Source organism: Acinetobacter sp. AYS6, assembly GCF_025630795.1.
Taxonomy (GTDB): domain Bacteria; phylum Pseudomonadota; class Gammaproteobacteria; order Pseudomonadales; family Moraxellaceae; genus Acinetobacter.
Genome location: NZ_JAOTNV010000005.1, coordinates 1 through 230,686, shown reverse-complemented (window position 1 = coordinate 230,686; position 230,686 = coordinate 1). Strand labels below are relative to the sequence as shown.

Below are 230,686 nucleotides of genomic sequence, written 5' to 3'. Positions count from 1 at the left end.
CAATTATTTTGAGTCAAACTCGTATGCCCAATCCTACAGATTTTCAAAGCAGCGCATTAGCAACCTTGCGTATTGAGCAACAAGCCTTAGACGTGTTAGCCACACAAATTAATGACAGTTTTAATCAGGCTTGTGAAATATTGTTACAGTGTAAAGGCCGTGTTGTGATTACTGGCATGGGTAAGTCAGGGCATATTGGCCGTAAAATGGCTGCGACTTTTGCCTCAACTGGTACACCATCTTTCTTTATGCATCCGGGCGAAGCTGGACATGGCGATTTGGGTATGCTGGTTCGCGGCGACGTTTTAATTGCGATTTCCAACTCTGGAAAAAGTGATGAAATCATGATGTTGATGCCACTCATCAAACATCTGGGTGTACCTCTTATTACCATTAGCCGTACTGATCAAGGCCCAATGCCGCAAAACGCTGACATCGCTTTAACTTTAGGTGAGTCTGACGAAGCGTGCCCATTAGGTTTGGCGCCTACGTCGAGTACGACAGCGACTTTAGTATTGGGCGATGCGTTGGCTGTTGCTTTACTTGAAGCGCGTGGCTTTACTGCAGATGATTTTGCTCGTTCGCATCCTGCTGGAGCGTTGGGTAAGCGTTTACTTTTACATGTAAAACACCTGATGCACACTGGCGATGAATTGCCAAAAGTTTCGCCAGACACGCCAATGAATCAAGTGCTTTACGAAATTTCTAATAAGCGTTTAGGCTTGACGACCATTGTTGATGAACAAGAACATTTGCTTGGTATTTTTACCGACGGCGACTTGCGTCGTTTAATTGATAGACAGCAAGGTTTCGATGTGAATTTACCTGTTTCTGAAGTAATGACAAAAAAACCGTCAACTATTTCTCAAGAAGCACGTGCGGTAGAGGCTCTACAACAGCTTAATCTGAAAAAAATTAGTCAATTTGTTGTGGTTGATGACCAAAATAAAGTGATTGGTGTAATTAGTATGCATGACCTTATTCAGGCAGGGGTAAATTAATCAATGGCATCTTATGCATTGTTAGAACAAGCACGTCATTTACAGGCATTGGTTTTGGATGTCGATGGTATTTTGAGTGATGGTTTTGTAACTTTAACCAATAGTGGCGATGAGATTAAATCATTCGATATCCGTGATGGTTTAGGCATGAAACTTGTGCAGCAAGCAGGCATGAAAGTCATCATTATTACTGGCCGAAAAAGTAATATTGTTGAAAAACGTATGTCTGATTTAGGCGTAGATCTTGTTTTTCAAGGTCGCGAAGATAAAGGTTTAGCGCTACGCGAAGCTTGTGCACAGTTTAATATTTTGCCTTCCGATTGCTTGTATATGGGCGATGACTGGCCTGATTTATCTGCTTTTGCAATCGCAGGAATGAGTGTCACTGTACCAAATGGTCATGAAGAAGTGCGTCGTCGTGCGCATTTGGTTACCCAGTCGATGGGTGGACGTGGTGCTGTACGTGAAGTCTGTGATATGTTGCTGATCGCAAAAGGCATTTACCAAGAACTTCTTGAAAAATATCTTGCAGTACCGCATTAATAATAAGATTACTTAAAAAGGTAGGCTATTCCTGCTCATGGATACCAGAGTTTTATCTATTGTTGCTGTAGTTATTGCTGCTATAAGTGGTGGTTATTACTACTATAGTGGCAAGGCAAAAAAACTAGACATTGGTTCTGCGAAGAATATGACATATTCGGCGCAGGGCGTCCATTTGACTCAAACTGATGATCAAGGCAATTTGTATATTCGTGCTGAAGTTCGTCAGCTTGAACAGGATATGCAACAAAAAACATCAAAGTTGGATCAACTTAATGCTTCTATGTATAAAGATGGCAAAGTTGATGCGACGTTCTTTGCGAAGCAAGCAAATGGCTATGATGATAACCGTAAAGTTGTATTATCGGGTGATGTGGTCGCAACTAAACTTGCTCCACAAGGGAAAATTGAATTCCAGACCGATGAATTAACTGGATATCCAAAAACCAGAGAGATTGAAACGGATCATCAAGTGATTGTTCAATCTCCACAGGCCGATTTTGTCAGCAAAGGATTAAAAGCCAATTTGAATAACGGTCAGTACGAATTTTTTAATATTCGAGGAAAGTATGCACCAAAGTCTTAATTTAAAACGTTCTTCAGCTTTCCTAAAACAAGCTGCGGTCATTACATTCGTTGCTTTATCATCAGCTTCGACTTTTGCGTTGCCGTCTGACCGTAATCAACAAATTTCACTTGTAGCAGATCGCGCGACCTATAACGAGAAAACCGGTTTAACGACTTATACTGGTAATGTCGTGATCGAGCAAGGCACGATGAAGCTTCAAGCAGATTCAATTGTTGCTACGCTAAACTCGAAGCGTGAAATTCAAACCATTACTGCTAAAGGCCGACCGTCTAAATTCCAGCAACAAATCAGTGCTGACAAAGGCGTTGCACGAGGCGAGGGCCAAACCATTGTCTATAATGCAGATACGGGCATTATTACTTTGAATGGTGGTGCATATTTATATCAAGATGGTTCTAGTATTCGTGGTAACTCATTGAAATATAGTATGAATAAAGGTGATGTTGAAGCTCAAGGTTCATCGTCAAATCGTGTTCAAATTATTATTCCACCATCAAGTTCAAAAAGCTTTCCAGGAGCGCGTGACTAATGCAACAAGCTCTTCAACAACCCCAAACTTTGTGTATTAAGCACTTAGCAAAAAACTATAGTAAGCGTTGGGTCGTCAAAGACGTATCTTTTAGTATGCAAAGTGGACAGATTGTTGGTTTGCTTGGCCCTAACGGTGCAGGAAAAACAACAAGCTTCTATATGGTTGTAGGGCTAGTGCGTATGGACAAAGGTGAAATTCACCTTGATGATCTTGATATGTCTGATTTGGCAATGCATGAACGGGCACGTAAAGGAATCGGATATCTTCCGCAAGAAGCTTCTATTTTTAGAAAGCTGACCATTGCTGAAAATATCATGTCTATTTTAGAAACACGCAAAGACTTAAATAAGCAACAGCGCCAGCAACGCCTTACTGAATTATTAAATGATTTTAAAATCAGTCATATTAAAGATTCGCTAGGGATGAGTGTGTCGGGTGGTGAACGCCGTCGTGCTGAAATTGCTCGTGCTTTGGCTGCCGATCCTAAATTTATGTTACTTGATGAACCATTTGCCGGCGTTGACCCAATCTCGGTTGGAGATATTAAAGATATTATCCAGACCTTAAAAGATCGTGGTATCGGCGTGCTCATTACTGACCATAATGTACGTGAAACGCTAGCAATTTGTGAGCGTGCATATATTGTGAGTGAAGGGGCTGTAATTGCAGAAGGTACACCACAAGAAATTCTGGATAACGAACAAGTACGTAAAGTCTACTTAGGTGACGATTTTACAGTTTAAATAAAACGGTTAATCTATTTGTCTAAAAAGAGGTCAATGCCTCTTTTTAGTTTTTTTATATTTATGCTTTAAAAACAACAAATTAATGCATTCACTTAGTAAAAATATAATGTGTGAATTATTCGAGCAATTATGCTTCTTTATGCAAAAAACTATGTAGAATGTAAAAGCTTTTAAACGATAACAAACAAGATCAACAAGACAAGCATGATTGGATATAACCAGAGAAAAGTAAAAAGGACATGTAAAAAGCCGGCTTTCCTGAAAGGGTTGATGCTTTTAACTTCATTGCATGTACCGATGGTGATATATGCTGCTAAACCAAGTGAGCAATATCACACCCTGAAAGACAACTTATCGCAACTTTTTGCCCCTAAAAGTAGTGATGAATTTAAAGTTGCCAAGATGCAAGAGCTGAGTAATTTTAAGTTAGATCGTTCTAGAGTGCAGGAGTTTCCGACTGTTCAACTCAATGATAGAGCAGCTTCATCTTATTCAAATCTGCCATCAAGGAAAATGACTCTGCAGGAAGCGGTGAGAATCGCCATCCAGCGTAACCCCGATATTTCCCAAGCCATTTCAACCTTAGCTGGCCAAAATGCTGGTATTGATGTTGCAAAGGCGGGTTATTATCCTCAAATTTCAGGTGGTATCACCACAGGTGATTTGAGTAGTGGTGAACGTGGTCGACAGTTATTGACTCTAAACGCCACTCAAATGCTTTATGATTTTGGCAAAGTCAAATCAGGTGTGTCGGTCGAGAAGGCCAAACTCCAAGTCGAGCAGGCGAATGTATTGGTCAGCATTGATGACATTGCACTTGATGTTGCACAGTCGATTATCAATATTCAGCGCTACCTTCAATTAAATAAAATTGCCGAACAGCAAATTGCAGGTATTCAGCGAATTCAGGAAATCGCTAATTTACGTGCAAACGCAGGTATTAGTAGTCAGGCTGACCCGATTCAGGCCCAGTCTTATTTACAAGCTGCCCAGTCTGGTTTGATTGCACAGCAATCATTGTTACGTCAGTACCAACAGCATTTAAGAACATTGCTAGGTGCAGATGTCTCACGAACAGGTTGGATTATTTCAGATGATTTGGTGAAGCAGTCTGATTTATATGGCGAGCCTGAGTTCAATACCATTCCAAAAATGATTGCTGCTCAAGCAGGCATTGAAGTTGCCAAGGCACAAAAGGAACAGACTCGTTTAACACGTTATCCAACTTTGGCAGTAAAAGGCTCGTTAAGTCAGGCCATTAATGGAAGAAACCCAAACAATGATAAAGATGACGGCCTATATAGTTCTGTCATGCTTGAAGCAAGTAGTCAATTTTATCAAGGTGGGGCAGTTTCTTCTCAGGTAAAAATGGCAAGTTATGCAGAAGAGGCTGCAAAGTCTAAAGTCAATTCTGTTTATATGGATGTTCTTGATCAAATTCGAACAAGTAGAGAACAAATCGAAAATAAACAACGCCAAATGTTGGTTTTAGCAAATCGCCAAGCCACTACGGTTCGTACTCGTGAACTTTATCAAGAGCAATACAAACTTGGTACACGTTCATTGGTCGATTTATTGAATGCAGAACAGGCGATTCATAGTGCCAATTCAGAACTAGAGTCGGCACGTTATGACATCTATAACAGTATTGTTCAGTACATTTCGGCAACAGGACGTTCCCGCCAAGCTTATGACTTAAATAATATTTCAATTCAGGGGTTCGAAGTACAACCATGATGACAAAAATAAACTACCAGCCCTGGTTACAGGCGGTCTTAACGATTGCTAAACATTACCGAATTGAGCCTTCAGAAGAAAGAATCCGTTTACAACTGGACTGGAACCAAAATCAAAACCTTGATGATGTTTTACAGCTCATTACACGTCAGGTTGGTCTAAATTTACGTAAAGTACCTTTTTCTTTAGAGGTGCTGAACCCGTGGCGCCTACCTGTTATGGTCGAGTTTAATGACGGACAGGTCGGTGTTATCGATAAAGCAGATACACAAGGAAATGTCAGTATCCAGTTAAGTGGAGATCATGGCCTTTCTCAAAATTTAAGCTTAGATGTCTTAAAAACGACAATTAAAAATGTCTATATTTTGCGTCCTGAAAGCTCTATTCCCGATGCACGTATTGATGAATATATCAAACCGTATGAAGCAAGCTGGTTTTGGTCAATTGTTCTAAGAGACTGGAAGCGCTACGTTGATATTATGTTTGCCTCACTCATTGCCAATATTTTGGCATTGGCAACCATTATTTTCTCAATGCAAGTCTATGACCGCGTTGTTCCATCCCAGTCAGTTCCAACGTTATGGGTTCTGGCGGGCGGTGTACTCATCGCTGCACTTTTTGAGTTTACCTTACGTATATCACGGGTGTATTTATCCGATATTATTGGTAAACGTGCGGACTTACGGGTTTCTGACCGTGTATTTGGTCATGCCCTAAGAATCAAAAATAAAGACCGTTCAAAGTCTACAGGTAGTTTTATTTCTCAGATTCGTGAACTCGAAGGGGTTCGTGAACTGGTGACCTCTACCACGATTAGTGCAATTGCAGATTTTCCATTCTTTTTCTTATTCCTGACCATCTTTGCCATTATTGGTGGAAAGTTGTTTTGGGTAATGTTGCTTATTGTACCGCTTATGATTTTGCCGGGTATTTTGGTGCAAAAGAAGCTAGCGCAACTCGCACAAGAGGGCATGAGAGAATCTTCTATTCGTAACGCTATTCTTGTTGAAGCGGTGCAAGGTATTGAAGATATCAAGTTATTACGTGCTGAATCGCGTTTCCAGAACCAATGGAACCACATGAATGAAGTTTCAGCCGATATCGGTATGAGACAGCGTAAAATTGTTGGTACTTTAATGGCATGGACTCAAATGCTTCAGGGTCTGACCTATGCAATTGTGGTTTTAGTGGGATGTTTTGCTGTAATGGATGGTGAAATGACCACAGGTGCGTTAGTGGCTTGTTCAATTTTATCTTCACGAATGTTAGGGCCGATTGCACAAATTACAGGTGTTTTAGGACGTATACAGCAGGCGAAAGTTGCAAAACAAAGTCTTGATGAACTCATGCAGCGTCCGATCGATCAGGCTGACCGTTCGCATCTAGTACACAAGGCTGCTTTAAATGGCGACTATGAACTAAAAAATATCTTGTTCCAATATGGAGAAGAAGACCCGAAACCAAGTTTGGCAATCCGTCATTTAAAAATTCGTGCTGGTGAAAAAATTGCAATTTTAGGGCGAAATGGTGCCGGTAAATCGACATTGCTTCAGCTTCTTTCCGGCATGCAGGTTCCGACTCAAGGTGCCGTGCATTTAGATGGTCTGGATTTGTCTTTAATTGACCCATCTGATGTGCGTCGTGATATGGGTTTACTCAACCAGAATGCGAATATTTTCTACGGTACGATTCGTGAAAACCTGACTTTGGGTGCACCGCTTGCAACTGATGAAGATATTCTTCGAGCTTTAGTCGTGACGGGTGCATTACCTTTTGTACAAGAGAAAAAAGAAGGGCTAGATCACCTGATTTTAGAAGGTGGTGTTGGTTTCTCAGGTGGACAGAAACAAGCATTGTTATTGGCCCGTTTATTGATTCGTCAACCCAACATTCTATTGCTTGATGAACCAACAGCATCCATTGACGATGTAGCCGAGAAACAACTGATTGATCATTTAAAAGGATGGCTGGCACATCGTACCTTGGTTGTCGCGACACACCGCCGGGCTGTTTTAGAGCTGGTGGACCGTATTATTGTCGTTAACGAAGGCAAAATCGTGATGGATGGTCCAAGAGATCAGGTACTTAATCAATCAACAGCCCAACAAAAACAAGTGCAAGGGGGTAATTCATGAGCGAACAACAACAAGAACAAGAACTCACCCGTTCAATGAATGTCTCTTATAGTGAACCACCATTACCACGTGCCAGTTTAGTGATCTGGATTGTAGGTATTGGTTTAGTTATTTTCTTTATCTGGGCTTGGGTATTTAAACTTGAAGAAGTTTCTACGGGTACGGGTAAAGTCATTCCATCCTCTAAAGAGCAGGTCATCCAGTCTTTAGAAGGCGGTATTCTAACTAAGCTGAATGTACAAGAAGGCGATATTGTTCAAAAAGGTCAAATTCTTGCGCAATTAGATCCAACTCGTTTTGCATCTAATGTCGGTGAATCTAGATCTTTACTGATTTCTGCTCAGGCTACAGCAGCGCGTTTGCGTGCGGAAGTAAATGGTACACCATTGGTTTTTCCTGAAATTGTGATGAAAGAACCAAAACTTGTGCATGAAGAAACAGCACTATATCGCTCACGTCGAGCTGATCTTGAACAAACACTTGCGGGTTTAAAACAGGCTTTGCAATTGGTACAACAAGAACTGGCTATGACGGAGCCGTTAGTAGCTAAAGGTGCGGCAAGTGAGGTTGAAGTTTTACGTTTACGTCGTGAAGCAAATGACCTTAGAAACAAAATGAATGATGCGCAGAATCAGTATTTTGTTAAGGCTCGTGAAGAGTTATCTAAAGCCAATACTGATAGTGAAACGCAACAACAAATCGTACTTGGTCGTAGTGACAGCTTAGATCGTGCAGTGTTTAAAGCGCCCGTACGTGGTGTCGTAAAAGAAATTGCGGTCACTACCCATGGTGGTGTTATTCCACAAAACGGTAAATTGATGACCATTGTACCGATTGATGAACAGTTACTCATTGAAGCGCGTATTTTACCGCGTGATATTGCGTTTATTCGTCCAGGACAAGAAGCACTGGTTAAGATTACTGCCTATGACTACTCAATTTATGGTGGTTTAAAAGGTAAGGTTACGGTTATTTCGCCAGATACGATTCGTGATGAAGTTAAACAAGACCAATTCTATTATCGTGTTTATATCAGAACTGATTCCGACAAGCTCTACAATAAAGAAGGTAAAGCATTCGGTATTACGCCAGGTATGGTGGCAACAGTAGATATTCGTACTGGTCAAAAAACAGTGCTCGATTACTTACTTAAACCATTTAATAAAGCCAAAGAAGCGTTACGAGAAAGATAATAAAAAAAGCCCCGAGATTCGGGGCTTTTTTTATGGGTTTGATTCTATTAAATTCACGTTATAATTTGATTTTTATTATGCTTTATTTAATTCATGGCTTTTACGATTGCATCACCCATTACATTTGAAGAAGAAATTAAAAAAAGTAGATTTCAGGCTATTGCAGCACCCGTAGAAAATGAACAGCAAGTTAAAGAATTTTTAGAACAAAACAAAGATATTTCGACAACTCACCAATGTTGGGCATGGAAAATAGGTCATAACGTACGGTTTAACGATGATGGTGAACCTTCAGGAACAGCAGGACGTCCAATCTTGGCAACCATTGAAGGAAATGACCTGACGAATATTATTGTGATGGTCAACCGTTGGTATGGTGGAATAAAACTAGGAACTGGCGGCCTTGTACGAGCTTATGGTGGCTGTGCTGGGCAATGTTTACTATTGGCTGAGCGTATAGAACTCATTGCCAAGAAAACGATTTATTTTTCCTGTCACTTTAATGAGTGGGCCATATTTCAATATGAGCTTACTCAACAGCAGATTGAATATCAGGAAACCTATACTGCAACAGGTGTAGATATTGAAGCAAGGCTACAAATACATCAAATTGAACCGCTTGCTTTAAAACTCAGAGATGTGACCCGTGGTCGTGAAGAATTAAAAATTGAAGAGGAATTAACTGATGACTGATTCCTTACTCAAATATCGTGAGCAACATAAACACCGCTTAAACTATATGCCATGGTTATATTGGACTTTAAAACCTAAACATCGTGCTTGGGCCGAAGAATGGCAAAAAGAATATCAAGCTTATTTGATGGCCATGGAAACTGTTGAGATTGGTGAAAACTGTTTTATTTCACCGTTAGCTCATATTTTTGCCGAGCCGGGCCGCAAAATTATTATTGGTGATAATTGTTTTATTGCAGCAGATTGCAGTTTGCATGGACCACTTGAAATTGGCAATGAGGTCGCGATAAATCATCATTGTATTTTAGATGGAGGAAGAGCTGGCATAAAGTTGCATGACCAAGTCCGTATTGCGGCATATTGCCATTTATATGCATTTGACCACGGCATGCAGTTAGACCGTCCACTTTACCAGCAACCTGTCACTTCCAAAGGAATTGAAATTGAACAAGACGTTTGGTTAGGTGCGCATGTGGGCATTAAGGATGGTATTAAAATCGGCAAACACGCTGTGGTCGGGATGAATAGTATGGTGACAAAAAATGTTGAGCCGTACCATATTGTGGGTGGGAACCCCGCAAAATTTATTCGTTTAAGGGAATAATGCAGTCTTAAGAATGTAATAAAATGTTTGATCTTTAAACAAAAAAGTGGGTTTTTATACATAAACCTTAACATACGAATTTTTATCTATGTTAAGTTAAAGCTAAGTTTTAATAATAATCTCCAAGGCAATAGACCTGAAGAAGAGAGGCTAACATGAACCGTGTTATTGCGTGTATTGACTCATCACCGTGTATTAATGCTATTGCCGATGCAGCAGCATGGGTTGCTAAAGCAACCGGACGGGAACTTGTATTATTACAAATTCTAGATTATTACCCAGCTAGTTATCATCTTGGTGAAATTAGCGGAGTAATTGGCTTTGAAAGCAATGCAATGCTGCTAAAAGAGTTAGCTGAGCTGGAACAAAAACAAAGTGAACTCGCTTTAGACTATAGCAATAATTTACTCCGTCACATTTCTGATCTTATTCAAGAAAAACACGGAATTACGAGTTCGAAAATTCAAGAAAAAGGTGATTTCTTAGAGCAAAGTTTTAATCTCTTGCATGAAAATGACATTGTCATTTTAGGTCGAGTCGGGGAAAGAGCTGCCGAAAAACATAAACCGATTGGTAGTAATGTTGAAAACTTTATTCGTGGAGCCAACTGTACAGTTTTAACCATTGGTGAAAACTTTAAAGTGCCAACACGATTTATCTTTGCTTATGAATATTCTCCAACTTGTCAAAAAATGATGCGCCGTATTGCGCAAAGTGATTTATTGCGAACACTACAATGTCATTTGGTTTATGTTGGTGATCATCCAGAAATATTAAATGAACCTGAGCATTACCTTAAACAAGCGGGTCTCGATGTAGTCACCGTTTACCGTTATGGTGATGTTGCACAAAATATTCTAGAGTACCAACAAGAACATGGTATTCAAATTATTGTGCTAGGGGCATTTAGTCATAGCAAGATCCATCAATTCTTCTTGGGTAGCATTGCAACTACCATATTCCGAAACGCGACTGTACCATTGCTTGTGGCTAAATAATAAGATTTCCATATAGTTATCCGCAAATCTTGTGGATAACTATATGGAAAAGCAACAGTAATAAAAGTAATTTATTGATTATAAATAAAAAAATAAAAAAGACGATTTTTTAACCGTTATTTCACAATTGCAATTGCGAACCCATCATGGCCTTTTGAACCTACCGTTTGTAATGCTGTGCAAGACAATATTTGCGGGTGGTTTTCGAGGGCTTTAAACATTTCACGAATGCCTTCAATACTCGGTTTTTTATTCTCAGGATTTAAAATATCGCCTGCACGAATTACATTATCAAGCACGATAATGGTGCCGGATCTTGAGAATTTCAGGCTCAATTCTAAATATTCAGGATATCCCTGTTTATCAGCATCAATGAAAATAAAATCAAAAGGCTCGATAGATTGAGGTTCGATCGCAGAAAGAATATCTGCGGCGCGGCCAGCTTTAAGTTCAACTTTTACAGGAAGATTAGCATGGTCGATATTTTTTTGTGCCATTTCTGCGTGAGTAGCACGGCCTTCGATTGTCAGTAAATAACCATCTTCAGGTAACGCACGACCTAACCAAATTGTACTGTATGCAGCAAAGGTTCCAATCTCTAAGACTCGTTTGCATTTATTCATTTGAATAAGCATCTGCAAGAACATACCTTGGTTAGGCGCCACTGCAAGATGATTCGAAAAGCCGTGTTCATCGGTATTTTTTAATGCATAGTCGAGTCGCGGGTCTTCGGGAATTAAATGTGAATCGATATATTCGTCAATGTCTGTCCACATCTGCTGCATAATCAAATTTACCTATATGTTGATCGGGCTATTTTAAACGTTTATGCATAGAGTGCAAAAATCTTCGTTTGAAGAAATTTTGGTTGATTGGGAAATGAGCAATAAAAAAACTCCTTTCGATTGAAAGGAGTTTTTTAAATTAGAAATTACACATCGAACTGCTTCGAGTGAGGTCAGGTCCCCAAGTACGATAGCCTTGAGTGTCGATATGAATCTGGCCTGAGCTGTATAGACCAATACCCATATTTAAGCTTTGGCCATGCTGAGCCCAGAACTGACAAAGTTTAAACTTGGTATTTTCGATAAAAGCATAATCTTGAGCTTGTGGGAACTCAGGACCAATCCGGAAATCAATTGCAGAGTTAAATAAATGTTTAGAAGAGCTTGCGCCGCCAGCACATTCATTTAAAGGCAAATCTCGGTAAACCGAGGTGACTTCAAAGTCGGTTAAAACTTTTGCTGCAACTAAATATTTAAATACGCGTAGGGTCGATAAAGAATTTCCCCATAGTTCGCGATTAGGCACGGCATATTCGGAACGTCCACATTTTTGCCAATCACGTGCTGAACGTAATAGCTCAAAACTTGGCACAATGCCTGCGACGTTGTTTCGAGTTAAGAATTTTTCATATTCACGAACACGTTCGTAATTTTCACCAGAACTTAACCAGTTCCGATAAGATGCAGGCTCAACTTTAGGGCGAATCGGGCGCTCGATAATAACGCGCTCTTGTGGAATAAAGATTCGTTTACCACTTGGAGAGGTTTTGCCTGTTGTTGTGTGTTGGGGAGAGCTGACACAACCTACCATAATCGCTGGGATTATGCATAAGGGCATCATACTCTGCAAAAACTTCCGCATAAGAAAAATTAAGCACTTATAAATATTGCGGCTATTTTAATGCAAAACAGTGCACAAATTACGAGGAATTTGCAATGAAATGTTTGAATAGGGTATAAAAAAGATCAGCGGTTGCTGATCTTTTTTGAAATTACTTTTCAAGATACTGTAATTTATCAGGTTTGCCGTTCCATTCTTCACGATCAGCTGGTTGGTCACCAATTTGAGTAATGTTAGGCCATTTTTGAGAAAGGTCAGCATTTAATTCAATAAATACTTCTTGGCCTTCTGGTAACTCATCTTCAGAGAAAATTGCATTCGCTGGGCACTCTGGTTCACATAATGCACAGTCAATACATTCATCCGGATTAATCACTAGGAAATTCGGACCTTCGTAAAAACAGTCTACAGGACAAACTTCTACGCAATCTTGGTATTTACATTTAATACAATTTTCAGTGACAACAAAGGTCATGGCGACAGCTACCTAAAAAATATGGTTTCATTTCGAATAGCTTATTTTAGGCAAAAAAGGGGTAAACAAACAATTGCTTTTATTGATATTCTTTATTCATGCATATGAAGATAAGTTAATACGTTGATAATCAAACAGATCTTCCGCCCTTAAGAGTGGTTAATCTATAAAATTAAAATAATAATATGTATTATAAAACAATAGCTTAAAAAATATTTTCTTTAAATGTTCAGATGTCATTTAAGTCAAGGCATCTATTTTATGAAATGCCTTAACTTCTCATTTTTTCTTTTACAAATTTTGATTTTCTGCTGTTTTTAGTGAATGGCCCCTAAATTTTTAGCATTAAAGCATACACAGTAAGTGGATATCTTCGGGTTCGAGCTGCCAAAGTTGTTGATCTGGGGCAGTTAACGGTCGGGCGCCATGCTTCATATAGAAATCTACAGTGCGACGACTTGGGGTTGCTGAAATATAGAGTTGATTTGCACCGAGTTGCGTGGTTGACTCTTTTGCGGCTTGCATCAGTTTAGCGCCAATGCCTTGACCTTGCTGGTCTGCATCGACATAGAAATAGTGGAGTAATTTAGCGTGAGGATAATCTGCTATATGTTGATTTGAGACCACACTCACGCCAACCATTTTTTCAGAAGCATTAAATGCACCGACAAATATGGAACCTTGGTCATAGAGTTTTTTGAGCTTAGGCGGGTCATTTTCTAGATGATATGAGTCCCAATGCTTAACATCAAAAAAACAATCTATTAATTCTAAGTGTTGTTGGTTTTGAATATACATTTGAGTAATTAATTCACGGCGGCTAATTTGCTGCCAAATAAGATCAATTTCTGAACGTTGTAAAGATCTTAAAATCATATAAATATTATTCTCCGATATGAATAAGCAGACCTAAGCCTGCTTATTCGGAAGTGCTTTATCAAGATTTGAGGGCAGCTTTTAGCTCGTAGAGTTGTTCAAGTGCCTGACGAGGCGATAAGTTATCAACTTCAATTTGCTTAAGTAAATCTAGAGCAGGGGATGAAACTTCGATCTCGACCACTTTCTCTATGATTTGTGAACCCACGTTTGCATCTGGTGGAGCAAACAAATCATTTTGAAAGCTGGTTTGTAGATGTTGCTGCTGCTGTTTCTCTAAAATACGTAAACGCTTTTGGGCTTCTTTAATGACATTGGCAGGAATCCCCGCTAATTTTGCCACCTGTAAACCATGACTCTGACTTGCAGGGCCTTGCTGAACCTTATGCAATAAAATCAAATTGCCATTAAGCTCTTGCGCTGTAACGTGATAGTTATCAATTCCTGCTTCGCTACCAAGTTCAGTTAATTCGAAATAATGAGTAGCAAATAGACATAAACATTTTACGCGCTTTGTTAAATCAACCACGCAAGCCCACGCTAAAGACAACCCGTCATAGGTACTGGTTCCGCGGCCCACCTCATCCATTAAAACAAGCGATTGATTGGTGGCATGGTGCAGAATCTGTGAAGTTTCTGTCATCTCAACCATAAAGGTCGATTTACCTGTAGATAAATCGTCGGCTGAGCCAATACGGGTAAAAATTCGGTCAATTGGACCGAGTTTGGCTGCTTTGGCCGGAACATAGCTACCGCAATAAGCAAGTAAACTGATTAATGCTGTTTGGCGCATGAAGGTTGATTTACCGCCCATGTTCGGTCCGGTAATAATCGCCATGCGGTGTTGGGCATCAAGGAAAGTATCGTTTGGTGTAAATGGAGCTTTATTTAATGCTTCAACCACAGGGTGACGACCTGCCTGAATTTTAATGCCCGTTTCAGGCGTAAATTCAGGACGTGCCCAATTATTTAAACGCGCCTGATGAGCAAAGTTTGCAACCACATCAATTTGAGCAATTGCTGAACTCATCATTTGTAGGTGAGCAATATTTTCACGAAGATTTTCAAGTAAAGCTTCGAATAGCGCTTTTTCTCGAGCTAATGCGCGTGACTCACTCGACAGGACTTTATCTTCAAAACTTTTTAGTTCAGGGGTAATGTAGCGTTCAGCATTCTTTAAAGTCTGGCGACGGATATAGTCGGCTGGCGCTTGTTCTGCTTGAGCACGCGTCAGTTCAATGTAGTAACCACTTACACGGTTATAACCGATTTTAAGGGTATTAATGCCAGTACGTTCACGCTCTTTAATTTCTAAATCAATTAAGAACTGGCCTGCATGGTCCCGAATTTGGCGTAATTCATCGAGGTCAGCATCATAACCTTCTGCAATTACATTGCCATCACGAAGTAATACCGGTGGATTTTCAACAATGGCTGCCATTAAGTGTTGATGAAGCGCTTTAAAATCGCCAAGTTCTTGATCAAGCTGAACTAATAGTTTAGATTTTTTTGCTTGAATGACAGGTGTTAACGCCGTTCTTAAAGCTGGAATTTGTGCACATGCATGACGAAGCTGCACTAAATCACGTGGTCGCGCACTGCCTAGTGCAACGCGGCTAAGCACACGTTCAATATCACCAATTTCTTTAAGCACTAAACGGACTGGACTTTCGTGATATCCCTGAATGAGTTGCTCAATGGCATCTAAACGAGCATCGAGCAATGCCGTATCACGTACAGGTTGCATCAGTGTGCGGCTGAGTAAACGGCCACCCATTGCAGTTTGGCAGTCGTTGACCAGTTGGAATAATGAGGTGCCATGTTCAAATAACGGCTCGATAATTTCTAGATTACGGCGCGTGATTGGGTCAAGTGCAATAAAGTCTGTACTTTGTTCAAGTTGAATTGAACGAATATGCGGTAATGCAGTTTTTTGCGTTTCTTTTGCATAATGAATAAGTGCAGCGGCCGCAGCTTTAGCTAAAGGCAATGGGTCTAAACCAAAGCCTGAAAGTGTTGATACCGTAAACTGATCACATAACGTCTTTTGTGCATTATTTAGATTGAAGTCTACATTTGGACGTTTAGTCACAGGACAATCTAAGTGCTTTTTAATTTGTTCGATAATATGGGTGTCGACTAAGTCTTCGTCAATTAAGATTTCACTCGGCATTAAACGCGCAAGTTCAATAGGCAATTGCTCTGGCTTGTAATCTTGCTGTTGGACTTTAAAAATGCCTGCACTCAAGTCGAGTAAAGCAAAACCAATCTGGTTTTGATGAATGCATAAAGAAACGAGATTAGATGATTGATAACTGCTGAGTAATGCATCATCAGTTAATGTACCAGGTGTTAGAATACGAACAACTTTACGTTCAACCGGACCTTTACCTGTCACTTCTCCGACTTGTTCGCAAATCGCAACAGTGCGCCCAGCTTTAACAAGACGGGCAAGATAACCTTCTGCCGAGTGATAGGGAACACCTGCCATTGGAATAGGTCGGCCACTGGCTTTACCACGATGGGTTAAAGTAATGCCTAAAAGTTTGGCTGCTAAATGAGCATCTTCAAAGAAGAGTTCATAAAAGTCACCCATACGGTAGAACAGCAACGCATGTTGATAGTCCGTTTTAACTTTGAGATATTGCTGCATCATAGGTGTATGAGAAGATAAGTCAGCCATGATTTCAGCGCTATTCATGCGTATTAAACCCTTAAAAAATCAATAATATTTTACGTTTGGTCATCTAACCAATTTCAAGTCTTTTAAAAATGGATGTAATTCAAGAAAACAACACAACTGGATGAACTTTGAAAATTGGCATCCATAGTATAAAGCGAATTGGAGTCACTCCAGATGTGTAATGGTAACAAATTTAAGTTATTGAAAAAAAGAGTAGTGAAGCATCGAAATTGAGCTTGAATGCACCAAGACACCAGAAACAAAACGACTAGTAATTTATATAGAAGTCAAAAAAGAAAAGTTTAAATATTTAACTCAAAGTTTACTTTTACACGATCTAAAACAATTAAGGTTCGATAGGTTTTTACATCTTCATTATCAGCAAAATGTTTTCTAACTAAACTTTCAAAATGAGATAAGTTGTTGCTTAACATGATAATGATAAATGAGACGCCGCCATTCACAAAGTAACACTGTTGAATCTCATCCACCGAAGCAAAGTATTGCTTCGCTCTATCCATAACGACAGAGCGGTCTTCGCTAAGGCGGACTTCAATAATAGATGTAATTTTTTCGCCAAATTTAAGCGGATTTAAGATAGCGCAATTTTTTAAAATGATTTCCTTTTCTTCCATACGGGTGATACGTCTTTGAACGGAAGCAGAAGATAGGCCAATTTTTTCGGAAATTTCTCTGTGGGACGTTTTATTGTTTTTTTGCAGTATTCTTAAGATTGCATAATCAAAATTATCTAAAGAAATATCTGACATGAGTAAATCTCTCATTAAGTGTTGAATATAGAGTCATTTAATCGTTTTATTGAGGGAAATAGAAGAAATATATTGATTACATAGAATTAAAATTTCAATCATTCCCAGAGCGGTAAATATGATGATTGAGACAAACTCCAAGCAAGGCATGGCATTTGCAGCCGCATTTCTATCTTTAATTTCTGTGCAGATCGGTGCAGCGACAGCAAAAGTCCTTTTTCCCATTCTTACTGCTGAAGGAGTGACCTTAACTCGACTTGCTTTAGCGGCATGTTTCTTATGGATTGTTTATAAACCTTGGAGAGACTGGAATAAACAGACCAATTGGAAAAATCTAATTATTTATGGATTAATCCTCACTTTAATGAATACTTTAATTTATAAAGCATTTTCTTATATGTCTGTGGGAATCGCTATTTCCATTGAAGTGTTAGGGCCGCTTACGGTCGCTATTTTAATGTCTAAAAATAAATTAGATTATTTTTGGGGAGCATTATCTATGATTGGTTTGCTTCTTTTACCGATGGGCAATTCAAATCATAACTTTAGTTTTATTGGTATGACGTATGCGCTTGTGGCAGCCGTGGGTTGGGGGCTATATGTGATTTACGGCTCTAAAGTTGCACAAGGTGGTGGTAGCTCGGTTGCAACTGGAATGTTTCTAGCGGCTTTGTTTGCAACACCTTTAGGGGCATCTCACATTATCCATATTTTTGATAGTTATAAGATTCTTTTCATATGTTTACTCATGGCGATGCTAGCAAGTGCTATTCCATTTATATTAGATATGGTCGCTATGAAAAAGTTGCATCCACGCGTTTTTGGAATATTAGTGAGCGCATCACCAGCGGTAAGTGCTTTGGCCGGATGGCTGATTTTAGATGAACGATTAAATCATTTTCAGATCATTGGAATCACAATTATTATGGCATCGTGTGCAGGATGTTCTTATTTCTCCTATAAACGTAATACTGCATAAGACCATTCATTTATGATGACTTAGGTCTAAAAGCTGGATGAATCGATTTGAAGGGGGAGAGAAATAATAAATAAAACCCCCTTAGAAAGGCTACCTTTGTACAAAAAGAATATAAAAACAGCAAGTAACACTTACTCAAGTATCATTTTAATTTGTTTGATATTTATACAATATAATTACAAGATCACAAGGATATGAACTGATGAAATTTCTAAAATTTCTAACTTTTAGCACGATTCTTACCTTATCCGCACATAGTTATGCGACGGTTGGTGGTGGACAAAAAATTGAAGTATTGGGCTATCAGCAAAAAGAGAAGAAACTTTATGTATTAAGACATTATGAAGATGGTCGAGGACGTCTACCACAACTATATTATTATCTATTAAATAGTAAATCGCCTGATAAACTAATTGAAGTTAAATCTCTCTATATCAATCCAAAAACCCATAAGATTGATTATGATCAAGATAGTATGGAGTTTAATAAGGCTCTAAATAAAATTAAAAAGAATTTAACCCCTTTAGTCGTAAGTAAGAGCAAGACTGTAAAAATTCAGACCTTAAAAACTCATCAGAATCAAATATCATCTTGGTTTGATCCTTCAGGGAAGATCACCCAATATAAAACAGAATATGTTGTAAAATCGCCGTCTTTACAAAGTAAGACCCATATTGCGGTTCATTACACCAAAGCAATAAAAATTTCCCAAAATTATAGCGTGCCTAAACAAAATAAGAGGTTGGTTGTCGTTAAATATCTGGGGGTTCCAGAAGAAACTGGTTATGACATTGAAGACCCTGTTTTACTACTACCTAATCAAAATCTTCTTTAGGGATGTAGCCATACAATTTACACAGGATTAATAATGAATAATTTGAATTTTAAAACTCTAAAGAAGTATTGGTTGCCATTCGTAGGTATTGCTTTAATCGCGGGCTCTTTAGTATTGGCATTTGCTTGGGTTGCTGGTCTATTGGGACATCGAACAACAAGCAAAACATTTTTGGGCGACTCATTAAGTAAATTTGATCCCGGATATCGTCGTGCCCACGGTAAGGGTATTTGTTTTGATGGCACCTACCACAGTAATGGTGCGGCGGCGGCACTATCTAAAGCCGCGGTATTTGCTAAATCTGATATACCAGCAATTGGCCGATTTTCTATTGGAAGCGGTAACCCGCATGCGGCAGATAATTCTACAGCAACAGTGAGTATGGCTTTATTACTTTCCGCAGCTGATCATTCACAATGGCGCATGAAATTAAACAACTTTCCCTATTTCCCTACGCGAAATGCTGAGGGTTTTTTGGCGCAGCAAAAAGCATTTAAACCAGTTCCATCTACTGGCAAACCTGATCCAGTCCTTGTTGAGGCTTTCTTAAAAGAATATCCCGAAGCGCGTAAGTCTATTGAACAAAAGGCAAAGATGCCATTAACCGGTAGTTTTAGTGGCGCAGAATTTTATGTGGTAAATGCATTTATATTGAAGGCCGCCAATGGACAAGAACAGCCAGTTCGTTGGTCTATGCGTCCTCATTCAAAATTTATTAGTCTGACCAAAGAACAACGTGATCAAGCTGGCCATGATTTCTTATTTAAAGACATCAAAAAACGTTTGGCTGAAGGGCCGCTGTATTGGGATTTAGTTTTGCAACTTGCCGAGCCAGGAGACCCAGTGAATGACCCATCTCAACCTTGGCCAAAAGAACGTAAAGAAGTTATAGCAGGAACATTGGAAGTCAAAAATGTGACTGAACAGGTAAATGGTGTTTGCCGTGATATTAACTTTGACCCAACTTTGGTGCCACCCGGAATTGAGTTATCAGAGGATCCGGTACTCGCAGCACGAGCAGGTATCTATGCACAGTCTTACAATGCTCGCTTACGTGAAATTGGATTTGGCAAAGCAACCGATGCCGTGGGTAAATAGGAGAGATCAGCCATGCAAAACAAATCTAACGATAATGCTCCACGTCATTTTAACTTGACTGCTCGAATACTACATTGGGTTATGGCAGTAGCGATTTTGGCTATGCTATTTATTGGTGTTGGAATGACGACCTCAATCACTTGGCGTCCGTGGTTAATCGATATTCACCGTCCTTTAGGAATCGCAATCTTATTGTTGGTCATCATAAGATTAATAAATCGACTCTATTTTCCAATTCCATCTTTGCCGCAGACTGTACCCCGTTGGCAGGCGTTTATTGCCCATGCATCACATTGGCTACTTTATATTTTGATGTTTAGTTTGCCATTGCTCGGATGGGCAACGCTATCGGCAGGTAATTGGCCAGTAACATTATTTCCGGGTTGGGACCTTCCACCTATAGCACCAACCAACTCTACGCTCTATGCATGGTTTCGCACTCTACACGGAATTTTGGCTTGGCTGTTATTTGCTGTCGTTATTGGTCATCTGTCTGCTGCATTATTACATGCATGGGTTTATCGAGATGGCGTATTCTCAAGTATGGTTCTGGGTTCTTCTACTGGGTCAAATAGAGATAATGAAAAGAAGAGTGTGGATTGAGAGGGAAGTTATTCGACTTTAGAGTTTGAAGCACTCACTCAGAATATATAGACAGTGTATTAGCCAGATTAGAAGCAGTGTTGGAACATCTTTTTAGCGCTGCGTATTTCGATAAAACCAATTTACACAAGCATTTGCCAAAATTTGTGTGGTATCAAAGCTCACATTTAAAATTGGAGACTGGATTGCATGTAATCCAATCGGAATTTCTGTACAAGCTAAAATAATCGAACCAGCACCTTTATCTATGAGTCTTTGGCTTAACTCTTGAAAAACGATACCCGCTTTAGCCGACTCATTACGTTTTACAGCATAAACAGCGGGCATAAATTCCTGTTCAATTTCTTCATCCGAATTAGTGACAAAAGGAATGTTATGCTTGCTTAACTCACGTTGATATAGCTGAGTAGAAAGGGCACCTTTGGTTGCCAATATTCCGACTTTATCACCAGATTGATAATTTTTTAAAATCTGTTGCACCGTAATTTCAACCATATTTAATATTTCAATAGGGGTGTGTTGCTGTAAATCAGAATGCCAAAAGTGTGCGGTATTACAGGGAATGGCGATTTTAGAAACACCACTACGCTCTAAAATTTTTAGTCCATGTAACATGGCATTTAAAGGGCTTTCACCTAGGTTTTTAAGTGCAAGTTGTCGGTCAGGAATACCGCCGTGATTCCAAACGATCGTGGGAATATGTTCCTGATCTTTGGTTGCAGGGCTTGCATCGAGCAGGCGCTGTTGAAAATCAACAGCAGCACCCGGTCCCATACCACCCAAAATTCCAAGGGTGGGGAGTTCTGAAAATTCTGTCATCTTACAAACGGTATGCATCTTTGTTAGAGAAAGTTTTACGATAACCGAATAAGCCTACGGCACCGCCTGTATGAAGGAAGATCACTTTGTCATCTTTAGTGAAATGACCTTGACGAATAAGGTCTACTAAACCCGCAAAACCTTTACCCGAGTAAACAGGGTCAAGCAAAATACCTTCAGTTCGAGCCAGAAGTTCAACTGCTTCAACCATGCTATCAGTTGGAATACCGTAGCCATCGCCAACATAGTCACTATTGGCAATCACTTTTTCACGGGCAATAAGATCTGCGCTTAAACCTAGATGTTCTAAAGTTGCACGAGTAAGTTTATAGACGTTTTCTTCTTGTTTAGATTTTTCAGCACGAACGCTAATCCCGAGTACTGGTAAGTTTGAGTGAGTTACTGCAATACCTGCTAAAAGGCCAGCTTGAGTACCCGTGCTACCTGTTGCATGTACAAGATGAGTCGGAGCCAGTTGAATCTGGTTAAGTTGGTTAATTAATTCAATTGCTGTTGAGACATAGCCTAAAGCACCAATAGCGTTTGAGCCACCGCCCGGAATAATGTACGGACGTTCACCTTGTAGTTCTAATTCTTTTGCTTTGGCTTCTAAAGCCGCCACCATATCTGTGCCACCCGGAACAACCTCAATCGATGTTGCACCTAAAATCTCGTCGAGTAATAAGTTTCCATTGTTGTAATATTCATCTGCACCATCACTAACACGTTGTTCGAGTAAAACAGATGCCTTTAAACCAAATTTATTAGCTGCTGCAATCGTTTGACGAACATGGTTAGATTGAGTTGCACCTTGAGTGAGTACATGTGTGGCACCTTTTGCAAGCGCATCACCAATTAAAAACTCTAATTTACGGGTTTTATTGCCACCTGTAGCCAGACCCGTAGCATCGTCTCGTTTGATGTAAATCTGGGGACCATTTAACGCTTTAGTTAAGTTAGGTAAAAACTCTAGAGGAGTAGGTGCATGAACCAGTTGAACGCGCGGTAAATGACTTAATAACATAATAATGTCCTAAAAAATTAATGTATGTAATCAATCATGCGACTTACTTCTTTGCGCATAATTTCTAAAATGTGTTTTTTGGTTTCAATAAATTCCTGCTGTGGCGCAATATTTTCAATGCTACGCGCACGAGGTAAATTCACTTGAATATCTTCGGCAATGCGTCCGGGATGGCCTGCCATTAAAATAATGCGATCTGCTAAAAGTAGAGATTCATCAATATCGTGAGTAACAAATAAAACGGTAGTTTTATTGTCTTGCCAAAGCTGTATCAGTGTTTCCTGCATCAAAATACGTGTTTGAGCATCTAAAGCCCCGAAAGGCTCATCCATCAATAAAATCTTTGGTTTCATGACCCACGCTCGGGCAAGGGCAACACGTTGTTTCATACCACCTGAGATTTGCCAAATTCGATGATTTTCAAACTTCTTTAAACCCGTTTTTTCTAAATAATATTCAGTTTGTTTAGCAATATATTGAGGTTCAGCCTTTGATTGCCTAAGTGGAAATTGAATATTTTCTTTTACCGTGAGCCAAGGAAATAACTGAGCTTGTTGAAATACAACAGCTCGGTCAATGCCCGGTGCTGAGATGGTTTGACCATCTACATAAATCTCACCTAAAGTTGGTTTTTCAAAACCAGCAAGTAAGTTCAAAATAGTTGATTTACCACAGCCAGAAGGCCCAAGTAAGCAAACAAACTGACCTTCAGGAATTTTCAGATTAATATCTTCTAGGACCGTATTTTCCGTCTTGTTTTGCTTAAATATTTTCTGAACATTATTTAGCTCAATAAATGGTTGAGTCATTATGCTTTTCCTGTCCAAGGGGCCCATTTTTGCTGCGCTTTCACAATGAGCCAATCTAAAATAAAGCCAATTGTTCCAAGTAAAATAATCCCGACAATCACAACATCTGTACGTAAATAAGAACCTGCATTAATAATCATCCAGCCTAAACCCGAAGTTGCTGCAACCATTTCCGCTGCAATTAATGATGTCCAGCCAATACCAATAGATAAACGAATGGTGGTGAAAATTTCAGGAAGTGAAGAGGGTAAAATGACACGGAATAAGATTGCTGTTTTTCCTAAGCCCATCGTTTGTGCTGCTTGAATCAAACCATATGGAACGTTTTGGCTTGCTGCTGTTGCACCCACAATGACACTAAGTAAAGTCGCAATAAAAATAAGGAAAAATTTAGATTCCTCACCAATCCCTAACCACACAACCACCAATGGAATGAGGGCAATTTTGGGAATTGGACGTAAGAATTGTACAAATGGATCTAAAACGGCATTAAGTACAGGACTACGGCCCATTAATAATCCCAAAGGCACACCAATAATGATTGCAAGGAAGAATGCAAAGAAGGCACGCGCCGTGCTGACTAAAATGTGTTGATAAAAAGGAGCATCTCGGTAACCGTTTTTAAATAAATCTAAAACTGTATCTAAAATCTGTAGAGGAGAGGGCAACAAAATTGGTGAGACAAGTTTAAATGTACACACAAGCTGCCAAATAATCACAAAAGTGATTAGTGATAATGTACTAATCACTTTTACTTTAAACGGGTTCAACTGAATCATCTCACAACCTTATTTTGTCGCTTCAATAAGGTATTTACTGTTGATATTAGGCGCATAGCTTTTTGGAACATCAGATTGTTTCAACTCGCCAATACTGACCAAAAACTTAGCAATATCTTGAGTTGCTTTAGCCAAGCCTGAGTTTTCATCGTTTGATGTCGCACCTAAATATTTTTCAGAGGCTTGATCTTTTAGTGGAATATATTCGATCCCCGCAAGTGTGGTTTCGACTTGGTCATATGGAAGACTTAAGTATTTAGAAATTTTTTCAGAAGCCGCTTTAGGATCACGTTTATATTCATCAACTTGATCTTGGTAAGCCTTCAAGAATTTAATTACAAGGTCAGGGTGTTTTTCTGCAAACTCTTTGCGGACAGCAAAGTTGTTATAAACCAAAATACCTTTTTCATTCAGCGTCGTTGTACGATAAATTTCTTTACCGCCTTCTTTCTCTAGCTGTTGAGTAAATGGTCCCCAAACATAGGCTGCATCAATATCACCACGGGTCCATGCAGAAACAATTTCAGCAGGCTTAAGTGGGATTAATTTGATTTTTGTTTTATCAATTTTATTTAATGCAAGCGCTTGTTCTAAAGCATATTGCGCGGTGGAGTTGGCAGGGAAGGCAACTTTTTTACCAACCAGATCTTGCAGGTTTTTAATATCAGGACGAACAATTAAACGTTCTGCACCAGAAATTAGACCTTCTAAACCAATGATTTCAATTGGTAATCCGCGAGTAATACCTGCAACAGCTGGGCTTGAGCCAAAACGAGCAATATCAATTTCATTTGCGGCGAAGTAATTAATTACATCTGCACCCGAAGCAAATTCGACCCATTTAATTTTTGTACCTAAAGCTTTTTCAAAATCTCCATCAGCTTTACCAAGAACCCAAACTCGTGGACCGCCACCCCAAGCAAAACGTACTTCTTTAGGCAGTTCAGCGGCAGGCACAGTTTGGGAAGCTTCTGCCTTAGTTTCATTATTTTGCTGTGAATTATTTCCACAACCCGTTAAAAGTGCAAAGCTGAGAACCCCTACTGATAAGACAGCATTTTTTAAGTGAAAATGTGTTGCAAACAACATTATATTTCCAGTAATTTTCGAAATTTATTCGATCTTAGTGAAAATTTATGATTAATAAAAATATGAAAAAGTGGAATGGATATATGCAAAGCTGAGTTTATGTTTATGAATAAAAAAGAATTATTTATCACTTAAAATTGGTAGTTACACTTTGAATTAAAATTGGTGCTTAAATAGAGTTATAAATATTTTCAGAAAATTGCATGGCCATTGAGATAAGTTAATTACATCAAAACCATGCAATTTATAAAATAAAAAGTTTTAAAGCTCTCGAAGCTTATTTAATTCGATACCATGTTTGGTTCCGACCAATTGCAGAAATACCAATGTATCCACGAGCGGTAAGTTTTTCGCCATCTGGTGATACGGTTACACTAAATTTATAAGTCTTATCTGACTGCGGGTCGAGAATAGATCCTTTGTCATATTTGTTTTGGCCGACACTTTTTAAGTTTTTGACGATGGTTAAACCAATTAAAGATTTGTTTTTATAAGTACCTTCACACATCGTACATTTGTTGGCTTCACTTGGAACGAGTATTTTTTCGATGTTGGCAGAGAGGTTACCGTTTTTATCTTCGCTGAATTTTACCAGTGCTCTTGGTTGATTGGTGGCGTCATCAATTGTTTTCCAAACACTGCCATGGAGTTTGTCCGAAGCAAATGAGTGAATCGAATAAAAGCTGAGTAAAAGTAAGAGTAAATATTTTTTCATATCAATCATTTCTCAAATTAAAAATGGATGGTCTTAGAGGTCTGAATTATTCATTTTAAATTTAACTTCACAGTTTTCTTAGTATTGAATCTATAAGTTAAACAATATGTAAATTTATATTCTATTTGGCACAATATTATTTTGATCGGTTTTTTTATGCAATTGCGATAATGGTCAGAATTATCAAATACGGCATTAAAATCTAATGATTAGAATTATCAACAACTGTTAAATGTAGAGACCTGTTAAATAAATATACAGGCGGGGGAAGTGATAAAAAATATATGCATAAGCGAAATAAAAATGATTAAATATTTTTTAAATTAGTTGGATTGTGTGTTGCTCATCACAATTTATAAAAATAATATGTAAATCATGTGATTAGTGTTGATTGACAGTGTGCAATATTAAGTTTTATAACTAAAAGATCCTGAAGCTGTTTCTTTAATCAGAACAGAAAAAACACAATATAAAGATGAATAGATATTAGAACGAAAATATAAGGAGAAGAAATGAAAGTCATTAAATATACTTTATTTTCTCTTGTGGGAATGCTGATAATAAATAGCGCAGATGCTGGAAATACATCTACATCATTAAGGGTCAGTTTAACCATTATAGAAAGTTGTGAAGTTTCGACACAAGGAACTTTAGATTTTGGCGCAGTTGTACGTTCTCAACCCGTTGCTCCTGCAACAACGAATGTATCTGTTCAATGCACCCAAAATACACCCTATCAATTGGCTGTCACTTCAGACAATAACTTTGAGCTTAAATCTGCTGCAAGCCCAGCATCTGTTGCATATGTACTATTTCAAGATGCGAGCCATACTCAAATTTGGGGTGGGTCAGGAAGTAAAGTAGATTCAAGAATCGCCACAGGAATGAAAGAAAATATTCCTATTCATGGCGCAATTACATCAAGTACCAATGTTCAGGCCACTAAGTATGAAGATTGGGTGCGGGTGAATGTCGTATATTAATAATAGAAAAAATAATAATGAATATGGCACTTATCTTGTAGCAATGAAGCCAAAAACTGTTCTTTTAGGGATAAGTCGATATAAGTGGTCAACCATCCCCAAAACAATTTTTATGAGGTTTTTTTATTTGTTGATTAGCCATTGAATTGAGGCATCAAATAGTTTTAATCCATCGTCGGATAGATTAGTAAATGTTTCATTGTTTAGAAAAAACATCAGTCGTTTTGCGGGCGCTAAAGACTCATAATCCATGGTTGCACCTTTCTCATAACCCCAGATTGCCACTTTTTCAGGTTGCCCATAAATGGTCGCGATAATGGTAGCCCCTAATCCGGGTTTGCCCCAACTCATAGGCGCTTGCGCTTTATAGACATTGTGAGTTCCCGCAGAAAGATGTGCAGAGAGAGAATGTGGCGCATTGACTAACCACAAATAACGTTCTTTCTCGACTTCGCCAAAATCGCTATTAATTCGTTTACCTGTCATAGCTAGATCATCAAGATAATCGTTTTCCCACGTCATGAGTGGAACAGGCAGTTGTCGCCAACCCGATTGAAGATTTTTAGAAGCGACTGTAGACGAAATAATGACTAAATCTGTATTTTTTAAGTTATTTGGTGAAACAGATTGATCTAATACTTCAACTTGATAGCCTTTGCTCTGCAAGTATTTTTGAATAGCGACATCTGTACTGGCCGACGACCCCTTGAGCTGTGAGATCAATGCAATTCGTGTTTGGGCATAAACAGAAGAGCTAAACAGTATGCCAATCAACATTACCGTAGAAAGAAGCTTTTTCATATTGTTCTCGAAAGAGCAGTGATTTAACACCGCTCTGATCCTGTGTTTTAAAATTTAAAGGTTGCGCGTAATACTGCTTGGCGAGAGTCACCTTGAGACACGGCCAAATTATTGACGCTAGCTGTGTAGTAAGTGGTGTCAAAGATATTATTTAAATTAAATTGGAAAGTGACCGCTTGTTTAGCAATGGTGGTGTCATAACTCACAAAGGCGTTAGCCAGTGTATAGTCTGGCAGGTCAAAGGTATTTTCCGAATCGCCAGCACGTTTTCCTACATAATTACCGCTCAAGCCTAAACGTAAATTACCGTTGTAAAGCTTTCCATAGTTATAGGCCAATGCCAGAGACGCTGTATTACGCGCCACGTTGTTTAGGCGGTTGCCTTCTAGACCACTTTCATCCTCTGTCACTTTAGCATCTGTATAGGCATAGGTTAGAGTCGCATCAAGCTGATCTGTTAGTCGCCCTGTCAGGTCGAGTTCAGCCCCTTTAGAGCGAACAGCACCCGTTGTATGCAGTTCGACTTCATTAGTAGATGAATTGGTGACTTTAGCTAAAACGTTACGCTTTTTAATGTCATAGAGTGCAAAATTGGCTTTGATACGGTCATTTAATTCGTATTTTGCACCAACTTCATAAGACTTGGCTTGTTCAGGTTGAACATCTGCATTAATGACAGCATCGCCGCCTAAAGGGGCAATTGAAGAAGATGGTTTAAGTGACTCGGTATAACTACCATAGAATGAAAGTTGGTCATTCCACTTATAAACTAAACCTGCGTGTGGAAGCCAAGCATCATCGTTGGTGTTGGTATTTTCCTTAAATGGTCTGCCTCGTCCAGCAGTTTGCTCATAGTTAAGGTAACGACCACCGAGTACGGCAATCCATTTCTCATTTAAATGAATGGCGTCTTGAACATAAAACCCATAGGTATGTAGTTTATCGGTTTGGTCGCTATCTGATGCGACAACATTTTGAGATGCTTCAACAGTTCCAAAACTTGGATTTAAATAATCTAAGGTTGAGGTATCACCTCGAACCATATCTGGACGGAAATATTTGCGATATTCGATGTCTGAACCGAATTGAATATCATGTTTTAAACCAAACAGATTGGTTGAACCATTGATATACGCTTGGGCATTACTATCTATACTTTCTGCATTTAAAGTCGCATCAGTACGGCGTGTCACTGTATGTTTGGTTGTATCTAACTTGGTCACACGTAATTGATTGGCATCATAGGTTTCGTAGTTGTATGTATAACCAAAGTGAGCTGACCAATTATCATTAATCTGGTGATCAACCAACAATTGAGCCAGATGATCTTCACCTTTCATTTGGTTAAAAGCTTCATCTAGACGTTGATATTTAGAGATGGGTAGGGCTTTATTTGTTTTAGGGTCAAAAACGGTAGAGCGATCAAAAGGCACATCAAAGTGGCGGTATTGATAGCTCAGGTTCACTTTAGTTTGACCATTATCCCACGCTAAAGATGGAGCAATTAATGACTGTTTGAGGTTGCCAAAATTACGCCAATAGTCTGCATCTGAGTGATCGGCAATAAAGCGATAGGAAAAGTTACTATCATTAATTGCGCCAGTAGTATCTATGCTTGCGCCTAAACCATTTTTACCCGCAGCAAAGCTTGAGCCATACATTGAAAATTCAGTTTTTTGAGTGGTCTCTGGTTTCTTTGTAATCACATTAACCAAACCACCCGGATCCATAATGCCATAGAGGAGAGAAGACGGCCCTTTTAAAACTTCAACTTGTTCAACTGCCGCATTCATGGTTCGGCCTTGCACAATCGGCATACCGTTTACGGTAATCGAGCCGTCACGATTGTCACCAAAACCACGTTTCATTACGGTATCTTGCGTACCACCTAAAGTATTACCCTGCGTAATGCCGCTGACTTGGGTCAGAGCATTGTCCAGATTTGCAGGTAAATAGTCTTTCATATATTGCTTAGATACAACATTTACGGTCTGTGGGCTTTCTAGATTTTTTTGATTGCCTCGTAAGGTCGACGCTGTTTGAGTTTCGATATAGCTTGAGTTCGCTTCAGCCTGAACTTTGATAGTCTCTAGTTGAGCCGGTTGGATCGCAGTTGTTTCTGCCCAAGATATGACAGGCAGCAATGATAAAAGCAAGGGGCTACTATGTTTTAAAATTTCAACAGTAATTAGATTTTTACGTGGGGAGAAAGCAAACATAAGTATACCTGAGTGATATAAAAAATCGTGTGGAGGCTGAAAAAGAACCGTCATTGGAACTGAAGCGAACCGTAGTGCCGACTAGACCCGGGAAAGCGTGTAAAGTATATATAAATGAGACTCATTTGCAACGTTTTACGAAGGAATAAAAGTGTCAGAAAATTAAATAATTGATAACGTTTTTATTATTTCTCAATAAACTATTTTACAGGTACTGCCGTGTTGAAATTAAAAATTGCTGACTATTCCCCATGGTCTTTGGCACAGGCCTGGGGATACTCTTTTTGGTGATAGATGATGAATCTTGAAACTAGTATTGTTGATATAAAAGAATGATTTAAGATTTAACATGAATCAGTAGTTAGGAAAATTAAAAAATACTGTTTAGAATTTTCTCTAAACAGTATTAATCTTTAAGTAACAGGTATAATAATTGTGTTTATAAATTGAACATCATGCTATTTTGATAATTCTTTTAAGTTTCTGTTATAGGTACTATAAAGAATCTTCCAAGTTTGGCCTTTATCATTTGATATTTTAACCAATGCATATTGGCCAGAATAAAGGATGTTAAGAAGTGCTCCTGAATTTAAAGTAACTATAGAACTAGGAGCCATTATTTCATGCATTTGCCAAGTCTTACCTGCATCTTCTGAAATTGCTAATTTGTCCCAATTAAATTGTGCACCTGATATATATAAATCTCCCTGTTTTGAAACTTGGGCAGGGAAAACATTTACTTTAAAGGGACTATTAACTTTTTGCCATGTTGTACCATGATCATTAGAATTAAATAGATTTGAAAATATACCTGCAAAACCACGCTTTGAAGTAATTACGCTAATTGATTTATCTGGGTTAACTACTAGTTGAGAGATATTCTCATTATTTGGAACTTTATTTTCAGACCATTTTTTTGTTATATAATTATAATGGTTAATTTTTCCATACATATCTGCATAGCTAAATCCTTGTTCATCCTCCCACATCCAAAAACCACTTAATCCCCAAAAATTATCAAAAATTTCTTTTTGTACAATTGGTTGCCAATTACCATTTTCTAAGTGATTACTCTTATAAACTGTAGCTTTACGACCTACTATATGAGATAGAAACCATCCGTTTTGATCATCACCAACGATAGAGGAAATTATGCCGATTGGTAAATTACCACTGTCAATTGGAGTAAGAACATCACTTCCTTTTAAATGTTTATAAAGAGTATTCATTTCACCATAAGCTAGAAAATCAAAGTTATAATTTTCTTTTATAGTTACACAATCAAAAGCTAAGCCATCATTACTTTGAAAAATTTTAGTTTTTTTATTAGTGTCTTGTGGAGGGAAGAAAAAAACTGAGCCAATTTTGCTTGAGGCTACAATAGTATTATCTTTTAGCTCTTTAAAACACTGCATACCAAAGGGGAGTATCTTGCTTTCATCGCCTATATTTTTTTCTAAAGTTGTAACTGGTTGCGTCCACCCATTCAAAATTGTATCTTTATAAATTGCTTCTAGATAATTATTCTTTAATTTATTAATTAAATCCTTATTAGAAGAATGTTTTTCAGATCTTGCTATTAAGTAGGCATCATTAGCATGGGTTAAATTAATACGTCCTAAATCAGTCGTGGTATTTTCTAGTACTTTAAAAGTACCCATCGGGTGAGGTTTATCTTTATCATTTAAATTGATAAATTGGATTTTACCTGAAAGAAAAGGATTTGGAGATGGTTGATAGTCGCTCAATTCAACAATCCGATATTCACCAGCTGGTAGTTGTCCACTATAAATAAATGTAGAGCGAGAGACATCAGAATTTATCATTTTAATTTCATAAATTTTATTATTTTTCTGTATGGCTGTTTTTTCTGTAAGGCTTTCTATTTTTAAAGAAGGATAAATTATTCCACTATTAAAACTAATACTAAGTACAATAGGATTTAGTTTTTCATCTGGTTTTATAGATTCCAGAACTCCTTTTGCTTGTTTATTCGTTATTTTCGGTTGTGGTGTCGTTGCACATGCTTGTAGAAGCACGAGCGCTATTAAGGTAACCCCTAATCTTAAATTAAATTTACTCATTTGTTGTGGATTCCAATTTTAGAAAATATTTTAAAATAAAGTACTTACTGTGCGTATTTAATCGGTGTTGATATTACTATAATTGATAGTATTGAAGTAATATTTATAGATAATTTATTACTAATAAATTTTTAAATAAATTGATTTGTTGAGCTTAAAATTAATAAAAATTATTTTTGAGTTCTTGTGTGAATTAAAAATTCAGTTTCAAAGGGTTCAAGCCTGTTTTAAATAATAGTATTGTCTTAAAGTGAGTTAAATCAAAATATTTAAGAAAAGAATAAAACTTAAATTTTATAGAGTCCAAATTCATTTAAAGTATATGGAATAAACATTTAACAAATCAAAAGCAATCTATACTCACCATCTTTTTCAACAGGTGCCCGATGAACACACGGTAAAACCTTTTGAGTGGGATGATCTACTGCCAAACGCCAAATATGTCCTGTTCCTAAATTTACAGGTTGAGCATCGGGTCTCGGCTGATAATGCAAATCAAAAAAATACTCTGCCAAGAAGGCTTCAAATTCAGCTTCTGGGCCATCATGTAACTCTTGGAGCTTTTCTCTAATTTCTGGAATCAAAACCTTTTGTTCAACTTGGTGATTGGGCACGATGTCACTGGCAGCGCCGTAATAAGTACATAGGAACGTATCTGTTTCAATAGGAGAGCGATCAACATGAAATGAATATACATCTGTTGAAATGAAATCTAGCTCTTCATCACGTTCATAATGTTTAAGCAAATTTAGTACAGGCGATGCGCCGAAATCAGTTAATTGCTGGATATCTTCTAAAATAATTTCTCTTGCCAAATTGCCTTGTTCTGAAAGCTGTAGCGCTAAAAGGTCTTCAATAGAAACTTCTGTAATATTCTCTTTTAAATGAAGTTTATTCACAATTTCTTTAAAGTCGCCCACCAAATCTCTATGCCAACATAAGGCATTTGTCTCTCCTTGAAACTTTGTATTGATAAGTTCAGGGAAACTCGACACTTGTCTAATTTGATTGCTGTCAGAAAACGCATTCTTCATATGAGAATTAAATAAAATAATAGAGCATGACTAATATTATAGCCTGAGCTTTGTCGAAAATATTCCATTCCAATTGATTAAGCCGATTTATCTCCACTCGAAAAGAACATACTTTGTCTCTGAATTAAGGTCAGTAAAAGTAGGGCAATAAATAATTGGGCTGCTGTCAGCACACAAACCTTGTGCCAGCCTAGTAGAGACGTGTATTGTTGTAGGGTAATACTTTAAATTATAAGAGCTCTTGGAAAAGTGATATTTTTTAACCACTTTTATTGAACAACCGGACTCTACTACCAGAGAAAAAAACACCTTGTTGAAAATTAATAATACCCATAACAAGGGAATAAAAAATGATGTTTTATTGGTGATATCGAAGTGGAGTATCAATGATCAAGTTAGGGGTCTATGAAGTAATATTTTTACGGTTGGTTTATTTATGATAGCTTCGTCTTACTTAAAAAAACAAAAGAAGAATTACCAGCCTATAAAGGACCAGCAACTTACCATTGCAGCTAAAGCAAATATCTTTATTTGTCTCATGTTTTGCCTGTTTTGGACCATATATTTCGCATTTGCCCAAATGTGGCTGATTGTTTATATGGATGTGTTTTTCACCTTAGTATCCATATTTAGCCTTTTTTTAATTTATATACGCCGAATTTCAGCAGGTATTCTTCTATCACAATTTGTTCTGCTGGTTTTTCCAGTTGTTTTTTGCCTATTTTTTGATATAGCGACAATTGATCGGCCTCGGGTGGCTCATTTGTTTTTACCCGCAGGGGCGATATTGGGATATTTAAATTACCGTAGAGATCCAAGCTTTTTACAAATTGTTTTAATCGTATTGTCGATTGTGTGCTTTATATTTTTTAGTGGCAGCTCTTTCACTCTCGACAGTGCTATACCTTTGTCAGAAGATATTCGTGATCATGGGGGATGGATTGCAACTTGTGTTGCTACACTCATGATTTGTATTTCAATTTACACCATGCAATTAGAGATACAAATAGAAAATAGTATGGTGCAAGACCTACGTTTGGCGCTTTCTAAGCAACAATTTGAGCTTTTTTATCAGCCTCAAGTCAATTCTTCTGAAACGCTGATTGGGGCAGAAGCTTTATTAAGATGGCTTCATCCTGTTTTAGGATATGTTCCCACAAAAGATTTTATTCCAGCAGCAGAAACTTTTGGATTAATGCCAGAGATTGGGGAGTGGGTGTTGGTTCAAGCCTGCAAAGTTCTACAAGATTGGAGTAAAAAAGACGAGACCAAAGATCTTACGCTTTCAATCAATATTAGTGCTGATCATTTCATGCAACCAAATTTTGAGCACACTGTGATTGGTTTGGTTCAGAGATTTGATATCAATCCATCTCGGCTCATTTTAGAAATCACTGAAAATATTGCTTTAAATAATTGTGCGAGCATGATCGAAAAAATGCATTTCTTATCTAAACATGAAATTCAGCTTTCCCTTGATGATTTTGGTACAGGGTATTCATCTTTAAGCTATTTACAAAAAATGCCGATTAGCCAAATCAAAATTGACCGTAGCTTTGTACAGGCAGCTTTGGAGGATAAGCGCAGTAATAAATTGGTTGCGGGTATTATTAAAATTGGTTTGGATTTGAACCTTCGAGTGCTCGTGGAAGGCATTGAAACGACTGAACAATTTAGTAATTTTAAAAGTAATGGATGCACTGAATTTCAGGGCTATTTGTGGGGCTGCCCACAGCCTTTAAATGACTTTATCAAACAATTGCCACAATTCAATCAATAAATAAAACACCTATTTTTAGGCTCTAATAGAGAAATATGGAGTGTAAAAAGAGGATTTATATTATTTAGAATAAATTTAAACTAATTGTAGATATGTAATAACAGCTAAACATTGATGGTGAAAGATACGTATATTTATTAAACGGATCACATCATGTCAAGCTTTAAAATAAATACACTTTTACTTTCTCTTATCTCTTGCTCGGTCTTTTTCACGGGGTGTAATGACAGCAATTCTTCTGATAATAATTCGGTAGACAATCAAGAAATACCCGCAGCACCAAAGGGCGTAGGCTTTGAGGATACGGCGCCAGCACCTTCAAATATTACTACCATTGTAGATTCATGGATGACGAATCAACGCGGTGACGCACGTTATGCAACGGTTGAAACAAATGCTGGCGTGCGTGTGCTGAGCGGCTTTTTGGATGTATGGACGCCATCAAGTTTGTTTGTCGATGCAGGCCAATCTGCCGAAGCGAGAGATGGTTTCCCGGCGGTAGTCGAATCAAACTGGACAGGTCTACCAGGTGACAGTACGGATGGTACAAAAAAGAATGCAGATGTATTGAATTACAATATTAATTATTCAATTCAGACCACTCATAAACGTACAGAAGAAGAAGCGATTCGGGCCTATTTAGACGATAGACGTGGAAAAAGTTATAGCGTTACCACAGGCATGGGAGCATTAACCGATCCGTGGAGAAAACTCACTGGGCAGACCACCACAATCAATTCAGTACCAGCCGATGCCGCACAAGTAAAATACGATGACAAAGGAAATAATAGTGGACTGACCACGGCTGATGGCAATGCCAACTTTGGAAAAGTCGTTGAGTTTGTTCAAGCAATGGGAAATAACTCATCAACAGAGTCTGCAAAACGTTTTTATAAATATGCTCGCCCGTGGCGCTGGAGTTCAGAAGTCATTGTTGTGCCTAGTTTAGAACCTGCAAAAAGTAGTAATCCCGCAACTGACGGTGGTTTTCCAAGTGGACACACAGCCGAAGCTGGCCGAAACGCAATTGCGATGGCTTATTTAGTGCCGCAGCGTTATCAGGAAATTATTGCTCGTGGTTTAGATTTAGGCGATTCACGTATTATCGCGGGAATGCATTCAGCCATGGATGTGATTGGTGGACGACTTCAGTCAATTGCCGCAGATGTTGCAAACTTAAATGCAATGACTGTAGAGCAACGAAAAGAAGCTTATTTACAAGCCCAAACACAGCTCATGAAAGAGACCAATACCACCACGTTTGAATCGTTTTATCGTTTGGCTAAAACACCTTATGACGCGAATGACCGTTTTGCCGATCTTGAAAAATTAAAACAGCAAGTGAACCACTGGATGACTTATGGGTTTAATCAAATTGGCGATAAAACAAAAATAGCAACGGTGCCTAAAGGGGCAGAAGTTTTATTGGAAACCCGACTTCCTTATTTAACAGTCGATCAGCGCCGTGTGGTTTTAAAATCAACTGCGCTTGCTTCGGGTTATCCAGTCATGGATGACGCTGAAGGTTATGGACGCTTAAACTTATTTAAAGCAGGCGCTGGTTATGGCAGTTTCGATGGTGACGTAAATCTCACCATGGATGCCAGTTTAGGTGGTTTTAACCAATATGACCAATGGACGAATGATATTACCGGTGCGGGTAAACTGACCAAATTAGGCACAGGAACTTTAGCCCTGACAGGAAATAATGCATTTACGGGCGGTATTGATTTAAAGCAGGGTGGTTTAGAAATATTGTCTGAGTATGGTGCTGGTCAAGGCGATATTTATATGCGTGAAAATAGCCTATTAAAAACCAACTCAGCTAAAACAGTTACCATTGCGGGTAATTTAACTCAGCTTGCAGGAACGACATTCAACATCACTTTCAAATCGAATGCACTTCCAGCAGTTCAGGTAGCAAATACCCTTACCTTAAATGGAACATTGCAGCTCGTCACAAAAGACAATTTAGCAGCCGGAACTTATACGGTGTTATCAGCTAAAAAGGTTCAAGGCACATATAAAAAAGTGACGCTTAATGGCAAGGATATTACGCCAATTTATCAAAATAACAGTGTTAAGTTTACGGTGTCATAAAAGAGACTGGGATAGTCAATATCCATAGTTAAAGTAAATTGGGCCACTCCAGATCTGTAATTAAACAATTTTGAAGAGTGGCCCGACTAACTGAAATGCTTAAATGATGGAACTAAATCTATCTACATGCAAATTTTATGATAGATAGATTTTACCTTTTCGGGGCTAATTGCAAGCATGTGAATCGCGCCGTGAATCATTCCTTCCAACAAATGAAAGTTTACTTGAATACCTGCATCCCACAGTTTTTGAGTATATCTTTCACCATCATCCCGAACAGGGTCATATTCACATACAAAAATGGTTGCATCCGGCAGTCTATCTAAAGAATGAGCCAGTAACGGACTTACAAGTTCATTGTGTTTTTCATTTTCATCTTGCACATATTGATCCCAGCAATAAATCATTGTAGATGGCTCCAAACCATAACCTTCAGCATATTGGCGATAAGAATTGCTACTCATCGTGGCATCTAAGGCAGGGTAGAAAAGAAGTTGATGGCTCACCTTAATTTCTGGATGTTGTTTTGCCATTAAACATGTGGCGGCAGCTATGTTTGCGCCTGCACTATCTCCACCTACAGCAATCCGGTTTTGATCAATGCCAAATAGTGAAGCATTTTCATGGATATAGCGAAACGCCGTAAAAAAGTCATTTAAAGGTGTTGGGAACTTAAACTCTGGAGCCAAGCGATAGTCCACAGAAAATACAACTTGTTGAATGGTTTCTGCTAACAACCGACACGAGCGATCCCATGCGTCTAAACTTCCGAGGCACCATCCTCCACCATGCGCAAAAACCAAAGCGGGTCGTTGCTCTGCGTTTTCGAGTGAATAGGGAATATAAACACGCACTTCAATTTCGGCACCATCTGACACAGCAACATAAAAACTTTTTTGATAGCTTGCATCGTGCTGAATGCCTTGCTGATCAATAATGTCTTTATTTACTTGCTCCCTAAGTTCTTGTAACGAGTTTACAGCCTGTGTGGTTGGCCTAGACTTAAGCCAGCTTTCAATTTCAGCAATTAATGGCATCGCTTTTTTCCTGCTGCAAAAAATCTAAAATGAGTGAACTAAATATTTCTGACTGTTCTTCCATAATGAAATGACCGCAGTCTTTTACAATCGCACTGGTTAAATGCGGTGAAACCTTTTTCATGGTTTCATAAGGCGCATTAGCGGTAGCATGTTCAGCGCCTATGGCTAAAACTGGCATGTCTAAACTTTTTGTTACTCTAAGCTTATTTTGACGTATGGTCTCTGGAATAGAGCGGTAATAATTAAAACCCGCCGTTAAACGCCCCGGGATTTTATAGGCTTCAATATAAGTTTGAGTCGCCACTTTATCTTTGTGCCACGACCATTTATCAAACATATAATTTAAATAGGTATCTTCGCGGCCCGCAATTAAGGCTTCGGGTAAGTCTAGGATTTGGTTAAACATGAAATGCCAAAGAAAAATGTTTTCACTTGGCTCAACAAAAATAGGAGGTGCGGGGGCCAACCCGGGAATTACCGCTTCTGTTACCGCAAGACGGGTCACGGATTCAGGAAAGTCTGATGCAAGTGCATAGGCAACCCACATGCCAATGTCGTGACCAACAACCGAATAAGTTGGGTATTCAAGTTGAGTCATGAGCATCGATAAGATTTTAGCAATGCGCCCCGTATCGTAACTTCCATCCAGTGGAGCTGAATTTCCGGTTCCGGGTAAATCAACAGCGATGGCTTGATAACCCTGTTTTGCCAGTTCAATCATGACCTTGTGCCACGCGTACCATGTTTGCGGCCAACCTGGAATAAGCAATACAACTGGACCTTCCCCTAAGGTGACGTAGTGTAATTTTTTGCTCTCGATATGAATGTAATGATGTTGGAATTCGTTATGCGTATTTTCATTGGATAGGTGAGTTTTCATGATGAGTTCTCTTGCGGTTCCTTAAATACCCAATAACTGATTAATTTGAGTCTGATTCACAGGGGCAGCCGCAAAGTCATCAAACACTTTATCGGTGACATGAATAATATTTTGCTTAATGAACTCGGCACCTTCGCGTGCGCCATCGTCCTTATTTTTGAGACAGCATTCCCACTCTAATGTGGCCCAGCCTTCGTAGTCATAATGTGCTAACTTTGAAAAAATTGCTTTAAAGTCAACTTGACCATCACCCGTAGAACGGAATCGACCCGCTCGATTTCCCCAGCTTTGATAGCCGCTATACATTCCTTGGCGGCCTGTTGGATTAAATTCGGCATCTTTAACATGAAACATGCGAATGAAATCTTTATAGATATCGATATATTCCACGTAATTCAGTTGCTGCAAAACAAAATGGCTTGGGTCAAAAAGAATATTGCAACGAGGGTGGTTGTGAGTTCGCTCTAAAAACATTTCAAATGTAATGCCGTCATGCAAATCTTCACCGGGGTGAATTTCATAGCAAAGGTTCACGTCTTGTTCATCACAAGCATTCAAAATAGGAAGCCAGCGACGTGCTAATTCATCAAACGCCGTTTCTATAAGGCCTGAAGGTCTTTGAGGAAACGGAAATACATAAGGCCATGCCAACGAGCCAGAAAATGTCCCCATGTCTTTAAGGCCTAAGCGGGCAGATGCTTGAATTGATACGAGCATTTGTTGTTTTGCCCACTCGGTTCTAGCTGCTGAATTGCTATGTAAATGAGATGGGGCAAAGTTGTCGCACATCGAGTCATAAGCAGGATGCACCGCCATTAATTGCCCAAAAATATGAGTCGTTAACTCACTAATTTTTAAGCCATGATTGTTTAAAGTACCTAAGATTTCATCGCAATAACCTTGGCTTTCTGCTGCTAAATTGACATCGAATAAACGCTTATCCCAAGCAGGAAGCTGTACCGCTTCAAAGCCTTGGTTTGCTACCCATGCAGCAATGTCTTCTAGACAGTTAAATGGGAAAATATCATCACTGAATTGAGCGAGGTGAATACTTGGGCCTTTGATGGTTTTCATAATAAAACCTAATTGGTTGTCGATCGACAAACAATAGGCTTAATTTTTGATAAAAACAACTTTTTATTTGAAAATCAAAACAAAACGTAAGTATTTTTAATAAATCTTATTGATTTATTTGTGAAATTTTTTTTTTCGAATAATAATGAAAAGACGTACTAATTTTGATGAAGGGTCATTATGGCTGGCAGACCAAGAGAGTTTGATCGAGAAGAAGCCCTCGTAAAAGCGAGAGATTTTTTCTGGCTTCACGGCTATGAAGGCACATCAATGTCAGATTTAGTGGAAGTTTTGGGGATTGCCTCAGCTCGAATTTATAAAGCGTTTGGCTCAAAAGAGGCTTTGTTTAGAGAGGCCGTAAATCATTATGAAAAAAATGAAGGTAATTTCGCGTTAAATGCTTTAAAACAAAAAAATATTAAGCATGCAATCAACCAGCTATTTCAAGATGCTTTAACGCTTTACACGCAAACTAATCATTCGTATGGATGTATGGTCGTGTCGGCAGCAAGTGTGTTAGGCGAAGAAAACCAAGCTGTTTTGGAATGGATGAAAGCACAGCGTATTGCACGGGCTAAGAGTCTGGTTGATCGATTTGCTCAGGCAAAATCAGAGGGTCAATTGGTTGAAGAGGCTAACCCTGAAACTTTAGGGCAATATTATGCGCTTGTTTTGCATGGATTATCGGTTCAGGCAAGAGATGGATATTCGCAAGAAGAGCTGTCACGGGTGATTGATTTTGCATTAAAAAATCTAGATCAATATGTTGTAAATGCTTAATTAATTGGCTTTAAAAACTAACAGGAATTTCATAGGTTACAAATACATATTTTGGCCCAGTAGCTTTTGAAACTACTTTGCCTCCCAAAGATTCTGCAATTTTTCGACTTGGGGAGTTCTCTTCAGCATCTGACGTCTTCATTCTAAAATGATATTCCTTCTAACATTATAGAGTTTACACCAACCCAATTTCGCTTTTAATGTTTTGAAGTAATTCTAATTCGTTGGTTTTATTCGGATGGAAATTAAATTTGTAATAAGATAGAAAGCTTGGGGTTATGCGTAAACTTGTTGAAGCCATAAATTTTAAATAAGTTGCCCATGATTTTATATTTAATAACTGTTTATCTCTTTTCATTAAAACGAACTGAAATATAATTGAGAGAGATAATATTAGAAATAATCCAAATGTATAAATGCTGACTCTAGGAATATATGCTTTAAAATTTTTGCCATAGAGGTATTCATAAAAATCATATACGACAGCTTTATGTTCTGTTTCCTCAATACTATGCCATAACCATAAATGACGTATGGTGGGATCAGTAAGACGTTTTTGTACATGTGACATCATTTCAACTGCCAATGTAGCCGTATAATGTTCGAGTCCTGCGACGAGTGACAAATTCCATTTTTCAGGAAAGACCTTTTCAATTCGCTTTAATATCTGTCCTGTTATTTTTTCTAAAGACTGAGGGTCCAAGCCTTGCTGCTGAGCGCTTATGTGAAAAGTATGATGCTCTTTAGAATGCATGGCTTCTTGGCCTATAAATGCACCCACGTCGGTATTTAATTTATTATCTTTTATTCTTGTTCTTAAAGAACGCACGACACGCAAAAAATAGTCTTCTCCCTCGGGAAGTAGCGTCGACATGCTGGTAAAAAAATGTGTTAAGGCCGGATCGTTATCACACCAATATTTTTCAATTTCCTCAAACTTATAGTCCATTCTGCGTACAGGAAAAGAAGAGGGTTCTCGCATTCTTGTCGGAGTAGTTGTCATGTTATATACCTCATTAAATCATTTAGTTCTAAAAAGGAACTTGATGAATTAAATTAGTATTGGTGTGCTTTGTTGTCAACGAAACCTAAAAGAAATATATTAAATTGTCCTAAAATGATATAAATGGTGGTTTTAAGGATATATTATAAAAACAGGCATAATTTTGTTTTAATTTTAAGAATTAATTTATTTTAAGATTTTGTTTTTAGTCTTTGTCTTAATGGTTTTTATAGCAAATAAAAGCCTCACTGTTGGAGGCTTTTATTTGCTATATAGAAATTCAAAATTAAAATAGCTGTTATAAATTTAATTTTGATATCTTAAAAAGATTACAAGAATAAATCTTCGATATATTCCCATCCATTAGATTTCATGTTTTCAAACTTTCTTTTTAACTCTTCTTTTCCATAATCATGAGTATCGCGCGCTAAAAGAATATGATAAAAATTAGATTCTGGTTCTATCGTCACTTCAGTAATTTCTACTGGTTGGATTACTCCACTCTCAGTTAAGCCTGAATCTGTAAAACACATACCTTTTACAGGAATAACGGTAGAGTCATATTCCTTTGAAATAAAATAATTATTTTCTGAAGCGGAATAAGTACGTGATGCTCTGATTTTCATTTATATCTCCTGTAAGTGTAGAGATGATATTCTCTAGTCTGGTACATTTTGAAAAATAGGACTGTTTAATTTTTATTGTTTGTTTATTTCATCGGGTTAATTTTTCTTATATATTTCATAACAACAAAAGATGAAGTGGGCAGTGTAAGTGTACTGAGTAGAATTTAAAAAATAAGCCCTGTTTAATAATAAATACTTTGCTTTATATAAATGTTTTATAAACTAAATTTTAATAATAAAACTGAATTTTTTATCCTTACTTTTTAATGATCTATTTTAATACGATTGTCATTTTGTATGCTTGACTGAAAGAGACTTGAATATTATTCTTCGCATGCTGGCCTACATTGCCAGTCGGTTGTCGCAGACCGTTCCGAAAAAGCATTAAAAGTGTATTCTTTTAGTGTCGAACCCTCGTGCCCCCTCTGCGGTGGAACGGGAGGGGGACACCTTCGGGTGTGCTGGGTTTTTTCGGCCAGTCTGCGAACCCCCTTTCGTTCTGCCACCATAATTTTAATGTTTTGGCAGAACTCCAAATAAAAAGGAGTTGGCTTTGCACATTCATTATTTCTTGGCAGACATTGCCAAAGTTTATAACGACACAACATAAATTTTTAAAGCAGTTTGATTGCCCATAGGTTTTCAGACTTTAAATCGTTTTTACTCAAAACTTAGCAACAATAAAACTTGAGATGTGCCAAGCACAGTCTTTATGGGCTTTGCTATGCCTTTTTTCTCCCATAAAAGGTGGCGGTTTTTATATCTCATTTATATACAACAATAATTTTTTATAACGGTAAAACTATGCCACATTCAGATCTGCCATTTCGTGCTTTAGGTGTGCTGCACACTTCCCGCTATCTTTTTAATAAATTCGGCTTTCATAATGTTGGAGTCGACCGAATTATTGAGTCGGCAAAAATCCCAAAAGCCACTTTTTATAATTACTTTCACTCAAAAGAACGTCTCATTGAAATGAGCTTAACTTTTCAAAAAGATGGCCTGAAACAAGAGGTACTTTCAATCATCTATGTCCAAAAAGACTTAACCGTAATTGAAAAGCTCCGCAAGATTTACTTTTTACATGCTGATCTAGATGGGCTTTACCATTTGCCTTTTAAAGCGATTTTTGAAATCTCGAAGGCACATCCAAAGGCGTATCAGGTCGTCATTGATTATCGAAATTGGCTGATCAATGAAATCTATAAACTGCTTTTAACGACTAATGAAAATGCTTCAAAACAAGATGCACACATGTTTTTGTTTGTGATTGATGGGGCAATGGTTCAACTTTTAGACCCGAATAAACCTGATGAAAGAAAGCGATTGCTTGAATATTTTTTGTTGGGGTTTGGGTGAGGGGAAATATTATAAGTTTATTGATCAGAAACTCTGTGTAATGATTAGAAGTTATCTACTAACTTCTATTTAAATTTTTGTATGAGTGAAGAGTTATTTTCAGCAATTGCTACTTTAAAGGGTGCACAAATTCAAGCTAATTACACATTAATTGCTTCATGTATTGGAGCTATTGGAATTGTAGTTGGTATTTTACTTTCTTGGTATACAGCATTACATTTGCAAAAAGTATCTCGATTAGCAGAAACTAGGAAAACAGTATATTTAGAGTTTGCAGAATCATATTCTTTATTATTATCAGGTTTGCAAGTATTGCAAATTGAAAAGCATTCTTTCCAAAGTGAGTTGTTGAATAGAATAATGACTTTTTCTACAAATCTTGATAAAGTCATATTTGTATGTGATACAAGAACTAAGAAGGAAGTTGTTGATTTTGTTAATTTAATATTGCCAAAAATTGAGTTTTTAATGTTTGAGCTTACGGGATACTTCGATTTATCTCAAGAACTAGAAAACTTAGTAAAGAGACATAGTGATAGCTTGGATAACTTAAATATTTTATATCATAAACTGGATGAGTTACGTATTAATAATCTTCAAGATGAGCGAGAAGAAAATATATTTAAGTTGATAGAGTTTAAAATTGAGGATGCAGGAAAACTTATGCAACCGATTATTGATAAAGAAGAAGCATTTGACGAAAAAAATAATAAAATAACTGGAATTATTAAAGAGTTTACTGAAGAGTTAAATAAGGGCATAAGTAATGTTATATATTTATTGCGATCAGAAATCGGTGCTAAGACAGATATTAAGCTAGATAAAAGTATATCAATAGTGAAGAGAGTCTAATGTTAATTAAAACATTGGTTTAGATGTTTTTAAGGGTTAAAATGTGACTTATGAAATGATACTATCTAATAAGGTGTTAAAAGGTGAAATATCAGCAATTATAAAATATAGATATGACTTCTAAAAATTTTCTTTCTACGCTTGCACGGAAAAGTAAAGAAAACAAAGGAAATATAGCTATATGTTTCATTCTTTTTATTATTCCTTTATTTGTATTTCCTGCTTATCCTAAAAATGAATGGCAGTACGAGCTATATCAATACATCACACAAACTATGCATGTGACTGTTGGTACGAAAGGCCCATTACCGTTTTTTACGATTCTTTATAGCCTTTATATAACCATAGTCATGTTCTTTGTTGGTTGTGTTATCTGCTATTTTTTTATTAAAAAATATGGGATTAATAAAGCTTATCAAGAAGAAATTTATAAATTTTTTTTCAAAGCCGAATTTGAATCTTCAAAAAAATACCCTTGGCTAGAAAAGCCTCTAATTAAAAAGACTTTAGTCTCAAGTACATTTGCAATATGTTTGATTATGGGAATTTTTCACTTTATTGATGATGATATTTCTCAGCACAGACCTAGACGTAAAGGTGGACTTATAGCATTTAGTTATAACTATAGAGTAGGGGTTATGTTCTGGGAAATAGCAGTTAGCTTATTTAGTATTTTTCCGATTTTTTATTTTGGCCTTTTATTCTTATATATCATTAATTATTTTTTCCGCGGGTTAGGTACAGGTAAGGTGGTTATTGCTTTAGAAGTGCCAAGCAAAAAACGAAAGAGAACTAGGAAGGTCTGATATTTTCCTTTTGAATTGATAAAACACACTTCACTTAACCTATCAATAAATGTGACAGAATCTAACTTTTTATATCATGTAAATACCGTTATCTTGATTGGGCTTGAACACAACACCTTAAAGTGTTCCTCTTTTAGTTAGATTTTAGGTATTTAAAAAATGAATAAAATGCATGTAACTTTAGCGGTAATCGTTGGCTTAATTGTTGGTGGAGTATTTGGTGCTCTAGCTTACTCTAAAACCGCTGCACGTTATGACGCGATGACCACAGCCTGTGTAATGGTCAATCAAGCGGTTGAACATGAAATCTTGAAACCTGAACAGGTAAAAGAGCTAGGTGAGTTAACAGGCCAAACCCTTAAAAAAGATTATGAGTCTGTTGCAGCTAAATTCAAATTTTCTGAAAAGCAATTAGGCAATGCATCTGAAGGTTCTAATTGTAGTCAGTTTATTGTTGGGGTGAATGCCGCAAAATAACATTTAGGAAGCCCACAGTGTGTGGGCTTTTTTATGGAGCCTATTTATTAGAGGCGATGAAGATAAATGACGATATCAACTGAACATATGATCCACAGGCTGCTATAATAATGATCACCACAAAATCTAAGATATAAGCTTGCACTATCGGCAGGCTTCTTTTGTTTGCAAACAAATCTGCCAGGAAATATGAAACGTTATTTAAAACAAATTGAGTCAACCACTTCTCATTGGACAACAGAACAAGACTGTTTCTTGATAGAAAATAATTCCCTCCTAATTCATGAACTCACAGAACATTTGCCATTTTCTGAGGAAGAAATAAGAGTACGTAGGTCTATTCTTGGTTTAGTTCGACGCGATAAGCAGATGAAAACATTTTAATTTTACCAAATGGTAAAATAAATATGAAAGAAAATGTTTCAAATGATCTCTATTCAACCATTCATTTTGTGGATGAGTTATCAAAACCATAATTTTTTTAGGTGTTTTTTTTGTGCAATTTACACAAAGCACTAACTAATTACACTTGACTCCAATAAGATTACTTTTGCTTACACTTCTTTCAGCATAATCAAAGTCATAAGATATTCATAGATCAGCACTTTATAACAATATACGGAGAGAGGTTAATGCCAAAGTATTTAGCTGTAGCCGAAAAGGTTTATAAAAATATTAAAAAAGATAGCTTATTCACTGATGACATTACTCAGAACCTTAACTGTTTAATTAGTCAAATTCGAAAAGCTATCAAGGGAACTGAGTTTAAGCTCAAGTTCAACTATATAGACTTTGAAGAAAACTTAACTAAACCGTTGAGTGAGTGCAAAGTTCAAATTGATTTGAGTGTCATGCCAAAATTTGCAAATGAAGGAGAATATCTTCTTTGGCTAGCTGGTTTTATTGAACGAATTACGGAAGGTGGAAAACCTAAATTACCACCAATTTCCCAATTTCTTCCACCGGGTTTTAAAATGTCGAAAGATGCATTTCCTGTATCTGTCGCTCCTGCAAAAGAAGAGCATGCCGACATGATTATCAATTATTTTAAATCTGAGGATTTTATGAAAACTAATAAAACTCCTTCATAAAAGAATATAGAAGTGTAGGTCCACCACGCTTCTGTATACTGCTGGTTTTTTATTCAGCGACCGCCTTCTGGGGCGGTTTTTTTTGTTTTAGACTTCATCATAACTAACTTTTTAAATTATCTACATTCAGATTTTAGGCAATATTAAATGTATACAAATGTGCAGATAACTATTGAATAATAATAAATAACAACATGTTAGTTATATCTTTTGGTAAAGATAAATATACATTTTTCACAGAAGTAACGTGTCAAGTAACGCAATTAAACATTTAGCTGTTCATAATCTTTAAAAAAAGGGGAAGATAGATGATATGAACGAAAATGCGGAGCTAATAAAATACATCGACGTTGCTGAAAACGTATATGAGCGTATTTATGAAAATAACCAAGTTTCAAATAACTTGATTGTTAACCTTAATCGAATTATGGCGGAAATCAAAAAGCAAGCCGAAGAAAAAGATCTAAAGTTAAAATATAACTCTATCGACTTTGAGTATTGCTTGAGTTTACCTTTGGCGGATAGAGATATAAAAGTTGATCTAAGCTTGATTCCTCATTTTGAACATCGTGATGAATGCATTTTATGGCTGACTAACTTTATTGGAAAAATTAGTGTGCAAAAAAAGATGACGAAGCAAAAAATAAATTTTCATTAAAATTTAAATAGATTTTAAGTGTATGAATGAACCGTCTTTAGGCGGTTTTTTTGATTGAAATCTATAAACATTTGACTATATTCCTCATCTCTCATAAAGGAAAAGATTAACAACTTTTATGCTTTAACAGCTATGATTTACCTTAGATTGACAGTCCATAATTAGAAAATGACATAGAGCACTTCAAAATGAAAAAGCTTGTAATAACCTTTGCTGTTTTGGTCCAACTATCGACCTATAGTCTAGCCAATGATTCTACGGGTTACGTGGGTACGGGTGGGATTCAATATCTTAAAAATTCGCAGATTGCCATGCAAAGCGAAGAGCTATTTATTAGTAAAAAACTCATTAAAGTCGATTATCTCTATAAAAACCTAAGCAATAAGGATGTCACTGAAACTATTTTATTTCCCTTACCGCGTATCGATAATTTCTTTGAGTCTGATTTTGCCCATACAGAAGAACTTTTAAAAAGCTTTAAGATTGTGGTTGATGGGAAAAATATAAAACCGGACATGCATGTCAGAACGTTCATTCAAAAAGATGAAAAATCACCCCTCATTGATACGACAGAAGAATTTAAGCAGTGTGGCTTTAGTGAAAAAGATATGCTAAATCCTTGGGCACGTAACAACTATGATTATGACTATGACTATTATGTAGATAAGCTAAAACAATGTAAGACACCGAACATACAGAAAATTTTAGCCAAGTTTAAAAAAGATGATGTAATCCCATGGTCATCTCAAGTGATCTACAGTTGGAAGCAAACTTTTAAAGCTAATGGTTTAACTAAAATTCAGCATGAATATAAACCCTTGGTGGGCGGTTCAGTTGCTCTATATCCAGATGAATATAACCAACAATTTTGTATGGACAAACAATTTAAGCAAGGCTTAAAAAAAGCGAGTGCTGAAAACTCTCCGTTTAGTGCTTTGGGCTATATTTTGACAACGGGTGCAAATTGGGCCAAGCCCATTGAAAACTTTAAGCTAACGGTTGAGCGCGATAAAAATGAGCTGGTTTCATTTTGTTGGGATGGCAAAGTCAACAAAATAAGCCCAACGCAATTTCAAATGACTAAAACCAAATTTGTACCAAAACGAGATTTAGACATTATCTTTGTTCATGTCCGATAAGCACATATAAACTTTAAATTGTATAAAATTGCATCACATTTGATTGTGTGTCATAACTTCATGATGGCACATAATAACAAGAGGATGCCGCAATGTTGCTTAAGGGAAAAGTGGCTGTCATCTTTGGAGGCAGTGGAGCAATTGGTACTGCCATTGCGAAGGTTTTTATTCGTGAAGGCGCAGATGTCTATTTATGCGCAAGAGATTTAAATAAACTTCAAAATATTGCGGCACAACTTCAGCAACTTGGAAGCGTAGTTCGTATTGCCAGCGTTGATGTGTTAGACAGTCAGTCAATAAATAATACCGTGGCTCAAATTGCTCAAGAAACAGATGGTCTAGATCTAGTCATCAATGCGACTAGTTTTATACATAATCAAGGCAAAGAAATTTCGGAATTAAATCTTGACGAGTTTGTCGGGGGAATCAATCCATTTCTTACCGCTCAGTTTAATATATCTAAAGCTGTAGTTCCTTATATGGGTGGCGATCGTGGCGGAACAATGATTTCAATTGTGGCACCTTCAGCTCGGATGGCGATCCCGGGACATCTGGGGCATATTGTGGGCTGTGCTGGAATAGAGGCCTTTATTAAAGCACTCGCTAGTGAGCTAGGGCCTAAAAACATACGTGTATTAGGTGTGCGCTCTCATGCAATTAGTGATGCTGTTCAAGCTGGTTCCTACACGCGTGAACTATTTGAGTCAAAAGCACAGGCAATGGGGCTCAGCATAGGACAATGGCTGGAAGGCGCTGCCCAGAGCACTATGCTAAAACGGCTACCCACACTTTCTCAGGTTGCAGAAACGGTTGCTTTTCTTGCATCGGAGCATGCGAACTCAATGACTGCAACGGTTGTAAACATGACCGCTGGTGCAATAATTGATTAAAAGTGTGTCTCGTATTAATGATAAAGATTCAAATAAAAATGAATAAATGGGTAGCCTAATGACTTAAAAAACTCCCATACTATAAAAGTAAAGGAGTTTTTAAGACAGGATGAAACGTGAATTTAAAGAATCTTGAAGCATTTTATTGGGTTGTGACTTTAAATAGCTTCAATAAGGCTGCGACTAAATTGCAAACGACTCAGCCTGCGGTCTCTCAAAAAATCACAGCTCTTGAAAATGAATTAGGTTTTAAAATTTTAGATCGAAGCTTTCGTCAGCTTAAACCGACTCATAAAGGCTTAACTTTATTTAAATATGCTGAAAAATTTATGCGCCTCGAAACAGATTTGGTGGCTGAACTGACCGAAAATCAGCACCTGACTGGCACCATTCGTTTAGGCGTTTCCGAAACCATTGTTTATACGTGGCTAGTTGAATATATCGAAAAGGTTCAACAAGAGTTCCCAAAAATTTCAGTCGAAATTGTGGTGGATCTTACCCCCAATTTACAAGAAGGGGTGCGAACAGGGGATTTGGACATGGCCTTTTTACTGGGGCCAACTTTGGCTTTTGAATGTATTGAACAGGCACTGTGTGATTTTGAGCTGAGTTTTTTGGCTTCACCGTCGTTTAAAGGCGTAGTTGCACAGATGTCATTGAAAACCTTGATGTCTCATACGATTTTAACTTACCCAAAAATTACCTATCCTTATAAAGAATTGAAAGCCAGAATGAAGGAACAAGGGATTGATGAACCACTTTCAATTACCAGTTATTCACTTGCAACTTTATTGCGTTTAGCTGAACAGGGCTTAGGCATTGCTGTCGTGCCGACCTTAACGGCGTTAAAAGAAATTACCGATGGCCGACTAGAAATATTAAATACCCCCATTCAGCTAAAGACCTTTCATTTCACCTCGATCTACATTCAGGGGAATGATGTTGCCTTGAAAGAAAAACTAACCGAAGTCGCCGTGAAAGTATCTGAATGTGCGATGCAACGACTCAATGAGCAAATTAAAAAATAAGCTCGGTTTTTTTATTTCTCATCAATATTTTTTCTTATTTAAAAAAGCTGTTTTGTATGTAAAACCATAAAAGCAGCTTATGTACTTCAATAAGTAAAATTTATCCTGATTTTTTAATATCAATAAAAATATTTAAAATCAAATGCTTGAGTTTTTGATTTTATGTAAAAAGTCTTATTGTTCGTAGGGATTAGCTATGTTTTTATTCTAAATACAAGATTTGATCACCGATTGTGTTGATTGGGGAACAGGGAATCTTTGTCATTTAAAAGGATTAAAGAATATCGTTTGGGAAAGAAATGGTGTTCTTGGTTCAACTTGAAAATAGCGTTGTTAAGCTCAAATGGATGAGGAACGCATTAATATGTCTTTACTGAAATCTTCTTTTTTATCAGATCGCCAATGGGCCATTGTTGCCTCAATCTTTATGATGGCGACCTCTGCAATGGGGCCAGGATTTTTAACCCAAACTGCTGTATTTACAGTCAAGTTAGGTGCTGCATTTGGCTTTGCCATTTTAGTTTCAATTCTCATTGATTATGTAGTTCAACAAAATATTTGGCGTGTGGTCACACTCACTCAAATGCGCGCATCAGACATTGCCAATAAAGCATTACCGGGTAGTGGTTATTTACTGGCATTTCTGGTGATTTTAGGCGGGTTTTTCTTTAGTGTCGGTAATATTGCAGGTGCGGCTTTAGGTTTAAATGCACTTTTTGGCCTAGACACAAAGTGGGGCGGTATTTTAAGTGGTGCGTTAGCCATTTTGATTTTTGCATCAAGAAAAGCAACGCTTGCTATGGATAAAAGCATGATCGTGTTGGGATTGCTTAAAATTCTGCTGATTATTATTGTTGCCGTCATTGTAATGCCTCCAGTTGGGCAAGCAGTGCACCAAACCTTTGCTCCAGACCAAATCGACTTTGCCATTATAACCACCATTGTCGGCGGTACAGTTGGTGGTTATATCTGCTATGCAGGTGCCCATCGTTTACTCGATAAAGGTGCGGTTGGTCCTGAAAATATTGATGAAGTTGCTAAAGCTGCGACCAAGGGCATTATTGTTGTTGGCATTATGCGCTATGTATTGTTCTTGGCTTTTTTAGGTGTGGTAGTGAGCGGTGCAACGATTGATTTAGCTAGCCATAACGCCAATCCGGCAGCTCAAGCATTCCAATATGCAGCGGGTACATTTGGCTTTAAATTATTTGGTTTAATTTTCTGGGCAGCCGGCATTAGTAGCACCATTGGCGCAGCATATACTTCAGTTTCATTCTTTACCGCGTTTAAAAAGAACTTAACGCCAAAACAAACCAACTATACGACCATTACCTTTATCGCATTAGCTTTATTACTCTATGTGTTATTGGGCGCAACTCCGGCAGGTCTACTCATTTTTGTGGGTGGTTTTAACGGTTTGGTGTTGCCAATTGGTCTTACAATTTTTGTGTATGTTGCTGCGTGCCGTAAAGATTTAATGGGTAATTATAACTATCCAAAATGGTTGCTTATTTTGGGTGGATTAACATGTCTGTTGACGTGGTGGATGGGCTATATGTCATTTACGACAGTGTTTAACTATTTGACCAAGCTTTAAGCCAGACTTTGTTAAGTGATAAAGGAATAATGCCATGTTTGTAGATTTAAATAGTGATTTGGGTGAAAGCTTTGGCTCATGGAAAATGGGTAATGATGATCAGATTTTACCTGTCGTGACCAGTGCCAATATTGCTTGTGGCTTCCATGCTGGCGACCCGCTCGGCATTTTAAAAACGGTTCGTAAAGCAGTTGAGCTTGGTGTGACCATTGGTGCTCATGTGTCTTATCCAGACTTGGTTGGTTTTGGCCGCCGTAATATGGATTTGTCACGTGACGAACTGATTGCCGATGTGCTGTACCAAATTTCTGCACTCGATGGTTTGGCAAAAATATCAGGCTCAAAAGTGCAATACGTTAAGCCACATGGCGCGCTCTATAACACCATTGCACATGATCAAGCTCAGGCAGCAGCTGTGATTGATGCGATTAAAATGTATAACCCTGAACTAGTTTTAGTGGCTTTGGCAGGGTCAAACTTAGTTGAGCAAGCACGTGCTGCTGGTTTAAAAGTGGTATCTGAAGCTTTTGCAGACCGTGCCTATAACAGTGATGGCTCACTGGTGTCTCGTCGTCTCGAAGGTGCAGTTTTACATGACTCGGCATTTGTTGCCAGCCGTGTGGTGTCTATGCTTAAAAATGGTGGAGTTGAGTCAATTGATGGTGTATTTACCCCAATTCAAGCTGACACCATTTGTCTACATGGTGACACCGACGGTGCACTAGAAATGTCGGCTGCCATTAAAGCCGAGCTTGTAAAAAACAATATTGAAATTCGCCCGTTTGTAAACAAAGCATAAGGATGAGCACAATGTATAAGGATATTAAAGTCGACCCAGCTCAGCTTGAAGCCGCGTTAGATGCGCGTTTAAAAATCCGTGCAGGTTTTGATAAACCGACAGCAGGGATGGCCGCGGGCATGACGCAGGTCAACATGATTTCGGTGCCAAAAGAGTGGGCATATGACTTTTTACTCTATGCACATCGCAACCCGCAAAGCTGTCCGGTACTTGATGTGCTCGAAGAAGGCATTTATGCAACCAAGCTTGCGGCAGATTCAGACATTCGAACTGACTTCCCGCGCTATCGCATTTGGAAAGATGGCGAAATGGTCGATGAAGTAACAGATGCAAGAGAGATTTATAACGCCCATCCTGATTTGGTCACGTTTTTAATTGGCTGTAGTTTTTCGTTCGAAACGGCTTTGCAAGAAGCGGGTATTGAAGTTCGCCATATTCATGACGACACCAATGTACCGATGTATTTGAGCAATATTCAATGTGAATCAGCAGGACGTATTTCAGGAAATATGGTGGTTTCCATGCGACCAATTCCATCGCATCAAATTAGTGAAGCGGTAAAAATTACAGCACGTATGCCAAGTGTGCATGGTGCACCTGTACATATTGGTCACCCTGAAAGCTTAGGAATTTTGGATGTAAATAAGCCTGACTTTGGTGATGCTTCTCGCATTGAAGCGGGTGAAATTCCAGTGTTTTGGGCATGTGGGGTAACACCGCAAGCCGCCGTCATGAACTCGAAAATTCCTTTTGCCATTAGCCATGCACCGGGCTACATGTTTATTACCGATATTCCTGACCGTGCTTGGATAGGCTAATTGGGCTAAAGAAGAATTAAAAGGATAAGCAAATGCGTTTTTTATCGGTAAACGCCGATTGTTTTCTGATTGAGCTTGCGAGCTTAGAGGAAACTTTGGCGTTGTACAATAAATTGCAAAATACGCAATTGAATGGAATTAAAGACTTAGTCCCTGCGGCAAAAACAATTTTGGTTTTTTTTAACGAAATCGAAACCAATTTTAAAACGTTGGTTGCTTCAATTCAGAGTCTCAAAATTGATTCTGGATTTGAGCGTAGCAGCCAAGAAGTGATTATTCCGATTCGTTACGATGGCGAAGACCTTGCTCAAGTTGCAGACTTGCAAGGGCTGTTGGTGGCTGATGTGATTAGAAAACATCACCAAAGCGTGTGGAATGTGGCTTTTATTGGGTTTGCGCCGGGCTTTGCATATATGAGCAGTCCTGACCGACCGTTTACCGATATTCCACGCTTAACGGTTCCGCGTAAAAAAATACCGTCAGGCTCGTTGGGCTTGGCTGGAAAATATTCTGGTATTTACCCAAAAGACAGTCCGGGTGGCTGGCAGCTGATTGGGACTACATCAGAAAAAATGTGGGATTTAGAACGAAAAAATCCGGCATTACTTTTACCGGGCATGACCGTACATTTTGAGGATGTCACGCATCAGCCTACAACCGTAAATGTACCGCTGCAAATCACTCGTACGGTTGAGCCGAAACAATCTGTGCCACTGTTTAAGATTACCGCGCCAAGTTTACAGATGCTGATTCAAGATGAAGGGCGCTTAAACCAGACCAATATTGGCGTTGGTGTTGCAGGTGCAATGGATGTGTCTGCCATGCATAGTGCTAACCGTATTGTCGGGAACCCAACCGATACACCCGTCATTGAAGTTTTAAATGGCGGATTAAAGGCCAAAATGCAGTATGCAGCAGTAATTGCGGTGGCTGGGGCCATCTCAACCATCCGTGTGAAATTTGCTGACGGGCAAACCGCAGACTTTGCAAGCTATCAACCGATTGATTTAGATGAAGGCGATGAATTTCAAATTCAGCTACCAACAGCAGGGCTTCGAAATTATTTGGCAGTTCGTGGTGGTATAGACGTTGAACCTGTTCTGAATAGTGCCTCCTTTGACAGCTTAGCTGTGTTAGGCCCAGAGCCTTTAAAGCTCGGAGATACTATTTATCAAGGGCAAATAAAGGCAGCCAACATTAGCGTAAATGAAGTGGGCAAAAGTGATTTGCCAAAAATTGGCGATTTGGTTGAGTTAGATATTGTGATGGGGCCGCGTACAGACTGGTTTGAACAAGACAGTATTGAACTACTGTGTCAGCAAGAGTGGCTGGTGACCAATGAAAGCAACCGAGTCGGACTCAGACTTTCAGGTGAACAGCCTTTGACTCGCAAAATAACCCATGAACTAGAAAGTGAAGGTACATGCATTGGTGCTTTGCAAATTCCACCGAGTGGTCAACCAGTTTTGTTTATGAATGATCACCCCTTAACGGGCGGATATCCGGTTATTGGCTCTGTTGCTAAACACCATTGGGACTTGGTGGCACAGATACCAGCAGGTTGCCATATCAAATTTAAAAAAATTGCCGAATTTATAGATTTTGAGAATGAATGATGAATACAGAAAAATTATTGATTGCTAATCGTGGTGAAATTGCCGTTCGTATTATTCATGCTTGCCGTGACATGGGAATTGCTTCGGTCGCGTTATATGCAGATGATGACATTGGCAGCATGCACGTCGAACTTGCTGATGAAGCATGGGGCTTGGCTGGTGCGACAGCCAGTGAAACCTATTTAAATATTCCAGCCATTATCGAAATTGCGAAAAAATCAAAAGCAACTATGGTTCATCCGGGATATGGCTTTTTATCTGAACGCGCCGAGTTTGCTCAAGCCGTGATTGATGCGGGCTTAAAATGGGTAGGGCCATCACCAAGTGCCATTGAAAAACTAGGCGATAAAATCGAAGCACGTAAAATTGCAGCTTCGGTTGGTGCGCCATTGGTTCAAGGTACGCAAGATCCACTTAATAATGCAGATGAAGCTTTAGAATTTGCTAAGCAATTTGGTTTACCGATTGCCATTAAAGCTGCGTTTGGTGGCGGTGGCCGCGGCTTAAAAGTTGCGTGGAAACTCGAAGAAGTTCAAGAGCTTTATGAGTCGGCAGTACGTGAAGCAAAAGCTGCCTTTGGTCGTGGTGAATGTTTTGTCGAGCAATATTTAGATAAACCGCGCCATGTAGAAGCACAAGTGATTGCTGACCAACATGGCAACATTGTGGTGCTCGGCACACGTGATTGTTCATTGCAACGCCGTAACCAAAAGTTAGTTGAAGAAGCACCAGCACCATTTATTAGCGATGAGATTTACCAACAAATTTTAACCTCGGCAAAAAACATTTGTCAGGCAGCAAACTATGTGGGTGCGGGAACAGTTGAATATTTACTGAGTCGTGACGGCAAGCTTTCATTTTTAGAAGTAAACACACGTTTGCAAGTCGAGCATCCAGTGACCGAAGAAACCTCAAAAGTCGATTTGGTGGTTGAGCAAATTCGTGTTGCACAGGGCCATGAGCTTTCTATTAAAGAAACACCAAAAGCTCAAGGTCATGCGATTGAGTTTCGTATTAATGCCGAAGATCCAGCACGTGGTTTTATTCCAGCCTTTGGTGTGTTGAGTTTATTTGAAGCGCCGTTTGGTAACGGGGTACGCGTCGACACAGGAGTTCGCACGGGTTCCTTGGTGTCTAGTCATTTTGACTCACTCATGGCAAAACTGATTGTGACGGGTCCAACCCGTGAAATTGCAATTGCTCGTGCTAAACGTGCACTAAAGCAATTTAAAATTGAAGGCGTGGCTTCGGTTTTAGACTTCCACCGTGCGGTACTTAATGAGCCTGATTTTACAGATGAGTTTAATGTACATACGCGTTGGATCGAAAATGACTTTAAACAAGAGTTAAAACCAACCAAACGTGGCATTCCAAACCATCAACAACCGATGTTGCTCAGCTACATTGAAATTGATGGCAAGTTACACCGTTTAGGTCTACCTGCAGGCATGTTTGCACAAGGCCCAGCAACCGCTGTTCAAGCCCAAACGAATGAGCCAGAAGTGAGTGCCGAGCATTTACTCGCGCCGATTAATGGTGTGATTAGCTCATGGAAAGTTGAAAATGGTGAGCAAGTGACAGAAGGTCAAGTAGTCGCAATTATGGAAGCCATGAAAATGGAAGTGCAGGTACTGGCACACCGTAGTGGCACTATTCAGATTAGCGCAGACAAGGGCGCGACCTGTCATGCTGACACCGTAATGGGTAGCATTAATTGAGTTTTGAACACATGATTTGGCCTGATTGAGTATTCGTTTTGTCAGGCTAGATCAGTTGCTCATTTATCAGCTCTGTCAGCTATTTTCACAATACTCGTTAACCATTTTCAACTTGAAAGCAAGGACAGGTTATGAGATATTTATCACACTTTAGTGATATCAAAATTAATCACTGTATTGAAAGCTCGCTTATGCGGGCTTTAATTTTTAGCCCAGTTTAAGCATTTCTCACTTAATGAGCTGGCCGAATAAAAAAAATTGAGAATTTATCATCCATTTTAAAGGCTAATTGAAGAACGCGAATGAAAATTCTACCTTCATCTGAATATGATCAAATTCTAAAATACAGTGTCTATTGGCTCGTCATCTCGATTGTGATTGGAGTCGTCGCGGGGTTGGCCTCGACTTTAATTTTTGTGGCCTTTGATATTTCTAATAAAGTAAGAAGCCTGCATCACTGGCTCATCTATTTCTTACCTTTTGTGGGTTTTGGTATTGGTTATCTCATTAAAAAATATGGATCACCGATTGAACGGGGAACCCATTTACTGATTGATGAAATTCACCAACCCAAGTCGTTTATTCCAAAACGAATGAGCCCCATCATTTTTATCACCTCAATTTTAACGCAGTTGTTTGGTGGTTCGGCAGGGCGTGAGGCACCAGCGGTTCAGCTTTCGGGCGCCTTAATTGACCACTTGAGTCATATATTAAAAATCTCGGAAGACAACCGAAAAATCTGTTTAATCGCCAGTATTGGTGCTGGCTTTGCAGGGGTGTTTGGCTTGCCTCTGGCAGGTGCAATCTATGGTTTAGAAATTACTGCTTTAGGTAATTTAAGATACTCAGCTATTTTTCCATGTTTTGTGTCAGCCTTAATTGCATCTACCATCCCTGAACTATTCGATATTGTTCATCCGCATATTTTTTATGTGATTAGTGAGTTTCCAGCCATTCATTTTGGCACGCTCATGAGCTTAATTGCGGCAGGGCTAATCTTTGGTCTGGCTGCACGTTTCTTTATTGCTGCCATTCATTTTGCGAGTGACCTCTTTTATAAATATGTGCGTTATTTGCCATTAAGAACCATGGTCGGCGGTATAGTCATTATGCTGCTTACTTTGCTGACTGCGCATCAGCAATACAATGGTTTGGGTACAGATAAAATCATTGCATCTTTTTATGTGCCGATTGAGTTTTACGACTTTTTTAACAAGACCGTTTTTACTGCCATTACTCTAGGTTCAGGCTTTAAAGGTGGTGAAATTACGCCACTGTTTTATGTGGGCGCGACATTAGGTAATGCTTTAGGGGCGGTTTTAAATCTGCCTATTTCATTGCTTGCAGGCTTAGGTTTAGTGAGTCTGTTTTCTGGGGCGAGTAAGGCACCATTGACTTCGATTATTTTAGCCATTGAGCTATTTGGAATGAATGTTGCCACTTATGCCATTATTACGTGTTTATTGGCAGCGTTATTTTCTGGAAATTGTGGGTTGTATCGCCGTAAAAAGTTGATGGATTAGGGGCGTTTATTAGATAGATTACTTGATTCTTGCTTCGTTAGCTCTAGTTAAAATTAATTTGAAGATTACAGCTGAAAATATTCTCAAAAAAAGCTTAAAGTACTTTTTAATATTAAGTAGAAAAAATAAGGTTGAGTATATTTAGTTATATACAAGATAAATTATTTAAATAGCCTTAATAGTAACAAATAACAGCTCAATATATTACACTGAGATAGATTCTTGGGTGGAGCTTATTTGTGCAGGCATTATTACTAATATTTGGATATTTTTTTGTTTGGTGTATTTATATTCTAGCTTTGTTATTGCCTTACTATGTTGCTTATTCAATCATAGAACCTCATAGTTTTATGGGGACAGTAGGTGTTTTTGTTTTAGGCTCAGTTATTGCTCCTTTAATTGTTATGGCAGCTATAACAGTTCTAGGAACAATTGGTCTAAGTTTTGATGCGCTAAAGAATAAATTTTCAAAATCGAATTCCTATGAGAAAAATTTAAAGACTGTTTATACAGAAACTGAAAAAAGAAATGGTAAATCAATTATTTATTTTTTAATTTTAATTATTTTTATATGTGTAGGAATTATAATTTATTTATTGAATTCTCCCCAAAGCTATGTTGAGCAACCAGCCTATAGTGAAGCTGATAGCGTATATCAAGATGAGAATAAATTTAACAACCCTATAAATAATATTGATTATCAAGCTGAGAGTAGTGCTTCTTATACGAAGGATATTGATACTTCATTTGAAGAAGAGCAACCAAAAGTATTAGAGGAGGAGTCACACGAAAGTAATTCGACAAACCTCAGCTCACCTAATTTAACAACTTTAGGACCTTCACACTTAAAATTAGAAATCCGTTTCATTGATGAAAAAGGAACATCTTTTAATATGGATTTTAAAAATGCTAATAGACCAGAATTAAATACTTCTGGAACTTGTACTTATACTAAAAATTCCTTAGAAGGACAAACTAGATACTCTAAACTTATAGATAAGGATTTGTCAGTATATGCTTTATATGAGTGTGATAATGGAAGAACAATAGAGGTTTCTAAATTTAATGAATTAGATCAAGATCACTTAATAATGACTTTAAGTTTAACGAATAATTCCAATAGAGTTTTTTATAGTGGTGAAATGGTTGAACCATAAAAAATTTAATTTTATATATTCAAAAAGCCTAATAAAATATTTTTCTAAAATCAGTAAGATTAGGGTAAGTTAAATTCTAGTGATAATTGACTTACCTATTTTTTATTCCCCAATTGCTCTACTTTAATACGATTGTCATTTCCCACGCTTGACGCCAACAAGAGCGAATACTATCCTTTGCGTGCTGGCCTACATTGCCAGTCGATTTTGACAGATCGATATAACACACAAGACATCAAAAAGTTCTCTTTTTGGTGGCGAACTCGTTCGTCCCCCTTCGTAGCGGTAGGGCGAGGGAGGGACGCCTTGTGCGTGCTGATTCTTGTGTGTCAGTCTGTCAACCTTCTCTCGTTCTACCACCATCATTTGACAGTGATTGGGTAGAACTCCTTTACACACAAGGAGTCCGCACATGCGTACTATTTCTTATTTATTGGCCTTTGCCAAAATCTCTCTATTTGCACCTTTTAGGCACTCTATAAATTGGTTTAACCGACTCTAGGTTTACTACAACCTTAGTTCGTTACGACTAAAAAATCATAGCAACAATAAAACCGAGATAGGCGAGCACACCTTTAGTGCCGCTTTTGCATGCCTGTTTTTAGCACTCAATTTAAGAGTGACGGCATTTCTATCTCTTTTAGATACAACAAAAAATTATTTTAATCGGTATACATGAACAATTTAGAACCTTCATTTAGAGCACTACGAGTGCTGCACACGGCAAAAGATTTATTTACTCAAGATGGGTTTAACACGGTAGGGGTTGACCGAATTATTGCTGAGGCCAAAATTCCTAAAGCGACTTTCTATAACATCTTTCATTCAAAAGCACGACTCATCGAGATGTGTTTAACCTTTCAAACGGATGCGCTCAAAGTAAAAGTCCTTTCAATTATCAATTCATATAGCGAACTTATGGTGTTCGATAAACTCAAGCAAATTTACTTTTTACATGCCAATTTAGAAGGGTTTTACCGTTTGCCATTTAAAGCAATTTTTGAAATTGAAAAGTGCTATGCAACGGCTTATCGGGTGGTTGTTGATTATAGAAACTGGTTTATAAATGAGATTTATAAGTTACTTCTTACTGTCAAAACTACCGCTTCAATAAAAGATGCGCACATGTTTCTATTTGCAATTGATGGGGCAATGGTGCAGCTGTTAAGTAAAAATAGTGTAGATGAGCGAGACAAGCTACTCGAGTATTTTTTAATAATGCTGTCTTAGCGATAAATTCAAACACATTCTAAAAGGAAAAAAGCCCGTAATTGGGCTTTTTATTTATTCAAGTTCAAGTTGATCGTCATCTTTAGTGACTTTAATTTTCAACTTTTTATATTTACGTTTGTTTGGATCTAAAGCAGAGTTTGACACTTCATCAGCAAACTTTGGATTCTGCATGAGTTTTGCATAGGCTTTGTAACCTATGCGAATTCGAGTAGGCGGACAATCTGTTCTTTTGGAATAATATTCAATAAGTGAATTTAATTCCTTTAACAAACTCTGATGTTCCATTGTGTTAATTATTTCGGCTAGTACGTAATTTAAGCATAAGGCACTTTACAAAAAATCAAAAGATGTAATTGATATGCATCATTTTTAATTAATGATAATAAAATATCGTTAATTAAGTAAAGTGATAACAAAGTCTCTTTTTATTTTGTATTTTTGGTGGGTTTTTAATCAATTAGTCATAATTAAGGGTTAAATTAATTTTAGAAAAAGAAAATAGATAGAAGATTGCCACGAACAATAACTATTTAAGCAATTTTCTCAAACTGTAGTATTCAGCTGACTTTAACGAGTCGGCTTTTGTTTTTGTGGCTAAATAAAAAGCCCTTTATCGGGCCTTTTATTTTATATATCTAAATCAAAACTTGAGTTTTTTAAGCCCACGACTTACGCCATTTTGTAGGGCAGCTTTAATGATCGGGCCTATAAAAGGAACGCGGCCTTTAAAGCTAATGGTGTAATCCAGACGAGTACGGTTATTTCCCAAGTCAGTAAATTTCATTACACCACGGTGACCCTTAATTGGGCTAATGCCGCTCGTAATTGCATATTCGATCAGTTCATTTTCTTTATAGATTAAATTTGTTTCTACAAATGAAGGGGTGAGTGGAATAGACATTTTACGAGCAGAGCCAACACCATTACGCGCGTCTTTTCCGTCGCTAATGCGAGTGACTTTAGCAGGAGCGAAAAGTTTACTTAAATTTTCATGCTCACTTAAGGTTGCAAAGACCTTGTCTACGGGTGCATCAAATTCTTGTACGATGTTGATTTTTTGAGTTTTTAACATCTTATTCCCTCTAGAAATTATTTTGACATTGGTAATTGTCAGAAGTTGGATATTAGCACGCTTTGAGTAAGGGGGGAATTCTTCTTCGTCGGAGTTGTTTTAAGTCTGAAAAAAGCACTGCGATAAATCTACAATACTTTTTGGTTTTTTCTTAATTTTTTAAAGAAAGGCTGAATCACAGACCAGTTCGTTGAAACCCAGCAAATAAAGGAACCAGTCGTCACCATTGCGGTGCCTTGCCAAAAGCTTAAGGAAAGTTGAGTTTGTAAAACAAACATGGCCAAAATAGATGAAATAATTGGGGTGAAATACGAGGCCACCACAAGCATGGTAATGTTTCCATGAATGATGCCAATATTCCATGCCGCATAACCAAGCCCCATAGCGGCAGATGCAACTAAAAGAGTGGTTACAGTTGGAATATCCATTGAAGGGATGGCAAATTGTCCCGACACAAGCAGCTTGAACCATAAAGTGAGCGCGACACCAACAAAGAAAATGGAAATTGGATTTTGCCCATTACTCATTTTTTTTGTGATTACACAGTAAAAAGCCCAAATGATGGCACCTGTAAATGCCAAAATATAGCTCAGTGGGTTGCTATGAAAATTATCGACAAGACTATTTAGACTAAAATCACCGCTTCCAGTTTGAATAAAAATAATGCCAAAAATTGAAATAAGTAAGCCGAGAATAATAAGAAAATTAAACTTTAATTCCTTAAAAATAACGAAAGCTAAAACCGTTAAACTCGGCCATAGATAGTTAACAATACTAATTTCAATTGCTTGTCGCGCTGTCTGAGAGTAAGCAATCGCAAATGAAAAACAAAGCTCGTAAGCCACGAACAGAATAGTGCCAAATATTAAGTATTTTTTAGAGATCTGCTTAAAGTCTGGAACTTTAAAAATGGCAAGCAACAGTAGTGCACTTAAAGAATAAATAAAGGTAACACCTAGCTCTGGTCCAATGGCGGCACTGACTTGCTTCATCAGACCGACCAGAGATGCCCACATGAGAATGGCACTTAAACCAATCAATGTTGCTAGATTTTTTGACATAAAATTCAGTAAATAACGGTTAAATAATGGTAAAAGATTAAGTTCTACTAATGAAAGGAATCAATTTTCAAGCTAAGGAATATAGGACAAATTATATAAAATATAAACAATTAAATTTATTGATTGGTTGAATCTGCTATGTTTATTTAGCATTCAATTGAGTAACGAAATTTCGAATAAAACAACATTCTTACGAGGAAAATATGGAAGTCATTAAAACGGTTGGTGTTGTTGGAGCTGGTGTAATAGGGGCGAGTTGGACGGCCTTATTTTTATATAAAGGATTTAAAGTTAAGGTCTATGACCCTTATCCTATAGATGAAGCGGTCTTTAAAAATAGAATATCTGCAAATTTAAACGATTTATTGGCTTTAGACCAAAACGCTGAACACACCCATACTCAACCAGATATGCTGCTTCATCTGGAAATTTTTAATCATTTAAAAGATGCAATTTCAGACGTAGATTTTATTCAAGAAAATGCCCCTGAACGTCTTGATGTCAAACAACAGCTATATCAAGAAATCACAGCATATTGCCCTGAACATACTATTATTGCTTCAAGTTCATCGGGCTTAAAAGTGTCTGATTTTCAAAAAGAGGCGCAACATCCTGAACGTATTTTATTAGGTCATCCTTTTAATCCGCCTCATCTTTTACCTTTGGTCGAGATCGTTGGTGGTACTTTGACAGATCCTCAAATTTTAAAACAAGCTTCTGAGTTCTATAAACAACTGGGCAAGAATCCAATCGTTTTAAATAAAGAAGTAAAAGGGCATGTCGCAAACCGTTTGCAGGCTGCGCTATGGCGAGAAGCTTTTTCATTGGTTGAACAAGGCGTGTGCTCTGCCGAAGATGTCGATGTCGCTATTACCAGTGGCCCAGGTTTAAGATGGGCGCTATTTGGTCCCTACATTAATATGCAGCTTGCAAACCAAAAAGGCTTTAAAGAGGCAATCCATCATTTAGGCCCACCAATGACAGAATGGTGGAACGATATGCAAGCATTTCAACATTCAGACGAGACAACAGAGTTATTGGAAGCACAAACCAATCAGCTATTAACACAATATAAAGATATCGATTTATACCAAACCCGAGATAAAGGTCTGGTCGATATCTTAAAACTTAGACAGCAACTTAAACTAGATTAAGTCAAATCTTTAAGATAGAGCCAATCCTTTTATTGCAGAGATGATTGGCTTTTTTGTTGGGGCAAATAACAAAAACGTTCCTAGATGAAACAATCTTATATTCATTAAATGTTACTGAAATCTCTGTCGCGTTGCATTTGAACTATATGCCTTACGTGAAGAGTAAGAATCGTTGCAAACCGTAAAGAAACCCTCCTCATAATCAAAGGACATCATAGAAAATAGAGGAATAACAATATGCGCGCTCTAACTTACCACGGTGCAGAAGATGTTCGAGTAGAAACAGTAGCAGATCCTATTATTCAAGAACCGGATGACATTATTTTACGCGTAACTGCCACAGCGATATGTGGCTCTGATTTACATTTATATCGAGGCAAAATCCCTAGAACCGAACAGGGCGATATCTTTGGGCACGAATTTATGGGTGTGGTTGAAGAGGTCGGTCCAGCTGTCACCGCAGTCAAAAAGGGGGATCGAGTAATTGTTCCTTTTGTGATTGCCTGTGGTGAATGTTTCTTTTGCCAACTTGACCTAACTGCTGCCTGCGAAACTACCAATACAGGGCGCGGCGCAATTATTAATAAAAAGCAGATTCCACCAGGTGCAGCTTTATTTGGTTATAGTCATCTTTACGGCGGTGTACCGGGTGGGCAGGCGGAATATGTGCGTGTGCCAAAAGCCAATAAAGGCCCTTTTAAAGTGCCAACTTCACTGTCAGATGAAAAAGTACTTTTCTTGACTGATATTTTACCGACTGCTTGGCAGGCAGTGACCAATGCACAAGTGAAACGTGGCTCAACCGTTGCTATTTATGGTGCTGGTCCAGTCGGACTGTTAAGTGCTGCTTGTGCCAAGATGCTCGGCGCTGAAAAGATATTTATGGTCGATCACAATGACTATCGATTGAACTATGCAGCGGCAACATACGGTGCCATTCCAGTGAATTTTGACGAAGTCGATGCTGCCGAATTTATTATTCAACATACCGACAATTACCGTGGTGTCGATGCTGTGATTGATGCGATTGGTTTTGAGGCAAAAGGCAGTGTGATTGAGACAGTTCTAACTAATTTAAAGCTTGAAGGTTCAAGTGGTGCAGCACTGCGTCAATGTATTGCCGCGGTTCGCCGTGGTGGTGTGGTCAGCGTACCGGGTGTATATGCAGGCCCGATTCATGGTTTCTTATTTGGTGATGCTTTTGATAAAGGGCTGACTTTTAAAATGGGCCAAACCCATGTGCATCAATATTTACCGCAACTCTTAGAACTGATTGAGCGTGGTGATTTATCACCTGAAACGATTATTACCCACCGAATGAAATTAGAAGATGCCGCAGAGGGTTATCGCATTTTTAATGAAAGAGAAGAGGACTGCCGTAAGGTAATTCTGCTTCCTTAACCTCCTCAATCTTATAATTCATTCTTAAGCCTCAAAAACTATTTACTTTGGCTCCTGTCGCTTAAATTAAAAAGAGAGCATCAATATCGATGCTCTCTTTAAATCTTATGCTTCGGTCAAATGCTTTAATACTTTATGACCATGTTCAACCGCTTTTAACTTAATTTCAGACTCTGAATGACCTGATAAAGGTGAAACTTCATAAAGCAAGAATGTGCTGCTTAATTGCATTTGCGTATATTTAATTGAATATTGAACCGCTTTTAAAAAGCTATCGATTAAGTTTTCTTGGTCATTCAGCATGTCAGCTTCTTTTTGCCCGACCGTCATACTAATAATGACTTTTTTATCTTTTAATTTGTCGCCCTGAGAGCCATAAGCGAACTGATAAGTAAAGACTTCATCAAACCATAACTTTAAGATTGCAGGCATATTAAACCAGAACATCGGATATTGCAGAATGATGGTGTCATGGCGTAATAACGCTTCTTGTTCAGCGCTGACGTCAATTTGGTAATCTGGATAAAGTTGGAAAATATCTCGCACTTCAAGGTCCGGATAGGTTTTTATAAGTTCATTCACAATTGTTTTATTTGCAATTGATTGAGCGTAGTAAGGATGGGCCAAAATAAGTAAAGCCATAATAATACCTTGTAGCTATAAAAATTATAGTCACTATAATTTTTATAGCTTGGGTGTACAATAACTATCAAAGTTGATAGGTGGCGTTAAAAATGGCAAATACTGAAAATAAATGTGAAATCAGCATGAATGGAAAAACTTATCCATGTCATATCAGTATGGCTATGGACTTGGTGGGTGGAAAATGGAAAGGCGTTATTTTGTATTATCTAAAAGATGGACCAAAACGCTTTAATGAAATCAATCAATTAATGCCAACCATTACAGAAATGACTTTAAGTCTTCAACTTAAGCAATTAGAGCAAAGTGGCTTAATCTCCAGAACTGTTTATGGTGAAAAAGCACCGATTAAAGTGGTCTATGAAATGACTGAGTTGGGTCAATCTTTTAAGCCTGTTTTAGAGTCTTTATCGGCATGGGCACATACGATGATTAATCAGGAATAAAATGTAAATATTAGCCCCATCCCTTTGCATGGGGCTTTTTAAACCCAAAAATTACTCACAAATAAGCAAAATAGGTGCCATCTTTAAGGTGCTTTAGATGAGTTAAGAAGATGAGGGAACTAAAGTTTCATGTAAATAGACCCAATAACATTTTTCGCCGTCTACTTTAATGCAGGCTGTTGAAGTACGTAATGTTTCGGTTTCATCAGTTTGCTGATGTTCCTGATATTGCACCCAACAATAATTTTCAAATTCGTATAAAGCTGTACTCTTAATAACGTCGATTTTTAAAGAAGGTTTGTTCCCGATATTTTGACTAAATAAGCTTTTAACTTCGGCTAAACCAATGGTATGGCCTTGAACAGTGACCATCTTAAAATTTTGATCAAAGCTATCTAAAAGCGGGCTCAGACTTTCCTCTGCATTTTTTCCTGTAAATACATTTTCTATTAAAACATGTAGGTCAATGACACTTTGAATGGCTTGATCCATTTGTTTAGACATGGGTTTTCTCCTTTAAAACGGGAATGAGTGAAAGTAAGCAGATCAAAGCTGCAATTAAAAAAGTATGTTGATAACGAAGCAGATCGCTTGAGCCAGACATCAAGTTATATATGGAAATGAGAACAACAGTACCGACACTAAATGAAACTTGTCGATTAATATTCCAGAGCACACTTCCTTGTAATAAATCTTGGCCTGAAAAATCAATCAGTGAGCTAATTTGGGCAATGTTGGCACTTAGACCGCCACCCATACCCATTAATAAATAAGCAATCACTAAAAAGCTCAAAGGGCTAGTGTTTGAAATACAAAACAAAAGAAATATGCCAAAGCTATGTAGGGTTATTCCAATAATAAGAAGATACTTTTTTCCTAACCGTTGATAGAGCAGGCCGCCACTAATCATGGCTGCGAGTGCCCCAGTTGCATAGAGCAACATGAATAAACCAGTTTGTTTTGCATTAAAGCCAAAGTTAAGCTGTAAATTAAAAATATTGAGTAAATTAACGCCTGTAAAAATACCCGGAACGGCGTAATAGACAATAAATGCATTACGTAAATTTTTATTTTTTAATAACTGAAGATTAAGAACAGGATGGGAAATTTTTTTAGCATGTCGAATGTAAAAAATAAGCATTCCGACCGAAATTAGAAAACTCGTTATAGCGAATAAGGCGTTATGGTAATCGCTATAGAATGAAAAGGAGAGTAATAAAGATAATAGGCTTATATTAAAAATAACCAAGCCTTTTATGTCTGGTTTTTCACTCGATACATTTTGTGTTTTTTTAATCCATAACCATGCCAGAGCTGAGGCAAGTAAAGAAAAGGGAAGGTTAGATAAGAATACCCATCTCCAATTCAATGAGTCAATAATTACGCCGCCAATCGGAGGTGAAAAGGCTGGCGCAATTAGTGCAATTGCCATAATCATGGTAGAAATACGTTGACGTTCTTGGTTGGGAAATAAGGCATATACGAGTGCTTGCCCGACTGGAATTAATAAACCTCCAGCTACGCCTTGAATAAATCGCCAAAAAATTAAGCTATAAATCGATTCACTAAAGCCAATAAAGCAAATGCTTATCGAAAATAATAGCATCGAATAACACAATAATTTTTGGTTCCCAAGTTTGGTGGCTAACCATAAACTCATGGGCATAATTAAAATGAGGCCGAGAATATAAGCATTTGTTACCCAAGCGACCATGGATTGGCTAACTGAAAATGACGATGCAATATTAGGCAATGCAATTGCAGACATAAAAATGTTGATGCAATCAATAAAGAACCCAAGTAAAAACACTGTTGCTATTTTATATCGATAAGACATACCTACCTCCGTGCAGGCAGGGTAAGATCCAGCTCTTTTATTGTCGATGCAAGCAAAGTAAAATCATTGTTTGATAATTTTAAACAATTGGCTTAATTGTGCAAAAAAACCTCAAGCAAATTACCAGTTTTTTACAAGTCGTTGATTCTGGCTCTTTTACCAAGGCGGCTGAAATTTTAGGCTTAAGCCGATCAATGGTGAGTATTGATATAAAACAATTAGAAAAGCAGCTTAATACAAGCCTATTAATTCGCAATACCCGTAATATTGCATTAACTGAAATTGGTCAGCATTTTTATGAGGATTTTAAACAAATCCAACTTCAGATTGATGAGGCATTTGAACGAAGCCAACACTTAGGTACAAGCATTACAGGCACTTTACGGTTTTCATCTACTAATGAATTTGGCCAACGTTTCATTTTGCCTTTACTTCCTGAGTTTTGCCGGCTTTATCCACATTTACGTTTACAGTATTCGTTTAATTCATCTCTCGATGATTTAGTGACTGAAAAATTAGATCTGGTTATTCGACTAGGGAATTTAAAAAACTCATCTCTAAAAACTCGAAAAATCGGAGAATATCCAATCTATCTTGTGGCTACTCCGCAGTTTATAAAAGACCATCCTATAGAAAATATATCTGATTTAGCGGATGTTCCTTGGATTGGCCACACCTTATTAAATTGGCAAGATTCACAATATATTTTGCAAAACAGTTTAGGGGAGCAATATTCATTACCTTTTATTCGAAGTCAGTATGAATCAAACTCGGTGACTGCAATTCATCAAATGGCTCTTTCATCTTTAGGTGTAGCGATTTGTCCTGCATGGTTAGTTGATGAAGATATTCAACAAAATCGCCTAATTCGGTTATTTCCTGACTTTTCATTACCGCTACAAAGTATTCAATTACTTTATCCTCATACCTCTAATTTACCGGCCAAAACGAGAGCATTTATAGATTATTTAATAGCCAATCTTTCTTTCAGTTAAACTAAAAAATATGTAAGTCATGGAAGATAAGCTAATTTATATAAATAGACAATTCTGTCTGTTTTTTATAAAATATCGATGATTATGACTCAGTTTTATAATAACGATGTCCCATAAAATATTTCAAATTTTAGATAGTTTAGGTTTGGTCGCACAGAATCGTGTACTTCATGTGCAATTTTCCAACTCATCATTAAACAATCAAGTCTTCTTACAGCGCATTGAAGGCGAACATACCCTCAACCAAGGTAGCGTTGCTGAATTACTGTGTCTATCGACAAACGCACATATTGCATTAAAACAATTTATTGGCTGTCAGGTTGCTGTTGATCAAGTCACTGACATGGGCCAGTTTTTTAGAACTACAGGCATTATTACCGAAGCGAGCCAAGGGCAAAGTGACGGCTCACTCACAATTTATAACCTCACCTTAAAAGACTCAACTGCACTTTGGCATAAACGCCGTAATAGCCGTGTGTTTATGAATAAAAGCGTGCGGGATATTAGCGAAATTCTGTTTAAAGAATGGCAGGGAAAAAGCCCGTTATTTGCCTCAAGTTTAACACTCGATACGGCAGGCTTAACGAAAGACTACGATGTCCGTCCATTTGTGATGCAGTCTAACGAAAGTGACTATGACTTTTTAACCCGTTTATGGCGTAGTGAAGGCATTAACTGGCTGGTCGATGAATCGCAACTTTTTGTCGCCGACCCGAATGCTTCCATTCAGCCACAAGTGCTACGTTTAATTGACGATAATCAAAATTATCAAGCGCTTGAACGTCGTAGCCTCCGCTACCAGCGCAGCAGTGCCACAGAACAGTTCGATACCATTACCCAAGTCAAGGCTGAGCGCCGCTTACAACCAACCTCGGTTCATGTGCAACGCTGGCAAGCCGATGCTTTGCAACAAGAAGAAGGTAGCGGCAGCGTACAAGGCACCCAAAAGCACAGCGAACACTATGACAATGCCAGCCTGAACCTTGAAGATGCATGGCATGTTAGCCCAGCGTGGATGCAAGACCTTAAAGGTGAAGACCAAGCTACTGCTTCAGGCAATAGCCAGATTGAACAGCTGAACCAGTACATTAATGCCTACCATCATCTGACTTCTAAACAGTTTACCGTTTCAGGTAACGTCCGTGATGCACAGGTGGGTTACTGGTTTGAACTCAACGACCACCCAGAACTTGACCAACATGACAGTGCCGATAAAGAGTTCTTGATCTTAAGCAAACACTACTACAACCAGAATAATTTACCCAAAGAATTACAACAGCAAATCGAACGACTATTACCACAAGGCAAACTTAAGGCAGCCGAGCTAGATACACAAAACCCTGAGCAGCGCCACTTTGCTGAACTCAATGTCGTTCGGCGCAATGTTAAAGCTGTGCCTGAATATAACCCGCTAGAACACCGACCAGCAGCTTACCCGCAGCGTGCTAAAGTGGTGGGATTAGAAGGCGAAAGCATCCATGTCGACCAGTGGGGACGCATTAAAGTCCGCTTCCTGTTTACCCGAGCTGACGACCATAGCCATGACGGTGGAGCCGGCAGTAACGACAATGACACCGACTCCGCTTGGGTGGATGTACTCACCCCATGGGCGGGTGCAGGTTATGGCGCACGCTTCTTGCCACGCGTGGGCGAGATCGTGGTCATTGACTTCTTTGACGGCAACATTGACCGCCCATTTGTGGTGGGTCGCATTCACGAAGCTGAACGCCACCCAACCCAGTTCGACCAAAAAGGCCAGCTACCTGACACTAAAAAGCTCAGCGGCATCCGCTCAGAAGAAGTCGACGGCAAAGGCTTTAACCAACTCCGTTTTGATGATACCACAGGTCAAATCAGTGCCCAGCTCCAAAGTAGCCATGCAGCCAGCCAACTTAACTTGGGTAACTTAAGCCATCCAAAAGACAAAGCGGAAAGTGATGGCCGTGGTGAAGGGTTTGAACTTAGAACAGATCAGTGGGGTGCGGTAAGAGCTGGCAGTGGCTTACTCGTTAGTACCCATAAACAGGGCCAAGCTCAAGGCGTACACCTTGATGCAAATGAGGCCAAACAACAAATTGAAGGCGGCCTCAACAATGCCAAGGCACTCAGTGAAGTTGCTAAAAATCAGCAAACTGATCCATTAGAAGTTCTTGAGAACTTAAAAACGTTCATAGAACAAATTGAAGAAAAAGATCAAGACAAAGCTGCCGCTTTTAAGCAAGCCTTGATGATATTAACTGCACCTAACAGCATTGCCATAGCCAGTAATGAAGACATTCACCTCAGCGCAGATGCTCAGTTAAGTCAAACTGCGGGCGACAGCATTAATCTGTCTACCCAAAAGAACTTGATTGCACACGCCCAAAATAAAATTAGCCTTTTTGCGGCTCAAGAAGGGGCAAGACTCTATACGGGCAAAGGCAAAGTCGAAATACAGGCTCAAGGCGACGGAGCAGATTTAATTGCCCGTAAAGCTGTTCAGATTATTTCAACAGAAGACAAAATTGAAATTAGTGCTTCTAAAGAAATAGTTATCACGGCGGGTGGATCTCAAATCAAGATTAATGGCTCAGGAATTTTCCCAGTTACGGGTGGCAAGTTTGAGGTAAAAGCTGGGCAGCATGTGTTTATGGGGGGAGGAAGTGCGAATTTTAGTTCTTCACTACCGCCTCCGCCAAAACGTGGGCAGGGTGTACTTGAGCTTTTGCATGACTATTCACATGGAGCATTTGTTAAAGGGGCTAGTTATACCGTAACTGATAATTTGGGCAAAGTCGTTAATGGAAAGTTAGACGATAACGGATTTGCTCGTGTTTCAGGTTTGGCAACGGGTTCTGTCAAGGTTCTATTTGATCCAGACCCTCGTAATCCTTGGGATGAGGCAAGTGATTTTAAACGCAAGGTAGAGTGGCCAAATCAAAATGATGCAGAAGGAAGCGTTGGTATTGCATCTGGCAGTAAAGGGTTAACCGAAACATTGAAAAATGACTTTAAAAAGTTGAGTCAACTTGCGGACAATGTGAAATCTGTACAGCAGAAGATTGAATCGGTTAAAAAAATTAAAGATCAAGGTGCTCAAGCATTACTACCAATGGCGATTGAACAGGTTTTAGGGGGGAGTGATGGATCTAAGTTAAGTCAAACATTTGTTAGTCAAAATAGCTTTATGCCTTCAAGTCAGCAGAGTAATCCACTCAGAAGATTGGCTCAAGCAAGCTCTGACAAAACAGCAATAACAAAAATCCAATCACCTTTTGAAACGTTTGTATAATTTGAGAAAAACATGCCACAAAATTCAGTCGTTGCCCCTTTAAATACTTTTAGTCCCAAAGATTTAACTGCAAAAAAAGCAGAAGTTGATAAATGGTTCAGGGAATATACAGATGGTATTGTTACTGTTGATCGACTAGAGACAATCTGTAGAAGTGTACCTGTCTTAGGTAGTGCCTTTGCTGTTGGTGATATCATTATTGATATCATAAGTATGATCGATAAGGGTATTGATAAAGTTGAAATTTTTGATTGGTTAAATTTAGGAATCGATGTCATTGGATTGGTACCAATAGGACCGGTGGGACCTTCTGTGCGTGGTGTAGCTCGGCCAGCATTATTTTATGTAAAGAATGAATCAGAACAAATTATCAAAGCCCAAGCAAAGAAATTAGGCAAAAAAACATTAACTTCCCAAGAAGTAAAAAAAGCTTTAAGTACGGGGTTTAAAGACAGCGCAAGTGTATTTTTAACGACCATTATTGCTGAAAAAGTAGCAGGGACTTTAGAAAAATTTGCTAAAGAAGGGCAAAGTTTACTGAATCAGGTTCTAACAGAAGTTGGCAACTGGATTATCAAGCTAACGAATGCTATTGATACTGGCTTAAAAAAACTAGTCAGTGGTTCATTAGATGGTCTTCCAAATCTTAAGCGTGCGGGCCAGCAGTCTTTAGGCGTTATAAAAGGAATATTTGAACTTGATGGAACCCGTGTAGTAAACAATGCCAAATATGCTGCCGAAAACGTTACAAAGACTGTGGGTAAAGGCTATGTTAACTTAGCTAATTTGGCAATTTCTGACGAAACACGAGCTAAAATTTTAGGTTTAGGCGCAAAAATAAGATCTATAGGACAAGTTGCCCAAGGAAAAGTAAATAGTTTAAGTGACCCTAATACTTTATGGACCATTGGTTGGCTATTTAGCATTATGGGAATGGTTGCTGCAAAACATCGGCAAAAGAAAGCACAGATTAAGGCAAAAGAAACGACAAAGGCCAATGCAACTCATCCATCAAGTGCCACTGACAAATCAACTAAACAAGCTCATGCAGAGAACAATGCCAAACGATGTAAAAATTGTATGGGGGGGACGGGTGGTTCAATTACCTTTGCAATGGGTACAGAGTTCTTTACTCATGTTGATGCACAACTTGGCGGCATAATTGAGGACAGCATTAGCCGTACTTATGTTTCAAACCTTTACCAGATGGATGACTCTATTTTTGGAGCACGTTGGGTTACCCCATTTACAACAAAAATTTCTCGTAAATTTAAATATAGTCCAAAGAAAAAAGATCACAAAGACTATTTAAATGGACTTGAATACATTGGTTTAGATGGCCGAGCAATTGATCTGCCTGACCTAAAAAAGGGTCAAAGTATTTATGATCCTATTGAGCAATACACTTATACAGTTTTATCTGATCAGCTTCATTTAATTGCCTACGGTGAAGACGAGAAACACTATTATGAAAAATACGGCGAGGACTATCGTCTATCCTATATAGAGCGTAAAAATGGTTTCAAAGTCGCTTTACGTTATGACCATGTTTCTATCGATAATAAAACAATTTTATCGGACATTTTATTTAAACAGGACGATAATTTGCTGGCTCATTTAGCTTTGCAATTAAATCCACAAGGTCTGGTTTCCGATATTTGGACAATCAAAAATGGCCAATTAGATCGTGTGTTGGCAAGTTATGATTATGATCAACAAGGTGACTTGATTCAGGCAACAAATGAATTTGCAGCTTCTTATTATTATCAATATACCCATCATTTAATTACACGTTATACAGATCTTACTCATCGTGGAATGAACCTAAAATGGGATGGTATTTTACCTACTTCAAAAGCGATTGAAGAGTGGGCAGATAATGCTAGTCGCGCTTCAAAACTTGAGTGGGATAAAGATATCCGAAAAACGACTGTGTTAGATGTTGAAGGGAATAGCACTGAACATTACTACGATATAGATGGCTATACTTACCGTATTGTTTATCCTGATAATTTCGAAGAGTGGTTCTTTCGAGATGATGTGAAAAATATAACGCTCCATATTGCTAAAGACGGTTCGAAAACTTCTTACACATATGATGAGCGCGGTAATGTCTTGACAATAACTCAAGAAGATGGTGCGACAAGTTATTTTGAATATGATGAAAAAAATCAACTCACTGGTATGGTTGATGCCGAACAGGGACGTTGGTTTAAGCAATATGATGGTTCTGGAAACCTGATCAAAGAAATTGATCCACTTAAGCATGAAACGACTTATGCTTACAATGCCATGGGCTTAGTCACTTCCATTACAGATGCTAAAGGGGGAAGTAAGTTACTCAAATATGATGATCAAGGGAATTTAATCAGTTATACAGATTGTTCAGGTAAAGAGACCAAGTGGCAATATGATGAGCGTGGTCGTGTAATAAGCATTGAAAATGCATTAAAACAAAAAGTTGAATATTTTTATACTGAACTTACCTTAGAAAATCGAGAACCAATTATAAAGGGTTTACCCCTGAATGCTTTTGGTCAACTTGAAAAGATCAAACATGCTGATGGAACAGAAGAATACTTCATTCATGATGCGGAAGGGCGTTTACTGGCACATGTAGATCCTAAACAGAACATCACTCGCTATGAATATGATGAGGCGGGTTTAATTCTGTCTCGTACAGATGCTTTAAATCACAAATTAAAATATAAATGGGATCGATTGGGACGTCTAACCCGACTCATCAATGAAAATGGTGCCAGTTACCAATTCTTCTATGATGTCGCAAGCCGACTCGTTAAAGAAATTGACTTTGATGGTAAGAAAACGGTTTACCATTACGATGAAAAGTCGGGCCAACTAGCAACCAGTATTGAAGTTGCATCTGCTTATGGACAAGACCTCAGAGACCGAGCTGTACCAAAAGACCGAATTCAACAATTTATTTTTGACAGTATGGGACGTTTAGAACAGCGTACTGCAGGTTATGGTCACTATGGTTTAGAACTTGAAGAAAAACAGACTGAAGAATTTGCCTATGATTATATGGGGCGAATCATTCAAGCTAAAAATGCTCAAAGCAATTTACAATGGTTTTATGATGCGGCTGGTAATTTAGTACGGGAACACCAGCAAGATTATAAAATCAATAAAACCGCGGTGTGGAAACACCAATATGATGAAATTAATGATCGAATCAAAACGACTCGCCCAGACGGGCAGATTATTGACTGGTTGACCTATGGTAGTGGTCATGTACAAAGTTTAATCGTAAATGGTCAAGACCTTGTTAGCTTTGAGCGTGATGATTTACACCGAGAAATTTCACGTCACTATGCCAACGGAGTGAGTCAAGAACAGCAATATGACTTGGCAGGTCGTTTGACAAGCCAAATCATGTTGAGTGAACATGAAAATGGCTATCAAAACCAATATAAACCACGAAACAATGCATTAGAGCAGACCAGTCAATTGGTACAGCGTCTTTATCAATATGACAAAACAGGTGAGCTAACGGCAATTCGAGATACTCGCCGTGGCAATATTGTCTATAAGTACGATCCTGTAGGTCGTTTACTTGAAGCGAGCAGTAAACTTGGAAAAGAAACGTTTAACTTCGACCCTGCCAGTAACATTATAGATTCATATCATAGTCAAAAGACTCAAAGCCATTCACAAAGTGCGGAAGAAAAAGACTATGGTTATAACCGTTTAGTTAATAACGTAGTTAAAGAATATCTAGATCAACAATACCAATATGATGCTTATGGACAACTCGTACGACAAAAAACGAGCCAAGGTGATTTAAACCTTGAGTGGGATGTCTATGGCCGCATGGTGAAGAGCCATAATAGTCAATACACGGCAGAATATCGCTATGATGCTTTAGGCCGCCGTATTCAAAAGCGGAGTAAGCATCACCATACAGGTCAAGAACAGAACATCATTTATGGATGGGATGGCGATACGCTTGCTTATGAGTCTACCGAGCAGTTGACCAAGCATTACATCTATGAAAAAGACAGTTTTGTGCCAATGCTACAGGCTGTTTATTTAAATCCAATAGAATTACACCAAACTCCAGATTGGTCAGATAGACCTTATAACATACACCGTGACCCGCTTTGGAAAACTAAAAAACAGGGTAAAGAATTTGATAATGTATGGTTCTATCACTGCGACTATTTAGGCACACCGCAAGAAATGACCGACCATACAGGTGCAATTATTTGGAAAGCCGAATATAAAGCTTGGGGCGAGTGTAAAGCAGAGAAAGCCAAGTCGAATTTCTTCGAAAACAGTGAAATTATTTCAAATAATATCCGTTTTCAAGGTCAGTATTTTGATGAAGAGACAGGGTTACATTACAATCGTTATCGTTATTATTTATCTTATTTGGGGCGGTTCATAAGTAAGGATCCATTAGGGCTTTTAGGAGGAGAAAATAAATATTTATATGCTCCAAACCCTTTAAGATGGACAGATCCATTAGGGCTTTTAGTTACCCCAACATATACTAGAGGTGCCAATGGGCGTGTTGAGAGAGTTCAAGCAACAGTATTAAAGAGTGATTTAAATACAGGAACTAGTACAAATGCTAGTTCAATTGCTGAAGCAAGAAGAATGGGAAATTGTAGTAAGGTACAAGCTGGTCATTTACTAGCTAAAAGATTAGGGGGAAGTGGTGGTGTTGGTCATGTATTCCCACAAACTCCTGGGATAAATATGGGAACTTATCGCGTTTATGAAGGAAAAGTGGCAAAAGATGTGGAAGCTAATGGTTCTGCAAAAATAGATATAAGATTTATTTACCCTAATCCAACAAGTAAAATGCCGAGTGGTATAATTTATCAATATGAATCGGGAGGTAAAACGCATGTTCAACCTTTCGCTAATCCAAATCCGTGTAAATAAAGGTTATTATTATGAGCGTAGAAAATGCAAAATTAGTATTAGAAAATTTTATTAATCAAATGAAAGGTTGGGAGGAAAAATGGGGGAATGTTTTAGAAAAAAATCCGGATCTTATTTTTAATGAGGAGGGGATGGAAAGCCGTTTAAGTGAATTAGTAATGATCCAGAATGAATATTTGTCAGATAAAGCACTATCATTAAAACAAGATAGAAGGGTTACTTTAACTTTTGGTATTCCTCCTGAGTATGAACAACTCATATCAAAAGAAAATATTATAAATGAAAAAAAAATTGAGTTTTATACGAAAAATAATGAAGGTAAAGAATGTAGGATTTATACATTAATTTATGAAAATAATAATTGGAAAATTGATATTATGAAAATTGATTCATTGGATTGGAAGTCTAGTCGACAAGTATTTTAATAAATAAAATATCTTGATAAAGATGTTTATATGAAAAGGGTAATCTTCATTAAATATTTGATTGGATAGATTAGTGATATAATTTACAACGTGACCCATTATAGAAGATAATGAAAACTGGAAAATATTTTAATATTTTACAATTGTGGGTCACTTTCTATATATTTTTTAGGCGTGAATTAAAAATTAGGATGAATTGAGTCACAAATTAATAATGGTGAAATTACAGGTTATTAAACTAAAGAAAAAGTTGATCTACATTAGTCACTACAATTTTTTTATCAGCACCACGAACAAAACCGATTCGATTAAGTTAGGATTAAATAAATATGAAGTATTTTGTTTTAAGTGCGACGCAAAGTAGTTTTTGTCCAATTTCACTTGTGGATGATGCTGTTCTATATATGAATAAAGAGCAAGTTAGCCAAAATATCGAATGTGGATCTTTACCATGGTATAGCTATAAAACTAGCAAAAACTGCGATTTACCGATCGAAGGTGTACTTATTTTAAAAAGTAAAAAATAGAAATAAGTATTAGAAATATAAATGAAAATATATATATTGTTGATGAAGTTTTTAAAAATATTTTTGAAAAATATATTGATTCTGATTTTATAAGGGTTGAATTGTTAAGTGGAAGTTTAGAAAAAATAAATAACAAAAATTATTATATCTTTAGGTTTAATTATTTTTTTGATGTTACTGGTGTCTTGGATTTAAAGAATTCATCTTATAGATTGGTTAATGATTTTTTAGTTTTAGAAAAGGCAGAGTTTTTAAATAATTTAGATATTGATATTTTGAAAATTGATAATGTGGATTCTGCTCAAGATACTTTTTTATCAGTGAGTTTGTTAAAGAAGAAATTGAAAAAATAAATATCAAGATATAAATATTTTTGATCTTAGTTTGGCTCAATGGAGAGACTCTGATGATTTTAGTTTTATGTTTTTGAGTGAAGATGAGGTGAATAAATTTGTGTGGCCAATTTAGCAGATATATCTCTCTCATATAAAAAATAATATTTGTTAGATATGGAAAAATGGTGTGATCCAGATGATTTCTTTAATTCTTTGTACTTGAGTAATGAAGAAATAAATGAGTTGGTTTAGCCTATAATTTAGTACATGAACACCAGTAAGGCTATAAAATCCACAGTTAAAGTGCAAGTGCTATTCAAAGAATAAGTAGTACTTCTATATATTTATTTAGAAGTACTACTTTAAAATAAGGTGTTTTTAAAGGTGGGTTTGTGAATTTTTATACAATTTATCCGTCTGCGTATATTGATAGAGATTTTTCTTTTAATTTGAAAGGGAAGCAAGAAATTGTCATTGATTATTTTTAATTTGACTTAAGTAATCAATTTTTAAAAAATCCTAGAATAAATTTAGATTATGATAATATTTTTTCTGATCAATTAAATAAGATATTAGAGACTGATTTTTATTATTAATCTTCTGGAATTTTACTATTTTTAAAAAGATTTTTTAATGAAATGAAAGAAATTCTTGAAGATGAGTGTGATTTCTATAAGTGCTATGTGAGGAATGAAGAGGTAGATATTTATGCTATGTATATTAAGAGAAAAAACAATTTATTAGATGAGGATGACTTCATAAAAAAGATCTTGTAACAGATGACTTTTTTATTGCTAGAGATACGGATAAATCTTATATCTATGTAGTAAGTCAAAAATTTGTGGATGCTATTAATAAATTTAAATTAAAAATGAATTTCTTAGAATACTAAAATATTAACAATTTTTAAAAATGAATTAATAGCGTAAGTTTTTAATTCACTTTGTATCTTTATTGCGTTTATTATCTTCATCGTCTCTTGTATTCATATGGTTAAGTTTTTCTTTACAAAATAGACAGATGTTTCTGTATTTTATAAAATAATGCCAATCCTGACAAAGTTTTCATAAAAAAGATGTTATCTCATATACATAGAATTCTAGAAGATTTGGGTATCAGCTCGCAAAAACGCGTGCTTCATGTTCAGTTTTCTAATCCATCGTTGAATACTCAAGTCTTTTTACAAAGTATCGAAGGACAGCATCAGCTAAATGAAGGACTAACTGCCGATTTATTTTGTCTTTCTACCAATGCCCATATTTCATTAAAACAATTTATTGGTTGTCAGGTGGCAGTCGATCAAGTAACTGATCAGGGGCAGTTATTTAGAACTACAGGAATTATTACAGAAGCCAGTCAGGGGCAGAGTGATGGTTCATTAACATTGTATAAATTGAGATTACAAGACCCGACCGTGCTATGGCATAAACGCCGAAATAGCCGTGTTTTTATGAATAAAAGTATACGGGCCATTACTGAAATTCTATTTTCTGAGTGGCAAAACAAAAGCCCGTTGTTTGCTTCTGCCTTAACTTTGGATTTAAAAAACCTAAGCCAAGACTACGATGTTCGACCTTTTATTATGCAAAGTAACGAAACGGATTATGAGTTTTTAACCCGACTTTGGCGTAGTGAAGGCATTAACTGGTTAATTGATGAAGCTCAGTTGTTTGTCACTCATAGCTCAGTTGAGATTCAACCGCAAAAGTTACGTTTAATTGATAATAATGAATCATATTTAGCATTAGACCGAAGAAATATCCGTTATCACCGTAGTAGCGCTGTTGAACAACAAGACAGTATGACAAGCCTTGTGCCAACTCGAAGCTTGCAATCTACAGCCGTGCATGTGCAACGCTGGCAGGCTGATGCTTTAAGTCAAGAAGATGGCATGGGCAGTGTTCAATCAAAGCATAGTCATAGTGCTAATCAGGATAATGCGAGTTTAAGTCTAGAACATGCATGGCATGTCAGTCCTGCTTGGATGCAAGACTTAAATGGGGAAGACCAAGTCACTGCATCGGGTCACCAGCAGCTAGAAAAACTCAATCAAAATCTATCTGATTATTATGCATCTCAATCAAAATATTTCCGTGCACAAACTACGGTACGTGATGCGCAAGTTGGCTATTGGTTTGAATTGAATGAACATCCTGAAATAGATACTCATAGCGGATCGGACAAAGAATTTCTGATTAGTGGTAAAAGCTTCTATTTACAAAATAATTTTCCTAAAGATTTACAACAGCAAATCAATCAACTTTTTAGCCAAAGCCAATGGCAAAACAATCAATCAGGGCTAAATGACCAGACCGAGCGTCAGGGTAATAATCTCATCTTGTCGCGTAGAAATATTAGAACTGTTCCTGAGTATCACCCGTTAGAGCACCGACCATCTGCTCACCCGCAGCGCGCTAGAGTGGTGGGCTTGGAAGGCGAAAGTATCCATGTTGACCAGTGGGGACGCATAAAAGTCCGTTTCCTGTTTACTCGAGCCGATGACCATAGCCATGATGGTGGAGCAGGCAGTAACGACAATGACACTGACTCAGCTTGGGTTGATGTGCTGACTCCATGGGCAGGTGAGGGTTATGGCGCACGTTTCTTGCCTCGCGTGGGCGAGATCGTGGTGATCGACTTCTTTGACGGCAACATTGACCGCCCGTTTGTGGTGGGTCGTATTCATGAGGCTGAACGTCACCCAACGCAATTCGACCAAAAAGGCCAACTACCCGACACTAAAAAGCTCAGTGGTATCCGCTCCGAAGAAGTCGAAGGTAAAGGCTTTAACCAGCTACGCTTTGATGACACCACAGGGCAAATCAGTGCCCAGCTACAAAGTAGCCATGCGGCCAGTCAGCTCAACTTGGGTAACTTAAGCCATCCAAAAGATAAGGCGGAGAGTGAAGGTCGTGGTGAAGGTTTCGAACTTAGAACAGACCAGTGGGGTGCAGTAAGAGCAGGCAGTGGTTTACTCCTTAGTACCCACAAGCGGGATCAAGCTCAAGGCGTACATCTCGATGCAAATGAGACCAAACAACAAATAGAAGGTGGCCTCAACAATGCCAAAGCACTCAGCGAAGTTGCTAAAAACCAGCAAACTGATCCATTAGATATGCTTGAGAACATTCAAACTTTCTTAGAGGTTCTTAAACAAGAAGACCCTAAAAAGGCTGCTGAGTTTCAATCGGCAGTGATGCTGTTAGCATCTCCAAAAAGTATTGCTATAAGTAGTAATGAAGATATACACCTCAGTGCAAATGGTCAGCTCACTCAAAGTGCTGGAGATAGCATTAATATCAGTACGCAAAAGAATATAGTGAGTCATGCGAGTCAAAAAATAAGTCTATTTGCCGCCCAAGAAGGTGCTCGGCTTTTTGCTGGTCAAGGTAAAGTGGAAATTCAGGCACAAGGTGATGGCTTAGATGTGATTGCTCGAAAGGGCGTACAGATTACCTCAACCGAAGACACGGTTTTTATTACTAGTCCAACTGAAATTAATCTGACTGCAAGTGGATCTCAAGTTAAGTTGAATAGTTCAGGTATTTTCCCTGTTACGGGTGGTAAGCTTGAGGTGAAGGCTGGTCAGCATTTATTTATGGGGGGCTCATCAATAAATCCACCTGCATTAGATTTACCAGACTGTTCTGCGAAGCAGGCTCAAGCCGCTCAGAATGGTTCAGCTAAGGTAGATTTATCATGAGTTTGTCGGTTCTTAATACAACGCAAAATGAAGATTTAAAAGATATTACTTCTAAAATTGAAGATCAGTGTATCCAAATTCTGAGTGAATATGGTCAGATCATTTTTTTATTAGATACTACATTGAATGATTCTATTTTTAACGAGGTAATAGATAATTTATCAAACAAAAATATTGCATATATCCCTTTAGCGCATAAAAAAGAAATTGCGAAGTCAAACCTCTTTTTTATTTGTATTGATGATAAAAAAGTATTTGAGCAGGTCAAAGAAGATTTATTGCAAAATCTATTGAGAAATAAAAATATTACGAATGATTGCTATTTTGTTCATGGATTTGGCGTGGCGAAGACATGCTCACTTGAGGAATTGCGAGATCAGATAAAAACTAAATTAGTGATTTCTGATCAAGGTAAAAAAATTCTTTTCCGTTGGTATGATCCTAGAGTCATGATCTACTTGGATGAGATTTTTAAAACAGAATATGTAGGTGGCTTATTAAATGGCTTTAAAGAATGGCATTTTTTGCATCCAAAAGGTCTATTTAGCTTTAATTCTTACGAAGAATCGCAATCAATCTTGAATCTAACAAAAGTGAACCTTGAGCAGTCTATAGATTTAGATCTAATTGAAATCGCTAATAATGTATTTCAACAATTAAATGAATTTGAACAAGTTGATTTAATAAAAATTCATCCAGTTGAAATCCATCAAAATCTTAAAGAGGCTTACTACGATTATGGTCTTCAAAATTATTTAGATTTAGTTACATATGGTCTTTACAGCCAAATTATACATAAAAATTTTATACAGCACCCTGTGGTAACCAATATGCTTTATGAGCATTGTGTAATGAATAAAATGTCTTTTACAGACGCTATGGAGTTTTTAACTAAAGACTTATATGAACAGATAGCTAAAGAATTGAATGGATAAAAAGATGTCAGAAAATCAAAAAATGATATTGGGCAAGTCAAAATCAAATAATTTATTTAATGAGATTATTGCTCAGCAAAAACAGAAGCAGAGTCAAATTCCTGTTATGGGAAAAACCAAAGCAGTGGGCGATATGCGCAACCCAACAGTTGCTAAAAATATTAATAAGAAGATTGAAGAAAGTGAAATTGCAAAATCAGCGAAACAGTCAACTGCTGCAAACATGCAAAATAGTAGTGCGGGGCAGGCCCAGAAAGAGTGTTCAAATTTTTGTCGTAAAAAAGGCTTCAATATTTTACCTTTACGATACACTGTTGTTAAAGATAATCCACCTGCTTTACCTGCAACCTTGGGTAAAAATGTCAAAGATATTCAGTTAAGCCATCTCAAATATGCAGTTGAGATGATTAATACTGGTTATATCTATCGCTTAGTAAAAAGAACATCTGGAGCTTTGGATTGGGCTGGATATAAAGTTACTCCAAATGGACATTTGTCTTATTTTCCTGTGGGTAAAGAAGCACCTAAAAGTGTTCCGGAGTTCGCATGTAAAGGAGCAGGTCATAGTTTTAATTCATCTGTGATAGCTGTAGAAAGTAACCCTAAAGATGAGGCGAAGATTGCATATATTATTCATACGCATGTGCCTATGAGTAAGGCCAAAATATCTGAATATGAAAAAAATGCCGATAAGTTTGTAACAGAAGGAAAGTGGCAGAAAATTTTAATTAATGGTGGAAGTGCGCAAGAACATTGTATTGCTGCAAGCCAATTTAAAACTACGGTTTATAATCTAAACAGTTTTGGTAAAAACCGTATCGATGCGACATTAAACAAGTTTAAAGATGAGCCTAAATCGCTTGCCTGTATGGCTTTATATGATCCTGTGGGAATTACAAGAAAATTAAATACATTGCGCAATTCAGAATTTAAAAAAGTAATGGATTTTTTAGCAAAAAAAGAAGGAGATTTTACAAACGAGCACCGTTTACATAGTTCTCAATGTATTGATAGTATTAAAATCTGTTTAGAAAATAAATTGTTAAATGAACGCAGCCAATTTAGTGCACAGGCAACTAAAAGTATAGTATTAATGGGGCTAGGGAATGAGTTACCAAAAAATTTAACAGATGCTGATGATATTAATTATGAGTTAGAAAAAATATATAAAAGAAAATCAAAAGAAGAACAAGAGAGGCTATTAAAGGAGGCTCAAGAGAAACAAAGAGCAAATAAAGGTCTCTATACTGAAGATATGGGGAAATTAAGTAGAGAGGAAGGAGAGCAGATTTGGGTTAAAAAATATAAGCCAAATTTAGATATGGTGGCTAAATCAAATTTTGATAAAAAAATTAACGGATTAATTCAAGAATGTTTAGCTGGAGCAAGAGCTATAGGAGATGATCATATTAAATGGTTATTGTCTAAGGCTGTAATCAATGCTCTTCATGCTTATGATGATCAAGTGCAAGTTCCATATGGAAATATTTTTTATGTTCATGCCATGGATATGATTAATGGTATGAGTGGGGTGCTAAGTGGACAGGCATTGCTTGAAACTTGGTTAGGGGTGGAAAAAATTGCCAAAGAAAATATTTATATGAGGGCAATTTGTTATAACCAAGAAAGTTTAAAAAATAAATATAATGCAGCGGCACCAAGTATTATCGATATCTCTTGGGATGATGGACAAAATGCAGCTAAAACGGCGATTGCAGCATTTGTTGCTGCGGATAAAGCTTGGCAAGAATGGGCGGCAGATAAAACCAATAACAGTTATATGTTGCATGGGCAAAAATTTAGCCTATTAAAAACGTTTTACTGGATGTCTGAACTGACCCAAAGTGCAGTGAAGTGGAGTATGAAATATACGTCAGGTTCAGAATTTGCAAAAAAACTTGGACGTTTAACGTTTTATACATTTGCCCATAGTGGTATGTTGGCAGAAAACGTTAAAAAAAATGCGCTGTATTATATTATTCCGGAACAAACTTTGAAGGGACGTATTAAGCTGACACCTGAAATGGTTCAAAATAATTGGAAAAAATACTCTTCAGCTGCAACAAATCCAAGTAGAACTGCTAGTCAAATTGATCGAATTATTGCTAATAGTTCACCAAGCGCAAGCTTACGTGTAGCTGGTGTAGTTGCAATATTTGAGCTGATTAACTTAGGAACACAAATTTCTAAGTTTAATATCGATCCATCAGTAGATAATACTTTATCATATATGTCAGGCATGATGGCCACAACAGCCGCTATTTTAGAAGTGGGTAGTAGCTCAATGGAGAAATTTTCATGTGCAGAGCGTGCCGCGTATATTGCTAAGTGTGGAGCATTATTTGCGATTGCGGGCGCGACATTCTCTTTAATAATTGATATTAAGGGTTTCATAAAATCGAAAAAAGAAAGTAATCCATACGCAATAGTTTTGAGTGGTTTAAAAGTTTTTAGTTCAATAGCGACGCTAACGGTTGGCATAAGTATATTCTTAAATTTACCCATCATGAAAAATACATCTTTACATTACACTGTTGAACGTTATGTTGTTGGAAGAGCTTTATTGGGAATACGGGCAGTTCAAGTAAGTGCAATGTTAAGCTTAGCAGGTATAGCTCTCGTTGCTTTAGAAATTTATTTGAAGAATTATGTCTTGGATAATGCGATGCAAGATTGGTGTCAAAAGTGTGCGTTCCGTTTGAACACAAGTGCTGAGGATATATTTAAAGATATTAAAGAAGAAGTAAAAGAGTTTAATAATGCTGTGGTGAGTGTCTAAATGGAAAATTTAAAATTAAACCTTACATTGGTTAAAGGTCCAATACATTCTTTAGAAAAAGCAAAGTCTAAAATTCCTACAAATCAGAACATTGGTGGAATTGCGGCTGGAACTGCTTTTGCAGGAGTCCTCGCTGAGAGTAGTTCTCTACTTACCAGCGCACCTATATTAGTGATGGCGACTAAGGCTAAAGATGGTATAACTTTTATAGGTGAAATAGATAAGTATCCATTAGTAGGGCAATTTACGACAGCACGTTTTGAAGAAAATGACGAGTTGATTGCTGTAATTAGCGAAAAACCTGTGAATGAGCGTCATCAAGTTTATGCAATCCTCGACCCTAAGTCTGGCTTGTTATATATGATTTATGAAATGGGTCGATCAGTAAAAAAAGGTTATAAAGCTATTTTTATGCAGACCTATTATTTTACTTTAATTTGTTGGGGGGGGCTTTCTATAATTCTTTTAGTCCTTTATATATTTGATGCTAATTACTCTTGGGCTTCTTTTTTTGAATTAATATCTTGGATTTTTATATTTTTAATTCTAGCTTTTTTATTTATGGGTTTTATTAATTATTTTGCTTATCGAAAATCATATGAGAATTTTGGCAATTTATCTGAACAAATATTTGAAAAAATAGGATTTGAATATCCTAAAGAGCAAGATTTTTATAATGATTATTTAATTAATGATGGAATAAACATCAGTGTTATGGAGTATCGAAAAAATTTAAAAGGCCCAGATCCATACCCGGAAGATTATTTTAGTAAGAATACAACAAGCGAATAGTAGTGGAACTTAAATTAAATCTTAAGTTGGTTAAAGGTCCAATACATTTTTTAGAAAAAGCAAAGACTAAAATTCCCATAAATCAGAACACTGGTGGAATTGCAGCTGGAACTGCTTTTGCAGGTGTACTCGCTGAAAGTAGTTCGCTGCTTACCAGCGCTCCTATACTAGTAATGGCAGGTAAAGCTAAAGATGACATCACCTTTACGGGCAAAATAGAAGAACATTCTTTACTAGGGCAATTTACGACGGTTCGTTTTAAAGAAAATGATGAACTGATAGCTGTAATTAGTGACAGTCCTGTAGATGGTCACTATCAAGTTTATGCAATCCTCGACCCTAAGTCTGGCTTGTTATATATGATTTATGAAATGGGGCGATCTGTAAAAAAAGGCTATAAAGCTATTTTTATGCAGACCTATTATTTTACCTTGTTGTCATGGGCGGTGATATCAATTTCACTTTTATTATTTTATATATTTAGATTTTCTTATTCTTGGGATTCTTTTTTACGTTTAATTGTGTGGCGTTTTGGGGGGTATTTGGGATAGCAGCTTTAATGGCTTTTGTGAATTACTTTGGTTATCGTAAAAGTTATGAAAATTTTGGAATATTATCGGAGCAAATATTTGAAAGGCTAGGATTTGAATATCCCAAAGAACAAGATTTCTATAATGATTTTTTAACTGATGAAGGTGTCCAGATTAGTGTAATGAAATATAGAAAAAATTTAAAAGGTAAAGACCCTTATCCAGAAGATTATTTTGATAAGAAAAATTTTTGAAGTAAAAGGTTGTTTAATGAAGCCTAGATTGTTTGTTGTTACCTTAATATTAGTCACATCTGCATGCAGTCAAGAAAAAGAAGAATACACTCACAGAACTTTGACTAAAGATTATAAGGATGTATCTGAATACAAGTCTAAACATGATCTGGAAAAGGCTACAAAAGCAAATGATGCAGATGCCATCTTTGTATTAGCATCTATGTATGCTACAGGCGAAGGTGAAAAGTTTGATCCCAAAAAAGCATTGGAACTATTTGAGAAATCTGCACAACTAGGCTCCTCAAATGCCATGCTTCAATTAGGACTGATTTATCGAAATGGCAATGAAGTTGTTAAAAAAGATGATCAAAAAGCTTTAATGTGGTTTGAAGAGGGGGCTAAGAAAGGTAATCCTTCAGCTATACATAATTTAGGCGTTTCATATTATAAAGGATTAGGTATAACAAAAGATAAAGCGAAAGCTTTTAAGTATTTTAGTCAATCTGCAGAATTGGGCTTATTACAATCACAGGTAATAGTTGCGGGTCTTTTATACAACGGTAAAGGTGTAACTAAAGACCACAAAAAGGCTTTTGAGTGGGCATTAAAAGCAGCCAATCAGGGGGATGTTGAGTCACAAAACAATATCGGTTTAGCTTATGAAAATGGAGATGGGGTTGCAAAAGACCCTGTGCTTGCAAAAAAATGGTTTGAAAAAGCAGCTAATAATGGGTCTGTATTAGGGCAATATAACCTTGCTCTTAAGTATTTTGATGGTAATGGTGTAGAGCAGAATTTTTCAAAATCAATTGAGTATGCAGAAAAAGCAGCTAATGCACAGAATAAAGCTGCCATACAATTGTTGGTTGATATCTATTCAAATGATAGAAACCCTAAATATAATCCTGAGAAAGCTAATTATTGGAAGTCTAAAATATAAATTTATATTTAAATAAAAATTCTTTTAAGTGAATGGCCTTTTTCCCTTTATTTAAACTTAAAAACTCGCAATATTCTTTAAAACTATAACGCCAAATAGTTTATTTTCTTGATATTGAGTGTAGTTTTGAGCCACCCGAGAACTTGACCTTAAAGTAAAGATGGTTACTCATAAATCTATGAGTTTTATTAATTCTACTTGCTCTCACAAAGTTAAATAAAAATATACCAAATAGACAGATTAGTCTTGACAATTTTTGTGGTTTTTGTATCTAAATTTTTACTTTAAGTTTTTATGATCTGTTCATAACCAAATAGAAGTGATTTGTAGTTAATATGAGCTTAAATATTGTTAAGCAAATGTTTCATAAAAACTAAATAAGTGATATTTATGAGAATTTTTAATTTAGTTTTATTTTTAATTTAATTGATAAAAATCAATAACTTATTTTTAATTACAAAAAATAACAATATTATATTTTTATAAGAATAACTTTATTAAGCTATATTTTATAACCATCTTAACTATTTACTTTTAGTTTAAGTTGATATGATTTTTATATAAAATATGTTTGTTTATATGATAAACTGCGCGTAAATTTTTTGAATATAAGGTTTTTAAGCTGATTTTTTAATTTTTTATTAATATTAACTTTTCAGTAAAGCCTTGAATAAATAAGAAAACAGAGGAATGAAAGTTGTGTTGAAACGAAGTATTTTGATACTTTCTCTGACTGGAAACATTATCGGTCTATCAGGTGCTCATGCAGCAGAACTAGAGCCTGTAAAACTTAAAAAAAGCTGTATTAAGAAGAATCCTCTAGCAGAAGGTCAAAATGATCCTGAGCTATTGAATATTTTTAAACAAGTTTGTGATAGCGATAATACGACTCAAAAAAATGATTTATTAGCTAAAGCGGCTATGCGGTTCTATCAAACTAATCAACCAGTTAAAGCATTAAATTTGGCAAGCCAATTGCAAAGTCAAAATATACGCGGTTCATTAATAACAGATGTTTTATTTTTATCTGGCGTAAGTATTGCAAATAACTCATTACAGCAAATGCGTACTCAGGAAATGCGTTATTTAAGCAATGATGTCACTTATCCACCCGCAAAGCAGTTAATTGAAAACATTCACACTGCAATGCCTGCTCCTGATCCATCGAGCTTTAAAGCGAGTTCAGAAAGTAGTTCAGATGATAGTGAAAAAAGAAGTTATAAAAAACAGTATGTAACGCGTAATAAAGCAAGTACTTCTAGAACTTCAAATAAACGAGTAACAACTCCAGTAAAAGCAACTGCGGTTAAACCAAAAACTGCCCCTGTAGCCAATGTTAATAAATCAAAAAGTTCGCCTTTTGACCCTTTAATTAAATAATCAGGAATAGAATCTTATGGCTAAGAGAGAAAGTGTACAAAAGAAGCTTCAGCGAATTCGACCTCCACGTGTTCAGCTTACATATGATGTCGAAATTGGTGATGCAAAAGAAGCGAAAGAACTACCATTTGTTGTTGGTGTGATGGGTGATTTTTCGGCAGCATCTGAGCTTGAACGAACAAAATTAAAAGATAAAAAATTCATTAATGTCGATTTAGATAATATTGATGAAGTTATGGAGTCATTATCTCCAAGAGCTGCTTTTCAAGTAGATAATACGCTGACTGAAGAGGGCGGGAAAATTGCTGTCGATTTAACATTTAAGTCAATGGAGGATTTTCGCCCAGAAAATGTTGTTCAACAGGTTGACCCATTAAAGAAACTTGTGGAAGCACGTGAGCGTTTGACAGATTTAAGAAATAAGATTTCTAACAGTGAACGTTTAGAAGACTTACTTGATGAAGTTCTTAAGAGTACAGATCAGATTCGTAAATTAAGTGCGGAGGCTGATCATGAATAATGCTCAATCGGCAGCAATGCCACTTGCTGAAAATGAACAAGTTAATCTTTTAGACTCGATTGTTGAAGAGAGTCGTATTGCCCGAAATGAAGAAGAACATTCGCGTGCAAAAAGCTTAATTGGTGAACTTGCTAAAGAAGTAATGGCAGGAACAATTACGGTTTCTGAAAATATGACGTTATCAATCGATAAACGTATTGCAGAAATTGATGCACTGATTTCAAATCAATTAAGTCAGATCATGCACAATGAACAATTCCAAAAGATTGAGTCAACTTGGCGTGGTCTTTACTACTTTTGTCAAGAAACACCTTCTAATCCTCTCATTAAAATTCGTATGTTAAATACGACTAAAAAAGAGTTGGTCAAAGATTTTCAAGGTGCTACAGATTTTGATCAAAGTACTTTATTCAAAAAAATCTATGAAGAAGAGTATGGGTCTTTTGGTGGTGCGCCATATTCAGCTCTAATTGGTGATTTTGAGTTTGATCGCACGCCTTCTGATATGTATTTGCTTGAGCAAATCTCTCATGTTGCGGCAGCAGCTCATGCACCATTTATTTCGGCTGCTAGCCCAAGCATTCTTGGTCTTGAATCATTTACAGATATTGATCGCCCTAGAGATGTTTCAAAAATCTTTGAAACGGCTGAATATGTTCAATGGCGTTCATTCCGTGACAGTGAAGATTCTCGTTATGTCGCATTAACATTGCCACATGTGCTTGGTCGTCTTCCTTATCATCCAAAAGAAGGAACAGCTACAGAAGGGTTTAACTTTGCTGAAGATGTTTCAGGTGCAAACCACAATGAATATTTGTGGATGAATGCTGCTTATGCTTTCGGTACTCGTTTAACAAACGCTTTTGATATGCATGGTTGGTGTGCTGCAATTCGTGGTGTTGAGGGGGGTGGTTTAGTCGAAGGCTTGCCAGTTCATACTTTTAAAACACAAGATGGCGAAGTGGTATTCAAGTGCCCAACAGAAATCGCGATTACTGATCGTCGTGAAAAAGAATTAAGCGATTTGGGCTTTATTCCTTTAGTGCATTGTAAAAACACTGATTACGCAGCTTTCTTTGGCGCGCAATCAACTCAAAAACCTAAAAAATATGACAATGATACAGCAAACGCTAACTCTGCTTTATCAAGTCAAATTCAGTACATCATGGCCGTTTCACGTATTGCTCATTACTTAAAAGCAATGATGCGCGATAAAGTGGGTAGCTTTGCTTCTGCTGGAAATGTTGAAGCATTTTTAAATGAGTGGTTGTCACAGTATGTATTACTTGACGATGGTGCTTCTCAAGAAGCAAAAGCTCAATACCCTCTACGTGAAGCGTCTGTAAAAGTTGTAGAAGATCCTGCTCAACCAGGTCACTACAAGTCTGTGGTTTTCTTGCGACCACACTTCCAGCTGGATGAGTTGTCAGTTTCTTTGCGACTTGTCACTGAGTTACCTCAGTCCTCAAGTTAATAAAGGTCAGCGAAAGAATAACTTTAAATTAAAAATAGGAAAGTTCTAAATGAAAGATATATACGTTGAGTTTCGCGGTAAATATAAAGTTGATGGCGAGTCTCGTGACTCTGAGCACAAAGGCTGGTTAGAAGTTAACTCTTGGTCTCATAACATTCGTCAACCTAAATCTGCTACTTCAAGTAGTGTCGGTGGTCATACTGCTGAACGTGTTGAACATTCAGATATGCTTTTTATTAAAGACCTAGATGCAACTAGCCCGAAATTATGGGAAGCATGTTCAGCTGGTTATACATTTGATGAAGTACAAATTGATTTCTATCGCGCGAATGGCGATAAACGCATCAAGTACTTACAAATTAAATTGAAGCATGTTCTAGTTTCTAGCGTAACTCCAACAGTTAACGAAGAAGGTGTTCCAACTGAAGCGTTTGGTTTGAAATACGCAGCTGTTGAGTGGACTTATAACCAACAAGATATTAACGGTACTGCTAAAGGTGCTGTTACTAAGAAATGGTCACTTTCTAATAATACTGCTTCTTACGCAGCGTAATTATTTAAGTGAATATTTGGTGGAGGCTGACATAAAGTTAGCCTCTGCTGTCTTTAAGCATGCTTGTTGTGAACTCGAATGAATTTAGATCGGCTTTATCCATACGGATTTCGTTCAACTTTGTTTGATCGTTTAATTCCTGAAAGTGAAGACTATACAAAAGGTCTTTCTATTCAGCAATTAAGAGAATCGGTCGCAAAAGATTTAGAAGACTTGCTTAATAGTCGGGTCGCTAAATTGGACCACGTAGTCGATGATTATCCATTAGTTAAAAAATCTATACTTCAGTTCGGGATTATTGATTTTGTGGGGCTTTCTACAGCCAATCCGCTAGATCGAGACAAGATTTGCCAATCAATTGAACAATCAATAGCAGCTCATGAACCTAGATTAAGACAAATACGGGTAGAGATGTTGTTGGATGGACATAATATGGGGGCATTGTGTTTAAGCATTCAGGCTTATCTAAATATTCATCCACTGTATGAACCTGTCGTTTTTGATGCATTGCTAAAACCGACAACGCAGCAATATGTAATTTCAGCGAGAACCTAAGCGTAGTGGGTGTGTTGTGATAGAAGAGCTTTTACCGTTTTACGAAAAACAACTACAAGAATTTGGTCAGCAATCTCGTGAATTTGCTCAAAAATATCCGAAAATTGCTCAGCGCTTATCTTTAAATCAAGAGCAGATTGATGACCCGCATATTGAACGTCTTATACAGGCGTTTTCGTTAATTGCTGCTCGTATTGATAAAAAACTTGCTGATAGTTATGACGTATTTACACGTTCTCTATTTGAGGTGATGTTCCCTCAATACTTACGACATTTTCCAGCTTGTTCGGTGGTAAGTTTCGAAGATATAAATAAAATCAAACAACTGACAGAAGCCCATGTGGTGCCTGCACATACGGTTTTGAAATCGCGTAGTTTTAAAGGGGTTCAGTGTGAATTTAATACGACGCAAGAAGTTAAATTACTTCCAATAACCTTACAAGCATTAGAGTTTAAAAGTACGCCAAGTGCACATATGCATTTGAGTCAAAATGCGACTTTAACTTTCAAATTTGAAATTTTTAATCATGCTCATTTATGTTTAACAAACGAAAAATTACCTATTTATTTAGATGCAATTTCTAATTTCCCGCTTCAAGTCCTAGACAGCATTTTTAAGAAGGGAACAACCTTTGCCGTTAGAAGAGGACAGAAAGTTGTAGCGCTGGATAAAAATCCATTTGAGTTAACTGGTTTTTTAGAGCAAGAAAGTCTATTACCTCTTGATCAGCATACTCATCATGCTTATCGATTGCTGATGGAATACTTTTGTTTTCCTGAAAAATTTAATTATCTTAAGCTAGATTTAGACTTTTTAAAGAATCTACCTCCGGAAGGTGGTGAGTTTGAACTTCTGATCCATTTTAAATTAAATTTAAATGATCAGGCTGTAGTTAGAAATTATTCTGAGTTGAATGTTGCTAACTTTAAATTATTTACTACACCTGTCATTAATTTATTTGAAAAATATGCTGAACCTCAAAAAATCGTACACAAGCAATTAGAATATCCATTAATTACAGATGCACATCATCCTGAGTTTTATCAGGTGTATTCAATTACTGAAATGAATATGGTGCGTGAGAAAACAAGTCAAGAAGAAAGCTACGTCCCTGTGCTGCCTTTTTTTGCGATGAGTCACTATCATACTGACACAGCACGCTTTTTCTATTCGGTAAACTATCAAAAACTACAGCCGAATTTCGTTGAAATGGGATATTCAATTATTTCTAAAAATTTAAATCCTTCTTCAATATGTTCGGATTTTATTAGTACAAAATTATTATGTTCAAATCGTGACTTACCACATGAAGCATTGGGGCAGTCTAATAATATATTGAACCTCAATGATAGTAGTTTGGCTCGCCGTGCGATTGTTTTAAAAAGACCTACAAAACCATATCAATTTGGTCAAAGTCAGAGTGAGCAGTGGCGTGTTATTTCACACCTTTCATTAAATAGTTTAGCTCTAATGAAAGGCGACGCGGTATCTCATATTAAAGAGTTACTTGCTTTATACAACTTACCATTGTCAAAAGAAAATTACCTACTTATTGAATCAATCAAGCACCTTGAATTTTCACTTACTCATAAACTTGTAGATGGAAAGCCATTTCCAATGTTTGTAAGGGGGGTGAAGGCCGAATTGCAAATTGATTCATCTGTATTTAGAGGGCATAGCCTATACATTTTTAGCCAATTGTTAAGTCGTGTTTTTAATTTAAAGGTTCAAATTAATAGTTTCGTTGATTTGGTTGTTAAGGATTATTCATCTCAGCAGGAGTTATACCAATGCAGTCAGAACGTTGGTGGCAAGACTCTTCTATAACAGCTGAGCTCTTTACAAAGCCAAAGTCTTTTGAATTTATCCAAGCAACACGTCTATTAAGGCACGATTCAACTCGTGCAATGGGTTCATCTTGGAGTGATCATTTTAAGTTTGAGACCTCCTTTAATTTAAATTTTCCTGCTACTGAAATTGAAGATTTAGAATTATCAGATGAGCGGGTTTATATCACTAATTTAATTGTTGGTCTTACTGGCATACAGGGTGCTTTACCTTATACGTATACGAATAAGATTAAGCAAGCCCCACGTCAGCAACGAGCTGAAACTAAAGAGTTTCTGAGCTTATTTAATCATAAACTCACTGCTCAATACGTAGAGTCCAGCATTACATATAATTTGCCGATTCGATATGAGATCGAGCATAAAAATGATTATTTAGATATTCTGCATGCGTTAAATGGTTATGTACGCTCGCAACATCAGCAAACAGAGCTGGATGACTATTTTGCAGAGTTTTCAGGATTAATGCAGGGCCAGAATAATACAGTTCATGCATTAAAAACGATGTTGTCGTGTATTTTTAAACATGAAATTACCATCAAAGAGTTCATACAAGAGTCTTTTAAATTGGCGAGTGACCAATTAACAACTTTAGGTGGAGCTCAGCCGAGCCTACTTGGTGTTAATACATTTTGTGGCGAAACTATTCAGCAAATTGATGGGAAAATTGAAATTCAAATTGGGCCATTAAAGCGTCAGCAATATCTCAGTTTTTTACCAAATCAAGAGTTAAGTTTAAAGCTTAAAAAAATTGTAGAAACTTGGTGTAGTCCAACTTTATCAATAGATCTTCGACTCGTATTGGATGAGTCAGAAATACAACCTATTTGTCTAACTCACAATAATGTGAGTGGTTTGGGGCAAGGTTCTTTTCTTATATCACGAGAACCGAAAGTACATAGTCATGAAACTTGCTATAGCCTTATTGGAGAGCGAATATGATTAAAAAAATATTACTCTCGTTCATCGCTATTTTTGCATTAGTTAGTGGATTTATTATTTTCTACTGGCGTGATGTTCAATATAACCCTGATAAGGGTGATTTTTTCCTTTATTTCCTGCTATTACCAGCAATTATTACCATGGTGATCTTATCACCATGGTTAGTTTATAGCGCTTATAAAAATTATAAAGAAAAGAAAGAACAAGCTATAAATCAATATAAAGGTGATGCTAGTCAAAAACAAACCGTAGTAACAGATGCACCACTCGAACAGTTAGATTTTAATATTTACTCTTCTTTTGCTGTGCATGCACTTGGTGAGAATGAAAGCATTATTGCGGAGCTGCAAAACTTTAAAAGTCCAGAGTTGGATGATCAACTGTTAAATTCTTATGGATTACCTCTTTTATCTTACCGAATTAAAGACTTGGATGAAGATAATCATGAGGAGAGTGAGTATGCATCTCCACGACAAGTTCGTATGATGTCATTAATAAAACAGCAATTAGAACAAAATATAGAAAACTTATATCTTCTTGCAGAGCATTTAAAACGTTCAACTTTATTTTATGAGTCGCAGCAAGCACGTGAATATCATATGCATCCAGCATGGGGTGATCCCGAGTCTGAATATGATGATCAAATGCCTGTAGTCGAAGTTTATCGTTTAAATCGCTTAAATCTACATATCCTTCTTTCGGAGGATTTATTACATATCTGGAATGATGACCAAAGTAATGAATTAATTTTAGAGTTTTTTGCTGAGATCGGCATTCCTGCTCAAAAGATCCATATTGAATATCATTTTTTTGGAGAGCAACTGGCTTACCAAGAGCTGATACACCTATTAAAGGGCATTCATAAAAGAGAACACGAGATGTTCTTTTTGCTCGTAGCCGATTCCGAAATTGATCAGGATCTAGTCGATGAAAAGTCTTGGATGATTAAAGATTATATTCCTGCTGAATTTGCAGCAAGCTGTTTACTTGCTGATCCTTTAGTAAAAATTCAAGAATTAGAGCCTACTAAAAATCTGAAAGTTGTTGTAGGCCAACAAGATACAGCGAAGATTTTTTCTAATTTTGAATTTCATGATTTACCTCAGCATGAAGGTGAGGATCCTTATGTACTGATACTGTCAGATCAGACGGATATAAAAGTTTCGAAGAAATTGCAGCAACACTTTCTTCAAACACCTGTAGAACCACATCACTATATTTATGTGAAATCTTCATTAGGGCATACCCAACATTTAGCTGATATTTATGGCTTTATGCTGAGCATGCATTTCCCTGAACATATCATTCCTTTTGTCTTTGGTGAAAATACGGTGTCAGCACATACATTTGTGCAAAGTGTCACTGAGAATTCAGAAGATGATGTGATGGTGTTGAATAACTAATTTAAACTTTAGACTTAGAACGAGAATAGAATGCATACAATTTTAGGCTACTTGTGGCAGTACATCACGAATCCTAAAGCAATTATCGCCTTGTCATTGTTCGTGGCATTGATGTCTTCATATACTTCAATTCCTCGTCATATATTCTGGGCTTTAGCAACTGCCTATGCTTTGGGTCTTATTGTTTATGGTATCTATTGGCTTATTCAACGAAGAAAGCATGCTGCTCAAGGTGAAGAGTTAGCTGTAGCGATCGAAAAAGACAACCAAGCTGAATATGGCAAAAATAAAGATAAAGAAGAGCTTCAGCTTGTTAGTCAACAAATGAAAGAATCAATTCAACTGATTCGTAAATCTAAGTTGGGTGATAAAAAAGGGAATGCTGCATTATATGAGCTTCCTTGGTATATGGTTATTGGTAACCCAGCCGCAGGTAAAAGTTCAGCTATTTATAATTCTGGTTTAAAGTTTCCTTTCGAAGAAACGCATCAAAAAATGGTATCTGCTGGTTTAAGCGGTACTCGAAATTGTGACTGGTTTTTCTCTACAGAAGGTATTTTGCTCGATACGGCTGGTCGTTATTCTGTTTATAGCGAAGATCATTCTGAGTGGTTAGGTTTCTTAAATATTTTAAAAAAGAACCGTTCTAAAGCTCCGGTTAATGGTTTGATTTTAATTGTTAGTATTGCTGAGCTCATTAGTCAAAGTCCTGAAAACTCGTTAAAGCTAGCTAAAAATTTACGTGCTCGTATTCAAGATCTAACCGAACGTCTAGAAGTAGTTGTGCCTGTTTATTTGGTCTTTTCAAAGATGGACTTAATTGCAGGTTTTACCGAGTTTTTTGAATTTTACGAAGCTCAAGAATATAACCAAGCTTGGGGAGCAACGCTTCCATATGAGCAGAGTTCTTCTCATAACGCGGTAGATTTGTTCGAAAAACATTACACCATTCTTTATGATGGTCTAAAAGGGGTAAGTTCGACTCATTTAAGTCGTCGTCATTCGCAAAATATCTCACCAAGTGTAATGACCTTCCCATTAGAATTTAAAACATTAAAACCAGCTTTAAAAAGCTTTATCGGTACACTTTTTGAAGATAATCCATATCAATTTCAACCTGTTTTTCGTGGGTTTTACTTCACCAGTGCTTTGCAGGAAGGTGTCATTGAAAGTCCAATGACTGAACAAATTGCACAAGAATTCCAGCTCACTCAAATTGCTCAAAGTGATTTAAAAGATCATTCAAAAATTACCCCTAACCATGGTTATTTCTTAAATGGTCTATTTTCAGATGTTATTTTGAAAGATAAAGATCTTGTTAAGCAGCATGTAAATACGGGTAGAAAACGTCAACGCTACATTGCATTTATTGGTGCTTTAGCGGGCGTTTCAATTATTCTTGGCGTGTGGGTTTGGTCTTATCGTAATAACCAACAATTAATTGGTGAAGTTCAAGCTGATTTAAATAAGGTTGTTCAACTAGAAAGAGCTTCTGGTCAGCAACTGTCTACCCAATTAGAAGCTTTACTTATTCTTCAAAGACGTTTACAGCAGTTAGACGAGTTTGATGAAAACAGACCACTTAAATTTAGTTTTGGTCTATATCAGGGCAATGAGCTTCGTGAAAAGCTAAAAGCTGAATATTTAAAAGGGGTTAAGCAAATTGTATTGACACCGACACAGCAAAATATTGCTCAATATTTGCAACGCGTAAAAAATAATGAAGCGACATTAAAAGCGAATCATACGAATGTTGAAATCAAGCAAACTGCTCAGTCTCAACAATATTTAGAACCTTCTGACACAAATCCTCAAGATGCTTATAACGCATTAAAAGCGTATTTGATGATGAGTAATCCACAATATATGGATGCAAGTCATCTAAGCGATCAGGTTACGCGTTTCTGGCGCTCTTGGTTAGATGCAAATAAAGGCCAAATGCCACGTGCAGACATGATTCAAGAAGCTGAACAGATCTTGTCGTATGCAATGACGTTGGCAAATGATAAACAGTTCCCAATTTTAGAAGCAGATTCACAAATTGTTGATCAAACACGTCAAGTATTGCTCTCTGTGGTTCGAGGAATGCCGGCGCGTGATCGTGTTTATAACGAAATAAAAATGCGTGCAGCAGTACGTTTCCCTGCATTGACGGTAAGTCAGATTGTGGGTGAAGCTAATAAAAATGTTGTACTAGGTAGTTATGCGTTGCCTGGTGTATTTACCCAAAAGGCATGGAATGACTATGTTGAAAAAGCAATTGAAGAAGCTGCAGATAAGCCAACAGATAGTAAAGATTGGGTGTTAAATAGTCGTCAATCTGATGATTTAACTTTCTCAGGAAGTCCAGAACAAATTAGAAAGCAACTGACAGCGCTCTATAAGCAAGAATATATTGCGGAATGGAGAAAATTCCTAAATGGTATTCATTATGCTAAAGCTGGCCAATTTGCTCAGCAAGTAAAAAATATTGATATTTTGGGGGAACCGCAGAACTCTCCAATTCGAACCTTAATTGAAAGAGTGGCAATCGAAACGAACTGGGATAATCCAGTTGTGCAAGCAGAGCTCGCAGCTCCACAAAAAGGATTTGTTGCGTGGTTTAAACGTAAAGTTTTAAATCATGATGACAAGACTGCTAATCAAGTGGCGACTAATGCTCAGGGCGCTATCTCTCAAGAATACCAAATGTTCTACCAGTTGGTTCGCAAACGTGATGATCAACAAGGTAAATCATTGCTTGATGAATATATGACAAATTTAGCCCTAGTTCGTAGCAAGTTTAATGAGCTTAAGAATGCTGGGGAAGTTGGGCCTAATGCGATGACATTAGTCAAACAAACCCTGAATGAGCAAACTTCTGTATTTAACCAGACGCAAAAAATTGTAGATGAAAAAATGGCGGTTGGTTTCAATGAAATTGATCAGCGACTACTACAAAAACTGGTAGTTAGCCCACTTACGCAGGCTTTCGAGAGCTTAATTACGCCGACACAAGATGAAATTAATAAATTATGGGTTATGCAAGCTTATCAGCCATTTACTGCAAATCTTGCTAAGAAATATCCATTTAACTCATCGGCTTCTTTGCAGGCGACAAGCAGTGAAATTGGCCAAATTTTGGGTGAGAACGGTAGTATTTCACGCTTTGTAAAAGAAAGTCTTGATCCATTTGTGATTCGTCGTGGTTATACATTAACGTCTAAAACATGGAAAGATTTAGGAATTAGTTTAAATCCTCAATTTGTCATGAGCTTCCAAAGATATGTTGCTCCATCTAATGGTATGGCAACAGGGGAGTTAAATAGTCAAGCTCCGGCCGCACCTGCAGCTAATCAATCTAACTTCCAGTTTTACCCAATTCCAAATCCACAATTGCTTTCATATACCGTGGATATTGATGGTCAGCGTATGACTTATGAAAATGGTGTGCAACAGTGGGTTAACTTTATTTGGCCAAATCAAGGCAGTATTCCGGGGGCTCGAATTACCGCTGTAGATTTACAAGGTCAAACGCATACGATTTTTGATGAGCCGGGTGAATACGGTATTAACCGTTTAATTGATAGTGCTCAGCGTAAAGAACAAAATGGCGGATTTGAAATGCTTTGGCGTAGTAAAACTGACCCATCATTAGTTGTAAAAATGAATTTCCGTCTGATCAGCAGTAATTCAGGCAGTATCGGTTCAAGCCGTGGTTATGCGGGTATGCAACTGGTTGATAAAGTTACTGCCGATAAAGCAGCTCGTGTGGTGTCTGCTCAACAGGCACCAGCTCAAGCAGCTGCTCCAGCAAAAACTGAAAATCCTGTTTCAGCACTCGCTCAGCCTTCTGCGGGAGTTAAACCATGACATGGAAAATAACCTCTATGCGAAAGGAGGAGCAATAATGCAAACATTAAAAACAACTCCTTTGTATTACGGCAAAAGTCCTGCACGAGGCGACTTTTTAAAAACAAAAGGTCAGAATGCTTTAATACAGTTGCTTGATCAGTGGATTACTGAAGCATTGGAATATGCAATGCAATCGGGCAGTTTTAAAGAAGCTTATAACACGTTGCCTTCACTGGATTTCTTTATAGCAAATCCGAAAGAAAATATGTTTTTAGTGGCGAACTTACTCGCAAGTGAAGATAGTTCTGGTCGATCTTTTCCAATGGTACTGAGCCATTTATTAGAAATTGATTTGCCGTATGATAATTTGTTGTATGCACCATATAGCTATAAACATGTACTTGTTGATTTATTCCAAAACAATCGTGCTCTAAAAGGAATTAAAGATTCAGATTTATTACTTGGCAAATTAGGGCACTTGCAAAATCAAATTCAGGTTTTAACTGAGCGAGAGTGTGTGGGTTTCTATGAAAATCATACGATGCATTCATTTGCTCAGTTAATGAAACTCAGTATTTATGAATTAGCGCAAAGTATGATTGGATTGGGGTTATTACTTCAGCCGATTTTACAAAATGGAACCAGTCGGTTAAATAAAGTTTTGATTTTGCCTATTAATAATCCTGCTTATAGTTATGAAATAGCAGCCTTTTGGGTCAGTATTATTTGTCGCTTTTTAAAGGAACATAATACTGAAGTGCTGATAGGTTTGTTACATCGAGAGCAACCCGTATTATTTTTCGGCTTTCAAGGTGCTGATATTTTAGCCCTTAGCGATATTTTTACTCAGAATATGGATAGTAAACATTGGGTTTCTTTAATAGAAGCTCAGTGGATTGATACTTATTTGGAGCAGAATGCTGGTTTAGCTACGCTAGAACAATCATTATGTCAACGCCAATTAAGTTTAAATCAAGGGTTAAAACTATTTAGACAGACTTTTTTGGGTGAATAATAATGAATCAACGATATCAATCTAAAATTTCACAGCTCATAAAAGGCTGTTTTATCTATGCCATTGCTAATTATGCTTTAGCTCAGCCTATTGTGGTAGAAGGCGTGGTTCCTAACGAGGCAAGTAAACAGGCCATCTTATTAAAAATGCAGTCTGTTTATGGTGCTGATCAGGTTGTCGATAAAATACTAGTAAGACCCGTAGCGGCTCCAAATGGATGGAGTGATTCTGTTACACGAGTTATTACACCTGATCTTAAAAAGGTCTCACAAGGTAAATTAAGTGTAAATGGTACTCGATTTGAGCTAAGTGGAAAAATGCTAAATCCAGCAGATATCCAACCTACCATTCAATCTTTTCAAGGGTTAGTACAGCCACCATATCAACTGTATTCACAGTTATCAGTCAATCAGGCTGAGCAGAAAATCATTGATGACGCACTTAAAAAGCGAATTATTGAGTTTGAATCTGGGAGTGCGGTTTTAACTGATGCGGGTCAAAAAATTCTAGACGAGATGGCTATTGCTTTAAACAAAGTAGGTGGTAAAAAAGTCAAAATCGTAGGACATACAGATAGTTCAGGCGATGCGACTAAAAATTTAAAACTTAGCCAAGATCGTGCATTAGCAGTAAAAAACTATTTGATTAGTAAGAGTATTCCTGCCGACCATTTATCTGCAGAAGGCTTGGGTTCTTCTAAACCAGTGGCAGATAATACTTCTCCAGAAGGCAGAAAGAAAAACCGTCGAATTGAGTTTACTGTTCTATAAATATAAGGAGAAGAACATGGCTAGCCCTTACATTACGATTGGATGCCCAACAACAGGTGGAGGGCAAGTCATTTCAGGAAACAGTACATTTTTAATTGATGGAATTGCAATTGCCTGTGTAGGAGATAAGGCAACTTGTCCGTTACACAAAACGGTTTCTACAATTGTATCGGGAGATCCGAATATGCTTGTTATGGGAAAATCAGCAGCGCGTGTAAATGATTCATTATCATGCGGCTGTAAATTATTACCAAAACAGAGTTTAGTTAATCAAGGATAAGGGTAGAGATATTTTTATATAGATATAAATATCTACTAAAACATATTAACGCTTGAAATGATGAGTAGTTTGTCTGATAAAGCTGAATTTTGTTAATATACAGGCATTATGATTTTAAGCATTAAATTATTTAAAAATATTGAGAGTAATGATGAGTAATTTAAAAATTTTAATTACAAAACTTTCTACAGTTGCGCGAACTGCTTTAGAAAAATCGGCTAATGCTTGTGTTATTCAACAAAACTACGAAATTGAAATTGAGCATTTATTCTTAGAGTTACTTAATCAATCTTTAGAGAATGATTTAAAGATTTTATTAAAGAAATATAAAATTTCATCTGAAGCTTTAGCTGATGATTTAAAAGAAACAATTTCTCAATTACCGAAAGGTAATTCACGAACTCCTATTTTTGCTAAATCTATTGTTCGTTTGTTTGAACAAGCATGGTTATTGGCTTCGGCTGAACAAAATCCAGTTATTCGTAGTGGTCATTTATTAGTTGCGTTATTAACAGCGCCTGATTTATATCAAATTGCCACTCGTGCTTCGAGTTTATTTGATCTCTTACCAATTGATTCAATGAAACATAAGTTTCTTGAAATTTGCGAGAAGAGTGTTGAACAACAAGATGAAACAAAAACACTTTCTAGTGAAGCTGAAGCAACAGACGCGACTGTAGCAAATACCAAAGCAGCTAAAACACCAGCACTTGATCAATATACGATTAATCTCACTGAAAAAGCGAAAAAAGGCGGTATAGATCCAGTGATTGGGCGTGAATATGAAATTCGCCTAATGCTCGATATTTTAATGCGTAGACGCCAAAACAATCCGATTTTAACTGGAGAGCCAGGAGTTGGTAAAACAGCTGTGGTCGAAGGCTTAGCTTTAAAAATTGCTCAAGGTTTAGTACCTAATGCTCTAAAAAATGTCCATTTACATGTGCTGGATATGGGGCTATTACAGGCTGGTGCAAGTGTTAAAGGCGAATTTGAAAATCGTTTAAAACAAGTGATTCAAGAGGTTCAAGCTTCTGCTCATCCTATTATTTTATTTATTGATGAAGCGCATACCTTAATTGGTGCGGGTGGACAAGCAGGGCAAAATGATGCTGCAAATCTTTTAAAACCAGCACTTGCGCGTGGTGAATTGCGCACGATTGCTGCGACTACTTGGGCAGAATACAAACAATATTTTGAAAAAGATGCTGCATTGAGTCGACGTTTTCAGGTGGTAAAAGTAGAAGAGCCAACTGAAGAAGTGGCGGTAGATATGTTGCGTGCAATGATTCCTGTCATGCAGCAGCATTTTAAATTACAAATTGATGATGAGGCGATTGTTACAGCGGTTCATTCTTCCCATCGATATATTAGTGGTCGCCAACTTCCGGATAAAGCAGTGAGTGTGCTTGATACAGCTGCAGCACGTGTTGCATTGACCCAAAATGCACAACCGGTAAAGCTTGATCAATTAAAAGCTCAAGAGCATAACTTAAAGCTTGAGCAGCAAATTTTAGAAAATGAACATAGTCAGATCCCAATTCATCATGAACGATTAGAAACTTTAAAAGCTAATTTAGAATCTTTGCAAAAAGAAATTCATGAAACCGAAGAGCAGTGGAAAAAAGAATTAGAACTTGTTCATAAAATTCAGGAATTAGAAGCACAAAATCATTCTAATGAATCTGAAGCTTATGATCAGATTAATTTACTGCGTAAAGATCTTGCTGGAATTCAAGGCCAGCAACCACTAGTATTTGAAAGAGTGAACTCTCAAATTATTAATGAAATTATTTCTGATTGGACCGGAATACCTGTTGGAAAAATGGTTAATGATGAAATTAAACAGATATTAACGCTTGAAGATAAATTGGGCGAGCGTGTAATGGGTCAAGATTATGCACTTACACAATTAGTTCAAGGAATTAAAACGTCAAAAGCAAGACTTGAAGATCCTAATAAGCCACAAGGTGTGTTTCTTTTAGTGGGACCAAGCGGTGTTGGTAAAACTGAAACTGCATTAACGTTGGCAAATGAATTATATGGTGGTGAGCAGCATTTAATCACCATTAATATGTCTGAATATCAGGAAGCCCATACTGTATCTTCGCTAAAAGGTGCACCTCCTGGATATGTGGGATATGGTCAAGGCGGTGTTTTAACAGAAGCTGTTCGCCGTAATCCTTACAGTGTTGTGTTGCTTGATGAAATTGAAAAAGCACATAGTGATGTTCAAGAACTGTTCTATCAAGTATTTGATAAAGGTACTTTAGAAGATGGTGAAGGACGAGTAATTGACTTTAAAAATACCACTATTCTGTTGACTTCAAATGCTGGCTCAAGTGCGATTATGCAAGCATGCTTAAATACACCTGTTGAAGAATGGCCTACAGCTGAAGAGTTGATTGATCACTTAAAACCAAGTTTATATAAGCAATTCAAGCCTGCATTTTTAGGTCGAATGAGAGTTGTGCCGTATTTCCCATTGCATGACGATTTACTGGTACGAATTATTAAACATAAGTTAGGCAAGATCACAGCAAGAATTGAGAAACAATACGGTACACAAGTCCAGTATTCCGATGATTTGGTAGAGCTGCTCTTAAGCCGCTGCACAGAAGTCGATAGCGGTGCGCGTAATGTCGATAATATTTTAAATTCTACGGTGTTACCTGCGTTGGCTACAGAAATTTTGGTGGCCTTAGCAGAGCAAAAATTGCCAAAAATTATCATGATTGATGTTAAAGATGATGAAATTCAATATTTACTAGATCCAGTTGCGAAAGCTGCTAAAAAAAGGACGAGTAAAAAGTTGAAGTCAGAAGTTTAAAATTGAATAGAGCTAAAATTAGATGAATATTGATATTTCTGAACTCCTTGAACCCATTAGTGATAGCTTACCTTGTGGTGATGACTTTTCATTTTCTAATGAATTTCATGAAATAAAAAAAGCGAAAACACAAGATGATTTATTGTTAGATCAAGGTGATTGGGTTGCTGAGCGTAAACAGGCCGACTGGGACTTTGTCTCAAATAAAACGAGTGTTTTGCTAAAAGAGAATACAAAAGATATTCGTCTATTAACTTGGCTCTTAGAAGCTTGGACTCATCTTTATGGTTTTGATGGTATGGCGAAAGGTTTAACTTTAAGCCATTCCATGCTGAATCAATACTGGCAGGAAATTCACCCTGTTATTGAAGATAATGATTTAGACCAGCGCATTGGTTTATTACAGGGTTTAATTAATCAACTACCGATGTTGTTAAAGAAAGTCTCTTTAACCAATACAGCTCCTTATTATAATTTGCTTGATTACGATAATTTTCTATATCACGAGAATATTCGCCGTAAACAAACTGAAGATTACGATAGTCAGTCTGGACCTTCGGAATTAGAACAATTCGATCAAGCTATCTTTAATACCTCTAAAACTTTTCAATATTCTAACTATCAAGATTTTAGTTCAGTCTTAACCGAGTGGGATGCTCTAAAGCAAACACTTGACGATTTAATGGGGCTAGATTCGCCGAGTTTTGGTGCAATTGATTCGGCATTTGAAACCATTCACAGCACATTACGCAAGATTTATAAAGCAGAAGCTTTTGGTACGGGGCTTACACCAATCCAGGAACAGGCTGCTGTCATTACAAGCTCATCTATGGAAAATCAAGTGCCTGTACAAATTGTTTCAGATCAGCCTGCTTTTCAGCCTCAAGCTCAAACACATTTGGCGAATCGTGAGCAAGCAATGAAAGTATTGCAAGAAATTGCGGACTACTTTCAAGCAAACGAACCCCATAGCCCGGTGAGCTATATGCTTCAAAAAACCATTAAATGGAGTCAAATGCCGTTACATGAATGGCTAGCACAAGTCATTAAAGATGAGCATCCATTACAAATGGTTCAGGAAATGTTGGGTGTACAGCCTAAAAATGAATATGAATAAAGATTGGTAAAGACATATGTTTAAAGCTGAAAAAGTCCTATGGGGCGAAGGTTTATTTTTAAGACCTCAACATTTCCAAATTCAAGATACCTATCATGAACAACGCTTAAATCATACGGTTCGTGCGGTTGTGCCTTTTTCGTATGGTATTCAGAAATTAAGTTTCGATGAGGCTCAATTGAGCACGCATATTCTTGCTCTTGAGTCCGTAGAGATGATCTGGCAAGACGGTGAAATTTATCAGGCGCCTGCATATGATTTATTGCCTGAGCCAATTTTATTGGATGATCTTAATTTACGTGGTGAGATGCTAATTTATTTAGCATTGCCACTCTTACAAGCAAATAAGCAAAATCTAATGGATCAAAACCAAGCGCAAAAGGGCAGATATCAATCCCACCTTGTTGAAACGCATGATCTATTTACTAACGCTACTGAAGCAGATATTAGTTTGCTACGTCGCCGTGCTGTTTTTAAATTATTAGATATCCATAGTAATCCAGACCATAATTTAGATGGTTTTTTATATTTACCGATTGGAAAAATTAAGCGCCAAAGCTCTGGTGCTTTTGAAATTGACCGAAAGTTTATTCCACCAATTTTGCACGTGGATGCATCTGAAACACTCATCTCAAACTTAAAAAGAACACTGAACGTTATTAAGGCAAAAATTAAGACGATTCAAACCAATAACCGAGAAAATGAACAGAAATTAATTGAATTCCGTTCTGGTGATATCGTTTCGTTCTGGTTAGTCAATGCCTTAAATACAGCTCATGCTGGTCTAAATCATTTTGTGCAATATCCACAAATTCATCCAGAGCGTTTGTTCTTCGAATTATTGCGTTTAGCAGGTTCATTATTAACTTTCTCGACGGCCTATGATGTCGATCAGTTGCCTGCCTATAAACACCATAATTTACAAGAAAGTTTCTCGCAGTTGGACACGATTCTGCGTGATTTACTCGATACGATTATTTCGAGTCGATACATCAGTATTGCGCTTAAAGAAATCCGACCTTCATATTGGGTGGGTAGTCTTGAGACCGATAAGATTACTCGAGACACTCGACTTTATATTGCAGTATCAAGTAGTGCAATGCAGACCCATGAGTTGATCCAGATTGTACCTTTACGCTTTAAAATCGGTAGCACTTTAGATGTCGAGCAACGTGTAGTTGCTGCCTTACCTGCAATTCCATTGCATCATTTAATTCAAGTTCCAACTGCGATACCTGTACGTTCTGGCGTGAGTTATTTTGAAATCGAACCGCATCATGAGCTTTACCAGCGCATGTTAGATTCAGAAACGATTTGTATTTATGTTCCGGCTGGTTTCCAAGATATTAGTATTGAACTGATTGCGGTCATGAACGCTTAACAGTAAAGGAGAGAAAAATGTCACAATCCACAGGTGCTCCTTCTTTATTTGATGATGGGCAAATTGGAACGGGCGGGAACAATAATAGCCAGTCTCAGGTAAAACTACAGGCAATCAATCTTATTGATTTATTGCATGATGGTTTTTATTTGGTTTTTTTGATTCGAAATCAGTATGTACCGGCAGACGCTCAGCAGTTTCGTGAAAAAATCTTAAATTTACTCAATCAATTTGAGCAACAAGCCAAAAAGTTGCAATTTTCAGCTGATGATATTCATGATGCTAAATATGCATTTTGTGCTTTGATTGATGAAACGATCGTAACGCAACAAGACCCGAGTTATTTTAATTTGCAAAATGCTTGGTTAATTAGTCCATTGCAATTGAGCTTGTTTGGTTCTCAGTTAGCGGGCTATCGCTTCTTTGAAATATTGGAACAATTACGTAGCCGTGGAAAAGAACGTCTAGCTGCTTTAGAGGTATTTCATTACTGCCTTTTATTAGGTTTTCAGGGTAAGTACCGAATCGAATCTACGGAAAGTCTCAACCATTTAGTATCAAGAGTAGGTGACGAAATTGACTATTTGAAAGGAAAAAAAGTTGCCTTTTCGCCGTTCTCGGCAATTCCTGATCAGATACGAAATATTATTCATCGCGAAGTACCTTTCTTTTGGATTTTGATCTTTTTATTGATTTTTGCATTACTTACCTTTGCAGGTTTAAGATTTATGCTGAATAATCAAAATGATAAAGCATTATCTAATTATCAAAATGTGATTTCTGCTCCTCAAGAGCAAGCACATATTACAATTTATTTACCTTGATGATGGTACGAAATGGCTCAGGAAAAACCAACTTCTATTCGAGTTTTACAATCGAATAAAAAAAAGCCGAAATCACCACTACTTTATATTGTAATTGGTGTAATTGCGGGAGTGTTTGTCAGCATCTCGCTATTCCTGTTCTTGTCTCAACCGAATTCGCCAGAATCAGCAGCAATTGAGAATAAATCAACTGAAGAGCAAGTTTTAAATCAAGAGACTGCTCATTCTGCTGATGAACAAAATCAGGTGGCTGCTAATCAAGACAACGAAACAGATTCAATGAGTCGAGATGGCTTTGAACAACCTAAAGATAATGAATTAAGTAATATCTTTAAACCTGTTCCGCATAAGGCCGCGACTACTAATGAACAGCGAGTTTCTCCATTTGATGAACAACTGACTGGTGAAAAGAAAGTTCAGGTTGTGCCTCAACTACAGACGGGTGCAGCTAAAGCGGCCCAACCGAAAGTTCAGCCTGCTCAACAAAAAACGGTAAGTAAGCCGCAACAAGTGGCGCAGACTAAACCTATTGCTGAGAATAAAGCCCCAGCCGAACCAGAAGCCGAGGTGGAACCACCTAAGGCATCGGTAGATATTAAAATTACACGAAGTCCTTTTGCTGTGAATTAATGAACAAATGATGATTTTTCTCATTTTCTTTTGCTTTACTTGCTTAGCAATTGGTTTGGCATTTTTAATGTCTTATGAGCTAAGGAGCAGAAGTAAAGATTTCGTTTTGTCATTACTGCCACAAGGCCGTAAACAGCTTAATCAGGTTAGACAATTTGCTCAAACAATGAATCAAGCAGCTGCGCCTGAAAAGCTCCAATCTCATTGGCATTTACAGCAGTGGTGGATTGTCATAGCAGGCTTTTTCTTGTTTGCCAGTATTTTAGTGTTTGCTTTTACTCGACCTATTAGCTCAACTCGAATTGAAGCCGAGTACCTCAAAAAAACTGATCCTCAAATTTATGCACTTTTGAATGGTGAAATATTATCGCCACCACCAGAAGTGGATGAAAGCTTAATTGAGGCTGCGATTGTAGAGGCCACACAATTAGAGCAACAATATGCTTCTCAAAGTAGTGGAACCATTAATTCTTCACCTATTGATAATACGAGTTTTGATGGGCGGGCTATTTTAGATACCAGTTTAGTAGATCGTAAATGGAGCAAAATGAACCCCCGTTATAAGCAGCGTTTACTCATGGTTTTTAAAATCATGAAAGAACAATATGGTTATGAGTTGGTTCTATTAGAGGGATATCGTAGTCCTGTGCGTCAGAATATGTTGGCAGGTAATCCGAACACGACAAAAGCAAAAGGGTATCAGAGTTATCATCAATTTGGTCTGGCAGCAGATGTCGCCTTTAAACGAAATGGAAAAGTGGTTATTTCTGAAAGAGACCCTTGGGCTATGCAAGGCTATCGTTTATATGGGCAAGTTGCTGAATCAGTTGGGCTTACATGGGGTGGACGTTGGAAATCTATTCAAGATTATGGCCATACCGAGTTCCGTATGCCGGGCTTAAGAAAAACACAGGAAATGGCTGAAAAACTGATCGCTGAAAGTTTGAATGAAGTAAGTTAAACCTTGATTGATGATTGAAAACGATCCTTTAAAACGGTCGTCATCTTATCTACCAGCTGGGAAATTATCCCAGCTTTTTCCCATGTATAAATTGAAACGACCATAGGAGGTACAGCCCCTAATGAATCATATCGACGTACTCTACGTCCACGGGTCGTAGCGACAGGTAATAAAGAGAGTCCTAAACCTGTTTCAACGCTGACTAAAACGCTTTCTAGGCTACTACCCGTAAAAGCAATATACCAACGTCGCCGTTCACGTTCTAACGTTGCGAACATCTCATCCCGATAAAGCCCGCCTTGAGGAAATGTCACTAAACTCATGGGATCAGACCATGTAGTTGTTGAATTCTCACTTTCAAACCATGCCATTTCTTCTGGGAATGTAGCGTGGTGATCAGCACTGGCTGCTGGTTCTTTGACAATAATAATATCGAATTCACCATTCCGATAACGTTCAGTTAAGTTGCGACTCAAGCCAGAGGTGACGTCTAAACGAATGGAACGATGCTCTTTGGCAAATATACCAAAAACTTCGGCCATCGCAGGGCTCATCATATCTTCTGGTAAACCAATACGGATAGGAATGCTTCCTGCCGGATCTTTAAGTAGCGCTTCAGCTTCTTGTTGAAGAGTCAAAATCCTTTGGGCATAACCAATCAGATATTCTCCAGATACGGTTAATTTGAAAGGTCGTGCTGTTCGATCTATAAGCGCATGACCTACGGATTCTTCAAGTCGTGCTAACTGCTGACTAATCGTTGATTGAGTTAGATGTAATCGATCGGCGGCCGCGGTAAAACTGCCAGTTTCAAAAATAGTGACGAAAGCACGCAAAAGGCGAGGATCAAACATATTAAGTAGCGCTACAGTTAAAAGCCGAGTAGATAGGTATTTATAACCTTAATACTATCGATTAAATAATTTAATTTCCAAATACTTTTGCTCAAGTTTATTCTAATTGAAAAAATTTTTGCCATAAAATTTCTATGAGGAGCCAAGTATGCGGAAGTCACTGATGTGGATGAATCTGGTCATCGCATTAGGCGCATTAGGTTTTACAAATATAACGAATGCAATGGCTGAGTATCCCTTACATCAGGCAGTCATAAATAATGACACTCAGTCTATAAAACAGATTTTATCTCAAAAAGCCTCAATTGATGAGCGAGATAAAACAGGTTCGACTGCGTTGATGGTCGCTACAAGAGCAAATAATGTCCAAGTCGCTCATATGCTGATAGAGGCTGGGGCAGATGTAAATGCAAAAGATAATATTCAAGACAGTCCATATTTATATGCTGGCGCACAGGGATATTTAAAAATTCTAAGAATGACACTCATGCATGGGGCCGATTTAAAAAGTACTAACCGTTACGGTGGGACTGCGCTCATTCCAGCAGCAGAACGAGGCCATGTTGAAACAGTTCGTACGTTAATTGCGGCTGGTGTAGATGTTAATCATGTTAATAACTTGGGATGGACGGCATTGCTTGAGGCCATCATTTTGGGAAATGGAGAACCAAAATATCAACACATTGTAGGGCTGTTATTAAAAGCAGGGGCTGATCCGAACTTAGCAGATAAAGACGGCATTACGCCATTACAACATGCACGCTCAAGAGGATACCGCGAAATTGAAAAAAGACTTCTTGCCGCTGGTGCAAAATAGAAAGTGAGAGTATGTGATGGAAAAAGATGAACAGTTTTTACGTAATGCGATTGAGCTTGCCTATAACAATATTGAAAAAGGTGGAAGACCATTTGGAGCCGTGATTGTAAAGAATGGAGAAATTATTGCTTCTGGTGTAAATCAAATTTTGACAACGAATGACCCGACCGCTCATGCAGAATTATTAGCAATTCGAGCGGCCAGCCAAATTTTAGGAACTGCAAATCTAGAAGGCTGTTCTGTGTATGCAAGTGGCCATCCATGCCCAATGTGTATGGCTGCAATGCGGTTAGCAGGTATAAAATCGGTGAGCTATGCTTATTCTAATGAAGACGGAACACCATTTGGTTTGTCTACAGCCGAAATATATATTGAGCTTGCCAAGCCGTTTTCTGAACAATCAATGAAAATTCAATATATACCGATCAGAGTTGAAAACCGCACTGATCTTTATGTGCATTGGAAGAATTATCAAGCCCAGAATTTAGGCTCAGAAGAATGAAGCAGTCTGGAGTTTTCTTGGCTCGTCCCATGCTTGTAATAACTGTGGCTTTAGTCGGGCTTAATTTAAGACCTTTTATAACAAGTATTGGACCATTGATTGCCAATATTCGAACAGCCACTGGTTTAAGCTTACAAGGGGTAGCACTGCTGACTTTGCTACCGATGATGCTTATGGGGCTCGTTGCATTTATTGGGCCAATATTGCAGAGCATTATTGGTGAACGAAGAGCTATTCTTGGCGCATTGCTGACCATTTGTGGGGGATGTGCTGTCCGATTTTTATTTCCTACTGCCGAAGGTTTAATTCTTAGTGCCATAGTAATCGGATTCGGTGTTGCAATGATACAAGCTGCTTTTCCCGGCATGGTTAAACGAGAATTTAGCCAACATATTGGTCCGATGATGGGCCTTTATTCAGCTATGCTCATGGGAGGCGGAGCATTAGGTGCATGGTTGGCTCCTGTAATTTCCAATATAACGGGCCTCTGGTCGATTGGACTGGCTTTTTTTGCTATTCCAGCTTTATTTGCATTTATATTGGCGCTAGCTTTTTTACCTACAAAAGTTAAATCATCCATTCATCGTGCGCCTGTAAGAAAGTTATTAAATCAACCTCGAACATGGTTATTAATGGCTTGCTTCGGACTTGTAAATGGGGGGTACTCATCAGTCGTAGCTTGGTTAGCACCGTCTTTTCAAGATCAGGGGTGGAGCGCAGCACAAAGTGGAAAATTACTTGCTTTCGTCGCGTTGAGCCAAGCAGCTTCAGCACTTATTTTGCCCGTGTTGGCAAGAAAATATAAAGACCGACGTCCATGGTTATGGTTTACGTTAGCAATGCAAATGGTCGGTTTTTCAGGAATGGCTTTTATGCCTGATTTTGCCTCTATACTTTGGGCAATTTGTTTGGGCGTAGGTTTGGGAGGATGTTTTGCGTTAACGCTTATCGTTGCATTAGACCATTTTGATGATCCGATTCATGCAGGGGCTTTATCTGCATTGATGCAGGGTGGTGGTTTTTTACTGGCAGCAATCCCGCCGTGGATTATTGCAATTTTGCATGATCTTACTGGGGCTTATAAAGCAGGATGGCTTTTTCATTTAGCCAGTGTGATATTAGTTGTTATTTTAGTGATTAGATTGGCTCCCAAAAGTTATTTTAAGGTAACGCTATAAAGTATGGGGTTAGCCGAGATTCTTTTCATAAAGAATTACTAACGCTAAATCACAAGCAAATTAGAAAATGGTGATACGATAGAACTGAAATTTTTCGCTTCTAAATGAATACAACAATATTTGATTTCTATGACTTCTTCTTTGAAACAGCTCATTTTATTTAATCAAGGCCTGGGAAAAACTAGTCGATTCGCAAAAGGAGTGAACGGAACTTTACAGGCTATTGAGCACTTAGGATATGTGCAGATCGATACTATATCGGTTGTAGAGCGTGCTCATCACCATATCTTGTGGAGCCGAGTGCCTGATTATGAGCTAAGTCATTTAAATTATTTGGTACGTGAGCGCCAGATTTTTGAATATTGGTATCATGCCGCATCTTATCTTCCTATGAAAGATTATCGCTATGCGCTGCCTGCCATGATGTCTATTAGGAACGGCGAAAGCCGTTATTTTAATAGAGGCGATCAACACCTCATGAATGAAATTTTAGCCCGTGTTCGTGCTGAAGGTAAAATTCGACTACGCGATATTGATAAGAATAATAAAAAGAGCTTAGGAAATTGGTGGAATACAGGCCCCGGCCGCCGTGCTTTTGAGCAGTTATATATGCAGGGTGACCTGATGATTTGTGAACGTAACGGAATGGAAAAAGTCTATGACTTGACCGAACGTTGTTTACCTGAAAATATTGATTTGAGTATGCCTACGCTTTATGAGTACGCTCAGTATTTATTTAATAATACGCTTCGAGCACATAGGGCATTTACATGGAAACAATTAGTTCATTTAAAGAAAAATGATTTAAAAGAAATTATGCGTGTTGTGCTGAAGGAGCAGATTGATGCAGGTGTAGTATCAGCGATTAAACTTGAGAATGGTCAAACGCTATATGTTGACGTGGCTGCAATAGAACAAAAGGTTACGACTGATTTTGGTTTAAAGATACTTTCACCTTTCGATAACTCTCTTATACACCGTGATCGTTTAACCTCCTTATTTGAATTTGATTATCGAATTGAATGCTATGTGCCTGCGGCCAAACGAGTATTTGGTTATTTCTGCTTGCCGATTTTGTTTCAAGATGAGTTGGTGGGCCGAGTAGATTGCAAAGCACATCGGTCTATAAAAGAATTAGAAGTGATTAGTCTGCATCTAGAAAAAACAGTAAAAAATAAGGAACTTTTCTTTTTTGAATTAGAGCAGGAACTCAGTCGTTTTGCTGCATTTAATCAATGCTCAACCATTAATGACAAAGTGATCAAGCTTATTCGTACTAAGATTTAAACACCAAAAGAAATTTATAGCTTTTGGTGTTTTACTTCGTTTAGATCAAAGGCATACGATATTGAATAATGCCTGGCTTTTGTGCAATCCAGTCATAGAGCTTTTGAGCAGTGTGATTGGTTTCGTGGGTGTGCCAATATAAACGTTCACAGTTGTGTTCAATTGCTTGCTTTTGTACATACTCAATGAGTTGCTTACCAATGTGTTGACCACGGACTTCCGGTGAAACATAGAGGTCTTCTAAATAACAATAATTATTTTCTGCCCAAGTAGACCGATGAAACATATAAGTGACAAAACCTAAGATATGTTCTTTATTTTTAGCAACCGCACAATAGAGGGATTCTTTTTCATCAAAAAAACGTTCCCAAGTCATTTTTGTTATATGAGGGGGTAAATTGACTTGATAAAATTTTTGATAGGCAACCCAATATTCTAACCACTGAGTGTAGTCTTCTTGTTGGACTGGCATGATTTGTATGGATTTATTTTGAATCATAATTACACTTCTTTCTTACTAATTGATGAAAACTATGCCGAATATAAATATCTTAAGAAAACATTAAAGTATTAAAAAATAAAACAATAAATCTTAAGAGAAAAGATATTGCTTACCTTTATCATTTTTCTAGAAACTTAAAAAATATTTTTTAATTAATTTTATTTTAAGGTTACCTCATTAATCTAATTAAATCAGATCATATTTTAGTACACCTTTTGGCCACATTCTCCAGATGTGGCCTTTTTTTATCACGAATAAATATAGCTCAGAACAAATTAATTAATTTTTAAGGAGTAATAAGATTTAATCATCTTCCATCGCATTATTATAAAATTTTACACCAATCTTAATTCGATCACGCCCATTTCCCATACGCCAGCGGTTAGTATCTCGTAAAGAATATACACAGCCACAATATTCTTGTTGATAAAACTCTTCTCGTTTACTAATTTCAATCATGCGGCTTGAGCCACCATTTTTACGCCAGTTATAGTCCCAGTACTGAATTTCAGGATAATGAGCAGCAGCACGAATTCCGCAGTCATTGATTTGCGCCATATTTTTCCAGCGAGAAATGCCTAGAGAACTACTGATGAGGCTAAAGCCGTGTTCATGTGCGTAAAGGGCAGTTCGTTCAAAACGCATATCGAAACACATGGTACAACGAATACCACGCTCTGGTTCATCTTCCATTCCTTTAGCTCGAGCAAACCAGTTGTCAGTGTCGTAATCTGCGTCGATAAATGGAATATTATGCTTTTCTGCAAAACGAATATTTTCTTCTTTACGGATTAGATATTCTTTTACTGGATGAATATTAGGATTATAAAAAAATATTGAAAAATTAATTTCTGAGTCGATCAATGCTTCCATAACTTCTCCTGAACAAGGAGCACAACAAGAGTGAAGTAATAATTGATCGTGTCCAGAGGGGAGTTCTAATTTTAAACGTTGACTTGACATAATAAAAAAGTAAATTGTAATTTTAGTGATTATATATTTATTTTTTATATAATGTGAAATGAATTATTTTCAAGTTTAATGTGAAATTAATTTAATATTTTAAAATGTTCAATGACTATATTTAACACTATATGAATATAATAAAATAGAGCAGTTAATAAATACTAAAATTATCTCTATAATTAAATTTCAAAAGCTATTGCTCAATATACTATATGAATAAATAAATTATGGATAAATTTTATATATTTAAAAATAATAATGTTTTGTTATTGTTTTAAGTTGTTGATATATATAAATATAATTCTAAATTTTGTGTTTTTTATTGTGATGCATATCACAAATAAACCTTATTTTTTCAAATAAAATATTTCTTTAGATTTATATCTTTAATAAATTTATACTATAAAATTCAGTGTGTTCTTTTAATTTAAGCGTGTGATAATTTGAGATATGAAAGATTGGCAATGTAAGTATTGTAATGGTTACATTATGGTTAATCATTCAAAAATCAATGTAGGAGAAAAAGTTTACTTTTTGGTATATAAATTTGATGCAAAAAATGAAAGGAAAAAATTATATAAAAAGGGAGTAGTGGTTGCCCGTTTTGATAATATACTTCACATTGAGTCACGTAAAAAAACTTATAAGATTGAGCAGATCAAAGTCTATCCATTAGGCGCCCCCATGCCTTTCGTTTACAACATGTTTTGGATTTGTGGATGCCCCTGTACTCAACAAAACTAACTTCTTAAATTTAACGAACAACAAGTTATTTTATAGATTGAACTGAACTAATCATCACACTCATTTTTTATCATTAGCTTTTACAGATAAAACCTATAACTTGGAGAAAAAGCTCATACCGTATAACAAAACTTCTATGAGTTATTTGACAAAATAAAAGCGCTCTCTTATAAACCTCAAGTAAAGTTGAGGTCAATCATGATGAGTGAAAATAAAAAAGCTACCCCTAGTCGAGTTTTGACTGTAGGTGAAGTTGCAAAAAGGAGTGGAGTTCCTGTTTCGACCCTACATTTTTATGAAGCGAAAGGGCTTATAAAAAGTATAAGAACTAATGGTAATCAACGTCGTTATCCCTTAATTATTTTAAGATATATTGCGATTATTAAAGTCGCGCAAAGGGTCGGTATTCCTTTAAATGAAATTAAAGAAGCTTTAAGTCATTATCCAGTAGGTAGCAAATTAACAGCTCAGCAATGGAAAGACTTATCGAGTCATTGGCGCGAAAATCTGGATGATCGAATTCAAAAATTAACTCGGTTAAGAGATGAAATGGACTGGTGTATTGGCTGCGGCTGTTTATCATTAGAGCAATGTCCATTGAGAAATCCTGAAGATATTTTAGGACAAGACGGATCGGGCCCCCGAATTTTAGAAAGACTTGAATAAAATATTTTAAAAAAGACTTTTAATTTGGAATGCCTTAATTTCCAATAAATTAAATTTATTTTGCTAAAATATTTAAGTGAGTTTTTTATTGTAAAAAAGTGATATGGAATATGATTTTTTTTGATATCTTTAGTTTTTTTAGTAAGAAGCAAAAATTATGAAAAAAATTCTCTTTCTTGGCTTGGCACTTGTTTCGTTAACGGCTTGCTCGTCTGTACAACATAAAGACCCAACTCCACCAAAAATTGGTTCACCAAATCCAGCTAGTCAATATTGTGTTGAACAAGGTGGAAAATTAGAAATTAGAAATGAAGCAAATGGTCAAGTTGGCTATTGCCATTTACCAAATGGACAAGTCGTTGAAGAATGGAAATTATTCCGTGACAATCAAGCGAACTGTGTAGCAGAAGAAGCTCAAAAATTAGTAGGTCAATCTGGCCTTACTGATGACCAAATTAAACAAAAAACTAAATCAGAAATTGTGCGTAAAGTAGCTCCAGGTCAACCTATGACTATGGATTATCGTACAAACCGAGTTACAGTTACTATTGATCCAGCTTCTAAGAAAATTACTCAGGCAAACTGTGGTTAATTTTTAATAAAAAGCTAATAAACCAAATCATGAAATAAGAAAGCCTGCTGAATGCGGGCTTTTTTATTATTTTAATTAATAAAAAAACCTCTAGCGGACTAGAGGCTGAAAAACATCAGATGCGGTAACAGGTGAATTATGCATCTGAGTTAAGTAGGTTGTATCAAACCATGTAAAGCACTTTACCAGCAAAAATGAATAAAAATATAGAGGTGCGACTAATGGCTAATGTTCTGTGGTTGTTTTCTAATCATCTATATGTTCGAAATTAATTTCTATTTTCAGCTTAAATTTTTAATTCTAGATAATTTTTTCATCTCCATAATTTTAAAAAATAGATTTTAAATTTTGATTTTTAATTCTTTTATTAAAATTAATCTTTGTTTTATATCAATTTTTATTAGGTTAAAGAATTTAAAGAGAAAGACTATTCTTTTTGTTGTATATCGTATACGATATATGAAGAATGATTAAACAGCTATTAATCCCATTCCATAACTTTTGAGATGGATTAACTCGAAAGTACGACTACCCAGAGTTTTATTTGTATTACTGAGGAATAATTATGAGTAATATCTTCACAGGATGTATCCCGGCGTTAATGACCCCATGTACTCCTAACCGTGAGCCAGATTTTGACGCGCTTGTGAAAAAAGGGCATGAGCTGATTGAAGCGGGCATGAGTGCGGTAGTGTATTGTGGTTCTATGGGTGATTGGCCTTTACTAACCGAAGCCCAGCGTCAAGAAGGGGTGGCACGACTTGTCGCCGCAGGCATTCCAACAATTGTTGGTACGGGTGCAGTTAATTCAAAAGAAGCAGTTTCTCATGCAGCTCACGCAGAAAAAGTCGGTGCACAAGGGCTCATGGTTATTCCACGTGTACTGTCACGCGGTGCGTCACCAACAGCACAAAAAGCTCATTTTTCAGCTATTTTAAAAGCAGCACCAAGCTTACCTGCGGTGATTTACAATAGCCCATATTATGGCTTTGCAACTCGTGCAGATTTATTTTTTGAATTACGCCGTGAGTTCCCAAACTTAATTGGTTTTAAAGAATTTGGTGGTGCTGCTGATATGCGTTATGCAGCTGAGTTCATTACTTCACAAGATGATTCAGTTACCTTAATGGCGGGCGTAGACACTCAAGTTTTCCACGGTTTCGTTAACTGTAATGCAACAGGTGCGATTACAGGGATTGGTAATGCTTTACCTAAAGAAGTGCTACTGTTGGTTGACCTGAGTAAGAAAGCCGCAGCAGGCGATGCAAAAGCCCGCCGTTTAGCGCAAGAGTTATCAAGTGCACTAGAAGTTTTATCTTCTTTTGACGAAGGAACCGATCTGGTTCTTTACTATAAATATTTAATGGTACTGAATGGCGATAAGGAATATACCTTACACTTCAATGAGACTGATGCGTTGAGTGATTCGCAACGTAAATATGTTGAAACTCAGTATGAACTATTCCGTACTTGGTACCGTAACTGGTCAGCTGAAATCTAAGCAAATATCTATTAAAAAGAGGCTAATGAGCCTCTTTTTTTATTTCTATTATTTTTTAGTGAGAACAATAACGCATAGGAAAATTAGAATTAAACCTAAATAACTATTCATTGTTAAATTTTCGCCTACCACAACAACTGCTAATAAAGCTGCAACCGGAATCTCAACCAAAGCTAAAGTCATGGCCTGACTTGCTGGAATTCGCTTAAGACCAAAGCTAAAAAATAAATAGCCCAAAAACATAGGAACAATGGGAATATAAATCGCAACCCAGATGTTAGTGGGGTAATCAAAAAGGTTTTGTGCAGTAATCAATAATGTTGGTAATAGCAGAACTGCAGAGATACCAAAAATCACTCCCATGGCAGCTCTTGAGTCGATGTCTTGGCGAATTAAATTTCTCATAATCCAAGAATATGTTGCATAGCTCAGACTAGAGAGTAAGCCGAAAAGGACCCCTAAAATGCGATCAGATTGTACGACTTGTTGCTGCGCGTGATCTCCTGCATAAGAGAGTAAAATAATTCCTAAGAAACCTAAAATAAAACTAACGAGCCATTTCAAAGAAAGTTTTCGTTTATCTAAAATCCATTCCAAAAGCACTGAAAATAAAGGTGCACAGCCAATAGAAATTACGGTGCCAATCGAAACGCCCGCCAAAGAGACAGAGGAGTAAAATGCAAATGGACAAAGAATTGAAACAAGGACCGCTATAAAGATTTGGGACTTATAGTTAAATAGTTTTTGATAATTTTTTTTAATAGCTTTTAAGCTTAAAAATGTATGAATTAATCCACCGAAGCCCACAGAAATGGTAGCAATTACAAGTGGACTAATGCCTTTTGCAAAAGATGCCGCTGTACCTGCCGTACCCCATAAAAAAGCAGCAAATAGTACGGATAAAAAACCCGTATAATAATTTAAGGAAAATTTTGCTTCTGTTGGCGTACTCATATGAAGTGACTCAAACTTTAAAAGTTTCATGCAGCATGATTTTTACAAGACAAATGTTTTTATCTTGTAAGGAATAACTCAGCTCAAGGGATAGGATTTCTTTGGCAGTTGCCCGTCAAGAGAACAGGGTAGTATGCTGGTATTTATGATGATTTGCTTGGTTAAATACAATAAATTGATGACGATTTCAGCATAGTCTAATAATAGTTTTGTGAATTAAATGGTATAAAGTATACTTTAACTATTAATGCAGCTAAAAATTATGAGCTTAAATGAATAGCGGAAATGATTTTTAATAGCATTAAAATAAAGGTAAGCCGTGCCGAAAAAGATGCTTAAAAAGCAATGATTTCATTATGGCGGATGAATAAAAATTATCATCCTTTTAATTTATCTCATATTTTGAGGTTAAGAGAATATTCGTGACGCTACCATCTTTTAATGTATCAAATCTTGGTGCGATGCCTTCAGTATCTGAAGTTATTGTCAAATATATTAGAGAAGCAATTATTGCAGGGCATATTGCTGAAGGTGAACCCATTCGTCAGGATGAAATTGCCAAACTATTCAATGTCAGCAAAATTCCGGTACGTGAAGCCTTAAAGCAACTTGAAGCCGAAGGCTTAGTTGAGTTTATAAAAAATCGCGGTGCAATTGTGACCCGAATCTCTGAAGAAGAATTAGCTCAGATTTTTGAGGTCCGAGTGATGTTGGAAACGAAACTGATTCAGCTCGCCGTGCCGAATATGACAGAAGAAACTTATAAAAAGGCAGATGAAATTTGTAATGCCTTTATTGATAACATGGATATCGGAAGCTGGACAACACTAAATTGGCAGTTACATGCATGCCTGTATGAACCAGCACAGCGGCCTTATATGCTCGGATTAATTCGTTCTATTTACGATAAGATCGAGCGCTATTTAAGATTACAAATGAATGTTTCCGAAGGTAAATCGCGTGCAAATGATGAGCACAAAGAAATCGTGAAAGCCTGTAAAGCCAAAGATGTTGATTTAGCAGTTAAGTTAATTGAAGAGCACATTAACGGTGTTTGCCAATCTCTTTATGAGCATCTACCTCACCATAAAAATGCAAAAAAATAGGCGCTACATTTTTAATCACTTCAATTTTATTTCAATTAGGCCAATGGCCTAATTTTTTTGTCTTTATTTTTGAAGAAGCATGTTTTCACTATGCTGATTTCGTCATCGTTTTATAAGAAAACGATCAAGCTTGCTGTTTTGAGATCAGTCATCCTAGAAAAAAATGTAAGGATACTTCTATGAAAACAGTAAAAATTTTGGATTCTCACACTGGTGGTGAACCAACCCGATTGGTACTCGAAGGCTTCCCTGATTTAGGCACAGGAGATATGGAAAGCCGCCGAAAAATATTATCAGAACAATATGACCATTTCCGTAGAGCAACCATGTTAGAGCCGCGCGGTAATGACGTTTTGGTTGGAGCATTATTGTGTAAGCCAGTAAATCCTAAAGCGAGCGCGGGTGTTATTTTCTTTAATAACACGGGCTACCTAGGCATGTGTGGTCATGGCACGATTGGTTTGGTGGCTTCGTTAGCACACTTGGGACAAATACAAGTAGGTACACATTTAATTGAAACTCCAGTAGGTGATGTTGAAGCGACATTGCATGAAGATCATTCAGTTAGTGTGCGAAATGTACCTGCATATCGTTATAAAAAAGCGGTTGAAGTTGATGTCGAAAAATATGGAAAGGTTACTGGTGATATTGCATGGGGAGGGAACTGGTTTTTCTTGATTAATGACCATGGTCAGCGTGTCGCAAGTGATAATTTGGATCAACTGACTGACTATGCATGGACGGTTAGACAAGCCCTTACAGCACAAGGAATAACTGGTAAAGATGGGCAAGAAATTGACCATATCGAGTTATTTGCCAGTGACACCGAAGCAGATAGTAAAAATTTCGTGCTATGTCCAGGAAAAGCCTATGACCGTTCACCATGTGGAACTGGCACCAGCGCGAAAATTGCTTGCTTGGCAGCAGATGGCAAACTTAAGCCAGGAAAGTTATGGAAACAAGCCAGCATTATCGGTAGCCAGTTTATTGCCTCGTATGAGCAAGCAGGGGAATACGTGATTCCAACCATTCGTGGTGAAGCTTACATGAGTGCCGAAGCAACTTTATTTATGGATGAAAATGACCCATTTGCTTGGGGTATTCAGCTATGAAAACCGATGCCATTGTCATTGGGGCAGGCATTGTGGGTGCGGCCTGTGCTTATGAGTTAGCTCGGCAAGGGTTAAATGTGCAAGTTTTAGATGCTCGTATCGGTGGGGCAACAGCCGCGGGCATGGGACATTTGGTCATTATGGATGACTTGGAAGCCGAATTAAAACTTAGTCATTGGTCAGTTCAGTTGTGGCACGAATTAGGGCGCGGGCTTTCGGAAGAATGTGCCTATCGCCAAACGCCAACTTTATGGCTGGCGAGTAGTCCTGAAGAAATGCAGATTGCAGAGGAAAAATATCAACGTCTCACTGCGCAAGGTGTTCGCTGCCAACTTCGAAATGCAGAGGAAATCCGTCAACTTGAACCTCACTTAAAGCAGGGTCTTTATGGTGGTTTAGAAGTTTTTGATGATGGCATTTTATATGCGCCCTGTGCTGCTGAATGGTTGTTAAATCAATTCCCCAAAAAGGTTCGGGTTCAACAAGCCAAAGTTATTCATATTGAAGAAAATCGGGTTCAGTTAAGTGATGGAACATGGCTAGAAGCAGCGCATATTATTTTGGCTAACGGCATTCATGCGACAGATTTTTTTCCAGAGCTACCAATTGAACCTAAAAAAGGTCATTTGGCTATTACCGACCGTTACCCTGAATTAAATGTAAAACATACGTTAGTGGCTTTGGCGTATGCGGCCAGTACTCAAGCGACAAGTGGAATTTCGGTGGCTTGTAATATTCAGCCTAGACCGACGGGCCAGCTTTTTATTGGGTCATCTCGTCAGTTTAATACAGTTGATCCGACTGTAGAGCCAGACGTGTTTACTCGGGTACTCAAAGAGGCTACCGATTATTTTCCAGCTTTGGCTGATCTTAATGTGATTCGAGCATGGACTGGCTTTCGCGCAGCTACTCCAGATGGTATTCCGGTAATTGGGGGGCATCCTGCATTTCAATCGATTTATTTAGCGGTAGGTCATGAGGGATTAGGTGTCACCACAGCGACAGGTACAGCAAAGCTTATTGCCTCACACGTGTGTGGGTTAACTTTTGATATAGACCCAGAGCCTTTTTTACCTCATCGTTTTATAGGAGCTGCATAGATGATTCAGCTTTTTATTAACGGCCAAACGGTTTCTGTGATTGAAGGTACGAGTGTTGCTGCCGCTTTAGCACAAGCGAAGTCTTACAGCCGTTTGTCTGTTGGTGGTGAAAAACGCACTCCATTTTGTGGAATGGGAGTTTGTCAGGAATGTCGTGTCAATATTAATGGACTCAGAGTGCTTGCGTGTCAGACGCTGTGCCAGCAAGACATGAAGGTGGAAACACAATAATGGAAAAAGAATACGATGTGGTCGTTGTCGGTGCTGGGCCTGCAGGGTTGTCAGCTGCTATTGCAGCCGCCGAAAGTGGCGGGCGAATTTTAATATTGGATAATAACCCACAGGCGGGCGGTCAAATCTGGCGCGCTGGACCGATTTTCCCCGTACCTGAAATGGCGCAGCAGAAATATCAACAAATCAAGGCTTATCCTAATATTGAATTTATGTTTGGTGCCAAGATTGTCGCTGCACCTTTTGTAGGCCAATTACTCGTTGAGCGACCTCACGACAGCCTAAACTTGTCTTATCGTCAGCTTATACTATGTACGGGAGCAAGAGAGCTATTTTTGCCTTTTCCTGGTTGGACCTTACCAGGCGTAACAGGGGCAGGTGGTTTACAAGCCTTAATTAAAGCAGGCACACCAGTCAAAAATGAACGTGTTGTGATTGCAGGTTCCGGACCCTTACTTTTAGCAAGTGCGGACACAGCAAAAAAAGCAGAGGCTCAAGTTCTCTATGTTGCCGAACAGGCGGCTTCATCTTCCGTTCGTAAATTTGCACTGCAACTTTGGCGCTGGCCTGCAAAAATAATACAGGCCTTATCTTTGCCTTATCGTTTATATCAACCTGACAGTTATGTGATTGAAGCGATTGGGCAGGAGCGTCTTGAACGCGTAAGACTACAAACGCCGAAAGGAATTATTGAAATTGAGTGTGATCGACTCGCATGTGGATTCGGTTTAGTGCCGAATATTCAATTAGGTCAATTAATGGGTTGTCAAATTAAGGACAATGCGATTACGGTCGATGACTATCAGCGTACATCACAACCGCAAGTGTGGGCAGCAGGTGAATGTACAGGCTTTGGCGGAAGTGAGTTGGCAATGGTTGAAGGTAGCATCGCAGGTTATGCGGCTATAGGCCAAAATGAAAAAGCCAGTCAATTATTTGCCCAAAGACAAAGGTATCGATTATTTGCATATCTACTTGAGAAAAGCTTCAAATTACGTGCTGAGTTAAAAACGCTTGCACGTCCAGACACTATTTTTTGTCGATGTGAAGATGTAACTTTTGACAAAGTTGCCGAGCGTAATAGCTGGATTGATGCAAAATTACATACACGCTGTGGAATGGGAGCATGTCAGGGAAGTACTTGTGCAACAGCAGCGGCTTGCCTGTTTGATTGGCAGTTGCCTAACTCTCGACCGCCATTACTTCCTACCCGTGTAAAAAGCCTCATGGCGATGTCTACTTCTCCTTTAAATCAAAAATGAAATGTTCTAGAGTAGACAAGTTATTACTTTGTCCGCTCTAGCTCATGACTTTGGTTCAAATTCCGAAACTAACCACAACTTTGGAAGATTTTTTAAAAAATCTGGAAAGTATAGAACCATTATTTGATGCTTTATCTTCGGTGGTGTTTTTCATCAAAAACATCGAAGCGCGCTATGTGTTTGTCAATCAAACGCTTGTAAACCGCTGCGGTCTAAAAGATAAATCTGCTTTGATTGGGAAAACTTCAGAAGAGGTTTTTCCTCATTCACTCGGAAAAATATATACCTCTCAAGATTTACAAGTCATTCGCCGTGGTAAAAAGTTAACAGAGCAATTAGAACTGCATTTATATGCAAAGAACCAGTCAGGTTGGTGTTTGACTTATAAAGAACCATTATTTGATGCGGATGGAAATTTAGTAGGAATAGCGGGTATTTCTAATGATTTAAATGTGCCTGAGAATACACATCCTGCTTTTTATAAGATGGTTCAGGTGGAGGAATATATTAAAAAGAATTATGCCGAAACCATTACTTTGGCCCACTTAACCGCAATTGCTGGTGTGTCGGTGGCTCAGTTAGAGCGTTATTGCAAAAAAATATACCATTTAACGCCTCGGCAAATGATTAGCAAAATTCGTCTTCAAGTCGCAACTGAACTATTGGCGACAGATTTACCGATTACTCAAATTGGTTTGCGCTGTGGTTATACCGATCATAGTGCTTTTTGTCGTCAGTTTAAGTTGCATACAGGGATGTCGCCTACCTTGTATCGCGCTTCGATCAAAAATATTTAGATAAAAAAAGGGGGTGTATAAAACAACCCAAAATGATTATTAAGTGCTGAATTTATATATTAAAGATTAATCTTTAAAAGCAAGTGATCGGCCTTTGGTTTCTTTCACCAGCAAAATTGAAACAATAGAAATCAGGCTTGCAGCAACTAAATATAAAGAAATCGGAATTGAGCTATTAAATTCTTTGAGAAAGGTTAAGGCAATTAATGGAGCAAGCGAACCTGCCATAATTGGCGCAACTTGATAACAAAATGAAAGCGCCGTATAGCGAATGTGAGTCGGAAATAACTCAGTCATTAAGGCTGAGTAAGGTGAGTAGGTCATCGACTCAATAAATAAACCGAGCACAATCGCTAACATGATGAGCCAATTATTGCCTGTATCCATTAAGGGAAAGCCGACAAAGCCCCAAAATGCAGTGAGTACAGCTCCTATAAGGTAAATCGGTTTACGACCAAATATATCGCTTAAATGCCCCATAATAGGAATAATAAAGAAATGGATGAGGTGAGCGCCGAACATGAGCAGCAAGATCTGCGAAGTATCTTTATGAACGACCAACTTTAAATAACTGATCGAAAAAGTAACCACCATATAGTACAAAATGTTTTCTGCAAATCTTGCACCGATACCCGCAATAACAGATTTCTTATGATATTTTAAAACTTCAATAATCCCGAGTTGTTGCTTTTCAAGAAGCTGTTGTTTTGCTTGAGCCTCTTTAAATACTTCCGCATCGTCTACATTTTTTCGAATCCATAAACCAATCAGTACAACGACTGCCGAAAACCAAAATGCACAGCGCCATCCCCAATCTAGAAATTGTTCGGACGAGAGGTTTTTTGAAAGTAATAATAAAACCAGTGTTGCCACTAAATTCCCGAGCGGGACACCAGTTTGTGGCCAGCTCGCCCAATAACCTCTGCGATCATCTGGACTGTGCTCTGAAACCAAAATAACTGCGCCGCCCCATTCACCACCGAAAGCAAAACCCTGAATTAAACGCAGAATGACCAAAAGTGTAGGCGCCCAATAGCCAATTTGATGGAAGGTCGGAATACAGCCCATTAAAAAAGTAGTTATACCGACAATAATCAGGCTAATTTGCAATAATTTCTTACGACCAATTTTATCGCCGTAATGGCCAAATACGAGGCCACCAATAGGTCTTGCTAAAAAACCAACTGCATAGAGGGCAAAGGCCGCCAAAATACCATCTATAGCATTGCCCGTTTGTTGAAAGAAAAGTTCGCCAAAGACAAGAGCAGACGCAGTTCCATATAGGAAAAATTCATACCATTCAGCTACGGAGCCGACCATAGAGGCCGCGACTACCTTTTTTAATGTTGTCGTCATATACCAATATCCTTATTTAAAAATATGTTACGCAATGATTTTTTTGAGCATCTTGCTATTCATTTTTTGCACTTTTTTATTTGAATAATGTGCGGTTACGTTGTGAGGTTTTAATCTAAATAAAAAGGAGTTCATCACTTGGATAAACTCCTTTAAAAATATTAAAGAGCAGCTTTACTCATTTCACCATTTACTAAACGCGCAATACCAAGCGGATTGGCATTTTGAAGGGCGAGTGGTAGTAAGTGATCTGGATAGTTTTGATAGCATACTGGTCGCAAATAACGCTCGATTGCTAAGGTTCCTACCGATGTGCCGCGTGCATCTGAAGTTGCAGGGTAAGGTCCGCCGTGTACCATGGCATCGCAGACTTCAACACCTGTTGGATAACCATTTAGAAGTAAACGTCCTGCTTTTTCTTCGAGTAATGGAATAAGGGTTGCGAAGTCGTCGAAATCTTGCGGTTCGGCAATTAAAGATGCAGTAAGCTGACCACGAAGTCCATTTAACGCTAGAGCAAGTTGCTCTGCCGATTCAACTTCAATCACAATCGTAGTAGGACCGAATACTTCTTCTTGAAGTAATTCATCATGCTCGAGTAAAAGAGATACATCGGCTTTAAAGAGCTGAGGATAGGCTTGCTGGCCTTGCTGCGGTTGACCCGCTAAATGCTCAATTTTGTCATGTGCGAGTAATGCTTTAAGACCGTGTTCATAGCTTCTTAAAGTGCCTTTATTAAGCATGGTTTGTGGTGGTTGCTGAGCCATTGCAGCCTTGAACTGGTCAAGGAATTGGCTAAATTCAGCTGATTTAATTCCAATAATTAAACCTGGATTGGTACAGAACTGACCGCAACCTAAAACGACTGAACCACTAAGTTCGCTTGCGATTTTGTCACCACGCACTTTTAGAGCTTCGGGTAATAAAATCATTGGGTTAATGCTCGACATTTCGGCAAAAACTGGAATAGGTTCGGGACGTGCAGCAGCTAGATCGCATAGAGCGCGGCCACCTTTGAGTGAACCTGTAAATCCAACAGCTTTGATTGCTGGATGTTTTACCAGTGGCTCACCGACACCTTGACCATAAATCATGCTAAAGATGCCTTTTGGCATAGCGCATTTCTCAATTGCACTACAAATGGCATTTGCAATTGATTCGGCTGTTGCCATGTGACCGCTATGCGCTTTCACAATAACTGGACATCCAGCAGCAAGTGCTGAAGCGGTATCACCACCAGCAGTAGAAAAGGCAAGAGGGAAGTTACTTGCACCAAATACGGCAACTGGCCCAACACCGATTTTATATTGACGTAAATCTGGACGTGGAAGTGGTTGACGCTCAGGTAAAGCCAAATCAATACGGGCACCTAAATAGTCACCACGGCGTAATACTTGAGCAAACAGACGTAATTGACCTGTAGTCCGCCCACGTTCACCACGAATACGCGCTTCCGGTAAAGCAGTTTCTTGACAGACTGTGGCAATAAACTGGTCATCAAGCGCATCAATTTCACTGGCAATCGTTTCTAGAAAAACAGCGCGCTGTTCTGGCGTAGTCTGTCTAAAAGCTGGATAAGCCAATGCAGCTGCTTGAGCTGCCTGATCAATTTCTTCTGGCGTTGCCTGAGCAAACTGATAGGGTAATGCTTCATCTGTTGCAGCATCGTAGCTTAAGACAAATTTATTGCCTGAACTTGAACGTTGACCTGCAATAAAATTTTGACCAGTAATATTTAACATTATCAACCTCACTTGAGAGTGAACGTCAAAAGTGGTTCTTCTGACGTTGGAGAATTATCAAAGCTTAGGTTTCACTTTTGAAAAATATAGTATTTTGTATACGTTATTAATCGAAAGAAAACCTCAACTTATATATTTAAGTAAGTGATCGCTAAGCTTCATCATCATTTTTAATTAGCGCTTTTGGTAAACCTGAGCGGATACCCCAGTAGTAACAACCAAGAGAAATCACCATCACTAATAGGGTGTCGAAAGGCGCGGCTAATAGGTGTGTTGCGCCATCACCGAAGCTGCCAAGGTAAGAGGCAAGAATCATTAAAATGTAGTAAACAAGGAGCCACGCTGATGACTTCAATTGTTGAGCGAGGCTGACTTCTTGGGTTGGCACATAGCGTTTGAAAATAACATAGAGTGCAAACAATACGATTTGTGCGCCTAATAACCATGAAATGACATTCCAGCCAGACCAATACACAATAAAAGAAGCAATGACAAAAGCGAGTGGGCCGAGAACAGTAAAGCCTTTTACAAAGAATGGACGTTCAAGCTCAGGAGCATTACGGCGTAAAGCACCCACTGTGACAGGAGCTAGGGCATAACTTAAAACTAACGCAGCCGAAACGACAGAAATTAATTTATCCCAAGATGGAAACGGCATGGTCCAAAATACAGAAAGTGCAAACGTTAACCATAATGCATAACGTGGAATACCTGATTTTGGATCTACACGAGTAAAAATACGGAAGAACGTATTACTGTTCGACCATGCATAAATGACACGTGGAGTTGCAGCCATATAGATGTTGCCGCAGCCAGACGGAGAAATAATGGCGTCTGAAACTACTAACAGAGCTAACCATCCCAAACCTAATAACATGGCAATGTCGCGGTAAGGCAATGGGAATTTGTCACTAAGTCCTGACCAACCATTTGCTAACATATCGGTAGGTACTGCACCCAAGAAAGCAACTTGAAGCACTACATAAATAATCGTTGCTAAAACGACAGATAAGATGAGTGCAAAAGGAATCGTAAACTGAGGACGTTTTACTTCACTCGCCACCGAAATAATCGGCGTTAAACCTAAGTACGCAAAAATAATACCACCAGCAGATACGGCACCTTGTACGCCGTGAGCGCCCATTGGGGCAAATTCGGTCATTGAAAAATTTGCAGGTTTAAAATGGTATAGAAGGGCGACCATCACTAAAATTGGAACAGCAAATTTCAATGCACTGATCAGGTTGTTGGCAATTGCAAAGGTTTTTACGCTGTAATAATTCAATGCAAAAAATACGCATAAAAGAGCAAACTGAAACAACCATCCAATGGTAGTTGGAGACCGAGCGCCATCATGCACTGCTGTAAGAGAGGGGAACCATGCTGCTGCATATTCTCGGGCAGCGACGACTTCAATTGCAATTAAACTTGAAAAGGCAATGACGGTTACAGAACCTAGTAAATATCCTTGTAGAGGGCCATGTGAAAATACGGGATAACGGATAATACCGCCTGCTCGGGGTAAGGCTGCACCTAACTCACAATAAATAATTCCCAGAATTAAAACGGCAAAGCCCCCAATAATCCATGACAATATACCCGCAGGGCCGGCTTGAGAGGCCACATGACTTGCTGAAAATAACCATCCTGAACCAAAAATGGCGCCTAAGCCAATGAATGTAAGATCCATTAGAGATAACTGCTTTTTAAACTGACTTGTCATTACGTTTTCCTTAACGACAGAACTATTGTTCTTTCATATATCGTATACGATATATGGTTGTTGGTAAATAGGGGAATTTTTATTCTATTTATTGGCAAAGGATGATTTAATTTTTAGTTAATCTTTTGTTTTTGATGATATTTAAATAATATGAATTTCAAGTGAAGAGCTTGAAAACCTAATATTTTTTATAAAAAAAGGGAAATCTTCGCTATTTTTAGAGGTTTAAATAAAGAATCTTAAAAATTTGTTGATTAATTTACCATTTAAATTAATAGAAAATTCCATTTTTTAGAAAATAGTAAATTAGATATTGATTGTGTTGTTTTTAGGCAATGATACATTTATTTTCAGTGCTTTATGGGCAGCTTAATGATAATTTTAAAGCTATCCGAAAGGACACAATAACGACGAACATACGAATAATAATGATTGAAGGTAGGACCACGTGTTTATTAGTGTATTTGATCTTTTTAAAATTGGTATTGGTCCATCTAGCTCCCATACAGTTGGACCAATGCGTGCGGCATACAGTTTTGTAGATGATTTATTGAAACAAAATGATCTACAAAATACGGTTAGAGTTCAGGTGAAGTTATACGGTTCGCTGTCGGCAACGGGTGTCGGTCATGCGACAGATAAAGCAGTTCTATTAGGCTTAATGGGTTTTGATCCTGAACATATTGATACTCAAGTAAGTACAAACTTGATTGAAGATGTTCTTGAAAATAAAGCCATCCAGCTTAATCAGCAAAAGAGTATTGCTTTTGACTATAAGCGTGATGTGCTTTTTTTAGATGAGTCTTTGCCTTATCACCCAAACGCAATGGAGCTGATTGCATATAACGAAGCCGAAGAAACTCTATATACAGAAACTTACTATTCGGTTGGTGGTGGCTTTATTGTCAATCAAAGACAATTAGCACACACCCAAACTGAAACAAACGACGTTAAGGTTCCATATCCATTTCACAGTGCGGCTGAACTTTTAAGCTTATGTAAGACTCATCATTTATCAATAAGTGAGTTAATGCTTGAAAATGAAAAAAGCTGGCGTAGTGAGGCTGAGATTCGCAGCAAGATTATGGAAATCTGGAAAGTAATGCAGCACTGCATTCACAACGGATTAATTAATGAAGGCATATTACCCGGTGGATTAAATGTAAAACGTCGGGCTAAAAAAATTCACGATAAGTTGTTAAATAAGAAAAACTCAAATCTGATTGTGACAACTTTTCATGCGATGGAATGGGTCAATTTATTTGCCTTAGCGGTAAATGAAGAAAATGCTGCGGGTGGCCGAGTGGTGACTGCGCCAACAAATGGTGCAGCAGGGATTATTCCGGCAGTTTTATATTATTACGTGACTTTTTCTAAAGACTTTTCAGAAGACAAAGTGGTTCGCTTTTTTCTCAGTGCGGCAGCAGTCGGTATTTTATGTAAACTCAATGCGTCTATTTCTGGTGCAGAAGTAGGGTGTCAGGGCGAAGTTGGCTCGGCATGTGCAATGGCATCTGCTGGTTTAGCCGAAATTTTAGGTGCCTCACCTGAGCAGGTGGAACATGCAGCTGAAATCGGTCTTGAACATAACTTGGGTTTAACGTGTGACCCAATTGGTGGTTTGGTTCAGGTGCCTTGCATTGAACGAAATGCGATTGCAGCCGTAAAAGCCATTAATGCAGCACAAATGGCTCTTCATGATGACGATGAACACTTTGTCACGCTAGATAAAGTGATTCAAACCATGAAGGAAACAGGCAGAGATATGTCGGAGAAATATAAAGAGACTTCAAAAGGCGGCCTCGCTGTGAATGCAATTGAGTGCTAAAAAAATGAGATGGGGACGAGGTGCCCCATCTCATTTTAAACATTAAGCCTCGCGAGCAACTAAAGTTAAAATGTCGTAAGTTGCGACAAGTTCACCGCGTTGGTTTTTGACTTTAATATCCCATACCACAACGCCATGCGCAGGCTGAGATGGGTCTTTTTGTGGTTTAGGCGTTTTCTGTTTACAGGTCAATTCAACCTGAATTGAATCACCAATTTTAACTGGTTCAACAAAACGTAAGTTGTCCATACCATAATTGGCAATCACAGGACCTTGTGCTGCATCTACAAATAGACCTGCTGCGGCAGACACAATAAAGTAGCCGTGTGCAACGCGCTCACCAAAGAAAGACTCGGCCGCTGCAATTTTGTCGGTATGTGCATAGAAGTAATCGCCGCTTAAACCCGCAAAATTGACAATATCCGCTTCGCTTACGGTGCGACGTGCCGTTAATAAACGTTCACCAATCACTAACTCATCAAAAGACTTTTTAAATGGATGTACACGGTCTTCGTTAACTTTCGAGCCAGCAGTCCACGAGTGGGTAATTTGCGTCAGACTATTTGGAGAACCTTGAATTGCAGTGCGCTGCATATAGTGTTTAACGGCACGAATACCACCTAACTCTTCACCGCCACCTGCACGACCAGGACCACCGTGTACTAAATGAGGAAGTGGAGAACCATGGCCTGTACTTTCTTTTGCCGATTCTGCATCAAGTACATGGACACGACCATGCCAAGGCGCAATTTTTTGAATAATCTGTTCAATATTCTCATCGTTATTTTTAACGACTGAAGCCACTAAGCTACCTTCACCACGTGAAACAAGATTAGCTAGTTCTTCAATGTTTTGATATGGCATGAGAGTACATACAGGGCCGAAAGCTTCTGTGGTATGCACATGTGTTGCTTGTAAAGGCTGTTCGCAGAGTAATAAAGTGGGAGCGAAAAAAGCGCCTTTTTCAGGATGGTCTGCATTAAATTTAAAGGAGTCGTTGCCACCAAAAACAATTTTTGCGTCTTTACTGAGTTCGGCAACTTTTTCTGCAACATCATGTTTTTGTTTTATGCTCGCTAAAGCGCCCATGGTGGTTTCTTCTTTTTGAGGGTCGCCCACCACAACTTTAGCAAGTTTGGCAGTTAGCTTCTCTTGCACAGTTGTTAACAAGTTGTTAGGAACGAAAGCACGACGAATCGCAGTACATTTTTGGCCTGCTTTTGTGGTCATTTCACGGAAGACTTCACGCACAAATAAATCGACAGTTTCTTCGTTTGCCTCAGGGCTTAAAATTGCGCTGTTTACCGAGTCGGCTTCCATGCTAAATGGAATCGAATATTTATTAAGGTGAGGGTGGTTACGTAGTTTTTGACCTGTGTAGGCAGAACCTGTAAACGTGACACAGTCTTGTGGGCCTAAGTGGTCGAACAGGTCATAAGTCTGACCGCAAATCAGTTGTAGCGAACCTTTTGGTAATACATGCGCTTCTTCAATCGCTTTTACAACTGCTTGAGTTAATTGAGAGCCGTCAGTTGCAGGTTTAACAATACATGGCACACCTGCAAGTAACGTTGGTGCAATCTTTTCAAGCATTCCCCAAATTGGGAAGTTAAATGCATTGATATGAACGGCAACACCAGCTTTAGGACTTAAAATGTGTTTAGCGCCGAAAGTGCCATTTTTAGATAACTGAATCCAACTATCTTCGGTAATAATTTTTTCATCATTGAGTTCACGACGAACCAGACTCGAATAAGCAAATAATGTCTGGATCCCACCTTCAATATCAATCCATGCATCTTTACGAGTTGCACCTGTCGCATAGGCAAGTTTGTAGAACTCTTCCTTACGCTCAAGTAAATGTTGGGCAATTTGTTTTAAGGCATTAGCACGTTGGTGGAATGTCCAGTTAGCCAGTTCTGAACCATTTTGTTTGGCATATTGAACAACACGTTTCATATCAATGCCATGACTGCTTACGGCATAAATCGATTCACCTGTAATAGCATGATAAACAGGGCGCAGTTCTTCGCCCGTCGAATGCCATGTTCCATAAACATAAGAAGCAAGATGAGGCAGTTGATGCTCAGACTGCTGAAAATCTGTTTCAGTTGAGGTTCCTTCTAGGTGTGCTTGTTCAAGCATGACCAAACTCCTTTTTTATGTGATACATCAATTATAAAAATTGCGAAAATATGATTCATAATTTCAGATTAATTTGTCTAAAAGTCAACTTTATTTTGATTTTTAAAAGTAAAAAAGTTTTTTACAATTGGTTAATATTTATTTATTTCAAATGTTTAAACTGTTTTTATGAAGTGGATTTAATTTGATACTAAAAAAGTGATTGACTTTGTTTTTAGTGTATCGAAAAATAGATTTAAGGGTGATACCTACAGGGAATGAAAGAATGGAAAACAACTACCAGAAATTTGAACAAAATATTGCCAATGAAATTACGATCGAGGCTAAGGATCAAATGCCTGATGCCTATCGCAAAACATTGATTCGTCAAATCGGGCAACATGGCCATTCTGAAATTGTAGGTATGTTGCCTGAAGGGAACTGGATTACTCGTGCACCAACTTTAAAACGTAAAGCGGTTTTGTTGGCAAAAGTACAAGACGAGGCAGGTCATGGTTTGTATTTGTACAGTGCGGCAGAAACTTTAGGCGCTGACCGTGATGACATGATGGAAAAGTTGATTGATGGGAAAATGAAATACTCATCAATTTTTAATTATCCAACTTTGACTTGGGCAGATGTCGCTGCGATTGGTTGGCTTGTCGATGGGGCAGCCATTGTGAACCAAGTTGCGCTTTGCCGTACCTCTTACGGACCATATGCACGTGCAATGGTACGTATTTGTAAAGAAGAAAGTTTCCACCAGCGCCAAGGTTTTGAAGCCATGATGGCTTTGGCAAACGGTACACCAGAACAAAAACAGATGGCACAAGATGCGGTCAATCGCTATTGGTGGCCAGCGCTCATGATGTTTGGTCCAAGTGATGAGCATTCTCCAAACAGCGCGCAAAGCATGGCATGGAAAATCAAACGCTTTAGTAACGATGAATTACGTCAAAAGTTTGTTGATAACACTGTACCGCAGATTTTGCAGCTTGGTTTAGAAGTACCAGACCCAGATTTAAAACTGAATGAAGAAACAGGCCACTATGAGTTTGGCGAGATCGACTGGCACGAATTTAATGAAGTGATTGCCGGACGTGGACCATGTAATCACGAGCGTATCGAAGCACGCCGTAAAGCATGGGAAAACGGCAAATGGGTTCGTGATGCAGCAGTGGTCTATGCCAAGAAACAGCAGCTTGAAGCGAACAAAGTGGCTTAACAAGATTTATGGAAAAATTTGAGGAAATCAAAATGGAAGATAAAAACAACTGGTCGCTCTACGAAGTATTTGTACGTAGTAAACAAGGCTTAAGCCACCGTCATGTAGGCAGCTTAAGAGCACCGGATGATGAAATTGCATTACAACATGCTCGTGATGTTTACACGCGTCGTAATGAAGGAATTAGCATTTGGGTGGTTCGTTCAGAACTGATTAAGTCATCACAGCCAGATGAAAAAGCTGAATTTTTCGATCCTTCTCTAGACAAGGTTTATCGTCATCCGACTTTTTACCATATCCCAGATGGCATTGAGCACATGTAAGGGAGATGACACATGAATCATTCAGTTTTATCTAAATTCTTATTACATATTGGCGACAGTCAACTGGTTTTATCTCAGCGTTTGGCTGAATGGTGCGGACATGCACCTGAGCTTGAAATTGATATTGCTTTAGCAAATATCGGTTTGGACTTGTTGGGTCAGGCAAGAAACTTTCTAACGTTGGCTGGTCAATACGATGAAGCTAAGCGTGATGAAGACCAGCTTGCGTATTTCCGTACTGAGCGTGAGTTTTTAAATCTATTATTGTGTGAACAACCCAATGGCGATTTTGCACAAACGATTGTACGCCAGTGGTTGATGGATCATTACCATCTTCATTTATTTACGGCTTTAACGCAAAGCTCACTTCCTGAATTAAGCGCACTTGCCGTTAAATCTTTAAAAGAAGTGAAGTATCACATCCGTTTTTCGACAAGCTGGATGGAACGTTTAAGTTTAAGCACAGATGAAGCGCATCAACGTGTACAAGACGGTTTAAATAATTTATGGCGCTTTACCGCTGAGTTATTTGAACTCAATGCAGATGAACAAGCATTGGTCGCACAAGGCGTGATTCCAGATTTTTCAAATGAAAAAGAACAATGGAACCAAACCATTGCAGATGAGCTTAAGCGTTTTGAATTAAATGTTGCTGTGAACGGTGCTTATCGCCGTGGTGCGAAACAAGGATTGCATACCGAGCATTTGGGTTATTTGTTGGCTGAAATGCAAAGTATTCAAAGAACTTATCCGGGCATGACCTGGTAAGACAAGGAGGTGAGCCATGCAAATGATTCGTCATTGCATCGACCAATGTTGGGATGTTCTACAAACGGTCAGTGACCCTGAAATTCCGGTTTTATCTGTTGTGGATTTAGGCATGATTCGCGGTGTAGAGATTAACGATCAACAAGAAATCATTGTTCGTTTAACTCCAACTTATAGCGGTTGCCCAGCAACAGATATGTTGAAAGTACAAATTGTTGAGGCATTTACCGCAGAAGCTTTGACACCGGTCAAAGTGATGGTCGATTTATCAGAAGCATGGACCACAGACTGGATGTCTGAAGCGGGTAAAAAGAAGTTGCAAGTTTATGGCATTGCACCACCAGAAGGGTTAGCGCATCAGTGTGGCACCCATGTTCACTTAAAAGATGGTGTTGAGTGTCCACGTTGCAAAAGCCGACATACCCGACTGTTAACAGAGTTTAGTTCTACCGCCTGTAAAGCACTTTATAAATGTCAGGACTGTCTTGAGCCTTTTGATTACTTCAAATGTATTTAAGTCTTTAGATAAGGAAATCAGCCATGAGCCAATTTGTACCATTAAAAGTAAAAAGTATTACGCCTCAAACCGATCAGGCCATTTGTATTGCATTTGATGTTGTACCTGAACAACAAGAACAATTTCAATTTCAACCGGGGCAACATTTAACCATTCGCCATTTAACTGAAGCTGGTGAAATCCGCCGTTGTTACTCAATTTGTAGCTATGCGGGTAAAGAAGACATCAGCATTGCGGTTAAAAAAATTGATCAAGGGCAATTTTCAAATTGGGCCAATGACCATTTAAAAGTGGGCGATGTGCTTGAAGTGATGCCACCACAAGGCGTGTTTTTTCAAAAAGCAGCTAAGGTTGGCGGACAAAACTTTTTAGGTGTTGCTGCGGGCAGTGGTATTACCCCAATTTTATCAATTGTTAAGCAAGTTTTGTTTGAACAACCTGAAGCAAAATTTACGTTGCTCTATGGCAACCGCTCATGGAAACAAACCATGTTTGCCGAGCAAATTATGGATTTGAAAGATCAGTTTAAAGAACGCTTTCAACTCATCAATATTTTTTCTCGTGAGTTCAATGACAGCGAACTGATGAATGGTCGGATTGATGAAGAAAAGCTAAAACAACTTTTTGATTTTGAGGTGCTTGAAACGAGTTTTGACCATGTTTTTGCCTGCGGTCCAGACGAAATGATGAATGCCGTAGAAAGCACTTTACCGAACTTTGGTATTGCCAAAGAGCGAATCCACACTGAACGTTTCCATACAGGGCAAGCGCGTAAACGTAGCGCTGAAGCTGATGCAAATCGTAAAGAAGAAAAAGTAAACATTATTTTAGATGGTCGTGAGCTGATTGTTTCTGTGGCTCAGGATGATGAAAGTATTCTTGATGCGGCTTTACGTGCAGGTGCTGACTTACCGTATGCCTGTAAAGGTGGGGTGTGTGCGACTTGTCGTTGTAAAGTTGTTTCTGGTGAAGTTGATATGTTCCTTAACTATAGTCTTGAAAAAGATGAAGTTGAAAAGGGCTATGTGCTGAGCTGTCAAACCTTACCAAAAGGCCCAAATGTTCGTTTGAGTTTTGATGAGTAGAGGCTGTCATGCAAGAGTTGATCAAAGCCAGCACAGCAACTGACGGTGTTTTGTTATTAACACTAAACCGCCCGGAAAAAAGAAATGCTTTAAACAATGCAACATTGCAGTGTTTATGCGAGTTGCTCGAAGAAGCTGAACACAATGCTCAAGTCAAAGCAGTGGTTTTAACAGGTAACTCACAATGTTTTGCTGCTGGAGCAGATCTTAGCGAGCTGGCTGCAATGGACGCCGTGACTTTGCAACTCGATATTCGTCCGAAGCTTTGGCAAAAAATTGATGCATTTAGTAAGCCACTCATTAGTGCAGTCAATGGCTATGCCTTAGGCGCTGGGTTTGAGCTGGTTTTACACTCAGATATGGTCGTTTGCGGTGAAAATGCCCGTTTTGCTTTACCTGAAATTACTTTGGGTATGTTGCCGGGTGCAGGTGGAACACAGCGTTTAGCACGCTTGGTTGGACAACAACTCACCATGCGCTGGGCCATGACAGGTGAGATGATTTCAGCAAAACAGGCCGAGCAACATGGCATTTGCAGTCAAGTGGTACCGACTGAATTAACTGTTGAATATGCGGTTCAACTTGCAGCCAAAATTGCGAAACAAGCGCCTTTAGCGATTCGCGTGATTAAACAATCAATTAAAAGTATTCATGAAACGACTTTAAGTCAGGGACTCAAGTTTGAACGTCAAAACTTTGTCTGGCTGGCGGCTACAAAAGATCGAAACGAAGGGATTAATGCTTTCTTTGAGAAAAGAAAGCCAGTGTTTAGAGGTGAGTGATGGACTATCAAAATATTATTGCTGAAGAAAAAAATGGTGTTGGCTACCTGACATTTAACCGCCCAAAAGCACTGAACAGCTTTAACGTTGATATGCACCGTGAAGTGGCTGAGGTGTTAAACCAGTGGACTAAAAATCCGGATGTTCGCTGTGTTGTGATTAGTGGCGAAGGCCGTGGCTTCTGTGCAGGGCAAGACTTAGGCGACCGTGTAGTAGACCCAAATGCTGAAGCTCCAGATTTAGGATATTCCATTGAAACTTACTATAACCCGCTCATTAAAACGATTGTAAATATGCCAAAGCCTGTGATTTGCGCCGTAAATGGTGTAGCAGCAGGTGCAGGGGCAAATATTGCACTGGCATGTGATTTGGTGATTGCAGCAAAATCGGCAAACTTCGTACAAGCCTTTTGCCGCTTAGGTTTGGTTCCAGACTCTGCGGGTACATGGTTTTTACCACGTGCCGTAGGCCATGCGCGTGCTATGGGCTTAACTTTGTTAGGTGACAAGCTACCAGCAGAAACCGCAAAAGAATGGGGCATGATTTGGGATGTGGTTGAGGACGCTGAGCTTAAAACAAAAGTCACTGAACTCGCTGAACGTTTAGCGAAACAACCTACTTTTGGTCTATCTCTCATTAAAAAAGCCATTCATCAATCAAGCAACAACACCTTTGATGAGCAAGTGCTGTTAGAGCGTGATTTACAACGCATTGCGGGTCGTTCTGAAGATTATCGTGAAGGTGTACAAGCCTTTATGAATAAACGCGAACCAAATTTTAAAGGGCGCTAAGCATGACAGATTTAGATTTATCTCGTGCCCGAATTGCCGTCATTGGTTCTGGCACCATGGGTATTGGAATTGCCCAGTTAGCCATCGTAAACGGACACTCGACCGTTTTATATGATCTGGACGCTCAAAAAGCACAACAAGCCGCTCACGGCTTGGGGCAGACGTTTAAAAAGCTGGTCGACAAGAGCAAGCTTACTCAACAGCAAGCTGATGAAGCCTTAGCGCGTTTAACTGTGGTGAATCAAATTGAAGCACTACGTGATGCCGACTTGGTCATTGAAGCCGTCGTCGAGAAGAAAGAAGTTAAACAGTCTTTATTTAAACAGCTCGCTGAAATTTGTAGTGCGCAAACCATTTTTGCAAGCAATACCTCTTCAATTTCAGTCACTGCAATTTCGGCGGGCATTGCTCACCCTGAACGCGTGGTCGGTTTACACTTTTTTAACCCTGCACCAGTCATGAAACTGGTTGAAATTGTACAAGGCTTAAAAACCCCAAACAGCTTATGTTTGGCTTTAAAAAACTTGATGCTCGGCTGGAAAAAAATTCCAGTACTCACCAAGTCGACTCCGGGTTTTATTGTTAACCGAATTGCACGTCCGTTTTATGCGGAAGGCTTTAGAGCACTGCAAGAACAAGTCACCAGCTACGACCAGCTCGACTATGCCTTAAAGCAATGTGGTGGTTTTGCGATGGGGCCGTGTGAACTTACCGACCTTATTGGGCAAGATGTTAACTTTTCGGTGACCCAAAGCGTTTATCAAGAGTTCTTTTACGAGCCACGCTACCGCCCAAGCCTCATTCAAAAAGAATTAGTTGATGCGGGTGCTTGGGGCCGTAAGTCAAAACAGGGCTTTTATCGCTATAACGAAAAAAATCAGTACGAGACATTTCAGCTTCAAGCTGTGGTTGCCAAACCAGTTGATGCCCATATTCAACTAAAAGGGACTTGGTCTCAGCTACCTGCTTTTTTAACGCGTTTAGGTTTAAAAAGCGGATCTGCCAGCGACGACAATATCCTTCAAATTGATGATATCGACTTACGTTTAAGCCAAGGTGAGTCAGCCAATATTCATTATCTAAGCCGTAAAGTGGTTTTAATGGATTGGCACCATGATTTTGAGCAGGCAGAGGCTTTAGTACTCAGTCATAACGAACTATGTGAAGCAAGTGATCTGGCTAAAGTTGAAGCTTATTTTGCGCAGTTTGGTATCAGCGTGATGTGGATTAAAGACCATCCGGCACTGTTAACCTTACGCACCATCGCTTTGCTTATTAATGAAGCCTGTGAAGCAAGTTTACATGGTGTTGCGAGTCTGGAAGATATTGATAATGCCATGAAATATGGAGTGAATTATCCTAAAGGCCCTTACCAGTGGTTGACACAATTGGGCGGTGCTTATGTGCTCCAAACCTTAAATAACTTATATGCACTGTATGGCGAGGAAAAATATCGCGCGAGTATCTACCTCAAGCAATATGTGGCGAAAGCCCAAAACATTGCTACTCAATATTCACGTGATATGACCGAATTTGCATAATCAGGAGTCAACATGGAAGACGTTTTAATTTGCGATTTTATTCGTACCCCAATTGGACGATATGCAGGTGCTCTAAGTGCTGTGCGTGCAGATGATTTAGCTGCATTGCCCATCAAATATTTAAAAGATAAACACCCGAACTTGCCGTGGAATACGGTAGACGAAGTATTTTTAGGATGTGCCAACCAAGCAGGTGAAGACAACCGTAACGTTGCACGTATGGCAACACTCTTGGCAGGCTTACCTGACACAGTACCCGCTATGACGGTCAATCGTTTGTGTGCCTCTGGTTTAGATGCAGTAGGACTTGCAGCACGCTCAATTAAAGCAGGTGAAGCGCAGTTTGTGTTGGCAGGTGGTGTTGAGTCAATGAGCCGTGCGCCATTTGTACAGGCTAAACCAACCGAAGCTTTTAGCCGTACCCCTGAAATTTACGACACAACTATTGGTTGGCGCTTTGTAAATAAACAACTCAAAGCGCAATACGGCACCGACAGCATGCCGGAAACTGCCGAAAATGTAGCTGAAAAATATCAGATTAGTCGTGAAGACCAAGATGCATTTGCATTGCGTAGCCAACAAAAAACCGCTGCGGCACAACAAAACGGTTTCTTTACCGACGAGATTTTGCCTGTCGAGATTGTTGACCGTAAGAAAAACGTGAACGTTGTTAATCGAGACGAACATCCGCGTGAAACGACACTTGAAGCACTCGCAAAACTCAAAGCGCCATTTAAAAAAGAAGGCGGTTCGGTGACTGCCGGAAATGCCTCTGGTGTAAATGACGGCGCTGCATGTGTGTTAATTACCAACCGTGAATTTGCAGATACACATGGTTTAAAACCTTTAGCACGCGTGATTGGCATTGCAAGTGCAGGGGTTGAACCCAAATATATGGGTATAGGTCCTGTTCCGGCTGTGCAGAAAATTTTAAAGCAAACAGGTTTAACGCTAGATCAGATGGATGTGATTGAACTAAATGAAGCATTCGCAGCCCAATCTTTAGCTTGTGTGCGTGAACTCGGTTTAAAAGATGACGATGAACGCGTGAACCCAAATGGTGGTGCGATTGCGCTCGGACATCCGCTCGGTATGAGCGGTACACGTTTAGTGATTACCGCAACACGTGAGCTAAAAAAACGAGGTGGACGCTATGCACTTTGCACGATGTGTGTGGGTGTGGGACAAGGCGTTGCACTGATTTTGGAAAATTTAAATTAATTCTGACGGTTTTTAAAATTACATAATGAGGAGAGAGGCGATGGACAGCCTTACAACGGATAATGTTGAACAATTAACACTTGCAGAGCTTAGAGAGCTGCAAACGAAACGGTTAAAACAAACCCTGACTTTTGTATATGAAAATAGTCCGGTCTATAAGAAAAAGTTCGATGACGCAGGCGTGCATCCTGATGACTTCGTCACTTTAGACGATCTGGCGAAGTTTCCATTTACCACCAAACAGGATTTAAGAGACAACTATCCGTTTGGGATGTTTGCCGTACCACAAGAGCAAATTGTGCGTTTACATGCATCATCAGGCACAACGGGTAAACCGACCGTAGTGGGTTATACCCAAAAAGATATTAATACTTGGTCGGACATTGTTGCGCGTTGCTTACGCATGGCAGGTTTAACCGCGAAAGATATGATTCAGGTGGCTTATGGCTATGGTCTGTTTACAGGTGGTCTAGGCGCACATTATGGCGCCGAGCGCTTAGGTGCAACGGTTATTCCAATGTCTGGTGGCCAAACTGAAAAGCAAGTTCAGCTCATTCAAGACTTTAAACCTACCGCAATTATGGTTACGCCTTCATATTGCGTGAGTATTATTGAAAAGCTGGAACAGCAATTTGGTACGGCACGTAATACGTCTTTAAAAGTCGGCATTTTTGGAGCCGAGCCGTGGACCAACGAACTGCGCCGTGAAATTGAAGAACGCCTCAATATTAAAGCACTCGATATTTATGGTTTGTCTGAGGTGATGGGGCCGGGCGTTGCCATGCAGTGCTTAGGTGAGGGCGAAGGACTAACCATTTGGGAAGATCATTTCTACCCAGAAATTATTAACCCTGAAACGGGTGAAGTCTGTAAAGATGGCGAACTTGGCGAGCTAGTCTTTACGACCATTACTAAAGAAGGCTTACCGATTATCCGTTACCGTACCCGTGATTTGACCCGTTTGCTTGCTGGAGAAAATCTGGCAATGCGTAAAATGGATAAAATTGTGGGCCGCAGTGACGACATGCTGATTATTCGCGGCGTGAATGTTTTCCCGACCCAGATCGAAGAGCAAATTTTGCAAGTTCCACATTTAGTTCCAAATTATGAAATTTTGGTGACTAAAAAAGGACATATGGATACTTTGCATATTCGTACAGAGATGTGTCATAACTGTACTATACAGGCCAATCAACTTGCTCAGGAGTTGATGAAACGCATTAAAACCATGATTGGGATTAGCGTTACTGTAGAAGTTGTGACAGAAGCGACCTTACCTCGTTCGGAAGGAAAGGCAAAGCGGGTAATCGATATGCGTCAGATTGCTTAACATCAAGATCATTCAGGGTATAGAATCTATACCCTGAAACTAAACGCCAAGACATGAGTATGAGTGCAAAAATACAGCAAATAATTGATTCTGTTGTAAAGAATGAAACCTTAAGTGGAACTTCGCTTATTTCGACAATTTTTGGAGATTCAGTACTTCATCGGGGCGGAAACATTAGTCTTGCCAGTCTGATTCAGTTATTAGAGCTATTTGGTTTTAATGACCGTGCTGTAAGAACCTCTGTTTTTCGTTTAGTTAAAAATGATTGGTTATGTTCAGATAAAATTGGCAGAACCAGTTTTTATCGAATTACCGATTCAAGCCGTTCGACCTATTTGCAGGCCGAGCAACGCATTTATAACGACCAGATGAAAGAGTGGGACCATTATTGGGATCTTATTCTGATGTCTAGCCTCGACACTGAAAATAAAGCGTTATTAAAGAAAGAACTCGAATGGTTAGGATTTGCCAATATTTCGACAAACTTAATGGCTTATCCAGGTTGTAACCGTATTGAACTGCAACGCTTGTTGGTTGACTTAAATATGAGTGAACAAGTGGTGGTGTTTAAAGCCGAAACATTGCAGCTCTTTAATAATTCGGTCGATACCATTGGGCGTATGCTCAGAACCAACTGGCCAATCGATGAATTACGCCAAAGATATTTACAGTTTCTCGATATTTTTAGAGAAATTGGCGTGTTGCTCATGCAGGAAAACGAACAACTCGAACCCGTTCAGGCCTTTCAAATTCGAACTTTGCTGATTCATTATTATCGACGGATTTTGTTGAAAGACCCAGCACTACCGCTTGAGTTGTTGCCAACTGATTGGCCCGCGATTAGTGCACGAACTTTATCAATGAACATTTATAAAAAAGTATTTGAACCTGCGGATGAATACTTCTTGTCTGTTGCCGCAACAGCAGAAGGACCAATGCCAAATGCCACAGCACACTATTGGCGCCGTTTCGGAGGTTTGGTGGCGACAAATGAGAGGTTAAATCATGCCTTGTTATAGTATTGACGGTGTTATTCCGGTGATTAGCCCAGAGGCTTTTGTACATCCAACCGCTGTTTTAATTGGTGATGTGATTATTGAAGCGGGCGTATATGTGGGGCCATTTGCCTCATTGCGTGCCGATTTTGGTCGTATTCATATTAAGCAAAATGCCAATATACAAGATAGCTGCACCGTACATGGTTTTCCGCAAAGCGTGACTTTAGTTGAGGAAATGGGGCACATAGGGCATGGCACAACTTTGCATGGCTGCCGCATTGGAAAAAATGTTTTGGTCGGCATGAACAGCGTAATTTTGGACTATGCCGAAATTGGTGAAAACACCATTATTGGCGCAAATAGTCTGGTCAAAACCAAAGATATTATTCCGGCAAATGTATTGGCAATGGGTAGTCCTGCCAAGGTTGTACGTGATTTATCAGAACAAGAAAAAAAGTGGAAAACCAGAGGCACGCAAGAATACATTGAGCTTGCACAGCGCTGCTTAAATTCAATGCAAGAGGTTCAGCCTTTAAGCTCAGAGTCAGATGACCGCCTGACCTATAAAGACTTTAGTTCTTCAAACTATCAGATTAAACAAGATAGTGTTTAACCTTTTAATTAGTCGATTTCAATACACATAAGTTCATAACACTTAAGGAATACTCGCACGAGTAGGGAGACGTTTGTGCAAAAAATGGAAAATACTGCAGTTGATCAATTCGCAGAGCTATTGGGTGTTCAAGTGCTGCATCGCAGTTTTGATGAAGCACGTTGTCAGCTTAATGTGAAAGACGAACACATGAATGCCTTGGGCGGCGTGCATGGTGGGGTCATATTTTCTTTAGCCGATATTGCTTTTGCGATGGCTTGTAATGCAGGGGATGCACCATATACGGGTCTACAGGCTGATATTCGCTATATGAGCGGTGCGAAAGATAGGGTGTTATTTGCAACGGCAACTAAGGTCGGAAGTAGTAAAAAATTCGCGCATTATGAAGTTATAATAACAGATGGTTTGAATAATAGAGTCGCTTTATTTACATCTACGTGTTACAGACTTGCGCCGTGATATGGGGTTAGTTTTGAACAGAATGATTGAGCTTGTTTATGCTCATTTTCACTTAAAGCAATTGAAGCATGCGAAAGGGTTTTGCCATTAATATTGGCTTCACTTTCAGCATGCCTAATCAGAAAAATACTCATATTAATTCCGGAAAATTATTTGAAGGGAGGTATAATCTAGAGATTAATAATCTGATAATCTTTTTTCTACTGTTGTAGTTGGCATTACCGCAGCAATTAATCTTAATAAAAAACTTATTTTTCAGATCTATAGATTTCAATAATAAGAACTAAAAAATAGTGAATATATTGGAGAAGTTTTGGAAAAATTTTTGTTGTGTGGTTTTTAAATAAAACTTAATAATTATTTAATTTGTTTAGTTTTTTTAAATTTTTTATTAAAATTAAATATTTGTCAAATAACTTAATTTTTTTAATCTTGCAATATCTGATATGATTAACCAATAAATGTAAAATATTTTTAACTTGATAAAAGGTGAGAAGTGAGTAGTTTATATAACTCTTTAAAAGATAAGCTTGATGAATATTCATTTGATGGATTGGAGGATATTCTTTTTAAAGAAAATGAAGATGATTTAAAAAAATTACTTATAGATATTAATGGTAATATTAATTTAATAAATCAATTCCCTAATAATAAAATTGTAAAATTTAGAAATTTTTTAAAAGAGTTTTATTTGAAAAAAGGAATTGAAACAAAAATTTTTGAGAATATTGAAATAATTGAAAAACTTTATAGAAGTATTTTGGATGAAAAAAAGGATTTTGAAGGTGAAAAAATAAGAATAATACAAAATTTATTTAATTTTACTAGAGAAAAACTGATTGAAGTAGATAAGTTGTTAAAAGGAAAAATAGATAAGGAATTAATTTTAAATGAAATAGGATTAGAAGTTAATAATTTTGATAGAGGTATAGAAAGTTTATGTAAAATAATAAATTATAATTTGCAAAGTATTGCTTATTTGTATCCTGAACTAGTTAGTAAAAAAAAAGAAATAGTATTACCATTTGAAGTTTTACAAAAAAATAATTGTGAAATAGAGTTTTTAAAAAAGTCGCTGTTAAATACAGGGATGTGGGATATTGTACAAGATTTAGATTATGATTTTAGATTTTTTAATAATTCTTTAAATAAAAGTATTTTAAATGGAGGGAATGAAATTTTATTGCAAGTAAATAATTTACATTTATATGCAAAGATTGCTATGCAAAGAATTAATATGATACATGCTGATGTTTTAGTGCAACAATATAAAAATTCTAGATTGTTTATTGCACAGCTGAATAACACACAGAAAGATTTATTTTTTTTAAGAAATCTTTTTTATAGATTGTATTTTATTGATATTAATGAAGATACAACAGAATATAAAGGTTTGACAATTAAAGAGTGGTTTTTAAGTTTTTTATCATTAAGAGAGCTTTCTGAAGCTAAAGGTTTTAATTCAGTTAGTTTTAATGAAATAATTGATAATTTCAAAATGAATAATATTTCTAGTAGTAAACATTTAATGATTATTAATAATCTAACTTATAAGAAAGAAAAGAGGGCCGATTTATATGATACTCCTATAATTAAAGTTAGTGATGGTTCTTTTTTAATTTTCCCTCTAAGTATTAAAAATTCCGACTTAGAAAAAGTCTTATCTTCTATCTTTTCTAAATTTAATTTACATATAATAGATAAGGGTAAGTTATTTGAGAAAGAAGTTTTAAATACATTGAGAGAAAAAGAAAAAGAATTATCATTTAGTGTTAGTGAGTTAGAGTTTTCAGTTAACAATATAGAAAAACCCCAGCATCAATATGACTGTATTTTAGAATGGGATAACTATATTTTTATAATTGAGTGTAAAAATAGAAGTATACCTACTACAGAATATATTTCTTTGAATAAATTTAAACGAAACTTGGAGGAGTATTTGTCTCAAGTTGAAAGATTAGAGACGGGGTTAATTAATTATACTGATAAACATAAAATTAAAATAAAAAATAAAAAAATTATTAAATTAATTTTACATTCTTTACCTTTTAGTTTGGATTATTTAATTAATAATACTTACTTTATTGATTACTCAAGTTTTTTAAGATTTTTCTCATCTAAAGAAATTGGTTTGGAAAGAATCTCTAGTCAAAATATAAGTGAAATTAAAGAAGTACTTCATACACTTTGGGTTGGAGAGCACCCTACTGTACACGATTTTATTAACTATTTAAATAAACCACCGCAAGTTCAATATTTGAAAGGAAAAGTAAAAAAATCACAAACATTACATGATTTGGGGGATTTTAAAATTAAAGTTGAAAGACATTTATGGGAAAATTGATAAGCTTATCTAAAATTCTATATATTATTTCTAAAAAACAGCCTTCAAGGCTGTTTTTTATTCCCCTCTACAACCCCCACTTAACAATAACCTCCTCATTATTTAGCCTTACTTTTCTAATGATCTAATTTAAAACAAATGACATTTTGCGTGCTTGACTGCAAAAGGGTTGGGCACTATTCTTTGCCTGCTGGCCTACATTGCCAGTCGGTCGTCGCGGACCGCTGTAAGATCACATCAGATTTATTCCTTTCTGAGGGATAGTCTTATGTGTAAACTCCTCGTCTCCTCCCGTAGCGGTAGGACGGGAGAGGGACACCTTCGGGTGTGCTGGTTTATCTTACCCAGTCCGCGAACCCTTTCTCGTTCTGCCACCATAAATTTAATGTCGGCAGAACTCCCAATAAAAAGGAGTTGGCTTTGCACATCCATTATTTCTTGGCACCGAGTGCCAAAAGCTATAACGACACAGCTTAAAAATTAAAGCAGCTTGAATGACCTAAGGTTTTCAGGCTTAAAGTCTTTTTTATTTAAAACTTAGCAACAACAAAACTTGAGATGTGCCAAGCACAGTCTTTACGGCTTTGCTATGCCTTTTTTCTCCCAAAAAAGCATCTCGCTTAGAAACAACAAGAATTTATAACGGTAAAACTATGCCAAAATTAGTGCTTTCTTCCCGTGCCATACAAGTCATCAATAAGTCGATTGATTTATTTCACCATCGTGGGTTTCATACGGTTGGGGTGGATCGAATCGTGAAAGAATGTGAAATTACCAAAGCGACTTTTTATAACTTCTTTCATTCAAAAGAGCGGTTTATTGAAATCTGTCTGATCGTACAAAAAGAACGTTTAAAAGAAAAAGTGATTTCAATTGCTGAGTACGACCAAGGCACAAACGCGACCGATAAACTCAAAAAGCTTTATTTCTTACACACTGATCTAGAAGGGCTGTACTTTTTATTATTTAAAGCCATTTTTGAAACGAAACTGATCTATCCAAACACCTATCAAATCGCGGTGAGATATCGAACATGGCTCATCAATGAAATCTATAGCCAACTTATCAATCTAAAAACCGATGTAACTTTTCAAGACGCCAAACTGTTTTTATATATGATTGAAGGCGCAATTATTCAGCTTTTAGACTCAAATCAAGTGGATGAGAGGGAAAAGGTGTTGGATTGTTTTTTATGCAGTTTAGGTAGGTGATGTAAAATGCTGGGCTGATAACAAAAAATATTAGACCGGTCGTCTATTGATCTATATAGTGAGGTCTTACTTTGTTGACCTTCTAGTTTAAAAGAGAAAATTAATGTCTATTATTCTTCATCATTTAAATGCTTCACGCTCATTTCGCATTCTGTGGTTACTTGAAGAAATTAATCAACCTTATGAATTAAAAAGTTATTTTCGAGATAAAACTACAAATCTTGCACCTCAAGAATTAAAAAACATTCATCCTTTAGGCAAATCACCTGTGATTGAGCTCAATGGAAAAGTGATTGCAGAATCAGGTGCAATTGTAGAAATTTTGATTGAAAAATTTGCTCCTCAACTTATGCCTGCGAAAGATTCGGACAGTTATCTTGATTATTTACAATGGATTCATTTTTCAGAAAGTTCGGCTATGGTTCCATATTTGTTAAATATTTTTAATTCGATTGAGTTAAAAAATGGCACTCAATTAAAGTTCTTGGACCAATATGCGCATGCTGAGTTGGATAAAGTATTTTCGTATTTAGATCAACAATTAGTAGGCAAAAAATTCTTAGTAGGCAATAGCTTAACGGGTGCAGATTTTATGATTGGTTTCGTAGTCTATGGCCTAATTAATTCTTTAAATATTCGATCAAAATACCTCAATATTGAACAATATGTAAAAAGTCTAGAAAGCTTAGAAAGCTGGCAAAAAGCTATGTCTATAGAACAAAATCTTCATCACTAAACCAATGCCTAAAACGGAATGCCCTTAAGCACTTAAAATAGAATTGATTTCCCAAGTTGAGAAATCAATTCAGCAATTTAGATTCCTTCAACAAAACTCACCATCACATCGCAGCAGCCTTGGCGTTTACTTTTGGCAAGTTGATATTCAGGTGAAAAATAACATTCACGTGCGGTTTCCATATCTGGAAACTCAATCACCACGTGACGTTCAAACTCTTGTCCCTCTAAAACTTCTGAGGCACCGCCACGCGCAAGAAACTTGGCGCCGTACTTTTGAAAAGCTTGCGGAGCCGTGGCCATATATTGTTTATATTGTTCCATATCATGAATAGTAATATGAGCAATCCAGTAAGCAGACATATCGTATTTCCCTATAACTTATTAAATAAAGGCCTATTTACCTTTTTCTAAAATTTGTGATTTCACGCATCTAAAATATTTTTTGCGACAGCAGCAGCTTCGGCAATATGTTCAGCAACCGCTTGTTTTGCCTTTTCAGGGTCTTTGTGAAGATAGATGGCTTCACACATATTTTTAATACGTTGATAACCTGAAATTTCACGCTTTGTCGATTTCATGGTCATGGCACGTAGACGGCTAATTCGGCCATTTAAGCGTTGAACAACTTCCCACGCAATATGGTGTTTTGCGGTGGTGAAAATAGTTTGATAAAGCTGGGTTGAGGTCTCAATAATCAAATTGATGTCATCGGCAGCAAAAGCAGCTTTAAGATCTTCTAATAGAAGCTTTAATTTTTCAGCAGTTTTTTCATCTAGGTTTTTAGTGCAGTCAACCACAGCACTTTGCTCTAGCAAAAGACGAATTTCATATATCTGCGAAGCGATGTCCCAGTTAAGGAGTGAAACGATAGGGCCTTTATTTGGCAAAATCTCGACTAAACCTTCTGCTTCTAAATAACGAATCACTTCGCGAACTACAGAACGGCTCACGCCAAGTTCTTCGCATAACGTTCTTTCAACCAGTCTTTTTCCTGAAGGAAAATAGCCCGTAATAATGGCATTGCGCACTTTATCTAAACACAGCTCTCGTAATGTTACGGGCGGGTTTTCAATTTTAAGATTCATAAATAATTAAATTTTCCTGTTTTTTAACATGTTGAGTTTCATCACATGTTTTTCAATAAAAATTAGCATAGCAAACTCTTGCTTTTTTTTCAGTATGTATTATGGTATACCATAATACGAATGACAAGATAATTTACTTGCAAGGAAGAGCAATGGAACTCATACGTAAAACAGTGCTTCATGTAGAAACCACTTATGTAGATGGCGGCAAAGAAGCAGCAAAGCCTTTAAAAATGGTGGCAGCCGCAGCGGTTATTAAAAATCCGTGGGCAGGCCAAGGTTATGTAGAAGACCTATCACCGGAAATTCGCCGTATTGCGCCCATCTTAAGCGAACATTTAACCAAGCTTATTCTTGATGAAGTGGGTTCTGGTGAAGCTGTTGAAGCTTTTGGTAAAAGTGCAGTAGTGGGCTTAAATGGTGAACTTGAACATGCATCAGCTTTAATCCACACCTTACATTTTGGTAATACTTACCGTAGCGCTGTCGGTGCGAAATCTTATTTGGCATTTAACAATACCCGTGGCCCAGCAAATGCGCCGATTTTAATTCCAATGATGGATAAAAATGACGAAGGCCGCCGTTCTCATTACTTAACATTGCAATTTGCAATTCCAGATGCACCTGCTGCCGATGAGCTAGTTGTTGTGATTGGTGCAGCAACAGGTGGTCGACCACATCATCGTATTGGTGATCGTTATAAAGATTTGGAAGAGTTAGGTCATGATGTCAAAAACCCTGCAGCTGTCAAATAACCGTATTGCTCACTATTTTGAGCAAGGCGAAGGAGAGCCTCTGGTTCTAATCCATGGAGTGGGAATGCAAGCTGCGGCATGGTATCCACAAATTGAATATTTTTCTAAACATTATCATGTAATTTCAGTAGACATGCCGGGACATGGTCAAAGTACCAAATTACCGGCAGAAGCAAAGCTACAAGATTTTGTTGAATGGACCATCGAATTTATTACAGCCTTAAATTTAGGACCTGTAAATTTAGCGGGACATTCAATGGGATCGCTGATTACTACAGGAGTTAGCGTTACCCGTCCTGATTTAGTTAAACGGATGGCGGTGCTCAATGGTGTATATAAACGTACAACACAAGCACGTCATGCAGTCATCCAAAGAGCTGAAGAGTTAAAAACAGGCCGTATTGATGTTGAGACTCCGCTACAGCGCTGGTTTGGCGAAAGTGAAGTCGAGCGTATAGCAGCAGCCAAAGTGAAATCATGGCTCGAAAATGTCGACTTGTCTGGTTACACCACTGCATATTCTGCTTTTGCGCAAGGCGATGAAACCTATGCAGATGACTGGTCAAAGATCACTTGTCCTGCTTTGGTGTTGACCGGAACGGATGATCCGAACTCAACTGCAGAAATGGCTGTGCAAATGGCGAATCAGGCAAAGCATGGCACTGCAATTGTCATTGAAAATGAACGTCACATGGTGAACTTAACTGCACCTGACAAAGTGAATAATGCAATGCAAGCGTGGTTGGAAACCAGCGTTTAATTTGCCACACATTGCTGAAGGAATATAACAATGAGTGAAATGGATACGATTAATAAAATGCGTGAACTACGTGATGCTTTCGGGTCATTTATGACGGGCGTTACCGTGGTCACAACCTGTAAAGAAGATGGAACGCCACTTGGCTTTACAGCGAACTCTTTTGCTTCGGTGTCTTTGGACCCAGCTTTACTTCTAGTGAGTATTGCCAAGACATCAAGCAATTATCATAACTTTGCAAATACCACTCATTTTGCAATTAATATTTTGGCAGAAGAGCAAAAGGATGTTTCAAATACTTTTGCTCGTCCAAGCGAAGACCGTTTTGCAAATCTTTCATGGTCAAAAAGTGCTTGCCAAAACCCACTGATCGATCAAGTCAGTGCATGGTTCGACTGTACGACCTACCAAGTTGTCGATGCAGGGGATCATGCAGTTTTAATTGGTAAAGTTGAAGACTTCGCTTCGACAGGTTTTGCAGGACTTGGTTATTATCGTGGTGGATATTTCACACCAGCCAAACTTTCTGCCGAGGTTATCTCTGGTCCTAAAGTGGTAATGAGTGCAATTATTGGACATGAAAATACCATTTTACTCGAAGAAACTGCCGACCATAAGTGGACTATTCCACATGTCATGGTCGATAAAGACGGTGCAGATAAAGCGCTTGAGAAAATCTTTGCACAATATCAGCCAGATGCTTCTGCCAACTTCATTTACTCTGTATATGAAAACGTTGAAAACCAGCAGCAATATATTTCATTTTTATGCAACACACCCGTAGCTCAAGCCACCAAAGGTCAGTTTGTCGATTTAAATGACCTTGAGAACTTAGAGTTTGTAGACAGCGCCTTAGAAAGTATGTTGATGCGCTATCGCAAAGAAAACCATTTGAAAACTTATGGTGTTTATTACGGAAATCAGACAACAGGTACAGTTCGTCAAATCGTTAAAGAGGAAGTTTAATCATGCGTTTTTCATTATTTGTGCATATGGAACGTGTTTCTGATCAGCAAACTCAGAAGCAGCTTTATGATGAAATGATTGAGCTTTGTCAGATTGCAGACCGTGGCGGTATGCATGCGGTTTGGACAGGCGAACACCATGCCATGAACTTTACTATTGCACCAAATCCATTTTTAAATTTGGTCGATTTAGCCAATAAAACCAAAAATGTTCGTTTAGGTACAGGCACGGTGGTAGCACCATTTTGGCATCCGATTAAACTTGCAGGCGAAGCTGCAATGACCGACATTATTACCAATGGCCGTTTAGATATTGGTATTGCTCGCGGTGCTTATTCGTTTGAATATGAACGTATGGTTCCGGGCATGGATGCATGGAGTGCAGGTCAGCGTTTACGTGAAATGATTCCCGCAATTAAAAACCTTTGGAAAGGCGATTATGAGCATAACGGGGAATTTTGGCAGTTTCCAAAAACCACCTCAGCACCTCAACCGCTTCAACAACCGCATCCACCAATTTGGGTTGCTGCTCGTGATCCAAATAGCCATGAATTTGCTGTGCAAAATGGCTGTAATGTACAGGTAACGCCTTTGCATTTAGGTGACGAAGAAGTTGAAAAACTCATGGGACATTTCAATGCAGCTTGTGAAAAGTTCAATGAAATTCAGCGCCCTGAAATTATGTTGCTTCGCCATACCTATGTGGCAGATAGTGAAGAAGATGCTCAACTGGCAGCAGATGAAATTAATACATTCTATAACTACTTCGGCGCTTGGTTTAAAAATGAGCGTGAAATTAATCAAGGTTTAATCGCACCTTTAAGCCCTGAAGAAATTGCTGCACATCCTTTTTATACACCAGAAGCGATGCGCAAAAATAATGTGATTGGACAGGCCCAAGAAGTCATTGACCGCTTAAAAGCTTATGAAGCGATGGGTTACAACGAATATTCTTTCTGGATTGATACGGGCATGAGCTTTGAACGAAAAAAAGCCTCATTAGAACGTATGATCAATGAAGTTATGCCGGCATTTGCATAGAGGCGAATATCATGACAGCAGATTTTCAGCTTTATATTAATGGTCAGTTTGAATCTGGTGCAGCAACGTTTGAAAGTATTAATCCTGCAACAGGTGAAGTCTGGGCACAGATGCCAGAAGCTCGAACCGATGAAGTCAATCGAGCAGTTCAAGCCGCATCTCAGGCATTAAAAGCATCGGCTTGGGCAGGTTTAACGGCCTCCCAGCGCGGTAAATTGCTCTATAAACTGGCTGATTTAATTGAAAAAGCTGCACCGCAACTGGCTCAAATTGAAACCAGTGATACGGGCAAAATTATTCGCGAAACATCGAGCCAGATTGCCTATGTCGCTGAGTATTATCGCTACTATGCAGGTATTGCCGACAAATTAGAGGGTAGTTTTCTACCGATTGATAAGGCAGACATGCAAGCATGGATTGTTCGTGAACCAGTAGGCGTGATTGCTGCAATTGTTCCTTGGAACAGTCAGTTATTTCTATCGGCAGTGAAGGTGGGGCCAGCTTTAGCGGCAGGTTGTACTGTCGTGTTAAAAGCCTCTGAAGACGGCCCTGGGCCATTATTAGCTTTTGCTAAATTGATCCATGAAGCGGGTTTTCCGGCTGGAGTGGTCAATGTGATTACCGGTTTCGGACCTGAATGTGGCGCCGTGCTGAGTAGTCATCCGGACGTTGCCCATGTTGCATTTACAGGTGGTCCAGAAACGGCAAGGCACATTGTGCGTAACTCGGCTGAAAATCTTGCAAAAGTTTCACTCGAATTAGGTGGCAAATCACCATTTATTGTATTTGCTGATGCAGATATTCAAAGTGCGGTAAATGCTCAGGTCGCTGCTATTTTTGCTGCTACTGGGCAAAGTTGTGTAGCAGGTTCACGCTTACTGGTTGAAGAAAGCATTAAAGATGAATTTGTTCAGCGTTTGGTTGAGCGTGTACAAACCATAAAAATTGGTTTACCTCATGAGATGGCAACCGAGTTTGGGCCGCTTTGTACCTTACGCCAACGCCAAAAAATTGAGCAAGTCGTTGCAAGTTCAATCCAGCAAGGGGCAAAACTTCTTACTGGCGGGAAAAGCCTTGAGCGAGCAGGTTATTACTATCCACCGACCATTTTAGATTGTACCGATGCACCTCAAGCAGATTGCATTACCACAGAACTATTTGGTCCGGTGTTATCGGTAGATAGTTTCAAAGATGAAGCGGAAGCTGTGCAAAAAGCCAATAGTACGCCTTACGGGTTGGCAGCAGGTGTTTTTACCACCAATTTAAGCCGTGCTCACCGTATGACAAAAGTCATTGGGTCGGGAATTGTTTGGCTAAACACTTACCGCGCTGTTTCTCCACTTGCACCTTTTGGTGGACATGGGCTTTCGGGACATGGGAGGGAAGGTGGCGCAAATGCGGTTCTAGATTACACCACCACCAAAACAGTTTGGTTACGTACCTCAGATGAGCCAATTGATGACCCATTTGTCATGAGATAAATCATGACTTGAGGCATGAAAATATATCGGGATTTTAATTTCAAGGATGAAAAAATGAATCAGTCAAACCCAGCAATCGCCTAAAGCTTTAAATAGTTGAAAACGTAAAACTAGATGTATCGATGCTTAATCAAGTATTGATTGGACTGGCTTTACCTTTTTCTTGGCTAAAACAACACAAACAGAGATATGAGCTGTTTGTAAAAGGAAATAAAAAGATGAAGCCGAGTCATATTGAAATGACTTTGGCTGGGCAGATTTTTTGATGTTGAGGAAATGAATTCCTCAAAGAGAGATTAAGGATATGAGCCAAAACGAAAATAGCAATAATGCTTTCGCTATCGAAAGTCATTCTATTGATTATGTTGCTCCCTCTGAACGTAATGGGAAAGTTCGCGATCTATTCACATTATGGTTTTGTACCAATATTGCACCGCTCGCCGTCATTACGGGTGCAATGTCAATTTTAACCTTTAACCTCAATATTGTAAGTGCATTGCTTGCGATCTGCTGCGGACATTTTTTTGGTGCAGCGATTCTTGCTTTAACTTCTGCACAAGGCCCGCAGGTCGGCATTCCTCAAATGATTCAGAGCCGTGCGCAGTTCGGGCGTTATGGGGCATTGCTGGTTGTACTGTTTACCACCCTCATTTATTTAGGTTTTTTCATCTCTAACATTATTTTGTCAGGCAAAACCCTTCATACCGTTGTTCCTGCCATTCCTGTGCCGACTGCGACCGTGATTGGCGCAATCGCAGCAACTACCATAGGCGTGATTGGTTATCACTTTATTCATAAGTTCAATAAAATTGGAACTTGGTTTATGGGTGGTTCGTTGCTCATCGGCCTCATGATTATGGTGCCGCATATTAATGCAGATGTACTCGCTAAAGGCTCTTTCAATATGAAAGGCTGGTTTGCCATGTTTGGTTTGTGTGCGGTGTGGCAAATTAGTTTCTCACCTTATACCTCAGATTATTCACGATATTTACCGAAATCGATTGGTATTTATAAGCCATTTATCTTTACCTATTTAGGCGCATCGTTAGGAACTATTTTTGCGATGGCATTTGGTACGATTGCGGTCAGTATTGGCTCAACCACAGATGCCATGGAAGCGGTAAAGTCAGGTACTGGGCTGTTCGGCTATGTTCTTATGATTTTGTTCTTATGCAATATCATTGGTCACAATGCCATGAACCTCTACGGTGCGGTTCTGTCATGTATTACCTCAATTCAGACTTTTGCAGGGCAGTGGATGCCAAGCCGAAATATCCGAGTCGTGTTATCAATCATTGTGTTAGTTCTAGCGACTTTAACGGCACTTTGGGCATCAAGTAACTTTATTAGTTTCTTCTTGAATGTGATTTTTGCGCTGTTATTTATTTTGGTCCCATGGGTGTCTATTAATTTATTAGATTTCTATGTCGTGAATAAAAAGTCTTATGACATTCAATCGATCTTTGCTCGTGATGGTGGTATTTACGGCAAATTTAATGCAAAAGCGCTTACGGCTTATTTCATTGGGATCGCGGTACAAATTCCATTCTTAAAAAATGCGTTTTTCACAGGTGCATTGGCCGATGTCATTCCAGATGCTGATATTTCATGGGTCATTGGATTGTTGGTGAGTCTGGTGGTGTATTACGTCTTTAATCTAGGAAAGATTAAATGTTCAGCACCCGCATTAAACGCAAAATTACCTCAATAAGCATTGTAGTGAAAGGAATCCGACAATGAAAAAAAGCTATTTACAAGTGGCTCTAAGCACAGCATTGATGGCTGTAATCTATCCGAGTTACGCAGGTGTAAGTTTTGGAAATAGCGATAGTGGATACGGCAAGCTCACCGTATCAGGCTATGTTCGCGCTAACTATCAAGATAAACACTATGGAGAGTCTGCTTCTGATCAAAAAATTCGTTTTGATGCTGCGCAGTTAAAACTGGACTACGAGCGTGGACCGTTATTTGGTCATGCGGAATATCGTTGTTATCAATATGACCGTCTATGTGATTTTTCTACGTTGGTTGATGGTTATGTAGGGTACAAATTAAATAAAACAGATCAGGTAGTGGCAGGTGTTCAGCCGATTCCATTTGGACCGGGACGTTTTTGGGGCAATAGTCTATATGGAAGTATGAGCACAACTGCAGGTTTAGAAGATGTTCACAATCTTGGTTTGAATTATCACTTTGAATTGCCGACAGCAACTAAGTTTGATGTGGGTTATTTTGCGGTAGATGGCGGAAACTACACAGGCTCTACCCAAGATTCAGGTCGCTACACTGCAAACTATGTGAGTTCAGACGATCCCAACAAAACCGATTTGCAAGAAAAGAACATGTGGGTAGGCCGAGTGACTCAAGATATAAATCTTGGAATTAATGGTTTAACTACACAGCTCGGTGGCTCATATTGGACATCCGATATTGAAAATAAAGCTGCTTCGAGTGATGGGCGCCGTCATGCGTGGGCACTTTTTGGCAAAGCCAATTATGGCAATTTAAATGTGACCCTTACTGGCGGTAAAAATGATGTAACTAATCAGGACCAGCTTAATCCTAATCAGTCGCTCATGGGCTCTTACGACAGTGAATATTATGTGGCTAACAAAGGGACGTTTTATACCGCAGACGTTGGCTATTCTTTCAAAAATGTTAAGCAGATCGGGAACATTACGCCGTACTTTATGTACAGTCAGTACGATAAAGATCAGGACAGTATGAAAGATTCGATTCGTAATATTATTGGTGTGTCTATTGACCATAAACAGCTATCTTTGGTGGCTGAATACATCATGAGTAAAAATGACCCGTTCATTGGTGGGACTCAAGATTCATTGGCAAAAGGGGATGATAACCAGTGGAATAAGTTGCTTAACTTAACGCTGTTTTATTATTTCTAAAGACATTTAAACATTCGGGCATATCGAAAATTTTTTTAAATTAATTTTTGGTATGCCATAATACAAAGTTGATGGTGAGCTATTTAATTTATGTATCGCTCCACTATCAATGCAGAAGATCTCAACAGGATAATGATCATGCAGCTTAATGAACTCGCTTTATTTCGTCAGCAAGCCTTTGTTGCTGGAAAGTGGTGCGATGCAGACCATCAACAAACATCCGAAATTTCAAATCCGGCGACATTAGAGGTTATTGGCACTGTCCCAAATATGGGCAAGGCTGAAGCAGAGCGTGCCATAGAAGCTGCCAAAGAGGCTTGGCCGTTATGGAAAAATAAAACAGCAAAAGATCGATCAATTATTTTAAAAAAATGGTTCGATTTAATTATTTCAAATGCAGATGACTTGGCTTTTATTTTAACGAGTGAGCAAGGAAAACCTTTAGCCGAAGCCAAAGGTGAAATTTTATATGCTGCGAGTTTTATTGAATGGTTTGCCGAAGAAGCAAAACGAGTATATGGCGATATTATTCCAAGCCCATATCCAGATGCTCGTATTGTCGTAAATAAACAGCCTATTGGTGTCGTGGCAGCCATTACGCCGTGGAATTTCCCCGCTGCCATGATTACGCGTAAGGTTGCTCCAGCCTTGGCGGCAGGTTGTCCTTGTATTGTAAAACCGGCGCCTGAAACGCCTTTTACTGCTTTGGCTTTAGTGGACTTAGCTGTGCAAGCTGGCGTGCCTGCTGAAATCTTTAGTGTGATTACAGGCGATGCAGTTCATATTGGTGATGCGATTTTTGAAAGTGACGTCGTACGCAAGTTTACTTTTACCGGTTCAACGCCAGTCGGCAAAATGCTGCTCGAGCGTTCAGCAAAAACCTTAAAAAAAGTTTCCTTAGAGTTGGGTGGCAATGCGCCGTTTATTGTATTTGATGATGCCGATTTAGATGCAGCAATTGAGGGCGCGCTTATTGCCAAATTTAGAAATGCAGGGCAAACCTGTGTGTGCGTCAATCGATTTTTAGTGCAGGCGGGCATTTATGAAAAATTTATTGCTGCCCTAAGCCAAAAAATCCAAAACTTTAATATTGGTAATGGATTAGAAGCAGGGCATGACATTGGGCCATTAATTAATGCCAATGCGGTGAAAAAAGTTGAAGCTCATATTCAAGATGCCTTAGATAAAAATGGTCGTCTTGTGATTGGCGGTAAAAAGCATGTAGCGGGTGAATTATTTTTTGAACCGACACTGATTGCAGATGTTACCGCTGATATGGATGTGGCAACCCAAGAAACGTTTGGTCCGCTAGCAGCTGTATTTAAATTTGAAACCGAGCAACAAGCGGTAAAAATGGCAAACGCAACTGAATTTGGTTTAGCCGCATATTGTTATACCAAAGATTTAGGCCGTGCTTGGCGAATGAGTGAACAGCTTGAGTATGGCATGGTCGGAATTAATAAAGGCCTTATTTCAAATGAAGTTGCGCCTTTTGGTGGAATTAAACAGTCTGGTTTGGGGCGTGAAGGTTCTAAATACGGTATTGAAGATTATCTGGAAATTAAATACACCTTGTTTGGAGGATTGAATATATGAGTAATGAAAAATTTGAAAAGGGTTTAGCAATCCGTAAACAAGTTCTTGGGGAAGAATATGTAAATAATTCAATCAATAATGCCGATGAGTTTAATCTTCCTCTTCAAGAGTTAGTCACTGAATATTGCTGGGGAGCTGTTTGGGGACGTGAAGAATTAAGTAAACCTGAGCGCAGTTTAATTAACTTGGCAATGATTTCAGCTTTAAATCGTCCACATGAACTAAAACTACATGTTAAAGGTGCACTTCGAAATGGTATACCTAAAGAGAAAATTCGTGAAGTACTCTTACAGGTTGCAATTTACTGTGGCGTGCCTGCTGCTGTAGATAGCTTTCGAATTGCTAAAGAGGCAATTAAAGAGTTTGATTCTGAGCAATAAACGTTGCCTTTGAATAATTAAAAAAAGCCTTGTTCAAGTGGACGAGGCCTTTTTTTATTTTAAGCTTGTCTGTTCAGTTCAAGGGGTAAATGCTGCGCCACATAATCAATTGCAAGGCGGGTTTTCAGTGGCATAAAAGGCAGTGTAGGCCATACCAGATGAATCGGAAAAGCAGTGCTCGACATGGTGTCTAACACTTGCACAAGCTTACCGTCCTGTAATTCATTTTGAATAAGCCAATCGGGCAGCCAAGCAATACCTGCGCCAGCAAGTGCTGCATTTTTAATGGCTTGCAAGTCATTTAAAAGGAGTTTTGCTTTCGGTTTAATAAATAAAGGCTCGTCATTTTCCTGTTGAAGCTGCCATTTTTTTATTTGACCAAAATGCGGATCGGCAATCGTGGCGTGGCGGTCTAAGTCCTCAATATGCTCTAGGGGACCTGCTTTATTTAAATAGTCAGGTGAGGCACAAAGTAGCATTCGATGCTCACCAATTGGTTTGGCAACGAGTTGAGTGGTGTCGGGCAATGCCCCGATTCGGATGCATAAATCGAAACCTTCTTCGACCAAGTCTACAGTCCGATCATTAAATGAAATTTCTAGCTGTAAGTCCGCATGTTGCTGAGCAAATTTAACCATGAGCGGGGCAACATAAATTTGTCCGAATAGCACTGGTACAGACATTCGTAATCGGCCTGTTGCATTAATTTTCCCTTGGTCTAATAAAGCTGCCGCATTTTGTATTTCACTTAACGCTCGGCGGCTATGTTCATAAAACAAAGCCCCTTCGTCAGTCATGCTGAGAGAACGTGTTGTTCTTTTAAATAAAGCAACACCAAGTTGTTCTTCCAGCCGAGCAATATTTTTACTAATGGCTGAGCGAGTTAAATGCAATTGCTCGGCAGCTCTTACAAAACTTCCAGCCTCGACCACCGTCACAAATATAGAAATTGCATTCAACTCATGTTGCATGATTGTTGCCTAAAAAGAACCAATATAATGAAATAATATCACCACTGTTGAATTTATTGTGGAGTTAATATGGCTTCATCAAAAACGTGGAGATGGTCATGGCTAAAATATTGGTATTAAAATCCAGCATTATGGGTGAGGGTTCTCAAACCAATCGCCTAATCGATGTCATGATTGAACACCGTAAAGACCAAGGTTTGCAAGATGACATTACCATACGCAATCTAGCTGAAATGAATTTACCCGTATTAGATCTAGAAATTTTCCAAGCGCTCCGTGGTACTGAAAATAGCAAACCAGAAATTAAACAAATCGTTGCTTTGTCTGACGAATTAATTGATGAATTAAAAAGTGCCGATTTGTTGGTGATAGGCGCGCCGATGTACAACTTAAATGTCCCGACTCAACTCAAAAACTGGTTTGATTTGGTGGCACGAGCAAGACAAACATTCCGCTACACCGAAACTTATCCTCAAGGTTTGGTTGAAGGGGTAAAAGCGGTGGTGGTAAGTAGTCGAGGCGGTATTCATGTCGGCCAAGAAACTGAGGCAGTCACGCCTTATCTCAAAGCTGTGTTAGGGCTAATGGGTATTCATGACGTCGATTTTATTTATGCAGAAGGCTTAGATATGCAGGCCTATCGCAGCAATGCATTAGATCTGGCAAGCCAGCAAGTTAAAGAATTCGCCATTTAAAATCATGAGCTGAAACTCTTGTACCTCTAATTGATGACAAGAGTTTCTAAAACGATTTAAATCACATTTCTAAGCTCATTTGCCGTGTTGCGTAGCAATGGCAAAATTTGCTGAACCAAATAATCTTCTTGTACTCGGTTGGTTTGAGACATGCAGTTAAGTGCTGCAATGGCTTGACCTTGGGCGTTAAATACGGGCACTGCAATCGCAATCACGCCAAGCTCATGTTCTTCTTTGGAAAGACAATAATCCGATAACGAAATACCCTTAAGCACTTCAAAAAACTTTGACTCATCTATTATGGTAAAAGGCGTTAAACGTTTTAAACCGTAATTTTTTACCCACGTATGTTGGGCTTCTTCGGGTAGTGCTGCCAGTAAAACTTTACCCGTAGAAGTTGCATGGGCAGGGAGTCGGTTTCCTAAGTGCATGCCATAAGGGCTGACACGCAAATTATCTTGCTGTGGTAGATAACTACGGGCAATCGGCACCACTTCGTTATCGTCTAATACCACAATCGAAAAAGTCAGAGATGTCTGCGCACACAAAAGATTTAAAAATGACTGAGCAACTTTAGGCAGGTGAGCAGAGCTTAAATAAGAACTCGAAAAGCGCAGCACGCGATGAGTCAACCAAAAGTAATGTTCATCAGTTTCTAAATAGCCTAAATATTTTAAAGTTTTCAAATACCGCCTTGCCGCTGTTCGGCTAATACCAGTTCGCTCGGCCACTTGAGTGACATTGAGTCGTTGTCGATCTGTTCCAAAAGCTTCCAGTAAAGCCAAGCCTTTTGCTAATCCTGCAATGTAGTCTTCTTGACGAATTTTCTCATGCGAATTCGGGTGCTCTAAAAAAGCATCGAGAGAAGGCATCCTTTCATTCCTATTATTTTGGTTGTTTCTGTCCGCTATCCGGACAAACTAAATGATAAACGGTTATTTTCGTCTTGCATACATAGTGCACAAAACTTAAAGCCAGTAATTTAAAAGTCAGGATGAAACAAGGATGAAGTTATGGATATTTTAAAGACACAGGTTGCAATTATTGGTTCTGGACCAGCAGGGTTATTGCTTGGGCAACTTTTATATAAAGCTGGAATCGACCATATTATTGTTGAGCAACGCAGTGCTGAATATGTGGCTTCACGGATACGCGCAGGAATTTTAGAGCAAGTTTCGGTCGACTTACTGAAACAAGCAGGCGTTGACCAAAATTTAAAAGACAAAGGATTACCGCATTCGGGCATTGAAATTTTGACCAATGGCGAAAAGCATCGAGTTGATTTGGCAGAATTAACAGGCGGAAAACAAGTGACCGTATATGGTCAGACAGAAGTCACTAAAGATTTAATGACTGCCCGTGAAGCTGCGCAGCTCACTTCATTTTATGAAGCTCAAAATGTACAAATTAAAGATTTCTACACTGCACCAAAAGTTGTGTTTGAACACCAAGGTCAAGCCTTTCAAATTGAGTGTGACTTCATAGCAGGATGTGATGGCTACCATGGTGTCTGCCGTGCCAGCGTGCCTGAAGATAAAATTAAGACCTTTGAAAAAGTTTATCCGTTTGGCTGGTTAGGCGTGTTGGCAGATGTTCCACCTGTAGCCGATGAACTCATTTACGTACAGTCAGAGCGTGGATTTGCTTTATGTAGTATGCGTTCAGAAACACGTAGCCGTTATTATTTACAAGTCCCTTTAACAGATCACGTCGAAGACTGGTCGGATGAAAAGTTTTGGGATGAATTAAAACGACGCCTAGATCCTGAAAGCCGTGAAAAGCTAGTGACTGGGGCCTCTATTGAAAAAAGTATCGCGCCGTTACGTAGCTTTGTGACCGAACCAATGCGCTTCGGAAAACTATTTTTAGCAGGTGATGCTGCGCATATTGTTCCACCGACAGGAGCAAAAGGCTTAAATCTTGCTGCCTCTGATATTGCTTACTTATCAAGTGCGATCATTGAATATTATGTCGAAGGCTCAGAACAAGGTATTGATGAATACTCTGAAAAATGCCTACAACGCGTATGGAAAGCAGAGCGTTTTTCTTGGTGGATGACTCATTTACTACACCGTTTTGAAACTGAAAGTGAGTTTGATCATAAGATTAAACAGGCCGAGCTAAGTTATGTACTTGGCTCAATTGCGGGTAAAACCACATTGGCTGAAAACTATGTTGGTTTGCCTTATGAGATTAAGCAAATTGATCGTTTTAAGCACGCAAGTTAAAAATTAGGTAAAAATAAAAAGGGCATGAAAATGTCCTTTTTTTATATAAAAAATGAAGTAGGAAGAAATAGTTTAAGAGATGTGGTCATAATAAAAAGTAGCCCCGATACTTTAGAAATATAGGGCTACTAATCAATTAACCTAAAATTTACTCAGCGGTTGCGGTAACTTTACTATTGGTTAATATCACTTGTTGCGGAGATTGAAGAGGTTTAATCACTTGTGGATTAGAGTTACTCCACGGGATGTAGGTTTCTGTCAAAATATGGCCGGTAAGACTCGTTAAATCACTAGATTTAACTTCAGCATCGCCTTGACGACCAAATAATACAACTTCATCGCCAGCTTTGGCCTCTGGAATATCTGTCACATCCACCATAACAGTATTCATTGATACTCGACCAACCACTGGCGCCTTTTGCCCATTTACTAATACAAAAGCTTTATTACTAAAACTACGACGGTAGCCATCCGAATAACCTATAGGTAAGTTTGCGAGTCTAGAGTCACGTGTCAAAGTATAGGTTTGGTCATAACCCACAGTTGAATCTTTAAGATAATTATTAACTGCGGCAATTTGTGTTTTAAATGCCATCATACGTTTAAATTCAGGGTGATTAGGAAAATCCCCATATATAATCGCACCTGCACGAACCATATCTAAATGTGATTCGGGAACATTTACGGTAGCAAATGAATTAGCTGTGTGTAATGTTAATTCTTCACGATTCAGTTTGGCTTTTTTAATTAACCATGCTGTTTGTTCATTAAATTGAGCCAGATGCTCACGGACATATTTTTCATCTTCTACCGCATAATGGGTCATAATGCCGTCAATTTTAAGATGGGGGAGTTTGGTGATCGCAACGGCTTGTTTTTTACCTTGAGCTGAAAACATTTCAATACCATTACGATCCATACCGCCCGAATTTAAAGCCAAGCTATAATGTACAGTTGCATTATTCGCTTCTGCCCATTGAGAGATACGAGCGGCTTGATCATAGTTGCCCAAAAGCTCTTCAATATTTAACGCATGTGCATTGATAATTTCACTATCGGTTGCTGTACGTAAACGTGTAATTTTGCCTTTATAGCCATGCTTACGCACCATCGCCGCTTCTGCATTACTGGTAATACCAATACAAGAAACATTTAATTTCATCACGCTCGGCATAAGTAGATCAATACTATGACCATATGCATTCGCTTTCATAACTACACAAAGTTGTGTTTTGTCACTAAGTAACTGATTTGTCTTTTTAATATTATCTTCAAAGGCTTGAGTATCAATTTCAATCCATGCATTGGCTGTAGGTGCAGGACTGACTTCATTTGTGATGTGAGGCGTGAGTAAAGGCGCGGCATGGGCAAATTGCATGGAACCGAATAATACAAATGCACAGCTATAAGCGAGATGAGAAAATTTTGTTTTAAGTTTCATAAGCTTTTTAATCTTTCCTGGCTGAATATGATTTAACGCTGGGTGGATTTTTATGGTTAAGTACAGATATATAATTGATTTAAAATGTCACACAATTTGATCGTAATAATACTTTCTCCTTAAAATATTATAGTCAGCATTAAGTAAAATTTAATTTTGCTTAATTCACATTAAAAAAGTAAGCGTGATTTAAAATAATCTTAATTAAATCTAAATATACATTCGTAAAAAAACAAGAAGAAAAGTAGTTATATTTTTTTGAATGTTATTTTTTTAATCTATTTGATGATGCTGTTTTTAATAAAAATTTTTAAAATATAACCTTTGGTAAAAAATTAACTTTATTATTGAAAAAGGTTTTTTTATTTTTATTATTTATTGGATTGTATTTTTTATCATTTGGTAAAATAGAAAAATATAGAGGTATAAATATCCGTAATTTTATTCCAGAGAAGGAAAAATATTGAAATTATTATGTTTTTCATGTGTTTGAAAATATTTTATTAAGGTTGTTTGGAAATTTTGGGTTATATCATGACAAAGTTTTAAGCATTAAATGACATATTTAATAGTTTTTAATAAATTAATTTAAATTTTATAAATGAAATATTAATTAGTTTGAATAAATAATTGGATAATATTTAAACTTGGAGGCGTGGCTATGATTTTTGTATAATAAATCGACTGGTGTATCTTATCTTCTTTTTTTAATTAAATTTGTTGTTTGAAATTATAATTAAAACGAAATCCTATGTTTGTTTTAAAATTAAGAAATTTTACTAATATATTAGTTTTTATTAAATAAATAATTTTATATTAAGACTTTTTAAATATAAGGTGAGAGCTATATTTTTTTAATTGCTCAGAGAATTGTGAGCTTTTTTTAATCATAATATTTTAATTCTACAAGGTAGTAATATAGGAAGATATGTTGAGGGATAGCGCAAACTCTCAATTCCTATGTAAGAGTCTGTACAGAAATATGACTTTTTATCTTAAATAAGTGTCTCAATAGATAGGATGTAATGGCGATGCCATGCCGATTTACACGTGCACACACTATTTTTTATGGAAAATCTGAATTGAAAAAACGCGGGGAATAGGTCATACATTGCTTAAAAGATCAGCATTAATAAAAGCTTTTGTCATATTTTTTCAGTATATTGCTATTAATTTCTTTATTTATAAATTCTAAGTTTGTATGGAACAGGACCAAGCACGCATACCTAAATATATTCCTATTCGCGATGCAATTGCCCATGATATTGAATCTGGTGTATTAGAAGCCCACGCAAAACTCCCATCGGAAAGAGTGCTTTCGGAACAATTTCAAACCACTCGTGTTGCTGCACGTGAAGCTTTGCTGGCTTTGGAAACTGATGGTTTGATTTATCGCTTAGATCGCCGTGGTTGGTATGTTCGTTCTCCTCGTATTATTTATCACCCTCAATCGACAAAAAACTTTAATCAATTTGTGATTGAACAAGGCTATGAACCTTCTACAGAAGTGATTTCGAGTGAACTTACGCAAGCTACGTCTTGGGATGCCAAACATTTAAAAGTTGAAAAAGGGCATCCGATTTATTCAGTTTGGCGACGTCGTTGTATTAATGGTCGACCTGTTTTAGTGGAACATTTACGGGTGAATGCCGAGCTTTTCCCTGAGTTTTTAACTCATGATCTCAAGCAATCCATTACTTTACTCATGGCAAATCAATATAACTGCCATATCACCCGAGCTGACATTAACCTCTATCCAACCGCTTTATCGGAACAGCAGGCCAAAGCACTGTATGTCAATGTAGGCGCACTCGGCCTATATATTTGCCGTAGCAACAGAAATGAAGAGGGCGTGATTACCGATGTTGACCAAGAATATTGGCTACATGATGTTTTAGATTTGCATTTCGAAGCGCGAGCATAAAAATTAAATCTGGTTTAAACCAGATTAATTAAACTGTCATATAAAACTGTTGAAATACGATCATCAAATAATTGCATTCGATGGTTTGCAGATGAAACAGTATGTTCAACAAACAATTAAACTCGGTACTGCATCAGTTTTAGGTGTAGTAGTCGCTATGCAAATGGGATGTTCATCAGCAACATCAAAACAATCAGAAGAAATTACAGTCTATACGGCAGTGGAAGCCGACCAACTTAAGCAATACCAAGAAGAATTGCATAAAGCCTATCCAGAACTCAAAGTAAAATGGGTACGTGATTCAACTGGTGTAATCACCGCTAAACTTTTGGCAGAGCAGAAAAACCCACAAGCAGATGTAGTTTTTGGTGTGGCTTTAACCAGTTTGCTGGTCATGGAAAAAAAAGACATGCTCGAACCTTTTAAACCTGAAGGCATCCAAAATTTAAAACCTGAATTTGTGAGCCAAAAAACTGTTCCGACTTGGACAGGTATGGATGCATGGGAATCTGCAATTTGTGTGAATAAAGTCGAATTAGAAAAACGTAAATTACCGGTTCCAAAAACTTGGAAAGATTTAACCAATCCAATTTATAAAAACCTGATTGTCATGTCAAATCCGGCTTCGAGCGGCACAGGCTATTTAGATGTTACGGCTTGGATGCAAATTTGGGGTGAAAAGCAGGCTTGGGACTATATGCAGGCTTTAAATAAAAACATTTCACAATATCCTCACTCGGGTTCAAAACCTTGCAAGATGGCAGCACAGGGTGAAATTCCAATTGGAGTTTCTTTCGGTTATCCGGCATTTAAATTAAAAGCAGAGGGTGCCCCTTTAGAAGTGGTTTATCCAACCGAAGGTTTAGGCTGGGAAATGGAGGCATCTGCAATTGTGAAAGGAACTAAAAAACTGACTAGCGCACAGAAATTTATAAACTGGTCAGTAAGCAAAGCGGCAAATGAAGCCTATGCCCATAACTTTTCAATGGTAGCCTATAAAGGCATCGAAAATACCACCATGAGTTTCCCGAAAAATCTTCCTCAAATGCTCGTAAAAAATGATTTTTATTGGTCAGCCGAGCAGCGTGAACGTATTTTGGCTGAATGGTCAAAGCGTTTTGAAAAGTGATCTTTTGGATAAGGGCCTCATTATGCAAATTCCTTCGTCATTGCAATCATCGCTGCTAGGTCAAAACCAAAAGAGCGATTTAGCAGGGCATTTATTGTCGACCTTAACGACCTATAAATATCCTGAACATGGCCCTTCGGTTTTAGAAGTGGTGGATATTCAAAAAAAGTTCCAACACTTTCAGGCCCTAAGTCATATTAATTTAGACCTGAAAGCCGGCGAGTTCGTTAGCTTTTTGGGGCCTTCTGGATGCGGTAAAACCACATTGCTGCGCATAATTGCGGGTCTAGAAAAACCTGATTATGGAAAAGTCATAAAAAAAGGCACAGACATTACATTGCTGAGTGCTGAAAAGCGTCACTATGGCATTGTGTTTCAGAACTATGCATTATTTCCAAACTTAAATGTTGAAGAAAATATTGCTTTTGGACTAGACAAAAAAAAGTGGGATAAGACACAGCGTAGTCAACGAGTTCAGCAGTTATTAGAACTGATTGAATTACCCGATATTGCTAAAAAATATCCAAATCAATTGTCGGGTGGACAGCAGCAACGTGTTGCGCTTGCTCGGGCAATTGCACCGAAGCCTGATATTTTACTGCTAGATGAACCATTGTCTGCGCTTGATGCTCAGGTACGTCTGAACCTGAGACAAAAGATTCGTTCGATTCAATCACAACTTAATTTGCCGACCATTATGGTCACGCACGATCAAGAAGAAGCATTAAGCATTTCTGACCGTGTTGTGGTGATGAATCATGGCATCATTGAGCAAATTGATACGCCGCACAATATTTATTACAAGCCACAAACTCGTTTCGTTGCAAAGTTTATTGGCACCATGAACTTTTTGACAGCCACTTGTTCAGTAGTCAATCAGCTCGAGGTTTTAGGTTTTATTCCTCTAAATTTGGAGCAGCAAAAACTTAAAGTAGGGCAAAACTACAGCATGGGTTTTAGAGCCGAAGCTGTCGAGTTGGTTGATGATTTTGGCAGTGATAAAGAGTCGTTGTATTTACCAGTTAAAGTATTAAGCACTGAATTTTTAGGTGCCAAACGTCGTTTATTTTGTAGCATTCATATCGATGGAATTGAGCAGGCAAAACACCTTTTGCAAATTGAAATCGAAAATACAAAGTTCAAAACTTTGCAAGAACTGATGTTTATAAAAGTACCTAATCAACTCATTCATGTCTTTGACGAACAAGGGTACGCACTATGTTAAATGAAGCTGCTTCAGCGGTTTTAAAAACACAGCCGCGTCGAAAGACTGAATACTCTTTAAGATCAAATATTGCTTTAGCAGCCGTCGCAATTGCTTTGACTTTAGCGATTATTGCTCCCTTAATGATGCTATTTCAAAGTGCATTTTTTGATGAAAATCAAAATTTTATTGGCCTTAAAAATTTTTATAATTACTTTGCAAGCCCAGCTTTACTCAGCTCTGTATTTAACTCAGTGTGGGTGGCTTGTACTGCTACTGTCATTACAGTATTTCTTGCCAGTATTTATGCTTTTGCACTGACCAACGTCAACATAAAAGGCAAAGGTTTCTTTAAAGTGGTCGCTTTTTTACCCATTTTAGCCCCATCACTTTTGCCTTCTTTAGCATTGGTTTATTTGTTTGGTAAGCAAAGTGTGTTTAAACCTTTACTGGGCGACATACAAATTTATGGCCCAATCGGTATTTTAATTAGTTACTGCTTTTGGCTATTTCCAGCAATTTTAATGTTGATGATGGTGTCATTTCGAAGCGTTGATCAGCGTTTAATTGAGGCGTCTTTGTCGCTCGGCAAAAATATCTGGAAGACGCATTATCATGTCACGCTACCTGCAATTCGTTATGGACTCATCAGCGCAAGTCTGGTGGCCTTCATTTATGTGCTAACCGATTTTGGGATTCCAAAAGTCATTGGCGGTTCATTTAACATGATGGCGCTTGATGTCTATAAACAGATTATTGGTCAGCAAAACATGAGCATGGGTGCGGTCATTTCTATCTTATTATTGCTACCCGCAGTTTTTGTGTTCATTTTTGATCGCATACAAAGCAAACGCCATTCACGTTTTCAAGCTTTTCAGGCTAAACCTTATGTCTCTGCATCGAATAAAAAACTTGAAGTTGTTCTAAGCATATTCTGTGGTTTGGTTTCAGGTGCGATTTTACTGATTATCTTTACTGCGGTGTTGGCTTCATTTATTCAGTCTTGGCCATACGATTTGTCTTTGACCTTGGCACATTACAGTTTTGAATATGTCGATGGCGGTGGTTGGGCAGCGTACTTCAACTCGGTTCGAATGGCACTCTTTAGTACGGTTTTTGGAACAGCACTGATTTTTATGGTGGCACTATTAACCGAACGTTTTAAAGCACATCCACTCATTAAAAACTATGTGCAAGCTTTGGTTTTACTGCCACTCGCTGTGCCGGGGCTAGTTCTAGGTATTGCCTACATTTTGTTTTTTAACCAGCAAAGCAACCCGTTAAATGTGCTGTATGGAACCATGACCATTTTGGTGATTTCAACCATCGTGCATTATTACACCGTGCCACACCTCACTTTAACCAATGCCATTAAACAAATTCCGCTACAACTCGATCAGGCAGCACAAACTCTAGGAACATCAAAGTGGAAAACCTTTTGGAAAATATATTTGCCAATGTGCTTTCCAGCGCTATGCGATGTATCAGTCTATGTTTTTGTGAATGCCATGACCACTGTGTCGGCTGCTATTTTCCTCTATTCACCAGACACCAGTTTAGCCGCGGTAGCTGTTTTAAATATGGATGATGCGGGAGACACGGTTGCTGCTGTTGCCATGAGCATTCTAATTTTAACCACCTCATGTGTTGTAAAACTCATTCATTGGTTATTTACCCGAAAAATTATGGCAAGAAGCCAACAATGGCGCGAAAGCTCCCACTAAGTGATGTTTAGCTAAACACAATTTTTATTTAACCGACTGAAACGAAATGCTTTGTTCAACAAGGTAAGGGTTTATTCATCCTCAATTTCGCAAATTGGAAGTCTTATGAATCACGTACAGTTTGATTTAATTGTTGTCGGAGCCGGTATTTTAGGTTTGTCCGCTGCCATACAGGCGCAAGAGCAAGGCTTAAAAGTCTGTATCTTTGAGAAAAATGCTAAACCAGTGGGGGCAACTCGCCGTAATTTTGGCATGGTCGGAACCTCGACATTAACCCATCCAGAGCAACAGTGGCGAAAGTACGCACTTGAAACGCGTTCTTTTTATCAACGCATTCAGGCTGAAACCGATATTTCATTTGAGCAAAGACAAGGTGTTTATCTGGCAAACACGGCACTTGAATGGCAGGTTTTAAATGAGTTTGCCGAGCGTGCAAATAACTATCAATTTCCAGTTCATTTGCTTAGCCATGAGGAATTGGTCATCCAATTTTCTTATTTAAATCCTTCGCAGCAGTTTCAAGGCGGTTTGGTGTTTGAAGAAGATTATTCGGTCGAACCGCATGTGATTGGGCAGCGACTGTTGGCATATGCCGAAAGAAACGGTGTAGAGATTTATACCAATGCCTGTGTTGTTCAAACCCAATATCAGCAGGAAAGTTGTCAGGTTCGTTTGGCAAGTGGCGAGGCATATCGGGCAAATAAAGTTTTGATCTGCCACGGTGAAGTCATCGATGTTTTATATCCAGATCTTTTACAAAGCTTGAATCTAAAACGTTGTGGCCTACAAATGGCTCTGACTCAACCGTTTCACCAAAAATTAAATGCTTCTCTTTATTCAGGCTTATCTATTTCACGTTATCCAGCCTTTGAAATTTGCCCAAGTCATCATGAGCTAGTTAAAGCATCACAACAGGGATTCATTAAAGAATTCGGTATCCATATTCTGATTAAACAAAACGAATTTGGCGAACTGATTGTGGGCGATAGCCACGAATATCATTCGATTAATGAAGCGCCACAGTTCGAGCAGCGTGAAGATATTAATGAGTTTATCCAAGCTTACTGTCACGAAAACTTAGGGCTGACTTTACCTCCAATTCAAAAACGCTGGAATGGTTATTACCTGACTCATGAACATGAGTTGGCCTGCGTCACTGAAGCTGAGAAAAACATCTTTCTGGTGAGTGCGATTGCTGGCAAAGGCATGACCACAGGGGCTGGGTTTATGAAAGAAGTATTAGAACAAAATATTTACTAGTTTGTCATCTGGTTTAAACCAGATTGATGTATATTGAAATTAACGCGAAAGAAATGAGTAACATTATGAACATGCAACCCCAGCTCGATATGGATTTAGAGAACAAGTATTTGCTTCTGACTCCAGGCCCGTTATCAACATCCGCGACAGTACGCCGTGCCATGCAAAAAGACTGGTGTACGTGGGACCAAGAATATAATTCGCTTGTACAAGATATTCGCTCTCGTCTAGTCAACTTAGCAACCAGCCAACCAGAAAAATATACGGCTGTGTTAATGCAAGGCAGTGGTAGTTTTGCCGTGGAGTCTGTACTTGGATCAGCTATTCCACGTGATGGCAAAATCTTGATTATCAATAACGGCGCATATGGTGCACGCATGGTGCAAATGGCGCGTTGCCTAAATATTGACGTTGTAGAACTGAACTATTTAGAAACTCAGACACCCGATTTACAAGAAATTGAACGTGTTTTAGAAGACAAAACTATTAGCCATGTTGCTTGTGTGCACTGTGAAACCACCACCGGAATTTTAAACCCGATTCAAGACATTGGCCGTTTGGTGAAAGCAGCAGGAAGAATCTGGATTGTGGATGCTATGAGTTCATTTGGCGGTGTGCCAATGGATATGGCTGAGCTTGAAATTGATTTTCTAATTTCAAGTGCAAATAAATGTATTCAAGGTGTTCCGGGCTTTGGTTTTATTTTGGCGAAGCGTGACTGCCTAGAAGCATGTAAAGGTTTGGCACGTTCGGTCAGCCTCGACTTATACGACCAGTGGAACACGATGGAGCAACATAACGGTAAATGGCGTTTTACCTCTCCAACCCATGTGGTGCGTGCATTTTATCAAGCATTGCTTGAGCTTGAGGCAGAAGGCGGAGTTGTTGCACGTTATCAACGTTATCTACAGAACCAAAAAACCTTATCGCAAGGTATGCAGCAACTAGGTTTTGAATTGGTATTAGGTAATCAAGCACCCCAATCCCCAATTATCACCACTTTTCTTTATCCGACAGCCGAAACATTCAGCTTTCAGTCATTCTATGAAACGCTAAAAAAATCAGGCTATGTAATTTATCCGGGCAAAGTCACTGACCTTAACTGTTTCCGTATTGGCAATATTGGCGAAGTTTATGTACAGGACATTCAAGGACTTCTTACTGCGATTGCGAGTTACTGCGAAAGCCATCTAAATCAAGCGGTAACAGCATAACTTTTATTAAAACATTTGAATTAAAGGGAATACACCATGACAACCAACAATACACAAATTCAAGCTGTTGTTTTTGACTGGGCTGGCACAACTGTAGATTTTGGTTCACGCGCACCAATTTTAGCTTTTATGGCTTTATTTAAAGACAATAAAGTTGAAATTACGGTTGAAGAAGCGCGTGCTCCAATGGGTTTAGAAAAACGTGACCATATTGCTGCTGTTTTAAAAATGCCACGCGTGGCAGCTGCATGGCAGGACGTATATGGTCAGGCGGCAACTGAAGCAGATATTGACCGTTTATATAAAGACTTTATTCCTTATCAATTAAAATCGATTCCAACATGTTCGGCTTTAATTCCGGGTGCATTGGCGACTTTTGAAAATATTAAAAAGCGTGGTGCAAAAATTGGTAGTAACACAGGTTATGCATCAATGATGATTGGAAGATTGGTCAAAGATGCTGCCGATCAGGGCTATCGACCAGACTGTATCGTGACTGCCAGCGACGTGAAATTTGGTCGTCCATATCCTGAAATGTTATGGAAAAACCTAATTCAACTCGACGTATCCGACATTAAAACTGTTGTGAAAGTGGATGATACCGTAGTAGGTATTGATGAAGGTTTAAATGCTGGATGCTGGACGGTGGGTCTTGCAGTTAGCGGTAACGAAGTCGGTTTAAGCTTTGACGAGTGGAGTGCATTATCGGCTGATGAGCAGATCATTCTAAAAGATAAGGCTTACCAAAAAATGAATGCGTCAGGTGCGCACTATGTAATTGATAGTGTCGCTGATTTACCAAATGTTTTAGATGATATTGAACGTCGTTTAGGGCAGGGCGAACGACCTTAAATAAATATCCAGACAAATATTTTTTAAGCTTAGCTCCCTTGGGAACTAAGCTTACCTAAAAAATTAAAATGAAGAGTAAATAAACTCTACATATTTGGAAATAAGGAGCAGCCTTGTGAGGTCGCTCCTTATTTCTTTCTAACAATCTAGAACACATGTTTAGATCGTTAGAACCATCACCGCATATAGGCATATGACCTATGTGATGTTTTGTGATGGAATTCTTTACGACTTTTGTGGGTCATATAATTTTTCTTTAATAAATAGGGCCGGTATCACGCCGCAAATCAAATATGCAAACCCCATGACCAAAAAACCTAAACCAATAGAACCGCCTGATGCTAAGAAGCCAATTGTTGCAGGTGCCAAAGCAGCGCCTAAACGACCCACATTGTAAGCACCGCCAATGGCCGTACCGCGAATAGCTGTCGCAAAGCTTTCGGTCATATAAGTTGCGTTTACGCCATAAGGGATGCCGTAGAGGAAACCAAAGGTGACCAGTAAATATAGAATGTTGCTTGGTGAGTTATAAAAGACGATGAGCGGTAGGAAAATAGCAGTACCAATGGCACCAAAGGCATAGGTAAAACGACGTCCTAATTTATCTGCCATCATGCCCGCAAGAACTTTACCTAAAATCATGGCGGTATAGGTGCCCACCATATAGGCAGTCATTTCCTTAAATTTCATACCGAGTTCACTTTCAAGGTATGACGGCATCCAGTTATTTACGCCATAGTAGCCAAATTGTAAAAAGCCCGCTGTTAATGCCCATAAGATAAACATATTGCGGTTTCGTTTATCTTGAAAAATAAGCTTAAATGCTGACGTTTTTTCATTATTTTGAGTAAGACTAGGTTGCTGTAGTCGAGACTGTTGCCAAGCTAAAGGTTCTGGCACAAGAATATGCATGAGAACAGCAATAATGACTGGAATAATCGCAACATAAAACAACATGCGCCAGCCATGATCAGGAATAATCCAGCCTGCAAGTAAGGTTGCAACAATATAGCCTACGGTCCAGCCAGCTTGTAAGGTTCCAAGAACGGTGGTGCGAAAACGAGTCGGTACATATTCAGCCATGAGGGTGTTACAGGCAATATAAAGTGAACCTAAACCCAGTGATGCAAAAAATCTTAAAATACCAAACTGAAGAAAACTTTGGGTAAAGCCAAGCCCGCAAGTTAACAGTGAAAAAATGAGAATAGAAATAACAACAATGCGCACGCGCCCAAATTTATCGCACGCCCATCCTCCAAAAATTCCGCCAATGGCCATGCCAGCCAAAGTAAAACTACCGAGCATACCGGCTTGTACTGAACTTAAACCAAAATCTGCCTTAATACTATTTAAGCTATAAGACAGCATCATCAAATCTGCACCATCAACCAGAAGTGCCAGAAATGCAAAAATAAATGCTATTTTCCACGTATGAGGCTGTATACGAGAAAGACCTTCTTTGTAATTTGTAGCCATAATCCATTACCTACATTTGATTGAAAGCACTTCAAGTCGTTTTAAAGTGCTTTAAATTTGATTAAGACGCATCGCGAATCATATTTCGGGCAATAATCACTTGTTGAATTTGGGTGGTGCCTTCATAGAGGCGGAATAAACGTACATCTCGATAAAAACGTTCAATGGCATATTCACTGATATAACCCGCACCGCCGTGAATCTGTACGCAGCGATCAGCAACACGGCCACACATTTCGGTCGCAAACATTTTTGCGCATGAAGCTTCAGTGCTGACGTTATGTCCCGCATCGCGTAGGCGTGCAGCGTCTAAGACCATACATTTAGCTGCATAAATTTCGGCTTTTGAGTCAGCAAGCATGGCTTGGATGAGTTGGAATTCGGCAATGGGTTGACCAAATTGCTTACGTTCGATGGCGTAATTTAAAGAATCGTCTAGCATTCGTGTTGCTGTGCCGACGCTCAAAGCAGCAATATGCAAGCGACCTTTATCTAGCACTTTCATAGCAGTTTTAAAACCAACACCTTCAACATCACCAATGAGTGCTGAGGCTGGAATACGACAATTTTCAAAAATGACATCACAGGTATGTGCGCCTTTTTGCCCCATTTTTTTATCGCGTTTACCAAGAGAAATACCCGGAGTTTGGCTGTCGACAATAAAAGCAGAAATGCCACCAGCACCTTTAATATCAGAGTTTGTGCGTGCCATGACTGTGAATACGCCAGCGTGCGGAGCATTGGTAATAAAGCGTTTGGTGCCATTTAAAATATAAAAATCGCCATCTTTTACCGCGCTGGTTTTTAAAGAGGCAGCATCAGAGCCTGCATCTGGTTCGGTTAGGCAAAAAGAGCTGATTACTTCACCACGTGCTAAACGCGGCAAGAAAAATGATTTTTGTGCTTCGGTCCCATCAATAATCAGGCCACTTGAGCCAATGCCATTATTGGTTCCAATGAGAGATCGAAAAGCAGGAGAGGTGCGACCTAATTCAAAAGCGACATAGACCTCTTCTTCCATCGTCAATCCAAGGCCTTCGTATTCTTCAGGAATGGTTAGACCAAATAGGCCCAAAGCTTTCATCTGTTCAATGATATTTTGAGGAATTTCATCCGTTTCAGCGACTTCATTCTCATGAGGAATTAATACACCTTCAACAAATTGTCGAATCATATCAACAAGTTGATCTAAGGTTTCCTGATCTCGAATCATAGTCTAGTCCTTTTACTACATACTAAAAACATCAATGTGATGTTCGTAAAATCACCAATATTTGAAGCGATAGTAATCAATGAATGAGCGTAAAACAATATATTTTGAAAATTAATTTCGCATTGCGGTATTTGGTTGTTGATGTGTGATTGGCTAATTTATTGATTTACTTAAGCTATATTTTTTAATGAAAAATCATTATTTCCAGTGAAAAATTAACGTTTGATTTTTAAAAATAGCTGTGTATATTAAAAATATATATCGCTGTGCGAAATTTTAAGTGGATAAGTTTTCCTATAGGAAATGAGTCACAAAATATAGTGGGATGAAGATGGGTGCTTTAAATGGAATTCGGGTGCTTGACTTAAGTCGGGTATTGGCTGGACCTTGGTGTGGGCAGATTCTTGCCGATTTGGGTGCAGAAGTAATCAAAATTGAAAGGCCGAAAGTAGGTGATGATACTCGTTCTTGGGGGCCGCCTTGGATGAAAGATGACTCAGGTCAGGACACTCAAGAAGCGGCTTATTATCAGTCCACTAACCGCAATAAATTATCGGTAGCCATTGATATTGCCAGCCCAGATGGCCAAGAATTGATTAAAGCTCTCATTCAAGACACCGATGTTGTCATTGAAAACTATAAAGCGGGTTCTTTGAAAAAATACGGTTTGGAGTACGAGTCTTTATCTGCCATTAACCCTAAACTGGTGTATTGCTCGATTACAGGTTTTGGTCAAAATGGTCCAAGAGCAGAAGAACCGGGTTATGACTTTATTATTCAAGGCATGGGCGGCCTCATGTCGGTCACGGGTGAACGCGATGATTTGCCAGGCGGCGGACCACAAAAAGTAGGTGTCGCATTTTCCGATTTAGCCACAGGACTTTATTCTACCATTGCCATACAGGCGGCTTTACTCAACCGTCATGTGACGGGTCTAGGTCAATACATTGATATGGCTTTGCTTGATGTTCAAATTGCCACCATGGCAAATCAGGGAATGAATTATCTTTCATCGGGTAATATCCCTAAACGTTATGGTAATGCACATGCCAATATTGTGCCTTATCAAGTGTTCAAAGCTTCTGACCGTGATTTTATTATTGCATGTGGAAATGACAGTCAGTTTATTCAACTCTGTAGAAGTATTGGGTTATCCGATTTACCCAATGATGCGCGTTTTGCCAGAAATGCAGACCGAATCAAACATCGCGATGAAATTATCGGAATTTTACAAACTCACTTTTTAACAAAAACAGCCGATGAATGGGTAGATGCGATTTATGCAGCTAAAGTTCCGGTAGGGGTCATTAATAATTTAGAACAAGCTTTTCAAGAACCACAAGTGATTGCCAGAGAAATGCTGGTCGAGATGAACCATCCTCAACGTAAAAAGTTGAAGGTAATTGGCTCACCAATCAAACTTTCTAGAACACCTGTTGAGTACAAAACCGCACCGCCATTGTTAGGTGAACATACTCAAGTGGTTTTAGGTCGAGTAGTTTCTCCTGAAAAACTAGCCGAACTCAAAGACAAGGGTGTAATTGGGTAAGTGGCTTAAAAGCGGAAGGTTAAAATTATATTTAAAATCAGAAAATAAAATATTTAATCTTTCGCTTTAATGAGTTAAATGAAGTTATCTTTTTGATGCAGACTTAGATGTTTGCTGTTTTGCTATTTATAGAAAAAATAGATTATAATTTTCGCAGTGCGAAACAAAATGTGGATTGGTATGACAATGAATGATGCAGTAGATGCAGAACAGACAGAAAAATTATTAGCGCCTTTAAGACATGAATTATTACATCCGATTGAAGACATGCAGGATGAAAATGATCGCCAATTTATTACTGCATTAGCACGTGGTTTAGAGCTATTACGTTGTTTTACGCCTAAGCATCAGCATTTGGGTAACCAAGAACTTGCTCAAATGACAGGTTTGCCAAAACCAACCATTACTCGTCTTACACATACCTTGTCGCGTTTGGGTTATATCAAACAAGTACCTAATTCAAGCAAATTCCAGCTTTCAGTGGGTGTTCTTGCGTTTGGTTATTCGATGCTGTCTAACGTATCGATTCGCTCTATTGCTCATCCATATATGAAAAATTTGGCAGACTATGCTGGCGCTGCTGTAGCCATGGCAACACGCGATCGTCTGAATATGATTTATCTTGACGTGGTACAAGGTAAAGGCAATATGACCATGCGCCGTCAAGTCGGAACGTATTTACCGATTCATTTAAGTTCGATGGGACGTGCTTGTTTGGCCGCAATGCCTGAAGATGAAAGAGAGTTTTTGCTTGATGCCATTCGTAGCAAGCATAAAGAAGACTGGATTAAAATTAATCGTGATCTAGACAAAGCATTTAAAGACTATCAAGATTTTGGATATTGTTTTTCAATCGGTGAATGGCATAAAGATGTGAACTCGGTTGCTGTTCCACTGATTCATGAACAACATGGTCTATTAGTTTTCAACTGTGGCGGGCCAAGTTTTATTATGAATCGTGAAAAACTCGAAGAAGATATTGCACCACGTCTTTCGCATATGGTGAATAATATTCGTACCGAGATTAGTTAAACGTATCGAATCCACTCATAAAAAGCCAGCAATGATTTTCAAAGCTGGCTTTTTATTAGGTGTATTTTTAGGGTGCTTGCTTGTGAAAGTTCGGTTTTCTTTTTTCTTGGAAAGCGCTTAGAGCTTCTTTAAACTCGGAACCTTGTAAACAATGCGAGAAAATAGTCGATTCATGATCAATACGATTGAGTAGATCATCAATTGGCATGTCTCTTAATAACTTTTTGCTGAGCTGTAATGCTTGGCTTGGTTTATGGGCTAATTTGGTTGCAACGTCTTCAACCACCTCATCAAGCTCAGTTGCTTCAAATATTTCATTCACTAGACCATAGCACTTTGCTTGTTCTGCCGAAAATTTCTCGCCGAGTAAAATAATTTCAGAAGCGCGAGCAAAGCCCAATAGTCTCGGTAGGATGTAACTTGAGCCAGCTTCGGGAACAAGCCCCAAATTCACAAAGGGAAACTGAAAAATAGAGTTTTGACTTGCATATACAAGGTCACAATGTAGAAGCATGGTACTGCCAATACCAATCGCCACGCCATTTACTTTGGCAATAATTGGTTTTGGAAACGTTGCTAAACTTTTTAAGAAAACAATCGAAGAAGGCGGCTCAGTACTTGTTGTATTGCGTGTTTCGAAAGCGTTGACATCATTGCCACTGGTAAATGCAGCTCCCTCACCAGTAAGTATAACCACGTGAACGTCTTGATTGGTTGCAGCCTCATCTAATGCCAGACTTAGCGTCGCATACATTTCATAGTTAATTGCATTCTTCTTGGCAGGATTGCTCATCGTTAGCGTTAATATAGTGTTATCTAAATGCTGTTGAATTGTGCCTGTTATCAATTTATTTTGACTCTTATCATCCTGTTGCATCGTTTATTCCTTTTAATTAACTATTTGAAAAATATTTGCTTTATGGTTGATTTAAACCAAATATTTGCATACAAATTTCTGACTAAGACTTTAAATTCAATAATGTGATGCTATCTAAAAATAATTCCGTTATCAATTATTTTGTTTTATATTGTGGTATATAATTTTGTATTGTGAAATTTTAGGCTTTTGGAAGTTTAAAAATGTTTACAGGATTTATGAATAAATGAGTATCTAGCCCTGCTAAGGAAATGAGAAGCTAGCTATAAAACAGTGAGTAGAAATAATATGAAGACCAAAATTACAGAATTATTTGAAATTGAACATCCGATTATTCAAGGTGGAATGCATTATGTTGGTTTTGCAGAGCTTGCAGCTGCGGTTTCAAATGCCGGTGGATTAGGCATTATTACGGGTCTGACTCAGCGAACTCCTGAAAACTTAGCAAAAGAAATTGCCCGCTGTCGAGAAATGACTGATAAACCTTTTGGGGTAAATTTAACTTTCTTACCGACAGTAAATACACCTGATTATCCGGGTTTCGTAGAGGCAATCATTAAAGGTGGCGTAAAGGTGGTTGAAACAGCAGGGCGTAATCCTGAACAAGTCATGCCATATTTAAAAGCTACTGGTATTAAAGTAATTCACAAATGTACTTCGGTTCGACATAGCTTAAAAGCTCAGAAAATTGGGTGCGATGCAGTTTCTGTAGATGGTTTCGAGTGTGGTGGCCACCCTGGTGAGGATGACGTACCAAACATGATTTTATTACCTTTAGCTGCCGATGCACTGGAAATTCCGTTTGTTGCCTCAGGTGGTATGGCAGATGGACGCTCACTCGCTGCTGCATTAGTGATGGGAGCCGATGGAATTAACATGGGAACGCGTTTTATTGCGACTCAGGAAGCTCCCGTACATGCAAATGTGAAACAGGCGATTTTGAATGCAACCGAACGGGATACGCGTTTAATTATGCGTGCTTTGCGTAACACTGAACGTGTCATGAATAATGCTGCTGTAGAAAAAATCGTGGCAAAAGAAAAAGAACTCGGCGATAACATTAAATTTGAAGATATTATTGAAGAGGTTGCAGGCGTCTATCCAAAAGTCATGATCGATGGTGATGTCAATGCGGGTGCATGGTCGTGTGGGTTGGTGGCAAGCTTGATTCATGATATTCCGACATGCGATGAACTGGTTAGCCGAATTGTCAAAGAGGCAGAAGATATTATTCGTGGACGTTTATTAGGGCTTTTATAGGACTTAATCTAGCTCCTCTAATTAACTATTAGCCTAATTTATATAAGATCAGCACAAGTTTTAATTGTGCTGATTTTTTGCATCACTCACACAATAATAAAGACATAAAACGGCAAAAATTAAGCCTAAAATACATACACCTGTCCATCCGAAGTGTTTCCAAGCGTAGCTTCCTGCCGTTGTGCCTAAAGCTCCACCTGCAAAGTAACCTGTCATATAAATTGCGTTAAAACGTGAGCGTAATTCTTGATTAAGTTTAAATACAATACTTTGGTTGGTGACATGTACAGCAGAAAGAGAAGCGTAAAGAATGAGTAAAGCAATAATGTAAAAAGCGAAATGGTAGGGTAAAAGTGAAAAAAGAATCCAACTTACAATAAGCCCAATGCCGCAAAAAATCGAAATTTTATGAATATAGCCCTGATCAATAAATTTGCCTGAAAAATTAGCAACGAAAGTTCCTAACACGCCAACAAAACCGAAAAGGCCAATGGTAAAGTCACTAAAAAAATAGGGCGCTGGAGCCAGAAGCAACGACATGGTGGTAAAGGTTAAACTTACACAAGCAAATGTAAAACTACCAATGTAAGTTCTGGTTCTTAACCGATGATTTTGAATAAAAATCTGTGGTAAAGAACGAATAGTTTTCGCATAGTTTTCAGATTTGGTTGGTGGAAATAACCCGATATTACGATGCAAAATAATGGCAATGATGAGTAATAGAAAACCACTGACCAGATAAATAATATTCCACGCAAAAAGCGTAGACATTAACCCTGAAAGGGAACGGGCGAGTAAAACACCCATCATCAGCCCACTCAGTAGAAAGCCAACAACACGGCCGCTTTGTTGAATCGGAACCAAACTTGCAGCAAGCGGTAATAACAGTTGAGCTGAACTTGAAAATAGACCAGTAATGACGGTGCCGAGTAGTAAAAGATAAATATTGTGCGAAAAACCGCTAATAATTAATCCGCTTGAAGCCAATAACATAAAGATAAAGAGCAGTTTGCGTTTTTCTATTATGTCCCCTAAGGGCATTAAAAAGAGTAAGCCACACGCATAGGTGATCTGCGCTAAAGTAGGCACCCATGCTGTAGTGGTTTCAGTTAAATTTAGGCTTAGACTAATTGAATGAATGAGCGGCTGGCTAAAATAATTTCCGCCCGTACAAATGCCTGCTGCAACTGCCATTAAAATAATGGTTGGGGTATAGAGTGCGTTTTTCATCATGCCTATAGTCACAATGAAAGTGGAACTTTAATCAACACAACCATGACTGTTTTAAAGAAGGTTGTTAGTGCGTTTCATTCAAAGCATCTTGAATATTGTGCACCATATGAATTAAACGTGGTCCAATTTCACCTTCGAGTTTTTCCGGATTTAAATGAAAACTTGGCGCACCACAGTTAAAAACATAAAGACCATGTTTGGAGCTGACCAAAGGCACAGCCACTGAGTTCACTTCTTTATGCCACTCGCCTAAAGACAAACAATATCCATAATCTTGGTAATCACGGAAAGCTCGTTCTAAAGAGCGTTTTATGGCTGGCCAGTTTTCTGGGTTCTTTTGTTTCAGTGCATCGAGTAGAAAGTTGCGCTCACGTTCAGGAGTAGCAGCTAAGCAAGCTCGTCCCATTGAACTACTATGCAGTGGCAACGTTGAACCAATTGGGCGACGCATATTTAATGCAGTTTCAATTTGCACAACATCGATATACACCATATTTAATCGGTCACGTGTTGCCATCGCCACAGGCGCTTGAACATACTGACTCAACTCTTCCATATATTGATGAGCAATATTACGGATGGAGATGTTAGATAATGCTGCATATCCTAAAGATAAAACGCCAATATCTAATGTATATTTGGTCGAGTTAGGCAATTGTTTTAAATAACCTAATGACACAAGGGTATTGGTAATACGTGCAATGGTCGGTTTAGGTAAACCTGTCATTTTTGCTAATTCTTGGTTACCAAGAACCTGATTATTTGCAGAAAAGCATCTTAAAAGTTCTAAACCGCGCGCTAAAGAAGCAATAAATTGTGGGTTATTTTCCCGATGTATATGCGAAATAGGATCTAAACGTATCTCATCAAAATTTATTGGTTTTTCAGTTTCCGTGTTTTGAGACATTCGATCCTCAAATATAATTAAAGCAATAGTTTTGCCATTATATTTCGCTCTGCAAAATAAATCCATTCATCACTGCGCTGTTGTGATGAATGGATATCTGGATCAATGGTTATGAAACGTTTTCAATCACCATCGCAAGACCTTGACCAACACCAATACAGAGGCTTACCACTGCATATTTCTTTTTACGGCGAATTAACTCGCGAGCTACTGTTAAGCTAAGGCGAGCACCAGAAGCTCCAAGTGGATGACCAACAGCAATCGCGCCACCGTTTGGATTTACGCGTGGGTCGTTAAAATCAACATTTAAGCCTTTTAAGCAAGATAAAACTTGTGAAGCAAAGGCCTCATTAATTTCGATAATATCCATGTCATCTAAAGTAAGCCCAGCACGCGCAACTGCTTTTTTTATGGCTTCGATCGGGCCAGCACCCATAATGCGTGGCTCAATACCCGCAGCTGCTGCTGACAAGATTTTTGCCATTGGTTTTAGGCCATATTTTTGACCTGCTGCTTCTGAACCAATCAAGAGGGCTGCTGCACCGTCATTAATCCCTGAGGCATTACCAGCAGTGACCACGCCACCTTCAAAGAGTGGTTTTAACTTTGTGAGTGCTTCAACCGTTGAGCTTGGGCGAGGGTGTTCATCTTCTGAAACGAGTTTAGGGGGTAATTTTTTGCCTTGGAAAACCTCAATTGGAGTAATTTCATCGGCAAAGAAACCTTCTTCTTTGGCTTTTTGATATTTAGCTTGTGATTGGGCTGCAAATAAGTCTGCTTGCTCACGACTAATACCAAAATCGGCTGCAACGTTATCGCCCGTTTCAGGCATTGAATGACCACCGTACTGCGCAATAATTTTTTTATTTGGAAAACGAGAGCCAATCGTGGTGTCATAAATTTTTGCATCACGGCTATAAGCACTTTCTGCTTTACCCATTACAAAGGGTGCACGTGACATACTTTCTACACCACCTGCGATATAAAGCTCGCCTTCACCACAAGTAATGGCGCGTGCTGAGTCAATTACTGCACCTAAACCACTGGCACATAGACGGTTTACAGTTTGGCCCGGCACAGTAACAGGTAAACCAGCAAGTAATAATGCATTTCGTGCCACATTACGACTGTCTTCACCTGCTTGATTGGTATCACCTAAGATCACATCTTCAATATCAGCACCCGGAACACCAGTTTTTTCTAGTAGTTTTTGAATGACAGTTGCGGCTAAATCATCAGGGCGAATTGAGGCAAGTTCACCTGCATGACGGCCAAATGGACTACGTAAACCATCATAGATATATGCATTTAACATTGAGAAATTCCTTTTCAAGACTCGTGAGTAAAAGTAAGAGGTAAATGAAGTGCGACACGGCGCTGTAACCAAGGGCTAGGGCGGTAACGTGGGTCATGCGTAAGCGCTGTTATACGGTTCAGAATGAGTAAGATTTTTTCGCTGCCGACTTGATCACCCCATTCAATTGGACCAAATGGATAACCTAAGCCCAGACGTACTGCGGCATTAATATCATCTACAGTGGCAACATTTTGCTGCGCAATATCACAGCCTAAATTAATGACCATTGCTAAAACACGCTGTGCAACAAAGCCAATACTTTCATTAATCATACTCACTAGATTTCCATCTAAATTGAAAATAGAGTGAGCGGCTTGTCGGTATTCAGGTTTGGTAATAAGTGATGGCATTAAGGTTCGATGCTTTGCAATGCCATAAAGCATGTCTATAGCAACAGCTTGCGCAGGATTAACCCCAAGGCGAGTAACCGCTTGAGTTGTGTCTTCACCGTAACAAGCAAGTAAACATAAGCTATCTGTTTGGGGGGCGGTGGTGGTGTCTAGGGCAATATTTTGCTGAGTTAAATAATCTTCGAGCTGTTTTTTATCTTCAGGGAAATCTGCCGCAATCCAAACTTTTGGATATTGAGCTAAACGCTCTACAAACTTGGCAGGTTGTTCACCTGTTTTTGAACCGGTTTCATAGTTATAAAAACCTTGATTAACCTTACGTCCAAGTTGCTTGGCATCTAGCATTTGTTTGGTCAGTGGGTTTGGTTTGTAGCGGGCTTCTTCATAGTACTGGTGATAAATAGATTCCATAACTGGATGAGAAACATCAAGACCAGTTAAATCGAGTAATTCAAAAGGACCCATTCTAAAACCAACGCCGTCACGTAAAATTCGGTCAATTTCACTGATGTCGCAAACGTTTTCATTTAAAATTTTGAGCGCTTCGGTTCCATAAGCCCGACCTGCATGATTAATAATAAATCCAGGAGTGTCTTTTGCCACAACAGGGCGATGACCAAATGCGCGAGATAGATCATTTAGGGCATCAATAATAAGTGGGTCAGTCTTTAAACCACGAATGACTTCGACCACTTTCATGAGTGGAACTGGGTTAAAGAAGTGATAGCCCACAACCCGTTCAGGCTTTTTGCAGTTTGCAGCAATCGCTGTAATAGAAAGAGAAGAGGTGTTTGAGGCTAAAATGGCATTGTCTGAAACGACGTCTTCAAGCTGTTGCATCAAGCTTTGTTTGATATCGAGGCGTTCAACAATTGCTTCTACAATCAGGTCGCAATTTTTTAAATCTTCAATTTGATGAGCAACAATTAAATGGCTATTTGCTAGAGCAGCTTGCTCAGATGTAATTTTATTTTTGTCGACTAACTTTTGAAATGTGGCAGCCAGTTTTTCTTTAGCCTGTTCTGCTGCACCTGCTTTAGCATCATATAAATAAGTGGTATGACCTGACTGCGCAGCAATTTGAGCAATGCCACTGCCCATAATACCGACACCAATCACAGCCATGCTTTTAATATCATAAGTCATGTCGATCATCCTGATGATTAATCTAAATTTGAAATTAAACGAAAAAATAGGGTTGGGTGATTTAGCTTAAGCACTGTTTATCACCATCAATGGGTAAGATTTGACCTGAAATTGAGCGACCACTATCTGACGCTAAAAATAGGCATAAATCTGCAATATGCTTTGGATTAACAAAATATTTGAGCGACTGATTTTTCAGTGCGTTTTGAGTCACTTCTTCAAGTGAGGTATGGGCTACATCGGCACGGGCCTGTAATACGCGTTGAACCCGATCACCATCTACTGCACCCGGAAGAATAGCGTTAACCCGAATATTGTCTGCACCGAGTTCCATAGAAAGCGTTTTGGTAAAACCGATCAGTCCCCATTTTGAGGTGGAATAGGCCAAACGGTATGGATAGCCTAAGCGGCCAGCAATAGACGACATATTAATAATCACGCCTGCCTGTGCTTGCTTTAAATAGGGAATGGCTAACTGGGTAATTAAAAAAGTGCTATTCAGGTTTAAATTAATGACCGTATTCCAGTCTTCAAAACTTAGCTCATCTGCGGCAATGGTCGGGCCTGAAATGCCTGTGTTATTGACTAAAATATCAATACCGCCAAGTTTCTGAGTTGCTTCGCTAAACATCAGCTTAATTTGCTCATGATCAGCCAAATCACATGTGTAGATATGCAGCTTTGGATAGTCTTTCTGAAACTGTTCTAAACTTTTAGTACTAATATCACAAACGAAAACTTCATCGTTATTGTTTAAAAATGCTTCGGCAATGCATCGTCCAATCCCTGAACCACCTGCACTAATCAATACTTTTCTGGTCATGTTCATTCCCTTGTTATTATCTTTTTAAATTATTTACCTTGATAAGATGGTTTACGCTTCTCGATAAAAGCTTGAACACCTTCATTTTTATCTTCGGTAGAAAACAGCAACTGGAATGCTTTTCGTTCTAGCGTTAAGCCGGCATTTAATGGAACATCTTCACTCATCAGCGCAACTTCTTTAATTTGTTGCAGGGCGATAGGAGGCATTTTTGCTAGGCTTTGCGCCATTTGGATGGCAGTTGGAATCGTCTGGTCGTCTTCTGTGACTTGTGAAACAAGACCAATGATATAAGCTTCTTCGGCTTTCACCATAGCACCCGTCATAATCATGCGCATGGCATGAAATTTACCAACCGCACGGAATAAACGTTGTGTACCACCAGCACCAGGCATTAACCCGACTTTAATTTCGGGTTGGCCAAAGGTTGCTCCTTTACCTGCAATAATAATGTCGGCATGCATTGCCAATTCGCATCCGCCACCCAATGCATAACCATTTACAGCAGCAATCACAGGTTTAGGACATTGGGCAATTGCGTTCCAATAACGTTCGGTATGACGCAATAGCATTTCTGTTGAAGTTGCGTTTGCCATTTCTTTTAAATCTGCACCTGCGGCAAAGACTTCTTCACCACCTGTGAGCACAACTGCATTGATCTCATCGTTAAAACTTAATTCGGTAAAAGCTTGAGCTAATTGTTTGCGAACTTCTGTATTGAGTGCATTTTTAGCTTCAGGTCTGTTTATTTTTACAATCGCTATTTTTTGAATAGAAAAGTCGATTTCTACGAAATTGTTCCCTGTTATTCCACTCATTTTTGATTTCCTTGTTTCGCATGTCAAAACTATATTCCTTTTATGATGCTTATTTTGGAATTTATTTCAAGTCTTATTTGGTTTGATAGAGCTATTAAAAGCTTAATTGAATTGTAAGTCTTTGATATTTCGGGGTGACTCATTTTTAAATTTCGTTAAACGAAATTAATTTTCAAAAAAGCTTGAAATTTGTATTTTTGTTCTCGTACTATGAAACACATCCGCAGTAAACAAGATTTAAAACATGGTATCCAGACAAGCTGGAGATGGCTGATGGGTACGATGGAAATACATAAAAAGGGAGATCACAGATGATCCGCGATGAAGGGATGTTGGAGCAATTACTTTCAACAATTCGAGATTTTGTAAAAAATGAATTGATCCCTCGTGAAAACGAAGTGGTAGAGAAAGACAAAATTCCGGATGATATTGTGCAGCAGATGCGTGAGCTGGGTTTATTCGGCCTTACAATTCCCGAAGAATATGGTGGCCTAGGCATCACTATGGAAGAAGAAGTCAGAGTTGCATTTGAACTTGGGCAAACTTCACCGGCTTTTCGTTCTTTAATTGGTACTAATAACGGTATTGGCTCAAGTGCAATTTTGATTGATGGCACAGAAGAGCAAAAGCAAAAATATTTACCGCGTTACGCGAGCGGCGAAATTATTGGTTCATTTTGTTTAACCGAGCCTGAGTCTGGTTCTGATGCTGCATCTTTAAAAACCAGTGCCGTAAAAGATGGCGGTTTTTATGTATTAAACGGCACCAAACGTTTTATTACCAATGCACCTCATGCTGCAACTTTCACTGTAATGGCTCGAACGAATCCTGAAATTAAAGGGTCAGGTGGTATTTCAGCTTTTTTAGTTGAAGCGAATACACCGGGCATTACATTGGGAAAAATTGACCAAAAAATGGGGCAAAAGGGTTCACATACGTGCGACGTGATTTTTGAAAATTGCCGTGTGCCTGCCTCTGCACTGATCGGTGGGGTAGAAGGTGTGGGTTTTAAAACGGCGATGAAAGTGCTTGATAAAGGGCGTTTACACATTGGCGCATATAGCGTGGGTGTTGCTGAACGCATGTTAAATGACGCACTTCATTATGCAATTGAGCGCAAACAGTTTGGTCAGCCTATTGCAAACTTCCAGTTGATTCAAGCGATGCTCGCCGACTCAAAAGCTGAAATTTATGCGGCTAAATGTATGGTTTTAGATGCAGCCCGTCGCCGTGACAATGGTGAAAACATTAGTACAGAAGCATCGTGCGCCAAAATGTTTGCAACCGAAATGTGTGGCCGAGTTGCTGATCGCTGCGTACAGATTCACGGTGGTGCAGGGTACATCAGTGAATATGCCATTGAACGTTTTTATCGAGATGTACGTTTGTTCCGTTTATATGAAGGAACCACGCAAGTTCAACAAATTATTATTGCCAAAAACATGATTAGGGAAGCTACTACCTAATAAAAAACAAATGCCATGAGGCATTGGATGCCTCATGTTCCTTCTGAGGATATGGACATGACAACAGAAACAGTTGCACAAAATACGGCTAGCAGTGAAGCTATCCAGACACCAAAAAAAATTTGGATTACCGCATTTATATTCGCTTTTTTAACATTGTTATGTGATGGGGCAGACTTAGGTTTTTTGGCATTGAGCCTGACCAGTCTTAAAACAGAATTTCATTTAACTGGCCTTCAAGCCGGAACATTAGGTAGCTTAACACTTTTAGGTTCAGCAATTGGTGGCCTGATTGGTGGTTGGGCATGTGACCGTTTTGGGCGGGTCCGTATTATTGTGTTCTTTATTGCTTATTCTTCAGTTTTAACCAGCGCACTGGGTTTTACTGATTCTTATATGCAATTTGCAGTTTTAAGAACTTTTGGAGCGATGGGTTTAGGTGCGCTCTATATTGCTTGTAATATTTTAATGTCAGAAATGGTGCCAACAAAACATCGCTCGACTGTTTTGGCGACTCTCATGACGGGTTATACCTTAGGTTCTTTGTTAGCGACCTTATTAGCAGGACATATTATTCCTGAACATGGCTGGCGTTTCTTATACTGGATTGCAATTACACCTGTGGTGTTGTCAATTTTGATGCACTTTTGTGTACCTGAACCTGAATCATGGAAAAAATCTCGTCAGTTAAAAGCGTTAGAAGTGGCTCAAAGTAACCAGCCTAAAAAACGTCAAAACCCATATCTTGAAATTTTAAGAGATAAGAAACATGGCACCATGTTTGTGCTGTGGATTATCAGTACTGGTGCATTGCAGTTTGGTTATTACGGCGTAAGTAACTGGTTACCCGCTTATTTAGAGTCTGATCTTGGCATCAAATTTAAAGAAATGGCCATGTATATGGTCGGTACTTTCCTGATTATGATGTTTGCCAAAGTGATTGCAGGGATTGTTGCCGACAAATTAGGTCGCCGTGCCGTATTTGCATTTGGAACCATTGGTACAGCCTTATTTATTCCGGTCATTGTCTATTTAAATACACCAACCAATATTTTATGGATGATGCTGTTCTTCGGTTTCCTTTACGGTATTCCATACGCAATTAATGCCACCTATATGACAGAAAGTTTCCCGACTTCAATTCGAGGTTCGGCAGTGGGTGGAGCTTATAACATTGGTAAAGTTCTTTCGATTTTCTCTCCATTAACAATTGGTTATCTATCTCAAAACGGTTCTATTGGCTTAGGGCTTTTGGTGATGGCTGCTGCGTACTTTATCTGTGGCGTGATTCCATTGTTATTTATTAAAGACCGACTATTTAACCCGCAAAAGGCAGAGTGACAGATCAATCTGTCACCTTAAATTAAGGATGAAAAGGGACAAGTGAGATGATAAATAAAATCACCAGTGACATTGAACCGATTTTAAAAGCGATTCCTGATGGAGCAACCATCATGACAGGCGGGTTTGGTGTAACGGGGCAACCTGCTGAATTAATTGAGGCCTTAATTGATTTAGGAAAAAAAGAACTCACCATTGTAAATAACAATGCGGCTTCTGGTGATCGTGGTTTAACAAATCTGATTATTGCGGGTTGTGTTAAAAAAATGATTTGTTCATTTCCGAAATCTGCGGGATCAACTGTTTTTCAAGACTTATATCGCGCAGGAAAAATCGAGTTAGAACTGGTTCCACAAGGGAATTTGGCTTGTCGTATTCAGGCAGCAGGAGCAGGTTTAGGCGCTATTTTTACGCCGACAGGTTATGGCACCAAAGTTGCCGAGGGGAAAGAAACCCGAACCATTAATGGTAAAAACTATGTACTTGAATATCCACTTGAAGCTGACTTTGCATTGATCTATGCCGATAAAGCAGATCGTTGGGGCAATTTAACTTACCGTAAAGCAGCCCGTAATTTTGGGCCAATTATGGCAAAAGCCGCCAAGACCACGATTGTTCAAGTGAATGACACCGTAGAGCTAGGAACGCTTGACCCTGAGTGCATTATTACACCGGGAATTTTTGTTCAGCACGTTGTAAAAGTAGGAGATATCTAATGTCAGTTCAAAAACGTTCTCGTGAAGATATTGCCAAACTCATTGCCAATGACATTCCAGAAGGCTCCTATGTCAATTTAGGCATTGGCTTACCGACTAACGTTGCTAAATTTTTGCCAAAAGACAAAGAAATCTTTTTACATTCAGAAAATGGTGTCTTGGCTTTTGGTCCTCCGCCGCAACCTGGCGAAGAAGATCAAGACTTAGTCAATGCCGGAAAAGAACTTGTTACTTTATTAGACGGTGGATGCTTTATGCATCATGGTGACTCGTTTGACATTATGCGCGGCGGCCATCTGGACATTTGCGTGATTGGTGCATTCCAAGTTGCTGTAAACGGAGATTTGGCAAACTGGCATACCGGAAAAGCAGACGATGTACCAGCAGTAGGCGGAGCCATGGATTTGGCGGTCGGTGCTAAAACGATTTATGTCTATATGGAACATGTCACGAAAAAAGGTGAGCCCAAAATTGTAAAGGAAATTACATATCCAATGACGGGTGAGCAGTGTGTACATCGTATTTATACAGATTTATGCATTATTGAACTCAAAGACCAAAAAGCTTATGTCACGGAAATGGTCAAAGGCTTAAGTTTCGAAGAATTACAGGCAGTCACAGACTGTGAATTGATAGATGCACGTGTAACCTAAATTACACATGGAAAAAACGCTTCTTTAAGGATTAAAAGATGAAAAAATTAATTTTAGCTGCAGCTTGCGCTGCGGCTTCAGGGACTATTTTTGCAAATTCTTCAGATACCACAGAACAAAGAATTAATTTGCTAGAAACCGAGCTGCAAAAATTAAAAGCAGAACTTGCAGCTCAAAAACAAACTCAAAATAATTTACAGGTCAAACAGGTAAAAATTGAAGAAAACATTGAAAAAACTAAAGCGACTGTAACAGAGAAGCCTGTTGCTCCTTCGTGGGTGACGTGGACCGATAATGTAAAGGTTTACGGTATTGCCCGTATTGATGCGGCGGTCGATTTTAAATCATCACCAGACTCGGGCGGTAGAACGACCAGCAGTTTGTACCGAACACCTTTTGAAAGTGAAAAACGTTCAAACCATGCACGTTCCGATGCCATGATTAATGCAAGCCGACTCGGTGTTTATTTTAATAGTCCAAATAAAGCAGTGACTGGAAATATTGAAGCCGATTTCTTTGATAGCTCTAACATGGGAACGGGAGATGGTAAATTCCGTATCCGTCATGCTTTTTTTACCTATAAAGACTGGACCTTTGGCCAAACATGGTCACTCATGTCTAACATGGAAACTCGTACCGAAGCTGTCGATTACACCCAATTTGTGGGAACTTCCTATACGCGTACTCCTCAGATTCGCTATGACTGGAAAATCGATGCCAATAATGATTTAAAAGTAGCTTTGGAATATACAGGTTCGAGAGTCTCGGCATTTCCAACTTTAACAGGACGTTATACTTTTAAAGATGGGCCGTTAACTGCACTTGCTCAAGGCTTTATTAATGAAAAATCTGCAGATGTCGCAACTGCCACGGTCAAGAAAGTAAGCTGGGGTGCTGGCGGCGGCTTAAAATATCAACTCACACCACAGCAATCGGTGCAGGCAAATTATCAATATATTGTCGGCGATCAAAAATTTATGCCGTACACCACCCAAAGTGGATTGGCCAACTCGACAAGTTTAAATGCAGCGGGTGATTTTTCTTTAAACGAAGACAAAACAGATTTGCTTATGAATAAGTTGAATAGCATCAATATTGGTTATTCATATAAATTTAATGAGCAATGGCGTGCAAACTTATCGGCTTCAATGTTTGATTATGATGACGACACGGCTTATGCCAAACTCAACCCAGATGCCAATAAACGTCTAACGGACTACGCAGCGAACGTGTTTTATTCACCGATTGAGCAAATGGATATTGGTATGGAATACCATCAAGGCAAACGAGAAGTGTTTGATGGCAGAACAGCTGATGTATCACGCGTAAACTTTGTGTCGATGTATAAATTCTAAAATGGGGCGTAATTAAAAATGGAAAAAATAGTTGAGCCCAATGCAGAAAATATACTGTCAAAAAGCTTTATTTTTATCATGGCAATGACATGTGGAATTTGTGCGGGTTCAAACTATTATAACCAGCCCTTAATCTATTCAATTGCCGAAGCATTGAAAGTTAATGCCGATCAAGTCGCTTTAACCATTGTCATTAGCCAACTGTCATATGCAGTTGGTCTTTTTATATTGGTTCCCTTAGGCGATTTTTTTGAAAAACGTAGTTATATTTGCTTGCTCATGTGTTGTACAGGCCTTGCCCAAGTAGGGCTATCCTTAAGTCAAACCTTGCCAGCTTTATATGGCTTTACCTTTTTAGCGACATTCTTTTCAATTGCGACTCAAGTTTTAGTTCCTTTCGCCGCAGGTTTAGTTAGCCCGAAAAAAAGCCCTCAAGTTGTAGGCACTCTCATGAGTGGTTTGTTTTTGGGAATATTATTGGCACGTTCTATTGCAGGTTTACTTTCTACAGTTTGGTCTTGGCATGCGGTTTATTTAATTAGTGGAATCGTCATTTTGGTGTTTGCTTGGGTCATGTGGGTGAAGTTGCCAGTTGCGCGGAAGTCCCATCAACTCAATATTCTACAAATTTATGGCTCGCTATTTTCATTAGCAGCTCACCAGCCTCATTTACTGCGCCGTGGTTTGGCAGGGGGAATTGGCTTTGGAATTTTGGCTCTCATTTTTACTACCATGACTTTTATTTTGGCAAATGAGCCGTATCACTTTAATGATTTCCAGATTGGCTTATTTGGAATTGTTGGTTTGGCAGGCGTATTTGCGACCCCGTGGGCAGGTAAGAAAATTGCATCAGGGCTTGAAAATAAAATTGCAGTAATTTGCATGGGGCTATTAATAAGTGCATGGATACCCCTATTTTTTGCCCAGCAGTCTTTGGTGGCCTATGCTGTTGGTGTTGTTATGGCTTATTTCGGTTTGTCAGCATTTCATGTTTTGAACCAAAATCTGGTCTACCGAATTTCGGCCGAGGCACGTTCTCGTATTAATTCAATTTATATGACTCTATATTTTGGTGGAGCCGCCTTAGGTTCTTTTATTGCGGTGTATGCATGGAAACACTGGGGATGGGAAGCATGTGCTGCCTTAGGTTTAACGATGGCAATGGTGAGTTTTATGATTGATCGCTTAGATTTTTATGAAATGAATAAGATTGCAAAGCAAGAAAAAGCTCCATAAACAGGAGCTTCAATATTTTATTATTTTCGAATAATCATTAAGGTTGCCGAGGCAAAAGCATACACTTTGCCGTTTTCATCTACGATTTTTCCTTCGGTAATAATAATATTACGGCCCGCATTAATTAATTCGGCTGTCGCATAGTACGACGTATCAACTTGCATGGGACGAATCATTTTTACATTTAAATCAATAGTTCCATAGCCAACGCCATATTCAAGTAATGTATGAGCTGCGCTGCCTGTTGCTGTATCTAAAGCTGTGGCGCAAAAGCCGCCGTGTACACCGCCTTGTATATTTCTATGTTCTTTGCGAGGGGTAACTTTATAAGTAGCTTTACCTTCGGAAACTTCAACGAGTTCCATCGGTATGGTGTGAGCCATAGGTGATGGAGAAACTTCACCATTTTTTAAAGCGGTTAAAAACTCAAGACCTGTGTATTTCGGGCTTTCCATAAATCGTCCTTGGATGATTAAGCAGTCTAATCAAGATACTATAAATTGATTTTTTACGGAATAAAATTTTGCAATACAAAATATAAATTTATTCTAGTTAAGAGATTCTAATTACTTTTATTTCCATATTTGTATTTTAAAACATGAATTTATGTCTTATCTCCATTTATAAGTTACGATAATTTTATTAAAATAGTGAAAATATATTTTGCTATAAGAAATTTTTTGATATTTTGGTGAGATTGAAACAATAAAAGTCCATTTTAAGGAAAAATCATATCTGCCTATTACACAGGCAGTAAGGTGAAAGGAAAAAACGATGCCTTTATACAAAGCTCCATTACGCGATATGCAATTTGTGCTGCATGAAATACTTCAAACAGAACAGAACTATCAAGGTTTAAGTAAATATCAGGAAAGCATAAATCGAGAATTAATTGATCAATACTTAGAGGCAGCAGCAAATTTTTGTGAAAATGAGTTGGCGCCCATAAATCAAAACGGTGATCAGGAAGGCTGTCATTTAAATCAAGGCGTGGTGACAACTCCGAAAGGTTTTAAAGAAGCCTACCAAAAATATGCTGAGCTTGGGTTTACCTCATTAACCGCAGATCCGGAATATGGTGGGCAAGGGTTACCAACATTGCTGCGGATTGCTATTTCTGAGATGTTATGTGGTTCTAATTGGGCTTGGGCGATGTATCCGGGCTTGTCTCATGGGGCAATGAGAACAATTGAGCATCATGGCACCGAGCAACAAAAACAAAAGTTTTTGACTAAACTCATTAGTGGTGTTTGGACGGGAACAATGTGTTTAACCGAATCACATGCGGGTTCGGACCTTGGTTTAATTAGAACTAAAGCAGAACCCAATCCGGACGGCAGTTACTCCATTACGGGTGAAAAGATTTTTATCTCGGCAGGTGAACATGATCTTTCTGAAAATATTATTCATATTGTTTTAGCTCGCTTGCCTCAGGCACCCGCAGGAACAAAAGGTATTTCTTTATTTATTGTGCCTAAATTTAATGTAAGTGATGAAGGTAATTTAGAAGACCGTAATAACGTCTTTTGCAGCGCGATTGAACATAAAATGGGGATTCATGGAAATGCCACCTGTGTACTGAATTTTGATGGTGCTCAAGGTTATTTGATTGGTCCAGAAAATCGTGGACTCAATTGTATGTTTACCTTTATGAATACCGCGCGTATTGGAACGGCAGTACAAGGACTCGCTGCTTCTGAAATTTCATTTCAAGGTGCGTTAAGTTATGCCAAAGAGCGTCTCGCTATGCGCTCAATATCTGGCCCAAAATATCCTGACAAAAATGCCGATCCAATTATTGTGCATCCAGCTGTGCGTTCGATGTTAATGACCCAAAAAGCGTTTTCTGAAGGTGGCCGTGCTCTGGCTTACTTTTTAGCTCAACATGTCGATATTGTCGAAAGTTCAAATGATCAAGAGCAGCAAAAACACTCTGATGAATTACTGGCTTTTTTAACGCCGATTGCAAAGGCTTTTTTAACTGAATCGGGCAATGAGTCTGCAAAGCATGGAGTTCAGGTGTTTGGTGGACATGGCTTTATTGTTGAGCATGGAATGGAGCAAATTGTACGTGATGCACGTATCTCAACATTGTATGAAGGAACAACCGAGATTCAGTCTTTAGATCTGCTTGCACGTAAAGTTCTCAAGTCGGAAGGCAAACTTCTAAAAAATATGACTAATTTAATTGATCAGTTTATTAGTCAACAGCAATCAAATGAAGTGTTGAAACCTTATTTAGAAAAATTAGCTGAGCTTAAGCAACAATGGTTGTCACTGACCAAATCGATTGCAGAGAAAGCGAAGCACAACCCTGAAGAAGTTGGCGCAGCTTCGGTAGATTATCTTTATTTTTCCAGTTACGTGGTGTTCGCTTATTTATGGGCTCGAATGGCACAAGTTGCCCATGAAAAATTAGAGGCGGGTACACAAGAGGAAGCTTTTTATAAAGCAAAATTAACTACTGCTAAGTTTTTCTATCAAAAACTTTTGCATCGTACACAGGGCCATGCTGCTGCTATTGAGTCTGGGGCAGAATCAGTGATGGAACTTGATCAAGATGCTTTTGCATTTTAGTGAATAGTCATTTTTAGAATCACTCGGTAAGATTTACATGTTGAATTTTACCGAGTGATTAAATTTGTAATTTTAGACTCATCAGTTTTTGGTAGGAAAAACCAGTTGAGTCAAAGAAATAGAGGGTTAACATAAGCATTAAAACGTGAATTTTCATCAAATATTGATGTTGTATAAGGACTACGGAAAGAAAATCATGAATGCTTATTATCAATTACTGAATAGAACAATTGGTCCTCAAGGCGAAGTTATTGCTCATTATTGCTCAACTGTCCATGCACAAGGGGCTTGGAACCCTCATGAACAGCACATGGCACCTGCAAGTGGTGTAATTGCAGCAGAGTTAGAGCAATTTTCACCACGACAAGATATGCGAATTGGCCGAATTAGTTTTGATATTTTTGGTTTGATTGCTTTTGGTGAATTTACGATTAAGACACATGTGATTCGCGCCGGTAAAACCATTGAACTGATTGAAGCTGAAATGCAAGCACAAGGTAAAACTTGTATTGTGGCTAGAGCATGGCGCATGTGTACTCAAGATAGTTCCGATATTGCGGGGCTTGAAGATCAGCCCATTCATCATCCCGATACCTTTATAGAATGGACGGGTATGAAAAGATGGCCAGGTGGCTTTATTCAAACGCTAGTCACTAAAACGGATGATCAGCATCGTGCGGGTAAAGGCATTGTTTGGCTCAATAATGATAAAGAAATCGTGGAAGGGCAGCCGACGACAGATTTTTCCCATTTGATTGGCATGATAGATACCGCAAACGGAATTGTACCAAGACAAGAAGGCGAATTTACGTGGGGCTTCCCAAATCTTGATTTGCAAGTTCACATGCACCGTTATCCGAAAGGTAAATGGTTAGGTCTGGAAACCGTTCAGCAATATGGGGCTGATGGTATCGGTTTAACCAGTGCAGTTTTACATGATGTGTATGGTCCATTTGGACGAAGCGAGCAGATTTTGACTTTACGTAAAATGACTAAATAAATTTTTGAGCCAATAAAAAAGTCATCCCTAAGGATGACTTTTTTATTTTGAGATTTAATTTTTAATTACGGACTTTTAGCAGTGTTGGTGTAAGTTCATCCCAACGTTGTTTTGCAGCGTCCATTGCTTTCATTTTGATATGTCCATAACCGCGGACTTCTGCTGGTAATTTTGCAATTTGCTCAGCAACTGCCAAGTTATGATTGTCTGGTGCTTCAACAAGTGCTTCAACAAATGCGATGTAACGGTCACGCCACGCTTGTTCATGTTGACGTTCTTCTTGACGCGCAAATGGGTCAAGGAAAGTTTCACGAAGCCATTGTAAGCGCGCAAGCATCATCATTGGGAAGCGCATCCAGTAACCAAACGCACGTTTACGGACATTTTTCAGACCACCAAGTAACGCTGGTGGAGCAAGGTGATACGTTAAACGTAAGCCTTTACCGAATTGGGTTTCGATCGATTCTTTGAAGCTTTTGCCTGTTAGTAGACGAGCAACTTCATATTCATCTTTATAAGCCATAACTCTATAAAGCTGAGTCGCAATGGTACCCGTTAATTCTTCTGGTAGTTTTTTAGCGGCCAATTCTACAAGCGTACGGTATTTAGCTGCATAAGCTTCATTCCAGTAGTCTGTTAAACGAGCAGAACGATCTTCAATAAGTTCAGCTAAAGTTTGCGGAGTTTTAGTTTTTGGCATTGCCGCAACTAAACGTGCAGCTAAAGTTGGGTCACTTGCAAGATGACAACCCACACGGAAAGCTTCAAGGTTCTTTTCAACAGCAGTACCATTTAAGCGAATTGCTTTTTCAATGCTTTCACGCAGTAATGGAATACGTCCAGATTGCCATGCCATACCGAGTAATAACTGGTTGGTATAGATTGAATCACCTAAGAGCTGAGTTGCAATTCGAGCCGCTGGCAGAGAAACCAGTTGACCTTGACGAACACGACCACGAAGACGATCAATTAAATCGCTAATAGGCGCATACCAGTCACGAGATTTAATAAACTCAGAAGTAGGAGTGCTGTCTTCATTTACAATAACCAAAGCATCATCTTTTAAGCGAGATAAAGCAGCGCTACCACCAGCGACGACGGCATCGGCACCAATCAATAATTCACATTGACCTGCTGGAATTTTAGTAGAAGAAATTTGCTCATCACTTGCTGCAAGTTGAACGTATGAATAAACCGTACCACCTTTTTGAGCAAGACCTGCCATGTCCATAACACGAGTTGCTTTGCCTTCTAGGTGAGCTGCCATACCAAGGAGTGCACCAATAGTCACAACACCCGTACCACCAATACCGCCGACCATAATACGACTTGGCACGTCATATAACTGAGGAATGACTGGTGATGTTGGCCAGCCTGCGCCAATGCCTTCAAATTTAGCTGGACGTTTCATATCACGTGTATGAACAGTCACAAAACTTGGGCAGAAACCTTCAGCACAAGTGAAGTCTTTATTACAGCTACTTTGGTTAATTTGACGTTTAGTACCTAAGGCAGTCTCTACTGGTTCAATAGATAAACAGTTTGATTTTTTCGAACAGTCGCCACAGCCTTCACAAATATCACTGTTAATGTATAAACGCTCAGCTGGGTCAGGGTAGACATCACGTTTACGACGACGGCGTTTTTCACTGGCACAGGTTTGTACATAAATTAAAGCGGTTACACCTGAAACTTCACGAAGCTCACGTTGAACTGCGTCGAGTTCATTACGGTGGCGAATTTCTACGCCCGGTGCAATACCGTCTTCTTCGTTTAATAGTTTAACTTCATCAGTGACAATAACTTGTTTTTTAATACCTTCAGCAGCAAGCTGACGAGTTAACTGTGCAACGCTTAAATGACCATCTACATGTTGACCACCTGTCATAGCGACCGCATCGTTGTAGAGGATTTTGTAGGTAATATTCGTTTTTGCAGCGATAGATTGGCGAATTGCTAAGTAACCAGAGTGGAAGTAAGTTCCGTCACCAAGGTTAGCAAAAATATGTTTTTCATTGGTAAATGGTGATGCACCCACCCAGCTTACACCTTCACCGCCCATTTGCGAGAATGTTTCGGTACCACGGTCAAGTGAAACGGCAATATAGTGACAACCGATACCGCCTAATGCACGGCTACCTTCAGGAACTACGGTTGAAGAGTTATGTGGGCAACCACTACAGAAATACGGTTTACGTTCAGCAAGATCAATAACACGTTTTGATTCTTGCTCTGCTTTTAATAGTAAGTCGATTCTGCTTTGGATTTGTGTTTTTAAGCTTTCTGGAATATCGAGTTTTAAGAAGCGAGCAGCCAGCATTTTCGCAATTGGTTCTGGTTGGTACTCATAATGACCAATGAGCGGTGCTTCTTCAATAGAGGTACTCCATTCACCTTTGCCATCAGTTGCTTTACCAATGACACGAGGGCGTTTGCCATCAGGCAGTGAATACAGCTCATCTTTAATTTGTGTTTCAATAATTGGACGTTTTTCTTCAATAACGATCAGTTCTTCTAAACCTTCGGCAAACTCACGAACACCTTGTGGTTCTAAAGGCCAAATCAGACCAACTTGATAAACACGTAGCCCAAGCTGTTGGGCAGTTTCATCTTCAATACCTAAAATGCGTAAGGCTTCAATGGTATCTAAATAACCTTTACCACTTGCGGCAATACCGACACGGGCATTTTCACAAGGCCATGTAACGGTGTTGATTTTGTTGGCACGGGCATAGGCCAAAACAGCAGGTAAACGGTATTTATAAAGACGTTCTTCTTGTTGAATGCCGTGATCGGGCCAACGAATGTTAACGCCGTCGGCAGGGAAATTAACATTTTCTGGTATAACCGGAGTAACACGGTCTAGGTCGACATGAACAGAAGCAGAAGTTTCTACAATTTCACTGACGAGCTTCATTGAAGACCAAAGGCCAGAAAAACGTGAAACTGCAATGGCGTGAACACCAAAGTCTAAAATTTGTTGAACGGATGTTGGGTAGAAAATTGGAATACCGCAACCAATCATGACATGTTCAGACTGGTGAGGGATTGTAGAAGATTTACATGAGTGGTCATCACCAAATAAAGCAACGACACCACCACGTTCAGAGGTACCAGCTAAGTTAGCATGGCGGAGTACATCGCCTGAACGGTCAACACCCGGGCCTTTACCATACCACCATGAAGACACTCCATCATATTTGCCTTGGCCTGAAAGGTTAACTTGTTGCGTACCCCAAATTGCGGTAGCAGCTAAGTCTTCGTTTACACCAGGTTGAAATACAACATTATGGGATTTAAGTAATCCTTGAACTTGCCAAAGGAAACTATCATAGTTACCAACAGGAGAACCGCGATAACCAGAAATAAAACCAGCAGTATGATAACCATTGATCGCGTCACGGCGAGTTTGGGCAAGAGGCAAACGAACAAGCGCCTGAATGCCAGTCATATATGCTGTACCGTTATCGCTTACATATTTATCTTCAAGTGACACATCCTTTGTTGCAATAATATTTGGAGTGACTTTTGTAGCTATATTCATTTATATCTCCTTAGAATTTTTAGTAGCTCGGACTACTTTCTTTTTTCAACATCCAGTTGAATATTTGGAGCAAGTGACATACGAAATAAAAAAAGATCGGTTCCTCTTCTTAAAAGAATTAGTGCCAATGTATGTACATTTAGTCATTGTGGTTGAACTAAACTGGTGCAACAATCCGTAATTTAGGAAAACATATTTACGTTATGCGCAAAAATCTCGATGGTGGACTATTGCATGCAATGCATGCATTCCTGAAAGTGATTGATAGCGGGAGTTTCACAGCAGCAGCTGAGCAGATGGATCTGACCACAGCACAGGTTTCACGTCTTATCAGCGAGCTAGAAACACGCTTAGGTACAAAATTAATACAACGCTCAACGCGCCAGCAGGCACTGACCGATATTGGTGCGACTTACGCTGAGCGCTGTCGCCAAGTCATTTCAATGGTGGATGAAGCCGAATCAGAAGTAACAGGAACGGCATCTAAACCGAAAGGGCGTTTACGTGTGTTAAGCATGGGAAGCTTTGGACATCATTATGTTTTTCCGGTAATGGCCGAGTTTTGTAAGCATTATCCTGAACTAACCGTGGAATATACGACTTCACAGTACGTTCCAGACTTGTTGGCAAAAGGGGTCGATGTCAGTCTGTATCTGACTGAATCATTAACAGATTCTCGGTTTGTTGCGCGTAGAATTGGTACAATTTTTTCTGTTTTATGCGCTTCACCTGTATATCTAGAAAAACATGGAGTACCTAAATTCCCTGAAGATTTAAAAAACCATGCCTGTTTACGCTTGGTAAACCCGTCTATTACACCAGATTGGCACTTGTTAAATGCAAAGGGTGAGTCTTACCAAATTGATACTGGTGGACAACTTATTGCAGATAACCCAGAGTTATTGTTAGATGTGGTGCAACAAGATATGGGTGTGGCGTTATTGCCGATGTTTTCGGCTTTAGATGCAGTCCAGAATGGAAGATTATGTCATATCTTGCCAGAGTGGCGTTCGCCCGATATAGGGGTTTATACCTTATTGCCTTCACGCCATTTTATTGATGCTAAAACACGTGCATGGTTAGATTGGGTGGAAGAATATATTTCTCCAAGAATTGAAATGGATGCATCTTATTTTTATAAATAATCAGATAAATTTTTTAAGGAATAAGCTAGAAAAGGATAAAGAATAATACGGTTTAGAATAAAAATAGGGTAGAGAATGCTTCTTTTGAAAGAGGCATTTAATACAGAGATAAATAATAGATTTTAAAAAAATTGCATGAGGGATTTATTCCCAATTCCTGAATGAAATGAGATAAAGATTAGACGTGATAATCTGGTACTCGGACTAATATTAAGCCTTATACCAGATGCTGAACTACTTTAATTTATGACTAGGCACACTTGGTTTGCCAATAAGCATTTGCATAATTGGACAAGCTTTTTCGGTTTAATACATGGCTAATATTTTGGCTGGCTTGCATCAGTTTCTCTAAGTCAATGCCCGTTTCAAACCCCATGTGCGACAGCAAATAAAACAGATCTTCGGTCGATACATTGCCAGAGGCACCTTTGGCATAAGGGCAACCACCAAGACCTGCAAGAGACGAGTCAAAAACACGAATGCCTTGCTGTAAAGACTGATAAATATTGGCAATTGCCATGCCGTAGGTATTGTGGAAATGCCCAGCCAAAACCTTGCTGTCGAGTTCAGCAAGGCAGGTTTGCCACACCGTTTTAACGCGATCAGGTGTTGCTGTGCCAATGGTTTCACCCAAAGACACTTCATAGCATCCCATGTCATAGAGTCGTTTAACAACTTTTACGACTTGCTCAGGGGCAATTGCGCCTTCATATGGACAATCGACAATACAGGAGACATAACCACGCACACGAATGTTATGTGCTTTTGCCGCTGCCATAACATCGCTAAATTTCTCAAAGCTTTCGTCAATAGAACAGTTAATATTTTTACGGGTAAAGCTTTCAGAAGCTGCGGTAAACACCGCAACCTCTTTGCACCCTACCGCTTGAGCAGTCTCAAAACCTTTTATATTGGGGGTGAGCAAGCTAAATTGCACATCGGCTGTTTGGGGTAATTGCTTAAATAGCTCGTCACTTTGAGCCATTTGCGGTACCCATTTTGCCGAAACGCATGAGCCGACTTCAATTGATTTCAGACCTGCATTAATCAGGTCATTGATGAAGTTTAAGCGTTGTTCGACAGTCAAAGCCTGTTTTTCGTTTTGGAGGCCGTCTCTGGGACCGACCTCCACGATTTTGACAAACTCACTCATGCAACTTCCTCCTGAGCAGGCTGAAATTCCACAAGTTCATCGCCAGCTTTGACTTGATCACCGACTTGGAAATAGGAATCTACAATCACGCCATCTTTAGGGGCACGAATGGTGTATTCCATTTTCATTGCTTCAAGCGTCATTAAAATATCGTCTTTCTTCACGCTATGATTTGCACTCACCAAAACTTGAGTGACCACACCCGGCATTGGTGCTTTTAAATGACCTTCATCGGCTTGGCTATCTGCTTGATTGAAGTCTTGGCGAATATAAGCAAACTTATAACTTTGTCCATTTTGGAACAAGGTAATGCCTTGCTGACTTTGGTTAAAAGACAGCTTTTGCTGAGTTCCACCAATTTGAACAGACGCCGTATGCGCATCAATCAATTGACCAGAAATCGGGTAGCTTTGACCGTTATATTCGGCGGTGAAGCCATCTTCATTTGAGGCAAACTTGATTTGAATATTTTGGTTTAAATAATTCAGTTTAATAGTGTGCTGATAAGCAATATTTAAACGCCATAGAGGTTGAGCTTGCCAAAGCTGTTTTTGGCTTGAGCTGTTGTTATTAAGTTTACTTAGAAACTCAATAAATGCCGCTGCCACCACAAGTTCTGGTTTGATCTCTTCAGGACTAAACAAGAAGTTTTGTTCACGTTGAATTAGGTTAGTATCAAGCTTGGCTTGTTTAAACGATTCACTACGAACAATTTTTTCAAGGAAGGCAATGTTGTTGCCTAAACCATCGACATGGAATTGGCTTAAAGCGTGTTGCATTTGAATGAGTGCAGCTTCACGGTTTTTACCCCATACAATCAGTTTGGCAATCATTGGGTCGTAATAGGTCGTGATTTCATCGCCTTCAACAATACCGCTGTCTACACGCACATATTGGTTTTGAGTTGGGTAGTGTAGATAGTCAATTTTACCGATTGCAGGTAAAAAGCCTTTTTCAGGTTCTTCAGCGTAAATACGTGCTTCGAGCGCATGTCCGTGCATCTGCAATTCGTTTTGTAGTTTAGGTAAAGGTTCGCCATAAGCAACGCGAAGTTGCCACTCGACCAAGTCTTCACCTGTAATCATTTCGGTGACAGGGTGCTCGACTTGCAGACGGGTATTCATTTCCATGAAATACGCCGTACCGTCTTGTTCCACAATAAACTCAACCGTACCTGCGCCGACATAATTTACCGCACGTGCAGCATCAATTGCCGCTTGGCGCATTGCATCGAGCTTTTCGCTTGGCATTTGTGGTGCAGGGGCTTCTTCTAGCACTTTTTGGTGACGGCGTTGTACGGAACAATCACGTTCAAACAAATGCACATAGTTGCCATGTGTATCACCAAACACTTGCACTTCAATATGACGTGGTTGAATCACATAACGCTCAATTAAGACGTCATCATTGCCAAAGCTCGATTTAGCTTCACGTTTACACGAGGCTAAGGCATGCAGAAAGTCTTCACTGCGTTCAACCAGACTCATGCCTTTACCACCGCCGCCCGCACTGGCTTTAATTAAAACAGGATAGCCAATTCGGTCTGCTTGCTGTTTTAAAAAGTCAGCATCTTGGTTGGTTCCGTGATAACCCGGTGTTAAAGGAACACCTGCTTTTTCCATTAAAGCTTTAGAGGTCGCTTTTAAACCCATCGCTAAAATGGCATCCACTGGTGGGCCAATAAAGCAAATGTTGTGTTGTTGGCAAGCGAGTGCAAACTGGTCATTTTCAGAAAGGAAGCCATAGCCCGGGTGAACCGCTTGGCTGCCCGTATCAATTGCTGCTTGAATAATACGATCAACCTGTAAATAACTTTGTGTTGCAGGGGACTGACCAATATAGACCGCTTCATCTGCAAGTTTGACATGTTGTGCGTTTGCATCTGCATCTGAGTAAACGGCAACCGTTCTAATACCTAACTTTTTAGCTGTACGAATTACACGGCAGGCAATTTCGCCACGGTTCGCAATTAAAATCTTTTCAAACATGATGATCGTCCTTAATTGTTGTTATTCGAGTTAGAAACCCAAGCAGGCTGTTGTTTATTTAAAAAGGCACTCAGACCTTCTTTTGCTTCACTGCCTTGACGAACTTGAGCAATATGATGTGCTGTCTGTCGCAGCAAATCATTGCTCATGGTCTGGTTGCTCACCATTTGAATGAGTTGTTTTGAGGCCGCTTGAGCTTGTGGGCCACCGAGTAATAGAGCATCAATAATTTCTTGAACTTTTTTATCTAAGTCTTCGGCATCTGCTACTTCGTGCGCCAAACCAATGTGTTTGGCATCACGTGCTGAAATTCGCTCGGCAGTTAAGAAGTAACGAGAGGCTTGTCTTGCACCAATCGCACGAATCACGTAGGGACTAATGGTAGATGGAGCAAGCCCTAAACGAACCTCAGATGTTGCAAACTTAGCATCAGTACTGGCAATGCAAATATCACATGCCGATGCCAAACCCATGCCACCACCAAAGGCAATACCATGCACTCGGGCAATAGTCGGTTGTTTTAGCGTTGCAAGTGCATCAAGCATTTGTGCAAGTTTTAATGCATCTGCTTCATTTTCTGCTGAGGATGCTTGACCTGCCTGTTTCATCCAGTTGAGGTCTGCACCGGCCGAAAAGCTTTTGCCGCGACCAGCTAAAACCACAACACGAATATCATCACGCGTATTAATTTGTTTAAAGCAGGCATGTAATTCTTCAATGACTGTCGTATTAAAGGCATTGTGCAATTCAGGGCGGTTCAGCCAAACATAGGCAACCTGACCTTGTTGTTCGAGTTGTAAAAATTGATAGCTCATATACACCTCTTACATGCGGAACACGCCAAATTTGGTTGGCTGGATTGGGGCAGTCATAGCGGCAGCAAGACTTAATCCAAGTACTTGGCGAGTTTGCGCTGGGTCGATTACACCGTCATCCCAAAGGCGGGCAGAAGCATAGTACGGATGACCTTGGCGCTCGTATTGTTCACGAATTGGTTGTTTAAATTCGTCTTCTTGTTGAGCTGACCACTTGGCACCTTTTTGCTCAATCTGATCACGTTTTAAGGTAGAGAGTACGCTTGCTGCTTGTTCGCCGCCCATCACTGAAATACGAGAGTTTGGCCAAGTCCATAAAAAGCGTGGTGAATAAGCACGTCCGCACATACCGTAGTTTCCTGCACCAAACGAACCACCAATAATCAAGGTGAGTTTTGGTACATTTGCGGTTGCAACTGCCATAACCAATTTAGCGCCGTTTTTTGCAATCCCTTCATTTTCATACTGGCGACCAACCATAAAGCCCGTAATGTTTTGTAGGAATAACAATGGAATATTGCGCTGAGTGCACAGCTCAATAAAGTGCGCACCTTTTTGTGCAGACTCGGAAAATAAAATTCCGTTATTGGCAATAATGCCGACTGGCATACCATAGAGTGAGGCGAAACCAGTAATCAGTGTTGAACCAAAGCGTGCTTTGAACTCATCAAAACGAGAGCCGTCTACAATACGGGCAATCACTTCACGTACATCGAAAGGTTTACGCGCATCACTTGGCACAACACCATAGAGTTCCGATGCATCAAATAGCGGTTCATCAACTTGTTTATTTAAGTCGTTTGGCTTTTTATTTAAGTTCGCAACAATGTTCCGTGCAATCGCAATCGCATGTTCATCATTTTCAGCTAAATGGTCAGCCACACCCGAAAGACGTGTGTGAACATCACCACCGCCTAAATCTTCACTGCTGACGACTTCGCCAGTTGCAGCTTTTACCAGAGGAGGGCCACCTAAGAAAATCGTACCTTGATTACGTACAATGATGGTCTCATCAGACATGGCAGGAACATAAGCACCACCTGCGGTACAGCTACCCATCACTACAGCAATTTGGGCAATACCTAAGCTCGACATGCGTGCCTGATTATAGAAAATACGCCCGAAGTGGTCACGGTCTGGGAAGACCTCATCTTGCATTGGTAAATAAGCACCGCCTGAATCTACCAAATAAATACAAGGCAAGTGATTTTGTTCGGCAATTTCTTGTGCGCGTAAATGCTTTTTAACCGTAAGGGGATAATACGTTCCGCCTTTAACCGTTGCATCGTTGGCAACGATCATGCAAGTGATGCCGTTCACTTGACCAATACCAGCAATCACACCCGCAGCAGGAACATCATCTTCATAAACGTTGTACGCTGCCAATTGACCAATTTCTAAAAATGCCGTACCGACATCAATCAGTTGATCAATACGTTCACGGGGTAAAAGTTTACCTCGAGCCAGATGTTTTTGACGGGCATTTTCTCCACCGCCTAAAGCAATACGCTGGGCAACTTGTTTTAGATCTGTGACCAATGTTTGCATGGCTTGCTGGTTTGTTTTGAAGTCTTCACTTCGAACATTAATCTTGCTTTGTAATTGGTTCATAAGATGCGTCCTTATTTATAATTATTATTTGGTTTCATTGAAAAGTTCGCGGCCAATCAGCATGCGGCGAATTTCTGAAGTTCCTGCGCCAATTTCATAAAGTTTTGCATCACGCCATAAACGGCCAGCAGGGAATTCATTGATATAACCGTTGCCGCCTAAAGTTTGGATTGCTTCACCTGCCATCCATGTCGCTTTTTCAGCAGCATATAAAATGGCACTTGCAGCATCTTTACGTAGACTGCGGTCATGATCAGCTTTGTCACAGGCAGCACCAACAGCGTAGACAAGGGCTTTACATGCCAACCAAGTTGAATACATATCGGCAAGTTTGCCTTGCATAAGCTGGAATTCACCTAAAGCCTGACCAAACTGTTCACGTTGATGCAAGTATGGAATCACCACATCTAAACAGGCATCCATAATGCCTAAAGGTCCAGCACTCAAAACTGCACGTTCATAGTCCAAACCACTCATGAGCACTTTTGTGCCGTTACCGACACCACCGAGTACGTTTTCAGCAGGCACTTCTACATTGTCAAAAAACAGTGGGTAAGTGTTAGAGCCACGCATACCGAGTTTGTCTAAATGATTACCATGGCTAAAGCCTTTCATGTCTTTTTCAACTAAGAAAGCAGTCATGCCTTTCGCACCAGCTTGCGGATCAGTTTTGGCATATACCACCAATACGTCTGCATCACCGCCGTTAGTGATCCACATTTTTGAACCGTTTAAAACGAAGTGATCGCCTTTTTGCTCAGCACGTAATTTCATGCTCACCACATCAGAACCCGCATTCGGTTCGGACATCGCAAGGGCACCTACATATTCACCAGAAATCAGTTTTGGTAAATATTTCTGCTTTTGCTGTTCGTTACCGTTACGGTTAATTTGGTTTACACATAAATTAGAATGAGCGCCGTATGACAGGCCAATAGATGCCGAAGCACGGGAAATTTCTTGCATCGCAATAATATGAGCCAGATAACCCATATTGGCACCGCCATATTCTTCAGAAACCGTCATGCCCAAAAGGCCCATATCTCCGAACTTTTTCCAGAGATGTGCAGGGAATTTATTGTCTTGATCAACTTCTTGAGCAATTGGTGCAATTTCCTTTGCACAAAATGCTGCCACTGAATCTTGAAGCGCAATTAAAGTTTCATCTAGACCGAAATTCAAGCTGCGTAGGTTCATGATATTTTCATCCTATTGGTTATATTTGTTGTCCATAAAATATTTTGTGGGTATTTGATATGTACCATACAATGATTTTTCAAAAAAGTGAATACGGATTCATAAAATGATTTACAATTCATTTTATTTGTTAGAGAATAAATTATGAGCTATAAACGATCATCTTTAATGCAAGAGCGGATGGAGCAAAATCGTAAGTCGATTTTGAGTTCAGCCAGAAAGTTAATTTCAGAGGGAGGGTTTAAAGACGCACAAATACAAACAATTGCAGAGCAAGCGGGCGTATCAAGTGGTCTGGTTTATCGCTACTTTGATAATAAAAGCCAAGTACTGATTGAAGTTTTGTCCGAGGCCATTAATACAGAACTATTGGTGATTGACTCAATTACCGAAAGTGACTTATCGGCAAAGCAGAAATTACATAAGGCTGTGGCAACCTTTGTAAAACGGGCACTGAATAGTCCTCAGCTTGCATATTCACTCATGTTTGAACCTGTCGATTCAACAGTTGAACATGAGCGTTTTCGTGTGAAGCAATTGATTAAACAAAGTATTAAAAAAATACTTGCGGATGGAAATGCAAGTGGTGAGTTTGTCTTGGATGATTTAAACACAGCAGCACTTTGTGTTGTCGGCGCCATGACCTATGTGGTGGTTGAACCCCTAGACCCAGCTCAAAATACAAAGTTTGATCATGCGCACAAAGACTATTTTTCAAAACAGATTGCTGACTTTTGTGTAGATGCTGTGCAGAAGAAATAGGGCATATAAAGGATAGACATTACAAAGTAGGCGGTTTGGAAAAGTAGTTGCAGTAACAACAATTAGATCAGGTAAGAAGAGAATAAAAGAATCAAGGAGAATGATTCAATGCAACAAGAACGGTTAAGCTACGCCTCGGGACCAAGCACACAGCCCTTATTGGGTATGACTATTGGTGAACAATTTGATCAGGCCTGTCAGCAATATGCTGAAAAGGAAGCAATCGTTAGTTTCCATCAAAACAGACGATTAACCTATAAAGCTTTACAAGATGAAGTAAACGCTTTTGCTTGTAGCCTTTTAAAATTGGGATTAAAAAAAGGAGATCGATTAGCCATCTGGTCGCCTAACTGTGTCGAATGGACAGTTACCCAATTTGCAGCTTTTAAAGCAGGGATTATTTTAGTCAATCTAAATACAGCTTATAAAAGCCATGAACTTGAATATGTGTTGAATAAAGTCTCATGCAAAGGATTGATTATTGCTTCTCAATTCAAAACGACTGATTACCAAGAATTACTCACAAAAATTGCCCCTGAGTTAACCACCTGTACTGACAAAGTGCTTAGTTCAGCACGACTACCACATTTAAAATTTGTCATTAAAATTGATGATCAGCAACATACGGGTATTCATCGCTTTAGTGATTTAGTCACTACGCCAACATCAAAACAGTTAGAACAATTAAAACTATTAAGCAAGCAACTTCAGTTTGATGAAACCATTAATATCCAGTTTACTTCTGGTACAACAGGTAACCCTAAAGGGACCATGTTGACCCACCATAATATTTTAAATAATGGCTATTTTGTGGGTGAAGGCATTCGTTTAACTCCTCAAGATAAAGTCTGTATTTCTGTGCCGTTGTTTCATTGTTTTGGCATGGTCATGGGGAATCTAGCATGTGTGACACATGGTTCAACCATGGTCTATCCATCAGCCGTATTTAATCCTTTAGAAACTTTAAAAGCGATTCATCAAGAACGTTGTACGGCAGCTTATGGCGTGCCTACTATGTTTATTGCCACCTTAGAACATGAGCAATTTAATGAGTTTGATCTATCAAGCTTAAGAACAGGAATCATGGCAGGTAGTCCTTGCCCACGTGAAATTATGCAACGGGTGATAGACCGAATGCACATGTCTGAAATCACGATTTGTTATGGCATGACTGAAACCTCACCAGTCAGTGTACAAAGTTCGGTAAATGATTCGATTGATAAACGAGTAAGCACAGTTGGGCATGTTCATCCGCATGTTGAAATTAAAATTGTCGATTTAGAAGGCCAGATTGTTCCGCAAGGGACTTTAGGTGAGCTATGCGTGCGCGGTTATTCCGTGATGGCTGGCTATTGGGGTGAAGAAGAAAAGACCCGTGAAGTGATTGATGCTGCTGGCTGGATGCATACCGGTGATATTGCCGAAATGGATCAAGAAGGTTTTATTAAAATTAAAGGCCGTATTAAAGATGTGGTGATTCGCGGCGGGGAAAATCTCTTTCCAAAAGAAATTGAAGACTTCTTATACACTCATCCCGATGTAAGCGATGTCCAAGTCATTGGCTTACCGGATGCCAGATATGGCGAAGAACTCTGTGCTTGTATTATTTTGCATGAACATCATCAAATTGATGAAGACAGCATTCGCCAATTCTGCAAAGCGCATATTTCTCATAATAAAGTGCCGCGTTATGTCCGATTCTTTAATGAGTTTCCAATGACTGCTTCAGGCAAAGCACAAAAGTTTAAATTGCAGGAAATTATGCGAGCTGAACTTAATTTAACTGGGAATGTCTTTGACTAAAGAAGTCGTAAGCCCGTTCAAAGTGCAGCAAACTATAAATTTAAAGGCAGTTTAAATAGAGGATAAAGCAAAATGGCAAAAGACTTTAATAGCCTTAAAGTAGTCGAAGGATATGATGAACATATTCGTAAATTAATTCCGGGTTATGAAGTCATCCATCTACAGGTGGATGCCATTTTGCAATCGGTGTTACCGCGAAATGCTCATATCTTAATTGTGGGTTGTGGTACGGGGTATGAACTCGAATATTTACTAAAAAGACATCCTGACTGGAAATTTACAGCCGTTGATCCATCTTTAACTATGCTGCAAAAAGCACAGCAACAGGTTGAACTTTTAGGCAAATCGTCTCAAGTGACTTTTGTACATGGTGATACTTCAGCACTGCCTTTGGAACTATGTTTCGATGCTGCACTTTCTATTCTTGTGGCGCATTTCATTGCAGATGATGTGAAACCAGTTTTTTTCAAAGATATTTATGATCGCTTAAAAGAACAGGCGGTTTTGCTGACCTATGACTTAATGATTTGTATAAACCCACAGCAGCTTCAAGCTTTACGTTACCTGTGTTTGGCACAAGGTTTAACGGAAGAGCAATGTCAAAAAATGCTGGAGCGTATGGCACAAGATTTTTTTAGCCTAACCACTGAAGGGTATATCAAACTTTTAGAAAAAACTGGTTTTGAAAGTGTACAGCCTTATACACAAATTTTGACTTATCAGGGATTTATTGCAAAAAAATAATAGTATTGGGGGAGATAAATAAGGATTTAAAACCGAATATTCTCAACGAGGAAGAGAATATAAAAAATTAAAAAGTCGTTTTTCTGCTTTAGGGAGGATGGGGCTAAAAATATGAAGGAAAGTCTTTCTTGAGAAAGGAAGTCAAATTTTCAAGGACCTATATAAATAGGTAAATAACAAAAAGGATGTCGAGATCTTTAAGTCTATTTAAAGATCAAAAAAGGAAAGTTTTATGATAAATACTTTAAATACAACGGTTCAAAAAAGCTTATTGGCAGTTTGTGTATCTTTACTTATGTCTTCTACTTTTGCGGGTCAAGTAAACCCTGAAATAGAGCAACTTCGCCAAGAGGTAAAAGAGCTAAAGGCAATGCTACAGGCAGATATACAAGCTCAAAAATCTTTATCGCAAGAAAGAGTAGAGCAAACAACGCCAGTAGTCGCTCAAACTCCACACCCTGTACAACAAGTACTAACTAAATCCGGTACAGAATTTAACTTATATGGATATATACGAGCAGATGCTTCTTATCAAATTAAGGGGGCATCTACGATGTATAACAATATTAGTGGTGTTCCTCTTGAAAATACGCCAGAAGAATCTGCTCAAAAGGACCAGTTGCACAGTACGGTCTATGTAACGCGGTTTGGTTTAAATTTTAAGACACCCACAGCCGCTGGCGATGTAGGCGGAAAACTGGAAATGGACTTCTTTGGGGCAGCTACTCGTGATCAGTTTCGTATACGCCATGCTTATTTAACTTTTGATAAATGGTTGATTGGTCAAACTTGGTCAACATTTATTGCACCTGAATATTACCCAGAAACTGTTGATGCAGGTACATTTGTAGGTAGTGCTTTACTTAGATCGCCAATGGTTCGCTATAGCGATAACTTAACTGCCAATACAAGCTTTGCGGTATCCCTGGAAGACCCGAAATATACTGCGGCAACAGACCCAGATAACAAAATGCGTTTACCGGCTTTGGTAGGGCGCTTAAATCATAAATTTACCAATGGTTCGATGTTGTCGGGCCGTAGTTTTGTTGCTGAAAAAAGAACTAATGATGATAGTGAATGGGCGTGGGGTGTAGGTTTCGGCGGTAAATACCAAATGACACCCGATACTTTACTCAAGGCTGATTATTACCATGTCAAAGGGGATGGGCGCTTCTTGCTATGGAGTAATAGTGGCTATGCAATAGATGATCAAAATAATATGCATAGCAATGAATTCGACACGGTGTCTTTGGGTATCACTCATCAATTTACGCCAAAAATTCGCTCGACTTTAGCTTATGGTTACATGAAAGCCAAAGATGATAACCGTTTTGCTGAGTTACAGCGTAATAGCACCACCCAAAATAAAGAGCTTTGGCAGGGCTGGGTAAATACGATGTATAACCCATACAAACCCATTACCTTTGGTGTGGAATATGTTTATGGCGAACGAGAAACTTTCGATGGCCGCAACGGCATTGATAACCGTTTCAACATGATAGCGAGTTATGATTTTTAAAATAGCTATTCCCATCAGGTATAAGGCTCACCTGATGGGGCTACAATTAATTTTTAATCATTTGATCTAAATGAACCAGATTTGCCATGTGCTGATTGCCACGATCATTTGGATGTAAATGGTCTCCAGAATCATAAATTGGATTCAATCGATCAAGATGTTTTGGATCTTTTAAGCCTTCATCAAGGTCAAGTACGCCATCAAAGGTATGGCTGGTTCTCATCCATTGATTAATGCGCTGACGTAATTCATCTTTATTGGGTTGGTAATAGTTGTCTAAAGGTGTATTGGGTAAGGCACCTGAAAATGGCAATAACGTTGCTCCAATCACTTGAATACCTTGTTTGTGAGCTTCTTTTACAACACGTTGATAACCCTCAGTTAAGGCTTCAAAAGAAGGTATTTGTTGTTTAGGTGCAAAAGCTGTACCGGGCCATGAAATATCATTAATACCAACCAGCACAATTAAAGTTTTAACACCTGAATATTGAAACACCTCACTTTTTAAACGTTTTAAAGCACTGTCGCCCATGCCATCGTTAAGTAATCGATTTCCCGAAATTCCACTATTAATGACAGCCACCTGATGAGGGGATAGTCGTTTAGCTAAAAAATCAGTCCATCGAGCATTTGCATCTAACGTTGCCGTAGCCCCATCAGTAATGGAGTCTCCAATGACTGCAACAACATGGGCTTTATGTTTTTGTTTTACTTCTATTGCAGACAGTAATAATCTCGCTGTTGTTGTCTGGGCTGTCGTAGGAACATTTAAATTTGCTGTCTGATTGCCAGCAATAATCCAACTGGTTTGTTTGGCATCCCAATGGAATGTTTTAAAGGTCGTTGGTTTTTGAATAAAGCTATTTACCATTAATTGGCTATGATTTGGAACAGAAAGATGAATTGGGTCACTAATCAATTGTTTGCCTGGTAAAATTTGTGCTTTTAGTTTTCCAGAAAAATAAACTGGATAAGTACTCTTTAATTTAAGACTTTGTCCTTTGACTAGCCCCACAGTAGTTTTATCAATATAAAGCGGTTGTTCACCATATTGATTTGTGAAAACCAGTCTAACTGCTTCACCTCCCAAACTAATTTGACTAACCTGTTTAATCGTTTGGTTAGATATCTGCTCGGGAATATGGGTTGGGAAAACAAAATCTTTATTCCAGACTTTTTGTGGGCTGGCAGACCAACTAGTAATCCATTGACTCTTTTGTACTTCTGCTTGAACGCCTGTAGAAAATAAAATGAATGACAACAGGGTAGATTGATAAAGTTTCATCTCATGAACTCTTTAAAACGAATTAGAGTCATCTTGAAACAAATTGGTGGCTTGTTATAGCGGTCTAAGCGGAATAAGATTTGTGAATTGGATTCATAAATAGATTTCGTTATGTCCTATTTTGATATTAATCGATCTGGCGAGTTGGCAATTTTTATTCGAGTAGTTGAGTTAGGAAGCTTTTCTGCTGTAGCCAGAGCATGCGACATGACGCCGTCTGCTGTTAGTAAATTAATTGCTCGGCTCGAAAAAAGACTTGGTGTCAGGTTATTTAACCGTTCAACACGCCAATTTCAGCTCACCAGTGAAGGATGCCAGTTTTATGAACAAGGCCTTCAAATACTCAGTGAGCTAGATGAACTCGAACAATCTGTTACTGCAAATCACACACCTAAAGGACGAATAAGAATACATACCAGTCTTACATATTGGACGCATTTTTTATTGCCGTGTATTTCTTTATTTAATCAGCGCTATCCACAAATTGAATTAGAGGCTCATTTGAGTGATGAAGTCATTAATTTAGTTGAGCAAAGAATTGATGTGGCAATTCGGACTGGGCCATTAAAAAACTCAAATTTGGTTGCTCGTTCACTAGGAAGTACGACAAAGCATTATGTGTGTTCATCTGAATATATTGTCCGGTATGGCTGTCCAAAGCATCCGCATGAACTACACCAGCATCAACTTTTAGACGTAAGTTATCAGCGCCAGAATAAAACATGGCTGTTTAAAAAAGAGGGGCAAGAAATCGCACTCGTACCTCCTCAAGTTTTAAGAGTAAATCATGGAGAAGCAATTTTACAGTTAGCACTTGCAGGTGTGGGTATTGCACAGCTCAATGAATTTCAAGTTCGAAAAGCGCTAGAACAAAAGCAGTTAATTAAAGTTCTCGAAGACTGGAATATTAATACTTCTGAAGAATTTCATGCTGTTTGGATCGGTCATGATAAATATGTTCCTAAACGTGTAAGAGTGTTTTTAGATTTCTTGGTGGAGCATGCAATTGTCAGTTAATGTGGTCTTTTCTTGCACTTAACTGACATTGGTGAATTGTTTCATTCATTGTTTCCACAAAGTTCATATTCGCATCAATATTTTGTAAGCTTACTTTTTCTAGATCTTCTACAAATTGTGGCGAATAACGTTCTTCTAAAGCGTTATAAATACAATTACATTGTGAGAGTGCATGGCCTGACCAAACACAATGAGTATTGAATTCGTTTTTACTAATAGGTCTGCAACCTAATAAACTGATAGAACTTATTAATAGGATGCACACTAAAACAATACGATATGAAAAAATCATCATTATTGCTCTTCGTTGGTTGTTGTTATCGTTAAGTTATGCTTATAGATATTCTCATCTTTAACTGACGTTAAAGCGTGAGATTTTTTCTGTGTAAAGATAAAAGTGCGGATAGGTGAAAAGGTGCGAGGAATTCTTTAAAAGTGTCTTAAGCTGGACGATAAAATAATGAAGAGTAATAAAAACAAAATGGTATAAAATAATAGTCATTAGAGACTCCTTGATAAAAGAAGTTGCGCCCAATCACTGCTATTAATTATGGTGGTGAAACGAAAGAGGGTTAGCAGACTGATACCTAAGAAACCAGCACACCCGAAGGTGTCCCACTCCCGTTCCTCCGTCAAAGGCACGAGGGGCTCCACACCAAAAAACGTGTTTTTAGTGCACTTAGGTAGACGATCTGCTAAAACCGACTGACAAAATAGGTCAGCCGAAGCATCATAAGCTGCGCATGAAAGCGGGTCAATTGCAAAAATAAAATATTGGTTTATATAAACAAATATTAATATTTTTAAATTTTCTTTAATAAAATAACGTATTATTTGGAATTTAAACGACTGATTAATTATTAAACCTAATCTTAATAATTAATTTTTAATGTTTATATATCAAATATTTATTAATTGTTTATTTATATATTGTTTGCAATCATTGACTTAATTAGACACAAACTCAGAAAGGATGAGAAATTTTAATTTTATGAATATGGTAATCTTAAATAATTCGCTAATGCCAAAATTTAATTAAAATATCAATTGCAAGAATGGTATTTTTTAATCATTTATTTAATTTAGATTTTTACAAAAGCTTGCACAACCTACAAAAGTTAAGAGAACCACAGCAGTAGGGCAACATAAGATAATGTTATTCATAACCCTACATCTTAAAAAATTATAAGGGTGATCTCAATGTTAAGAATTTTTTGTGCAGTGAGTATGGTAGTTTCAATCGCACTGGGTATGAGTGCTTGCCAAGATCGACATTCAACAGATGATGATGGAACACATGGCTCTAATGATCCCACTGTTCCTCAACAAATGAATAAAAACTCATAATTATTTCATCTAAGAAAACTCACTTTTAGGTGAGTTTTCTTATCTTTATTTCCTATAAAATATGTAACATAATAAAAAAGATAATTATATGAAAATATAAAATTAATCAATAAATTAGTGAGTTATTGGCTTTCTATGAATTTGTTGTTACTGAATTGTTTCGAGAGAAGATTATAGTTTCAAAAAATTAATAAAATAAACACAATAAATTACTTATATTCATCCAAAATTCTTTTAGTGATCACAATTTTATAAAGGTAAGGATATGCCCCAGTACTTAAGAATAGCTGAGAAAATATATCAAAATGTTAAAGAAAAGAAAGGCTTTACAGACGAGCCTATGGAAGATCTTAACAATTTGATGATTGAACTCAGACATGAGCTTAAGGGGACAAAGCTTAAGCTTTTATACAATTATATTGATTTTGCTGAATTACTTATTAAACCTCTACAGGAATCTAAAATTAAATTGGATTTAAGTATTATTCCGAAGAGTAAGAATACTCAAGAATTTGTATTATGGCTGGCAGGTTTTATTGAGAGGATTACAACGGGCGGGCAAGAAAAATTACCGCCAATTCGAGCCAAGGTGGCTTTACCTACCTATGCTTATGAAGAAACTTATCCTTCTTCAGTAACTCCTGTAAATAACGGAGAAGAGATTATTGAATATTTTAAGAAAAAAGAAAGTTAAATAGGAACGAATAAAAAGAGCTTATTTCCGAGGGCCAATAGGAAATAAGCTCATAGTTTTTGACGAATAGAAAATCTTATAAAAAGAAATTATCTTCCATTCCAAGCGTCTTTAATAGCTTGTTTAGCATGTTCCCATTTTAAGCGAGACTCAGCTTTAAGCTCTTCCCACTTTTGTTCTAGGCCGCCTTCAACATCTTCAAATTGAGTACCTTGCTCTGCTTCGGTACGGGCACGATGACCTAGCTCATAGGCTGCTGAAAAATCTCGATCATAATCTAGATCTGGAGTAGTAAGCTGAGCTTCTTGATAATAAGGACGAGTAAGGTAACTTTCGCGCCAATAAGTGTCAGAATAATTATGGTCGCCGGCTGGCAGTCGTGCGTGATCGCTATTTTGATCTGTCATCAGTTTTTCCTCATCTATTATTTAATTTTATGCTTATGTTAAATTTAGGAAGGTGAATTCACCTTCCTAAATAAAATGAATGACCGCATCAAATGACATTCAAGTCAGCAAAGGGTTAACGTTGCTGATTGTTGTTATTTGAGTTTTGTTGGCCTGAATCTTTTTGATTAGAGCCTTGTTGTTGACGGCGGCTGTCATTTTGCTGTTGTTGCTGATTGTTTTGTTGCTGTTGATCATTTTGCTGTTGGTTGCCGTTTGGCTGTTGCTGATTATTACGGTTGTCATTTTGCTGTTGCTGTTGTTGTTGCTGCTCATTATTACGTTGATTGCTTTGATTATTAGTAGTGCTCATCTTTAATTACCTCATATCATTCATGATGTGTGTTTTATCTGAGAGCTTCAGATAGGTTTATTTAAGCATGAAAATCTATAATGTGAAGCCCAAGGGTGTTACCCCATATTTAACTGTAACTTTTAAAATTAAATAAAACGTTGATTTTTATAAAATGCATTCTTTAATAAATAAACATAATTAATATGAAAGTTAATTAAATTACATTTAAGTACATTGGTGTTAAAGAAACACTATGATCATTTCTAAATGTGTATTTGTTATTTTATATTTAGGAATATCTATTTCTTATTATCTAATATTATATATTCGATATCTTGAGAAATATAGTAAATAAGTTGTCTTATTTTAAGGCAGGGTGGACCTTTAAATACGCGTCTAAAATTATAGAACTGATTTTTATAGTAAATAGAATAAAAGAAAGTGCCTACAGGTTTTTCTTTAGTCTCAGAACCTCCTTTTTTTAAGAGGCCTGTGCAAGCAATATACAGATCGGCATGTAAGAGGTCTTTGCCTTTTTTGATCATCTCTATCGTGACTTGCATAGATTCAGCTGTATATTTTTCAATAAGTTCCGAAGAGATGTGAAGTGTGTTTTCTTTGACGCGTAAGTCATAACTGACTAGGCTTCCAATAAGAATATCTCCTGAATAAGGGCTTAAAGAAAAACGATAGGCAAGGTAGCCGGCTGAAGCACTTTCAAAAAGTGCAATTTTAATTTTTTCTTGAGCTAATAATTTGCAACATGAATTAAACATTTGTTTTCTCCTTCCTTGTTTTTTAATTTAGTTATAAAATTATTTTTAATTTCTTTTTGTTAATTTTTTGATAGTTATACTTTTTAAAGTAATCCAAGTGTAATTTAAGTTTAAAATTTATATATTTTTTATAGAAACAAGGGGTTAATTTATTCTAAAGTTGAGAATGTAATGTTGTGTTAATTTTTATGTTATTGAATTTAAAGGTATTTAATTAAAATTGTTGTTTCTTAATAACGTAATATAACAAAGGGATAATGGGATTATAGTTTAATTAAAGTATGGTAATTTATATCTCACTAAAGGAGAATAGAAATGCCTGTTGTAGTGAAAGAAAGATTATTAGACCTAATACAAGATAATCAACAAAACTATTACGAATTATTTGTTTTTTTCCTTGATCCTGATATTTCTAGTTTTGAAAAAGAAAAGAAAGCAAGAGATTTTTTGATTAAAGAAATAGATAAATTAGATCAAAATGAAATAGATTTTCCTTCAAATGTAAATATGATTAAAGCATGGTGCGAGAACGATAATAAAGAAAATTGTGAGCTATTTCAGTCTTATTTAAACCGCAGACAAAGCGGAGGTGAGAGAGAGTATTTTAAGAATGTCGGCCAGGCATTTGAATTTTTAATCAAAGTTTCTCCAACCAAAAAAGTAGATGGGGCGTGGTTATATAGTTCAGTTCATTATTGGAATGATCCGATTTTTCATGACCTCATTATCACTTATTTGGAAGAGCTTGGTTTAGGTGAACCTAAGGCCAACCACGTATGTATCTATGATGACTTGCTACGTAGTTTGGGACTTGATAGTTTTGATCTGCTTTTAGAAGATGATTATTATCATAATGCTGTGATTCAGCTTGCACTCGGCTATGCTCCACCTGAGTTTATTCCCGAGATCATTGGCTTTAATTTAGGCTATGAGCAACTGCCACTTCATCTACTCATCAGTAATTATGAGCTTGCAGAGCTTGGTATTGATTCTAAATATTTTAATTTGCATATCACTATCGATAACATTGATAACGGTCATGCAGATAAAGCAATTAAAGTTATAGAAAATATTTACGATAAATATAGAGACAAAGAACTCTTCTTTAATAAATTGAAGCGCGGTTTTGCTCTTAATAATCGCGGTGTATCCTCTTCTAAAATTATTAAAAATTTAAATCTTGAAGATTTAGTTCTTAAAATTTTAAAAAGAAAAGCACTGGTGGGCCAGTTAATTCATAACGAAACTAGACAGTTTGGATGTAAAACGATTAACCAATGGTTATCAAATCCAGAAGACGTTAAAGGGCTGATTACACACCTCATTGATCATAAATGGATTAAATTTAATACAGACCCTGAACAGAGCGTGTTCTGGCGAATGATTAATGAAGAAAATGGAAAAATGTTTGGGGTATTTAACCCTATAGAACGACAAATTATTTATGACTGGATTGCTGGTAGTAACCATGCTTCTAACTTTTTGGCTTACAGCAGAGAACTAAAAAATAGTCAGCGTATTCAAGACTATCTCTTTAGCTATATTTCTGATGGCGAACTCGATGCACTTCAGGAACGTATACGCCAGACCCCTGATCTTGCCATAAAGATATGTAAGCTGACTCCGTTTTTGGGGCCAGATTGTCATCATAAAAGCATTGGGCTTTGGAGTACACGTAAATATGTTGAACTCCTTTTTCCATATTTAAGTTCTTTTAATAAAAACTAATTATTGAAGTTTTTTAACTCACCCCACGTTTAACTTTAAAACATAGGTAATGAACATGACTGATAATGTTAAATCAACAAATAAAACAAGTGAAATGGCTGGTGCTGATGCTGCAAATAAAGCCAATACCACTCAAAAGACTGAACAGTTAGACACGGTCAGAGATGATGCAACCAATGAAGCATTAACCACAAACCAAGGGGTTAAAATAGCGGACAACGAAAATAGCTTAAGAGCAGGTATTCGTGGTTCAACGCTACTAGAAGATTTCATTTTAAGAGAAAAGATTACACATTTTGACCACGAACGTATTCCTGAGCGTATTGTACATGCTCGCGGTGTAGGGGCTCATGGTTACTTTCAGGCTTATGAAGGAAATGAGCGTTTAACAAAAGCAGGCTTTTTAACTGACCCAAGCATTCAAACGCCAATTTTTGTACGTTTCTCGACAGTGCAAGGGCCACGTGGATCTGCCGATACCGTTCGTGATATCCGTGGTTTTGCGATTAAATTTTATACCCAAGAAGGTAACTTCGATTTAGTCGGTAATAATGCACCAGTGTTTTTTGTGCAAGATGGTATTAAGTTTCCGGACTTTGTACATGCAGTAAAACCTGAACCAGATACAGAAATGCCAACTGGAGCAACTGCACACGATACGTTTTGGGATTTTGTGTCATTAGTACCTGAGTCAGCACATGCGGTAATTTGGGCCATGTCAGATCGGGCTATCCCACGTAACCTACGCTCAATCCAAGGTTTTGGCGTGCATACCTTCCGTTTAATTAATGCTCAAGGAAAATCTCATTTTGTGAAGTTTCACTGGACGCCTAAACAAGGTTTAAGTGCGTTAGTATGGGATGAGGCTCAAAAACTTGCCGGTAAAGATCCAGATTTCCATCGTCGCGATCTTTATGAAGCGATTGAGAATGGGGTTTATCCTGAATGGGAATTGGGCGTTCAAATTGTCGAAGAAGACGACGAAATGAACTTTGACTTTGATTTGCTGGACCCAACCAAAATTATTCCTGAAGAGCTGGTTCCAGTGACACCAATTGGCCGTTTTGTTTTGAATAGAAATGTAGATAATTTCTTTGCAGAAACAGAGCAGGTGGCTTTCTGTCCGGGACACATTGTGCCAGGGATTGATTTTACAAATGATCCACTTTTACAAGCACGCCTATTTTCATACACCGATACTCAATTAAGTCGCTTGGGTGGACCGAACTTCCATCAAATTCCGATCAATAAACCTGTATGTCCATTCCACAATAATCAACGTGATGGTATTCACCAGCACACGATTCACAAAGGACAGGCATCATATCAACCAAATTCAATTGATGGCGATTGGCCAGCAGAAACACCACCAGCTGCTTCAAATGGTGGCTTTGAAAGCTATCCTGAAAAGATTAGCGGAGTTAAACTTCGTCAAAGAAGTGAGACTTTTTCTGATCATTTTTCACAACCGCGCCTTTATTACAAGAGCCTTGCGCCTCATGAGCAAAAACATGTGGTCGATGCCTATACGTTTGAATTGAGTAAAGTGCAAAGAAAACACATCCGTGAGCGTCAAGTTCAACAAATTTTGGCAAATATTGATCTCGACTTAGCACGACAAGTAGGCGCTAATTTAGGTATTGAAGTACCTGATTTGACCCTAGATTATAAAAAAACTGCAATTGAAAAATCTGCTAAATTATCTTTCTTAGCTTTCCCTCCTGAAGATATTCAAGGCCGAAAAGTTGCAGTACTCATCCATAATTTAGTGAAATCCGATGCATTAGATGCTATGAAAAACTGGGCAATTAAAGAAGGTGTGACTCTTCATTTATTAGCGCCAAGCTTAGCTCCAGTTAAAGATCATAAAGACAAAACGATTGTGGCTGATGGCATGCAAATGGCTGAACCTTCTATTGCTTATGACGCGGTCATTATTCCTGATGGCGATAACTTAAATGCTGTTTTGCAAGATGGGGTAACTCGTCATTATCTATTAGAAGCTTATAAGCATTTAAAACCAATTGCATTTTTAGGTAATAAATCTGATTTACTTGAACCGTTAGGTTTAGTTGCCGATGAAGGTACTCTGGTTGAAGATGACTTCCAGCATATTGCTGAGAAATTTAAAAACTTGATTATGGCTCATCGTGTTTGGTCACGAGAACAAATAGCCGCTCACATTCCGGCTTAACAAAAAAAGCCCTGAAAGTTATAGCTTTCAGGGCTTTTTCATATTTTACGGATTAGCCATTTACGATTTGACCACCGTTTACATGAATAACCTGACCTGTAATATAACTTGCATCATCAGAGGCAAGGAAAAGGTAGGCGGGTGCAACTTCACTAGGTTGTCCCATTCTTCCCATTGGCGTGTCTTTACCAAACTTCTCAACGGTTTCTGCATCGAAACTACTTGGGATTAATGGTGTCCAGATTGGGCCAGGCGCAACACCATTTACTCGAATTCCTTTTTTCTGTTTCATCAGATTGTTCGATAAGCTACGTGTAAAAGTCGTAATTGCACCTTTCGTACTGGCATAGTCCATTAATTCATCATGACCTTGGTAGCTGGTAATACTGGTTGTATTAATAATACTATCGCCTTCTTCCATATAAGGAATCGCTTCTTTAGTAAGATAAAACATTGCAAAAATATTAGTTTTAAATGTTTTTTCTAACTGCTCATTAGTAATATCCACAATATCTTTTTGCTGATATTGAACACCTGCATTGTTAATCAGAATATTAATTTTGCCGAAATGTTGCAAAACTTCATCAATTTCTTGTTTTGCAATATCAGGGTCGGAAATATCACCTTTGAGTAAAAGACAGCGCTGACCTTCTTTTTCAATAAGTTCTTTCGTGATTTGGGCATCTTGGTCTTCCTCAAGATAAAGTATGGCAATGTTAGCACCCTCACGGGCAAACAATACCGCTACAGAACGCCCTATACCACTATCACCACCACTAATTACTGCAACTTTTCCTTTTAGTTTCTCGCTTCCTTTATGGGAGCTTTTGATTACCTCTGGCTCAGGATGCATTTTTTCCTGATCGCCAGGCTGATGAGGTTGAACTTGAGCGGGGGCAGATGTTGGATACTGATTTGTTGAATTTTCCATGTTTCAAATACCTCTCTTTAATATCTAATCTTCCTATAGTGATCTATTGCTACGTAAATATGAGTAAAATGAATTTTTTAATAAGTTTTCTTTGTTATTTTATATATAAGGATGTAAAGAAATATTTTATAGGTAAAATATTAAATAATATCCATTAACTTTATTTTGTTTTTATCAATCATACTTTCAATAATAGATCTATTGCCTGTATCTTTTAACCAGTTTTCTATAGGTATATTATTTGATAAGTCTAATATTTTCTTAATTATATTTTTTGCATCTTCTATATATTCTAAATTTTTATTATTTTTAACAACACTATTGTCAGAAATTGACTTTATCTCTTCTTGCTCTATATTCTTTGATTTAACAATGTATAAATCTCTTTGGAATGGATGACTAGCGTGGGGTGGGTCTAGTCTATAGCTCCATTCTTGATCATAATTCTGCCATGAATTCTTAGACTTAATATGGCCTAATAAAATTTCAGGTATAGAAATATGTATATATTGTAGAGTTGACTGTTGATTTTTTAATTGCATAGTTAAATTACTCAAATCATCTAAAATTATTTTCAAATATTTAATTTAATCTCGCAAGTAAATTTTTTTTGAAAATGTAATTTCATATGTTATTGTTTTTTAATTAAATTAATTGTTTATTAAATATTTGTTCAATAGCATGCGTGTTTTTGTTTTTTGTCGTTTTGTACATTCTGAAATTTTTTGTTATTGGTAAGGTTTATTTAACTGTGTTTGTAAAATTATATTGTTATGTTCGGTTGAGTAATAATAGGTATGGTGATTATTTAAAAGGTAAAGATTATAATTATTTAAAATTATAAAACATTTTATAAATAATAAAGTTATAAGGATTCTGTGTTTTTATTTTATATACATTTAAAAGGATTGATACATCACTTGGGTAGGAAAATATTATAGATCTTCTATCTTTATTAAATCCGTTAACTAAAAGCGGTAGTGACTATAATTAAATATAGGAAGATATAACTATGGCTAATACTAGATACGAAGATGACGATAACAATAGTAATAGTACAGGTACTTCAAATCGTGGATTTGCAAGTATGGATCCTGAAAGAGTAAGAGAAATAGCGAGTAAAGGTGGGCGAGCAGCCCATGCGAGTGGTAATGCGCATGAATTTACTTCAGAAGAAGCTCGTGAAGCTGGACGAGCAGCGCATGCAAGCGGTAATGCGCATGAATTTACATCTGAAGAAGCCCGTGAAGCGGGTGCTTTAAGCCATAAAAATGGTGGTCGCGGTCGTAGCCGTGATGACGACGATGACGATGATGATCGCGGTAGCCGCTCAGGTGGTCGAGGCCGAGGTCGCAGCCGTGATGACGACGATGACGATGAT

General features: G+C 38.4%; 205 protein-coding genes and 3 pseudogenes. 143 read left to right on the top strand and 65 right to left on the bottom strand.

Features of this window, described 5'->3' with window-relative positions:
- The first annotated feature begins 23 nt into the window (after window positions 1–23).
- From OD757_RS05750 to OD757_RS05695, 11 genes are all read left to right on the top strand, one after another.
- Complete coding sequence (locus tag OD757_RS05750) at window positions 24–1,001, top strand: SIS domain-containing protein (RefSeq protein WP_263031167.1); 978 nt, start codon at window positions 24–26, stop codon at window positions 999–1,001.
- 3 nt (window positions 1,002–1,004) lie between these two features.
- Window positions 1,005–1,544 (top strand): KdsC family phosphatase, encoded by a 540-nt coding sequence (locus OD757_RS05745; RefSeq protein ID WP_263031166.1) that lies wholly within the window; start codon window positions 1,005–1,007, stop codon window positions 1,542–1,544.
- A 37-nt stretch (window positions 1,545–1,581) separates the two neighbouring features.
- Complete coding sequence (gene lptC, locus OD757_RS05740) at window positions 1,582–2,130, top strand: LPS export ABC transporter periplasmic protein LptC (protein WP_009389091.1); 549 nt, start codon at window positions 1,582–1,584, stop codon at window positions 2,128–2,130.
- Complete coding sequence (gene lptA / locus OD757_RS05735) at window positions 2,114–2,662, top strand: lipopolysaccharide transport periplasmic protein LptA (protein WP_013198418.1); 549 nt, start codon at window positions 2,114–2,116, stop codon at window positions 2,660–2,662. The genes lptC and lptA overlap by 17 nt, the downstream gene beginning before the upstream one ends.
- Complete coding sequence (lptB, locus tag OD757_RS05730; RefSeq protein ID WP_009389082.1) at window positions 2,662–3,408, top strand: LPS export ABC transporter ATP-binding protein; 747 nt, start codon at window positions 2,662–2,664, stop codon at window positions 3,406–3,408. The genes lptA and lptB overlap by 1 nt, the downstream gene beginning before the upstream one ends.
- Before the next feature lie 273 nt (window positions 3,409–3,681).
- Window positions 3,682–5,148, top strand: coding sequence for a TolC family protein (locus OD757_RS18285; RefSeq protein ID WP_411267179.1), 1,467 nt, complete (start codon window positions 3,682–3,684; stop codon window positions 5,146–5,148).
- On the top strand, window positions 5,145–7,283 hold the full coding sequence (locus tag OD757_RS05715; RefSeq protein ID WP_009389080.1) for a type I secretion system permease/ATPase: 2,139 nt from the start codon (window positions 5,145–5,147) through the stop codon (window positions 7,281–7,283). The genes OD757_RS18285 and OD757_RS05715 overlap by 4 nt, the downstream gene beginning before the upstream one ends.
- Window positions 7,280–8,476, top strand: coding sequence for an HlyD family efflux transporter periplasmic adaptor subunit (locus OD757_RS05710; RefSeq protein WP_263031165.1), 1,197 nt, complete (start codon window positions 7,280–7,282; stop codon window positions 8,474–8,476). The genes OD757_RS05715 and OD757_RS05710 overlap by 4 nt, the downstream gene beginning before the upstream one ends.
- 93 nt (window positions 8,477–8,569) lie before the next feature.
- A complete protein-coding gene (locus OD757_RS05705) occupies window positions 8,570–9,169 on the top strand; it encodes an IMPACT family protein (RefSeq protein ID WP_009388838.1) in 600 nt (199 codons plus the stop codon).
- Window positions 9,162–9,773 (top strand): chloramphenicol acetyltransferase CAT, encoded by a 612-nt coding sequence (locus OD757_RS05700; protein ID WP_009389010.1) that lies wholly within the window; start codon window positions 9,162–9,164, stop codon window positions 9,771–9,773. Before OD757_RS05705 ends, OD757_RS05700 begins: the two co-directional genes overlap by 8 nt.
- Before the next feature lie 155 nt (window positions 9,774–9,928).
- Entirely contained in the window at window positions 9,929–10,771 is an 843-nt protein-coding gene (locus OD757_RS05695) for a universal stress protein (RefSeq protein WP_002115820.1), read from the top strand.
- 116 nt (window positions 10,772–10,887) lie between these two features.
- On the opposite strand, the gene OD757_RS05690 is transcribed toward OD757_RS05695, so the two are convergent.
- The 6 genes from OD757_RS05690 to OD757_RS05665 form a co-directional block, all read right to left on the bottom strand.
- Window positions 10,888–11,556: an O-methyltransferase gene (locus OD757_RS05690; RefSeq protein WP_263031164.1), complete on the bottom strand. Its 669-nt coding sequence runs from the start codon at window positions 11,554–11,556 to the stop codon at window positions 10,888–10,890.
- Between the two features lie 139 nt (window positions 11,557–11,695).
- Window positions 11,696–12,418 carry a D-Ala-D-Ala carboxypeptidase family metallohydrolase gene (locus OD757_RS05685; protein ID WP_263031163.1) on the bottom strand — a complete coding sequence of 241 codons (723 nt, stop codon included), beginning with the start codon at window positions 12,416–12,418 and terminating at the stop codon, window positions 11,696–11,698.
- 130 nt (window positions 12,419–12,548) lie between these two features.
- A complete protein-coding gene (gene fdxA, locus OD757_RS05680) occupies window positions 12,549–12,872 on the bottom strand; it encodes a ferredoxin FdxA (RefSeq protein ID WP_003650851.1) in 324 nt (107 codons plus the stop codon).
- A 345-nt stretch (window positions 12,873–13,217) separates the two neighbouring features.
- Window positions 13,218–13,748: a GNAT family N-acetyltransferase gene (locus OD757_RS05675; protein ID WP_263031162.1), complete on the bottom strand. Its 531-nt coding sequence runs from the start codon at window positions 13,746–13,748 to the stop codon at window positions 13,218–13,220.
- Window positions 13,749–13,809: 61 nt separating this feature from the next.
- A complete protein-coding gene (gene mutS / locus OD757_RS05670) occupies window positions 13,810–16,449 on the bottom strand; it encodes a DNA mismatch repair protein MutS (RefSeq protein WP_263031161.1) in 2,640 nt (879 codons plus the stop codon).
- A gap of 284 nt (window positions 16,450–16,733) precedes the next feature.
- Window positions 16,734–17,201, bottom strand: a complete 468-nt coding sequence (locus OD757_RS05665; protein WP_263031160.1) for an Lrp/AsnC family transcriptional regulator — start codon at window positions 17,199–17,201, stop codon at window positions 16,734–16,736.
- A 118-nt stretch (window positions 17,202–17,319) separates the two neighbouring features.
- Between OD757_RS05665 and OD757_RS05660 the strand changes: the two genes are divergently transcribed.
- The 4 genes from OD757_RS05660 (at window position 17,320) to OD757_RS05645 (ending at window position 20,716) form a co-directional block, all read left to right on the top strand.
- Window positions 17,320–18,180 (top strand): EamA family transporter, encoded by an 861-nt coding sequence (locus OD757_RS05660; RefSeq protein ID WP_263031159.1) that lies wholly within the window; start codon window positions 17,320–17,322, stop codon window positions 18,178–18,180.
- Window positions 18,181–18,382: 202 nt separating this feature from the next.
- Window positions 18,383–19,015 (top strand): hypothetical protein, encoded by a 633-nt coding sequence (locus OD757_RS05655; protein ID WP_263031158.1) that lies wholly within the window; start codon window positions 18,383–18,385, stop codon window positions 19,013–19,015.
- Window positions 19,016–19,048: 33 nt separating this feature from the next.
- The gene (locus OD757_RS05650; RefSeq protein ID WP_263031157.1) at window positions 19,049–20,113 is read left to right on the top strand and encodes a catalase family peroxidase; all 1,065 of its coding nucleotides are present in this window, start codon (window positions 19,049–19,051) and stop codon (window positions 20,111–20,113) included.
- Between the two features lie 12 nt (window positions 20,114–20,125).
- Window positions 20,126–20,716, top strand: a complete 591-nt coding sequence (locus OD757_RS05645) for a cytochrome b (protein WP_263031156.1) — start codon at window positions 20,126–20,128, stop codon at window positions 20,714–20,716.
- Window positions 20,717–20,809: 93 nt separating this feature from the next.
- On the opposite strand, the gene OD757_RS05640 is transcribed toward OD757_RS05645, so the two are convergent.
- From OD757_RS05640 to OD757_RS05615, 6 genes are all read right to left on the bottom strand, one after another.
- Window positions 20,810–21,535: an aspartate/glutamate racemase family protein gene (locus tag OD757_RS05640; RefSeq protein WP_263031155.1), complete on the bottom strand. Its 726-nt coding sequence runs from the start codon at window positions 21,533–21,535 to the stop codon at window positions 20,810–20,812.
- 1 nt (window position 21,536) lies between these two features.
- Complete coding sequence (locus OD757_RS05635) at window positions 21,537–22,559, bottom strand: D-cysteine desulfhydrase (protein WP_009389113.1); 1,023 nt, start codon at window positions 22,557–22,559, stop codon at window positions 21,537–21,539.
- Window positions 22,560–22,576: 17 nt separating this feature from the next.
- Window positions 22,577–23,368 carry an ABC transporter ATP-binding protein gene (locus OD757_RS05630; protein WP_263031154.1) on the bottom strand — a complete coding sequence of 264 codons (792 nt, stop codon included), beginning with the start codon at window positions 23,366–23,368 and terminating at the stop codon, window positions 22,577–22,579.
- Window positions 23,368–24,147 carry an ABC transporter permease gene (locus tag OD757_RS05625; protein WP_263031153.1) on the bottom strand — a complete coding sequence of 260 codons (780 nt, stop codon included), beginning with the start codon at window positions 24,145–24,147 and terminating at the stop codon, window positions 23,368–23,370. The genes OD757_RS05630 and OD757_RS05625 overlap by 1 nt, the downstream gene beginning before the upstream one ends.
- A 9-nt stretch (window positions 24,148–24,156) precedes the next feature.
- The gene (locus OD757_RS05620; protein ID WP_263031152.1) at window positions 24,157–25,236 is read right to left on the bottom strand and encodes an ABC transporter substrate-binding protein; all 1,080 of its coding nucleotides are present in this window, start codon (window positions 25,234–25,236) and stop codon (window positions 24,157–24,159) included.
- A 277-nt stretch (window positions 25,237–25,513) separates the two neighbouring features.
- Window positions 25,514–25,951 (bottom strand): DUF2147 domain-containing protein, encoded by a 438-nt coding sequence (locus tag OD757_RS05615; protein WP_263031151.1) that lies wholly within the window; start codon window positions 25,949–25,951, stop codon window positions 25,514–25,516.
- Window positions 25,952–26,463: 512 nt separating this feature from the next.
- On the opposite strand from OD757_RS05615, the gene OD757_RS05610 reads away from it, so the two are divergent.
- Window positions 26,464–26,934, top strand: a complete 471-nt coding sequence (locus OD757_RS05610) for a spore coat U domain-containing protein (RefSeq protein ID WP_263031150.1) — start codon at window positions 26,464–26,466, stop codon at window positions 26,932–26,934.
- 123 nt (window positions 26,935–27,057) lie between these two features.
- Here the strand turns inward: OD757_RS05610 and OD757_RS05605 are convergent, their stop codons facing one another.
- The 4 genes from OD757_RS05605 to OD757_RS05590 form a co-directional block, all read right to left on the bottom strand.
- Window positions 27,058–27,735 carry a hypothetical protein gene (locus OD757_RS05605; RefSeq protein WP_263031149.1) on the bottom strand — a complete coding sequence of 226 codons (678 nt, stop codon included), beginning with the start codon at window positions 27,733–27,735 and terminating at the stop codon, window positions 27,058–27,060.
- A gap of 47 nt (window positions 27,736–27,782) precedes the next feature.
- Window positions 27,783–29,954 (bottom strand): TonB-dependent siderophore receptor, encoded by a 2,172-nt coding sequence (locus OD757_RS05600; protein WP_263031148.1) that lies wholly within the window; start codon window positions 29,952–29,954, stop codon window positions 27,783–27,785.
- Window positions 29,955–30,412: 458 nt separating this feature from the next.
- The gene (locus OD757_RS05595) at window positions 30,413–32,038 is read right to left on the bottom strand and encodes a WD40/YVTN/BNR-like repeat-containing protein (RefSeq protein ID WP_263031147.1); all 1,626 of its coding nucleotides are present in this window, start codon (window positions 32,036–32,038) and stop codon (window positions 30,413–30,415) included.
- A gap of 335 nt (window positions 32,039–32,373) precedes the next feature.
- On the bottom strand, window positions 32,374–33,072 hold the full coding sequence (locus OD757_RS05590; RefSeq protein ID WP_263031146.1) for a DUF1826 domain-containing protein: 699 nt from the start codon (window positions 33,070–33,072) through the stop codon (window positions 32,374–32,376).
- A gap of 436 nt (window positions 33,073–33,508) precedes the next feature.
- Between OD757_RS05590 and OD757_RS05585 the strand changes: the two genes are divergently transcribed.
- A complete protein-coding gene (locus OD757_RS05585; protein ID WP_263031145.1) occupies window positions 33,509–34,852 on the top strand; it encodes an EAL domain-containing protein in 1,344 nt (447 codons plus the stop codon).
- Between the two features lie 153 nt (window positions 34,853–35,005).
- Window positions 35,006–36,952: an acid phosphatase gene (locus OD757_RS05580; RefSeq protein ID WP_263031144.1), complete on the top strand. Its 1,947-nt coding sequence runs from the start codon at window positions 35,006–35,008 to the stop codon at window positions 36,950–36,952.
- A 122-nt stretch (window positions 36,953–37,074) separates the two neighbouring features.
- On the opposite strand, the gene OD757_RS05575 is transcribed toward OD757_RS05580, so the two are convergent.
- Genes OD757_RS05575 through OD757_RS05565 form a run of 3 tightly spaced genes read right to left on the bottom strand, consistent with a single transcriptional unit; the run spans window position 37,075 to window position 39,946 of the window.
- Window positions 37,075–37,989 (bottom strand): alpha/beta hydrolase, encoded by a 915-nt coding sequence (locus tag OD757_RS05575; RefSeq protein ID WP_263031143.1) that lies wholly within the window; start codon window positions 37,987–37,989, stop codon window positions 37,075–37,077.
- On the bottom strand, window positions 37,973–38,872 hold the full coding sequence (locus OD757_RS05570; protein ID WP_263031142.1) for an alpha/beta fold hydrolase: 900 nt from the start codon (window positions 38,870–38,872) through the stop codon (window positions 37,973–37,975). Before OD757_RS05570 ends, OD757_RS05575 begins: the two co-directional genes overlap by 17 nt.
- A gap of 21 nt (window positions 38,873–38,893) precedes the next feature.
- Entirely contained in the window at window positions 38,894–39,946 is a 1,053-nt protein-coding gene (locus OD757_RS05565; RefSeq protein WP_263031141.1) for a sugar phosphate isomerase/epimerase family protein, read from the bottom strand.
- A 180-nt stretch (window positions 39,947–40,126) separates the two neighbouring features.
- On the opposite strand from OD757_RS05565, the gene OD757_RS05560 reads away from it, so the two are divergent.
- The gene (locus OD757_RS05560) at window positions 40,127–40,726 is read left to right on the top strand and encodes a TetR/AcrR family transcriptional regulator (RefSeq protein WP_263031140.1); all 600 of its coding nucleotides are present in this window, start codon (window positions 40,127–40,129) and stop codon (window positions 40,724–40,726) included.
- A gap of 10 nt (window positions 40,727–40,736) precedes the next feature.
- Here the strand turns inward: OD757_RS05560 and OD757_RS05555 are convergent.
- The 3 genes and pseudogenes from OD757_RS05555 to OD757_RS05545 all read right to left on the bottom strand — a co-directional run.
- Window positions 40,737–40,853, bottom strand: a pseudogene (locus OD757_RS05555) (GNAT family N-acetyltransferase); the annotation flags it as partial.
- A gap of 48 nt (window positions 40,854–40,901) precedes the next feature.
- A complete protein-coding gene (locus OD757_RS05550; RefSeq protein ID WP_263031139.1) occupies window positions 40,902–41,729 on the bottom strand; it encodes a metal-dependent hydrolase in 828 nt (275 codons plus the stop codon).
- Window positions 41,730–42,058: 329 nt separating this feature from the next.
- A complete protein-coding gene (locus OD757_RS05545) occupies window positions 42,059–42,355 on the bottom strand; it encodes a hypothetical protein (RefSeq protein WP_262144550.1) in 297 nt (98 codons plus the stop codon).
- Between the two features lie 804 nt (window positions 42,356–43,159).
- Here OD757_RS05545 and OD757_RS05540 point away from each other — a divergent pair.
- The 18 genes from OD757_RS05540 to OD757_RS05455 all read left to right on the top strand — a co-directional run bounded on the left by OD757_RS05540 (window position 43,160) and on the right by OD757_RS05455 (window position 61,113).
- Window positions 43,160–43,714: a TetR/AcrR family transcriptional regulator gene (locus OD757_RS05540; protein WP_263031138.1), complete on the top strand. Its 555-nt coding sequence runs from the start codon at window positions 43,160–43,162 to the stop codon at window positions 43,712–43,714.
- 81 nt (window positions 43,715–43,795) lie between these two features.
- Window positions 43,796–44,566, top strand: coding sequence for a hypothetical protein (locus OD757_RS05535; RefSeq protein ID WP_263031137.1), 771 nt, complete (start codon window positions 43,796–43,798; stop codon window positions 44,564–44,566).
- A 113-nt stretch (window positions 44,567–44,679) separates the two neighbouring features.
- Window positions 44,680–45,372 (top strand): hypothetical protein, encoded by a 693-nt coding sequence (locus OD757_RS05530; RefSeq protein ID WP_263031136.1) that lies wholly within the window; start codon window positions 44,680–44,682, stop codon window positions 45,370–45,372.
- Window positions 45,373–45,531: 159 nt separating this feature from the next.
- The gene (locus tag OD757_RS05525; RefSeq protein ID WP_009388789.1) at window positions 45,532–45,849 is read left to right on the top strand and encodes a hypothetical protein; all 318 of its coding nucleotides are present in this window, start codon (window positions 45,532–45,534) and stop codon (window positions 45,847–45,849) included.
- 189 nt (window positions 45,850–46,038) lie between these two features.
- Complete coding sequence (locus OD757_RS05520) at window positions 46,039–46,233, top strand: hypothetical protein (protein ID WP_009388782.1); 195 nt, start codon at window positions 46,039–46,041, stop codon at window positions 46,231–46,233.
- A 248-nt stretch (window positions 46,234–46,481) separates the two neighbouring features.
- A complete protein-coding gene (locus OD757_RS05515) occupies window positions 46,482–46,940 on the top strand; it encodes a hypothetical protein (RefSeq protein WP_263031135.1) in 459 nt (152 codons plus the stop codon).
- Between the two features lie 313 nt (window positions 46,941–47,253).
- Window positions 47,254–47,598 carry a hypothetical protein gene (locus OD757_RS05510; protein WP_009388836.1) on the top strand — a complete coding sequence of 115 codons (345 nt, stop codon included), beginning with the start codon at window positions 47,254–47,256 and terminating at the stop codon, window positions 47,596–47,598.
- A 188-nt stretch (window positions 47,599–47,786) separates the two neighbouring features.
- Window positions 47,787–48,737, top strand: coding sequence for a DUF4424 domain-containing protein (locus tag OD757_RS05505; protein ID WP_263031134.1), 951 nt, complete (start codon window positions 47,787–47,789; stop codon window positions 48,735–48,737).
- A gap of 92 nt (window positions 48,738–48,829) precedes the next feature.
- Window positions 48,830–49,627 carry an SDR family NAD(P)-dependent oxidoreductase gene (locus OD757_RS05500; protein ID WP_263031133.1) on the top strand — a complete coding sequence of 266 codons (798 nt, stop codon included), beginning with the start codon at window positions 48,830–48,832 and terminating at the stop codon, window positions 49,625–49,627.
- Window positions 49,628–49,743: 116 nt separating this feature from the next.
- Window positions 49,744–50,655: a LysR family transcriptional regulator MumR gene (gene mumR, locus OD757_RS05495; protein ID WP_263031132.1), complete on the top strand. Its 912-nt coding sequence runs from the start codon at window positions 49,744–49,746 to the stop codon at window positions 50,653–50,655.
- Window positions 50,656–50,998: 343 nt separating this feature from the next.
- Window positions 50,999–52,252, top strand: a complete 1,254-nt coding sequence (locus OD757_RS05490; RefSeq protein ID WP_263031131.1) for an NRAMP family divalent metal transporter — start codon at window positions 50,999–51,001, stop codon at window positions 52,250–52,252.
- A 34-nt stretch (window positions 52,253–52,286) separates the two neighbouring features.
- Window positions 52,287–53,051 carry a LamB/YcsF family protein gene (locus tag OD757_RS05485; RefSeq protein ID WP_263031130.1) on the top strand — a complete coding sequence of 255 codons (765 nt, stop codon included), beginning with the start codon at window positions 52,287–52,289 and terminating at the stop codon, window positions 53,049–53,051.
- 2 nt (window positions 53,052–53,053) lie between these two features.
- Window positions 53,054–53,869 carry a putative hydro-lyase gene (locus OD757_RS05480; RefSeq protein ID WP_263031129.1) on the top strand — a complete coding sequence of 272 codons (816 nt, stop codon included), beginning with the start codon at window positions 53,054–53,056 and terminating at the stop codon, window positions 53,867–53,869.
- A 32-nt stretch (window positions 53,870–53,901) separates the two neighbouring features.
- Complete coding sequence (locus OD757_RS05475) at window positions 53,902–55,485, top strand: urea amidolyase family protein (protein WP_263031128.1); 1,584 nt, start codon at window positions 53,902–53,904, stop codon at window positions 55,483–55,485.
- Window positions 55,485–57,203 (top strand): acetyl/propionyl/methylcrotonyl-CoA carboxylase subunit alpha, encoded by a 1,719-nt coding sequence (locus OD757_RS05470; RefSeq protein WP_263031528.1) that lies wholly within the window; start codon window positions 55,485–55,487, stop codon window positions 57,201–57,203. Before OD757_RS05475 ends, OD757_RS05470 begins: the two co-directional genes overlap by 1 nt.
- Before the next feature lie 302 nt (window positions 57,204–57,505).
- Window positions 57,506–58,726, top strand: coding sequence for a chloride channel protein (locus OD757_RS05465; protein ID WP_263031127.1), 1,221 nt, complete (start codon window positions 57,506–57,508; stop codon window positions 58,724–58,726).
- Between the two features lie 239 nt (window positions 58,727–58,965).
- Entirely contained in the window at window positions 58,966–59,883 is a 918-nt protein-coding gene (locus tag OD757_RS05460) for a hypothetical protein (protein ID WP_263031126.1), read from the top strand.
- Window positions 59,884–60,558: 675 nt separating this feature from the next.
- Window positions 60,559–61,113, top strand: a complete 555-nt coding sequence (locus tag OD757_RS05455) for a TetR/AcrR family transcriptional regulator (protein WP_263031125.1) — start codon at window positions 60,559–60,561, stop codon at window positions 61,111–61,113.
- A gap of 54 nt (window positions 61,114–61,167) precedes the next feature.
- On the opposite strand, the gene OD757_RS05450 is transcribed toward OD757_RS05455, so the two are convergent.
- The 3 genes from OD757_RS05450 to yddG form a co-directional block, all read right to left on the bottom strand.
- Window positions 61,168–61,401, bottom strand: coding sequence for a hypothetical protein (locus OD757_RS05450; RefSeq protein ID WP_263031124.1), 234 nt, complete (start codon window positions 61,399–61,401; stop codon window positions 61,168–61,170).
- 355 nt (window positions 61,402–61,756) lie between these two features.
- Complete coding sequence (locus OD757_RS05445) at window positions 61,757–62,188, bottom strand: SRPBCC family protein (RefSeq protein ID WP_263031123.1); 432 nt, start codon at window positions 62,186–62,188, stop codon at window positions 61,757–61,759.
- Window positions 62,189–62,316: 128 nt separating this feature from the next.
- On the bottom strand, window positions 62,317–63,249 hold the full coding sequence (gene yddG / locus OD757_RS05440; RefSeq protein ID WP_263031122.1) for an aromatic amino acid DMT transporter YddG: 933 nt from the start codon (window positions 63,247–63,249) through the stop codon (window positions 62,317–62,319).
- Window positions 63,250–63,452: 203 nt separating this feature from the next.
- Here yddG and OD757_RS05435 point away from each other — a divergent pair, with 203 nt between their 5' ends.
- Window positions 63,453–64,403 carry a 3-hydroxyacyl-CoA dehydrogenase NAD-binding domain-containing protein gene (locus OD757_RS05435; protein ID WP_263031121.1) on the top strand — a complete coding sequence of 317 codons (951 nt, stop codon included), beginning with the start codon at window positions 63,453–63,455 and terminating at the stop codon, window positions 64,401–64,403.
- Between the two features lie 237 nt (window positions 64,404–64,640).
- Entirely contained in the window at window positions 64,641–65,804 is a 1,164-nt protein-coding gene (locus OD757_RS05430; protein WP_009388756.1) for a zinc-dependent alcohol dehydrogenase, read from the top strand.
- Between the two features lie 105 nt (window positions 65,805–65,909).
- Here the strand turns inward: OD757_RS05430 and OD757_RS05425 are convergent, their stop codons facing one another.
- Window positions 65,910–66,446, bottom strand: a complete 537-nt coding sequence (locus tag OD757_RS05425) for an NAD(P)H-dependent oxidoreductase (protein WP_263031120.1) — start codon at window positions 66,444–66,446, stop codon at window positions 65,910–65,912.
- A 92-nt stretch (window positions 66,447–66,538) separates the two neighbouring features.
- Here OD757_RS05425 and OD757_RS05420 point away from each other — a divergent pair, with 92 nt between their 5' ends.
- Window positions 66,539–66,892, top strand: coding sequence for a winged helix-turn-helix transcriptional regulator (locus tag OD757_RS05420; protein WP_206237470.1), 354 nt, complete (start codon window positions 66,539–66,541; stop codon window positions 66,890–66,892).
- A 102-nt stretch (window positions 66,893–66,994) separates the two neighbouring features.
- Here OD757_RS05420 and OD757_RS05415 read toward each other — a convergent pair whose 3' ends face one another.
- Complete coding sequence (locus tag OD757_RS05415) at window positions 66,995–67,396, bottom strand: hypothetical protein (RefSeq protein WP_263031119.1); 402 nt, start codon at window positions 67,394–67,396, stop codon at window positions 66,995–66,997.
- Window positions 67,389–68,729 (bottom strand): MFS transporter, encoded by a 1,341-nt coding sequence (locus tag OD757_RS05410; protein ID WP_263031118.1) that lies wholly within the window; start codon window positions 68,727–68,729, stop codon window positions 67,389–67,391. Before OD757_RS05410 ends, OD757_RS05415 begins: the two co-directional genes overlap by 8 nt.
- 98 nt (window positions 68,730–68,827) lie before the next feature.
- Here OD757_RS05410 and OD757_RS05405 point away from each other — a divergent pair, with 98 nt between their 5' ends.
- The 31 genes and pseudogenes from OD757_RS05405 to OD757_RS05250 all read left to right on the top strand — a co-directional run bounded on the left by OD757_RS05405 (window position 68,828) and on the right by OD757_RS05250 (window position 111,428).
- Entirely contained in the window at window positions 68,828–69,724 is an 897-nt protein-coding gene (locus OD757_RS05405) for a LysR family transcriptional regulator (RefSeq protein ID WP_263031117.1), read from the top strand.
- A 106-nt stretch (window positions 69,725–69,830) separates the two neighbouring features.
- Complete coding sequence (locus tag OD757_RS05400) at window positions 69,831–72,995, top strand: type VI secretion system Vgr family protein (RefSeq protein WP_263031116.1); 3,165 nt, start codon at window positions 69,831–69,833, stop codon at window positions 72,993–72,995.
- A gap of 12 nt (window positions 72,996–73,007) precedes the next feature.
- On the top strand, window positions 73,008–77,909 hold the full coding sequence (locus tag OD757_RS05395; RefSeq protein WP_263031115.1) for an RHS repeat-associated core domain-containing protein: 4,902 nt from the start codon (window positions 73,008–73,010) through the stop codon (window positions 77,907–77,909).
- Window positions 77,910–77,920: 11 nt separating this feature from the next.
- Entirely contained in the window at window positions 77,921–78,334 is a 414-nt protein-coding gene (locus OD757_RS05390) for a RhsIA family immunity protein (RefSeq protein WP_263031114.1), read from the top strand.
- 329 nt (window positions 78,335–78,663) lie between these two features.
- Window positions 78,664–78,861, top strand: a complete 198-nt coding sequence (locus OD757_RS05385; RefSeq protein WP_263031113.1) for a hypothetical protein — start codon at window positions 78,664–78,666, stop codon at window positions 78,859–78,861.
- Window positions 78,862–78,962: 101 nt separating this feature from the next.
- The gene (locus OD757_RS05380) at window positions 78,963–79,214 is read left to right on the top strand and encodes a hypothetical protein (RefSeq protein ID WP_263031112.1); all 252 of its coding nucleotides are present in this window, start codon (window positions 78,963–78,965) and stop codon (window positions 79,212–79,214) included.
- Between the two features lie 374 nt (window positions 79,215–79,588).
- Window positions 79,589–79,972 (top strand): annotated as a pseudogene (locus OD757_RS05375) (hypothetical protein).
- Window positions 79,973–80,271: 299 nt separating this feature from the next.
- Window positions 80,272–82,899 carry a type VI secretion system Vgr family protein gene (locus OD757_RS05370; protein ID WP_263031111.1) on the top strand — a complete coding sequence of 876 codons (2,628 nt, stop codon included), beginning with the start codon at window positions 80,272–80,274 and terminating at the stop codon, window positions 82,897–82,899.
- Window positions 82,896–83,834, top strand: coding sequence for a DUF4123 domain-containing protein (locus OD757_RS05365; protein WP_263031110.1), 939 nt, complete (start codon window positions 82,896–82,898; stop codon window positions 83,832–83,834). The genes OD757_RS05370 and OD757_RS05365 overlap by 4 nt, the downstream gene beginning before the upstream one ends.
- A gap of 4 nt (window positions 83,835–83,838) precedes the next feature.
- Complete coding sequence (locus OD757_RS05360; RefSeq protein WP_263031109.1) at window positions 83,839–86,613, top strand: T6SS effector BTH_I2691 family protein; 2,775 nt, start codon at window positions 83,839–83,841, stop codon at window positions 86,611–86,613.
- A complete protein-coding gene (locus OD757_RS05355) occupies window positions 86,614–87,405 on the top strand; it encodes a putative type VI secretion system effector (protein WP_263031108.1) in 792 nt (263 codons plus the stop codon).
- A 2-nt stretch (window positions 87,406–87,407) separates the two neighbouring features.
- Window positions 87,408–88,189: pseudogene (locus OD757_RS05350) on the top strand (putative type VI secretion system effector).
- Window positions 88,190–88,205: 16 nt separating this feature from the next.
- A complete protein-coding gene (locus OD757_RS05345) occupies window positions 88,206–89,111 on the top strand; it encodes a tetratricopeptide repeat protein (RefSeq protein ID WP_263031107.1) in 906 nt (301 codons plus the stop codon).
- A gap of 690 nt (window positions 89,112–89,801) precedes the next feature.
- Window positions 89,802–90,491, top strand: a complete 690-nt coding sequence (locus tag OD757_RS05340; protein WP_263031106.1) for a hypothetical protein — start codon at window positions 89,802–89,804, stop codon at window positions 90,489–90,491.
- A 16-nt stretch (window positions 90,492–90,507) separates the two neighbouring features.
- Window positions 90,508–91,011, top strand: a complete 504-nt coding sequence (gene tssB, locus OD757_RS05335; protein WP_042897385.1) for a type VI secretion system contractile sheath small subunit — start codon at window positions 90,508–90,510, stop codon at window positions 91,009–91,011.
- Window positions 91,004–92,485: a type VI secretion system contractile sheath large subunit gene (tssC, locus tag OD757_RS05330; RefSeq protein WP_263031105.1), complete on the top strand. Its 1,482-nt coding sequence runs from the start codon at window positions 91,004–91,006 to the stop codon at window positions 92,483–92,485. The genes tssB and tssC overlap by 8 nt, the downstream gene beginning before the upstream one ends.
- A gap of 49 nt (window positions 92,486–92,534) precedes the next feature.
- Entirely contained in the window at window positions 92,535–93,038 is a 504-nt protein-coding gene (locus tag OD757_RS05325; protein WP_003651052.1) for an Hcp family type VI secretion system effector, read from the top strand.
- 78 nt (window positions 93,039–93,116) lie between these two features.
- Entirely contained in the window at window positions 93,117–93,593 is a 477-nt protein-coding gene (tssE, locus tag OD757_RS05320) for a type VI secretion system baseplate subunit TssE (protein WP_004642330.1), read from the top strand.
- A 16-nt stretch (window positions 93,594–93,609) separates the two neighbouring features.
- The gene (gene tssF, locus OD757_RS05315) at window positions 93,610–95,421 is read left to right on the top strand and encodes a type VI secretion system baseplate subunit TssF (RefSeq protein ID WP_263031104.1); all 1,812 of its coding nucleotides are present in this window, start codon (window positions 93,610–93,612) and stop codon (window positions 95,419–95,421) included.
- Window positions 95,385–96,383 (top strand): type VI secretion system baseplate subunit TssG, encoded by a 999-nt coding sequence (gene tssG, locus OD757_RS05310; RefSeq protein ID WP_263031103.1) that lies wholly within the window; start codon window positions 95,385–95,387, stop codon window positions 96,381–96,383. The genes tssF and tssG overlap by 37 nt, the downstream gene beginning before the upstream one ends.
- Complete coding sequence (locus OD757_RS05305; protein ID WP_263031102.1) at window positions 96,380–97,786, top strand: hypothetical protein; 1,407 nt, start codon at window positions 96,380–96,382, stop codon at window positions 97,784–97,786. Before tssG ends, OD757_RS05305 begins: the two co-directional genes overlap by 4 nt.
- Window positions 97,787–97,816: 30 nt before the next feature.
- Complete coding sequence (tssM, locus tag OD757_RS05300) at window positions 97,817–101,638, top strand: type VI secretion system membrane subunit TssM (RefSeq protein ID WP_263031101.1); 3,822 nt, start codon at window positions 97,817–97,819, stop codon at window positions 101,636–101,638.
- A gap of 37 nt (window positions 101,639–101,675) precedes the next feature.
- Complete coding sequence (gene tagF / locus OD757_RS05295; protein ID WP_263031100.1) at window positions 101,676–102,635, top strand: type VI secretion system-associated protein TagF; 960 nt, start codon at window positions 101,676–101,678, stop codon at window positions 102,633–102,635.
- 2 nt (window positions 102,636–102,637) lie between these two features.
- Window positions 102,638–103,405, top strand: a complete 768-nt coding sequence (locus tag OD757_RS05290; protein WP_263031099.1) for an OmpA family protein — start codon at window positions 102,638–102,640, stop codon at window positions 103,403–103,405.
- A 16-nt stretch (window positions 103,406–103,421) separates the two neighbouring features.
- Window positions 103,422–103,685 (top strand): PAAR domain-containing protein, encoded by a 264-nt coding sequence (locus OD757_RS05280; RefSeq protein ID WP_004793184.1) that lies wholly within the window; start codon window positions 103,422–103,424, stop codon window positions 103,683–103,685.
- A gap of 148 nt (window positions 103,686–103,833) precedes the next feature.
- On the top strand, window positions 103,834–106,515 hold the full coding sequence (tssH, locus tag OD757_RS05275) for a type VI secretion system ATPase TssH (protein ID WP_263031098.1): 2,682 nt from the start codon (window positions 103,834–103,836) through the stop codon (window positions 106,513–106,515).
- A gap of 22 nt (window positions 106,516–106,537) precedes the next feature.
- A complete protein-coding gene (tssA, locus tag OD757_RS05270; RefSeq protein ID WP_263031097.1) occupies window positions 106,538–107,632 on the top strand; it encodes a type VI secretion system protein TssA in 1,095 nt (364 codons plus the stop codon).
- A gap of 16 nt (window positions 107,633–107,648) precedes the next feature.
- On the top strand, window positions 107,649–109,013 hold the full coding sequence (gene tssK / locus OD757_RS05265; RefSeq protein WP_263031096.1) for a type VI secretion system baseplate subunit TssK: 1,365 nt from the start codon (window positions 107,649–107,651) through the stop codon (window positions 109,011–109,013).
- A gap of 17 nt (window positions 109,014–109,030) precedes the next feature.
- A complete protein-coding gene (gene icmH, locus OD757_RS05260; RefSeq protein WP_009391026.1) occupies window positions 109,031–109,837 on the top strand; it encodes a type IVB secretion system protein IcmH/DotU in 807 nt (268 codons plus the stop codon).
- A 12-nt stretch (window positions 109,838–109,849) separates the two neighbouring features.
- A complete protein-coding gene (locus OD757_RS05255; protein WP_263031095.1) occupies window positions 109,850–110,467 on the top strand; it encodes a hypothetical protein in 618 nt (205 codons plus the stop codon).
- A 7-nt stretch (window positions 110,468–110,474) separates the two neighbouring features.
- Complete coding sequence (locus OD757_RS05250) at window positions 110,475–111,428, top strand: M15 family metallopeptidase (RefSeq protein WP_263031094.1); 954 nt, start codon at window positions 110,475–110,477, stop codon at window positions 111,426–111,428.
- Here OD757_RS05250 and OD757_RS05245 read toward each other — a convergent pair.
- A complete protein-coding gene (locus tag OD757_RS05245) occupies window positions 111,425–112,282 on the bottom strand; it encodes a LysR family transcriptional regulator (RefSeq protein WP_263031093.1) in 858 nt (285 codons plus the stop codon). The genes OD757_RS05250 and OD757_RS05245 overlap by 4 nt on opposite strands.
- A 148-nt stretch (window positions 112,283–112,430) precedes the next feature.
- Here OD757_RS05245 and OD757_RS05240 point away from each other — a divergent pair, with 148 nt between their 5' ends.
- From OD757_RS05240 to OD757_RS05225, 4 genes are all read left to right on the top strand, one after another.
- A complete protein-coding gene (locus tag OD757_RS05240) occupies window positions 112,431–113,099 on the top strand; it encodes an ankyrin repeat domain-containing protein (RefSeq protein ID WP_263031092.1) in 669 nt (222 codons plus the stop codon).
- A gap of 16 nt (window positions 113,100–113,115) precedes the next feature.
- A complete protein-coding gene (locus OD757_RS05235) occupies window positions 113,116–113,601 on the top strand; it encodes a nucleoside deaminase (protein ID WP_263031091.1) in 486 nt (161 codons plus the stop codon).
- Window positions 113,598–114,779: a cyanate transporter gene (locus OD757_RS05230; RefSeq protein WP_263031090.1), complete on the top strand. Its 1,182-nt coding sequence runs from the start codon at window positions 113,598–113,600 to the stop codon at window positions 114,777–114,779. Before OD757_RS05235 ends, OD757_RS05230 begins: the two co-directional genes overlap by 4 nt.
- Window positions 114,780–114,908: 129 nt before the next feature.
- The gene (locus tag OD757_RS05225) at window positions 114,909–116,066 is read left to right on the top strand and encodes a winged helix-turn-helix domain-containing protein (protein ID WP_263031089.1); all 1,158 of its coding nucleotides are present in this window, start codon (window positions 114,909–114,911) and stop codon (window positions 116,064–116,066) included.
- A gap of 40 nt (window positions 116,067–116,106) precedes the next feature.
- Here OD757_RS05225 and OD757_RS05220 read toward each other — a convergent pair whose 3' ends face one another.
- A complete protein-coding gene (locus OD757_RS05220; protein ID WP_263031527.1) occupies window positions 116,107–116,562 on the bottom strand; it encodes a GNAT family N-acetyltransferase in 456 nt (151 codons plus the stop codon).
- A gap of 309 nt (window positions 116,563–116,871) precedes the next feature.
- Entirely contained in the window at window positions 116,872–117,531 is a 660-nt protein-coding gene (locus OD757_RS05215; protein ID WP_081400110.1) for an epoxyqueuosine reductase QueH, read from the bottom strand.
- A 453-nt stretch (window positions 117,532–117,984) separates the two neighbouring features.
- Here OD757_RS05215 and OD757_RS05210 point away from each other — a divergent pair, with 453 nt between their 5' ends.
- The 4 genes from OD757_RS05210 to OD757_RS05195 all read left to right on the top strand — a co-directional run bounded on the left by OD757_RS05210 (window position 117,985) and on the right by OD757_RS05195 (window position 121,037).
- Entirely contained in the window at window positions 117,985–118,278 is a 294-nt protein-coding gene (locus OD757_RS05210) for a hypothetical protein (RefSeq protein WP_263031088.1), read from the top strand.
- A 198-nt stretch (window positions 118,279–118,476) separates the two neighbouring features.
- The gene (soxR, locus tag OD757_RS05205) at window positions 118,477–118,944 is read left to right on the top strand and encodes a redox-sensitive transcriptional activator SoxR (RefSeq protein WP_263031087.1); all 468 of its coding nucleotides are present in this window, start codon (window positions 118,477–118,479) and stop codon (window positions 118,942–118,944) included.
- A gap of 157 nt (window positions 118,945–119,101) precedes the next feature.
- The gene (locus tag OD757_RS05200; RefSeq protein ID WP_263031086.1) at window positions 119,102–119,536 is read left to right on the top strand and encodes an I78 family peptidase inhibitor; all 435 of its coding nucleotides are present in this window, start codon (window positions 119,102–119,104) and stop codon (window positions 119,534–119,536) included.
- 565 nt (window positions 119,537–120,101) lie between these two features.
- A complete protein-coding gene (locus OD757_RS05195; protein ID WP_009391144.1) occupies window positions 120,102–121,037 on the top strand; it encodes a dihydrodipicolinate synthase family protein in 936 nt (311 codons plus the stop codon).
- A gap of 48 nt (window positions 121,038–121,085) precedes the next feature.
- Here the strand turns inward: OD757_RS05195 and OD757_RS05190 are convergent, their stop codons facing one another.
- Window positions 121,086–121,991 carry a DMT family transporter gene (locus OD757_RS05190; protein WP_263031085.1) on the bottom strand — a complete coding sequence of 302 codons (906 nt, stop codon included), beginning with the start codon at window positions 121,989–121,991 and terminating at the stop codon, window positions 121,086–121,088.
- A 422-nt stretch (window positions 121,992–122,413) separates the two neighbouring features.
- On the opposite strand from OD757_RS05190, the gene OD757_RS05185 reads away from it, so the two are divergent.
- The 6 genes from OD757_RS05185 to OD757_RS05160 all read left to right on the top strand — a co-directional run bounded on the left by OD757_RS05185 (window position 122,414) and on the right by OD757_RS05160 (window position 127,599).
- On the top strand, window positions 122,414–123,097 hold the full coding sequence (locus OD757_RS05185; protein WP_000174664.1) for a GntR family transcriptional regulator: 684 nt from the start codon (window positions 122,414–122,416) through the stop codon (window positions 123,095–123,097).
- A gap of 179 nt (window positions 123,098–123,276) precedes the next feature.
- A complete protein-coding gene (locus OD757_RS05180; RefSeq protein ID WP_263031084.1) occupies window positions 123,277–124,209 on the top strand; it encodes a 4-hydroxyproline epimerase in 933 nt (310 codons plus the stop codon).
- On the top strand, window positions 124,206–125,309 hold the full coding sequence (locus OD757_RS05175; protein ID WP_263031083.1) for an NAD(P)/FAD-dependent oxidoreductase: 1,104 nt from the start codon (window positions 124,206–124,208) through the stop codon (window positions 125,307–125,309). The genes OD757_RS05180 and OD757_RS05175 overlap by 4 nt, the downstream gene beginning before the upstream one ends.
- A complete protein-coding gene (locus OD757_RS05170; RefSeq protein ID WP_263031082.1) occupies window positions 125,310–125,540 on the top strand; it encodes a (2Fe-2S)-binding protein in 231 nt (76 codons plus the stop codon).
- On the top strand, window positions 125,540–126,802 hold the full coding sequence (locus OD757_RS05165) for an FAD/NAD(P)-binding oxidoreductase (RefSeq protein ID WP_263031081.1): 1,263 nt from the start codon (window positions 125,540–125,542) through the stop codon (window positions 126,800–126,802). The genes OD757_RS05170 and OD757_RS05165 overlap by 1 nt, the downstream gene beginning before the upstream one ends.
- 44 nt (window positions 126,803–126,846) lie before the next feature.
- Window positions 126,847–127,599: an AraC family transcriptional regulator gene (locus tag OD757_RS05160; protein ID WP_009391034.1), complete on the top strand. Its 753-nt coding sequence runs from the start codon at window positions 126,847–126,849 to the stop codon at window positions 127,597–127,599.
- Between the two features lie 66 nt (window positions 127,600–127,665).
- Here OD757_RS05160 and abaF read toward each other — a convergent pair whose 3' ends face one another.
- The 3 genes from abaF to OD757_RS05145 all read right to left on the bottom strand — a co-directional run bounded on the left by abaF (window position 127,666) and on the right by OD757_RS05145 (window position 132,420).
- Window positions 127,666–128,955 (bottom strand): fosfomycin efflux MFS transporter AbaF, encoded by a 1,290-nt coding sequence (gene abaF, locus OD757_RS05155; RefSeq protein ID WP_263031080.1) that lies wholly within the window; start codon window positions 128,953–128,955, stop codon window positions 127,666–127,668.
- A gap of 161 nt (window positions 128,956–129,116) precedes the next feature.
- Entirely contained in the window at window positions 129,117–130,697 is a 1,581-nt protein-coding gene (locus tag OD757_RS05150; RefSeq protein ID WP_263031079.1) for an aldehyde dehydrogenase (NADP(+)), read from the bottom strand.
- A 151-nt stretch (window positions 130,698–130,848) separates the two neighbouring features.
- Complete coding sequence (locus OD757_RS05145) at window positions 130,849–132,420, bottom strand: APC family permease (protein WP_263031078.1); 1,572 nt, start codon at window positions 132,418–132,420, stop codon at window positions 130,849–130,851.
- A 448-nt stretch (window positions 132,421–132,868) separates the two neighbouring features.
- On the opposite strand from OD757_RS05145, the gene OD757_RS05140 reads away from it, so the two are divergent.
- Complete coding sequence (locus OD757_RS05140) at window positions 132,869–134,248, top strand: L-serine ammonia-lyase (RefSeq protein ID WP_263031077.1); 1,380 nt, start codon at window positions 132,869–132,871, stop codon at window positions 134,246–134,248.
- 42 nt (window positions 134,249–134,290) lie between these two features.
- On the opposite strand, the gene paaZ is transcribed toward OD757_RS05140, so the two are convergent.
- Window positions 134,291–136,393, bottom strand: coding sequence for a phenylacetic acid degradation bifunctional protein PaaZ (gene paaZ, locus OD757_RS05135; protein ID WP_263031076.1), 2,103 nt, complete (start codon window positions 136,391–136,393; stop codon window positions 134,291–134,293).
- A 265-nt stretch (window positions 136,394–136,658) separates the two neighbouring features.
- On the opposite strand from paaZ, the gene paaA reads away from it, so the two are divergent.
- The 13 genes from paaA to OD757_RS05070 all read left to right on the top strand — a co-directional run bounded on the left by paaA (window position 136,659) and on the right by OD757_RS05070 (window position 148,025).
- Window positions 136,659–137,597, top strand: coding sequence for a 1,2-phenylacetyl-CoA epoxidase subunit PaaA (paaA, locus tag OD757_RS05130; RefSeq protein WP_009390996.1), 939 nt, complete (start codon window positions 136,659–136,661; stop codon window positions 137,595–137,597).
- A gap of 32 nt (window positions 137,598–137,629) precedes the next feature.
- Window positions 137,630–137,920, top strand: coding sequence for a 1,2-phenylacetyl-CoA epoxidase subunit PaaB (gene paaB, locus OD757_RS05125; RefSeq protein WP_000389648.1), 291 nt, complete (start codon window positions 137,630–137,632; stop codon window positions 137,918–137,920).
- 12 nt (window positions 137,921–137,932) lie between these two features.
- Window positions 137,933–138,688, top strand: a complete 756-nt coding sequence (gene paaC / locus OD757_RS05120) for a 1,2-phenylacetyl-CoA epoxidase subunit PaaC (RefSeq protein WP_263031075.1) — start codon at window positions 137,933–137,935, stop codon at window positions 138,686–138,688.
- A 16-nt stretch (window positions 138,689–138,704) separates the two neighbouring features.
- On the top strand, window positions 138,705–139,205 hold the full coding sequence (gene paaD / locus OD757_RS05115) for a 1,2-phenylacetyl-CoA epoxidase subunit PaaD (protein ID WP_263031074.1): 501 nt from the start codon (window positions 138,705–138,707) through the stop codon (window positions 139,203–139,205).
- Between the two features lie 23 nt (window positions 139,206–139,228).
- Window positions 139,229–140,290 carry a 1,2-phenylacetyl-CoA epoxidase subunit PaaE gene (gene paaE, locus OD757_RS05110; RefSeq protein ID WP_263031073.1) on the top strand — a complete coding sequence of 354 codons (1,062 nt, stop codon included), beginning with the start codon at window positions 139,229–139,231 and terminating at the stop codon, window positions 140,288–140,290.
- Between the two features lie 8 nt (window positions 140,291–140,298).
- Entirely contained in the window at window positions 140,299–141,072 is a 774-nt protein-coding gene (locus tag OD757_RS05105; RefSeq protein WP_263031072.1) for an enoyl-CoA hydratase-related protein, read from the top strand.
- Window positions 141,072–141,863 carry a 2-(1,2-epoxy-1,2-dihydrophenyl)acetyl-CoA isomerase PaaG gene (gene paaG, locus OD757_RS05100; protein WP_000386298.1) on the top strand — a complete coding sequence of 264 codons (792 nt, stop codon included), beginning with the start codon at window positions 141,072–141,074 and terminating at the stop codon, window positions 141,861–141,863. Before OD757_RS05105 ends, paaG begins: the two co-directional genes overlap by 1 nt.
- 2 nt (window positions 141,864–141,865) lie before the next feature.
- A complete protein-coding gene (locus OD757_RS05095; RefSeq protein WP_263031071.1) occupies window positions 141,866–143,404 on the top strand; it encodes a 3-hydroxyacyl-CoA dehydrogenase in 1,539 nt (512 codons plus the stop codon).
- 12 nt (window positions 143,405–143,416) lie between these two features.
- Window positions 143,417–144,625 (top strand): 3-oxoadipyl-CoA thiolase, encoded by a 1,209-nt coding sequence (gene pcaF / locus OD757_RS05090; RefSeq protein ID WP_263031070.1) that lies wholly within the window; start codon window positions 143,417–143,419, stop codon window positions 144,623–144,625.
- 40 nt (window positions 144,626–144,665) lie between these two features.
- Window positions 144,666–145,955, top strand: a complete 1,290-nt coding sequence (paaK, locus tag OD757_RS05085) for a phenylacetate--CoA ligase PaaK (RefSeq protein WP_209830417.1) — start codon at window positions 144,666–144,668, stop codon at window positions 145,953–145,955.
- A 53-nt stretch (window positions 145,956–146,008) separates the two neighbouring features.
- Entirely contained in the window at window positions 146,009–146,974 is a 966-nt protein-coding gene (paaX, locus tag OD757_RS05080) for a phenylacetic acid degradation operon negative regulatory protein PaaX (protein ID WP_000062822.1), read from the top strand.
- Entirely contained in the window at window positions 146,961–147,566 is a 606-nt protein-coding gene (locus OD757_RS05075) for a DapH/DapD/GlmU-related protein (RefSeq protein WP_263031069.1), read from the top strand. Before paaX ends, OD757_RS05075 begins: the two co-directional genes overlap by 14 nt.
- Window positions 147,567–147,641: 75 nt before the next feature.
- Window positions 147,642–148,025 (top strand): PaaI family thioesterase, encoded by a 384-nt coding sequence (locus tag OD757_RS05070; protein WP_263031068.1) that lies wholly within the window; start codon window positions 147,642–147,644, stop codon window positions 148,023–148,025.
- Here the strand turns inward: OD757_RS05070 and OD757_RS05065 are convergent.
- Window positions 148,007–148,159, bottom strand: a complete 153-nt coding sequence (locus OD757_RS05065) for a histidine phosphatase family protein (RefSeq protein WP_263031067.1) — start codon at window positions 148,157–148,159, stop codon at window positions 148,007–148,009. The two genes, OD757_RS05070 and OD757_RS05065, sit on opposite strands and share 19 nt — an antisense overlap.
- 362 nt (window positions 148,160–148,521) lie before the next feature.
- Between OD757_RS05065 and OD757_RS05060 the strand changes: the two genes are divergently transcribed.
- The 3 genes from OD757_RS05060 (at window position 148,522) to OD757_RS05050 (ending at window position 152,316) form a co-directional block, all read left to right on the top strand.
- Complete coding sequence (locus OD757_RS05060; protein ID WP_263031066.1) at window positions 148,522–150,369, top strand: hypothetical protein; 1,848 nt, start codon at window positions 148,522–148,524, stop codon at window positions 150,367–150,369.
- Window positions 150,370–151,022: 653 nt separating this feature from the next.
- Window positions 151,023–151,580: a TetR/AcrR family transcriptional regulator gene (locus OD757_RS05055; protein ID WP_263031065.1), complete on the top strand. Its 558-nt coding sequence runs from the start codon at window positions 151,023–151,025 to the stop codon at window positions 151,578–151,580.
- Between the two features lie 103 nt (window positions 151,581–151,683).
- Window positions 151,684–152,316: a glutathione S-transferase family protein gene (locus OD757_RS05050; RefSeq protein ID WP_200042782.1), complete on the top strand. Its 633-nt coding sequence runs from the start codon at window positions 151,684–151,686 to the stop codon at window positions 152,314–152,316.
- Between the two features lie 77 nt (window positions 152,317–152,393).
- Here OD757_RS05050 and OD757_RS05045 read toward each other — a convergent pair whose 3' ends face one another.
- Both OD757_RS05045 and OD757_RS05040 read right to left on the bottom strand, forming a co-directional pair.
- Entirely contained in the window at window positions 152,394–152,678 is a 285-nt protein-coding gene (locus tag OD757_RS05045) for a DUF1330 domain-containing protein (protein WP_262144656.1), read from the bottom strand.
- Between the two features lie 62 nt (window positions 152,679–152,740).
- Window positions 152,741–153,403: a GntR family transcriptional regulator gene (locus OD757_RS05040; protein WP_032034542.1), complete on the bottom strand. Its 663-nt coding sequence runs from the start codon at window positions 153,401–153,403 to the stop codon at window positions 152,741–152,743.
- Window positions 153,404–153,555: 152 nt separating this feature from the next.
- Here OD757_RS05040 and OD757_RS05035 point away from each other — a divergent pair, with 152 nt between their 5' ends.
- The 10 genes from OD757_RS05035 to OD757_RS04990 all read left to right on the top strand — a co-directional run bounded on the left by OD757_RS05035 (window position 153,556) and on the right by OD757_RS04990 (window position 163,284).
- Window positions 153,556–154,158, top strand: coding sequence for an amino acid synthesis family protein (locus OD757_RS05035; protein ID WP_263031064.1), 603 nt, complete (start codon window positions 153,556–153,558; stop codon window positions 154,156–154,158).
- Window positions 154,127–154,918 (top strand): alpha/beta fold hydrolase, encoded by a 792-nt coding sequence (locus tag OD757_RS05030; protein ID WP_263031063.1) that lies wholly within the window; start codon window positions 154,127–154,129, stop codon window positions 154,916–154,918. The genes OD757_RS05035 and OD757_RS05030 overlap by 32 nt, the downstream gene beginning before the upstream one ends.
- A gap of 30 nt (window positions 154,919–154,948) precedes the next feature.
- Window positions 154,949–155,881, top strand: a complete 933-nt coding sequence (gene tgnA / locus OD757_RS05025) for a flavin-dependent trigonelline monooxygenase reductase component (protein WP_263031062.1) — start codon at window positions 154,949–154,951, stop codon at window positions 155,879–155,881.
- Window positions 155,882–155,883: 2 nt separating this feature from the next.
- Complete coding sequence (tgnB, locus tag OD757_RS05020; RefSeq protein WP_057086184.1) at window positions 155,884–156,921, top strand: flavin-dependent trigonelline monooxygenase oxygenase component; 1,038 nt, start codon at window positions 155,884–155,886, stop codon at window positions 156,919–156,921.
- A gap of 11 nt (window positions 156,922–156,932) precedes the next feature.
- On the top strand, window positions 156,933–158,402 hold the full coding sequence (gene tgnC, locus OD757_RS05015) for a (Z)-2-((N-methylformamido)methylene)-5-hydroxybutyrolactone dehydrogenase (RefSeq protein WP_263031061.1): 1,470 nt from the start codon (window positions 156,933–156,935) through the stop codon (window positions 158,400–158,402).
- 122 nt (window positions 158,403–158,524) lie between these two features.
- Complete coding sequence (locus OD757_RS05010; protein ID WP_000934372.1) at window positions 158,525–158,668, top strand: hypothetical protein; 144 nt, start codon at window positions 158,525–158,527, stop codon at window positions 158,666–158,668.
- Window positions 158,669–158,706: 38 nt separating this feature from the next.
- A complete protein-coding gene (locus tag OD757_RS05005) occupies window positions 158,707–160,113 on the top strand; it encodes a purine-cytosine permease family protein (RefSeq protein WP_057106103.1) in 1,407 nt (468 codons plus the stop codon).
- A 25-nt stretch (window positions 160,114–160,138) separates the two neighbouring features.
- Window positions 160,139–161,308, top strand: coding sequence for a hypothetical protein (locus tag OD757_RS05000; protein WP_263031060.1), 1,170 nt, complete (start codon window positions 160,139–160,141; stop codon window positions 161,306–161,308).
- Window positions 161,309–161,446: 138 nt separating this feature from the next.
- Entirely contained in the window at window positions 161,447–162,904 is a 1,458-nt protein-coding gene (locus OD757_RS04995) for an NAD-dependent succinate-semialdehyde dehydrogenase (protein WP_263031059.1), read from the top strand.
- The gene (locus OD757_RS04990; RefSeq protein ID WP_263031058.1) at window positions 162,901–163,284 is read left to right on the top strand and encodes a carboxymuconolactone decarboxylase family protein; all 384 of its coding nucleotides are present in this window, start codon (window positions 162,901–162,903) and stop codon (window positions 163,282–163,284) included. Before OD757_RS04995 ends, OD757_RS04990 begins: the two co-directional genes overlap by 4 nt.
- Window positions 163,285–163,343: 59 nt before the next feature.
- Here OD757_RS04990 and OD757_RS04985 read toward each other — a convergent pair whose 3' ends face one another.
- Window positions 163,344–164,255, bottom strand: a complete 912-nt coding sequence (locus OD757_RS04985) for a LysR family transcriptional regulator (protein WP_263031057.1) — start codon at window positions 164,253–164,255, stop codon at window positions 163,344–163,346.
- A gap of 98 nt (window positions 164,256–164,353) precedes the next feature.
- Here OD757_RS04985 and OD757_RS04980 point away from each other — a divergent pair, with 98 nt between their 5' ends.
- Window positions 164,354–164,950 (top strand): NAD(P)H-dependent oxidoreductase, encoded by a 597-nt coding sequence (locus tag OD757_RS04980; protein WP_263031056.1) that lies wholly within the window; start codon window positions 164,354–164,356, stop codon window positions 164,948–164,950.
- A gap of 56 nt (window positions 164,951–165,006) precedes the next feature.
- Here OD757_RS04980 and pobR read toward each other — a convergent pair whose 3' ends face one another.
- Window positions 165,007–165,822 (bottom strand): IclR family transcriptional regulator PobR, encoded by an 816-nt coding sequence (pobR, locus tag OD757_RS04975; RefSeq protein WP_126646305.1) that lies wholly within the window; start codon window positions 165,820–165,822, stop codon window positions 165,007–165,009.
- Window positions 165,823–165,963: 141 nt separating this feature from the next.
- Here pobR and pobA point away from each other — a divergent pair, with 141 nt between their 5' ends.
- The gene (gene pobA, locus OD757_RS04970; RefSeq protein WP_263031055.1) at window positions 165,964–167,178 is read left to right on the top strand and encodes a 4-hydroxybenzoate 3-monooxygenase; all 1,215 of its coding nucleotides are present in this window, start codon (window positions 165,964–165,966) and stop codon (window positions 167,176–167,178) included.
- A gap of 148 nt (window positions 167,179–167,326) precedes the next feature.
- On the opposite strand, the gene alr is transcribed toward pobA, so the two are convergent.
- Window positions 167,327–168,619: an alanine racemase gene (gene alr / locus OD757_RS04965; RefSeq protein WP_263031054.1), complete on the bottom strand. Its 1,293-nt coding sequence runs from the start codon at window positions 168,617–168,619 to the stop codon at window positions 167,327–167,329.
- A 1,201-nt stretch (window positions 168,620–169,820) separates the two neighbouring features.
- Here alr and OD757_RS04960 point away from each other — a divergent pair.
- From OD757_RS04960 to phnX, 7 genes are all read left to right on the top strand, one after another.
- Window positions 169,821–170,543 (top strand): UTRA domain-containing protein, encoded by a 723-nt coding sequence (locus OD757_RS04960; protein WP_038347008.1) that lies wholly within the window; start codon window positions 169,821–169,823, stop codon window positions 170,541–170,543.
- Between the two features lie 91 nt (window positions 170,544–170,634).
- A complete protein-coding gene (locus tag OD757_RS04955; RefSeq protein WP_263031053.1) occupies window positions 170,635–171,672 on the top strand; it encodes a putative 2-aminoethylphosphonate ABC transporter substrate-binding protein in 1,038 nt (345 codons plus the stop codon).
- Between the two features lie 22 nt (window positions 171,673–171,694).
- Complete coding sequence (locus OD757_RS04950; protein ID WP_263031052.1) at window positions 171,695–172,897, top strand: ABC transporter ATP-binding protein; 1,203 nt, start codon at window positions 171,695–171,697, stop codon at window positions 172,895–172,897.
- Entirely contained in the window at window positions 172,891–174,600 is a 1,710-nt protein-coding gene (locus OD757_RS04945) for a putative 2-aminoethylphosphonate ABC transporter permease subunit (RefSeq protein ID WP_263031051.1), read from the top strand. Before OD757_RS04950 ends, OD757_RS04945 begins: the two co-directional genes overlap by 7 nt.
- Window positions 174,601–174,705: 105 nt before the next feature.
- Window positions 174,706–175,860 carry a TIGR03364 family FAD-dependent oxidoreductase gene (locus OD757_RS04940; RefSeq protein WP_263031050.1) on the top strand — a complete coding sequence of 385 codons (1,155 nt, stop codon included), beginning with the start codon at window positions 174,706–174,708 and terminating at the stop codon, window positions 175,858–175,860.
- A 26-nt stretch (window positions 175,861–175,886) separates the two neighbouring features.
- A complete protein-coding gene (gene phnW / locus OD757_RS04935; RefSeq protein WP_263031526.1) occupies window positions 175,887–177,074 on the top strand; it encodes a 2-aminoethylphosphonate--pyruvate transaminase in 1,188 nt (395 codons plus the stop codon).
- A 36-nt stretch (window positions 177,075–177,110) separates the two neighbouring features.
- Window positions 177,111–177,926, top strand: a complete 816-nt coding sequence (gene phnX / locus OD757_RS04930) for a phosphonoacetaldehyde hydrolase (RefSeq protein WP_263031049.1) — start codon at window positions 177,111–177,113, stop codon at window positions 177,924–177,926.
- 225 nt (window positions 177,927–178,151) lie between these two features.
- Here the strand turns inward: phnX and OD757_RS04925 are convergent, their stop codons facing one another.
- Entirely contained in the window at window positions 178,152–179,402 is a 1,251-nt protein-coding gene (locus tag OD757_RS04925; RefSeq protein WP_009391056.1) for an MFS transporter, read from the bottom strand.
- Between the two features lie 61 nt (window positions 179,403–179,463).
- Window positions 179,464–180,615, bottom strand: a complete 1,152-nt coding sequence (locus OD757_RS04920; RefSeq protein WP_263031048.1) for an acyl-CoA dehydrogenase family protein — start codon at window positions 180,613–180,615, stop codon at window positions 179,464–179,466.
- A 331-nt stretch (window positions 180,616–180,946) separates the two neighbouring features.
- On the opposite strand from OD757_RS04920, the gene OD757_RS04915 reads away from it, so the two are divergent.
- Window positions 180,947–182,164 carry a CaiB/BaiF CoA transferase family protein gene (locus OD757_RS04915; protein WP_263031047.1) on the top strand — a complete coding sequence of 406 codons (1,218 nt, stop codon included), beginning with the start codon at window positions 180,947–180,949 and terminating at the stop codon, window positions 182,162–182,164.
- A gap of 186 nt (window positions 182,165–182,350) precedes the next feature.
- Window positions 182,351–183,196 carry an IclR family transcriptional regulator gene (locus OD757_RS04910; protein ID WP_034678384.1) on the top strand — a complete coding sequence of 282 codons (846 nt, stop codon included), beginning with the start codon at window positions 182,351–182,353 and terminating at the stop codon, window positions 183,194–183,196.
- 67 nt (window positions 183,197–183,263) lie between these two features.
- On the opposite strand, the gene OD757_RS04905 is transcribed toward OD757_RS04910, so the two are convergent.
- Complete coding sequence (locus tag OD757_RS04905) at window positions 183,264–184,073, bottom strand: enoyl-CoA hydratase (RefSeq protein ID WP_263031046.1); 810 nt, start codon at window positions 184,071–184,073, stop codon at window positions 183,264–183,266.
- A 288-nt stretch (window positions 184,074–184,361) separates the two neighbouring features.
- On the opposite strand from OD757_RS04905, the gene OD757_RS04900 reads away from it, so the two are divergent.
- Window positions 184,362–185,333, top strand: coding sequence for an NAD(P)H-dependent flavin oxidoreductase (locus OD757_RS04900; protein WP_263031045.1), 972 nt, complete (start codon window positions 184,362–184,364; stop codon window positions 185,331–185,333).
- Window positions 185,334–185,393: 60 nt separating this feature from the next.
- On the opposite strand, the gene OD757_RS04895 is transcribed toward OD757_RS04900, so the two are convergent.
- The 6 genes from OD757_RS04895 to OD757_RS04870 form a co-directional block, all read right to left on the bottom strand.
- Window positions 185,394–186,566: an MFS transporter gene (locus OD757_RS04895; protein WP_263031044.1), complete on the bottom strand. Its 1,173-nt coding sequence runs from the start codon at window positions 186,564–186,566 to the stop codon at window positions 185,394–185,396.
- A 64-nt stretch (window positions 186,567–186,630) separates the two neighbouring features.
- Window positions 186,631–187,473 carry an IclR family transcriptional regulator gene (locus OD757_RS04890; protein WP_009391028.1) on the bottom strand — a complete coding sequence of 281 codons (843 nt, stop codon included), beginning with the start codon at window positions 187,471–187,473 and terminating at the stop codon, window positions 186,631–186,633.
- Between the two features lie 109 nt (window positions 187,474–187,582).
- Window positions 187,583–188,788, bottom strand: coding sequence for a 3-oxoadipyl-CoA thiolase (locus tag OD757_RS04885; protein ID WP_005069941.1), 1,206 nt, complete (start codon window positions 188,786–188,788; stop codon window positions 187,583–187,585).
- Window positions 188,789–188,802: 14 nt separating this feature from the next.
- On the bottom strand, window positions 188,803–190,326 hold the full coding sequence (locus tag OD757_RS04880; RefSeq protein WP_263031043.1) for a 3-hydroxyacyl-CoA dehydrogenase: 1,524 nt from the start codon (window positions 190,324–190,326) through the stop codon (window positions 188,803–188,805).
- Between the two features lie 61 nt (window positions 190,327–190,387).
- A complete protein-coding gene (locus tag OD757_RS04875; RefSeq protein WP_263031042.1) occupies window positions 190,388–191,149 on the bottom strand; it encodes an SDR family oxidoreductase in 762 nt (253 codons plus the stop codon).
- A 29-nt stretch (window positions 191,150–191,178) separates the two neighbouring features.
- Window positions 191,179–191,967: an enoyl-CoA hydratase gene (locus tag OD757_RS04870; protein WP_263031041.1), complete on the bottom strand. Its 789-nt coding sequence runs from the start codon at window positions 191,965–191,967 to the stop codon at window positions 191,179–191,181.
- 311 nt (window positions 191,968–192,278) lie between these two features.
- Here OD757_RS04870 and OD757_RS04865 point away from each other — a divergent pair, with 311 nt between their 5' ends.
- The 6 genes from OD757_RS04865 to OD757_RS04840 are packed head-to-tail and all read left to right on the top strand — an operon-like array spanning window position 192,279 to window position 198,734.
- A complete protein-coding gene (locus OD757_RS04865) occupies window positions 192,279–193,433 on the top strand; it encodes an acyl-CoA dehydrogenase family protein (RefSeq protein ID WP_263031040.1) in 1,155 nt (384 codons plus the stop codon).
- 57 nt (window positions 193,434–193,490) lie between these two features.
- Window positions 193,491–194,774 (top strand): MFS transporter, encoded by a 1,284-nt coding sequence (locus OD757_RS04860; RefSeq protein WP_263031039.1) that lies wholly within the window; start codon window positions 193,491–193,493, stop codon window positions 194,772–194,774.
- A gap of 47 nt (window positions 194,775–194,821) precedes the next feature.
- A complete protein-coding gene (locus tag OD757_RS04855) occupies window positions 194,822–195,490 on the top strand; it encodes a 3-oxoacid CoA-transferase subunit A (protein WP_000608703.1) in 669 nt (222 codons plus the stop codon).
- Entirely contained in the window at window positions 195,490–196,143 is a 654-nt protein-coding gene (locus OD757_RS04850) for a 3-oxoacid CoA-transferase subunit B (protein ID WP_263031038.1), read from the top strand. The genes OD757_RS04855 and OD757_RS04850 overlap by 1 nt, the downstream gene beginning before the upstream one ends.
- Before the next feature lie 38 nt (window positions 196,144–196,181).
- Window positions 196,182–197,498 carry an outer membrane trimeric porin-like protein DcaP gene (gene dcaP / locus OD757_RS04845; protein WP_263031037.1) on the top strand — a complete coding sequence of 439 codons (1,317 nt, stop codon included), beginning with the start codon at window positions 196,182–196,184 and terminating at the stop codon, window positions 197,496–197,498.
- A gap of 18 nt (window positions 197,499–197,516) precedes the next feature.
- Window positions 197,517–198,734, top strand: coding sequence for an MFS transporter (locus tag OD757_RS04840; protein ID WP_263031036.1), 1,218 nt, complete (start codon window positions 197,517–197,519; stop codon window positions 198,732–198,734).
- A 20-nt stretch (window positions 198,735–198,754) separates the two neighbouring features.
- Here the strand turns inward: OD757_RS04840 and OD757_RS04835 are convergent, their stop codons facing one another.
- Entirely contained in the window at window positions 198,755–199,204 is a 450-nt protein-coding gene (locus tag OD757_RS04835) for a PaaI family thioesterase (RefSeq protein ID WP_263031525.1), read from the bottom strand.
- A gap of 304 nt (window positions 199,205–199,508) precedes the next feature.
- On the opposite strand from OD757_RS04835, the gene OD757_RS04830 reads away from it, so the two are divergent.
- Window positions 199,509–201,311 (top strand): acyl-CoA dehydrogenase C-terminal domain-containing protein, encoded by a 1,803-nt coding sequence (locus tag OD757_RS04830; protein WP_263031035.1) that lies wholly within the window; start codon window positions 199,509–199,511, stop codon window positions 201,309–201,311.
- A 196-nt stretch (window positions 201,312–201,507) separates the two neighbouring features.
- Window positions 201,508–202,311 carry a thioesterase family protein gene (locus OD757_RS04825; protein ID WP_263031034.1) on the top strand — a complete coding sequence of 268 codons (804 nt, stop codon included), beginning with the start codon at window positions 201,508–201,510 and terminating at the stop codon, window positions 202,309–202,311.
- 61 nt (window positions 202,312–202,372) lie between these two features.
- Here OD757_RS04825 and OD757_RS04820 read toward each other — a convergent pair whose 3' ends face one another.
- Window positions 202,373–205,855, bottom strand: a complete 3,483-nt coding sequence (locus tag OD757_RS04820; RefSeq protein WP_263031033.1) for an indolepyruvate ferredoxin oxidoreductase family protein — start codon at window positions 205,853–205,855, stop codon at window positions 202,373–202,375.
- Window positions 205,856–206,058: 203 nt separating this feature from the next.
- On the opposite strand from OD757_RS04820, the gene OD757_RS04815 reads away from it, so the two are divergent.
- The gene (locus tag OD757_RS04815; RefSeq protein WP_263031032.1) at window positions 206,059–207,000 is read left to right on the top strand and encodes a LysR family transcriptional regulator; all 942 of its coding nucleotides are present in this window, start codon (window positions 206,059–206,061) and stop codon (window positions 206,998–207,000) included.
- Window positions 207,001–207,250: 250 nt separating this feature from the next.
- On the opposite strand, the gene OD757_RS04810 is transcribed toward OD757_RS04815, so the two are convergent.
- From OD757_RS04810 to OD757_RS04790, 5 genes are read right to left on the bottom strand one after another with little or no spacing between them, the layout of a single operon-like run.
- Window positions 207,251–208,153 (bottom strand): hydroxymethylglutaryl-CoA lyase, encoded by a 903-nt coding sequence (locus OD757_RS04810; RefSeq protein WP_263031031.1) that lies wholly within the window; start codon window positions 208,151–208,153, stop codon window positions 207,251–207,253.
- Entirely contained in the window at window positions 208,150–210,141 is a 1,992-nt protein-coding gene (locus OD757_RS04805; RefSeq protein ID WP_263031030.1) for an acetyl/propionyl/methylcrotonyl-CoA carboxylase subunit alpha, read from the bottom strand. Before OD757_RS04805 ends, OD757_RS04810 begins: the two co-directional genes overlap by 4 nt.
- Before the next feature lie 11 nt (window positions 210,142–210,152).
- A complete protein-coding gene (locus OD757_RS04800; RefSeq protein ID WP_263031029.1) occupies window positions 210,153–210,956 on the bottom strand; it encodes an enoyl-CoA hydratase/isomerase family protein in 804 nt (267 codons plus the stop codon).
- 9 nt (window positions 210,957–210,965) lie between these two features.
- Entirely contained in the window at window positions 210,966–212,567 is a 1,602-nt protein-coding gene (locus OD757_RS04795) for a carboxyl transferase domain-containing protein (protein WP_263031028.1), read from the bottom strand.
- A gap of 24 nt (window positions 212,568–212,591) precedes the next feature.
- Window positions 212,592–213,764, bottom strand: a complete 1,173-nt coding sequence (locus OD757_RS04790) for an isovaleryl-CoA dehydrogenase (protein WP_263031027.1) — start codon at window positions 213,762–213,764, stop codon at window positions 212,592–212,594.
- Window positions 213,765–213,908: 144 nt separating this feature from the next.
- Between OD757_RS04790 and OD757_RS04785 the strand changes: the two genes are divergently transcribed.
- The 4 genes from OD757_RS04785 to OD757_RS04770 all read left to right on the top strand — a co-directional run bounded on the left by OD757_RS04785 (window position 213,909) and on the right by OD757_RS04770 (window position 218,592).
- Window positions 213,909–214,526 carry a TetR/AcrR family transcriptional regulator gene (locus OD757_RS04785; protein ID WP_032034619.1) on the top strand — a complete coding sequence of 206 codons (618 nt, stop codon included), beginning with the start codon at window positions 213,909–213,911 and terminating at the stop codon, window positions 214,524–214,526.
- A gap of 108 nt (window positions 214,527–214,634) precedes the next feature.
- On the top strand, window positions 214,635–216,329 hold the full coding sequence (locus tag OD757_RS04780; protein WP_263031026.1) for an AMP-binding protein: 1,695 nt from the start codon (window positions 214,635–214,637) through the stop codon (window positions 216,327–216,329).
- Between the two features lie 72 nt (window positions 216,330–216,401).
- Entirely contained in the window at window positions 216,402–217,073 is a 672-nt protein-coding gene (locus OD757_RS04775; RefSeq protein ID WP_263031025.1) for a class I SAM-dependent methyltransferase, read from the top strand.
- Window positions 217,074–217,308: 235 nt separating this feature from the next.
- A complete protein-coding gene (locus OD757_RS04770) occupies window positions 217,309–218,592 on the top strand; it encodes a DcaP family trimeric outer membrane transporter (RefSeq protein WP_263031524.1) in 1,284 nt (427 codons plus the stop codon).
- A 46-nt stretch (window positions 218,593–218,638) separates the two neighbouring features.
- Here the strand turns inward: OD757_RS04770 and OD757_RS04765 are convergent, their stop codons facing one another.
- Entirely contained in the window at window positions 218,639–219,877 is a 1,239-nt protein-coding gene (locus OD757_RS04765; RefSeq protein WP_263031024.1) for an SGNH/GDSL hydrolase family protein, read from the bottom strand.
- Window positions 219,878–219,988: 111 nt separating this feature from the next.
- On the opposite strand from OD757_RS04765, the gene OD757_RS04760 reads away from it, so the two are divergent.
- Window positions 219,989–220,894 carry a LysR family transcriptional regulator gene (locus tag OD757_RS04760; protein WP_263031023.1) on the top strand — a complete coding sequence of 302 codons (906 nt, stop codon included), beginning with the start codon at window positions 219,989–219,991 and terminating at the stop codon, window positions 220,892–220,894.
- Here the strand turns inward: OD757_RS04760 and OD757_RS04755 are convergent.
- A complete protein-coding gene (locus tag OD757_RS04755) occupies window positions 220,887–221,189 on the bottom strand; it encodes a hypothetical protein (RefSeq protein WP_263031022.1) in 303 nt (100 codons plus the stop codon). The genes OD757_RS04760 and OD757_RS04755 overlap by 8 nt on opposite strands.
- Before the next feature lie 905 nt (window positions 221,190–222,094).
- Between OD757_RS04755 and OD757_RS04750 the strand changes: the two genes are divergently transcribed.
- Both OD757_RS04750 and OD757_RS04745 read left to right on the top strand, forming a co-directional pair.
- Window positions 222,095–222,241, top strand: a complete 147-nt coding sequence (locus OD757_RS04750) for a hypothetical protein (protein ID WP_009391121.1) — start codon at window positions 222,095–222,097, stop codon at window positions 222,239–222,241.
- A 265-nt stretch (window positions 222,242–222,506) separates the two neighbouring features.
- Window positions 222,507–222,935: a hypothetical protein gene (locus OD757_RS04745; RefSeq protein ID WP_034678372.1), complete on the top strand. Its 429-nt coding sequence runs from the start codon at window positions 222,507–222,509 to the stop codon at window positions 222,933–222,935.
- Window positions 222,936–223,024: 89 nt separating this feature from the next.
- Here OD757_RS04745 and OD757_RS04740 read toward each other — a convergent pair whose 3' ends face one another.
- The 3 genes from OD757_RS04740 to OD757_RS04730 form a co-directional block, all read right to left on the bottom strand.
- Window positions 223,025–223,342, bottom strand: coding sequence for a hypothetical protein (locus OD757_RS04740; protein WP_009391023.1), 318 nt, complete (start codon window positions 223,340–223,342; stop codon window positions 223,025–223,027).
- 115 nt (window positions 223,343–223,457) lie between these two features.
- A complete protein-coding gene (locus tag OD757_RS04735) occupies window positions 223,458–223,694 on the bottom strand; it encodes a hypothetical protein (protein WP_009391048.1) in 237 nt (78 codons plus the stop codon).
- 281 nt (window positions 223,695–223,975) lie between these two features.
- Window positions 223,976–224,452: a CinA family protein gene (locus tag OD757_RS04730; protein WP_009391128.1), complete on the bottom strand. Its 477-nt coding sequence runs from the start codon at window positions 224,450–224,452 to the stop codon at window positions 223,976–223,978.
- Between the two features lie 315 nt (window positions 224,453–224,767).
- Between OD757_RS04730 and OD757_RS04725 the strand changes: the two genes are divergently transcribed.
- Together OD757_RS04725 and katE are read left to right on the top strand one after the other, a co-directional pair.
- Window positions 224,768–226,180 carry an iron-containing redox enzyme family protein gene (locus OD757_RS04725; protein ID WP_263031021.1) on the top strand — a complete coding sequence of 471 codons (1,413 nt, stop codon included), beginning with the start codon at window positions 224,768–224,770 and terminating at the stop codon, window positions 226,178–226,180.
- A gap of 49 nt (window positions 226,181–226,229) precedes the next feature.
- Complete coding sequence (katE, locus tag OD757_RS04720) at window positions 226,230–228,374, top strand: catalase HPII (protein WP_263031020.1); 2,145 nt, start codon at window positions 226,230–226,232, stop codon at window positions 228,372–228,374.
- 52 nt (window positions 228,375–228,426) lie between these two features.
- Here katE and OD757_RS04715 read toward each other — a convergent pair whose 3' ends face one another.
- The gene (locus tag OD757_RS04715) at window positions 228,427–229,305 is read right to left on the bottom strand and encodes an SDR family oxidoreductase (RefSeq protein WP_263031019.1); all 879 of its coding nucleotides are present in this window, start codon (window positions 229,303–229,305) and stop codon (window positions 228,427–228,429) included.
- A gap of 140 nt (window positions 229,306–229,445) precedes the next feature.
- Window positions 229,446–229,847 (bottom strand): DUF6367 family protein, encoded by a 402-nt coding sequence (locus OD757_RS04710; protein WP_263031018.1) that lies wholly within the window; start codon window positions 229,845–229,847, stop codon window positions 229,446–229,448.
- A 470-nt stretch (window positions 229,848–230,317) separates the two neighbouring features.
- Here OD757_RS04710 and OD757_RS04705 point away from each other — a divergent pair.
- Window positions 230,318–230,686 (top strand): KGG domain-containing protein (locus OD757_RS04705; RefSeq protein ID WP_263031017.1); only part of this gene is annotated, 369 nt, incomplete at its 3' end.

Bases quoted from the DNA above. Each gene is read 5' to 3' on its own strand.
- OD757_RS04960 (WP_038347008.1), top strand. From the start codon at position 169,821: ATGGAACAGGACCAAGCACGCATACCTAAATATATTCCTATTCGCGAT.
- OD757_RS05415 (WP_263031119.1), bottom strand. From the start codon at position 67,396: ATGTCTAAACAAATGGATCAAGCCATTCAAAGTGTCATTGACCTACAT.
- OD757_RS05745 (WP_263031166.1), top strand. From the start codon at position 1,005: ATGGCATCTTATGCATTGTTAGAACAAGCACGTCATTTACAGGCATTG.
- OD757_RS05435 (WP_263031121.1), top strand. From the start codon at position 63,453: ATGGAAGTCATTAAAACGGTTGGTGTTGTTGGAGCTGGTGTAATAGGG.
- OD757_RS04905 (WP_263031046.1), bottom strand. From the start codon at position 184,073: ATGCAACAGGATGATAAGAGTCAAAATAAATTGATAACAGGCACAATT.
- OD757_RS05570 (WP_263031142.1), bottom strand. From the start codon at position 38,872: ATGAAAACTCACCTATCCAATGAAAATACGCATAACGAATTCCAACAT.
- tssB (WP_042897385.1), top strand. From the start codon at position 90,508: ATGGCTAAGAGAGAAAGTGTACAAAAGAAGCTTCAGCGAATTCGACCT.
- alr (WP_263031054.1), bottom strand. From the start codon at position 168,619: ATGAAACTTAAAACAAAATTTTCTCATCTCGCTTATAGCTGTGCATTT.
- OD757_RS05400 (WP_263031116.1), top strand. From the start codon at position 69,831: ATGTCCCATAAAATATTTCAAATTTTAGATAGTTTAGGTTTGGTCGCA.
- OD757_RS05105 (WP_263031072.1), top strand. From the start codon at position 140,299: ATGCAAGAGTTGATCAAAGCCAGCACAGCAACTGACGGTGTTTTGTTA.
- pobA (WP_263031055.1), top strand. From the start codon at position 165,964: ATGGATATTTTAAAGACACAGGTTGCAATTATTGGTTCTGGACCAGCA.
- OD757_RS05520 (WP_009388782.1), top strand. From the start codon at position 46,039: ATGAAACGTTATTTAAAACAAATTGAGTCAACCACTTCTCATTGGACA.
- OD757_RS04920 (WP_263031048.1), bottom strand. From the start codon at position 180,615: ATGATTCGAGATCAGGAAACCTTAGATCAACTTGTTGATATGATTCGA.
- OD757_RS04925 (WP_009391056.1), bottom strand. From the start codon at position 179,402: ATGGCTACAAATTACAAAGAAGGTCTTTCTCGTATACAGCCTCATACG.
- tgnB (WP_057086184.1), top strand. From the start codon at position 155,884: ATGCGTTTTTCATTATTTGTGCATATGGAACGTGTTTCTGATCAGCAA.
- OD757_RS05425 (WP_263031120.1), bottom strand. From the start codon at position 66,446: ATGGCTTTACTTATTTTGGCCCATCCTTACTACGCTCAATCAATTGCA.
- OD757_RS05685 (WP_263031163.1), bottom strand. From the start codon at position 12,418: ATGCGGAAGTTTTTGCAGAGTATGATGCCCTTATGCATAATCCCAGCG.
- OD757_RS05225 (WP_263031089.1), top strand. From the start codon at position 114,909: ATGACTTCTTCTTTGAAACAGCTCATTTTATTTAATCAAGGCCTGGGA.
- OD757_RS05450 (WP_263031124.1), bottom strand. From the start codon at position 61,401: ATGGAACATCAGAGTTTGTTAAAGGAATTAAATTCACTTATTGAATAT.
- OD757_RS04860 (WP_263031039.1), top strand. From the start codon at position 193,491: ATGACAACAGAAACAGTTGCACAAAATACGGCTAGCAGTGAAGCTATC.
- OD757_RS05675 (WP_263031162.1), bottom strand. From the start codon at position 13,748: ATGATTTTAAGATCTTTACAACGTTCAGAAATTGATCTTATTTGGCAG.
- OD757_RS04880 (WP_263031043.1), bottom strand. From the start codon at position 190,326: ATGACTTATGATATTAAAAGCATGGCTGTGATTGGTGTCGGTATTATG.
- OD757_RS04865 (WP_263031040.1), top strand. From the start codon at position 192,279: ATGATCCGCGATGAAGGGATGTTGGAGCAATTACTTTCAACAATTCGA.
- OD757_RS05345 (WP_263031107.1), top strand. From the start codon at position 88,206: ATGAAGCCTAGATTGTTTGTTGTTACCTTAATATTAGTCACATCTGCA.
- OD757_RS05580 (WP_263031144.1), top strand. From the start codon at position 35,006: ATGTCAAGCTTTAAAATAAATACACTTTTACTTTCTCTTATCTCTTGC.
- OD757_RS05245 (WP_263031093.1), bottom strand. From the start codon at position 112,282: ATGTTTGATCCTCGCCTTTTGCGTGCTTTCGTCACTATTTTTGAAACT.
- OD757_RS04890 (WP_009391028.1), bottom strand. From the start codon at position 187,473: ATGTCTCAAAACACGGAAACTGAAAAACCAATAAATTTTGATGAGATA.
- OD757_RS04875 (WP_263031042.1), bottom strand. From the start codon at position 191,149: ATGACCAGAAAAGTATTGATTAGTGCAGGTGGTTCAGGGATTGGACGA.
- OD757_RS05480 (WP_263031129.1), top strand. From the start codon at position 53,054: ATGAGCACAATGTATAAGGATATTAAAGTCGACCCAGCTCAGCTTGAA.
- OD757_RS05050 (WP_200042782.1), top strand. From the start codon at position 151,684: ATGTCTATTATTCTTCATCATTTAAATGCTTCACGCTCATTTCGCATT.
- OD757_RS05045 (WP_262144656.1), bottom strand. From the start codon at position 152,678: ATGTCTGCTTACTGGATTGCTCATATTACTATTCATGATATGGAACAA.
- OD757_RS04945 (WP_263031051.1), top strand. From the start codon at position 172,891: ATGTTAAATGAAGCTGCTTCAGCGGTTTTAAAAACACAGCCGCGTCGA.
- OD757_RS04715 (WP_263031019.1), bottom strand. From the start codon at position 229,305: ATGGAAAATTCAACAAATCAGTATCCAACATCTGCCCCCGCTCAAGTT.
- lptA (WP_013198418.1), top strand. From the start codon at position 2,114: ATGCACCAAAGTCTTAATTTAAAACGTTCTTCAGCTTTCCTAAAACAA.
- OD757_RS05515 (WP_263031135.1), top strand. From the start codon at position 46,482: ATGCCAAAGTATTTAGCTGTAGCCGAAAAGGTTTATAAAAATATTAAA.
- OD757_RS05655 (WP_263031158.1), top strand. From the start codon at position 18,383: ATGAAATTTCTAAAATTTCTAACTTTTAGCACGATTCTTACCTTATCC.
- OD757_RS05365 (WP_263031110.1), top strand. From the start codon at position 82,896: ATGAGTTTGTCGGTTCTTAATACAACGCAAAATGAAGATTTAAAAGAT.
- OD757_RS05620 (WP_263031152.1), bottom strand. From the start codon at position 25,236: ATGTTGTTTGCAACACATTTTCACTTAAAAAATGCTGTCTTATCAGTA.
- OD757_RS05695 (WP_002115820.1), top strand. From the start codon at position 9,929: ATGAACCGTGTTATTGCGTGTATTGACTCATCACCGTGTATTAATGCT.
- OD757_RS05210 (WP_263031088.1), top strand. From the start codon at position 117,985: ATGAAAGATTGGCAATGTAAGTATTGTAATGGTTACATTATGGTTAAT.
- OD757_RS04735 (WP_009391048.1), bottom strand. From the start codon at position 223,694: ATGAGCACTACTAATAATCAAAGCAATCAACGTAATAATGAGCAGCAA.
- OD757_RS04775 (WP_263031025.1), top strand. From the start codon at position 216,402: ATGGCAAAAGACTTTAATAGCCTTAAAGTAGTCGAAGGATATGATGAA.
- yddG (WP_263031122.1), bottom strand. From the start codon at position 63,249: ATGTCAAAAAATCTAGCAACATTGATTGGTTTAAGTGCCATTCTCATG.
- OD757_RS05175 (WP_263031083.1), top strand. From the start codon at position 124,206: ATGAAAACCGATGCCATTGTCATTGGGGCAGGCATTGTGGGTGCGGCC.
- OD757_RS05550 (WP_263031139.1), bottom strand. From the start codon at position 41,729: ATGACAACTACTCCGACAAGAATGCGAGAACCCTCTTCTTTTCCTGTA.
- OD757_RS04785 (WP_032034619.1), top strand. From the start codon at position 213,909: ATGAGCTATAAACGATCATCTTTAATGCAAGAGCGGATGGAGCAAAAT.
- paaK (WP_209830417.1), top strand. From the start codon at position 144,666: ATGGACAGCCTTACAACGGATAATGTTGAACAATTAACACTTGCAGAG.
- OD757_RS05200 (WP_263031086.1), top strand. From the start codon at position 119,102: ATGAAAAAAATTCTCTTTCTTGGCTTGGCACTTGTTTCGTTAACGGCT.
- tgnA (WP_263031062.1), top strand. From the start codon at position 154,949: ATGAGTGAAATGGATACGATTAATAAAATGCGTGAACTACGTGATGCT.
- phnW (WP_263031526.1), top strand. From the start codon at position 175,887: ATGTATATTGAAATTAACGCGAAAGAAATGAGTAACATTATGAACATG.
- soxR (WP_263031087.1), top strand. From the start codon at position 118,477: ATGATGAGTGAAAATAAAAAAGCTACCCCTAGTCGAGTTTTGACTGTA.
- OD757_RS05290 (WP_263031099.1), top strand. From the start codon at position 102,638: ATGAATCAACGATATCAATCTAAAATTTCACAGCTCATAAAAGGCTGT.
- OD757_RS04855 (WP_000608703.1), top strand. From the start codon at position 194,822: ATGATAAATAAAATCACCAGTGACATTGAACCGATTTTAAAAGCGATT.
- OD757_RS04710 (WP_263031018.1), bottom strand. From the start codon at position 229,847: ATGCAATTAAAAAATCAACAGTCAACTCTACAATATATACATATTTCT.
- paaA (WP_009390996.1), top strand. From the start codon at position 136,659: ATGGAAAACAACTACCAGAAATTTGAACAAAATATTGCCAATGAAATT.
- OD757_RS05370 (WP_263031111.1), top strand. From the start codon at position 80,272: ATGTTATCTCATATACATAGAATTCTAGAAGATTTGGGTATCAGCTCG.
- OD757_RS04790 (WP_263031027.1), bottom strand. From the start codon at position 213,764: ATGAACCTACGCAGCTTGAATTTCGGTCTAGATGAAACTTTAATTGCG.
- OD757_RS05420 (WP_206237470.1), top strand. From the start codon at position 66,539: ATGGCAAATACTGAAAATAAATGTGAAATCAGCATGAATGGAAAAACT.
- OD757_RS04985 (WP_263031057.1), bottom strand. From the start codon at position 164,255: ATGCAACATGAGTTGAATGCAATTTCTATATTTGTGACGGTGGTCGAG.
- tssA (WP_263031097.1), top strand. From the start codon at position 106,538: ATGAATATTGATATTTCTGAACTCCTTGAACCCATTAGTGATAGCTTA.
- OD757_RS05250 (WP_263031094.1), top strand. From the start codon at position 110,475: ATGATGATTTTTCTCATTTTCTTTTGCTTTACTTGCTTAGCAATTGGT.
- OD757_RS05560 (WP_263031140.1), top strand. From the start codon at position 40,127: ATGGCTGGCAGACCAAGAGAGTTTGATCGAGAAGAAGCCCTCGTAAAA.
- OD757_RS05390 (WP_263031114.1), top strand. From the start codon at position 77,921: ATGAGCGTAGAAAATGCAAAATTAGTATTAGAAAATTTTATTAATCAA.
- paaD (WP_263031074.1), top strand. From the start codon at position 138,705: ATGCAAATGATTCGTCATTGCATCGACCAATGTTGGGATGTTCTACAA.
- phnX (WP_263031049.1), top strand. From the start codon at position 177,111: ATGACAACCAACAATACACAAATTCAAGCTGTTGTTTTTGACTGGGCT.
- OD757_RS04815 (WP_263031032.1), top strand. From the start codon at position 206,059: ATGCGCAAAAATCTCGATGGTGGACTATTGCATGCAATGCATGCATTC.
- OD757_RS05095 (WP_263031071.1), top strand. From the start codon at position 141,866: ATGACAGATTTAGATTTATCTCGTGCCCGAATTGCCGTCATTGGTTCT.
- OD757_RS05710 (WP_263031165.1), top strand. From the start codon at position 7,280: ATGAGCGAACAACAACAAGAACAAGAACTCACCCGTTCAATGAATGTC.
- paaX (WP_000062822.1), top strand. From the start codon at position 146,009: ATGAGTATGAGTGCAAAAATACAGCAAATAATTGATTCTGTTGTAAAG.
- OD757_RS05340 (WP_263031106.1), top strand. From the start codon at position 89,802: ATGAAAGTTGTGTTGAAACGAAGTATTTTGATACTTTCTCTGACTGGA.
- OD757_RS04915 (WP_263031047.1), top strand. From the start codon at position 180,947: ATGGGTGCTTTAAATGGAATTCGGGTGCTTGACTTAAGTCGGGTATTG.
- OD757_RS05355 (WP_263031108.1), top strand. From the start codon at position 86,614: ATGGAAAATTTAAAATTAAACCTTACATTGGTTAAAGGTCCAATACAT.
- OD757_RS05010 (WP_000934372.1), top strand. From the start codon at position 158,525: ATGCTTAATCAAGTATTGATTGGACTGGCTTTACCTTTTTCTTGGCTA.
- OD757_RS05195 (WP_009391144.1), top strand. From the start codon at position 120,102: ATGAGTAATATCTTCACAGGATGTATCCCGGCGTTAATGACCCCATGT.
- pobR (WP_126646305.1), bottom strand. From the start codon at position 165,822: ATGCCTTCTCTCGATGCTTTTTTAGAGCACCCGAATTCGCATGAGAAA.
- OD757_RS05065 (WP_263031067.1), bottom strand. From the start codon at position 148,159: ATGAGTATTTTTCTGATTAGGCATGCTGAAAGTGAAGCCAATATTAAT.
- dcaP (WP_263031037.1), top strand. From the start codon at position 196,182: ATGAAAAAATTAATTTTAGCTGCAGCTTGCGCTGCGGCTTCAGGGACT.
- tgnC (WP_263031061.1), top strand. From the start codon at position 156,933: ATGACAGCAGATTTTCAGCTTTATATTAATGGTCAGTTTGAATCTGGT.
- OD757_RS04955 (WP_263031053.1), top strand. From the start codon at position 170,635: ATGAAACAGTATGTTCAACAAACAATTAAACTCGGTACTGCATCAGTT.
- OD757_RS04940 (WP_263031050.1), top strand. From the start codon at position 174,706: ATGAATCACGTACAGTTTGATTTAATTGTTGTCGGAGCCGGTATTTTA.
- OD757_RS04810 (WP_263031031.1), bottom strand. From the start codon at position 208,153: ATGAGTGAGTTTGTCAAAATCGTGGAGGTCGGTCCCAGAGACGGCCTC.
- OD757_RS05040 (WP_032034542.1), bottom strand. From the start codon at position 153,403: ATGAATCTTAAAATTGAAAACCCGCCCGTAACATTACGAGAGCTGTGT.
- lptC (WP_009389091.1), top strand. From the start codon at position 1,582: ATGGATACCAGAGTTTTATCTATTGTTGCTGTAGTTATTGCTGCTATA.
- OD757_RS05410 (WP_263031118.1), bottom strand. From the start codon at position 68,729: ATGTCTTATCGATATAAAATAGCAACAGTGTTTTTACTTGGGTTCTTT.
- OD757_RS05510 (WP_009388836.1), top strand. From the start codon at position 47,254: ATGAACGAAAATGCGGAGCTAATAAAATACATCGACGTTGCTGAAAAC.
- paaG (WP_000386298.1), top strand. From the start codon at position 141,072: ATGGACTATCAAAATATTATTGCTGAAGAAAAAAATGGTGTTGGCTAC.
- fdxA (WP_003650851.1), bottom strand. From the start codon at position 12,872: ATGACCTTTGTTGTCACTGAAAATTGTATTAAATGTAAATACCAAGAT.
- OD757_RS05530 (WP_263031136.1), top strand. From the start codon at position 44,680: ATGACTTCTAAAAATTTTCTTTCTACGCTTGCACGGAAAAGTAAAGAA.
- OD757_RS04730 (WP_009391128.1), bottom strand. From the start codon at position 224,452: ATGTTTAATTCATGTTGCAAATTATTAGCTCAAGAAAAAATTAAAATT.
- OD757_RS05700 (WP_009389010.1), top strand. From the start codon at position 9,162: ATGACTGATTCCTTACTCAAATATCGTGAGCAACATAAACACCGCTTA.
- OD757_RS05215 (WP_081400110.1), bottom strand. From the start codon at position 117,531: ATGTCAAGTCAACGTTTAAAATTAGAACTCCCCTCTGGACACGATCAA.
- OD757_RS05660 (WP_263031159.1), top strand. From the start codon at position 17,320: ATGATGATTGAGACAAACTCCAAGCAAGGCATGGCATTTGCAGCCGCA.
- OD757_RS05075 (WP_263031069.1), top strand. From the start codon at position 146,961: ATGCCTTGTTATAGTATTGACGGTGTTATTCCGGTGATTAGCCCAGAG.
- OD757_RS04795 (WP_263031028.1), bottom strand. From the start codon at position 212,567: ATGAACCAATTACAAAGCAAGATTAATGTTCGAAGTGAAGACTTCAAA.
- OD757_RS04995 (WP_263031059.1), top strand. From the start codon at position 161,447: ATGCAGCTTAATGAACTCGCTTTATTTCGTCAGCAAGCCTTTGTTGCT.
- OD757_RS05280 (WP_004793184.1), top strand. From the start codon at position 103,422: ATGGCTAGCCCTTACATTACGATTGGATGCCCAACAACAGGTGGAGGG.
- paaE (WP_263031073.1), top strand. From the start codon at position 139,229: ATGAGCCAATTTGTACCATTAAAAGTAAAAAGTATTACGCCTCAAACC.
- OD757_RS04840 (WP_263031036.1), top strand. From the start codon at position 197,517: ATGGAAAAAATAGTTGAGCCCAATGCAGAAAATATACTGTCAAAAAGC.
- OD757_RS04830 (WP_263031035.1), top strand. From the start codon at position 199,509: ATGCCTTTATACAAAGCTCCATTACGCGATATGCAATTTGTGCTGCAT.
- tssC (WP_263031105.1), top strand. From the start codon at position 91,004: ATGAATAATGCTCAATCGGCAGCAATGCCACTTGCTGAAAATGAACAA.
- OD757_RS05160 (WP_009391034.1), top strand. From the start codon at position 126,847: ATGACTTTGGTTCAAATTCCGAAACTAACCACAACTTTGGAAGATTTT.
- tssE (WP_004642330.1), top strand. From the start codon at position 93,117: ATGAATTTAGATCGGCTTTATCCATACGGATTTCGTTCAACTTTGTTT.
- OD757_RS04885 (WP_005069941.1), bottom strand. From the start codon at position 188,788: ATGTTAAATGCATATATCTATGATGGTTTACGTAGTCCATTTGGCCGT.
- OD757_RS05005 (WP_057106103.1), top strand. From the start codon at position 158,707: ATGAGCCAAAACGAAAATAGCAATAATGCTTTCGCTATCGAAAGTCAT.
- OD757_RS18285 (WP_411267179.1), top strand. From the start codon at position 3,682: ATGCTTTTAACTTCATTGCATGTACCGATGGTGATATATGCTGCTAAA.
- abaF (WP_263031080.1), bottom strand. From the start codon at position 128,955: ATGACGACAACATTAAAAAAGGTAGTCGCGGCCTCTATGGTCGGCTCC.
- OD757_RS04780 (WP_263031026.1), top strand. From the start codon at position 214,635: ATGCAACAAGAACGGTTAAGCTACGCCTCGGGACCAAGCACACAGCCC.
- OD757_RS04850 (WP_263031038.1), top strand. From the start codon at position 195,490: ATGTCAGTTCAAAAACGTTCTCGTGAAGATATTGCCAAACTCATTGCC.
- OD757_RS05590 (WP_263031146.1), bottom strand. From the start codon at position 33,072: ATGAAGAATGCGTTTTCTGACAGCAATCAAATTAGACAAGTGTCGAGT.
- OD757_RS04820 (WP_263031033.1), bottom strand. From the start codon at position 205,855: ATGAATATAGCTACAAAAGTCACTCCAAATATTATTGCAACAAAGGAT.
- OD757_RS05565 (WP_263031141.1), bottom strand. From the start codon at position 39,946: ATGAAAACCATCAAAGGCCCAAGTATTCACCTCGCTCAATTCAGTGAT.
- lptB (WP_009389082.1), top strand. From the start codon at position 2,662: ATGCAACAAGCTCTTCAACAACCCCAAACTTTGTGTATTAAGCACTTA.
- OD757_RS05465 (WP_263031127.1), top strand. From the start codon at position 57,506: ATGAAAATTCTACCTTCATCTGAATATGATCAAATTCTAAAATACAGT.
- OD757_RS05430 (WP_009388756.1), top strand. From the start codon at position 64,641: ATGCGCGCTCTAACTTACCACGGTGCAGAAGATGTTCGAGTAGAAACA.
- OD757_RS05145 (WP_263031078.1), bottom strand. From the start codon at position 132,420: ATGACAAGTCAGTTTAAAAAGCAGTTATCTCTAATGGATCTTACATTC.
- tssH (WP_263031098.1), top strand. From the start codon at position 103,834: ATGATGAGTAATTTAAAAATTTTAATTACAAAACTTTCTACAGTTGCG.
- tssG (WP_263031103.1), top strand. From the start codon at position 95,385: ATGCAGTCAGAACGTTGGTGGCAAGACTCTTCTATAACAGCTGAGCTC.
- OD757_RS05640 (WP_263031155.1), bottom strand. From the start codon at position 21,535: ATGACAGAATTTTCAGAACTCCCCACCCTTGGAATTTTGGGTGGTATG.
- mutS (WP_263031161.1), bottom strand. From the start codon at position 16,449: ATGAATAGCGCTGAAATCATGGCTGACTTATCTTCTCATACACCTATG.
- OD757_RS05455 (WP_263031125.1), top strand. From the start codon at position 60,559: ATGAACAATTTAGAACCTTCATTTAGAGCACTACGAGTGCTGCACACG.
- OD757_RS05575 (WP_263031143.1), bottom strand. From the start codon at position 37,989: ATGCCATTAATTGCTGAAATTGAAAGCTGGCTTAAGTCTAGGCCAACC.
- OD757_RS05475 (WP_263031128.1), top strand. From the start codon at position 53,902: ATGCGTTTTTTATCGGTAAACGCCGATTGTTTTCTGATTGAGCTTGCG.
- OD757_RS05150 (WP_263031079.1), bottom strand. From the start codon at position 130,697: ATGTTAAATATTACTGGTCAAAATTTTATTGCAGGTCAACGTTCAAGT.
- OD757_RS05000 (WP_263031060.1), top strand. From the start codon at position 160,139: ATGAAAAAAAGCTATTTACAAGTGGCTCTAAGCACAGCATTGATGGCT.
- OD757_RS05055 (WP_263031065.1), top strand. From the start codon at position 151,023: ATGCCAAAATTAGTGCTTTCTTCCCGTGCCATACAAGTCATCAATAAG.
- OD757_RS05625 (WP_263031153.1), bottom strand. From the start codon at position 24,147: ATGATTCAGTTGAACCCGTTTAAAGTAAAAGTGATTAGTACATTATCA.
- OD757_RS04895 (WP_263031044.1), bottom strand. From the start codon at position 186,566: ATGATGAAAAACGCACTCTATACCCCAACCATTATTTTAATGGCAGTT.
- OD757_RS04725 (WP_263031021.1), top strand. From the start codon at position 224,768: ATGCCTGTTGTAGTGAAAGAAAGATTATTAGACCTAATACAAGATAAT.
- OD757_RS05035 (WP_263031064.1), top strand. From the start codon at position 153,556: ATGGAACTCATACGTAAAACAGTGCTTCATGTAGAAACCACTTATGTA.
- tagF (WP_263031100.1), top strand. From the start codon at position 101,676: ATGCAAACATTAAAAACAACTCCTTTGTATTACGGCAAAAGTCCTGCA.
- OD757_RS04755 (WP_263031022.1), bottom strand. From the start codon at position 221,189: ATGATGATTTTTTCATATCGTATTGTTTTAGTGTGCATCCTATTAATA.
- OD757_RS05690 (WP_263031164.1), bottom strand. From the start codon at position 11,556: ATGCAGCAGATGTGGACAGACATTGACGAATATATCGATTCACATTTA.
- OD757_RS05585 (WP_263031145.1), top strand. From the start codon at position 33,509: ATGATAGCTTCGTCTTACTTAAAAAAACAAAAGAAGAATTACCAGCCT.
- OD757_RS05715 (WP_009389080.1), top strand. From the start codon at position 5,145: ATGATGACAAAAATAAACTACCAGCCCTGGTTACAGGCGGTCTTAACG.
- tssK (WP_263031096.1), top strand. From the start codon at position 107,649: ATGTTTAAAGCTGAAAAAGTCCTATGGGGCGAAGGTTTATTTTTAAGA.
- OD757_RS05635 (WP_009389113.1), bottom strand. From the start codon at position 22,559: ATGTTATTAAGTCATTTACCGCGCGTTCAACTGGTTCATGCACCTACT.
- OD757_RS04805 (WP_263031030.1), bottom strand. From the start codon at position 210,141: ATGTTTGAAAAGATTTTAATTGCGAACCGTGGCGAAATTGCCTGCCGT.
- OD757_RS05255 (WP_263031095.1), top strand. From the start codon at position 109,850: ATGGCTCAGGAAAAACCAACTTCTATTCGAGTTTTACAATCGAATAAA.
- OD757_RS05535 (WP_263031137.1), top strand. From the start codon at position 43,796: ATGAGTGAAGAGTTATTTTCAGCAATTGCTACTTTAAAGGGTGCACAA.
- OD757_RS04750 (WP_009391121.1), top strand. From the start codon at position 222,095: ATGTTAAGAATTTTTTGTGCAGTGAGTATGGTAGTTTCAATCGCACTG.
- OD757_RS05615 (WP_263031151.1), bottom strand. From the start codon at position 25,951: ATGAAAAAATATTTACTCTTACTTTTACTCAGCTTTTATTCGATTCAC.
- OD757_RS05540 (WP_263031138.1), top strand. From the start codon at position 43,160: ATGCCACATTCAGATCTGCCATTTCGTGCTTTAGGTGTGCTGCACACT.
- OD757_RS05385 (WP_263031113.1), top strand. From the start codon at position 78,664: ATGAAGTATTTTGTTTTAAGTGCGACGCAAAGTAGTTTTTGTCCAATT.
- OD757_RS04990 (WP_263031058.1), top strand. From the start codon at position 162,901: ATGAGTAATGAAAAATTTGAAAAGGGTTTAGCAATCCGTAAACAAGTT.
- OD757_RS04825 (WP_263031034.1), top strand. From the start codon at position 201,508: ATGAATGCTTATTATCAATTACTGAATAGAACAATTGGTCCTCAAGGC.
- OD757_RS05180 (WP_263031084.1), top strand. From the start codon at position 123,277: ATGAAAACAGTAAAAATTTTGGATTCTCACACTGGTGGTGAACCAACC.
- OD757_RS04900 (WP_263031045.1), top strand. From the start codon at position 184,362: ATGAAGACCAAAATTACAGAATTATTTGAAATTGAACATCCGATTATT.
- OD757_RS05605 (WP_263031149.1), bottom strand. From the start codon at position 27,735: ATGAAAAAGCTTCTTTCTACGGTAATGTTGATTGGCATACTGTTTAGC.
- OD757_RS05525 (WP_009388789.1), top strand. From the start codon at position 45,532: ATGAATAAAATGCATGTAACTTTAGCGGTAATCGTTGGCTTAATTGTT.
- OD757_RS04740 (WP_009391023.1), bottom strand. From the start codon at position 223,342: ATGACAGATCAAAATAGCGATCACGCACGACTGCCAGCCGGCGACCAT.
- OD757_RS05595 (WP_263031147.1), bottom strand. From the start codon at position 32,038: ATGAGTAAATTTAATTTAAGATTAGGGGTTACCTTAATAGCGCTCGTG.
- paaC (WP_263031075.1), top strand. From the start codon at position 137,933: ATGAATCATTCAGTTTTATCTAAATTCTTATTACATATTGGCGACAGT.
- OD757_RS05395 (WP_263031115.1), top strand. From the start codon at position 73,008: ATGCCACAAAATTCAGTCGTTGCCCCTTTAAATACTTTTAGTCCCAAA.
- OD757_RS04950 (WP_263031052.1), top strand. From the start codon at position 171,695: ATGCAAATTCCTTCGTCATTGCAATCATCGCTGCTAGGTCAAAACCAA.
- OD757_RS05545 (WP_262144550.1), bottom strand. From the start codon at position 42,355: ATGAAAATCAGAGCATCACGTACTTATTCCGCTTCAGAAAATAATTAT.
- icmH (WP_009391026.1), top strand. From the start codon at position 109,031: ATGTCACAATCCACAGGTGCTCCTTCTTTATTTGATGATGGGCAAATT.
- OD757_RS05235 (WP_263031091.1), top strand. From the start codon at position 113,116: ATGGAAAAAGATGAACAGTTTTTACGTAATGCGATTGAGCTTGCCTAT.
- OD757_RS05665 (WP_263031160.1), bottom strand. From the start codon at position 17,201: ATGTCAGATATTTCTTTAGATAATTTTGATTATGCAATCTTAAGAATA.
- OD757_RS05230 (WP_263031090.1), top strand. From the start codon at position 113,598: ATGAAGCAGTCTGGAGTTTTCTTGGCTCGTCCCATGCTTGTAATAACT.
- OD757_RS05505 (WP_263031134.1), top strand. From the start codon at position 47,787: ATGAAAAAGCTTGTAATAACCTTTGCTGTTTTGGTCCAACTATCGACC.
- OD757_RS05030 (WP_263031063.1), top strand. From the start codon at position 154,127: ATGATGTCAAAAACCCTGCAGCTGTCAAATAACCGTATTGCTCACTAT.
- OD757_RS05485 (WP_263031130.1), top strand. From the start codon at position 52,287: ATGTTTGTAGATTTAAATAGTGATTTGGGTGAAAGCTTTGGCTCATGG.
- OD757_RS05360 (WP_263031109.1), top strand. From the start codon at position 83,839: ATGTCAGAAAATCAAAAAATGATATTGGGCAAGTCAAAATCAAATAAT.
- pcaF (WP_263031070.1), top strand. From the start codon at position 143,417: ATGGAAGACGTTTTAATTTGCGATTTTATTCGTACCCCAATTGGACGA.
- OD757_RS05650 (WP_263031157.1), top strand. From the start codon at position 19,049: ATGAATAATTTGAATTTTAAAACTCTAAAGAAGTATTGGTTGCCATTC.
- OD757_RS04980 (WP_263031056.1), top strand. From the start codon at position 164,354: ATGGCTAAAATATTGGTATTAAAATCCAGCATTATGGGTGAGGGTTCT.
- OD757_RS04745 (WP_034678372.1), top strand. From the start codon at position 222,507: ATGCCCCAGTACTTAAGAATAGCTGAGAAAATATATCAAAATGTTAAA.
- OD757_RS05490 (WP_263031131.1), top strand. From the start codon at position 50,999: ATGGATGAGGAACGCATTAATATGTCTTTACTGAAATCTTCTTTTTTA.
- OD757_RS05165 (WP_263031081.1), top strand. From the start codon at position 125,540: ATGGAAAAAGAATACGATGTGGTCGTTGTCGGTGCTGGGCCTGCAGGG.
- OD757_RS05705 (WP_009388838.1), top strand. From the start codon at position 8,570: ATGGCTTTTACGATTGCATCACCCATTACATTTGAAGAAGAAATTAAA.
- OD757_RS05445 (WP_263031123.1), bottom strand. From the start codon at position 62,188: ATGTTAAAAACTCAAAAAATCAACATCGTACAAGAATTTGATGCACCC.
- OD757_RS04765 (WP_263031024.1), bottom strand. From the start codon at position 219,877: ATGAAACTTTATCAATCTACCCTGTTGTCATTCATTTTATTTTCTACA.
- OD757_RS05470 (WP_263031528.1), top strand. From the start codon at position 55,485: ATGAATACAGAAAAATTATTGATTGCTAATCGTGGTGAAATTGCCGTT.
- OD757_RS05325 (WP_003651052.1), top strand. From the start codon at position 92,535: ATGAAAGATATATACGTTGAGTTTCGCGGTAAATATAAAGTTGATGGC.
- OD757_RS05750 (WP_263031167.1), top strand. From the start codon at position 24: ATGCCCAATCCTACAGATTTTCAAAGCAGCGCATTAGCAACCTTGCGT.
- OD757_RS04870 (WP_263031041.1), bottom strand. From the start codon at position 191,967: ATGAGTGGAATAACAGGGAACAATTTCGTAGAAATCGACTTTTCTATT.
- paaZ (WP_263031076.1), bottom strand. From the start codon at position 136,393: ATGCTTGAACAAGCACACCTAGAAGGAACCTCAACTGAAACAGATTTT.
- OD757_RS05190 (WP_263031085.1), bottom strand. From the start codon at position 121,991: ATGAGTACGCCAACAGAAGCAAAATTTTCCTTAAATTATTATACGGGT.
- tssM (WP_263031101.1), top strand. From the start codon at position 97,817: ATGCATACAATTTTAGGCTACTTGTGGCAGTACATCACGAATCCTAAA.
- OD757_RS05305 (WP_263031102.1), top strand. From the start codon at position 96,380: ATGATTAAAAAAATATTACTCTCGTTCATCGCTATTTTTGCATTAGTT.
- OD757_RS05610 (WP_263031150.1), top strand. From the start codon at position 26,464: ATGAAAGTCATTAAATATACTTTATTTTCTCTTGTGGGAATGCTGATA.
- OD757_RS05600 (WP_263031148.1), bottom strand. From the start codon at position 29,954: ATGTTTGCTTTCTCCCCACGTAAAAATCTAATTACTGTTGAAATTTTA.
- OD757_RS05240 (WP_263031092.1), top strand. From the start codon at position 112,431: ATGCGGAAGTCACTGATGTGGATGAATCTGGTCATCGCATTAGGCGCA.
- OD757_RS05630 (WP_263031154.1), bottom strand. From the start codon at position 23,368: ATGACTCAACCATTTATTGAGCTAAATAATGTTCAGAAAATATTTAAG.
- OD757_RS05500 (WP_263031133.1), top strand. From the start codon at position 48,830: ATGTTGCTTAAGGGAAAAGTGGCTGTCATCTTTGGAGGCAGTGGAGCA.
- paaB (WP_000389648.1), top strand. From the start codon at position 137,630: ATGGAAGATAAAAACAACTGGTCGCTCTACGAAGTATTTGTACGTAGT.
- OD757_RS05170 (WP_263031082.1), top strand. From the start codon at position 125,310: ATGATTCAGCTTTTTATTAACGGCCAAACGGTTTCTGTGATTGAAGGT.
- OD757_RS04800 (WP_263031029.1), bottom strand. From the start codon at position 210,956: ATGAGCTATCAATTTTTACAACTCGAACAACAAGGTCAGGTTGCCTAT.
- OD757_RS05645 (WP_263031156.1), top strand. From the start codon at position 20,126: ATGCAAAACAAATCTAACGATAATGCTCCACGTCATTTTAACTTGACT.
- OD757_RS04910 (WP_034678384.1), top strand. From the start codon at position 182,351: ATGAATGATGCAGTAGATGCAGAACAGACAGAAAAATTATTAGCGCCT.
- OD757_RS04760 (WP_263031023.1), top strand. From the start codon at position 219,989: ATGTCCTATTTTGATATTAATCGATCTGGCGAGTTGGCAATTTTTATT.
- katE (WP_263031020.1), top strand. From the start codon at position 226,230: ATGAACATGACTGATAATGTTAAATCAACAAATAAAACAAGTGAAATG.